The 230,686-nt window shown below is 60.7% G+C and carries 185 protein-coding genes, 5 tRNA genes, 2 pseudogenes and 1 riboswitch (1 of these 193 cut by a window edge); of the genes and pseudogenes, 88 read left to right on the top strand and 104 right to left on the bottom strand.

The window, feature by feature from the left end:
- Both LJ738_RS03475 and LJ738_RS03470 read left to right on the top strand, forming a co-directional pair.
- A protein-coding gene (locus LJ738_RS03475) for an MFS transporter (protein WP_227784924.1) crosses the window boundary here: on the top strand, window positions 1–202 show its final stretch. It extends 1,031 nt beyond the left edge of the window; only the last 202 of its 1,233 coding nucleotides appear in the window; its start codon lies off the left edge, out of view; it ends in the stop codon at window positions 200–202.
- A gap of 76 nt (window positions 203–278) precedes the next feature.
- On the top strand, window positions 279–806 hold the full coding sequence (locus LJ738_RS03470; protein ID WP_227784923.1) for an NADPH-dependent FMN reductase: 528 nt from the start codon (window positions 279–281) through the stop codon (window positions 804–806).
- On the opposite strand, the gene LJ738_RS03465 is transcribed toward LJ738_RS03470, so the two are convergent.
- The gene (locus LJ738_RS03465) at window positions 803–1,357 is read right to left on the bottom strand and encodes a DUF2062 domain-containing protein (RefSeq protein WP_227784922.1); all 555 of its coding nucleotides are present in this window, start codon (window positions 1,355–1,357) and stop codon (window positions 803–805) included. The genes LJ738_RS03470 and LJ738_RS03465 overlap by 4 nt on opposite strands.
- A gap of 103 nt (window positions 1,358–1,460) precedes the next feature.
- Between LJ738_RS03465 and LJ738_RS03460 the strand changes: the two genes are divergently transcribed.
- From LJ738_RS03460 to LJ738_RS03435, 6 genes are all read left to right on the top strand, one after another.
- Window positions 1,461–2,411, top strand: a complete 951-nt coding sequence (locus tag LJ738_RS03460; RefSeq protein WP_227784921.1) for a YihY/virulence factor BrkB family protein — start codon at window positions 1,461–1,463, stop codon at window positions 2,409–2,411.
- A gap of 47 nt (window positions 2,412–2,458) precedes the next feature.
- A complete protein-coding gene (locus LJ738_RS03455) occupies window positions 2,459–3,910 on the top strand; it encodes a DEAD/DEAH box helicase (protein ID WP_227784920.1) in 1,452 nt (483 codons plus the stop codon).
- Entirely contained in the window at window positions 3,910–4,263 is a 354-nt protein-coding gene (locus LJ738_RS03450) for a low molecular weight protein tyrosine phosphatase family protein (RefSeq protein WP_227784919.1), read from the top strand. The genes LJ738_RS03455 and LJ738_RS03450 overlap by 1 nt, the downstream gene beginning before the upstream one ends.
- A gap of 19 nt (window positions 4,264–4,282) precedes the next feature.
- Window positions 4,283–4,423, top strand: a complete 141-nt coding sequence (locus tag LJ738_RS03445; protein WP_227784918.1) for a hypothetical protein — start codon at window positions 4,283–4,285, stop codon at window positions 4,421–4,423.
- A gap of 114 nt (window positions 4,424–4,537) precedes the next feature.
- Window positions 4,538–5,566, top strand: coding sequence for a hypothetical protein (locus LJ738_RS03440; protein ID WP_227784917.1), 1,029 nt, complete (start codon window positions 4,538–4,540; stop codon window positions 5,564–5,566).
- Between the two features lie 36 nt (window positions 5,567–5,602).
- Entirely contained in the window at window positions 5,603–6,550 is a 948-nt protein-coding gene (locus LJ738_RS03435; protein WP_227784916.1) for a M90 family metallopeptidase, read from the top strand.
- A 77-nt stretch (window positions 6,551–6,627) separates the two neighbouring features.
- Here LJ738_RS03435 and LJ738_RS03430 read toward each other — a convergent pair whose 3' ends face one another.
- The gene (locus LJ738_RS03430) at window positions 6,628–6,942 is read right to left on the bottom strand and encodes a hypothetical protein (RefSeq protein ID WP_227784915.1); all 315 of its coding nucleotides are present in this window, start codon (window positions 6,940–6,942) and stop codon (window positions 6,628–6,630) included.
- Between the two features lie 166 nt (window positions 6,943–7,108).
- Here LJ738_RS03430 and LJ738_RS03425 point away from each other — a divergent pair, with 166 nt between their 5' ends.
- Window positions 7,109–8,956 carry a M2 family metallopeptidase gene (locus LJ738_RS03425; protein ID WP_227784914.1) on the top strand — a complete coding sequence of 616 codons (1,848 nt, stop codon included), beginning with the start codon at window positions 7,109–7,111 and terminating at the stop codon, window positions 8,954–8,956.
- Between the two features lie 234 nt (window positions 8,957–9,190).
- Here the strand turns inward: LJ738_RS03425 and LJ738_RS03420 are convergent, their stop codons facing one another.
- Window positions 9,191–10,426, bottom strand: coding sequence for an alpha/beta hydrolase (locus LJ738_RS03420; RefSeq protein WP_227784913.1), 1,236 nt, complete (start codon window positions 10,424–10,426; stop codon window positions 9,191–9,193).
- Between the two features lie 83 nt (window positions 10,427–10,509).
- Window positions 10,510–11,472, bottom strand: coding sequence for a fasciclin domain-containing protein (locus tag LJ738_RS03415; protein WP_227784912.1), 963 nt, complete (start codon window positions 11,470–11,472; stop codon window positions 10,510–10,512).
- A gap of 245 nt (window positions 11,473–11,717) precedes the next feature.
- On the opposite strand from LJ738_RS03415, the gene LJ738_RS03410 reads away from it, so the two are divergent.
- The gene (locus LJ738_RS03410; RefSeq protein ID WP_227784911.1) at window positions 11,718–12,623 is read left to right on the top strand and encodes a hypothetical protein; all 906 of its coding nucleotides are present in this window, start codon (window positions 11,718–11,720) and stop codon (window positions 12,621–12,623) included.
- A gap of 72 nt (window positions 12,624–12,695) precedes the next feature.
- On the opposite strand, the gene LJ738_RS03405 is transcribed toward LJ738_RS03410, so the two are convergent.
- The 5 genes and pseudogenes from LJ738_RS03405 to LJ738_RS03385 all read right to left on the bottom strand — a co-directional run bounded on the left by LJ738_RS03405 (window position 12,696) and on the right by LJ738_RS03385 (window position 18,671).
- On the bottom strand, window positions 12,696–13,418 hold the full coding sequence (locus LJ738_RS03405) for a pirin family protein (protein WP_227784910.1): 723 nt from the start codon (window positions 13,416–13,418) through the stop codon (window positions 12,696–12,698).
- Window positions 13,419–13,544: 126 nt separating this feature from the next.
- Entirely contained in the window at window positions 13,545–14,375 is an 831-nt protein-coding gene (locus tag LJ738_RS03400) for a LexA family transcriptional regulator (protein WP_227784909.1), read from the bottom strand.
- Window positions 14,376–14,621: 246 nt separating this feature from the next.
- The gene (gene recQ, locus LJ738_RS03395; RefSeq protein ID WP_227784951.1) at window positions 14,622–16,874 is read right to left on the bottom strand and encodes a DNA helicase RecQ; all 2,253 of its coding nucleotides are present in this window, start codon (window positions 16,872–16,874) and stop codon (window positions 14,622–14,624) included.
- 93 nt (window positions 16,875–16,967) lie between these two features.
- A pseudogene (locus LJ738_RS21580) lies at window positions 16,968–17,351 on the bottom strand (endonuclease domain-containing protein); the annotation flags it as partial.
- Window positions 17,352–17,510: 159 nt separating this feature from the next.
- On the bottom strand, window positions 17,511–18,671 hold the full coding sequence (locus tag LJ738_RS03385) for a THUMP domain-containing class I SAM-dependent RNA methyltransferase (protein ID WP_227784908.1): 1,161 nt from the start codon (window positions 18,669–18,671) through the stop codon (window positions 17,511–17,513).
- 71 nt (window positions 18,672–18,742) lie between these two features.
- Here LJ738_RS03385 and LJ738_RS03380 point away from each other — a divergent pair, with 71 nt between their 5' ends.
- Window positions 18,743–20,161 carry a sugar MFS transporter gene (locus LJ738_RS03380; protein ID WP_227784907.1) on the top strand — a complete coding sequence of 473 codons (1,419 nt, stop codon included), beginning with the start codon at window positions 18,743–18,745 and terminating at the stop codon, window positions 20,159–20,161.
- Window positions 20,162–20,192: 31 nt separating this feature from the next.
- Here the strand turns inward: LJ738_RS03380 and LJ738_RS03375 are convergent, their stop codons facing one another.
- A complete protein-coding gene (locus LJ738_RS03375) occupies window positions 20,193–20,738 on the bottom strand; it encodes an RNA 2'-phosphotransferase (RefSeq protein ID WP_227784906.1) in 546 nt (181 codons plus the stop codon).
- Between the two features lie 74 nt (window positions 20,739–20,812).
- Here LJ738_RS03375 and murB point away from each other — a divergent pair, with 74 nt between their 5' ends.
- From murB to LJ738_RS03360, 3 genes are all read left to right on the top strand, one after another.
- On the top strand, window positions 20,813–21,850 hold the full coding sequence (gene murB / locus LJ738_RS03370) for a UDP-N-acetylmuramate dehydrogenase (protein ID WP_227784950.1): 1,038 nt from the start codon (window positions 20,813–20,815) through the stop codon (window positions 21,848–21,850).
- A 115-nt stretch (window positions 21,851–21,965) separates the two neighbouring features.
- Window positions 21,966–22,970 (top strand): fibronectin type III domain-containing protein, encoded by a 1,005-nt coding sequence (locus tag LJ738_RS03365; RefSeq protein WP_227784905.1) that lies wholly within the window; start codon window positions 21,966–21,968, stop codon window positions 22,968–22,970.
- A 129-nt stretch (window positions 22,971–23,099) separates the two neighbouring features.
- Window positions 23,100–25,457, top strand: coding sequence for a phospholipase D-like domain-containing protein (locus LJ738_RS03360; protein WP_227784904.1), 2,358 nt, complete (start codon window positions 23,100–23,102; stop codon window positions 25,455–25,457).
- An 85-nt stretch (window positions 25,458–25,542) separates the two neighbouring features.
- On the opposite strand, the gene LJ738_RS03355 is transcribed toward LJ738_RS03360, so the two are convergent.
- The 5 genes from LJ738_RS03355 to LJ738_RS03335 all read right to left on the bottom strand — a co-directional run bounded on the left by LJ738_RS03355 (window position 25,543) and on the right by LJ738_RS03335 (window position 31,900).
- On the bottom strand, window positions 25,543–26,529 hold the full coding sequence (locus LJ738_RS03355; protein ID WP_227784903.1) for a hypothetical protein: 987 nt from the start codon (window positions 26,527–26,529) through the stop codon (window positions 25,543–25,545).
- A 19-nt stretch (window positions 26,530–26,548) separates the two neighbouring features.
- The gene (locus tag LJ738_RS03350; protein ID WP_227784902.1) at window positions 26,549–28,990 is read right to left on the bottom strand and encodes an endonuclease MutS2; all 2,442 of its coding nucleotides are present in this window, start codon (window positions 28,988–28,990) and stop codon (window positions 26,549–26,551) included.
- Between the two features lie 217 nt (window positions 28,991–29,207).
- Window positions 29,208–29,888, bottom strand: a complete 681-nt coding sequence (locus LJ738_RS03345; protein ID WP_227784901.1) for a hypothetical protein — start codon at window positions 29,886–29,888, stop codon at window positions 29,208–29,210.
- 23 nt (window positions 29,889–29,911) lie between these two features.
- On the bottom strand, window positions 29,912–30,664 hold the full coding sequence (locus LJ738_RS03340; RefSeq protein WP_227784900.1) for a TIGR02757 family protein: 753 nt from the start codon (window positions 30,662–30,664) through the stop codon (window positions 29,912–29,914).
- A 240-nt stretch (window positions 30,665–30,904) separates the two neighbouring features.
- Window positions 30,905–31,900 carry a DPBB and LysM peptidoglycan-binding domain-containing protein gene (locus LJ738_RS03335; protein ID WP_227784899.1) on the bottom strand — a complete coding sequence of 332 codons (996 nt, stop codon included), beginning with the start codon at window positions 31,898–31,900 and terminating at the stop codon, window positions 30,905–30,907.
- A 352-nt stretch (window positions 31,901–32,252) separates the two neighbouring features.
- Between LJ738_RS03335 and kdsB the strand changes: the two genes are divergently transcribed.
- Window positions 32,253–33,005 (top strand): 3-deoxy-manno-octulosonate cytidylyltransferase, encoded by a 753-nt coding sequence (gene kdsB, locus LJ738_RS03330; RefSeq protein WP_227784898.1) that lies wholly within the window; start codon window positions 32,253–32,255, stop codon window positions 33,003–33,005.
- Here the strand turns inward: kdsB and LJ738_RS03325 are convergent.
- From LJ738_RS03325 to gap, 4 genes are all read right to left on the bottom strand, one after another.
- Window positions 33,002–33,430 (bottom strand): DUF1622 domain-containing protein, encoded by a 429-nt coding sequence (locus LJ738_RS03325; protein ID WP_227784897.1) that lies wholly within the window; start codon window positions 33,428–33,430, stop codon window positions 33,002–33,004. The two genes, kdsB and LJ738_RS03325, sit on opposite strands and share 4 nt — an antisense overlap.
- Window positions 33,431–33,509: 79 nt before the next feature.
- A complete protein-coding gene (locus LJ738_RS03320) occupies window positions 33,510–33,854 on the bottom strand; it encodes a translation initiation factor (protein ID WP_227784896.1) in 345 nt (114 codons plus the stop codon).
- 37 nt (window positions 33,855–33,891) lie between these two features.
- Window positions 33,892–34,761, bottom strand: coding sequence for a diacylglycerol/lipid kinase family protein (locus tag LJ738_RS03315; protein ID WP_227784895.1), 870 nt, complete (start codon window positions 34,759–34,761; stop codon window positions 33,892–33,894).
- Between the two features lie 137 nt (window positions 34,762–34,898).
- Window positions 34,899–35,906 (bottom strand): type I glyceraldehyde-3-phosphate dehydrogenase, encoded by a 1,008-nt coding sequence (gap, locus tag LJ738_RS03310; RefSeq protein WP_227784894.1) that lies wholly within the window; start codon window positions 35,904–35,906, stop codon window positions 34,899–34,901.
- A 314-nt stretch (window positions 35,907–36,220) separates the two neighbouring features.
- Between gap and LJ738_RS03305 the strand changes: the two genes are divergently transcribed.
- Window positions 36,221–36,292 (top strand) — tRNA-Glu (locus tag LJ738_RS03305).
- 466 nt (window positions 36,293–36,758) lie between these two features.
- Here LJ738_RS03305 and LJ738_RS03300 read toward each other — a convergent pair.
- Window positions 36,759–37,016, bottom strand: coding sequence for a YidH family protein (locus LJ738_RS03300; RefSeq protein WP_227784893.1), 258 nt, complete (start codon window positions 37,014–37,016; stop codon window positions 36,759–36,761).
- A gap of 238 nt (window positions 37,017–37,254) precedes the next feature.
- Between LJ738_RS03300 and LJ738_RS03295 the strand changes: the two genes are divergently transcribed.
- Window positions 37,255–38,286, top strand: coding sequence for a tellurite resistance/C4-dicarboxylate transporter family protein (locus tag LJ738_RS03295; protein ID WP_227784892.1), 1,032 nt, complete (start codon window positions 37,255–37,257; stop codon window positions 38,284–38,286).
- An 18-nt stretch (window positions 38,287–38,304) separates the two neighbouring features.
- Here the strand turns inward: LJ738_RS03295 and LJ738_RS03290 are convergent, their stop codons facing one another.
- Together LJ738_RS03290 and LJ738_RS03285 are read right to left on the bottom strand one after the other, a co-directional pair.
- Window positions 38,305–38,760 (bottom strand): molybdopterin oxidoreductase, encoded by a 456-nt coding sequence (locus LJ738_RS03290; protein WP_227784891.1) that lies wholly within the window; start codon window positions 38,758–38,760, stop codon window positions 38,305–38,307.
- Between the two features lie 31 nt (window positions 38,761–38,791).
- Complete coding sequence (locus tag LJ738_RS03285; RefSeq protein WP_227784890.1) at window positions 38,792–41,110, bottom strand: molybdopterin oxidoreductase family protein; 2,319 nt, start codon at window positions 41,108–41,110, stop codon at window positions 38,792–38,794.
- Between the two features lie 353 nt (window positions 41,111–41,463).
- Here LJ738_RS03285 and LJ738_RS03280 point away from each other — a divergent pair, with 353 nt between their 5' ends.
- Window positions 41,464–42,741, top strand: coding sequence for a zinc dependent phospholipase C family protein (locus LJ738_RS03280; RefSeq protein WP_227784889.1), 1,278 nt, complete (start codon window positions 41,464–41,466; stop codon window positions 42,739–42,741).
- 155 nt (window positions 42,742–42,896) lie between these two features.
- On the top strand, window positions 42,897–43,913 hold the full coding sequence (locus tag LJ738_RS03275) for a YihY/virulence factor BrkB family protein (protein WP_227784888.1): 1,017 nt from the start codon (window positions 42,897–42,899) through the stop codon (window positions 43,911–43,913).
- A 110-nt stretch (window positions 43,914–44,023) separates the two neighbouring features.
- On the opposite strand, the gene LJ738_RS03270 is transcribed toward LJ738_RS03275, so the two are convergent.
- Complete coding sequence (locus LJ738_RS03270) at window positions 44,024–44,743, bottom strand: phosphatase PAP2 family protein (RefSeq protein ID WP_227784887.1); 720 nt, start codon at window positions 44,741–44,743, stop codon at window positions 44,024–44,026.
- 138 nt (window positions 44,744–44,881) lie between these two features.
- Window positions 44,882–44,956: riboswitch (Fluoride riboswitch) on the top strand.
- A 53-nt stretch (window positions 44,957–45,009) separates the two neighbouring features.
- On the opposite strand from LJ738_RS03270, the gene LJ738_RS03265 reads away from it, so the two are divergent.
- The 3 genes from LJ738_RS03265 to LJ738_RS03255 all read left to right on the top strand — a co-directional run bounded on the left by LJ738_RS03265 (window position 45,010) and on the right by LJ738_RS03255 (window position 49,532).
- Window positions 45,010–46,323 carry a chloride channel protein gene (locus tag LJ738_RS03265; RefSeq protein ID WP_227784886.1) on the top strand — a complete coding sequence of 438 codons (1,314 nt, stop codon included), beginning with the start codon at window positions 45,010–45,012 and terminating at the stop codon, window positions 46,321–46,323.
- A 300-nt stretch (window positions 46,324–46,623) separates the two neighbouring features.
- A complete protein-coding gene (locus LJ738_RS03260; protein ID WP_227784885.1) occupies window positions 46,624–49,185 on the top strand; it encodes a PAS domain-containing sensor histidine kinase in 2,562 nt (853 codons plus the stop codon).
- Window positions 49,186–49,274: 89 nt separating this feature from the next.
- Window positions 49,275–49,532, top strand: coding sequence for a hypothetical protein (locus LJ738_RS03255; protein WP_227784884.1), 258 nt, complete (start codon window positions 49,275–49,277; stop codon window positions 49,530–49,532).
- 203 nt (window positions 49,533–49,735) lie between these two features.
- Here the strand turns inward: LJ738_RS03255 and LJ738_RS03250 are convergent, their stop codons facing one another.
- The 6 genes from LJ738_RS03250 to galK form a co-directional block, all read right to left on the bottom strand.
- Window positions 49,736–51,946 (bottom strand): bifunctional alpha,alpha-trehalose-phosphate synthase (UDP-forming)/trehalose-phosphatase, encoded by a 2,211-nt coding sequence (locus LJ738_RS03250; RefSeq protein WP_227784883.1) that lies wholly within the window; start codon window positions 51,944–51,946, stop codon window positions 49,736–49,738.
- 443 nt (window positions 51,947–52,389) lie between these two features.
- Entirely contained in the window at window positions 52,390–53,247 is an 858-nt protein-coding gene (locus tag LJ738_RS03245) for a hypothetical protein (RefSeq protein ID WP_227784882.1), read from the bottom strand.
- Window positions 53,248–53,417: 170 nt separating this feature from the next.
- Entirely contained in the window at window positions 53,418–55,325 is a 1,908-nt protein-coding gene (locus LJ738_RS03240; RefSeq protein WP_227784881.1) for a DUF294 nucleotidyltransferase-like domain-containing protein, read from the bottom strand.
- Between the two features lie 244 nt (window positions 55,326–55,569).
- Window positions 55,570–56,292, bottom strand: a complete 723-nt coding sequence (locus LJ738_RS03235; protein WP_227784880.1) for a 3'-5' exonuclease — start codon at window positions 56,290–56,292, stop codon at window positions 55,570–55,572.
- A 78-nt stretch (window positions 56,293–56,370) separates the two neighbouring features.
- Window positions 56,371–57,438: a UDP-glucose--hexose-1-phosphate uridylyltransferase gene (locus LJ738_RS03230; protein WP_227784879.1), complete on the bottom strand. Its 1,068-nt coding sequence runs from the start codon at window positions 57,436–57,438 to the stop codon at window positions 56,371–56,373.
- A 228-nt stretch (window positions 57,439–57,666) separates the two neighbouring features.
- Window positions 57,667–58,842 (bottom strand): galactokinase, encoded by a 1,176-nt coding sequence (galK, locus tag LJ738_RS03225; protein WP_227784878.1) that lies wholly within the window; start codon window positions 58,840–58,842, stop codon window positions 57,667–57,669.
- 346 nt (window positions 58,843–59,188) lie between these two features.
- On the opposite strand from galK, the gene LJ738_RS03220 reads away from it, so the two are divergent.
- The 3 genes from LJ738_RS03220 to LJ738_RS03210 all read left to right on the top strand — a co-directional run bounded on the left by LJ738_RS03220 (window position 59,189) and on the right by LJ738_RS03210 (window position 66,867).
- Window positions 59,189–61,780, top strand: a complete 2,592-nt coding sequence (locus LJ738_RS03220; protein ID WP_227784877.1) for a cellulase family glycosylhydrolase — start codon at window positions 59,189–59,191, stop codon at window positions 61,778–61,780.
- A 109-nt stretch (window positions 61,781–61,889) separates the two neighbouring features.
- Window positions 61,890–64,307: a glycoside hydrolase family 2 protein gene (locus LJ738_RS03215; RefSeq protein ID WP_227784876.1), complete on the top strand. Its 2,418-nt coding sequence runs from the start codon at window positions 61,890–61,892 to the stop codon at window positions 64,305–64,307.
- Window positions 64,308–64,344: 37 nt separating this feature from the next.
- On the top strand, window positions 64,345–66,867 hold the full coding sequence (locus LJ738_RS03210; protein WP_227784875.1) for a glycosyl hydrolase 53 family protein: 2,523 nt from the start codon (window positions 64,345–64,347) through the stop codon (window positions 66,865–66,867).
- A 93-nt stretch (window positions 66,868–66,960) separates the two neighbouring features.
- On the opposite strand, the gene LJ738_RS03205 is transcribed toward LJ738_RS03210, so the two are convergent.
- The 4 genes and pseudogenes from LJ738_RS03205 to LJ738_RS21575 form a co-directional block, all read right to left on the bottom strand.
- A complete protein-coding gene (locus LJ738_RS03205) occupies window positions 66,961–67,173 on the bottom strand; it encodes a heavy-metal-associated domain-containing protein (RefSeq protein ID WP_227784874.1) in 213 nt (70 codons plus the stop codon).
- 180 nt (window positions 67,174–67,353) lie between these two features.
- Window positions 67,354–67,590: a heavy metal-binding domain-containing protein gene (locus tag LJ738_RS03200; protein WP_227784873.1), complete on the bottom strand. Its 237-nt coding sequence runs from the start codon at window positions 67,588–67,590 to the stop codon at window positions 67,354–67,356.
- Window positions 67,591–67,693: 103 nt separating this feature from the next.
- On the bottom strand, window positions 67,694–69,298 hold the full coding sequence (locus LJ738_RS03195; RefSeq protein WP_410779906.1) for an outer membrane beta-barrel family protein: 1,605 nt from the start codon (window positions 69,296–69,298) through the stop codon (window positions 67,694–67,696).
- A 186-nt stretch (window positions 69,299–69,484) separates the two neighbouring features.
- Window positions 69,485–70,069, bottom strand: a pseudogene (locus tag LJ738_RS21575) (carboxypeptidase regulatory-like domain-containing protein); the annotation flags it as partial.
- Between the two features lie 403 nt (window positions 70,070–70,472).
- On the opposite strand from LJ738_RS21575, the gene LJ738_RS03190 reads away from it, so the two are divergent.
- The gene (locus LJ738_RS03190; protein ID WP_227784871.1) at window positions 70,473–70,901 is read left to right on the top strand and encodes a hypothetical protein; all 429 of its coding nucleotides are present in this window, start codon (window positions 70,473–70,475) and stop codon (window positions 70,899–70,901) included.
- Window positions 70,902–70,912: 11 nt separating this feature from the next.
- On the opposite strand, the gene LJ738_RS03185 is transcribed toward LJ738_RS03190, so the two are convergent.
- The 4 genes from LJ738_RS03185 to LJ738_RS03170 all read right to left on the bottom strand — a co-directional run bounded on the left by LJ738_RS03185 (window position 70,913) and on the right by LJ738_RS03170 (window position 79,191).
- Window positions 70,913–72,010, bottom strand: a complete 1,098-nt coding sequence (locus LJ738_RS03185) for a cytochrome-c peroxidase (RefSeq protein ID WP_227784870.1) — start codon at window positions 72,008–72,010, stop codon at window positions 70,913–70,915.
- Between the two features lie 18 nt (window positions 72,011–72,028).
- Window positions 72,029–72,805 carry an MbnP family protein gene (locus tag LJ738_RS03180; protein ID WP_227784869.1) on the bottom strand — a complete coding sequence of 259 codons (777 nt, stop codon included), beginning with the start codon at window positions 72,803–72,805 and terminating at the stop codon, window positions 72,029–72,031.
- A 195-nt stretch (window positions 72,806–73,000) separates the two neighbouring features.
- Window positions 73,001–75,757: a PAS domain-containing sensor histidine kinase gene (locus LJ738_RS03175; protein WP_227784868.1), complete on the bottom strand. Its 2,757-nt coding sequence runs from the start codon at window positions 75,755–75,757 to the stop codon at window positions 73,001–73,003.
- A 395-nt stretch (window positions 75,758–76,152) separates the two neighbouring features.
- Window positions 76,153–79,191 carry a CheR family methyltransferase gene (locus LJ738_RS03170; protein ID WP_227784867.1) on the bottom strand — a complete coding sequence of 1,013 codons (3,039 nt, stop codon included), beginning with the start codon at window positions 79,189–79,191 and terminating at the stop codon, window positions 76,153–76,155.
- 288 nt (window positions 79,192–79,479) lie between these two features.
- On the opposite strand from LJ738_RS03170, the gene LJ738_RS03165 reads away from it, so the two are divergent.
- Window positions 79,480–80,511 carry a chemotaxis protein CheB gene (locus LJ738_RS03165; protein WP_227784866.1) on the top strand — a complete coding sequence of 344 codons (1,032 nt, stop codon included), beginning with the start codon at window positions 79,480–79,482 and terminating at the stop codon, window positions 80,509–80,511.
- 214 nt (window positions 80,512–80,725) lie between these two features.
- On the opposite strand, the gene LJ738_RS03160 is transcribed toward LJ738_RS03165, so the two are convergent.
- Together LJ738_RS03160 and LJ738_RS03155 are read right to left on the bottom strand one after the other, a co-directional pair.
- Window positions 80,726–80,992 (bottom strand): antitoxin VbhA family protein, encoded by a 267-nt coding sequence (locus LJ738_RS03160; RefSeq protein ID WP_227784865.1) that lies wholly within the window; start codon window positions 80,990–80,992, stop codon window positions 80,726–80,728.
- 59 nt (window positions 80,993–81,051) lie between these two features.
- A complete protein-coding gene (locus LJ738_RS03155) occupies window positions 81,052–81,405 on the bottom strand; it encodes a hypothetical protein (RefSeq protein WP_227784864.1) in 354 nt (117 codons plus the stop codon).
- Between the two features lie 395 nt (window positions 81,406–81,800).
- Between LJ738_RS03155 and LJ738_RS03150 the strand changes: the two genes are divergently transcribed.
- From LJ738_RS03150 to LJ738_RS03140, 3 genes are all read left to right on the top strand, one after another.
- Entirely contained in the window at window positions 81,801–81,974 is a 174-nt protein-coding gene (locus LJ738_RS03150; RefSeq protein ID WP_099092909.1) for a KGG domain-containing protein, read from the top strand.
- A gap of 245 nt (window positions 81,975–82,219) precedes the next feature.
- Complete coding sequence (locus LJ738_RS03145; RefSeq protein ID WP_227784863.1) at window positions 82,220–82,588, top strand: DoxX family protein; 369 nt, start codon at window positions 82,220–82,222, stop codon at window positions 82,586–82,588.
- Window positions 82,589–82,718: 130 nt separating this feature from the next.
- On the top strand, window positions 82,719–84,500 hold the full coding sequence (locus LJ738_RS03140) for an ABC transporter ATP-binding protein (RefSeq protein WP_227784862.1): 1,782 nt from the start codon (window positions 82,719–82,721) through the stop codon (window positions 84,498–84,500).
- 250 nt (window positions 84,501–84,750) lie between these two features.
- Here LJ738_RS03140 and LJ738_RS03135 read toward each other — a convergent pair whose 3' ends face one another.
- A complete protein-coding gene (locus tag LJ738_RS03135) occupies window positions 84,751–85,581 on the bottom strand; it encodes a polyphosphate kinase 2 family protein (protein WP_227784861.1) in 831 nt (276 codons plus the stop codon).
- Between the two features lie 56 nt (window positions 85,582–85,637).
- Window positions 85,638–86,360 carry a VIT1/CCC1 transporter family protein gene (locus LJ738_RS03130; protein ID WP_227784860.1) on the bottom strand — a complete coding sequence of 241 codons (723 nt, stop codon included), beginning with the start codon at window positions 86,358–86,360 and terminating at the stop codon, window positions 85,638–85,640.
- 115 nt (window positions 86,361–86,475) lie between these two features.
- Here LJ738_RS03130 and LJ738_RS03125 point away from each other — a divergent pair, with 115 nt between their 5' ends.
- Window positions 86,476–87,192 carry a Dps family protein gene (locus tag LJ738_RS03125; RefSeq protein ID WP_227784859.1) on the top strand — a complete coding sequence of 239 codons (717 nt, stop codon included), beginning with the start codon at window positions 86,476–86,478 and terminating at the stop codon, window positions 87,190–87,192.
- Between the two features lie 104 nt (window positions 87,193–87,296).
- Here the strand turns inward: LJ738_RS03125 and LJ738_RS03120 are convergent, their stop codons facing one another.
- Window positions 87,297–87,716, bottom strand: coding sequence for a low affinity iron permease family protein (locus tag LJ738_RS03120; protein ID WP_262907552.1), 420 nt, complete (start codon window positions 87,714–87,716; stop codon window positions 87,297–87,299).
- Between the two features lie 243 nt (window positions 87,717–87,959).
- Here LJ738_RS03120 and LJ738_RS03115 point away from each other — a divergent pair.
- A tRNA-Leu gene (locus LJ738_RS03115) sits at window positions 87,960–88,041 on the top strand.
- Window positions 88,042–88,306: 265 nt separating this feature from the next.
- Here the strand turns inward: LJ738_RS03115 and LJ738_RS03110 are convergent.
- Window positions 88,307–89,869 (bottom strand): NFACT RNA binding domain-containing protein, encoded by a 1,563-nt coding sequence (locus LJ738_RS03110; protein WP_227784857.1) that lies wholly within the window; start codon window positions 89,867–89,869, stop codon window positions 88,307–88,309.
- Window positions 89,870–90,040: 171 nt separating this feature from the next.
- Here LJ738_RS03110 and LJ738_RS03105 point away from each other — a divergent pair, with 171 nt between their 5' ends.
- On the top strand, window positions 90,041–90,493 hold the full coding sequence (locus tag LJ738_RS03105) for a hypothetical protein (RefSeq protein ID WP_227784856.1): 453 nt from the start codon (window positions 90,041–90,043) through the stop codon (window positions 90,491–90,493).
- 32 nt (window positions 90,494–90,525) lie between these two features.
- Here LJ738_RS03105 and LJ738_RS03100 read toward each other — a convergent pair whose 3' ends face one another.
- The 4 genes from LJ738_RS03100 to LJ738_RS03085 form a co-directional block, all read right to left on the bottom strand.
- The gene (locus tag LJ738_RS03100; RefSeq protein WP_227784855.1) at window positions 90,526–91,044 is read right to left on the bottom strand and encodes a hypothetical protein; all 519 of its coding nucleotides are present in this window, start codon (window positions 91,042–91,044) and stop codon (window positions 90,526–90,528) included.
- A gap of 10 nt (window positions 91,045–91,054) precedes the next feature.
- Window positions 91,055–91,822, bottom strand: a complete 768-nt coding sequence (locus tag LJ738_RS03095; protein WP_227784854.1) for an MBL fold metallo-hydrolase — start codon at window positions 91,820–91,822, stop codon at window positions 91,055–91,057.
- Window positions 91,823–91,944: 122 nt separating this feature from the next.
- A complete protein-coding gene (locus LJ738_RS03090; protein ID WP_227784853.1) occupies window positions 91,945–92,331 on the bottom strand; it encodes a response regulator in 387 nt (128 codons plus the stop codon).
- A gap of 58 nt (window positions 92,332–92,389) precedes the next feature.
- On the bottom strand, window positions 92,390–96,094 hold the full coding sequence (locus LJ738_RS03085) for a PAS domain S-box protein (protein ID WP_227784852.1): 3,705 nt from the start codon (window positions 96,092–96,094) through the stop codon (window positions 92,390–92,392).
- A 133-nt stretch (window positions 96,095–96,227) separates the two neighbouring features.
- Between LJ738_RS03085 and LJ738_RS03080 the strand changes: the two genes are divergently transcribed.
- The 3 genes from LJ738_RS03080 to miaA all read left to right on the top strand — a co-directional run bounded on the left by LJ738_RS03080 (window position 96,228) and on the right by miaA (window position 100,263).
- A complete protein-coding gene (locus tag LJ738_RS03080; protein WP_227784851.1) occupies window positions 96,228–97,376 on the top strand; it encodes a glycosyltransferase in 1,149 nt (382 codons plus the stop codon).
- 31 nt (window positions 97,377–97,407) lie between these two features.
- Window positions 97,408–99,084 carry an amidase gene (locus LJ738_RS03075; RefSeq protein WP_227784850.1) on the top strand — a complete coding sequence of 559 codons (1,677 nt, stop codon included), beginning with the start codon at window positions 97,408–97,410 and terminating at the stop codon, window positions 99,082–99,084.
- Window positions 99,085–99,348: 264 nt separating this feature from the next.
- Window positions 99,349–100,263 carry a tRNA (adenosine(37)-N6)-dimethylallyltransferase MiaA gene (gene miaA / locus LJ738_RS03070; protein WP_227784849.1) on the top strand — a complete coding sequence of 305 codons (915 nt, stop codon included), beginning with the start codon at window positions 99,349–99,351 and terminating at the stop codon, window positions 100,261–100,263.
- 205 nt (window positions 100,264–100,468) lie between these two features.
- On the opposite strand, the gene pfkA is transcribed toward miaA, so the two are convergent.
- Window positions 100,469–101,440 (bottom strand): 6-phosphofructokinase, encoded by a 972-nt coding sequence (gene pfkA / locus LJ738_RS03065; RefSeq protein ID WP_227784848.1) that lies wholly within the window; start codon window positions 101,438–101,440, stop codon window positions 100,469–100,471.
- Between the two features lie 234 nt (window positions 101,441–101,674).
- Between pfkA and LJ738_RS03060 the strand changes: the two genes are divergently transcribed.
- Complete coding sequence (locus LJ738_RS03060) at window positions 101,675–102,133, top strand: tellurite resistance TerB family protein (RefSeq protein ID WP_227784847.1); 459 nt, start codon at window positions 101,675–101,677, stop codon at window positions 102,131–102,133.
- 94 nt (window positions 102,134–102,227) lie between these two features.
- Here LJ738_RS03060 and LJ738_RS03055 read toward each other — a convergent pair whose 3' ends face one another.
- From LJ738_RS03055 to LJ738_RS03035, 5 genes are all read right to left on the bottom strand, one after another.
- On the bottom strand, window positions 102,228–103,421 hold the full coding sequence (locus LJ738_RS03055) for an aspartate aminotransferase family protein (protein ID WP_227784949.1): 1,194 nt from the start codon (window positions 103,419–103,421) through the stop codon (window positions 102,228–102,230).
- A 318-nt stretch (window positions 103,422–103,739) separates the two neighbouring features.
- Window positions 103,740–104,222 (bottom strand): hypothetical protein, encoded by a 483-nt coding sequence (locus LJ738_RS03050; RefSeq protein ID WP_227784846.1) that lies wholly within the window; start codon window positions 104,220–104,222, stop codon window positions 103,740–103,742.
- Window positions 104,223–104,236: 14 nt separating this feature from the next.
- The gene (locus LJ738_RS03045) at window positions 104,237–104,704 is read right to left on the bottom strand and encodes a hypothetical protein (RefSeq protein ID WP_227784845.1); all 468 of its coding nucleotides are present in this window, start codon (window positions 104,702–104,704) and stop codon (window positions 104,237–104,239) included.
- Window positions 104,705–104,767: 63 nt separating this feature from the next.
- On the bottom strand, window positions 104,768–105,316 hold the full coding sequence (locus LJ738_RS03040) for an RNA polymerase sigma factor (RefSeq protein WP_227784844.1): 549 nt from the start codon (window positions 105,314–105,316) through the stop codon (window positions 104,768–104,770).
- 197 nt (window positions 105,317–105,513) lie between these two features.
- Window positions 105,514–105,894 carry a hypothetical protein gene (locus tag LJ738_RS03035; RefSeq protein ID WP_227784843.1) on the bottom strand — a complete coding sequence of 127 codons (381 nt, stop codon included), beginning with the start codon at window positions 105,892–105,894 and terminating at the stop codon, window positions 105,514–105,516.
- A 491-nt stretch (window positions 105,895–106,385) separates the two neighbouring features.
- Between LJ738_RS03035 and LJ738_RS03030 the strand changes: the two genes are divergently transcribed.
- Entirely contained in the window at window positions 106,386–108,098 is a 1,713-nt protein-coding gene (locus tag LJ738_RS03030; RefSeq protein ID WP_227784842.1) for a tetratricopeptide repeat protein, read from the top strand.
- 64 nt (window positions 108,099–108,162) lie between these two features.
- On the opposite strand, the gene LJ738_RS03025 is transcribed toward LJ738_RS03030, so the two are convergent.
- From LJ738_RS03025 to LJ738_RS02990, 8 genes are all read right to left on the bottom strand, one after another.
- Entirely contained in the window at window positions 108,163–108,600 is a 438-nt protein-coding gene (locus tag LJ738_RS03025; protein ID WP_227784841.1) for an ASCH domain-containing protein, read from the bottom strand.
- A gap of 143 nt (window positions 108,601–108,743) precedes the next feature.
- The gene (locus LJ738_RS03020) at window positions 108,744–109,700 is read right to left on the bottom strand and encodes a transketolase family protein (protein WP_227784840.1); all 957 of its coding nucleotides are present in this window, start codon (window positions 109,698–109,700) and stop codon (window positions 108,744–108,746) included.
- Between the two features lie 113 nt (window positions 109,701–109,813).
- Window positions 109,814–110,179, bottom strand: coding sequence for an endonuclease domain-containing protein (locus LJ738_RS03015; protein ID WP_227784839.1), 366 nt, complete (start codon window positions 110,177–110,179; stop codon window positions 109,814–109,816).
- Between the two features lie 102 nt (window positions 110,180–110,281).
- Entirely contained in the window at window positions 110,282–111,643 is a 1,362-nt protein-coding gene (locus LJ738_RS03010) for a vWA domain-containing protein (protein ID WP_227784838.1), read from the bottom strand.
- Window positions 111,644–111,794: 151 nt separating this feature from the next.
- Window positions 111,795–112,658 carry a transketolase gene (locus LJ738_RS03005; protein ID WP_068197378.1) on the bottom strand — a complete coding sequence of 288 codons (864 nt, stop codon included), beginning with the start codon at window positions 112,656–112,658 and terminating at the stop codon, window positions 111,795–111,797.
- Between the two features lie 242 nt (window positions 112,659–112,900).
- Window positions 112,901–113,347, bottom strand: coding sequence for a thioredoxin-dependent thiol peroxidase (bcp, locus tag LJ738_RS03000; RefSeq protein WP_227784837.1), 447 nt, complete (start codon window positions 113,345–113,347; stop codon window positions 112,901–112,903).
- A gap of 245 nt (window positions 113,348–113,592) precedes the next feature.
- A complete protein-coding gene (locus LJ738_RS02995) occupies window positions 113,593–115,641 on the bottom strand; it encodes a M23 family metallopeptidase (protein WP_227784836.1) in 2,049 nt (682 codons plus the stop codon).
- A gap of 27 nt (window positions 115,642–115,668) precedes the next feature.
- On the bottom strand, window positions 115,669–116,283 hold the full coding sequence (locus LJ738_RS02990) for a fumarylacetoacetate hydrolase family protein (RefSeq protein WP_227784835.1): 615 nt from the start codon (window positions 116,281–116,283) through the stop codon (window positions 115,669–115,671).
- A gap of 216 nt (window positions 116,284–116,499) precedes the next feature.
- Between LJ738_RS02990 and LJ738_RS02985 the strand changes: the two genes are divergently transcribed.
- Window positions 116,500–117,294: a M48 family metallopeptidase gene (locus LJ738_RS02985; RefSeq protein WP_227784834.1), complete on the top strand. Its 795-nt coding sequence runs from the start codon at window positions 116,500–116,502 to the stop codon at window positions 117,292–117,294.
- 44 nt (window positions 117,295–117,338) lie between these two features.
- The gene (locus LJ738_RS02980; protein WP_227784833.1) at window positions 117,339–117,896 is read left to right on the top strand and encodes a hypothetical protein; all 558 of its coding nucleotides are present in this window, start codon (window positions 117,339–117,341) and stop codon (window positions 117,894–117,896) included.
- A 191-nt stretch (window positions 117,897–118,087) separates the two neighbouring features.
- On the opposite strand, the gene LJ738_RS02975 is transcribed toward LJ738_RS02980, so the two are convergent.
- Window positions 118,088–119,479 (bottom strand): UDP-N-acetylmuramate--L-alanine ligase, encoded by a 1,392-nt coding sequence (locus LJ738_RS02975; protein WP_227784832.1) that lies wholly within the window; start codon window positions 119,477–119,479, stop codon window positions 118,088–118,090.
- 276 nt (window positions 119,480–119,755) lie between these two features.
- On the opposite strand from LJ738_RS02975, the gene dnaB reads away from it, so the two are divergent.
- Both dnaB and LJ738_RS02965 read left to right on the top strand, forming a co-directional pair.
- Complete coding sequence (gene dnaB / locus LJ738_RS02970; RefSeq protein ID WP_227784831.1) at window positions 119,756–121,366, top strand: replicative DNA helicase; 1,611 nt, start codon at window positions 119,756–119,758, stop codon at window positions 121,364–121,366.
- A gap of 94 nt (window positions 121,367–121,460) precedes the next feature.
- A complete protein-coding gene (locus LJ738_RS02965) occupies window positions 121,461–122,231 on the top strand; it encodes a sulfite exporter TauE/SafE family protein (protein ID WP_227784830.1) in 771 nt (256 codons plus the stop codon).
- Between the two features lie 21 nt (window positions 122,232–122,252).
- On the opposite strand, the gene LJ738_RS02960 is transcribed toward LJ738_RS02965, so the two are convergent.
- The 3 genes from LJ738_RS02960 to LJ738_RS02950 all read right to left on the bottom strand — a co-directional run bounded on the left by LJ738_RS02960 (window position 122,253) and on the right by LJ738_RS02950 (window position 127,211).
- Window positions 122,253–123,452 (bottom strand): PepSY-associated TM helix domain-containing protein, encoded by a 1,200-nt coding sequence (locus tag LJ738_RS02960; RefSeq protein WP_227784829.1) that lies wholly within the window; start codon window positions 123,450–123,452, stop codon window positions 122,253–122,255.
- Window positions 123,453–123,496: 44 nt separating this feature from the next.
- A complete protein-coding gene (locus LJ738_RS02955) occupies window positions 123,497–125,977 on the bottom strand; it encodes a TonB-dependent receptor (RefSeq protein ID WP_227784828.1) in 2,481 nt (826 codons plus the stop codon).
- 178 nt (window positions 125,978–126,155) lie between these two features.
- Window positions 126,156–127,211, bottom strand: coding sequence for an LLM class flavin-dependent oxidoreductase (locus LJ738_RS02950; protein WP_227784827.1), 1,056 nt, complete (start codon window positions 127,209–127,211; stop codon window positions 126,156–126,158).
- 143 nt (window positions 127,212–127,354) lie between these two features.
- On the opposite strand from LJ738_RS02950, the gene LJ738_RS02945 reads away from it, so the two are divergent.
- Window positions 127,355–128,068 carry a dienelactone hydrolase family protein gene (locus LJ738_RS02945; RefSeq protein WP_227784826.1) on the top strand — a complete coding sequence of 238 codons (714 nt, stop codon included), beginning with the start codon at window positions 127,355–127,357 and terminating at the stop codon, window positions 128,066–128,068.
- A gap of 191 nt (window positions 128,069–128,259) precedes the next feature.
- Here LJ738_RS02945 and LJ738_RS02940 read toward each other — a convergent pair whose 3' ends face one another.
- On the bottom strand, window positions 128,260–129,303 hold the full coding sequence (locus LJ738_RS02940) for a bile acid:sodium symporter family protein (protein WP_227784825.1): 1,044 nt from the start codon (window positions 129,301–129,303) through the stop codon (window positions 128,260–128,262).
- Window positions 129,304–129,452: 149 nt separating this feature from the next.
- Window positions 129,453–129,962, bottom strand: coding sequence for a hypothetical protein (locus LJ738_RS02935; protein WP_227784824.1), 510 nt, complete (start codon window positions 129,960–129,962; stop codon window positions 129,453–129,455).
- A gap of 188 nt (window positions 129,963–130,150) precedes the next feature.
- Between LJ738_RS02935 and LJ738_RS02930 the strand changes: the two genes are divergently transcribed.
- Window positions 130,151–131,194, top strand: coding sequence for an SDR family NAD(P)-dependent oxidoreductase (locus tag LJ738_RS02930; RefSeq protein WP_227784823.1), 1,044 nt, complete (start codon window positions 130,151–130,153; stop codon window positions 131,192–131,194).
- An 87-nt stretch (window positions 131,195–131,281) separates the two neighbouring features.
- Here LJ738_RS02930 and LJ738_RS02925 read toward each other — a convergent pair whose 3' ends face one another.
- From LJ738_RS02925 to LJ738_RS02910, 4 genes are all read right to left on the bottom strand, one after another.
- On the bottom strand, window positions 131,282–131,590 hold the full coding sequence (locus tag LJ738_RS02925) for a hypothetical protein (protein WP_227784822.1): 309 nt from the start codon (window positions 131,588–131,590) through the stop codon (window positions 131,282–131,284).
- 217 nt (window positions 131,591–131,807) lie between these two features.
- The gene (locus tag LJ738_RS21420) at window positions 131,808–132,641 is read right to left on the bottom strand and encodes an Fpg/Nei family DNA glycosylase (protein ID WP_227784821.1); all 834 of its coding nucleotides are present in this window, start codon (window positions 132,639–132,641) and stop codon (window positions 131,808–131,810) included.
- Between the two features lie 267 nt (window positions 132,642–132,908).
- Window positions 132,909–133,823: a PhzF family phenazine biosynthesis protein gene (locus tag LJ738_RS02915; RefSeq protein ID WP_227784820.1), complete on the bottom strand. Its 915-nt coding sequence runs from the start codon at window positions 133,821–133,823 to the stop codon at window positions 132,909–132,911.
- A gap of 119 nt (window positions 133,824–133,942) precedes the next feature.
- Window positions 133,943–134,902, bottom strand: a complete 960-nt coding sequence (locus LJ738_RS02910; RefSeq protein ID WP_227784819.1) for a M48 family metalloprotease — start codon at window positions 134,900–134,902, stop codon at window positions 133,943–133,945.
- 370 nt (window positions 134,903–135,272) lie between these two features.
- Between LJ738_RS02910 and LJ738_RS02905 the strand changes: the two genes are divergently transcribed.
- From LJ738_RS02905 to LJ738_RS02895, 3 genes are all read left to right on the top strand, one after another.
- Complete coding sequence (locus LJ738_RS02905) at window positions 135,273–135,737, top strand: hypothetical protein (protein WP_227784818.1); 465 nt, start codon at window positions 135,273–135,275, stop codon at window positions 135,735–135,737.
- A gap of 28 nt (window positions 135,738–135,765) precedes the next feature.
- Entirely contained in the window at window positions 135,766–136,281 is a 516-nt protein-coding gene (locus LJ738_RS02900; RefSeq protein WP_227784817.1) for an MOSC domain-containing protein, read from the top strand.
- Between the two features lie 186 nt (window positions 136,282–136,467).
- Entirely contained in the window at window positions 136,468–141,237 is a 4,770-nt protein-coding gene (locus LJ738_RS02895) for a choice-of-anchor Z repeating domain-containing protein (RefSeq protein WP_227784816.1), read from the top strand.
- Between the two features lie 290 nt (window positions 141,238–141,527).
- On the opposite strand, the gene LJ738_RS02890 is transcribed toward LJ738_RS02895, so the two are convergent.
- Entirely contained in the window at window positions 141,528–142,928 is a 1,401-nt protein-coding gene (locus tag LJ738_RS02890) for an RtcB family protein (protein WP_302716877.1), read from the bottom strand.
- Between the two features lie 645 nt (window positions 142,929–143,573).
- On the opposite strand from LJ738_RS02890, the gene LJ738_RS02885 reads away from it, so the two are divergent.
- Together LJ738_RS02885 and LJ738_RS02880 are read left to right on the top strand one after the other, a co-directional pair.
- Window positions 143,574–144,476, top strand: a complete 903-nt coding sequence (locus tag LJ738_RS02885) for a histone deacetylase family protein (RefSeq protein ID WP_227784947.1) — start codon at window positions 143,574–143,576, stop codon at window positions 144,474–144,476.
- 103 nt (window positions 144,477–144,579) lie between these two features.
- Window positions 144,580–145,593: a J domain-containing protein gene (locus LJ738_RS02880; protein ID WP_227784815.1), complete on the top strand. Its 1,014-nt coding sequence runs from the start codon at window positions 144,580–144,582 to the stop codon at window positions 145,591–145,593.
- A gap of 182 nt (window positions 145,594–145,775) precedes the next feature.
- Here the strand turns inward: LJ738_RS02880 and LJ738_RS02875 are convergent, their stop codons facing one another.
- The 4 genes from LJ738_RS02875 to LJ738_RS02860 form a co-directional block, all read right to left on the bottom strand.
- Window positions 145,776–146,072: a putative quinol monooxygenase gene (locus LJ738_RS02875; protein WP_227784814.1), complete on the bottom strand. Its 297-nt coding sequence runs from the start codon at window positions 146,070–146,072 to the stop codon at window positions 145,776–145,778.
- A gap of 73 nt (window positions 146,073–146,145) precedes the next feature.
- A complete protein-coding gene (locus tag LJ738_RS02870) occupies window positions 146,146–147,072 on the bottom strand; it encodes an alpha/beta fold hydrolase (protein ID WP_227784813.1) in 927 nt (308 codons plus the stop codon).
- A gap of 52 nt (window positions 147,073–147,124) precedes the next feature.
- Entirely contained in the window at window positions 147,125–147,718 is a 594-nt protein-coding gene (locus LJ738_RS02865; RefSeq protein ID WP_227784812.1) for a TetR/AcrR family transcriptional regulator, read from the bottom strand.
- A gap of 110 nt (window positions 147,719–147,828) precedes the next feature.
- Entirely contained in the window at window positions 147,829–148,560 is a 732-nt protein-coding gene (locus LJ738_RS02860; protein WP_227784811.1) for a PD-(D/E)XK nuclease-like domain-containing protein, read from the bottom strand.
- Window positions 148,561–148,699: 139 nt separating this feature from the next.
- Here LJ738_RS02860 and LJ738_RS02855 point away from each other — a divergent pair, with 139 nt between their 5' ends.
- Window positions 148,700–149,122, top strand: a complete 423-nt coding sequence (locus LJ738_RS02855; protein ID WP_227784810.1) for an EamA family transporter — start codon at window positions 148,700–148,702, stop codon at window positions 149,120–149,122.
- A 73-nt stretch (window positions 149,123–149,195) separates the two neighbouring features.
- Window positions 149,196–149,996 (top strand): phosphatase PAP2 family protein, encoded by an 801-nt coding sequence (locus tag LJ738_RS02850; protein WP_227784809.1) that lies wholly within the window; start codon window positions 149,196–149,198, stop codon window positions 149,994–149,996.
- Window positions 149,997–150,017: 21 nt separating this feature from the next.
- Here the strand turns inward: LJ738_RS02850 and LJ738_RS02845 are convergent, their stop codons facing one another.
- The 4 genes from LJ738_RS02845 to argB all read right to left on the bottom strand — a co-directional run bounded on the left by LJ738_RS02845 (window position 150,018) and on the right by argB (window position 155,603).
- On the bottom strand, window positions 150,018–152,258 hold the full coding sequence (locus LJ738_RS02845; protein ID WP_227784808.1) for a TonB-dependent receptor plug domain-containing protein: 2,241 nt from the start codon (window positions 152,256–152,258) through the stop codon (window positions 150,018–150,020).
- Window positions 152,259–152,300: 42 nt separating this feature from the next.
- Window positions 152,301–153,623 carry an argininosuccinate lyase gene (gene argH, locus LJ738_RS02840; RefSeq protein ID WP_227784807.1) on the bottom strand — a complete coding sequence of 441 codons (1,323 nt, stop codon included), beginning with the start codon at window positions 153,621–153,623 and terminating at the stop codon, window positions 152,301–152,303.
- Window positions 153,624–153,765: 142 nt separating this feature from the next.
- Window positions 153,766–154,833, bottom strand: a complete 1,068-nt coding sequence (locus LJ738_RS02835; protein WP_227784806.1) for a M20 family metallo-hydrolase — start codon at window positions 154,831–154,833, stop codon at window positions 153,766–153,768.
- Window positions 154,821–155,603: an acetylglutamate kinase gene (argB, locus tag LJ738_RS02830; RefSeq protein ID WP_227784805.1), complete on the bottom strand. Its 783-nt coding sequence runs from the start codon at window positions 155,601–155,603 to the stop codon at window positions 154,821–154,823. The genes LJ738_RS02835 and argB overlap by 13 nt, the downstream gene beginning before the upstream one ends.
- Window positions 155,604–156,027: 424 nt before the next feature.
- Here argB and LJ738_RS02825 point away from each other — a divergent pair, with 424 nt between their 5' ends.
- The 8 genes from LJ738_RS02825 (at window position 156,028) to LJ738_RS02790 (ending at window position 165,940) form a co-directional block, all read left to right on the top strand.
- Window positions 156,028–156,642, top strand: coding sequence for a GNAT family N-acetyltransferase (locus tag LJ738_RS02825; RefSeq protein ID WP_227784804.1), 615 nt, complete (start codon window positions 156,028–156,030; stop codon window positions 156,640–156,642).
- Window positions 156,639–157,829 (top strand): argininosuccinate synthase, encoded by a 1,191-nt coding sequence (argG, locus tag LJ738_RS02820; RefSeq protein ID WP_227784803.1) that lies wholly within the window; start codon window positions 156,639–156,641, stop codon window positions 157,827–157,829. The genes LJ738_RS02825 and argG overlap by 4 nt, the downstream gene beginning before the upstream one ends.
- The gene (gene argC, locus LJ738_RS02815) at window positions 157,819–158,799 is read left to right on the top strand and encodes an N-acetyl-gamma-glutamyl-phosphate reductase (protein ID WP_227784802.1); all 981 of its coding nucleotides are present in this window, start codon (window positions 157,819–157,821) and stop codon (window positions 158,797–158,799) included. Before argG ends, argC begins: the two co-directional genes overlap by 11 nt.
- Window positions 158,799–159,947, top strand: a complete 1,149-nt coding sequence (locus LJ738_RS02810) for an aspartate aminotransferase family protein (RefSeq protein WP_227784801.1) — start codon at window positions 158,799–158,801, stop codon at window positions 159,945–159,947. The genes argC and LJ738_RS02810 overlap by 1 nt, the downstream gene beginning before the upstream one ends.
- A 117-nt stretch (window positions 159,948–160,064) precedes the next feature.
- Window positions 160,065–161,147, top strand: a complete 1,083-nt coding sequence (carA, locus tag LJ738_RS02805) for a glutamine-hydrolyzing carbamoyl-phosphate synthase small subunit (RefSeq protein ID WP_227784800.1) — start codon at window positions 160,065–160,067, stop codon at window positions 161,145–161,147.
- A gap of 127 nt (window positions 161,148–161,274) precedes the next feature.
- Window positions 161,275–164,505 (top strand): carbamoyl-phosphate synthase (glutamine-hydrolyzing) large subunit, encoded by a 3,231-nt coding sequence (gene carB, locus LJ738_RS02800; protein WP_227784799.1) that lies wholly within the window; start codon window positions 161,275–161,277, stop codon window positions 164,503–164,505.
- A 53-nt stretch (window positions 164,506–164,558) separates the two neighbouring features.
- A complete protein-coding gene (locus LJ738_RS02795; protein WP_227784798.1) occupies window positions 164,559–164,921 on the top strand; it encodes a hypothetical protein in 363 nt (120 codons plus the stop codon).
- A 74-nt stretch (window positions 164,922–164,995) separates the two neighbouring features.
- Window positions 164,996–165,940: a Rossmann-fold NAD(P)-binding domain-containing protein gene (locus tag LJ738_RS02790; protein WP_227784797.1), complete on the top strand. Its 945-nt coding sequence runs from the start codon at window positions 164,996–164,998 to the stop codon at window positions 165,938–165,940.
- 273 nt (window positions 165,941–166,213) lie between these two features.
- On the opposite strand, the gene LJ738_RS02785 is transcribed toward LJ738_RS02790, so the two are convergent.
- Window positions 166,214–166,286 (bottom strand) — tRNA-Lys (locus LJ738_RS02785).
- A 150-nt stretch (window positions 166,287–166,436) separates the two neighbouring features.
- Here LJ738_RS02785 and LJ738_RS02780 point away from each other — a divergent pair.
- The 3 genes from LJ738_RS02780 to LJ738_RS02770 all read left to right on the top strand — a co-directional run bounded on the left by LJ738_RS02780 (window position 166,437) and on the right by LJ738_RS02770 (window position 168,834).
- Entirely contained in the window at window positions 166,437–167,129 is a 693-nt protein-coding gene (locus tag LJ738_RS02780; RefSeq protein ID WP_227784796.1) for a tetratricopeptide repeat protein, read from the top strand.
- 80 nt (window positions 167,130–167,209) lie between these two features.
- Entirely contained in the window at window positions 167,210–168,034 is an 825-nt protein-coding gene (locus tag LJ738_RS02775) for an MOSC domain-containing protein (RefSeq protein ID WP_227784795.1), read from the top strand.
- 116 nt (window positions 168,035–168,150) lie between these two features.
- A complete protein-coding gene (locus LJ738_RS02770) occupies window positions 168,151–168,834 on the top strand; it encodes a DUF2461 domain-containing protein (RefSeq protein ID WP_227784794.1) in 684 nt (227 codons plus the stop codon).
- Window positions 168,835–168,937: 103 nt separating this feature from the next.
- Here the strand turns inward: LJ738_RS02770 and LJ738_RS02765 are convergent, their stop codons facing one another.
- Window positions 168,938–169,561, bottom strand: coding sequence for a deoxynucleoside kinase (locus tag LJ738_RS02765; RefSeq protein ID WP_068197508.1), 624 nt, complete (start codon window positions 169,559–169,561; stop codon window positions 168,938–168,940).
- Window positions 169,562–169,686: 125 nt separating this feature from the next.
- Here LJ738_RS02765 and LJ738_RS02760 point away from each other — a divergent pair, with 125 nt between their 5' ends.
- Entirely contained in the window at window positions 169,687–170,154 is a 468-nt protein-coding gene (locus LJ738_RS02760; protein ID WP_227784793.1) for a hypothetical protein, read from the top strand.
- A 7-nt stretch (window positions 170,155–170,161) separates the two neighbouring features.
- On the opposite strand, the gene LJ738_RS02755 is transcribed toward LJ738_RS02760, so the two are convergent.
- Window positions 170,162–170,635, bottom strand: a complete 474-nt coding sequence (locus tag LJ738_RS02755; RefSeq protein ID WP_227784792.1) for a hypothetical protein — start codon at window positions 170,633–170,635, stop codon at window positions 170,162–170,164.
- 117 nt (window positions 170,636–170,752) lie between these two features.
- On the opposite strand from LJ738_RS02755, the gene LJ738_RS02750 reads away from it, so the two are divergent.
- Together LJ738_RS02750 and LJ738_RS02745 are read left to right on the top strand one after the other, a co-directional pair.
- A complete protein-coding gene (locus LJ738_RS02750; protein WP_227784791.1) occupies window positions 170,753–171,280 on the top strand; it encodes a GNAT family N-acetyltransferase in 528 nt (175 codons plus the stop codon).
- A 111-nt stretch (window positions 171,281–171,391) separates the two neighbouring features.
- Window positions 171,392–171,616, top strand: a complete 225-nt coding sequence (locus LJ738_RS02745; protein WP_068197520.1) for a CDGSH iron-sulfur domain-containing protein — start codon at window positions 171,392–171,394, stop codon at window positions 171,614–171,616.
- 179 nt (window positions 171,617–171,795) lie between these two features.
- Here LJ738_RS02745 and LJ738_RS02740 read toward each other — a convergent pair whose 3' ends face one another.
- Together LJ738_RS02740 and LJ738_RS02735 are read right to left on the bottom strand one after the other, a co-directional pair.
- Window positions 171,796–172,914, bottom strand: a complete 1,119-nt coding sequence (locus tag LJ738_RS02740) for a hypothetical protein (protein WP_227784790.1) — start codon at window positions 172,912–172,914, stop codon at window positions 171,796–171,798.
- 167 nt (window positions 172,915–173,081) lie between these two features.
- On the bottom strand, window positions 173,082–173,336 hold the full coding sequence (locus LJ738_RS02735) for an acyl-CoA-binding protein (RefSeq protein ID WP_227784789.1): 255 nt from the start codon (window positions 173,334–173,336) through the stop codon (window positions 173,082–173,084).
- Window positions 173,337–173,406: 70 nt separating this feature from the next.
- On the opposite strand from LJ738_RS02735, the gene LJ738_RS02730 reads away from it, so the two are divergent.
- A complete protein-coding gene (locus tag LJ738_RS02730; RefSeq protein WP_227784788.1) occupies window positions 173,407–174,705 on the top strand; it encodes a metal-dependent hydrolase family protein in 1,299 nt (432 codons plus the stop codon).
- 346 nt (window positions 174,706–175,051) lie between these two features.
- Window positions 175,052–175,606 (top strand): CinA family protein, encoded by a 555-nt coding sequence (locus tag LJ738_RS02725; RefSeq protein ID WP_227784787.1) that lies wholly within the window; start codon window positions 175,052–175,054, stop codon window positions 175,604–175,606.
- Here LJ738_RS02725 and LJ738_RS02720 read toward each other — a convergent pair.
- Window positions 175,603–176,172 carry a hypothetical protein gene (locus LJ738_RS02720; RefSeq protein ID WP_227784786.1) on the bottom strand — a complete coding sequence of 190 codons (570 nt, stop codon included), beginning with the start codon at window positions 176,170–176,172 and terminating at the stop codon, window positions 175,603–175,605. The genes LJ738_RS02725 and LJ738_RS02720 overlap by 4 nt on opposite strands.
- A gap of 154 nt (window positions 176,173–176,326) precedes the next feature.
- Here LJ738_RS02720 and LJ738_RS02715 point away from each other — a divergent pair, with 154 nt between their 5' ends.
- Together LJ738_RS02715 and LJ738_RS02710 are read left to right on the top strand one after the other, a co-directional pair.
- Window positions 176,327–177,511, top strand: a complete 1,185-nt coding sequence (locus tag LJ738_RS02715; RefSeq protein ID WP_227784785.1) for a zinc dependent phospholipase C family protein — start codon at window positions 176,327–176,329, stop codon at window positions 177,509–177,511.
- Window positions 177,512–177,641: 130 nt separating this feature from the next.
- Window positions 177,642–178,385 (top strand): peptidylprolyl isomerase, encoded by a 744-nt coding sequence (locus LJ738_RS02710; RefSeq protein ID WP_227784784.1) that lies wholly within the window; start codon window positions 177,642–177,644, stop codon window positions 178,383–178,385.
- A 76-nt stretch (window positions 178,386–178,461) separates the two neighbouring features.
- Here the strand turns inward: LJ738_RS02710 and LJ738_RS02705 are convergent, their stop codons facing one another.
- From LJ738_RS02705 to LJ738_RS02680, 6 genes are all read right to left on the bottom strand, one after another.
- Window positions 178,462–178,884 (bottom strand): hypothetical protein, encoded by a 423-nt coding sequence (locus LJ738_RS02705; RefSeq protein WP_227784783.1) that lies wholly within the window; start codon window positions 178,882–178,884, stop codon window positions 178,462–178,464.
- 154 nt (window positions 178,885–179,038) lie between these two features.
- Window positions 179,039–179,695 carry an outer membrane beta-barrel protein gene (locus LJ738_RS02700; protein ID WP_227784782.1) on the bottom strand — a complete coding sequence of 219 codons (657 nt, stop codon included), beginning with the start codon at window positions 179,693–179,695 and terminating at the stop codon, window positions 179,039–179,041.
- Window positions 179,696–179,985: 290 nt separating this feature from the next.
- Entirely contained in the window at window positions 179,986–180,381 is a 396-nt protein-coding gene (locus tag LJ738_RS02695) for a BLUF domain-containing protein (RefSeq protein WP_227784781.1), read from the bottom strand.
- A 177-nt stretch (window positions 180,382–180,558) separates the two neighbouring features.
- Entirely contained in the window at window positions 180,559–182,649 is a 2,091-nt protein-coding gene (locus LJ738_RS02690; protein ID WP_227784780.1) for a M13 family metallopeptidase, read from the bottom strand.
- 172 nt (window positions 182,650–182,821) lie between these two features.
- Entirely contained in the window at window positions 182,822–184,918 is a 2,097-nt protein-coding gene (locus LJ738_RS02685; RefSeq protein WP_227784779.1) for a M13 family metallopeptidase, read from the bottom strand.
- A 164-nt stretch (window positions 184,919–185,082) separates the two neighbouring features.
- Window positions 185,083–187,158: a M13 family metallopeptidase gene (locus tag LJ738_RS02680; RefSeq protein WP_227784778.1), complete on the bottom strand. Its 2,076-nt coding sequence runs from the start codon at window positions 187,156–187,158 to the stop codon at window positions 185,083–185,085.
- Between the two features lie 387 nt (window positions 187,159–187,545).
- On the opposite strand from LJ738_RS02680, the gene xseA reads away from it, so the two are divergent.
- The 4 genes from xseA to LJ738_RS02660 all read left to right on the top strand — a co-directional run bounded on the left by xseA (window position 187,546) and on the right by LJ738_RS02660 (window position 191,090).
- Window positions 187,546–188,928 (top strand): exodeoxyribonuclease VII large subunit, encoded by a 1,383-nt coding sequence (gene xseA / locus LJ738_RS02675; RefSeq protein ID WP_227784777.1) that lies wholly within the window; start codon window positions 187,546–187,548, stop codon window positions 188,926–188,928.
- Between the two features lie 35 nt (window positions 188,929–188,963).
- Window positions 188,964–189,269 (top strand): exodeoxyribonuclease VII small subunit, encoded by a 306-nt coding sequence (xseB, locus tag LJ738_RS02670; RefSeq protein WP_227784776.1) that lies wholly within the window; start codon window positions 188,964–188,966, stop codon window positions 189,267–189,269.
- Window positions 189,270–189,855: 586 nt separating this feature from the next.
- Window positions 189,856–190,677 carry a sensor histidine kinase gene (locus LJ738_RS02665; protein ID WP_227784775.1) on the top strand — a complete coding sequence of 274 codons (822 nt, stop codon included), beginning with the start codon at window positions 189,856–189,858 and terminating at the stop codon, window positions 190,675–190,677.
- Complete coding sequence (locus LJ738_RS02660; RefSeq protein WP_068197576.1) at window positions 190,674–191,090, top strand: response regulator; 417 nt, start codon at window positions 190,674–190,676, stop codon at window positions 191,088–191,090. The genes LJ738_RS02665 and LJ738_RS02660 overlap by 4 nt, the downstream gene beginning before the upstream one ends.
- A gap of 149 nt (window positions 191,091–191,239) precedes the next feature.
- Here the strand turns inward: LJ738_RS02660 and LJ738_RS02655 are convergent, their stop codons facing one another.
- Window positions 191,240–193,912, bottom strand: a complete 2,673-nt coding sequence (locus LJ738_RS02655; protein ID WP_227784774.1) for a TonB-dependent receptor — start codon at window positions 193,910–193,912, stop codon at window positions 191,240–191,242.
- A 104-nt stretch (window positions 193,913–194,016) separates the two neighbouring features.
- Between LJ738_RS02655 and LJ738_RS02650 the strand changes: the two genes are divergently transcribed.
- Together LJ738_RS02650 and LJ738_RS02645 are read left to right on the top strand one after the other, a co-directional pair.
- Window positions 194,017–195,414, top strand: coding sequence for a hypothetical protein (locus tag LJ738_RS02650; RefSeq protein WP_227784773.1), 1,398 nt, complete (start codon window positions 194,017–194,019; stop codon window positions 195,412–195,414).
- Between the two features lie 143 nt (window positions 195,415–195,557).
- A complete protein-coding gene (locus tag LJ738_RS02645) occupies window positions 195,558–197,066 on the top strand; it encodes a hypothetical protein (RefSeq protein WP_227784772.1) in 1,509 nt (502 codons plus the stop codon).
- Here LJ738_RS02645 and LJ738_RS02640 read toward each other — a convergent pair whose 3' ends face one another.
- Complete coding sequence (locus tag LJ738_RS02640; RefSeq protein ID WP_227784771.1) at window positions 197,067–197,423, bottom strand: MGMT family protein; 357 nt, start codon at window positions 197,421–197,423, stop codon at window positions 197,067–197,069.
- A gap of 181 nt (window positions 197,424–197,604) precedes the next feature.
- Here LJ738_RS02640 and LJ738_RS02635 point away from each other — a divergent pair, with 181 nt between their 5' ends.
- From LJ738_RS02635 to LJ738_RS02620, 4 genes are all read left to right on the top strand, one after another.
- Window positions 197,605–198,837, top strand: coding sequence for an efflux RND transporter periplasmic adaptor subunit (locus LJ738_RS02635; RefSeq protein ID WP_227784770.1), 1,233 nt, complete (start codon window positions 197,605–197,607; stop codon window positions 198,835–198,837).
- A 46-nt stretch (window positions 198,838–198,883) separates the two neighbouring features.
- The gene (locus LJ738_RS02630) at window positions 198,884–199,243 is read left to right on the top strand and encodes a four helix bundle protein (RefSeq protein WP_227784769.1); all 360 of its coding nucleotides are present in this window, start codon (window positions 198,884–198,886) and stop codon (window positions 199,241–199,243) included.
- 38 nt (window positions 199,244–199,281) lie between these two features.
- Complete coding sequence (locus LJ738_RS02625) at window positions 199,282–202,374, top strand: efflux RND transporter permease subunit (RefSeq protein ID WP_227784768.1); 3,093 nt, start codon at window positions 199,282–199,284, stop codon at window positions 202,372–202,374.
- A 192-nt stretch (window positions 202,375–202,566) separates the two neighbouring features.
- Window positions 202,567–203,949 (top strand): TolC family protein, encoded by a 1,383-nt coding sequence (locus LJ738_RS02620; RefSeq protein ID WP_227784767.1) that lies wholly within the window; start codon window positions 202,567–202,569, stop codon window positions 203,947–203,949.
- A 193-nt stretch (window positions 203,950–204,142) separates the two neighbouring features.
- Here LJ738_RS02620 and LJ738_RS02615 read toward each other — a convergent pair whose 3' ends face one another.
- From LJ738_RS02615 to LJ738_RS02605, 3 genes are all read right to left on the bottom strand, one after another.
- The gene (locus LJ738_RS02615; RefSeq protein WP_227784766.1) at window positions 204,143–205,036 is read right to left on the bottom strand and encodes a T9SS type A sorting domain-containing protein; all 894 of its coding nucleotides are present in this window, start codon (window positions 205,034–205,036) and stop codon (window positions 204,143–204,145) included.
- Between the two features lie 396 nt (window positions 205,037–205,432).
- Window positions 205,433–206,695 (bottom strand): zinc dependent phospholipase C family protein, encoded by a 1,263-nt coding sequence (locus tag LJ738_RS02610; RefSeq protein ID WP_227784765.1) that lies wholly within the window; start codon window positions 206,693–206,695, stop codon window positions 205,433–205,435.
- Between the two features lie 107 nt (window positions 206,696–206,802).
- On the bottom strand, window positions 206,803–207,873 hold the full coding sequence (locus tag LJ738_RS02605; protein ID WP_227784764.1) for a glycoside hydrolase family 43 protein: 1,071 nt from the start codon (window positions 207,871–207,873) through the stop codon (window positions 206,803–206,805).
- Between the two features lie 226 nt (window positions 207,874–208,099).
- Here LJ738_RS02605 and LJ738_RS02600 point away from each other — a divergent pair, with 226 nt between their 5' ends.
- The 6 genes from LJ738_RS02600 (at window position 208,100) to LJ738_RS02575 (ending at window position 218,689) form a co-directional block, all read left to right on the top strand.
- Window positions 208,100–209,197, top strand: coding sequence for a glycoside hydrolase 5 family protein (locus LJ738_RS02600; RefSeq protein ID WP_227784763.1), 1,098 nt, complete (start codon window positions 208,100–208,102; stop codon window positions 209,195–209,197).
- 244 nt (window positions 209,198–209,441) lie between these two features.
- Window positions 209,442–210,506, top strand: coding sequence for a glycoside hydrolase family 43 protein (locus LJ738_RS02595; RefSeq protein WP_227784762.1), 1,065 nt, complete (start codon window positions 209,442–209,444; stop codon window positions 210,504–210,506).
- A 545-nt stretch (window positions 210,507–211,051) separates the two neighbouring features.
- Window positions 211,052–214,183 (top strand): SusC/RagA family TonB-linked outer membrane protein, encoded by a 3,132-nt coding sequence (locus LJ738_RS02590; RefSeq protein WP_227784761.1) that lies wholly within the window; start codon window positions 211,052–211,054, stop codon window positions 214,181–214,183.
- Between the two features lie 39 nt (window positions 214,184–214,222).
- Window positions 214,223–215,779 (top strand): RagB/SusD family nutrient uptake outer membrane protein, encoded by a 1,557-nt coding sequence (locus tag LJ738_RS02585; RefSeq protein WP_227784760.1) that lies wholly within the window; start codon window positions 214,223–214,225, stop codon window positions 215,777–215,779.
- Between the two features lie 114 nt (window positions 215,780–215,893).
- Window positions 215,894–216,973: a glycoside hydrolase family 43 protein gene (locus LJ738_RS02580; protein WP_227784759.1), complete on the top strand. Its 1,080-nt coding sequence runs from the start codon at window positions 215,894–215,896 to the stop codon at window positions 216,971–216,973.
- A gap of 78 nt (window positions 216,974–217,051) precedes the next feature.
- On the top strand, window positions 217,052–218,689 hold the full coding sequence (locus LJ738_RS02575) for a family 43 glycosylhydrolase (protein WP_227784758.1): 1,638 nt from the start codon (window positions 217,052–217,054) through the stop codon (window positions 218,687–218,689).
- Window positions 218,690–218,784: 95 nt separating this feature from the next.
- On the opposite strand, the gene LJ738_RS02570 is transcribed toward LJ738_RS02575, so the two are convergent.
- Both LJ738_RS02570 and LJ738_RS02565 read right to left on the bottom strand, forming a co-directional pair.
- The gene (locus tag LJ738_RS02570) at window positions 218,785–220,473 is read right to left on the bottom strand and encodes a T9SS type A sorting domain-containing protein (protein WP_227784757.1); all 1,689 of its coding nucleotides are present in this window, start codon (window positions 220,471–220,473) and stop codon (window positions 218,785–218,787) included.
- A 774-nt stretch (window positions 220,474–221,247) separates the two neighbouring features.
- Window positions 221,248–223,617 (bottom strand): T9SS type A sorting domain-containing protein, encoded by a 2,370-nt coding sequence (locus LJ738_RS02565; protein WP_227784756.1) that lies wholly within the window; start codon window positions 223,615–223,617, stop codon window positions 221,248–221,250.
- Between the two features lie 924 nt (window positions 223,618–224,541).
- Between LJ738_RS02565 and LJ738_RS02560 the strand changes: the two genes are divergently transcribed.
- Window positions 224,542–225,981, top strand: a complete 1,440-nt coding sequence (locus LJ738_RS02560) for an APC family permease (protein WP_227784755.1) — start codon at window positions 224,542–224,544, stop codon at window positions 225,979–225,981.
- A 181-nt stretch (window positions 225,982–226,162) separates the two neighbouring features.
- Here LJ738_RS02560 and LJ738_RS02555 read toward each other — a convergent pair.
- The 5 genes from LJ738_RS02555 to mltG all read right to left on the bottom strand — a co-directional run bounded on the left by LJ738_RS02555 (window position 226,163) and on the right by mltG (window position 229,349).
- Window positions 226,163–226,247 (bottom strand) — tRNA-Ser (locus tag LJ738_RS02555).
- Between the two features lie 73 nt (window positions 226,248–226,320).
- Window positions 226,321–226,407: transfer RNA gene (locus tag LJ738_RS02550), tRNA-Ser, on the bottom strand.
- 107 nt (window positions 226,408–226,514) lie between these two features.
- The gene (locus LJ738_RS02545) at window positions 226,515–227,489 is read right to left on the bottom strand and encodes a YihY/virulence factor BrkB family protein (RefSeq protein WP_068197611.1); all 975 of its coding nucleotides are present in this window, start codon (window positions 227,487–227,489) and stop codon (window positions 226,515–226,517) included.
- 59 nt (window positions 227,490–227,548) lie between these two features.
- Window positions 227,549–228,052, bottom strand: a complete 504-nt coding sequence (locus tag LJ738_RS02540) for an acyl-CoA thioesterase (RefSeq protein WP_317206781.1) — start codon at window positions 228,050–228,052, stop codon at window positions 227,549–227,551.
- A 214-nt stretch (window positions 228,053–228,266) separates the two neighbouring features.
- Entirely contained in the window at window positions 228,267–229,349 is a 1,083-nt protein-coding gene (gene mltG, locus LJ738_RS02535; protein ID WP_071885985.1) for an endolytic transglycosylase MltG, read from the bottom strand.
- A 207-nt stretch (window positions 229,350–229,556) separates the two neighbouring features.
- Here mltG and LJ738_RS02530 point away from each other — a divergent pair, with 207 nt between their 5' ends.
- Window positions 229,557–230,189 carry an L-threonylcarbamoyladenylate synthase gene (locus tag LJ738_RS02530; RefSeq protein WP_068197617.1) on the top strand — a complete coding sequence of 211 codons (633 nt, stop codon included), beginning with the start codon at window positions 229,557–229,559 and terminating at the stop codon, window positions 230,187–230,189.
- A 169-nt stretch (window positions 230,190–230,358) separates the two neighbouring features.
- Window positions 230,359–230,686, top strand: a 328-nt coding sequence (locus LJ738_RS02525; RefSeq protein WP_227784754.1) for an IS5 family transposase, incomplete at its 3' end; no start/stop codon positions are given.

The raw sequence follows: 230,686 nt of genomic DNA, 5'->3' as shown, positions 1-230,686 counted from the left end.
CACTACGGAGGCCGACCGGGGCGAAATCTTTGGCTTGAACCAGGCGTTTCAGGCGCTGGCCAGCTTCTCGACTGCCGTGGTTTTCGGTGGGCTGTCGGTGTTGGATTTACGCCTGCCCTGGGCGTGGTTTGCGCTGTGTTTGGCGGCAGTGGCATGGCTGGCGGCCCGCCGGGAGCAGCCCGCCGCGGCCCCCACAGGTTGAGCCGGCTTTGCCCTGCCGAAACCCTGACTTGGGTTTTCTGTTGTCCTCTAGCTTATTCTTACTGCGCCCTTCCGTTTTGATAACCCTCCTCGCTGGCACGAACCGGCCCAACTCCCGCGCCCGCCGCATTGCCAACTACTACAGTGCTATGCTCACCGAGCTGGGGGCCGCCAATCAAATCCTGGACCTGGCCGAGCTGCCCGTCGATTTCATCGCCACGGCCCTATATGCCCAGGTGGGCACCAACCCGGAGTTCAACCACCTGGCCCGCATGCTCGATGCCGGCAATAAAATCGTCATCATCACCCCCGAATACAACGGCTCGTTTCCCGGCGTGCTGAAGGCTTTTATTGACGGATTGCCATATCCGGGCGGCATCTGGGGGAAAAAGGCCGCGCTCGTGGGCCTCAGCAATGGGGGCCAAGGCGGCCTGCTGGCCATGACGCACCTCACCGACATCCTCATGTACCTTGGCACGGCCGTGCTGCCCCAGCGCGTGCGCCTACCGTTTATCGGGCAAGATTTAAACAAGGAAGACGAGCTCAACCACGACCTTTCGCGCCAGCTGCTGCGGGAGCAGGCGGTGGCGCTGCTGGCTTTTTAAGCCACGGTTTGCTCGCTGACGGCTGCGGCCTGCCGCCGGGCGACGCGCCGAAACACGGAGCGCAGCACAAAATAGACAACCGCAACGAGCGGCACCGACGCTGCGGCCCACAACAGAAGCGCGCCCACTTCGGCCCGCCACAGCAGGCGGCCCACTGCGCCCCACCCCTCGTGCGCTATCAGCTGGCGCAGGCGGTCAATGGTGAGGTGCGCCACCTGCTTGCCCTGGCCCATGATGATGGCCCCGGCGCGCAGAAACGGAATGAGCATCGCCAGCTGAAAGGCAGTCATCAGGTGCGTGGCCAGCTGCATGGCGGCCACGTTCAGGCGCAGGCGCAAGGCAATGGCCGCACTGAGCACCGTGGTGATGCCCAACGCGGGCACCAGGCCCACGGCCGCCCCCAAGCCCACGGTGAGCGCCAACTTTTCAGGCGACAGGCCGGACCTGAGCAGGTCGAAGAGCGGGTCGAGCACGCGGCGGCGCAGCCAGGAGCGTGGCAGCGCGGGCGGCGGGAGGGCCAGGGGCAAGGATTGGGGTTCGGAAGGCGACATGAATAAAAGTAACGGGGCCACGCATCAGGCTATACGGCAGCCCGTACCTTCGCTTGGGAGCCTGAGCTAACGGCCCGGCCCAACATGTTGCCCTGCGGGTATTATGACAAAGTTAGTTTCTCCGCCCGAGCTGCCCGGACCTTGGTGGCGCGAGCTGCCCATTTTGCTGCACCGCGCCGGCCGCGAGCTGGGCGCCAACGACCCACTTCGGCTGGGCGCCGCCACGGCGTTTTTCACGTCGTTTGCGCTGCCGCCCATTCTCATCATCCTCATCGAGATACTCAGCTCGCTCTACCCCGCCTCCCTGGTGCGCGTGATGCTGCTCACCAAAATCAGCGACCTGCTGGGGGCTTCGGCCGCGGGTCTGGTCACGCAGATAGTGCAAAACGTGGCCGACCCGGAGCGCAGCCGCCTGGTAACGTGGGTAGGCTTTGCGTTCCTGCTGTTTGTGGCCACCACGCTGTTCACCATCATCCAGCATTCGCTCAACCAGCTGTGGCAAATCCGCCCCCGGCGCAGCTCGGGCCAGTTTTCCAACGCCCTGCGCGAGCGGCTGCGGTCAGGGGGCATTTTGGTGGCCACGGCCCTGCTGTCGCTGCTGGCGTTCGCGGCCGATGCGGCACTGGGCTTGTTTGCTACGGCCATCCACGACTTCGATGCCACCTTCGTCTACTTCCTGGTGCGGGGCCTCAACGCCTTCGTGGGCTGGCTGATTTTGGCGACCTGGTTCGGCGCCACCTTCCGCACGCTCAGTCTGGCCAAGGTGCCTTGGCGGGCTGTCACGCGCGGGGCGGCGCTCACGGCCCTTCTCATCAGTCTGGGCGAGGTGATATTGGGCCGGCTGCTGGTGGCCCGCGACCTGGGCCCGGTGTACGGCCCGGCGTCCAGCCTGGTGCTGGTGCTGCTGTTCGTGTTTTACTCGGCCATGATTTTCTACTTCGGGGCGGCCTTCACCAAGGCGTATGCGCACCGCATTGGGCTGGATATCCGGCCCAAGAAAACGGCGGTACGCTACCGGCTGGTAAACGTGGCCGAGGGCGAAGCCGGCTACTGACGCCCCACTGCCGGGTTTGCCCTGCGCACAACCGTTACCTTTGTACCGTGCAAACTCCTGATACCTCCGCGGCTGGTGCCGCCCCCAAGGCCCCCCATACGGCCAAAGCCGACCTTCAATTCGCCGATTTCGGCCTCTCTCCTGCCCTGCTGGCCGGTGTAGCCGAATTAAACTTTACCCTGCCCACCGCTGTGCAGCAGCTGGTGCTGGCGCCCGCCCTCGACGGCCAGGACGTGGCCGGCCAGGCCCCTACGGGCTCGGGTAAAACCGCTGCGTACGGCTTGGCCGTGCTGCAGCAGGTAGACCCCACGTCCGCCACGGTGCAGGCCCTGGTGCTGGTACCCGCCCGCGAGCTGGTGCTGCAGGTGCGCGACGCCCTCAAGAGCCTCGGCAAGCACATGCCCAACCTGCGAGTGGCCGGCTACTACGGCGGCCACGCCATGCGCGAAGAAGTAAAAGGCATGCAGCAGATGCCCCACGTGGTGGTGGCCACTCCCGGCCGCATGCTCGACCACCTGGAGCGCCGCACCATCATCCCCAACCGCCTGAAAGTGTTGGTGCTGGACGAAGCCGACAAGCTCCTGGAGCTGGGTTTTCAGGAGGAAATGGCTACCATCATCAGCCGCCTGCCGGTGCGCCGGCAAACGCTGCTGTTCTCGGCCACTATGCCGGATAAGGTGCTGACCCTGGTGCGCGAGTACCTCACCAAGCCCCGCGTGATGAACGTGGGCGGTTCCAACGCCACCACCCTGCCCGCGAGCCTGGTGCTGCGCGGCCACGTGGTAAACGCCGCCGACCAGAAGCCCGCGGCCCTGTTTCACATCATCACCCAGCCCAACGCGGGCCGCTCCTTGGTATTCGCCAACACCCGCGACCGGGTGGAAGAATTGACCCGTTTTCTGAAAGGCCGCGGCCTGGCCGCCGAGGCACTGCATGGCAAAATGCTGCAGCCCGAGCGCGACAAGTCCATGATGAAGCTGCGCAACGGCTCGGCCACCGTGCTGGTAGCCACCGACGTAGCCGCCCGCGGCCTCGACGTGAACGAGCTCGACACCGTGGTGCAGTTTGACCCGCCCCACGAAGCCGAAACCTTCCAGCACCGGGCCGGCCGCACGGCCCGCGCCGGCGCCGTGGGCACCGCCCATCTCATCGTGACGCCCTACGAGCAGCAGAAGCTGCAAAACTGGCCCTCGGCCAGTTCCGTGCAGTGGGCGGGCCTGCGCCCACCCTCCCTACCCAACGCCCTGCCCAAAGCCCCCCGCCCTACCACCGTCACGCTGCACGTCTCGGCGGGCAAGCGGGAGAAAATCAGCGCAGGCGACCTGGTAGGCGCCTTCGTGAGCGTGGGCGGCCTGGAGCGCGAGTCCGTGGGCCGCATCGAGGTATTCGACCACCACAGCTTCGTGGCCGTGCCCGAAGTAGTGGCGGAAGAGGTGCTCGAAAAGATGCAGGGCGCCAAGGTAAAAGGCAAGAAAGTGAAAGTGGCGCTGATTCGCTAGTGCCCGAAGGCACGCCTGAACCTCAGAAGCTGCTGTTTGTCTGCAGCCAGAACAAATGGCGCAGCCTCACGGCCGAGCGGCTTTTCGACCACCATCCGCACTACAAAGCACGCTCTGCCGGCACGGAGCCGGGCGCTCGGGTGCGCGTTACAGCCGGCCACCTAGGCTGGGCCGATGTCATTTTTGTGATGGAGCCGCGGCACGCTGATAAACTGCGCGAGAAATTTGCGGAGGCAGTTGATGGCAAGCGCGTGGTCCTACTGCGCATCCCGGATAAGTATCCGTTTGGCGACAGCGCGTTGATTGCCCTACTGCAACAGAAGCTAAAGGAGTATTTGCTACTACTTTCGTAGTTGTCCTAATTGTCCTTCTATGCTTCTACGCATACTTATTGTTGTAATCGTATTTTCTTGTTACTCGTTTCATGCCTTGGCCCAGGCCTACGAGCCAGGCCTGCTGGTGCGCAGCAATGGCGACACCTTGCGTGGTGAAATCGAAAACAGCTTTTGGTAAGAGCCGCCTACTTTTATCCGGTTTCGGTCCGGTCCCGGCAGCGAGTCTCTCTTGTTTAAGCCGCGGCAATTGCGGGTGTTCACGGCCGGAGGTCGGCATTTCAGCTACGAAGCGTTGCCTCTCGACCATGCGGCCGAAACCAGGCCCGACCGGCTTTCGCGGGGCTACAGTGCCAATGTGCACGTAGACTCCGTATTGGCCGAAGTACTGGTGGAAGGGCCGGCCTCGATGCTGCGGGTGGTTCGCATCAGCGCCACCCACTACCTGGTCCGCCGGGTGGGCCAGCCCGTGTTGGACCTCAGCGAGCGCAAGTACCTGCACATCGGCCGCTACGGTGCGCTGGAAGTAATCAATGGCAACAATTACCAAGCCCAGTTGGAGCTCTATTTTGGTGACTGCCCGGCCGCCATCCGCGAGTTACCCCGTGCGGAGTTCACGTCGGCGGGGCTGGCTGCTGTGGTGCAGGCGTTCAACGCAACCTGTGCGCCGACCGGCGGGCCAGCGCGCAGCTGGCTCACCCAAACTGAGCCCCGCCGCAACAGAGCCGCTCACTTGGGGGTGATGGCAAGCGGGCGCTACCTGCTTTACTCTCCGGACGACGGCAGCCGATGGCTGGGGCCCACCGGGGGCATCTATGGGGAAGTGCTATTGCCTAACCGGACCGTCTCGCTTTATGGCGACCTGAACCTGGGCCGGGTGGGAGGCCGCGGAGGCAGCGTGCAAACCGGGTCCACTCCGGGCACTACCGTAGTGGGCGGCGTGGTCTACAATTATTCCATTCCGGTGTACAGCGACTTCACCTACCAGGCCTGGCTGGTTGCGGCCCGCGTGGGCGTGCGCCGCTATTTTCCGCTGCTCCACGAGCAGCAGTTCTTCCTCAGCGGCGGGTTTGCCAGCGATGTCATTGCCGGCCGCAGGTTCACCTTGCCGGCGGGGGCGATGGCCACCCCGAGCAGCCGCAATTTCGACAACATTGGTCTTCCATTGCCTTACGTCGGCGTGGGGTGGCGCAGTCGCCGCGTGGCGGTTGGCTTGGACGGCTTGGTCCTCGACAGGCTCTACGACCTACGGCTGGGGGTGTCTTACCGCCTAGGTAGCAACCCCGATGCCGCCCCGCGGAAGCAGGCTGCGGGGCCGCGCTAAGTCAACTTATGGCGCGCCCGGCCGTTTAAGCCGGCCATGATGCCCTATTTGATTTTCCTGGCCGTGGTGGCGGCCATCATCTATGCATTTTACCGCTACGCCACCGCCGATTCGCGCCGTCGCTCGGCTGTGCTGGCCCAGGAGTTTCCAGCTGCCTGGCGGCAGATTCTGGCCGAGCGGGTAGCGTTTTACCTGTCGCTCACGAAAAACGAAAAGACTCGCTTCGAGAAGCAAGTGCAAGTGTTTTTGGCCAGCACCCGCATCACGGGCGTGCAGACAGAAGTAGACGATACCACGCGCCTGCTTGTGGCCGCGTCTGCCCTAATTCCGGTGTTTGGATTTCCCGGCTGGGAGTATCGCAATCTGGGCGAAGTACTTATCGTACCCGATGCCTGGAAGCTTGAAGGCGACCCCAATAAGGAGGTAAAACCACTCGAGGGCACCTTGCTGGGGTCAGTGCAAGGCTTCCAAAACCAGCACTACATGCGCCTGTCGAAGGCCTCGCTCGAGCAGGGCTTCCGCGACAGCCACGACCGCCAGAACGTGGGCATCCATGAGTTTGCGCACCTGCTGGATGAGGCCGACGGCACCATCGACGGCGTGCCCAAGGCCGCCCTTCCCGCCAAACTGCTGCAACCGTGGGCGGCGCTGATGCAGCGCGAAATTGAAGCCATTGCGGCCGGCAAGTCAGACATCAACCCCTACGCGGCCACCAGCGAAGCCGAGTTTTTCGCTGTGGTGACTGAATACTTTTTCGAGAAGCCCGAAAAGCTCCAGGAAAACCACCCGGAGCTGTTTGAGCTGCTCGGCCGCGTCTTCCGCCAAAACCCCAAGAAGCGTTTTCTGCGCTGGGCCACCGACCCGCGAGAGTGGCTCAAGACGCTGCGCAGCCGCCGCAAGTTTGGCCGCAACGACCCCTGCCCTTGCGGCAGCGGCAAGAAGTACAAAGATTGCCATTTGAGCCGGGCGCAGGTAGCGGCCTGAGCTAAACGTAAGAATCCCTCATTGCCCGTTCCGGGTAGTAGGGCTAGCCGCCAGTGGCGCGGGGCTTCCCCTCACGCTTACTCGAGAGTGGTGTGATGCTTCGAGCGAGGGGGCGGAGCTGGCTGTGTCTGCGGGTGCTTGCTGTGGTGCACCAGCCGGTCTTCTTTGCGAATGGAGTTGGGCCTTTTGGTCATGCTGCCGTCGTCCTTGACCGTGCGGATGCGCTCGGCCCGTTCGTCTTCGTGTAGCATTTTGGCGCTCACTTTTCCTTCTTTTCGGAGGGTTTCCAGACCGTGTTCGACGGGTTTGCCGCCCTGTTGGGCATGCGCGGCAAAGCTAATGCTGGCCAACGCTACCAGGCTGGTCATCTTAAAACAAGGGAGACGGCCCATACATCAAGTAAATAAAGTGGAAGATGAGGATTGTACGCAAGTTGGAGCGGGCTGGTCCAGCCATGTCGGCTGAAGCGGCATGGTGCCCTTACCCGCGCCGCGCGGGCAGCTGGCGCTAAGGAGTAACCGCCCCGGGAAAGCCCGCGCCAATGCATTTCTTTGCCCCATGAAAACGCCCTTGCTTTCCATTCTGGCGGCGGCCTCGCTGTCCGCCTGCGCTCCCACTGCAAAAGCCCCCGTGGCCACCGCCCCGACTGCTACGGCCCTTCCCGCCGCCCCAGCCACGCCCGACTATCGCGCCCAGGCGGAGGAATTCCTGGCCGGCTACAATGCCGAGTACGTGCGCCTCTACACGGCCTCTAGCGAGGCGGAGTGGCGGTCGAACACGCACATCGTGCCCGGCGACACCGCCAACGCCGGCGCCACCACCCGCGCCAACCAGCGCATGGCCGCCTTCACGGGCAGCGCCGAAAATATCCGGCAGCTCCGCGAATTGCTGGCCCACAAAGCCGACCTGACCGGCCTACAAACCAAGCAGCTGGAAACGGCCCTCTACAACGCCGCCAACAACCCCCAGACCGTGGCCGAGGTGGTGAAGCGCCGCATTCAGGCTGAAGCCGCCCAGACCGAAAAGCTGTACGGCTTCGATTACAAGTACGCGGGCAAGTCCGTCACGACCAACGACATCGACGACCTGCTGCGCAAGGAAACCAATCCGCAGAAACGCCAGCAAATCTGGGAAGCCAGCAAGGCCATCGGCCCCACCCTCAAAGAAGGCCTGCTCAACCTGCGCGACCTGCGCAACGAAACCGTGCAGGCCCTGGGCTACCCCGATTACTTCACGTACCAAGCCAGCGACTACGGCCTGACCCGGGACGAAATGATGGCCCTGGTGCGCAAAATCAACACCGAGCTGCGCCCGCTCTACCGCGAGCTGCACACCTACGCCCGCTACGAGCTGGCCAAGAAATACAAGGTAAAGCAGGTGCCCGACTACCTGCCCGCCCACTGGCTGCCCAACCGCTGGGGCCAAGACTGGGGCTCAATGGTGGACGTGAAAGGCCTGAACCTCGACGGCGTGCTGGCCAAAAAAGGCGCCGAGTGGCAGGTGAAGCAGGGCGAGCGGTTTTACCAGAGCCTGGGCTTCCCGGCCCTGCCGGCCTCGTTCTGGGAGAAGAGTAGCCTCTACCCCCTGCCCAAAGACGCGGGCTACAAAAAGAACAACCACGCCTCGGCCTGGCACATCGACCTGAACCAGGACGTGCGCAGCCTGATGAGCGTGGAGGCCAACACCGAATGGTATGAAACCGCCCACCACGAGCTGGGCCACATTTTCTATTACCTAAGCTACTCCAACCCCGACGTGCCGCCCCTGCTCCGCCAGGGTGCCAACCGCGGCTACCACGAAGCCATTGGCTCGATGATGGGCCTGGCCGCCAAGCAAAAGCCCTTCCTGGCCGGCCTGGGCCTGATTGAACCGAACACCAAAACCGACCAGACCCAGCAGCTGCTGAAAGAGGCCCTGAGCTACGTGGTGTTCATCCCCTTCGCCTCCGGCGTGATGAGCGAGTGGGAAAACAGCTTCTACGCCGACAAGCTACCCGCCGACCAGCTCAACGCCAAGTGGTGGGCCCTGTGCAAGCAGTACCAGGGCATGGTGCCGCCCACCACGCGCGGCGAAAACTACCTGGACCCCGCCACCAAAACGCACATCAACGACGACCCCGCGCAGTACTACGACTACGCCCTGAGCTACGTCATCCTGTTTCAGCTCCACGACCACATCGCCAAGAACATTCTGCACCAGGACCCACACGCCACCAACTACTACGGCAACAAGGAAGTGGGCAATTTCCTGCGCGATATCATGCGCCCCGGCTCCAGCCGCGACTGGCGCGTGGTGCTGAAGGAGAAAACCGGCGAAGACCTCTCGGCCCGTGCCATGGTCGACTACTTCCAGCCGCTGATGGCCTACCTAAAGCAGCAGAACAAAGGGCGGAAATACACGATGTAATTCCTAAAGGCTAAAAAGCCGTGTCAGAGATTCATGCCTAACGAAGCCAAGTCTCTCGCGTAGCTTAGAAGCAAGTCGTCTGTCATGCAGAGCACAGCGAAGCATCTTATCAAGTTAGAACAAATAGTTCTAGTGTGATAAGATGCTTCGCTGTGCTCTGCATGACAGGCGATTTTTTCAGACGGTATACCGAAATACTGGGCTCAACATAGAGCTCTTTGCCTAAGCGCTTTGCTACCTAATCACTTCAAAAATCCAGTCGCGCAGCGAGTCCAGCAGTTGGGCTGAGATGATGGCGTCCACGGTGCCGTCGGCGTTGGGCAGGAGTTCGGAGGCGGGGGTCTGGAACCAGTGGTTCACGCCCAGCAGGCGGGTGGTCACTTTCTTGTTGGCTTTCAGACCTTTTTCCAGAGCCACGAGGTTGGTGGGGCTGGCATCGTGGTCGTTGCTGCCATGGACCAGCAATACAGGGCACTGCACATCGGCCAGCGCAGGCTGGGGGTTGAATTTCAGGTAATAGCGGTACCAGGGCGTGGTGAGCTCCGTGGCGCGCCGACGGGTAATGGCAGCGTCCTGGTCGGGGTAGCGCTGGCGTAGCATGTTCACCACAATGGCCTGGGCCTGGTCGTCGTTGGCGGTTTGCCGCACGATGTCCAGCATGATGCGACGAAACTTAAGTGTGGTTTCGGCTTGCTTGCGCTCTTCGCTGCGGGCCTTGAGGCGCTGCTGGGCAATGTAGGTTTCCACCTGCGCCGCGTTGGAACCGCTGGCGCGCAGCTTGTCGGCTTTGCTGAGGACGTCAGCCCACGCCTGGCGCCGCGCGGTCCCGGCCCGGGCGGTATCGGCGGGGTTGGTGATAGGTTCGGCTTGGTGGGCCAGCAGGTCCAGCCCTTCTACTCCCGACGCGGCCAGCGTCACGACGAAGGCGGGCGGCGCGGGTTGGGCGGCGGCCAGCAAGGCCACATTGCCGCCCTCGCCGTGCCCGATGAGGCCGGTTTGGGCGGGGTCGATGCTGGGGCGCAGGCGCAGGTAGTTGAGGCAGGCCTGGGCATCGCGCACGAAGTCGGCGGTGGTGGCCTGGCTGGCGCTGCCGCCGGATTGGCCCACACCCCGGTCATCGTACCGAAACACGGCAATGCCCTGGCGGGCCAAAGAAGCAGCTATCCCCGCAAACAAGCGGTAGTCGCCCTGGCGGGCGTCGCGGTCCTGGCTGCCCATGTCGGATAGCAGCACCGCGGCCGGAAACGGCCCGGCCCCATCGGGAATGCTGAGCGTGCCCGCCAGTCGCACGTTGCCGGGCTGGCTCAGAATGGACACCTGCTCGGTGTGATAGGTATTGGCCGTGGGCCGGGTAATTGGGCTAACCCGCCCGGCCGTAGTCGGCGAGGCTTTTTGGCCCAATACCGCCGCTGGCAGCAACCAAGCCAGCACCGCCCACGGGCCCACCCAACGGAAAATAATTGTCAACATATCAAACTACGCAATGGCACGGCCGCCCCGATTGGGTGAGTCCAGGCTTCTCTAATTCTTTAATAAAACAGTTCCGGCGGGCGCTACGGCAGCAACACCCGGTCGATGACGTGCACCACGCCGTTGGTGCACTGCACGTCGGGAATCACCATGTTGGCCACGCTGGTGCCGTTGCCGCCACCTTTCACCGTCAGCACGCCGTTGGTGAAAGCGCCCAGCACCACCGGTGCGCCGCCCGCCGAAAGCACGGTGGTGCTTTCCGGCAGCTCCGGCGTGAACCTGCCGCCTTGCGCACCGCCCACCACGTGGTTGAGCAACACACTGGTTACCACGGCTACTGGCAGTTTCCGGATGTCCTTGGGCTGGTTGAGGGGCACGTTCAGCAGCACGCCCAGGTCTTTAAAGGCTTGGTCGGTGGGAGCAAAAACGGTGATTGGAGCGCTGCCGGGCGTGGCGGTAAGCGCGCTGGCCAGGTTGCAGTAGAGCACCGCTTCCACCAGAAAGGTCAGCTCAGGCTTCACGAACACGTCGCCGTTGTTGAGGGCCAGGGCCGAATTGAGCACATCGGCCCCCGTGGCCAACAGCACTTTATCAATGGGGTGAATCAGGCCGTTTGAAGCCCGCACATCGGTGCCCAGAATCTTGGAGCCGTTCACGTACAGGCTATTATCGGCCCGCCGGATGATGCGCCGCTGTAGCCCCGCCAACGCCGATGTTGAGCTGCTTCCGGGCGTGAGCGCGCTGCCCGGCAGCGTGCCACTGAACACGTGGTAAAACAGGGTATTGCGCAAAAACGGCTGCTGCAGCACCGTCAGGTCCTGGGCCGAGGTCAGCCCCAGGCGGGCGAAGGCCGCATTGGTGGGCGCAAACACGGTGTAGTTGCCGCCATCGTTGGGGTTTTTGTTGCCGAGCAGCAGGGCCACATTGCCCCGAATGGCGGCGTCTTCCAAGGTCTGGAAGTCGGGATTTGCGACCGCAATGTTGGTGATGGACGGGGCCACTTCCTCATTTTTTGCGCAGCCGCCCAGCAGGAATAAGCTCAACACTAGAGTTGGCAGTAAATGGTATTTTTTTTTCATCGTGCAAAAACTTTACTTCGTCGGGCTAAACTGTAGTTTCATCATAATACCCTGAATACAAACGTATTTAAAAGCCCCACGGATTGCACGAAGGTAAATCCAGGCACCTAAACCCACCCGTAAATTGCAGCGTGGCCAGCTCCGGAAGGGCTGGTTTTTCCTTGCTATCGGGAGCGTAATTCTGTTCCCTAATTTTTCTTCATCCTCTTTTTATGCGAAATTTTTCCGCATTGATTTTAAGTACCTTTTTATGTGGGGCGGCGGCCTCTACCGCGCAGGCCCAAAGCGTGGTGAGCGGCTTTATGGCAGGCAAAGGCCACGGCTCGGTGGTGGTGTCGGGCACCACGGAACGCTACGAAACGGTGTACCTCGCGCCGAAGCAAATCGACGGGGTGCCCATTTTCCAGGAGGTGCGGGTCAATTCGCTCAATCTTTACGCCACCTACGGCCTCAGCGACAAGATTGACGCCATTGTGAGCCTACCCTATATCCAGTCGAAGGGCAAAGCCGCGGGTGCCGTTATCAACGACCTGGATGCCCTCTACTCCACGGCCGGCTACACCAACGTGCGCCAGGGCCTGCAGGACCTCACCGGTATCCTTAAGTTCAAGGCCTACAGCCGGGAAATCGGCAGCAGCATCCTCGACCTGCTGGGCGTGGTCAGCCTGAGCACCCCCATCAGCGATTATCAAACCAAAACGGGCTACGGCTACATCATCGCCATCGGCAACCACGCCACGAAGTACACGGCCGCCGGCGTGGCCCACCTCAAAACCAGCTCCGGGGTATTTGCCACGGGCCAGGTAGGCTACAGCCTGCGCACTGGCCTGGTGCCCAACGCCTTGGTGGGCGAGGCCAAGTTGGGCTACGCCGGCCCCAAAACCTACCTGGAAGGCTTTGCCTCCTTCCAGGAATCAAACGGCGGCACCGACATTTCGGAAGAAGGCTTCAACGGATTTTTCCCGGCCACGCGCGTAAACTTTGTGCGAGTAGGCGCTAGCATCTACCGGCCTTTGGCCCAAGGCTTTGGCGTGGTGCTGGGCGCCAGCACCTACGTGGCCGGCCGCAACCTGGGCAAATCGACCGGCTACTCGGCCGGCGTGTCGTACAACTTCTAAATTGAGCTGATTACAGCGCATAAAAAAAGCCGGGAATTCCCGGCTTTTTTTATGCGCTGTAATCAGGGTTTGCTAATAATTAGCCTCGGTACCCGGCAGGTCAATTAAGATAAATTGAGCGTCCTTTTCGGCGCGGATTTGCACCACGTCGTCGTCTGTCATGCGGGCCTGGTCGTTGGGCCCTAGTTCGGTTCCGTTGACGAAAATAGTGCCTTCCTTGACGTAGATGAAGGTAAGCCGAATGGGGAACGTCTTGAATTCGATTTCTTTGCCTTCGCTCAGGTTGGACCAGTACACGGTGCTGTTCGAATTCATGTACACCACGTCTTCAAGCACTTTCTGGCCCGTCACGAGCGGCACCAATTCGTTTTTATTGCCGGTGGTGAAATCCAGGTCTTTTTGCTCGTAGCTCGGGGCCAGGCCTTTTTGGCCGGGAATAAACCAGAGCTGATATAGGTGCAGGGGCTTGTCCTGGCGGTTGAACTCGGAGTGGGCCAGGCCGGTGCCGGCGGTCATGCGCTGCACTTCGCCGGCTTTGATGGTGGTTTTGTTGCCCATCGTGTCCTGGTGCGTGATTTCACCGTCCAGCACCAGCGTTACAATTTCCATTTCCGAGTGCGGGTGCTGCGGGAAGCCGGACTGCGGCGCCACGCTGTCGTCGTTGAATACCCGCAGCGGGCCGAAATGCATGTTGTCGCGGTCGAAATAATCGGCGAACGAAAACAGGAAATAGCTGCTGAGCCAGGCAGCAGGGGCAGCATGGTGGCGGTCGGCGGCAGAAATGTACTTGAGCATAGGGCAAAAACAAAGGTTGGCGTGAAGCGCATACGCGCCGGCGCGCTGCATAGTTAGCACCCGCCAAAAGCAAAGCCCTTCCGCGGCTACGGAAGGGCTTGCAAAATAGCAATACGAATGTTCTGTTTACGCCTTTTTGAGCAAGGCCACTTGCTGCTGCAAGTCGAGCACGAGGCTGGCCACGCGCTCAAGCGAGAGCTCGGCAATGGGGAACGTGCTGCTGATGTAGCTTTTGGCTTCCCAAATTTCGAGCACGTCGTCCACGTTGATGTCGTAGGGCGAGAAGTTCGGGTTGTCGGAGTGCAGCACAAACATGGCGTTCGAGCGCAGCTTATTAAACAGGCGCTTGAACACGATGCCGTCTTTGCTGCTCACCACCACGCACGGCGTGCCGTCCTTGATGGTAGCCCAATCCTCCACGTAGCGGCCCACAATCACGGTGCCGCTGGAAATGGGAAGCATGGAGTCGCCGGCAATTTCGAAGGCTCGGTACGTGCCCGTCTGCGAAAGCATAGGCAGCCGGAACTTGGGCAGTACCTCCAAGTACTCGGGGTCGGCGTAGCCGTTGAGATAGCCAGCGGCGGCCTTCTGGGGTACCAGCTCAATGTTTTCGTTCTGGTCCTTGTCCACGGTCAGGGCCAAGATGCGGAGCTTGCCCCCGGCCGGTGACGTGGGCGGGTCAGTGTCGTCTTCGCCGTTAATAGCCATGGCGGGCTCCTGGGCGCGCATGGCCCCAATGGCTTTGGCGTTCTTGCGTTTGCTAAAGTCGGTGGTCACCAACTGGTCGAGCGTGATGCCAAACAGACGCGCCATGTTGACGAGCGTGGCTAGCCGGGGCTCGGCGCGTCCTTCTTCGTAGGCGCCCACCAGGGAACGTTTGATGCCGAGCTTGTCGGCCATCTGGGCCTGCGTGAGGGCCAATTCACGCCGGCAAAACTTGAGGTTGGTATTAATCATCGGGAAGGGCAGCAGCCGGGAATGGCGTTGGTCTTAACGCAGATTCGGCTGGTGAAGTTAGCAACGCAGCCGCGAATTTACTAATTCACTTAGCTAATAATTTTCTGCCCACCACTTTAGCGTTGAGCTACTTGCTTACTATTTTTGGCACAGGGGCATTTCTGACCAAATACGGAGGTCCTAGCTGGCTCTGGCAGGCGCACTTGCTAAACAAGCAGCAAGCGGCCAGCCCAGGCTTTATGGTGGTTATTGGCCGCGCAAACGCTTGTGGTACAGTGCCGCCATGCGCAGCTGGAAGTAGTCGTACTTCTCGCGCAAGTGGTCAAACAAGTCGCGCAACGTGGGCTCGCCACCTAGCTGGGCCCGGGCCGTAAAAATCTGAGCCAATTCGGTATCGCTCACAAAATCGTGAATGCGCAGCTCGCGGCCTTTCGCATACGCGTTGTAGAGGTGCGTTTTCACGGTGCTCAGTGCCAGGCCGCGGCGTTCGGAAATATCCTCGGGCGTGAGGCCCATCTGGTGAAACTGGATGGTGGCGTCCTCGGAGTCGCTCACGGGCTTGTCGGCAGCTGCCACGGCGGCGCGGGCGCCCGCCGCCACCCGGGGGCGAGGCGGCTCGCTGAACATGTTGTCCGAATCGGAGGGCACGTACTGCCCGCCGGCGTGCTCCAAAATCAGCTTGATAAAGGACTCGCCGTAGGTCTCGAACTTCTTCATGCCCACGCCCGAAATCCCGAGCATTCCCACCCGGCTCACGGGACGCTCGGCTGCCATTTCCTGCAGCGTGGCGTCGGAAAACACGACGTAGGGCGGCACGCCTTGCTCGTCGGCAATCTGCTTGCGCAGCTTGCGGAGCTTGTCGAACAGCTGCGCCTCAGGCGTACCAATAGTGGCCGTAACGGCCGCCTTCTTGCCGGCACGGGTGGGCTTTTCAGCTTTCTCCGAAGGCTGGAATTTGCGGAGCGGCAAGGTGAGCTGGCCTTTGAGCACCTGGTGGCCGCGCTCGGTGATTTTCAGGGCGTAGCCTTCCTCATAGGCAATGTAGAATAGGCCGTCGTTCAGCATCTGGTGGATGTAGCTGTACCAATCGAGGTACGGCAGGTCGCGGCCCGCGCCGTAGGTTTTGATTTGGTCGTAGCCACCCTGCAGCACGGCCTGGTTGCGCATGCCGCGCAGGATGTCGATGAGCAGGTTGATGGCCACCCGCTCGCGGCTGCGGAACACCGCCGACAGTGCCTTTTGGGCAATAAGCGTCCCGTCGAACGTGGTGGGCGGGTTGCGGCAGATGTCGCAGTTGCCGCAGTCTTCGCCCAGCGTTTCGGAGAAGTAGTTGAGCAGGATTTTGCGGCGGCAGGAGGCGGCTTCCGCAAACTGCTGCATGCGCTCGAGCTTGGCCGTGTTGAGCTGGGCCTGGCGCGCGGGCACGTCCTTGGTCACCATCTCGCGCATCTGCATCACGTCGGCGAAGCTGTAGAACAGGATGGCCGTGCTGGGGGCACCGTCGCGGCCGGCACGGCCGATTTCCTGGTAATAGCCTTCGATGTTCTTGGGCAGGTTGTAGTGCATCACCCAGCGCACGTTGCTCTTGTCGATGCCCATGCCAAAGGCGATGGTGGCCACAATCACCTGAATATCATCCTGCAAGAAAGCTTCCTGCGCCTTGCCCCGCTGCAGCGGCGTGAGGCCGGCGTGGTAGTGGGCGGCTTTCACGCCTTTGGCAATCAGCTTCTGCGAGATGGTTTCGCAGGTCTTGCGCGAGAGGCAGTAGATGATGCCGGGGTCCTGCGGGTGGCGGGTAATGTAGTCGAGCACCGAGCCCACCCGGTCCTGCCCTGGGCGCACCAGCAGGTTGATGTTGGGCCGGTCGAAGCTGGACAAGAACACCTTGGGCTCGTGCAGGTTGAGCTGGGTGATGATGTCGCGCTTCGTGAGGCGGTCGGCCGTAGCCGTGAGGGCGATGATGGGCGTGCTGGGGAAATGATTCCGCAGCTGACCCAGCTGGGTGTACTCGGGCCGAAAATCGTGGCCCCAGCTCGAGATACAGTGCGCCTCATCGATGGCAAACAGGCTGATGTTAACCCGGTTTAGAAACTGCAAAAAGCCATCCGAAAGCAGCTTTTCGGGAGAAACATACAGCAACTTGAGGTAGCCCCCGACGGCGGCCCGTGCAATGTCGTTGGCCTCGGCCTGGCCCACGCTGCTGTTGATGTAAGCCGCGGCAATGCCGTTGGCTTTCAGCGCTTCTACTTGGTCCTTCATCAGGGCGATGAGGGGCGAGACGACGATGCACGTACCCTCCGACACCACCGCCGGTATCTGGAAGCAGACCGATTTGCCGCCGCCGGTGGGCATAAGCACCACGGTGTCCTTGCCGGCCAGAATGTGCTGGATGATTTCGCCCTGCATGGGGCGGAAGTTGTCGTAGCCGTAATACCGTTTCAGGGCCTGGCGGGCAGCGGGCAGCAGGTCGGGCGTGGCGGTAGTAAGGGTGTCGGGCATGGTATTCTTGGGAACCTCACCCCCCGGCCCCCTCTCCAAAAAAGAGGGGGAGCCAGACGGGTATTCTAGTGTGTTGACTTTCAGATTTTCGGCAATGGTGGCAAGCACTTCATCCAATTGATTTAGCACTTGCTGGTTGGTGAAACGCAGTTCGCGGTAGCCTAATTCCTTTAGCGTGAAGGTACGGCCGACATCGTATTCGGCTTGGTCTGGCGTAGCGTGTATTTCACCATCTAACTCAATGATTAGCTTGGCTTCAAGACAGATGAAATCAACGATAAAAAAGTTAATGGCATGCTGGCGTCGGAACTTAGCGCCTAGCTTGGAACCTCGCAGGTATTGCCAAAGCTTTTGCTCAGCAGGCGTTGGTTGCTTCCGGTTTTCGCGAGCGTAAGCTTTGGCTTTGTCCCAGGTGCGAACGGTAGTGGTAAAGATGTGCTCTTGTGGGCCGCCGAACTTGCGAGTAGGCTCTTCCATATGGGGATGTTAGGCGGCGCTGGGGAACCTCACCCCCTGACCCCCTCTCCAAAAAAGAGGGGGCACCGGTTCTGCTTTTTTGTTATCATCAACCAAGCCGTTCGGCTCCCCTCTTTTTTGGAGAGGGGCCGGGGGTGAGGTTCCCACGTATGAGATTCGTTACACCGCTTTCGGCTCCCGCCGCGACCCGCGGTATAGCTCGTACTTCAGCAAGCGGCAGTCTATCGGCCCGTTATAGAGCGGCGTGCGGCGCGCCGTTTTCAGCCCAATGCTCTTGGCAGCTTCCAGATTTCCGGTGAACACGAAGGCATCGTAGCCCTGGAAGTTGGCCTTCAGCGCATCGCCGATGGTTTTGTAGAGGGCGGCCATGTCGGCCTCCTCCCCGATGCGCTCGCCGTAGGGCGGGTTGGTGATGACGATGCCGGGCTCCTGGTTTTTGGGGAGCGTGGCATCTTTCACGTCGCGCACCGAGAGGCGGATGCAGTCTTCCAGGCCGGCGGCGGTGATGTTGGCGGCGGCCATGTCGATGACCTTGGGGTCGAGGTCGGAGCCGGCGATGTAGGCCTGGGGCTCTTCGAGGCGCTGGGCTTTGGCTTCTTCGCGCACCTGGTTCCAGAGCTCGGGGTCGAAGTCGTACCAGTTTTCAAACCCAAACTTACCTTGGTGAAACAGGCCGGGCGCGATGCGCTGGGCCAGCAGGCCGGCCTCGGTGAGGATGGTGGCCGAGCCGCACATGGGGTCGATGAGGGGCTTTTTAGCGTCCCAGCCCGAGAGCAACACGAGGCCGGCGGCCAGCACTTCGTTCAGCGGGGCCTCGTTGGTGTGCTGGCGGTAGCCGCGGCGGTGCAGCGAGTCGCCGGCCGCGTCGAGGCTGAGGATGACTTCGTTTTCCGACATGCGCAGGTGCAGGCGGATGTCGGGGTTGCGGGTGTCCACGTCGGGGCGGCTGCCGGTGCGCTCCCGAAACTGGTCCACAATGGCGTCTTTGGTGAGCTGGGCCACGAACAGCGAGTGCTCGAAGGTAGAGCGGTTGACCACGGCTGTGATGGCGAAGGTTTGGCCGGGGCCGATGAAATCAGCCCAATCGATGCGGCTCACTTCACGGTACAGGCCTTTTTCGTCGGCCGCGTGGAAGGCGGCGAAGGGGCGCAGCAGGCGCATGGACAGCCGGCTCCACAAGGCCACTTCGTAGAGCAGGCGGTGGTCGCCGATAAACTCGACGGCGCGCGAGCCGATGTGCGTGATGTCGGCCCCGAGGTGGTACAGCTCGTCGGCGAGCAATTCTTCCAGGCCGAACTGGGTGGTGGCGGTAAGGTGCATGGGTGCAAAGGTCGGGCTCCGGCAACAGAGTGCCACTTATTTCTACCTTTAGCCACCCAAAAACTCCCAGCATGGCAACCGCACCCCTTATTACTTCTGCTAACACCGCTGCGCCCACCCGCTCCTACGCCGGGCCCATGGTGCTGATGACGACGCTGTTCTTCCTGTTCGGCGCCGTCACCAACTTCAACGACGTGCTCATGCCCTACCTCAAGGACGTGTGCCAGCTCACCGACTTGCAGTCGTCGTTGGTACAGTCGGCCTTTTTTGGGGCATATTTCCTGATGTCGCTGCCCGCCGGCTGGGTGCTCAAAAAATTGGGCTACCAGCGCGGCATTGTGGTGGGCCTGCTCGTGATGGCGGGCGGCGCCCTGCTGTTTGTGCCAGCCGCCGACTCGCGGGCCTTCGGGCTGTTCCTCACGGCCCTGGCCACTTTGGGCGCGGGCATAACGCTGCTGCAAGTGGCGGCCAACCCCTACGTCAGCGTTTTGGGACCCGCGCGCAATGCCGCGGCCCGGGTAAGCATCGTGGGCGTGGCCAACAACTTTGGCGGCAGCCTTTCGCCCCTGGTGGGCGGTCTGGTGCTGTTCGGCGGCTCGGTGGCGCTGAAGGCGCGGCTGGCGGCCCTGCCGGTAGCCCAACGCCTGGGTGAAGAGGCGCAGCTCGTAAAAGGCCCCTACGTTGGGCTGGCTGTTTTTCTGGTGGTCTTGGCCGCCGTCTTTTTCTTCCTGGTAAAGCTGCCCGAGATTGAGGGCATGGAGCCCGAAAACGAAGCCAGTGGCGCCGAGTTGGCTGAGTATGGCACGCTACAGGTGGTGCACCGCGAAAGTGCCCTCGGCTTCCCACACCTCGTGCTGGGCGTGGTGGCCATTTTTGTGTACGTTGGCGTCGAAGTTGGGCTGGGTTCTTTTCTGATTCGCTACGGCGAGTCGCAAGGCATTCAGCAGCTTTCGGCCTTCACCCAGAGCCTAGTGCGCGGGCTAAACGTGGCCACCAACTACACGCTGGTGCTGTTTGGGCAGGAGCCCTCTCCTATTGATACCTCGGCTGGCTTCACCAAAGCGGTGGGCGCGGTGCTGGTTTCCTCGTACTGGTTTGGCTCGCTGGTGGGCCGCTTGGTGGGCATTCCGCTGCTGCTGAAATTCCACAACCGCGCGCTGCTCATTGCCGTGTGCGCGGCCGGCGCGGCCCTGGTAGGCGCCTCCTTGTTGAGCCACGGCGAAACCGCCTTGTGGCTCATCGTGCTCTGCGGCCTGATGAACTCCATCATGTGGCCGGTCATCTTCCCGCTGGCCATCACGGGCCTCGGCCGGTTCACCAAGCAAGGCTCGTCTTACCTGATTATGGCCATTGTGGGCGGCGCTATCATCCCCCCGCTGATGGGCTGGCTCGCGACCAACGGCGGTGGACTGCACGTGGCGTTTGTGGTGCCCATGCTGTGCTACCTGTACTTGCTGTTCTACGCCCTGAGTGGCTACCGCGTGCGGTAGTAATGCTTACTACCCTGTCATCTTGAGCCACTTACCGCTCCTTCAGGTACTCTGGCGGCACGTGGTCTATTAGCCACACGCCGTTGCCGGACTGGTAAAACACACCCCCGGCTTCGTGGAGCGCCTTGGCGTCAATGGCCAAGAGCACGGGGCGGCCCCGGCGGGCGCCTACGCGGCGGGATGTTTCAACGTCGGGCGAGAGGTGCACATGGTGGCGATTCATCTTATGCAGCCCTTCGCGCTGGATAGCTGGCAGCGCGGCCGGAGCCGTACCGTGGTAAAGCACGGCGGGAGGCTTAACCGGCGCAAGCTGCAAATCGACGGTCACGCTGTGGCCCTGCTGCGCCCGGATTCGTTTGCCGCTGGCATCGAAGGCAAAGCGCTGTTTGTCGCTGCCCGTTACCAGTTGAGCTAACTGCTCCCGGCTGAGGCGGACGCCATGCGCGGCGCAGGCCGCCAGCAGCTCATCCACTCCTACCCAGCCGCCTTCCTGCAAGGTGAGGCCGATGGCTGCGGGCGCGTGGCGCAGGTGGCGGCTCAGAAACTTGCTGAGGCGAATGGTTTGCTTGGGTTCCATAATGGCACGGTTGGGTACGGATACGGGGGCCTTACGCCCGAGGCTTGAAAGCTCGCCCCTACCTTTACGGCATGATGCCCGCCCTCGAACAACACGTTTCCCTCCGCCCCTACAACACCTTCGGCCTCGACGTACAGGCCCGCTATTTTGCCCGCTTCACCTCGGCCGACGAACTGCGCCAACTCCTGCAGCTGCCCGAAGTGCAGGCGTCGGAAAAGCTCATCCTCGGCGGCGGCTCCAACCTGCTGTTTACCCAGGATTTCGACGGCGTGGTGCTGAAAAATGAAATCCGCGGGCTGGAAATCATCTCCGAAGACGGCGACACGAATACCGCGCTGGTACGGGCCGGCGCCGGCGAGAGCTGGCACGGCCTGGTTGAATACTCCCTCGACCAGGACCTGAGCGGCATCGAAAACCTCTCGCTCATTCCCGGCACGGTGGGCGCCGCCCCGCTCCAGAACATTGGAGCCTACGGCGCCGAGCTGCGCGACACCTTCGACCACCTCGAAGCCGTTGAGCTGGCTACCGGCGAGCTGCGCATTTTCACGGCCGGCGAGTGCGGCTTTGGCTACCGCGAAAGCGTGTTTAAGAACACCCTCAAAAACCAGTACGTGGTGACGGCCGTGGTGCTGCGCCTGCACCGCCAGGCCAAGCCCAATGTGCGCTACGGCGCCATCACCGAAACGCTGGCCGAGTTGGGCATCGAAGGCGAGCCCACCCCGCAGGACGTGAGCCGGGCCGTGGTGCACATCCGCCGCTCCAAGCTGCCCGACCCGGCGCAGGTCGGCAATGCGGGCTCGTTTTTCAAAAACCCTGAGATTTCCCAGGCCAAGTTCGACCACCTCAAAAGCGAGTACCCCGAGCTGCCCGGCTACCCCGTACCCGGCGGCGTGAAGGTGCCCGCCGCCTGGCTTATTGAGCGGGCCGGCTGGAAAGGGCTGCGCCGCGGCCCCGGCGAAGGCACCCACGGCGTGCACGACCGCCAGGCCCTGGTGCTGGTGCACCACGGCGGCGCCACCGGCAACGAGCTGCGCCAACTTGCCGAGGAAATTATCGCCTCCGTACGCCAGCAGTTCGGCGTGGAGCTACATCCGGAAGTTAACATTTTGTGATTTAGTAGCACTGAGGTTAAGCCCAATATTAATAGCGATAAATGGCTAATAATGTTGAATTTGTTCTGAACTTTGCAATAGCTCCCCTTTGGTCGGTCTACCTATTTTGCAATTTATGACTCTGAACAACTTGCTCCTCTTAGCCGCCTTGGTTTCTGGCTCTTCCGTTGCGGCCAGTGCCACGCCACCCGCCGCGCCGGTCCTCACCCTGAAAGCCGCCCGGGCCCTGGGCGCAGGCAGCACCGTCACGGTGCGCGCCGTGGTTTTGAACGGGGCCGAGATGGGCAATATTCGCTACGTGCAGGACGGCGAGGCCGGCCTGGCCCTCTACGCCCAGCCCACCAAGCTGCCCGGCTACGGCGAGCTCCGGGCCGGCGACAGCATTCAGGTAACCGGCCAGCTCAAGGTGTACAACGGCTTGCTGGAAATGGACCCCGTGGCCTCGTTCCACAAAATTGCGGGCGGCTTGCGGCTGCACGCCATACCGGTGCCCATGGCGCAGGTGAGCACGGCATTCATCGAGGCCAACGAAAGCCGCCTGCTCGACATTAAAGGCGTTTCCCGCCTGGCCACGCCCACCGGCCCCCCCGCTACTGCCTTCAGTGGCAATGCCAACTACCTGCTCGATGGTCAGGCTGGGGCCCTCATGCGGGTAGGTGCCGCCAGCACCGGCCCCGACGGCCTGGTAAACGCCACGCCGCCCACCGCCGGCAGCTTTGACATCCGGGGTATCTTGAGCCAGTTTGCGCCGGGCGGCACCGGGGGCTACCAGCTGCTGCCCCGCCTGGCGTCCGATTTGGTACTTGGCGGGGGACTGCCGCGCCTCACCGAGGAGCCCGTGCCCGTCGACGTTAACCCCACCGGCTTCACCATTGTGTATTCCACGCTGAACCCCGGCGACACCCGGGTGCGCTACGGCCTCACGGCCAAAGAGCTGAAAGAAAGCCGGGTAGATGCCGCCCTCACCACCCGCCACAGCCTCACGCTCACCGACCTGCTGCCGGGTACCACTTACTACGTGGAAGTAAGCTCGCGCAATGCCGCCGGCACCGAAACCGCGGCCCCCGTGCCGTTTATCACGGGCAGCGGCAAGCGGGCCCGCGTGGGCGCTAAAAATTAGCCTAACCCGCGGCCCCGGCTATGCCGGCCAAGCTCGGCTGTGTTGCTGTAATTCAGCATCTTTGTAGTTCGGCTCAATCCTTTAGTTCGGCTCAATCCTTCGCTTTTTCCACTCCCACTTTTTGCCTTCATGAAGAAATTTACTCTGCTGGCCTTGCTGGCGTGCGCTACTTCGTGGCACGCCGTCAAAGCCCAAACCCCCATTACCATTGCGGCGGCGCGGGCCCAGGCCCCTGCCACCAATACCACCGCCGGGCCCACCGTAACCGTGACCGGCATCGTGACCAACGGCAACGAGCTGGGCTCCACCGTGAGCACCATCCGCTACATTCAGGACGGCACCGCGGGCATTGGCGTGTACACCTCCACCAGCGGCACCACCGGCGCCCTGATTGGCAGCCTCGTGCCCGGCGACAGCATCCTGGTAACGGGGGGCTTGAAAATGTTCCGCGGCTTGCTGGAAATTGACCCGATTAGCTCCGTGACGGTGCTGGCGGGCAACCGCAAAGTGCCGGCACCGGTGGTGTTCACCGCCGCCAACTTTTCGGCGGCCTACGCCGAGAAGTACGAAGGCCAGCTGGTGCGCCTGAACGGGTTGACGTCGGTAAATACCACCGGAGGCGCCCTGGTTACGGCCTTCACCGCCAACACCACCTACCGCCTGAACAACAACTCCACGCTGGTAACCTACGTCAACGCCAACTCTACCGGCCCCAACGGCCTGGTGGGCAAGCCCAGCCCCACGGGCACGTTCGACGCGGTAGGCGTGCTGAGTCAGTACGCTTCTACTTCTGCCGGCACTACCGACGGCTACCAGCTGCTCAACCGCACCTACGCCGACTTTATCCAGGGCAACACGCCCAACCTGACCAGCAACCCCGTGCCGTCCAACATCACCACCACGGGCTTCACTGTTAGCTTCAACACCCAGAACAGCGGCGACACCCAGGTGCTGTATTCCACTTCGCCCACGCTCTCGCCGGCTACTACCGTCACAGCCGCCGGCCAGCAGGGCACTCAGCATTCGGTGGCCATCAGCGGCCTGCTGCCCGCCACGGTGTACTACGTGCAAGCCGTTTCGGTGAATGCCACCGGCCGCTCCGAGTCGCGCGTGACGCCCATGATTACGGCGTCGCTCTCGTCGGGCCGCATGAAAACCTACTTCACCAACACGGTGGACAACACCTTGGCGCTGCCCAACAACAACGCCGTGTACCTGCCCAGCGGCCACGTGGCCGACACCCTGGCCGCCTACATCGACCGGGCCCAGCAGACGCTCGACATCACCATCTACAACTGGAACAGCCCCGTGATTCTGACGGCCGTAAACGCCGCCTACGCCCGCGGCGTGCAGGTGCGGGTCATCTACGAAGACGACAACTCCAACTTCAGCATCGCCCAGCTCACGCCCGCCATTCCGCGCATTTTCCGCCCGGCCCAGGCCGGCAGCACCGGCAGCGCCATCATGCACAACAAGTTTGTGGTGATAGACGCCAACAGCACCAACGTCAACCGCCCCATGGTCTGGACGGGCTCTACCAACTGGACCCCGGCCCAGCTCAGCACCGACCGCAACAACGTGGTAACCATTCAGGACCAGAGCCTGGCCCGGGTGTACACCATGGAGTTTGAGGAAATGTGGGGCAGCAGCACCACTACGCCCGGCACGGCCCTGTTTGGCTCGCGCAAAACCGACAACACGCCCCACTACCTCGTCATTGGCGGCAAGAAGGTAGAGTCGTGGTTCTCGCCGACCGACAACGTGAATGCCCGCCTCATCGAGACTATTCGCACCGCCGACTACGACCTGCACGTGCTGTCGATGCTCGTTACCCGCACCGACATTGGCCGTGCCATCGCCGACCAGGTAACGCTGCGCAACATTGCCCAGTGCTCCGACGGTCTCACCAATGACACCAGCGGCGTGGCCGGCTTCGTGTTCCGCACCATCCGGGGCGGCGGCCTGGGCAACCGGTACCTCTATGACCACCTCACCGGCATCATGCACCACAAAACCCTGATTGTGGACGCCGGCGCTTCGCAGTCGGACCCCACGGTGTTCGTGGGGTCGCACAACTGGACGGCCTCGGCCGACACGGAGAACGACGAAAACACGCTCGTCATCCACGACGCCCGCATCACCAACCAGTACTACCAGGAGTACGCCGCCCGCATTGCCAACCAGAACCAGGGCATCACGGCGTGCCGCCTTGTGCTGGCCACCCGCGCCGGCACCGTGCAGGCCAGCACCATGCAGGCCTACCCCAACCCCACGCGCGGCAGCTTTAATCTGCACCTGGCCAGCACCACAGCCCGCACCGCCAGCATTGTGCTGCGCGATGTGACCGGCCGCGTGGTGCTCGAGCGCACCCAGTCCTACACCGGCGCCGACCTGACCATCGACGCCACGTCGCTGAAGTCGGGCTTATACATGGTGCAGGTGATGACGCCTGAGTCGGTGCAAACCAGCCGCGTGGTAGTGGAGTAATTTCCCGCAATTGTTGCTTTCGAAAAAGGCGGCTCCTGAATCAGGAGCCGCCTTTTTTGCTTTATAGTGCACTAAGAATCTCAAGCTAGACTGTTTCAAATAAGTTAATATCAGTCTTCATTTTCGCACTGTGGTTCATTACATTTTTCGAGAAAATATGTTTGAATTTCTCTATTGTTTTAGCTGGTATCTTTTTAAACAATGACGGTGACATAGCCCAGAATTCTAGTCTTAATACCACAAAATCGCTTAGTTCTTTTTTCAGCTTTTTATTCTTCAAATACGAGAGCTTGTTTGTTACTCGTTTTGTCCAACCGCAAGGAAAATCTGTATGATAACCCGATATAAAGTATGAATCCTTCTTGTATGGGAAAAGATTGATAAATGATGTAGTAAAAGGAAAAGACAAACTGTCTTTCCATGCTTCATAAGGTAGATTGTGAGGATTTGAGTCCTCAAGTTCATTTACGTTTAAAGGGACAGAAATGCAAAGCTCAATTTTAGGCAGTTTAACAGTGGTGAAGTTAAAACTGCTTAAATCGCCAGAATCAATGGCTTTCTCCATCTCCTTTTTAAAGAAGTTTAGATTCTTTACCCCACTCTTGTAACCATCAATTAGGGATGCAAATTGAAGCTGCGAAACTGGGTCTAATTTCAAACTTACTTCACTAATCCATTCGATTGATACTTCCTTTCGCCTTATCTCTTGACATAAGCCGCGATATGAGAATAGACACTGATGTAAAGGTTTATAAAAGTCTAAAAGGTTATCATTTTCAATTTGTGCAAAGATTAAACTATCATGTTTATTACAAAACCCATTAAATGTGTAAGACTCATTTACACCTACACTTCTAAAGGAAAACATTCCTTTTTCTTCTAACTCAATAATGCTTGTCGCTCGCATTTCAACAAGGTGATTGTCCTCTGACATTTGTCTTAGAATTCCGTTTTTTTGCAGAACGTGCGATTTAATTGCTCTATCATGACAGCCTGAATACATACATGTCCTTTTCTTGCTAATTGCTGCCATTCTTATGGACTGCAAATCACTTTTTGTCTTAGTATCCATGATGAGAAAAGGTACTTAGTTACTTCAGCACCGCTATGGTCACGCCATCCCCGCCCCTATCGGCGTGCTCGTCGCCCACGCTGGCCACGGCGCGCTGTGAGCGCAGATAGTCGCGCACCACTTGCCGGAGCACACCGTTGCCGCGGCCGTGCAGGAACTTGATTTCGGGCATGCCCAGCATCACGGCGTCGTCCACGAAGCTCATGGTTTTGGTGAGGGCGTCTTCGGCGCGCTCGCCGCGCAGGTCCAGCGTGGGGCTGAATCCGGCCATGCGGTCAGTAATGTTCACGCCGTTGCCGCCGGAGCTGCCGCCGCTGAGCTTCGATTTCTTGGCTTTGGCCGCCTGCTCCCGCTCGCGGATTTCGGCGCGGCCCAACTTCTCAAGCTGGCTGATTTTCACCAGCGTTTTCAGCCCACCGAAGAGGACTTCGGCGGTTTTGCCTTTCACGCTGACCAGCTCGCCGTGCCCTTCCTGGCCGAACAGGGCCACTTTGTCGCCGGGCTGGAGGTCGCCGGCTTCGGCGCGCTCGCGGGTGGCTTTGGGCTTGGGTGGCTCAATTTGCAGTTCGGTGCGCACGAAGGTATCCAGCTTCTCGCGGGCCTTTTTGTTGATTTCCTTATCGGCCTGCCCGCGCCGGATTTCGCCAATGGTGGCCTCAATCTGCTGGTTGGTATTCTGCAGCAGGGCTTTGGCCTGTTGCTTGGCGTTGCGCAGGGTTTCGAGGCGCGTGTCTTCGAGGTGCTGCTTGAGGTCGGTGTATTCCTGGGCGGCGCGTTTGAGGCGCTTTTCTGCCTTGGTGGCTTCGGCGGTGCGGGCTTCGAGTTCGGTTTTCTCCTTTTCGAGGCCTTCGAGCAGGCGGTCGTAGCGGATTTTGTCTTTGCCCACCAGCTGCGATGCGCGCTCCACCACGCTCTTGGGCAGCCCAATTTTCCGGGCAATTTCGATGGCAAACGAGGAGCCCGGCTTGCCCACCTCCAGGCGGTAGAGCGGCTGCAGCTTCTCGGGGTCGTAGCGCATGGCGCCGTTCACGAGGTGCGGGGTGCGCTCGGCGAAGTTCTTCAGGTTGGTGTAGTGCGTGGTGATGACGCCGTAAACGCGGGCCTGGTTGAGCTGGTCGAGCACGGCTTCGGCAATGGCGCCGCCCAGGCTGGGCTCGGTGCCGGTACCAAATTCGTCAATCAGCACCAGGCTTTTCTTGCCGGCCAGCAGCAGAAACTGCTTCATGGCCAGCAAGTGCGACGAGTAGGTACTCAGGTCGTTTTCCAGGCTCTGCTCATCGCCAATGTCCAGGAAAATATCCTCAAACACGCCGGCTTCGGAGTTGTCGGCGCACGGGATGAGCAGGCCCATCTGCAGCATGAACTGCACCAGCCCCACCGTTTTCAACGCCACAGATTTACCACCGGCGTTCGGGCCCGAGATAATCAGGATGCGCTGCTCGTGGTTCAGCTCCAGGTCGAGCGGCACCACTTCGCGGGGGTCGCCATTTTCGCGCTTGTGCTGGGCAAAGGCCAGCTGCAGCAGCGGGTGGCGTACGCCGTGCCACTTCAGCAGCGGCTTGTTGTGCATCACCGGCAGGCGGCAGTCAAGGGCGACGGCCAGCCGGGCTTTGGCCCGAATGAAGTCGAGCAAGCCCAGGTACGAATAGGCGCGGCGCAAATCGGGCAGGTGTGGGCGCAGCTGGTCGGTGAGCGCCGTGAGAATGCGAATCAGCTCGCGGTGGTAGGCGTTGTCGAGGTCCTTGATGTCGTTGTTGAGCTCAAAAACGGCTTCCGGCTCAATAAACACCGTCTGGCCCGAGGCGGACTCGTCGTGAATCAGGCCCTTCACCCGGCGCTTGTGTTCGGCTATCACGGGCAGCACCAAGCGGCCGCCGCGGATTGTAGGCTCGGCATCGCCCGGAATCCAGCCCTCGGCCTTGGCGTGGCGCAGGATGCCGGCAATCTGCCGGCGCAGCTGGCCCTGGCGCGCAATCAGCTCCTGCCGAATCTGGCGCAGCAGCGGCGAGGCGTCGTCGCGCACCTGGCCTTCGTCGTCCACCACTTTGTCCATGGCGGCCAGCAAGTTGCGGTCTACCTGCACGCCTATGCCCAGCAGGCGCAGCGTGGGGTACAAGCCGGCATCGGCCTGGGTGAAAAACGTGAGCGCCTGGCGGATGGTCCGCAAACTCATTTTCACCTCAAAGAAGGCCGCTACGTCGAGGTAGGCGCCGGGCAGAGCCGCGCGCTTGAGGTGGGCCTGGGGGTCGTAGTAGTGCGAGGCGGGGAAATCGGCGCCGGAGCGCAGCAGGTAGGCAAACTCATCAGCCTGTTGCAGCAGTTTCAGCAGGGGCTCGTGCTTGGTTTGGAACTCCATGCGGGCCACGTACTGCCGGCCCAAGGCGGAAAGGCAATTGGCTTCGAGCTGCTCGCGCAGCGTGGTGAAGCCTATTTTTTGTTCGAAGTTTTGGGGTAGCAGCAAGAAAGTAGTCTTTCGATATTCAGGATAGGATGCGAAGGTAAACACCCGGCGGGGTGGGAAAGATTCGCCGTTTCGGAGAAGTTCGCGTGTTGGAAGAAGAATGTCGCGCTTTGCATAACAATCCAAGGGGTGCGCTTCGGAGGGGATATGCGTCAGGAGATGGGTTGCCGCTGAAGTACAGCAAATAAGCCACTCCCACAAAGCCAAGACAAATCCGTTACAGCCGTTGCAATTCCCTGCGGCGGTTCCACCACACCAGCGCATATAGGGTAAATAGCAGGCCACCTACTATCAAACCACCCCACTGGCCTTCAGAGACAAAGGGCTGTCTCACCAACCACCAGCACCGCCAAGCCAGCAGGAAAGCGGCGCCTAGCAGCAAAGCTATAGCGCGACGCTGGTCAAGTAAGCCGAGGTTACGAATTGGTGGCTGGTTCGGGTGTTCCCGCTGAAATTGGGCCACGGCCAACTCAAGATGATGCTGCAACTGCCCCATGGGGCCAAATCCCTTCGGGTGAAGTTTGTAGTTGAAATGCAGGTGCAACGGACGTCCTGCCCGGGGCCGGAGCGTCACTCCCGAGCTGCTGTCGATGCTATACGAAGCAAGGTCCACAAAATTGAAGCGCTGCTCACAACCCACAACACCGGGCCGCACTGTCAGTCCGGCATCGTCGACAATGACCACAGCTGATTCTCGGCTGAACCGATTGGCAAGCCATTCGGGCAAAATGAAAAGCCCGATTAGAAAAAGGACCCCGCCCCCGGCCCCCAACACGAGATTTCGATTGACCAATAGGGCCACGCCAATCATCGAGATAAAAATCACAACCACCATGCCCAAAGCGAGCAATGTCGCCTTCCAACGGTTGGTCAGAGTGAGGGTAATTTGCCGTTCCATCGCGCTTGGCGTTTTATACTCGGCTACTTATCCACCCCCGCCCCAAACAGCGCAAAATCGTACTTCACCGGGTCCGTGGGGTCCAGTAATCGCAGATTAGCTGTGAGCTCCTCAGCGGCTTGCCAGTCCACCAGCTTGCGGGTGAGCAAACCCAGCGGGCGGGCTTGGCGCTCCACGTGCAGGTCGATGGGCATGATGAGGTCGGCCATGGAGAGCCGGGTCCAGAGGCCGAAGTCGACGCCGTGGCTGTCGCGGCGCACCAGCCAGCGCAGGTACATGTTCACGCGCTTGCAGGCCGAGCCGCGGGCCGGTGTGGCCACGTGCTTGCGGGTGCGGCCGGGCGCATCGGGCAGACTAAAAAACAGCGTGTGAAAGCCTTCCAGCCGCTCCCGCTGCGTGGCGCCTTGCAGGAACGCCGTTTCCAGCGTGTCGTTGGCCCCGTACCACCAGCGCAGCCAGTGCACGAAGTACAGCAGGTCGGTATCGCAGAAGGTGCGGTGGCAGAAGCCCAGCAGGCGCTTCAGGTCCTCGTCCTGGTGCTGGGTGATGAACTGATACGGTGCGTCGTCCATGCGGCGCAGCAGCTCGTTGCACTTGTTGATGATGGTGGGCCGCTGCCCCCAGGCCAACAGCGCGGCAAACAGCGCACTGATTTCCACGTCCTGCCGCTGCGTAAAGCGGTGCGGAATCTGGATGGGGTCGTTGGCGATAAACTCCGGGCGGTTGTACCGCTCGTATTGCGCATCGAGCTGCTCGCGAAGTTGGGCTATTTTCAAGGCTGGTGGCAGATGCTTGTAAAGTAAAGGCTGGTTAAAAAACAGTCATGCTGAGCGAAGACGAAGCATCTCGTATGCCATTTGTCATGCAGAGCGGAGCGAAGCATCCTCTCACCGCCGAACGAATCGTTATAGCGTGATAAGATTCTTCCTTCGTCAGCATGACAAGCGGCGCGGTAGAGATGCTTCGCCTTCGCTCAGCATGACGTGCTTGGGCCCTTGTTAATTCCGCTGGTCAGCTTACTGCGGGATGTAGTTGGTTTCTACTCGGAAGCGCGAGTCGGCCGTGCCCAGCTTTTGCATGGCCCGGGGCGAGAGGCGCACCAGAATGTTGTTGTTCTCGCCGGTGTCGGGCAGCTTGCCAATCACGCGCACGTACACCGAGAGGCCGTTCATGCTGTTTTTCACTTGCATAATGGTGCCCACCGGAGCCGTCTTGTGCAGAGCCAGATACTTGTCTGTCACGCTTTTGTCGATGGGCGCGCCCAGGCCATTTTCTACCACGCGGGCCAGTACTTCGCTGGCGCGATTGGGGGTGCGCTCTTCTTTCTGGGTTTCCTCTTTCTCCTTTTCGGCCGGGGCCGCAGGCGTCACGGTCGCAACCTGGGCTGGCTTGTCCGGCGCCGGAGCAGGGGTTTTCGTAACCGGCGTCGCGGGAATAGCCTCCAGCTCGGCGGGGCGCACCGGAGCCGGCTTGGGAGCCGAGGCTGGGGCGGCGGTGGCTGCCGTGCTAGCCTCCGGGGCCGTGAGCACCAATTGCTGGCCTACGCGCACCTTGCCACTGGCGGGCAGTTTGTTCAGCTTAATCAGGTCGTCGGGCGAGAGCTGGAAGCGCCGGGCAATGCCGAACAGCGTTTCGCCCTTGGCCACGGTGTAGCGGTCCGGTACCGGGCCACCGGCCGGAGCGGCCGACGCCGGTGCTGCAGCCGGGGCTTTGCCGGTGGCCGGCGCAGCGGCTTTGCCAGCCGCCGGGCGGGGCACGTATACTATCTGGCCGATGCCCAGGCCATTTTTAATCTGCGGGTTGGCGGCGGTGAGCTGGTCGAGCGACACGTGGTAGCGGCGCGAGAGGGCCGACAGCGTTTCCCCGGCCGTGATGCGGTGCTTCACAAAGCGCTGGCCCCCGCGAAACTCCACGCCAATGGAGTCGGTAGGCGCGCTTTTCGAGTGGCCGGCTTTTGCAGGACCCGGCCCGCCCAGCGCCAATAACGTTAACAGTGAAAGTACTATAGTCATAAAATCAACCTTGCGAAATCCATACCACCCCTGCCCATAGAACCTATTGACCGGCCAGTAAAGACAAAATAACGCAAAAACTACCGGTCAATTGGCGCCAGCTTATTTTAAATTGAAGCTCAAGCCTAGGTTGGGCTCAAACCGCCGCCACGAAACTGGCGTTGCGGAAGCTCATCCAGACATCCAGCTCAACTTTGCCTGCCTCCTTAAAAAAGCTGAAACGGCAGGCTGCTGGAAATTGAGCTGAAAGCCCCGGCACTTGTCCCGCAGCACCAAGCGCCACAAAGCTCTCCAGGTCCGTTCTTTGAGCCAGCTTTTTGCGCGCCTCTCCCTTACCCCTCCTTCCTTTCGCATGGTTCTTGGCCTCATTCCCGCCCGTTTTGCTTCTACTCGCCTGCCCGGCAAGCCCCTCGTTGACCTGGGCGGCCTCAGCATGATTCAGCGGGTGGTGGCACAGGCCAAGCAAGCCAATCTGGCCCGCGTGGTAGTAGCCACCGACGATGCGCGCATCCTCGAGCACGTGCGCAGCTTTGGGGGCGAGGCCGTGCTCACGCACCCCGACCATCCCAGCGGCACCGACCGGCTGTGGGAGGCCTTCCAGCAATTGGGCAGCCCGCCCGAGGTGCACTGCATTGTCAACATCCAAGGCGATGAGCCATTTGTTCACCCTGCCCAAATCAACGCCTTGGCCGACTTATTCGCCGACGAGGCCACCGCGCCAGACATTGCCACGCTGGTTAAGCCCGTGGTTTCGGAAGAGGAGCTGTTCAGCCCGCACCTGCCCAAAGTGGTGCTCAACCAGCGCGGGCACGCCCTGTATTTCAGCCGCCACCCCCTGCCCTACCAGCGCCAGCGCGGCACAGCCGAGTGGCTGGCCCACCACCGCTACCTGCGCCACCTGGGCCTGTATGCCTACAAGCCAAGTGTGCTGGAGCAGCTCACCCAGCTGCCCGTATCGCCCCTCGAAGCTGCCGAAAGCCTCGAGCAGCTGCGCTGGCTGGAGGCCGGCTTCCAAATTGCCTGCGCAAAAACAGAGCTCGATGCGTTCGGAATAGATACACCCGAGGACGTGGAAAAAGCCCGCGCCCGCTTGGCCGCACTTTAGCCCTCGACGCGGCTCACCACTTCTTTTTCGGGAGTAGCCTCGTGGCGTTCCTCGCGCATTTCCCGCGACAGGAAGTAGTTGAGCGCCGTCCGGATTACGGCGATGGCGCCGAGCTTCCCAATCTGCTCCCAGCTTGGCGCAATGGCCGTGGAGAGAATATCGGCGCCCAGCTGAAACTCCAGCGCCAGGGCCAGGTACCGCGCCAGCGCTAATCGAATGGCCGTAAAATCTGCCGTTTGGCGCTTGGCCAGGGCCTTCACCAGCAGCCAGCCCGCGCTTAGAATGCCCAGCGCAATGATGGTGGCGCCTACGGTTTCCACGCCCAGCTTCAGCCACAGCACGGCACTGATAACGGCGCTTTCGGCCTGGCCGTGCAGCGACGTTATATCATGCGGGGCTTCGGGGAGGTTGGGAAATTGGAGCATAGCAGCGGGCTAGGGAAAAGCAGTGGAGCTGAAAAGAGGGGGGCAAGTACGAGGCGGGCCAAAGTTGAGCCAACGGCCCTTAGCCGCCGGCCTTTTTGGCCTTGTACCCCTCTTTCAGCAGCACCTCCAGCACCTTGTCGCGGAAGTCGCCCTGCACCAGGATTTCGCCGTCCTTGGCATTGCCGCCCACGCCGCACTTGGTTTTGAGCAGCTTGCCTAGGGCTTGCAAATCGGCATCGGTGCCCACAAAGCCCGTGACCAGCGTCACCTGCTTGCCGCCGCGCTGCTTTTTATCGAGCTGCACGCGCAGCTGTTGCTGCTGGGGCGGCAGCGTAGTGGCAGCGGCTGCCTCATCGGTTTGATAAGTAAAATCGGGGTTGGTGGAGTACACCACGCCCTGCCTTTGGTTTTTATCAGCTTTCATAACAGCAAAACTTTAGCACATCTGGTATCTGGCTTCCTTACACGGCCACGGCCAATGCCATGGGCAGCAGTTCAATTACAAACTCGGTATCGTGCCCCAGGTAGTCGCCATCGACGTGGAAGCCAATGGGCGACTGGGCCGTGACCCGGCCGCGCGCCACTCGAAAGTAGTCGGCGGCGTTGGATTGGGGCAGGTTGCCGAGGGCCATGCCCAGGCTCACCTTCATGGCCCGAATCACGGGCAGGGCATCAATCAGGCACACGTCGAGCAGGCCGTCGCGCAGGTCGGCCAGGGGCGCGATGTAGGCGTTGTTGCCGTACTGCGAGGCATTGGCGAAGGCCAGCACGTAGCAATTGGTTTCCTCCACCTGCCCGTCCAGCTCAACCCGCACCGGCACCGGCAGGTAGCGGCGGTACTCGCGCAGCGTTACGCGCAGGTAGGTGCTCAGGCCGCGCGAGCCGGCCAGGGCAAAGTGCTGGCTCACGTGCGCATCAAACCCCAGCCCGGCCGTGCAAAAAAACGGGTGGCCGTTCATCAGCCCCACATCCATGCGGCTGAAATCGGGCGTGGCCAGCCGCCGCAAGGCCGCCGGCAAGCCCAGCGGCACCTTCAGGTGGCGGGCCAGGCCATTGCCGGAGCCCTGCGGCACAATGCCCAGGGCCGCATCTGTGCCCAGCAGCCCCCGCCCTACTTCGTTGATGGTGCCATCGCCGCCCACGGCGGCTACTACCTCGAAGCCTTCGGCCGCGGCGTCACGGGCTAGCTCCACGGCGTGGCCGGCCGCTTGGGTAAGGCGAATTTCATAGCTGCCTTCCAGCGCGCCAAAATGCTGCGCTATCAGCGCCGGCATGTCGTAGCGGCGGCTGGGCCCGGCAATGGGGTTCAGAATAAAACAGGTCTTGGGCATGGGCAACGCCCAGCGCGTGCTTGGCGAATGATGAAAAAAGATGTAGGCCAGGCTGGATACGACCTGGCGGCATGAAAAAACGCCGCCCGCCCCGCCACGAATGGCAAAGCGAGCGGCGTTTTTTACGAGTGCAGCAATTAACCGTTCATCTGCTCGCCGAGCTTCTGAATCAAATCAGCCGTGCGGGTCGAGTAGCCGAATTCGTTGTCGTACCAGCCGATAACCTTGGCCAGCGTGCCGTTGGCCGAAGTCAGCTCCGAATCGAAGATGCAGCTGTGGGGGTTGCCCACGATGTCGATGCTTACCAGCGGGTCGGTAGCGTACTCAATGATGCCTTTCATGGGGCCTTCAGCAGCCGCTTTCAGGGCCGCGTTGATTTCCTCTTTCGTCACTTCCTTTTTCAGGATAACGGTCAGGTCGGTCATCGAGCCATCCGGAACGGGCACGCGCATGGCGAGGCCGTCGAGCTTGCCTTTCAGCTTGGGCAACACCAGGCCCACGGCTTTGGCGGCGCCGGTGCTGGTGGGGATGATGCTGTAAGCAGCAGCGCGGGCGCGGCGCAGGTCCTTGTGAGGTGCGTCCTGCAGGTTTTGGTCCGAAGTGTAGGCGTGCACCGTGGTGATGTAGCCTTTCTCAATGCCGAAGGCGTCGTCCAGCACCTTGGCCATTGGGGCCAGGCAGTTGGTGGTGCAGCTGGCGTTGCTCAGGATGGTTTCGTTGCCGGTGAGGATGTCCTCGTTCACGCCCAATACTACCGTGGGGATGTTGCCGGTAGCAGGGGCCGAAATCACGACCTTCTTGGCACCAGCCGTGATGTGCTGGCCCGCGCCGGCTTCGTCTACGAAGCGGCCCGTAGACTCCAGTACCACGTCAACGCCCATTTTGCCCCAGGGAAGCAGCTTGGGGTCGCGCTCGGCCAGGGCCGCAATGCGCTGGCCGTTTACGGTCAGGCTTTCCTCGTCGTAGCTCACGGTGCCATCGAAGCGGCCGTGTACAGAGTCGTATTTCAGCAGGTGAGCCAGCGTCTTGTTGTCGGTCAAGTCGTTGATGGCGACAATTTCTACGTTGTCGCGGCCAAGCAGCGACTTGAAGGTGAGACGGCCGATGCGGCCGAAGCCGTTGATGGCGACTTTGATTTTTGCCATTGGAAAACTGGAAAAATAGGTGTCTGGCTGCCACGCTGGCAGCCGGTTAAAACGCGGGGCGAAGATAGCAGGACCAACGCGGGTTCGCTAACATCGGGAAATAGCAGTGCCATGTTTGCTCCGCTCCCACCCCATCCCCGCTCCACAACGGCTACATTTTGCCAACGCCAGCCCAATCGCGGCAGCTCAGAAAACGGATTGAAATATTTTTGAGCCTGAAAAACAACGCACTTTACTCGGCTCAGCACTTTTTTTTACCTCCTGACTTGCACGGAAAGGAGCGCGCCGTATCTTTGCACCACCAAAACAAACACGGTCCGTTCGTCTAGGGGTTAGGACAGTAGATTTTCATTCTACCAACAGGGGTTCGATTCCCCTACGGACTACAAGAAAGCCACCTCCAAAGGGTGGCTTTCTCTTTGTGTATCAACCAGTTACATTGGCATCACCTATTGTTGTGTTACAGGAATAGAACGCTTGTATCACAATGATTTTTTCGGGTCTCACTGATAAATACAAAAGCAGTTGCGCCATATTGGTATTTGAAAATGGCTTTGAAAGGCGTAACGGGGTTCGTATTTCTTGAATCAGCCCATTACCTAATGGAGTTTAGATGTCAGAATATTTGCTACTGACCCCGGGCCCTACAACCTTGGCTTAGCACTTTCAGCCAGTCACTCATGAACCAATCAGGCGGACTTGTGTCAGACTGCCCTCCCACGCGGCTGGAGGCAAAAGGAACGCTATTATAGCAGCCCAGCCATACTCATTGTCGAGTCATAGAAGCCGACTGTAGCTTGAGGGCAGCGCTTGGGCTGAGCACTTCCAGCATAGTGGAAAAGGCACCACGTCCTATGTTAGCCGTGCTTGCTCCTCAATTTCGCGTCGCCGCTGCTGGAAGCGGAGCAGCCCAATGAGCATGACCACGATGGCAGCAGCCACAGCCCCGTAGCCCAGCAGGCCAGAGCGCACAGGGTGCAGTTGAATAAGGACCAACCCGAAGCCGAGCATGGCCAGGCTGGTGCGCACGTACGTGAGAAAGGTGCGCTCGTTGGCCAGGCGCGTGCGCTGCAAGGCTAGGCGGTCGGTAAGGGAGAGCAGGTCGGGCATGAGTTAAAATTGGAAGAACCCTTCTGCATACGACAGGCAGAGGTCGATGAGCACCAAAAACTGCTGGCAGCGAGTATCAGCCAACTTTGGTTCGGCTTCCGGCACGCTGCGTAGGCAGTTACGACTTTGAGGTAGCTGGCGGTATAGAGCGTGGTGGCCAAGGCCCGTGCACTCCGGGGTACGGCCCGAATTTGCTTCGGGCCGTACAATACCTCCCCGCAACAATCGCAGCATAGCTATGTGGAAGTCTGTAGTCCAGCAGTTCCAGCCCGCTTATTTCGCCATGGTCATGGCCACGGGCATCATCTCACTGGCGGCGCACGGGCTCCACATGCATTGGTTGGCGGAAGGGTTCTTCTACCTGAATCTGGTGCTGTACCCGCTGTTTCTGTTGCTGCTGCTGGGGCGGGTGCTGCTTTCCTTTCCGGAATTTAAAATTGAGCTGGCCTCCCACGAGAAAGGGGCCAACTTCCTGGCCCTGGTGGCCGCTACCTGCCTGGTGGGCAACCAGTTTGTACTGCTGCGCAGCAACCAGGCGGTTGGACTGGCGCTGTGGGTTTTCGGGGCCGTATGCTGGGTGGTGCTGCTGTATGCGTTCCTGCTGAGCGTCACGTTGCGGCCCGACAAGCCCTCGCTCGAGACCGGGCTGAACGGGAGCTGGCTGCTGCTGGTGGTTTCCACGGAGTCATTGGCCGTGTTGGGCGCGGGCCTGGTGCCGGGCCTGCCCTTACCGGTTGAGGTGGGCGTGTTCATTGTCCTTAGCTTGTTTCTGCTGGGCAGCCTGTTTTACCTAGTGCTGGGCACGATGCTGTTTTACCGCCTCACCTTCGTGCGGGTAGAGCCCGACGAAGTAGACGCGCCCTACTGGATAAGCGTGGGCGGCAGTGCCATCACGGTGCTGGCCGGCGCCACGCTGCTCACCACCATGCAGCAAACGCACGTGCTGGCCGATGCCGCCGGGTTCATCAAAGGGTGGAGCGTGCTGTTTTGGGTGGTGAGCACGTGGTGGATGCCCTTTGTGATGGTGCTGCGCGCCTGGCATCACCTGCGGGCGCGGCCCGCCTTCGCCTACCGCCCGGCGTACTGGAGCATGGTCTTTCCGCTGGGCATGTACACGGCGGCCACGTCGCGCCTGGCCGGTCTGCTGCCCCTGCCCGCGCTAAGCAGCATCCCGGCCGGCTTCATTTACGTGGCGCTGCTGGCTTGGCTGCTCACCTGTGGGGGCATGCTCTACCACCTGGCCACGGCGGCGAAAAAGCAGCCGGTTTAGCGCCTCAGAGGCCGTCCCCTACCCCACTATCAGGGTTTGGGGGGCGGCTTGCTTGATGCGGCCCAGGAGCCAGTCGGTCTGGCGCTTGGTGCGGGCGTTGCAGTATTCGTAGGCGGCTTTCAGTTCCTCGTCGCGCAGGGCCAGGGCGGCCTGCTTTATCACTATCCAGCAGAGCTGCACTTCCTGGGTTAGCAGCCACAGGTCGTGCAGGTCGCGCACCAGGGCCAGGCTGCCGCTGCGCTTTTCCGCAAACAAGTCGCGCTTCAGGGTCTTGGGCTCGCTGTCTTTTTCCTCCGAATACTTCTTGACGAAGCCCATGACCCGGCCCCGGTGCTCGCGCGACCACGCCGAGAGCTTCTGGCACATCTGCTCGATGTCGGGCTCGTCTTTGTGTTTCCTGGAAACCTTTTCGAACGCGTCGGTGAGCTGCTTTTCGCTGCTTTCGAGCAGGCCGAGGTAATTGCTGAGGTGCATGGCGGAAGGGAATGAAGCGCGGAGGTCCGGGCTAGGCGTGGACTTTGCGAATGCGAACAGCGGCGTACTTGAAATGCGGCTGCTTGCTGATGGGGTCCCACTCGTTGAGGGTGAGCTCGTTGGCCGCACGCGGGCGGCCATCTTTGGGCTCGTCCCAGTAGCCGTAGTGGAAGGGCATGAACACCAGGCCCGGCTCGATGCCGCCCACGCGGGCCGGCTCGGTGGCGTGGCCGCGCCGCGAGCTTACTTCCACGAGGTCGCCGGTGGCGATGCCGTAGCGGGCCGCGTCTTCTTCCGACAGCTGCACGAAGCCCTCGGGGGCTGCATGGTTGAGGGCGTGGGCACGGCCGGTTTTGGTGCGGGTGTGGAAGTGGTACACCAGCCGCCCCGTGGTAAACCACAGCGGGTAGGCCTCGTCGGGCGCTTCGTGGGGCGGCTCGTAGTCGGCGGCCAGCAGCACGGCGCGGCCGGCGGGGTCGTTGGCCTGGTACTCTTCGGGCTGCTTTTCGGCGCCGGTTTCCAGGTCGTAGCCGTAGGTTTCGCAGTAGTCGAAATGGGTGTTGAAGACGTGGTCGGTGTAGAGGTGGGCGGCGCCGTCGGGGTGCTGCTCGTTGCAGGGCCACTGGATGCCCGAGCCGCCGGTGAGCTTGGCGTAGCTCATGCCCGAGTAGTCGCAGGGGCGGCCCTTGCTGCACACCTTCCAGGCCTCAAACGCCTCTTCCGGCGTGCGCCACTTGATGAGCGGCTGCCCGTCTTTGTCGCGGAAGTCCATGCGGTCGGCGTAGTCCAGCAGGATATCGAAATCGGAACGGGCCTGCCCGGGCGGCTCAATGGCTTTATAGGACAGGTGCACCGTGCGGTCGGTATTGGTGAAGGTGCCGGTTTTTTCGCCCCAGATGGCGGCGGGCAGCACCACGTCGGCCAGCTGGGCGGTTTCGGTCAGAAAGGCGTCTTCTACTATCACCAGCAGGTCTTTCTTCTGCAGAATCTTGCGGATGCGGCCCAAGTCCGGCAGGCTCACGGCCGGGTTGGTGGCCTGAATCCAGAGCAGCTTGATGGAGCCGGTTTCGCAGTAGCGCCAGATTTGCATGGCGTGGGTGGGCGGCGCCCAGTGCGGAATTTTGTCCACGTCGACGTTCCAGATGCGGACCAGGTCGGCGATGTGGGCAGGGTTATCCCAGTTGCGGAAGCCGGGCAGGTCGCCGTCGGCGCCGCACTCGCGGGTGTTTTGCGAAGTGGGCTGCCCGTTCATCTGCAAAATGGCGTTGCCGGGCGAGCCAATCAGGCCCCGAATCAGGTTGATGTTGTTTACCTGCATGGCCGCCGCCGTGGCCTGCATCGACTGGTACACGCCCTGCAGCGCCGTAGACACCAGCGTTTGGCAGGTGCCCAGGATGTGGGCGGCGGCGCGCAGCTTGGCGGCCGGCACGCCGCTCAGGGCTTCCACGCGCTCGGGCGTCCACTTGCCCACGGTGCGCACCAGCTCCTCAAACCCCACGGTGTGGTCGTTCACAAAGTCCTGGTTAACCTGGCCGTTCTCGATGATAAGGTGGAGCAGTCCGTTGAGCACGGCCACGTTGGTGCCCACGCGCGGGGCCAGGTGCACGGTGGCGTGCTGGGCGGTGTAGGTCAGGCGCGGGTCAATCACGACGAGTTTGGGCGGGTTCACGCTGGCCAGCCGGTCGAGGATGCGGGCCCAGAGCACGGTTTGCTGCGAGGCCATGTTGTGGCCCACCAGCAGCACGGCCTCGGTGGAGTCGAGGTCGGCGTAGGAGCCGGCCTGGCCGTCGGTACCGAAGGAGAGCTTGAGCGCGGCGCCGGCCGTGGCCGTGCACAGGCGGGTGTTGCCGTCCATGTGGGGCGTGCCCAGGCCGGCTTTGCCCAGCACGCCCAGCGTGTAGTATTCCTCAATAAAGAGCTGCCCCGAAGTATAGAAGCCGATGGCGCTGCTGTGGCCTTCGGCCAGCAGCTCCTTGGACTTGCTTACAATCAGGCTCATGGCCTCGTCCCAGGTGGCGGGCTCGAGCTTGCCGTTGCGCCGGATGAGCGGCGTGGTGAGGCGGTCGGGGCTGTGGTTGGCTTCCCAGGCGTGGAGGCCCTTGGGCCCCAGGCGGCCGTGGTTGACGCGGTCGACGGCCCGGCCCCGCACACCCACAATGCGGCCGTCGCGCACGCCGATGTCCAGGCCGCAGCAGTTGGAGCAGAGCACGCACGCCGACTGCACCCAGTGGTGGGGCTCCTCGGTGGTGCGCTCGTCCACGCGTTGGGGCCAGTAGCCTTCGTGGGGCGTGCGGGGTCCCCAAATGTCCTGGATGCTGTCGCGCGTTTCGTTCATGGTAGCAGGGGGCAAAAGTGAAAGGCGGCCGCGGGTGGCCCGGTACAAGCAAAGCCCGTCCGGGCCGAGAAACAGGTGTTTCCAGCCCGGCGAAACTGCTGGTACTACGGAAGCACGCAGAAAAAAGTAGATAGATTTTAATCTAATTTTAATGTCGGCATTTTAGCTCAATCCCGAACGCTGGCCTATGGTTGAGCTTACGCGTCACACTACTGAGCCTATCTAATGCGCGTCTGTGCGGACCGGGTTGGGCCGAATAAAGTTGAGCTGAAATCAGCCCAGGAAACAGTGGCCGGGCTCCTACTAAGCTACAGGCACACAAGGCCTAATGGCCGCAGTATTTTTATCTTGCGGTATATCCCGCCCCCATGCTGCTTCGCGTTCTGCTGCTTCTCTTACTGGCTGCGCCGGTGGCACCGGCAGCGGCGTATTCGGTGCTCACCCACCAAGCTGTTATCGACTCGACGTGGGAGCCCTGCCTGGTGCCGCTGCTGCGCCAGCGCTACCCCGGAGCCACGGCTGAGGAGTGGACCCGTGCCAAGAGCTATGCCTACGGCGGGGCCATCGTGCAGGACTTGGGCTACTACCCTTTGGGGACCAAGTTCTTCACCAACCTCACGCACTACGTGCGGGCCGGCGACTTTGTGCGCAGCCTGCTGGGCCAGGCCCACAACCGCGACGAGTACGCGTTTGCGCTGGGCGCGCTCGCCCACTACGCCGCCGACAACACCGGCCACCCCCTGGGTACCAACCTGATAATGGCCTCCGTGTACCCCAAGCTGCAGGCTACCTACGGCCCGGTGATAACCTACGAAGACGCCCCCAAGCGCCACACCGAGTTGGAGTTTTCATTCGACGTGGTGCAGATAGCCGCTGGGCGCTTCCGGAGCCAGGAGTACCACAAGTTCATCGGGTTTCGGGTGAGCAAGCCGGTGCTGGAGCGCGCGTTTCTCGAAACGTATGGGCTGGAGCTCGGGCAGGTGCTGTTTGACCCCGACCTGGACGTGGCCACCTTTCGCTTTGCCGTCAACCAGCTGCTGCCGGCCGCCGCCCGTGCGGCCTGGCAAAGCCAGCGCAAGGAAATCCGCCGCCTCAGCCCGCGCGCCCGGCGCCGCGAATACCTGTACCGCGCCAACCGCCGCGAGTTCCGCAAGGAGTTCGGCACCAGCTACGAACGGCCCGGCCTCGGCGCGCGGCTGGTGGCGTTGGTGCTGAAAGTGCTTCCTAAAATTGGGCCGCTCAAGACCTACGCCTTCACCCTACCCGATGCTGCCGGCGAGGCTCAGTTTCGCCGCAGCTACCGCGCCGCGCTGGCCGCCTACTGCGCCCTGGCCCAGCTGCAGCCGACGGATACGAGTAAGGCCCTGCCCCTCCTGCCCGATTCCAACCTCGACACCGGCGAGCCAACCCAGCCGGCCACCTACGCCCTGGCCGATGCCACGTACGCGAAGTGGCTGCGGGCCCTATACCAGCACAACCTGGCGCGCACGCCCCTGGCCGTGCGCCACGACCTAGCGCGGTATTTTGCCCAGGGCCTGCCGCTCACGCAGCCCAAACACGGAAAGAAGCCCTCCCGGCGCAAAGCCCGGAAAGAGCGGCGCGAAAGCGAAGCTGCTCTGGCAGAGTTGCGCGCCTTGCCGCAGTAAAAGTGAGCCCCGCACTGCTGGCCATAATCCGGCATTACTCAGGCACCGAAGGCCAGAAATAGACTCATCAGCAACAAGTTGAGCCGTAGAAGCAGAAAGTTTTTTTGGTAGCATCCGAGCACTTTGTCACGTACATCCGGTGTTGAGAACTCACCATGAGCCAGCTCACCGCAACCAGCCTCTGGGGCGTATTCCGGCAGACCGGCGCCAGCTTTTCGCACGATAAAGTGCCCAAGCTCAGTGCGGCCCTGGCGTATTACGCCATCTTTTCGCTCGGGCCCATGCTCATGGTCATCATCTTTTCGGCGGAGCTGCTGTGGCAGCAGGAGGCGGTGGAAGGCAAGCTGTACGGGCAGATTCAGGGCCTGGTAGGCTCCCAGGTGGCTTTCCAGGTGCAGGAAATCATCAAAAATGCGGCCGTGCATGGCAACAATGCACTCAATGCGCTGATTGGCTTTGCCACACTCATCCTGGCGGCCACGGGGCTTTTCAGCGAAATGCAGGACTCCATCAATACCATTTGGCAGCTCCGGGTGCGGCCCGATGCGGGCTGGGGCCGGCTGCTCAAGGCCCGGCTTACGTCTTTCCTGCTCGTCGTGGGGCTGGGCTTTCTGCTGATTGTCTCGCTGATTATCAGCGGGCTGGTGGAGGGACTGATGGGCAAGCTCAAGGCCATATTCCCGGACACGACCGTTATCCTGGTTTATGTAGCCAACCTGTTTGTTACCCTGCTAATTACCTCAGTCTTATTTGCCATTATCTACAAAGTGCTGCCCGATGCCATTATCCGCTGGAAGGATGTGGCGGTGGGGGCCATTTTCACCGCCATCCTGTTCATGATTGGCAAATTCGGCATCACGCTCTACGTGACGAGCAGCAAAGTGAGCACCGCCTACGGCGCGGCCGGCTCCCTGGTAGTGCTGCTGCTGTGGATTTACTACTCCTCCATTATCCTGTATTTCGGGGCCGAGTTCACCAAGTGCTACGTGCTCAAGTACGGCACTGAAATTCAGCCCAACAAAAACGCAGTACTGGTGCAAACGGTGCACCTGGAAAGCAAACACGGCAGCTTGCAGGAAAACGAAGCAACCCGGGCCGACACTGAACGCGCCTTGCGAAGCGCGCAGAATGACCCTGACCGAAACCGAAACAGCCCCTGGAGTACCGCCTAGCCACGCCCGCAAATTGAGCTACCAGCACGATGTAGAGACGCAACACTTTGCGTCTCCGGGGCCATGCCGCGTGAGGGTTGTTCAACGACGAGACGCAAAACATTGCGTTTCTACGCATCCAGCGGGCGGCGCAGGGCGCGGTTTTCCCACTCGTGCCACACCACTCCCAGCTCGCGGAAGTAGCGGGAAAAGAGCAGGTGCAAGCCACCCACCCAGCCCACCGAGCCCACCCAGCCGGCCAGCACGTCGGAGGGGTAGTGCACGCCCAGGTACATCCTGCTCCAGCCCATCCCCACGGCCCAGAGCAGCCCCACGGCCACCGCCGGCCAGCGCCAGCGGGTGCGCCACAGCAGAAACCCCACCGCGGCCGCCAGCGCGGCGGCCGCCATGGTGTGCCCGCTGGGAAAGCTGTAGGACGTTTCCGGAGCCAAAGACACCCACAGCGAGGGCCGCGTGCGCAGCAGCAGGTACTTAGCCGACAGATTGAGCAGCTGCGCGCCGCCTACTGCCAGGCCGAAGAACGCCAGGGCCCGGCGCGGCCCGGCCAGCAGCAGACCCAGCCAGATGGCCCCCGCGAGCAGCGAGGCCCCCAGCGGCCCGCCGGCCCGGCTCAGCCCCACGGCCAGGGCATCGAGCGCGGGGGTGGCGTGGGCGTGCAGAAACTCCAGAATGCTGTGGTCGCCGGGCAGGCCTTCGTCTTCCCATACTTCGCGGGCCAGCCGCACAAACACAAACCACGGCAGCACGAAGCCCACCAGCAACCAGGCCAGCGGCTTGCGGTGGTGCTGCCACACGTGGCGCACAAAGTACAGGAGCGGAGAAACAGACATGCCGGAGGCGGGTACGGCACCGGAAGCCGGACCGCAAAAACACCTCTTACGCAAGAGCCGGCCTGGGGGCAATGCACCCCCGGGCGCGGGCAACCGAGGGCCGTTTCAATTGGGGAGCACAGCGCCTATATTTGAGCTTCTAAATCCGGTGATGGGGTGCCACCGTGAACCGCCAGCGCTTTGGGGCGCTGCGCTGATGACTCCTACGCCTACCACGGCCTCGTGCCCGCGGAGCGTGGTTTTATGTCAGCTTTACCCCCTTGCCTGTGGCCCTTCGCCCCTCCCGCTTTCAGTTGTTTCGGCCCGCGCTGGCCATCGAGCAAACGCCCCACCTGCTTTTCCTGGTCCGCTGGCTGCTGATTTGCGCCGGTGTGGGGCTGCTGGTGGGCTCGGCCTCGGCCTTTTTCCTGCTGGCGCTCGACTGGGTCACGGCCTGGCGAGAGGCGCACCGCTGGGTAATCTGGCTGCTGCCGGTGGGTGGCTTCATCATCGGGGCCAGCTACCACTACTTGGGCCAGAGCGTGGTGAAAGGCAACAACCTGCTCATCGACGAGATTCACAACCCACGCCAAATTATACCGCTGCGCATGGCGCCGCTGGTGCTGTTTGGCACGCTGGCCACGCACCTGTTTGGCGGCTCGGCAGGCCGCGAGGGCACGGCTGTGCAAATGGGCGGCACCCTGGCCGACCAGCTCACGCGCCTGCTGGGCCTGCGCCCGCGCGACCGCAAGATTCTGCTCATCGCGGGCATCAGCGCGGGGTTTGCGTCGGTGTTCGGCACGCCACTGGCCGGGGCCGTATTCGGGCTCGAAGTCTTCCTGATTGGCTCCATTCGCTACGACGCCATCGTGCCGAGCTTTCTGGCGGCTGTGTGCGCCGACCTGGTTACCAAGGCCTGGGGCGTGGGCCACACGGCTTACCCGCAGCTGGCGGTGCCGCCCATCACGGCGGGCACGCTGCTGCTCACGGTGGGCTGCGGCATCTTGTTTGGGCTCACGGCCCGTGGCTTTGCCACGCTCACGCACCGGCTTACTCGCGTGTTTGGGCGCATTGCCTACCCGCCGCTGCGGCCCGTGGTGGGTGGCGTGCTGGTGGCCCTGGCGGTGGCTGCGCTGGGCACTACCAAGTACATTGGGCTGGGCATTCCTACCATCGTGGCGGCGTTTCAGGCCCCACTGCCGCCGCAGGATTTCCTGCTCAAGCTGGCGCTCACGGCCCTCACGTTGGGCTGCGGCTTCAAGGGCGGCGAGGTCACGCCGCTGTTCTTTATTGGGGCGGCGTTGGGGTCGGCGCTGGCGGTGGTGCTGCCGCTGCCGGTGGCGCTGCTGGCGGCCATGGGCTTCGTGGCGGTGTTTGCGGGCGCGGCCAACACGCCGCTGGCCTGCACCTTCATGGGGCTTGAGCTGTTTGGCGCGTCTGCCGGCGTGTACCTGGCCCTGGCCTGCGCGGCGGCGTACCTGTTTTCGGGGCACACCGGTATTTATTCGGCCCAGGTCATTGGGCACGCCAAGCACTTGCGCTTTGGCCGGGAGCAGGGCCGGCAGTTGGGCGAAATTTCGGCGCACCGCAAAAAAAGCTAGTCTTTTTCCGGCCGGGCCCCGCAGCCTGACTCTGCCGGTGGGGGCCCGCCAGGCCGGCGGCGGTACGGTGGCTATTGCGTTGGGCTACTGGCAGTGAGGACAGCCCTGGTGGCATCTGTCGCAGGCATAGAATTAGTTGATTGCCCGGATATTGGCTAATGGCTGAGTTTTGATTTGGCTCAACATTTGTGTTCCTTTAACTTCATTATTGAGGTGCATCAGGTGCTATTGGCAAAGCATGGCCGACGTCTTTTGGGCGGTACACCTTCTTCTCGCCCTGCCCGGCGCAACCCCTGCTGGATGATAACCGACCACCTCCCCCACCCTTCTTCCATTTCGTCAGCGGGCGCCCCCGCGCCCGCGCTGGCCCACCGGGTGCTGGAGCTGTTGCCGTGGGCCGTGCTGGTGCTGGACCGCCAGGGGGAGCTGAAATTGGTGAACCCCCAGGCCGCGCGCCTGCTGGGGCGCGCCGCCGACGAGCTGGTCGGCCGGCCATTGGCCCAGCTCATTCCGGCCAGCTTCCCGGCCGAGCTCCGGCAGGCCCTGCTCGACGCTCCCGGCGCGGCCGGCTCCGTCACGGGCGAGTTCTTCCTGCCCGACTGCCAGGAGTGGATAGCCATGAGCACCCAGCCCACCGATGCCGAGGTACTGGTGTACTGGCAAGACATTACGCAGCAGCGGGAGCAGCACCACCAGTACCTGGCCCTGGCCGACAACATTCCCGACGTCATCACCCGCTGGGATGCCGACTTGCGCCTGCGCTACGCCAACCCGGCGCTGCAAGCCCGAGCGGGACTTTCGGCGGCGTCCCTTATCGGTAAAACACTGGTTGAGATGGAGGTCCCAGGCGCTAACTTGGAGCGCTTCACCAAAAAGCTGCAGTGCGTATTCGACACTGGCGAGCCGCAAACCCATTACAATCAATACACAACACCAGCGGGCGAGCAGTACTTTTATTCGCGCCTGGTGCCGGAGTTTGTGGACGGCCAGGTGCACCGCGTGCTGGTCATTGCCCGCGACATTACGGAGCTGAAACAGGCCGAAGACGAGCTGCGCGTGAGCAAGGACCTGCTCGAAGCCGTGTTCAACAGCTCGGCGCTGGCCTTGTATGCGCTGCGCAGTGTGCGCGATGACGCCGGACGCATCATCGACTTTGACATTGTGCTGGCCAACGCCGCTGCCAATGAGATGGCGGGCTGCCAGGCCAGCAGCCTGCGCATGCTGGCGCTGTGGCCGCACGCCAAAGTCCAGGACATGTTTGATAAGCTGGTGGAAACCGCCGAAACGGGCCAGCGCCTCGACACGGAGCAGTACTACGAAGGCGACGGCACCCCCGCCTGGTTCCGGTGGACGGCCGTGCAAATGAGCGGCGGCGTAGTGGCCACCGTCAAAAACATTACCTCCCGCAAAAACACCGAGCTGCAGCTGAGCCACGCCAACGAGCGGCTGAACGCCATTTTTGAAGCGGTGCCGGTGCAGCTGGGGTACTACCGCGCCGTGCGCAACGAGGAGGGCCAGCTGGTGGATTTGCGGGCCGACACCCTCAACCAGACCATGGTGAAACGGATGGGCATCGCCAGGGGGGCCAGCGGCCAGCTGATGTCGGACCAGCTGCCGGGCCTGCAGCAGCTCCCCGTGTGGCAGCGCATTACGGAGGTAGTAGAAACGGGCCGGCCGCAGCGGCTGGAGCTCTACCATGACTTCGGTTTTGCCAAAGTGTGGTTTGACGCTTCGTATACGCGGCTCGACGATGGCATCATTTCCGCCTCGCTCGACATCACCGACCGCAAGGCATCGGAGCAGGCGCTGCGCGATAGCAAGGACCTGCTCCACGCCATTTTCAACGCCACCCTCGACAGTCTCGAAGTGCTGAAAAGCGTGCGCGACGCAGCCGGAGCCCTCGTCGATTTCGAATGGGTGCTCACCAACGAAGCCGCCCACCGCCTGTTGCAGCGCACCAACCTGGTAGGCCAGCGCCTGCTGGTGCAGCAGGCCGACTTGCAGCTCAGCGGCGTGTTTGCCCGCTTTCGCCACGTGGTGGAGCAGCAGCAGGCCTCTGATTTTGAGCACCATTACGTTACCGATGGGGCCGAGGCGTGGTTTCACGTGTCGGCCGCCCCGCTCGGCGACGGGCTGGTGGTGACCTGGCACGACATCACGGCCCGCAAGCGGGCCACCGCCGAGCTGCTGCGCCTGCAGCTGGCCCAACAGCAACAGCTGGCCAACGCCGTGCTCGACGCCCAGGAAGTAGAGCGCCGCCGCATTGCCGAGAGCCTGCACAACGGCCTGGGCCAGCTGCTTTACGCCGCCCAGCTGCACCTCGACCAGCTCTCGGCCACCGCCGATGCCAGCGCCTTTGAGGAAGGCAAGCGCAAGGCCGTGAAAATGCTGACCACCGCCATTGCCCAGACCCGCACACTCTCGCACCAGCTCCTGCCCACCATTCTGCAGGACTTTGGGCTAGCCGTGGCGGTACGGGCCATCTGCCACGATTTCAATAGCACGCAGCTGCGCCTGCACTGTTTGGTGGGGGCCTTGCCGCCGCTCAGCCCGTCGTTGGCGCTGGCTGTGTACCGCATGGCGCAGGAGCTGGTCAACAACATTGCGAAGCACGCCGACGCCACCGAAGCCCACCTGCAGCTCACCGCGCGCGAAGGCTGGCTCGAGCTGCAAGTCAGCGACAACGGCCACGGCTTCGACGCCGCCCAGCCCCGCAAAGACGGCATGGGCCTCAATGCCCTGCACGACCGGGTGAAGCTGCTCAACGGCCAGCTGTTCATGGTATCGTCGCCGGAGCGGGGCACCCAAATTCGTATTCGTGTGCCCAGCACCCAGCTGCCGCCAGCGTCCCTGCCGGCTTAGCAGCAAATTGAGCTGAAAAAACCGGCGAAACCGCCAACCACGGGGGGAAGAGTAGTCGTAAAAAACCACTCACCATTCTACCCCGCCCCATGCCCCTGCACCGCGAGCTCCACAAGAAACTGAGCAAGACGTTTGAGCCCTCCACCAGCATCGACGACGTGTTTAAGGGCTACGACATCACCTTCGTCACCAACGAGCACGGCGAGCCCGTGACCTTGTTTTTCGGCAAGCGCCGGCCCGATGGCCTGATTGCCGGCCAGCGCTACACCCGCACCATCAAGCGCCAGCCCAACAGCTTGGAAGTGAAATCCAGCCACTGGGATTTGCACGGCAAAATCATGCGGTGAGTGGGGGTTGAGCTGAATTGCTGCCGGTCATGCAGAGCGCAGCGAAGCATCTTTACCTCACAACTAACCAAATCTTCTGTCATGCTGACGAAGGAAGCATCTTATCAAGTTAGAACGAGTCGTTCCGCGGGGATAAGATGCTTCGCTGCGCTCTGCATGACAGACGATTACAGACAGTTGTGAGCGAGATACAGCGAGCGGCCTCACCTCTCCTCCCCAATCCCAATCTGAATCGTCTCCCTCTGCAGGCTGCGCAGCAGCTTGCGCACGTCGGCGGTGCTGGCGATGGAGTAGCGGGCCAGCGAGCGGGGAACGCCGCCCACCTTCACGGTGTAGGCTTCGGGCGGCAGGGCGCCGAAGGTGTCCTCGTCGGTGCGGTCGTCGCCGATGGCCAGGGTAAATTCGGGCGGGTCGGAGCTGAGCCAGCGGGAGGCGGCGGTACCTTTGTTGATGCCGGCGGTCTTGATTTCGATGACCTTGTTGCCTTCCAGCACCTGCAGGTCGGTGCTGGAGGTAATAAAGGTGAGGTGGCTCATGAGCTCGCGGGCACGCACGGCCCCTAGCTCGGCATCGACGCGGCGGTAGTGCCACACCAGGGAGTAGTCTTTCTCCTCGATGAACGAGCCGGCGGTGCGGCGCACGTACTGCTCCAGCACGGGGCGCAGCTCGGGCTTCCAGTCGGCCCGCAGCTCCTGGAAGAGGTTCCAGTCTTCACCCACCCGGCGCAGCCACACGCCGTGCTCGGCAATGAAGCCGACCGGCAGGTGGCCCAACCACTTTTCCAGCGTGGTGCGGTCGCGCCCGCTGATGATGACCACTCGGTTGTGCGGGTCGTGGGCGAGCGTGCCCAGCAGCTGCAGCAGCTCCGGGTCGGGGGAGGCCCGTTGCGGGTTGGGATGGAAGCCCACCAGGGTGCCGTCGTAGTCGAGCAGCAGCAGGCGGTGGTTGGCGGCCTGGTAGTCGCGCAGCAGTTGGGCAGCAGCCTCGGCATCGAGGAAGTCGGTCGACATGGTTTCCTGTTTTAGCTTGCTATACGCCAGGCGCTCCATAAACAGCTTGGTCCAGGCAAACACGTCGTACTGCCGCACCAGGGCCTGCATGCTGGCCATACGGGCAATTTGCTCGTCCTCGGGCATGTGCAGGGCCTCGTGCATGGCCTCTACCAGCTGGTTCAGGTCGGTGGGGTTGATGAGCAGGGCATCGGAGAGCTCGCGCGCGGCCCCGGCCCGCTCGCTGAGGATGAGCACGCCACGCTGGTCGGTTTTGCAGGCCACAAACTCCTTGGCCACCAGGTTCATGCCGTCGCGCATGGGCGTCACCAGCGCCACGTCGGCCAGGCGGTACAGGCCCACCAGTTCCTCAAAGGGGAAAGAGCGGTAGAAGTACTGAATGGGATTCCAGGTAATGGTGCTGTGCTGGGCGTTGATGCGGCCCACCAGCTCGTCGATTTCGACCTTGAGCTCCTGGTACTGCGCCACTTGGTCGCGCGAGGGCACCACCACCATCAGCAGGCTCACTTGGCCGCTCCATTCGGGGTAGCGCACCAGCAGCTGCTCGAAAGCCCGTAGCCGTTGGGCAATGCCCTTGGTGTAGTCGAGCCGGTCGATGGACAGCACCACCCGCACCTCGCGCATGGCGGCGCGGTAGGTGTGCATGTGGGCTTCGGCTTCTTCCGACAGCGCGGCTTCGGCATAGCGCTGGTAGTCGATGCCCATGGGGAAGGCATCGACCAGCACGCTGCGGGTGGGGGTTTCCACCACCCCGTTCTGGTTGCTGTATCCCAGCATGTGCGACACCGCACTCAGGAAGTGCCGCATGTAGCCAAAGGTGTGGAAGCCAATAAGGTCGGCCCCGAGCATGCCATTGAGCAGCGCGGCGCCCCAGGGCAGCACCCGAATCAGCTCGTAGGACGGAAACGGGATGTGCAGGAAGAAGCCAATGGTGGCCTCGGGCCGGGCCCGGCGCAGCATTTCGGGCAGCAGGAGCAGCTGGTAGTCGTGCACCCAAATGGTGTCGTCGGGGCCGGCCAGGGCCAGCACGGCCTGGCAGAATTTCTCGTTCGCGGCCACGTAGGCCTGCCAGTGAGTGTCTTCGTAAGTGGCAAACTGCGTGAAATAGTGGAAGGTGGGCCAGAGCGTAGAGTTGCTGAAGCCTTCGTAATAATCCCGGATTTCGGCTTCGGTGAGAAACACCGGGGCCATGCTGTCGGCCCGCAGCCGCTCGGCCACCTGTGCCTGCTCGTTGGGGTCTTCCACGAAGAGGCCGGGCCAGCCCACCCACACGTTGCCATCGGCCTTGTAAATAGAACCCAGGCCCGTGGCCAAACCACCCTCGCTGGGCTGGAAAGTCAGGCCCTCGGCCGAGCGCAGTACTTTGGTGGGAAGGCGATTGGAAACAATTATCGTTCTGGACATCAAGTAAAATATAAGCCTAAGGCCTTGCTAAAGCCAATTTTGGGACGCGTGCATCCCCTGCTACCTATACGGCAACCGTCCATTCAAGTCCCTTATTTGCCCAATAGTTAACGGCAAGCGCAGCCGTGGGCCCGCCTAGAATAACTGAGAATCAGCGGGCAGCCTATCCAGCACAGACGTTCCCACGGCTGGGTACGAGCGGGAGCGCCTGTGTTGGTAGTTTGGGGCGGCAATAGCAGTGTGCAATCTCACTGACCGGTATTCCCCAGCTCATCGCTACGCCGGATATGCCGTAACAAGTAGCTCACTTAAATTTACGGCGCAAAAACAGGCCTGGGGGTGCCAGAAATACGGAATCCGGCTTTCGGTTAACCCGTAATTCCCCTGCGTATTCAGCCTCCGCCTTGCTCAGAAAGCCGTGACGGAACTGGCCCCCGCAGCACTTACCGCGGCGTGGCCCGGTAGAGGCGGCCCTGCTCGTTGCTCACCACAAAGGTGGAGTCGTCGAGGAACACCAGGCCCTCGGCCTGGCCGCTGGTGGGCAGCGCCCGGAAGCGCTTGGGCCCATCGAAGAGGTGCGGGCCGGGCGGGCCCCCAAACAGAAAGACGCCGCCGTAGCCCAGCAGTGCCACCGTGCGCCCATCGGGGCTGATGTCGGCGGCCGTGATGGGGCGGTTGAGCTGAATGCTGTCGAGTAGCGTGGCCACGTAGTGCCCGGGCCGTGCCGGCAGCACGTAGTGCTTCGTCCACTGCCGCCGGCTGCGGTCTTTGCTGAACAGATGCAGGGTGTCGCGGTACCAGAAAAAGGCTTCGCAGTCGAAGTTGCGCCGGCCGCGGGGCGGCGGAAACGCGCGCTGGTCGGGGTAGCGAAAGGCAATGGTATCAACCACGGCGTGGGCCTGGTGCGGGTTTACGCGGTAAATGGCCAGGTCTTGGCGCTCGTTGTCGTTGTTGCCAAAATCGCCGATGTAGAGGCGGCCGGCCGGGTCCTGGGTTAGGTCTTCCCAGTCGCGGTTGGGCAGCGGGGTCAGGTCGAGCGTGCCCAGGATGGTGCCGGGCAGCGCCACCAGCGTGAGCACGGGCGGGGTGCCGCCGTCGCCCTGGGTCCACAGGCCGCGCAGGGAATCGGCCCGCGCCAGTCCCGAGCTTTCGCGCAGCGAGTGGGGCAGCCGCCCGGCCCGGCGCACGCGGTAGGCGGCGTGCCGGAAAGGCCCGCGTCCGTGGTTGGCCGGTGCCCCAATCAGTACCGCGTGCAGGAATACCACTACGGGAAACAGGATGTCGCGCAGTAGGTACAGCATAGAACGGTTTCAGGGTGTGGGTTCGGCTGGGCAGTAGCGCGGACTTTTAGTCCGCGAGGCAGTAGGCGGCACGGACTCGCGGACTAAAAGTCCGCGCTACTGCCCAACGATTCCGAAAATGCTCTAAGCACTCCGGAAAAAGCCGGGGCCGAAGGGCGGCCCCTCCTACCCTACAACGACTTCGTAAACCCCACCTTAATCTTGAGCTGGAAATCGGCAATGACTTTGAAGATTTCCTTCAGCGTCACCTGCTCCACTTTGGTCAGGGTTTTGGGGTCGAGGTAGTTGTCGGGCGCTACTTTGTCCTTCATAATCTGCACTGCCTGCTTCTTGAGCCGCACGCCCATGAGATAGTAGTAAGACTGCAGCAGCTCCTGCACCTCGGGCTCGGTGAACACGCCTTGGGCGCGCAGGGCCTCCAGCCGCTCGCCGGTGTTGGTGGCGAAGATGCGGTGCTTGAGGGCGTACATGCGCACCAAATCCACGATGGGCGACATGGTTTTCTTGAGGTTGAAAACCTGCTGCGAGCCCACGGCAAACGTGCGGATATTGCGGAAAAACGTGAGCGGCGGCTCGTACTGCAAGGCATTGACGGCCATGTAGTGGAAGAACCGGTCGATGGGCTTTTGCAGCTCCACGTCCAGAAACTCGTGCAGCTCCTGCATGATGGTGGCGTCACCGTAGAGGTAGCGGCAGTCGAAGGAAGCTGCGAACTGCATGCCCGTTTCGGGGTTCGAGTCGGTCATCCAGGCCACGTAGTTGCGCTTCCAGTGCGAGAGCGAATGGGTCCACTTGGGGTTTTTGGCCATAAAGCCGCCCTCGCAGAAGCTGAAACCGATGTCGTTGAGCCGGTCCGACACGATTTCGGCAAACTTGAGGAAGTACGCCCGCACGGTTTCGCGCTGCTCGTTGGCCTTGTCTTCGTAGATAATGGCGTTGTCCTGGTCGGTGAGCAAGGTTTGCTCCTTGCGGCCCTCGCTGCCCAGCACCATGTACACGAACTTGGCCGGCGGCGGCCCCAGTTCGGCTATGGTGTCCTCAATCACCTTCAGGGCAATGGTATCGGACACAGTGGTGATGACCTGGTTCACAATTTCGGGCTTCACGCCGCGGTTCAGGAGCTGGTACACCATCTCGGGCACCTGCTCCCAGCGGCGCTTGAGCTCGGGCACCGCCTGGGCCTGCTTCACCGACTGAATGAAGATGAACGGCGACTGGGCCTGGTCGTCGGTCAGGAGCTTGTTACGGCTCAAAGAGCCCACGTATTCGCCGTCCCGTTCCACCAGCAGATAGCGCGTTTTGGTGCGAAACATCAGCAGAATGGCCTCGTGCACAAAGGCCTTGGTGCTGATGCTCACCACCGGCGCATCCATGATGGCGCCCACCGGCTGCCGGGCATCGGCCAGGCCGGCCACCACCTTGTCGCGCAGCGTAATGTCGGTAACATACCCGTTGATGTGCCCACCGTCGTCATCGTGGATGAAGTAGCAGCTGGTGCGGGCGGCGGCCATGCGCCGGGCCACTTCGTGAATGGGCGTGCTGGCCGGGCAGGCGGCCACGGGGCGCAGTTCCAGCGTTTCGATTCGGCGCGAAAAGAGCTGGTCGGAGGCCAGGTAGTTTTCACCGGCGCTGCTGGCGGGGCGCACAAAGTTGGCGTACTCCTCGTTGAGCATGCGCTGGCCGTAGCGCGCCGTGAAGAAGTGAAAGAACTCCTCGTAGGCCTGGCACAAGGACCGGAACTCGCGGCGGTGCAGGAAATACACGCGGGTGTCTTTCTTGGCCAGCACCGTGCGCAGCGACCGTTTCTTGTTGAGCAGCACCGAGATGCCGCCGTAGCAGTTGCCCGGGCGGCTGTACTCTATCACGCGCCGGTTTTGCTGGCTGTCGTAGAAAAACGTTTCGTACTCGCCTTCCACGATGATGTCGAGCCCGCGCATCTTCGACACGTCCTGGTAGTAGATGATGGCCTCGCGCGGGTGGCGCACTTCTTCCAGGGCCTCGGCCACCTCGGCCAGCACCTCCTCAGGCAGCAGGTCGAAGGGCTTTACAGTTCTAAGAAAGTCGAGTCTTGCGCTCATGCCGGAAAGGGTATTAGGCGGGTAAAATTAGAATGCCGAGCGGAGCAGTTTGGGTGGCTCAGTTCATTAGCCCAATCGGCTGTCATGCTGAGCCTGCGAAGCATCTTATCAAGCCACAACGGTTCGTTCGACGGGGATAAGATGCTTCGTGCCTCAGCATGACAGGCGATTGAATTGGTAATGCAGTAGAGATGCTTCGACAAGCTCAGCATGACATTTAGTGGTATTCATAAACTCGCTTTTCTCACGCAATCAGTAAAAAAGCCAGCACCACCAATGCTAGCCCGCTTATCAGCAGCCACGCCGCCACGCCCACTTTGAAGCGGCCCTTGGGTTTGCCGGCATTTAATGGATTAGCCAGGCCCACGGGGCCTTGTTGGGCAATGGTTTCGGGGGTGATGGCGCCTTGCCGCTCCAGCTCAAAAAAGCAGCGGGCCGTGGCGTAGGCGTCGGCCAGGGCGTCGTGCTGCTGGGGCATGGGCTCGTGAAACAGGCGCTGGTAGAGCTCGCCGAGGCGCAGAAAACGGCGGTTGGTGTAGCGCACCAGCTCGCCGGTAGCGCGCATGGTGCAGAAGGTGGGCAGGTGCTCGAGCGGATTTTGCAGGCCCGCGCGGTAAAACCCCACGCTCACCATGTGGTAATCGAGCTGCATGAAGTGGGCCACCACCAGCGGGTGGTAGCGCAGCAGGTCGCGGTGCAGGCGGTGCATCACGGTGTGCCGGGGCTTGCCGTTGTCGCGCAAAAAGTCCAGCGTCAGGCCGTGGATGCTGCCCGACGCCGGGCTCATGTCGTAGTCGTTGGGCTGGATGTAGTGGTTTTCGGCCTTCACTTCCTGGCCATCGCGGGTGTACACCACCCAGGCCAGCTGCACGATGTGCGGCCAGTTGTCGCGGCTGGAATACGGCTTGCTCCAGTCGCGCGGAATGCCCGAGGTTTCGGTATCGACGAACAGGAGGTATTCTCTCACAAGGCTGACGCTTCACTTAATGAAGAATTAAGAATGAGGAATGAAGAGTTAGCTCAACGACCAATTGGTCATTGGTCACTAGTCATTAGTCACTCTCAACTTCTCACTCTTATAATGCACTTCCGACTGCTCGCGCAGCCGCCCGGCGCTGAATTCGGGGGTAACGTCGCGCTGCGGGTCGCCGAGCATTTCGTATCCAACCATAAACTTACGCACGGTGGCCGAGCGCAGCAGTGGCGGGTAGAAATGCATGTGCAGGTGCCACTCGGGGTGCTCCTGCCCGTCGGTGGGGCGCTGGTGCAGGCCGGCTGAGTACGGGAAGGAGATGTTGAACAGGTTGTCGTAGCGGATGGTGAGGCGGCGCAGGGCGTCGGCCAGCGCGTCGCGCTCGGGGGCGGTGAGCTGGGTGATGTCCTGCACGGGCCGGCGGGCCACCAGCAGGGTTTCGAAGGGCCACACGGCCCAGAACGGCACCAACACCACAAAATGCTCGTTTTCGAGCACGATGCGCTCCTTCTGCTCCAGCTCGATGGCCAGGTAGTCGCTCAGCAGGGTGCGGCCGTGCTCCTGGAAGTAGGCCAGCTGCTGCACGCTTTCCTTGGCGGGCTCGCCGGGCACGGTGCGCTGGGCCCAAATCTGGCCGTGCGGGTGCGGGTTGGAGCAGCCCATCATGGCGCCTTTGTTCTCAAAAATCTGGACGTAGTTGATGTCGGGGCGGGCGCCGAGGGTCTGAAATTCCTCCACCCACAAATCCACCACCTGCCGGATAGCGGGCACCGTCATCTCGGGCAGCGTCAGGTCGTGGCGCGGCGAGAAGCAGATAACCCGGCACACGCCCGACTCGGCCTCGGCCAGCAGCAGGCCGCCCTGGTTGATGCTGCCGGTGGGCACCTCGGCCTGCAGCGCGCCAAAATCGTTGTTAAACACGAACGTGCTGGCGTAGGGCGGGTTTATTTCGCCGCCCACGCGGCTGTTGCCGGGGCAGAGGTAGCAGGTGGGGTCGTAGGTGGGGCGCTGCTCGGTTTCGGCCTCCTCCTGCTGGCCCTGCCAGGGGCGCCTGGAGCGGTGCGGCGACACCAGCACCCATTCGCCAGATAAGGCATTGAAGCGACGGTGCGGGTGTTCGGTGCTATCGAAAGATGCCATGGATTGAGGGTTTTTAGTCTTAATAGCAACGGTCATGCTGAGCTGGCCGAAGCAACTTGCGTGCAGCAGTAAGCCAACCGTCTGTCATGCTGACGCAGGAAGCATCTTATCACGTCAGAACTGCTCGTTTAGCCGTGAGAAGGTGCTTCGCAAGCTCAGCATGACAGCCGATTATAGTTAGTATTGAGGTAGAGATGCTTCGGCTGCGCTCAGCATGACGTTCTTGGGTTATTGGGCCGCCGCGGCCAAGGGACTTACCCCGGCCACGATGGTGGTCTGGTAGGTTTCGGGAACGCGGCCGAACTGCTGCTGATACGCCGCGCTCACGTGCGCAATGAATGCGTCGACGTGCTCGGGCGCCACCAGGTTAATGGTGCAGCCGCCGAAGCCGCCGCCCATCATGCGGGAGCCATATACGCCGGGCACGCCGCGGGCCGCTTCCACCAGCGCATCCAGCTCCACGCAGCTCACTTCATAGTCGTCGCGCAGGCCGGCGTGCGAAGCGTACATGTCCTGCCCAAAGGCGGTGAGGTCGCCGGCTTCGAGGTGGCGGCAGCCGGTTTCTACGCGGCCGTTTTCCTTAACCACGTAGGCGCAGCGGCGGTACACGGTATCGCCCAACTCGTCGCGGTGGGCGTCGAGTTGGGCCACGGTGGCGTCGCGCAGGCTTTGCACGGCGGGGTAGTATTGCTGGAGCACGGCCACGCCGCGCTCGCACTCCTCGCGGCGGGTGTTATACGCCGAAGTGGCCAGGCTATGCTTCACGCCCGAGTTGCAGAGCACAATGCGGCTGGCCGTAGTATCGAAAGGAAAGTACGCGTACTCGAGCGAGCGGCAATCGAGCCGCACCACCTGCCCCGCGCGCCCAAACAGGCTGGCAAACTGGTCCATGAGGCCGCACTGCACTCCGGCGTAGGTGTGCTCGGCTTTCTGGGCCACGTGGGCCAGCTCCATTAGCCCAATGTTGGCGTGCAGCAGGTGGTTGAGGGCAAAGGCCAGCCCGCATTCCAGCGCCGCTGACGACGACATGCCCGCCCCCACCGGAATGTTGGCCCCAAACACGCAATCGAACCCCGGCACCACCACGCCACGCTGCTGGAGCTGGGCCACCACGCCCAGCAGGTAATTGGCCCAATGGGTTTGGCTGGGGCTCACTTCGGCCACATTGGCCAGGGTAAAGGTCTCGCCCAAATCGTGGGAGATGAGCCGGATTTCGGTGCCCCCGTTCAGGCCCACCGCAAAAATCGCCTCCTTATCGATGGCCGCCGGCAGCACATAGCCGCCGTTGTAGTCGGTGTGCTCGCCGATGAGATTGACGCGGCCGGGCGCCCGCACCAGCATGGGCTCGTAGCCAAAATGCTGTTTGAATTCGGCGAGAACGGCTTGGGCAAGAGGTGCTGACATGAGCGAAAGCGGGAATGAAGGCGAAAGGAGGAAATTGAGCTAGAAGGGTAAAAACTGTACGCAACTTGGGACTTTAGCAGCTGCCAATAGCGTGTGACACCCGAAAAGTAGTGCGCAATTCCAGTATATACACCAACCTTTGTGTTGGCAACGGGAACCGCTGGCTCCGGCCCGGCCCCTGGGCGCTGGTTCGCTCACGTACTCCAAGGTGGCCCGGTGCGGCAGGCCCCACCGGAGCCCCAATACTGCTTTCCGGGCCTAACCAGCTCATTATTCACCTTCTGCCGCTCGCGTCGGCCACCCTCGCATGACGATACCCGCCCCACCCCTTCGCCCGCTTCGTTGCATGCTTACTGGCAGCCGTTTTCTGTTTTTTATTGCGCTGCTTTATCAAACGATTGTGCCAGCCGTAGCCCAGGCCCAGGAAGCCGGGCGCGAGCCCAGTGGCGATGTGTTCGTGGATAAAAAAGGGGTGCTGCGCTGGCAGAAAGGCAAGCAGGAAGTGGCCTTGTTTGGCGTGAACTACACTACACCGTTTGCCTATTCTTATCGGGCCCACCAGAAGCTGGGCGTACCCCACGAGCAAGTCATTGCCCGGGACGTGTACCACCTGGCGCGGCTGGGCGTCGATGCGTTTCGGGTGCACGTGTGGGACGTCGAAATCACGGACACCACCGGCAACTTGTTGGAGAATGAGCACCTGCGCCTGCTCGACTTCCTGGTGAATCAGCTCAAGCAGCGCGGCATCAAAATCATCCTCACGCCCATTGCTTACTGGAACAACGGCTACCCCGAAAAGGACACTGGCACGGGCTTTTCCAGCATCTATTCCAAAAGCCAGGCCTACACCAACCCGCGCGCCATTGCGGCCCAGGAGCGCTACCTCACGCAGTTTCTCAACCACCGAAACCCCTACACCCAGCAGCTCAACCGCGCAGACCCGAACATCATCGCCTTCGAGGTGTGCAACGAGCCCAAGTACCACAAGCCCGAGGCCGAAATCACCAGCTTTGCCGACCGCATGGCCCAGGCCATTCGGGCCACGGGCTGCCGCAAGCCGGTGTTCTACAACGTGTCGGAAAACCCCGATGTGTACGAGGCCGTGCTCAACGCCCGGGTCGACGGCCTCACGTTTCAGTGGTACCCGCAGGGGCTGGTGAGCAACCACACGCTGCGCGGCAACTTCCTGCCGTTTGTGGACCAGTACCCCATCCCTTACCGCCAGGACGCGCGCTTTGCTACCAAGGCCAAGATGGTGTACGAGTTCGAATCGGCCGATATTATTCAGCCGGTGATGTACCCGTTTATGGCCCGCAGCTTCCGTGAGGCAGGCTTTCAGTGGGCCACGCAGTTTGCCTACGACCCCTTGGCCATTGCCTATGCCAACACCGAGTACCAGACCCACTACCTCAACCTGGCCTACACCCCGGCCAAGGCCCTTAGTTTGCTGATTGCGGGCAAGGTGTTCCGGAATGTGAAGCGCGGGCAGACCTTTGGGCGCTACCCGCAGGATTCCGTTTTTAACGGCTTCCACGTGAGCTACCGGCGGGGCCTGAGCGAGATGAACACGCCGGAGGAATTCTACTACACGGCCAACACCACCACGGCCCCCGCGCAAGCGGCCAAGCTGCAGCACGTGGCCGGCGTGGGCTCGTCGGCGGTGGTGCACTACGGCGGCACGGGTGCCTATTTTCTCGACAAGCTGGCTTCCGGCGTGTGGCGCCTCGAGGTGATGCCCGACGCCGTGGCCATCCGCGACCCGTTTGAGAGAGCCTCGCTCAGCAAGCCCGTCACGCAGATACTGTGGAACGCCCAGCCGCTGCAAATCGAGCTAAGTGACCTGGGCCAAAACTTCTCCTTAAAAGGCCTGAACGAAGGCAACACCGCCCAGGCCCAGGCCGCCGCGGGCCGCACCACCGTGCGGCCCGGCGTGTACCTGCTGGCCGCCGCCGGCAAGTCCACCACCGCCTTCACCGCGCAAACCGCCTTCCACTACATCAAGCTGGGCGAATTTGTGGCGCCCGCCCCCAGCGCGCTGGGCCCGCAGGTGCGGCACAGCCCGCCCGCCCAGGCCATGACCGGCCAGCCGTTGCGCATCGCCGCTACTCTCACCGGTTTGGCTCCCACCGACAGCGTGTTTCTGGTAGCTCAACATTACTACGGCCGCACCCGCACCCTGCCCATGACCAGCACCGCCTACGCCACCGTGGAAGCCACTGTGCCCGCCGACCTGCTCTACGCCGGCCAGCTCCGCTACTGGATAGTGTTGCGAAAAGGCGCCCAGGCCCTCACTTTCCCCGGCGGCTTCAGCGGCCAGCCCCGCGACTGGGACTACACCCACCCCGAGCACTACGAGGTGCCCATTGTGGGGCCCGGCACGCCGCTGCCGCTCTTCCAGGCCAACCAGGACCAGGACCGAATCGAAGCCCAAGGCATTGCCTCTAATACCTGGACCGACTACGTGACCATGCCCGACGGCGCCCTGGCCCTGCGCCTGCTGCAAGGCCCGCCCCGCTCCGGGCAGCCCGCCCCTACCGGCCCCGCCGCCAGCCTGCGCGTGTACTTCGGCGACCGTACGGCCACCCGCCAGCCCGACCTGGCCAACCTCAAGGAACTGGTAGTGCGGGCCCGCAGCAGCCAGCCCAACGCCCGCGTCACCGTGACTCTGGCCACCAAAGACGCCCAAGCCTACTCCGCCTCACTGCCGCTGAGCGCCGAAATGCAGGAAGTACGCATTCCGCTGAGTGCCTTTCAACCCTCCCCGCTGCTGCTGGTGCCGCGCCCCTACCCTGGCTTCCTGCCCCTCACGTTCCAGGCCGCCAGCCAGCCCCCCTTCAAGCTTGCCAATGCGGAAGTGCTGCAAGTGGTGTGGGACGCGGCAACTCCCACGGGCACCCCGGTTAACGTCGACATCGAGTGGGTTTTTCTACGCCGCTAAGCTTATTCGCCCAGCTCAATAATCTAGCAGTAGAGACGCGGCCCTGTGCGTCTCTACTGCACTTTTAGTAACAACCGCTCAGCTGTTTTTCTGAGCATCACCATTAAGTATGCCTGTTTCCTCCCAGCTATCTACTGCTGTGCTACGCTCATGTGGCGGTATTTTTCTACTGGCGTCTCTGAGCCAATGCGCCGGCCAACCCGGCACGTCGGGGCACAGAACCAAGGTTCCGGCGGTTATTACCAATTTCAACCAGGACTGGCAGTTTGTTAAGGATGTCGACACGACCGTTACGGCTGCGCTCTTTGCCAAAACCGGCGGGCCGGGTCAGTGGGCCACGGTTTCGCTGCCGCACACGCTGCGGATTGAGCCGGTAGTAACCGACCAGCAGCAGTGGCAGGGCGTGAGCTTCTACCGCAAGTTTTTCCGCGTGCCCTCGGATGGGCCGTACCCGCGGGTAACCGTGGAGTTTGGCGCGGCCATGCACACGGCCGATGTGTACCTGAACGGCCAGCGCCTGCAGCGGCACGTGGGCGGCTACCTGCCCTTCACCGTCGACATTTCCAAACAGGCGAAATACGGCGAGGAAAATTGCCTGGTGGTGCGCCTCGACAACCGCGACAACCCGGTGGTACCACCCGGCAAGCCCCTGAAGGGCCTCGACTTCAATTTCTACGGCGGCCTGTACCGGACCGTCAAATTGAGTCTGTGCAACCCGCTGTACATTTCCGATGCTGTGCAGGCGGGCCACGCGGCGGGCGGCGGCCTGCTGTTGCACTACGAAAACATCAGTTCCGAGAGCGCCACGCTGCATGTGCAAACCGAGGTGCAAAACAACACGTCTGAGGCTCAGAACGCCCAGGTGCGCACGGTGCTGTTCAACGAAAAGGGTAAGGAAGTGGCCCGGGGCCTGAGCGAGGCCATCAGCCTGGCCCCTGCCGCTTTCGGGCAGGTAAAGCAGCAGCTCACCATTGCCCAGCCGCAGCTGTGGTCGCCGGAGCAGCCCTACCTCTACCGCGTGGTGGTGGAAGTGCTACGCGACGGCAAAGTCATCGACCGCCAGCAAACCACCACCGGCGTGCGCAGCATCAAGTTCGTGGCCAAGGCTTTCACCCTCAACGGCCAACCGCTGCGCCTGCGCGGCACCAACCGCCACCAGGAGTACCCTTACCTCGGCTACGCCATTTCGGATAACGCGCAGTACCGCGACGCCTGGAAAATCAAGGACGCCGGTTTCAACTTCGTGCGCTGCTCGCACTACCCGCCCTCGCCGGCGTTCCTGCAGGCCTGCGACGAGCTGGGTATTCTAGTGATGGACTCAACGCCGGGCTGGCAGTTTTTCGGCAACGAGGAGTTTGCCAAAAACAGCATGCAGAACATCCGCGACATGGTGCGGCGCGACCGCAACCACCCCAGCATTGTGCTGTGGGAGGCGGCCCTGAACGAAACCGACATGCCCAAGCCTTTCATGGACGCCGCTCACCGCGCCGTGCACGAGGAGCTGCCCTTCTCTGAAAACGTGTACACCTGCGGCTGGCTCGACTACGCCTACGACGTCTTCATTCCGGCCCGCCAGCACCTCAAGGCGCCCGATTATTTCAACAAGTACGCCAAGGACAAGCCCCTGTTTCTGTGCGAGTATGGCGACTGGGAATACTACGCCCACAACGCCGGCTTCAACCAAACCGCCTTCTCGGGCCTGAAGGAATCGGAGCGCACCTCGCGGCAGCTGCGCGGGCAGGGCGAGCGGGCGCTGGCCCAGCAGGCGCTCAACTTCCAGGAAGCGCACAACGACAACTTCCGCGGCCCGGCCGTGGGCGACGCCAACTGGCTGATGTTTGACTACAAGCGCGGCTACGCGCCGGATATTGAGTCGTCGGGCGTGGGCGACATTTTCCGGCTGCCCAAGTTCGCCTACTACTTCTACCAGAGCCAGTACGGACCCGTGGCCGACCGAAACGGCTTCGGCAAGCCCATGGCCTACATCGCCAGCTACTGGCAGCCCACCTCGGCCACCCAGGTAGTGGTGTACAGCAACTGCGACGAAGTAGAGCTGCAGCTCAACGGCAAAACTGTGGCCCGCCAGCGGCCCGACGCCACTGCCTTCGCGGACCGGCTGGCCCACGCGCCGTTCACCTTCAAGGTGCCGGCGTTTGCGCCGGGCACACTGCGGGCCGTGGCCTACCGCAACGGCAAGCCCGCCGCCACCGCCGAGAGGCGCACGCCCGGCGCGGCCCACCACCTGCAGCTCAGCTACGACCGCAGCGGCCGCGACGCCGGCCCGCAGGACGTGGTATTCGTGTACGCCGCCGTGGTTGATGCCAACGGCACGGTGCTGCCCGAGGCCACCGCCGCCATCCGCTTCGCCGCGCAAGGCAATGCCGAGCTGGTGGGCGACAACCCCGTGCGGGCCGAAGCCGGCATAGCCACCGTGCTGCTGAAAACCGGCCTGGGCAGCGGCCCGGTGCAGCTCACCGCCACCGCCGACGGCTTGCCCAGCGCCTCGCTCAAGCTTACCGTTAAGTAGCTCCATTCTGACTCAAACATTCTAAGCTTTTGACTTTATGAAAAGAATTTTACCATTGCTCCTGACCATCGGTGTGCTGCTGGGGCTCGCCAACCGCGCCGCGGCCCAGACGGCCGCCCCTTTCGCCAAAGGGGCCGACGTGAGCTGGGTGACCGAAATGGAGCAGGCCAACTACCGGTTCTACAACGAAGCGGGGGTGCCGCAAGACCTGTTTCAGCTGCTGCACGACCATGACATGAACACCATTCGGCTGCGGGTGTGGGTGAACCCGGCCGGCGGCTGGAATGGCAAAAACGACGTCGTTGCCAAAGCCATTCGGGCCCACAATCTGGGCTTCCGGATTATGATAGACTTCCACTACAGCGACTCCTGGGCCGACCCAGGCAAGCAAACCAAACCCGCCGCCTGGAGTGCCTACACCTTCCCGCAGCTGCTGACCGCCGTGTACGACCACACGTATGACGTGCTCAACACGCTAAAGCAAAACAACATCGTGCCGGAGTGGGTGCAGGTAGGCAACGAGACCAACGACGGCATGCTCTGGCCCGAGGGGCGGGCCTCTACCAACATGGCCAACTTCGCCCAGCTCGTGGACCGGGGCTATGCCGCCGTGAAGGCTGTAAATCCCACCTCCAAAGTAATTGTGCACGTCTCCAACGGCTTCAACAACGGCCTGTTCCGGTACCTGTTTGATGGATTGGTGGCCAACGGCGCCCGGTTTGACGTCATCGGGATGTCGCTCTACCCCACGGCTGCCAACTGGCCTACCCTCACGGCGCAGTGCCAGACCAACATGAACGACATGGTGACGCGCTACCCCGGCAAAGAGGTGATGGTGGTTGAAACCGGCATGCCGGCCGATGCACCCATTCCCACCCAGCAAATGCTGCTCGACCTGATGGCCAAAGTACGGGCCGTGCCCGGCGGCAAAGGCCTGGGTGTACTGTACTGGGAACCACAGGCCTACAACTGGATGGGATACGGCCTGGGCACCTGGAACACCAACGGGCAGCCCACCGCCGCCCTCGCGGCCTTCCTGAACACGCCGCCCGCCCGCGTCCTGGTCTACAACCCCGGCTTCGAATACACGGGCCCCGTGCAGGCTCCCTTGGGCTGGACAACGGCCTCGACTACGGGCGACGCCGATGCCGACGTCACGCAGGCCCCCGGCTACACCGGCGCCTACCAGCTCACCCACCAGAAAGCGACGGCCTATCAGGTTCGCACCTATCAGCTGCTCACTTCGGTGCCCAATGGTACCTACACCCTGCGCGCCTGGGCCAAGAGCAGCGGCGGCCAAACCACCTGCCAGCTCTACGCCAATGGTTTCGGCGGGGCCGAGGTAGCCACTACCATTCCGGCGGCGGCCAACTGGACGTTGGTGCAGGTAAGCGGCATCACGGTCAGCAACGGGCAGTGCGAAATTGGGCTGCGCTCCGACGCCCACGCCGGGGAGTCGGTGAGCCTCGACGACGTGGAGTTTGTGGATTCGTCGGTGCCGGCTCCGGCAGCTCAATTTACTGTGGATGGGCAGGTTTCTGCTACCGAAATCGGTACTGGCCCAGGCAAGTACCAGCTGGCCGCCACCTACGCCGGCAACCACCTCGAAGCCGACCGGGGCCTGAAGGCCTTGTACGTGGGCTACACCGCCACCACCCTGAACCTGATGCTGGTGGGCTCGGCCGAATCGGCCGCGGGCGCCTACCGCGCCCTCGTGCTGTACCTCAACACGCCGGGCCGCACCGGTGCCCCGGCCCGGGTGCAGCTCAGCGGAGGCAGCGACGGCCCCTCGCCCCTCAAACACAAGCCGACGCTCGACATGCAGGCCGATTACGGTTTTCGCGCGTCCATCGGCTCTACTACTGCCACAGCCAATGACGTGTATTTCAGCCGGGTGTCGTACGTGACGGGCACTGCCGTCGCGCCAGGCAACGACACCTACCTCGGAGCCGGTACCAAAGCCGGCGGCCTCGTCACGGTCCCCGCCACGCTGGACCTGGCCGGCAGTAAGTTGGCTTACTTCAACACGCCCAACCTCACGGCCAACACCGCCAATTCGGGGCTGGAAATCGAAATTCCTTTGTCCACCCTGGGCACCACGGCCTCGCCCGTAACGGTGGGCAGCCAGGTTGAGATATTTGCCGCTTTCACCGATTCGGACGGCACGTTTTATACCGACGTACTGCCCCAGATTCCGGGCCGCACCGCTGCGCTGGGCGCCAACCCCGACTTCACTGCCATTCCGGGCAACCAGTTCATCACCTACGAGCTGGGTGGGGCTGTGCTAGCCAGCCGCACCGCCAGTGCCACCGGCCTCGACTTCCAGGTGTATCCCAACCCAGCCCAAGCCACCGCTTCTATTGCCTACACGGTGCCATCTGGCCCGCAACTGGTATCGCTGGCCGTATACAATGCCCTGGGCCAGCGCGTACGCTCCTTGGTTAGTGCGCTGCAGACGGGCAAGCAGCAGTTTACCCTCGGCACCCTTCCCACAGGCTCCTACCTAGTGAGACTGCAAATCGGGACGAAAATCACCAGCAAAAAGCTGGTGGTTGAGTAAAGACCGCAGAACTACCAAATTCCGTTTGCCGCCAACAAAAAGAGGCCATTCCGTGCGGAATGGCCTCTTTTTGTTGGCGGCAAAGGCCGGCTGCTAATTCAGGGGCTGAATCTCAAATCCCGCTTCCTGCACGGCGGTTATCACCTGGCTGGCCGAGACCTGCGCAGCGCTGATGGTGAGAATTTTATCTGGGCTGGCCGTATCAACCTGCCAGTTATTTGCGCCTACCTCCTGGTTCAGGGCAGGAGTCACCGCACGAATGCAGTTGTTGCAGTTGATGGTGGTTTTAAATCGAAGAGTTGACATAATAAGGAGGCTTGTAATGGAATTGCGCCCGAGGAAATTCGAGGCCGAATTAGCCCAATTCTAAACGCGTTTCGGGTAATGGCAGTGCAAAAATACCCGCGATAGGGCGATTCAATTGCACAGAATCTCACCGCAAATCAGCATAATTCTGCCGCTGCCAATCAAGCCGCGGGCAGGTGATTAAGACTTTTTAACCAGTTCCATTTCGCAGGTGGGGCACTTGCCGGGCTTGGTGCTTTGGCTGCCGGCGCAGCCCATGGGGCACTCGTAGCGGGCCTCCACGGCAGGTGTGGCAGCGGACTTGGCAGGAGCCGCGGGTGCGGCGGTAGCGGCGGGCTTCTGCTGCTCACAGCTGCTGGCCATGAGGGCGCTCATCAATAAGGCGTGGAAAAGAACGGAGCGAAAAGTAAGCGACATGGTTGGGGAAATTGGGCTGGCTTGCAGCCTCCAAAGCGGGGCTGCGGGGCGAAGCGTCGAACAGCAAATTTAAGGCACAACGTTCCGGCCGCTGGGGCCCCGGCTACTCGAAGCCGCGGGTGTCTTCCGGCTGTTCGTCCTTGCGCTTGGGGCGCGAGTTGTCGGCCTTGGCGTTGCCGAAGCGGTAGGTGAAGCCCAGGTACAGGATGCGCGACTCGCGCTTGTTGCGGGTCAGGGACTCGAAGCCCGGGCCGTAGGCATTGAAATTGAACTGCTGGGTATTGAGCAGGTCCGACACGCGCAGGGTAATGCTGCCCTTTTCTTTGAGCACGTTTTGCTTGGCGGCGAAGTCCATGCTGAACTGCGTGAGGCGGCTGCCCTGGGCCGTGACCACCGGCGAGCGGTAGTTGGCCGAGAGCTGCAAGTCGAGCAGCTTGGTGGGCGACACCGTGGAATTGAGCCGGCCCGTGTACACAAAGTTGCTGTTGTTGATGTCGGTATTGGTCGGGGCCGAGCCCTGGATGATACGGCGGAAAGCGGAGGTGTTGACGCTGATTTTCCAGATGCTGGTGAGGGCCGTGGAGCCCACCGCTTCCAGGCCGTAGCTGATTTCGTGGCCGATGTTGAGCCGCGTGTTGTTGGTAACACGGGTGTTACTCACCGGGTCCAGAAAAAACGGGTCGCGGATGTTGGTAATGGTGTTTTGCTCGTAGCGGTAGAAGGCCGTGCCGCTAATGGAGCTACCCGCCCCGAAGAACTTCTGGTCGCCGAGCTCCAGCGAGTGCACATATTCGGGCATCAGCGTGGCGTTGCCGGTGCGCAGGTTCAGGGGGTCCGAGCGGTCGGTGAAGGGGTTGAGCTCGTCGGCATTGGGGCGTTGCACGCGGCGGGAATAGCTCAACTGCACGCGCTGGTCCTGGCTGAGGTCGTAGGCCAGCACGGCACTCGGAAACAAGTTCAGGTAGCTGCGCGTGAAGTGGGCATTGGGCACGTCCGTCGACTGGTCGCCCTTGGTGTTGGTTTGCTCCAGGCGCAGGCCCAGCTGATAGCTGAAGGCGCCGGCCACGTTGGCGTAGGTACCGTACGCGGCCTGGATATACTCGTGGTAGACGTAGCGGTTCGACGGGTCGAATACCTGCGCGGGCTGGCTGGTAAAGAGATAGTCGCTGTCGTAGCGGCGCGAAATGCTTTTGGCGCCCAGCTCGTAGCGGCCCTTCTCGCCCAGCGGCATCACGTAGTCCAGCTGTGCCGAGGCCAGGTCCGCCTGGTCATCAAACGTTTGGCTTTGGTGCCCGGTAGTCCAGGCCACGTCGTTGCGGTAGTCCACTGCCGAGTTTACCACAATGTGGCTCAGCACGGGCGTATAGACGACGTTGGCGGTCAGCTCGCGGCGCTTCTGCGCAGGCCAGAGGCGGCGGTAGTCCAGGCTGAAATCAGCCTGCCGGGCGGTGCCGGCATTGGTGTTGTAACGGTTGGTATTGCCCAAGGCAATGGGCATGTTGGTGGTGATGTTCTCCTGGCTCGAAATAATGTCTTCGCGGTTGCGCTGCGTATTGAAGCGCGGCTGCACCGTGAGCGTCAGGGTTTGCTCCGGGGTGATGGCGTAGTCCAGGCCCAGGCGGACGTTGTGCGAAAGGCCGGTGTTCAGGCCCGACCGGTCCTGGCTGAGCACGGTGGTTTGGCCGTTGGCGGTGGCACGCTGCCGCACCGAGCCGTAGCCCGTGCGCCGGTCCTGCCGAAAATCGTAGGCCCCAAACACGTTGAGCTTGCCCTGGTGGTAGTTCAGGTTCAGCGAAGTGTTGTACTTGCCACGGGTGCCGGCCGTGGCGGTTGCCTGGCCGTTCCAGCCGTCCTCGCGCTCCTTTTTCAGTACAATGTTAATGATGCCAGCCGTGCCTTCCGCATCGTAGCGCGACGAGGGGTTGGTCACCACCTCAATGTTCTGAATGCTGCTGGCGGGCAGCTGGTCCAGCGCCACGCTGGTGGGCTTGCCATCCACAAAGATTTTCACGTTGCTCGAGCCGCGCAGGCTCACGGCGCCGTTCTGGTCCACGGTCACGCTCGGCACGTTTTGCAGCACATCGGAGGCCGTGCCGCCAGTGGCGGTCAGGTCCTTGGTCACGTCGATTACCTTCTTGTCGAGGTTGTCGCTCACAATCTGGCGCTGGCCCTGCACCACCACTTCGCCCAGCTTGGTGGCGGCCACGCGCAGCCGCAGCGCTCCCAGCTCCAGCATGGGCACCGCGGCCGACAGCGCCACCGGCCGGCGCCCGGTGCGGTAGCCCACCACCGTGGCCTGCAGCACGTAGCTGCCAAACGGCACCTTATCCACCGAGAAAGCCCCACTTTCCAGCGTTTGGGCCCCGGCCACAAAGCTTGAATCTGCCGCCCGCAGCAGCACCACACTGGCAAAAGGCAGCGGCTGGTTGTCGGCCGCATCCAGCAGCTTGCCAGCCACGCTGCCCGTGCTTTGGGCCATAGCTCCCAGCGGCAAGCTTAGCAGCCCCACGGCCAGCACCCACGCCAGCGCAGGGATACGGGCATTAAAAAACCGCACCAAGGCGGCAGCTTCAGCCCTAAGGCCTTTTCTTTCTCCAACAAGCTTCATCTATACTAACAGACTTTAACCCTGGCAACCGCCAGTAGTTGGCAGCCTGATTCCGGGCGGTATGGTGCCCGGCACCAAATTTACGCCTCAATCCTGAGGAAAGTCTGAGCATCTATGTCACTTCCATTTCATAATATACCCAAATGCATACATTAGCTGCATAATCCACGAAATGCCCAAGCGAGTCGCCATTCAATGGTCCAATGCCTGAAGCGAGAATAGGCTTCAGCAGATTAGGACTAAGGCCCATCTCGCAATTAGTCTTCGCCCTGCTATGCGCTTCTTCCTCTTGATCTCTTTGCTGCTGAGTCTTCTGCTAATCCATTCAGGCCATGCCCAAGCCGTGGGCGATTCCACCAAGCAGGGCGCTCAGCAGGCCCGCTCTTCCGTAGCGCTCGACAGCGTGCAGACCGTGCACGACCTGTTCCAGGCCAAGCGCTCAGCTGGTAGCACTTTTGTAGGCATAGGGCTGGGCGCGCTTATCCTCTCCCCCATAATTGGGGCACTTAGCGGAGGCCTGCCTTCAGGCGCCCGCTCATCGGCCAGCGGCACCTTTGCTGTCACAATTGGGGTATTGGGTGCGGGCTCGTTTTTCATTGGCCTCATCCAAAAACTAAATTATAGCCGCTACAACGAGCGAGCACTGCTCGCTGCATATGCGAAGGGCAAGCCTCTGCCAGCACTAATCCGCACCAAATTGTAGCCAAGCACCCCTTACGGCTGGGGCCGGGAAAAGCGCGGGTCCTTGATAAAGGTGGAGTCCGTGAGGGTGCGCATGAAGGCCACGATTTTAGCTTTTTCGTCGGCCGTGAGGTCCAGCGTAAAGCTTTGCTGGCGCGGGTCGTTGGTGGTATTGAGCAGCAGCGGGTCAATGTTTGGGCTGTTCAGGGCCACGTGCTCGTTGTAGTGGTCCACCACCTGCTCCAGGGTCGTGAAGCGGCCGTCGTGCATGTAGGGCGCCGTCAGGGCAATGTTGCGCAGCGAGGGCACCCGGAACTTGCCATTGTCGGTGGGCAGGCCGGTGAGGGCGCCGAGGCCCAGGTCGGTGGGGCTCACGTCGAGGCCGTTGTTGCTGAAGGTGTGGTTGGTTTGCAGGTCGCCGCTGTGGCAGTCGCCGCAGTTGCCGCCGCGCAGCGTGCCGTTGGGGTGGGTGCTGAACAGCACTAAGCCCTGCTGCTCGTAGGCGCTCAGGGCGGTGCGGTCGCCACGTCGGAACTGGTCGAAGCGCGAGTTGCTAGAAATCAGGGTGCGCTCAAATTGAGCCAGCGCCTTGAGCGTGTTGGCTTCGGTGATGGTGCTGCTGCCGAATGCCTTGCGGAACAGGTCCTGGTACAGCGGCAACTGCTGCAGGCGCGCCACGCCCACCGTGAGCGACTGGTGCATCTCCACCGGCTTCTCGATGGGGATGCGAGCCTGAGCTTCCAGGGTGTTGGCGGCGCCGTCCCAGGTCAGCTTGGGCTCCCAGAGCAGGTTGGCAAGCGCCATGGAGCTGCGCGCCGACACGGCCTGGTTCACGCCCACGGCGTGGGCCCGCCCATCCGTGAAGGCCAGCTCCTGGCGGTGGCACGAGCCGCACGACACCGTGCTGCTCACCGACAGCGCCGTTTCATAAAACAGCTGCCGGCCCAGCGCCACGCCTTCCACCGTGAGAGCGTTGTCGGCGGGTTGGGCTGGGGCAGGCGGGAAATTGCTGGGAATAATGAGGTTGTAGGCTGTTGGCGGCACCACCGCCGGGGCGTCGGGCTCCACGGGGTTTTGCTGGCAGCTTGCCAGCCCCAGCAGCAGCCCCAGTCCGACAAACGTTGCTTTCATACCTGGCCCGCCGGGCGCTTAGTTGTTGTGAATGTGCTCCACGGTGAACATGCCCGCGGCGTAATTGTCGGCCACGATGGGCGCCCAGGTGCTGCCGCTTTCCACCGAGTAGGTGGTGCCAAAGTTGACATTCTTGGCCGGCGTGGTGCTCTCAAACATGGCCTGTACGTTGGCGTACATATGCACCTCGGGCACGTGGCCGTCTTTCACGGGCAGGGTGCTGCCGTGGAAAGCGGGCGTGATGGTGCGGGCGCAGTTGGCCCCGCCAATGTCAAAGGTGAGCGAGCGGCCGGTAGATGCCTGCGGCGAGGTGCCGGCCATTTTCAGAAACACGTATTCCTGGCTCCACTCCCAGTACAGGTCGTTGCTGTGGTTGAGGGGGCCGCTCTGAAAGGCCGCGTTGTTGTGAGCGGCATCCACGCCCAGCACGAAGCTCATGCCGGTGTAGTCGCCCACGGGCACCTTGTCCACCACGAAGTGTGACGACCCCGCGGTGGCCGCGTCGATAAGGTAATAGCTGTCGGGCACGGCGTAGCTGCTGCCGTCGGCCTTGGTCAGCTTCAGGTTCGACACCAGAAACTTGAACTTGGAAACCGTGAAGGTCTGGCCGTCGGCTTTGGTGTACGACTGGGCGTTGAGCGTGAGCGGAGTAGTGCCCACCACGGGCTCCATCTCAATGGCGATGCTGCCGGTGGTGGCCGCGGCGGGGTCGCCGGTCTTGCTGCCGCAACCAGTAAAAACCGCCGTGGCCAGCGGCAGGGCAACAAGCAGCACAGCCGCAGGCAAGGACTTCATCTGGAAGAATAAAAAGGCAAAAGCCAGTGGGGTTGAGCTAAACCAAGCGGCTGCGCCCGGGCGCTAAAACCCGGACGCCGCCCCTTTCGAAAAAGTGCCCCAGCTCTGCACAACCATGAAAAGCGAGGAATAGCACTTCTGCGAAGTTACTCATTCCGTAGCCTTTCGGCCCTACAAATCGGCCGACCCCGCGCTTTAATCGTCCAGTTCGAAGCTGATGATGGTGCCCCGGCCGAGCTGGGACTTGATGGATAGCTCGCCCCCGAGCAGGGCCACGCGGTTTCGCACCCCCGACAGGCCCATGCCGGCCAGCGGCAGGGTGGTTAGCGCATCGGGCTCGAAGCCGCGGCCGTTGTCTTCCACGCTCACCGCCACGTGCCCTTTTTCATGGGCCACGTGCACCTCCACTTCGGTGGCCTGCGAGTGCTTCATGATGTTGTTGAGCAGCTCCTGCACAATGCGGTACACCGCAATCTCCACCGTGGGGCGCAGGCGCTGCTCCAGGTTGGTGAGGTGCAGGTGCACGGGCAGGCCGGTGGGCGTAATGCGCTTGCTGAGCTCCTCCAGGGCGGTGCGCAGGCCAAAATCTTCCAGAATGCCCGGCGTGAGCTCAAAGGAAATGGTGCGCGTGGTCCGGATGGCTTCGTGCAGCAGCTTCAGCGAGGCGCGCGGCGACGAGGGCGTGCCGGCCCGCCCTTCCAGGCTGAGCTTGGCGGCGTACAGGAGCTGGCCCAGGCCGTTGTGCAGGGCTTCGGCAATGCGCTTGCGCTCGGTTTCCTGGGTGGTGAGGATGGCCGACAGCACTTCCTGCTGCTGGCGCAGGCGCAGCTGGGTGGCTTCTTCGGCCAGCCGGTTGCGCTCGGTCACGTCGCGGAATATGGCCAGGATGCCCGTGATTTCGTCGTCCTGGCGCAGGGGCACGTGGTACACATCGTAGTGCCCGGCGCGGTGCTCAAAGGCCTGGCCCGGCAGCAGCACCTGCTCGCCGGCCAGCACCCGCTCCACGATTCGCCGGCTCTCGTCGGAGTCGAGGCGGGGCAACACCTCAAAGATGGGCTGGCCCAGCACGTCGGCCGCTTCCTGGCAGAAGTAGGTGGCCGCTTTCACGTTCCAGGCCGTGATGGTGCCTTCGCGGTCGAAGGCCACAATGCCGTCCACGCTATTTTCCAGGAGGCTTTCGGTGAATTCCTTTTCGGCTTGCAGTTGCTTTTTCTTATCCTCTACCTCCGTCTCGTCAAACCCGAGCACAATGGCCTGCTGTTGCTGCTCGTCGAAGAAGGCATAGTTGCGGATGGTAAGCTGCCGGTCTTTGCCCTTGGCCCAGGTCATAAATTCGAGCCGCTGGCCGCCCAGCACCGTTTCTATCTCATGCAGCAGGTGCGGAAACACGTTGCGCACGTTCTGGCCCACCATTTCTATCGCATCCAGGCCCAAAATAGCCAGCCCCGAGCCAGTGCGCTCCAGGATGGTGCCGTCGGCCCCTACGCGGGTCAGCACCACGGGCAGGTGGTCGAGCACGCTGGCCATCACCAGGCTCTTGTAGTGCAGCTCTTCCTCGGCGGCGTAGATGGAGGTCACGTCGCGCACTACGCCGGCAAAGCCGCGCGTTTTGCCCTGCTCATCGGTCACGGCCCGGCCCGCCGCCGATATGTGGTGCAGCGAGCCATCGGGCCACACCACCCGGAAATCGAGCGCCATCGGCGACTGCGCCGCAATGGCGGCCTCAATGGCTTCCCACACCCGGGCCGAGTCGTCGGCATGAAACCGCTTGCCCAGCATCTCAATCGGCACCAGGCGGGGGTTGTACTCGTAGCCGAAGATGGTCTGGGCCCGCTTGTCCCACTCCAGCCGGTTGCTGGCAATGTCCCAGGTGAAAACACCGGTTTCCGACGCTTCCAGGGCCAGGTTCAGCCGCGATTCACTTTCGCGTACCTGCGCGGCAGCAGCGCGCTCGGCGGTTACGTCGCGCCAGAGCATGTGTATCACCGGCGGCTTGCCGGCTCCCTCCTCAATGGGCGTGAGCACGGCCTCAATCCAGATTTCTTCGCCCGTCAGCTTGTTCATGCGGGCATCGCAGCGCTTGGAGCCCGTGCGCAGGGCCTCGTCTACCGATTCGCGCAGCATGTCGACGGTGCGGCGCCCGTCGGGCTGGTAGGTGGGGCAATGCGCCCAGGCGTTGTGCCCCACTATCTGGTCCTTGCGCGTGGCCCCGACCAAGGCCAGGGCGGCGTTGTTGCAGTCGACGTACATGTAGCCCTGCAGCAGCACCACGGCATCGCGGCTGTCGTTGAACAGCCGGCGGAAGCGGGCCTCGCTGGTGGCCAGGGCGGCGGTGGCCACGCGGCGGGCCGTGGTATCGAGCACGGCCAGGCGGCACTGCTGCTGAGCCGGGCTGTTTTCCAGCGTGTGCTCCATGCGCAGCCCCTCCAGCTGGGCATAGAAAGGGGTGCCGTCTTCGCGCTGCAGCACCATCTCGCAGCTCAGGGTGCGGGTGGTGTTCAGCACGCGGGTCAGGAACTGCCCAAATTCAAGGCGGCTGCTGGGGGCCACGAAGAAATCGAAGCGCCGCCCCGTCAGGCGCTGGCGCACGCTGCCCAGCTGCTGGCTGGCGCACAAATTGAGCTGCTCAATGAGGCCCGTGGCCGTGAGGGTAAAATAGCCCACCGGGGCAAAATCGTACAAGTCCACGTACTGCTCGCGGGCAGCTTGGGCTTCGGCCTGCGCCCGGAGCAGCTCCTCGTTCTGCATTTCCAGCTCAATCTGGTGGACCTGCAGCTCCTGTATCATCCGCTGGATTTCCTGGGGGGTTTGGTCCTGCACTGCCTGCGTTACCAGGTAGCGCTGCCGTTCGGCGCGGCTACGCAGCGACCCCAGGGCTGCGTCTAAATCAGGCCGTATATCATCGGGCTCAACTTCGTGCAATGGCTCACTATTAATTGGGTCCGTGTTCATAGAGAATAGCATACTTGACTGCTCCAGCAAAGCTGCGCTTATCAACCTTGCGGAACATCAAAAGAGAATCCTACTACGCAATTTAAGGGATAATAAATTAATCCCGACAGCACCAATCGGCTCATTAGCTGAACAGTAACTACCCAAGCTGAACCGCTACCTCGACAAACGCCCTATTCGTTTGGCCTTAAATTATTATCATAATAATAATGAGTATACTTTTAACTATAGTTGAAATATGAGCCTACCGCTTGCCATTTTCGGCCATGGTTGAGCTAGCAAAGCGAGAAGGCTATAAACCCCAAAGTGGTGCCCCCGCTTCCTGACGGAAAACAGGGGCACCACTTTTTGCTGAGCCCCGGTGGGCTCGTTGTTTTAAATGCACAGCGGCCGGCCTATCCCACCGCCGGGGTCACGTCGCGCACGCCGAGCAGGAGCTTGGTGCTGGTGGCTTGCTCGCCGCCAATGCAGCGGCCATACATCAGCAGTTCGCGGGGGCCGGCGGCGGGAAAGGTGGCCTTGAAACGCAAGTCGTCGAAGAAGGTGCCGGGAGTTTTGAGGATGGCCTCGAGGCGCTCCCGCAGCTCAGGCTGCTGCCAGGTGCCGTTGTCGAGCTCGGCCAGGGGGCGGCCCTTGGCCCCGGCGATGTTCAAGCCAAACATCTCGCCAAACGATTGGCTCATGGCCAGCACGCGTAGCTGGTAGTCGAGCACGAGTAGGGGCTCGCGCACGGTTTCCACCACGGTCTCGGCCAGGCGGCTACTTTCCTGGAGCTGGGCTTCCAGGTTTTTGAGGCTGGTGATGTCGGTGAAGGTGATGACAGCCCCGCTGATGTAGTTGTCGAGAGTGCGGTAGGGCAGAATGCGCATGGCGTACCACTCGCCGGTGGTGGTCTGGATGTTGCTTTCCGAGCTCACCAGGCGGTCGAGCACCTGCTTCACGTCCTGGGCCAGGTTTTCGTGGCGCAGCGTGCTGGCAAAGTGCGTGATGGGCCGGCCCACGTCGCTCGGCATCAGCGAGATAATGCGGTTTATGCGGGGCGTAAAGCGCTTTATTATCATGTCGTTGTCGAGGAAGATGGTAGCAATCTCGGTGGCGTCAAGCAGGTTTTTCATGTCGTTCGCCGCCAGGCTCAATTCCTCGGTTTTGCTGAGGTACTGCATGTTGAGGGTCATCAGCTCCTCGTTCAGGCTCTGCATTTCCTCCTTGTTGGTCATGGCCTCCTCATTGGTGCTTTGCAGCTCCTCATTGGCGCTTTGCAGCTCTTCGTTGGTGCTTTTCAGCTCCTCCACACTGCTTTCCATCTCCTCGATGGTGGTTTGGAGGCGGTGCTTGGTGAACTGCAGCTCTTTTTCGAGCGAGGCCACCACGGCGTCGCGGCTCAGCTCGGTGCCGAGCGCCGCCTGGCCCAGCCGCACCTTGCGGGGCGTGGGCTGCTCCTCAAACACCACCAGCAGCAGGCCGGCCAGCTGGTCGGGCTCTTCCAGGCATTTCACCGTCACGCGCAGCAGCTGCACCCCGAGGTCGGTTTTCACCTTCACGTTTTCGGCCACTACGTCTTGCCGTGTAGAGGCTGCCTTTTGCACCGCCGCGCTCATTTCGTAGTTTAGCTCCTCGCGGGCCATCTCAAAGATGTTCATGCCGCTCAGGCCGGGGGCCGGCTCGAGGTAGCGCCCGGTGCGGCCGTTCACGTAGAGGATTTCGCCGGTGGGGTTTACCACCACGGCCGGCGGGGTGTACTGCCGCAGCAACAACCGCTGCACCAGCGTGGCAAAAGTCCCGTCTTTGCGGAGAGAAGTAGAATGCATAGAATCGGTGGCGGGGGCGTGGTTGGCCTGTTGCTGGGTCGTGGAGAAAGGGAAGCCTAAAATGCGGCTGAGCACGGACGGCCCTTCCAAACGCCGCAGAATCTTCCATTTCACGTCGAGCGAGCTAAACAGGTCCTGAAAGCCGTTGAGGTTTTCGCTCGGGCCCAGAAACAGGAGGCCGCCCGGGCTGAGGGCGTAGTGGAAGACGGGCAGGATGCTCTTTTGCAGCTCCGCCGATAAGTAAATCAGCAGGTTGCGGCACACCAGCAGGTCGAGCTTCGTAAACGGCGCGTCCTTGGTGAGGTTGTGCAGGGCAAAAATCACCACGTCGCGCACTTCCTTTTTTATCTGGTAGTGGCCGTCGAGGGAAGTAAAAAACCGGTTGAGGCGCTCCGGGCTCACGTCGGCGGCAATGGACTCGGGGTAGATGCCGGCGCGGGCAAAGTCAATACCCTCCTTGTTGATGTCGGTGGCAAAAATCTGAATTTTCAGGTGCCGGTTTTCCTCCATGGCGTCGAGGCATTCGAACAGGCACATGGCCAGCGAGTAGGCCTCTTCGCCGGTGGAGCAGCCGGGCGCCCACACCCGAATCACGCTATCCACGGGCTTGGCGCGCAGCAGGGGCATCAGCCGGGCTTTGAGATTGTCGAACGCTTCCTGGTCGCGAAAAAACTTGGTCACCCCAATCAGCAGTTCCTTGAACAGGGCATCGACCTCGGCGGGGTTTTCCTGCAAAAACCGCACGTACTGGGTAAACTCCCGAATCTGGTGGGAATTCATGCGGCGCTCGATGCGCCGGAACACGGTGTTGCGCTTGTAGAAGGAGAAGTCGTGCCCGGTCTGGGTCCGGATGAGGCTGAAGATTTTTTGCAGCGCGTGGGCCGGCTTGGAGTTCGACTCGGCCACTTCGCGGCGGGGCCGGGCCAGCAGCGGCTGGGCCACGTATTCGAGCAGCTTGTCGGGGAGCTGGTCGGCGGGCAGCACGTAGTCCACAAACTCGGTGGCGATGGCCGAGCGCGGCATCGAGTCGTACTCGGCCGTATCCGGCGATTGCACCATCACCATGCCGAAGTTTTCCATCACCATTTTCAGCCCAATGGTGCCATCGGAGCCCATGCCCGAGCAGATGATGCACACGGCGCGCTCGCGCGCATCCTTGGCCATGCTCTGGAAAAAGTAGTCGATGGGCATGCGGCGGCTCTCGTGCTGCGTGGGCGCAAACAGCAGCAGCGTGCCGTGCAGGATGCTCATGTCGCGGTTGGGCGGGATAACGTACACGTGGTTGGGCTGCACCTTCAGGCCGTCGGTGGCTTCCTGCACCGGCATGTTGGTGAAGTGCTGCAGCACCGCCGCCATTTCCGATTCCTGGTTCGGCGAGAGGTGGGTTATCACCACGAAGGCCATGCCGCTGTCGGGGCGCATGTGCCGAAAGAACTGCTCGAAGGCCTTCAGCGAGCCGGCCGAGCCGCCGAGGGCCACCATGGGAAAAGTGTCTTCGATGCCGTTTTGGTGCTGGGCTATGCGCACCTGCGCCGGCGTGGCGGGCACCTCCAGCGGCAGGTCCTTCTGGGGAACTTCAGCGATGGTCGGTTCGTCATCGGCGGGAAGGGGCAAGTGAGGAGTCATGGGGAGAAGCTAAAAGCCAGCGGGCTACCGCAACCGAAGGGTTCGGCCCGGCACAAAGTAGATAGTGGGAAGCCACCACACCAGAACACCACCGGCGGCCTTATGAGTTTAAGAAATCTGCACCTTGCCGGGGCCTGTCCCGCCAAAAACTGACCGGACCATGCCCCACGCGAAGGCCTTGAGAACAGCCCGGCAGTACGCCCAAAATTAAACGAAAAGTACCGCTCAAATTCAGCCCAACGCCGCCCCAAATCGTAATTAGAAGGAAACCCGTTTCTTGGTAATTCCGTGCCAGCACCTTCCCACCTCATTGTTATCGGCACTTCGGCCGGCGGCATGCCGGCCCTGGTGCAGCTAGTGGCCCAGCTGCCTGCTTCGCTCCCCGCCGCTGTGCTGGTGGTGCAGCACTTTTCGCCCGATGCCGACGGCCAACAACTGGTAAACCGAATGGCCCGCCACACCGAGCTGCGGTGCCGGCTGGCCAGCAGCGGCCAGGCCATTGAGGCCGGCACCGTGTACCTGGCCCCGCCCGACCGCCACCTGCTGGTGAAAGACCGCCAGGCGCCGTATGTCCTCGTGACCAAAGGCCCGCGCGAAAACAACTACCGCCCCGCCATCGATGCATTATTCCGCTCGGCTGCCGTCACCTACGGGCCTGCCGTGGCGGGCGTGGTGCTCACGGGCATGCTGCACGATGGCACCGCGGGCCTGGAGTTTATCAAGCGCTGCGGCGGCCGGGCCGTGGTGCAGGACCCCCGCGATGCCGAATTTGCCAGCATGCCCGAAACGGCCCTGCGCAACGTGGCCGTGGACTACGCCGTGCCCCTGAGCCAGATGGGCGCGGTGCTCGAAGAAATTATCCAGGGCGAGGCGCCCGACCCCGCCCCCTGCATCCCCGAAGACCTTAAACACGAGGCCGCCATTGCGGAAAGAGTTGTGGGAACCACCGACGAAGTTGCTAAACTTGGGCACCTGGTGCCCCTCACCTGCCCCGACTGCGGCGGCAACCTCTGGGAAATGGAGCACGGCCAAGTGCTGCGCTACCGCTGCCACACCGGCCATGCTTTCACGGGCGATGTGCTGCTGCGCGAGTCGCAACACAGCCTGGAAGAAACGCTGTGGGTGGCTCTGCGCATGATGGAAGAGCGGCGCAACCTGCTCAGCACCATGGCCACCCGCGAGCCCAACCCCTACGCCGGGCAGCAGACCGAGCGCATGGAGGAACTGAAGAAGCACGTAAACCGCCTGCGCGAATTCCTGCTCAACGGCAGCATTTCGAACGCCAACGCGGGCTCGGCCCAGCAAGGCGATTACGACTGAATTTATCCTTGCTCCGAATTGAGCTGAATTTCCGCAGCCAGCACTGCGGCCCACAAGCCAAAAGCCCCCGCCGGGCGGCCCTCGTCAGACAAGGGCGGCCCCGCGGGGGCTTGCGGTAAAGAAGAGTTGGGTACTTCTTGCAGAATTAGAGAATCAGAATATCCGGCCCAGCCAGCGGTGCGCTGCCAGGGGCCAGGCCGCGGGCCCTACCTGCTCAGGTGAGGCTGCTGCGGTTGAGGTACTGCCGGAAAGCGGCGTGCTCCTGGGCCATTTGCTCGCGCACCTGCGCAATGGCCTGGGCCAGGGTTATTTCGCCGGTCACGTAGCGCTGGAAGTGGTGGAGGGTTTCTTCGTTGGGCTCCGTTCCGCCCATGGCTTGAATGGCGAGCGTGTTTTCGGCCGTGCGCTGACGGCGCAACCAGTCTTGGCGCTGGTTGTCGTTCAGAGACTGTGGCATGTGCTTGAAGTGGGAAGTATTCATGATGGTTTGGTATCTAAGCAGTTCCTAACTAACCAGTGATGGGAAGCGCCACAGCGACCTTACGCCACGAGACGCAGGCCGCTGTGCCAGGCTGCGTCGATTAAGGTGGGCGCGAAGCAGAGGTTGGGCCCCATCTGCCAGTTGAGCAGGTTTTGCTTTAGCTCGTCGGAGGCGTGCACCACTACCAGTTGCTTGTGCTCCTCCTGCAGTTTGCGGTGGTAGTTCCACAGGGCCCGGGTCGATTCGGTGGAGAGGGCACTGACCAGCTCGCAATCGACCCACACGGCGGGTCTGCCGCTACGGTACGCGCAGCCCAACGAAAAATCGAGGGCGCTTTCGGGGTCCTTGGGCGGCCCCGGAGTTAAGAGCAGCAAGTAGCTCTCGGGCAGCAATTCGTGATACACTGTCGTCATAATGGTAATAACTATTGCAAACAGCTGAACTCAAGACGCTAGCTATTCCTGGTTCGGATAAGGAGGTATTATCTCCCTGCTAGGTTGGCCTACAAAGTTCGACCTACTAATTGGGCTAACCGAGGGCTGAAGTACTGATTTAGTCTAAGTAAACCCCCTAAAAATACCTCCGTATTAAATCCCTTCTCCGTGCGATTTTTTACTGCTTTTCCCTTTTACTAAGTTAAAGCCCAGCGCTTTTGCTTAGCCTACCAACAAACCCGTAGTTGCCATCCGTACATGGTGGTATTTTCTCTTAAAAACCCTCCTTATTGTCCTGCGCCCGCCTACCTGTTAAATTTTTACCCGTTATTATCCAGTGTTTTATCCTTTCACTTTCTATTTAATTTTCAATCATGGCTAACAAGGAAAGAAAGCACGGCACCAGCACGGAGCAACAGTCCGAAGCCGGTAAGAAAGGCGGCCAGGCCAACCGCGGCGGTAGCAATACCAACAGCGGCAACAACAACGAACAAAACCGCGAAGCCGGCCGCAAAGGCGGGCAATCCAGCCAGGGCAGCCACAAATAGCCCCGGCGCCTCTGCCGCAACAAACGCAGCCCCGGCCACCCTGTGGCCGGGGCTGCGTTTGTTGCGGCATACACGTATGCGCGGCCGGAATGCGCCCGTTTGCAGCGCCTGCGCCAGCCCAACTGGAGCTTCCTTATAAAATATAGTAGTTTTAAAGTATATTCATTGCCAGGGCGTCCGCCTTAGTCGGCCCGCTTGGCGGCAGGCCGCTTTTCTTCCACTTCCCACTATTCCTTCCCCGTCCCATGAGTCCTTCTGTACGCAACATCATCGCCTGGATTCTGCAAGTGCTCATTGCGCTTGCCTTCATCTACGCCGGCTTCCAAAAGCTGACCCACATCCCCCAAACCGTCAAAATGTTTATGGGCCTGGGCCTGCCGGGCTGGACGGCCTACGTCGTGGGCGCGGGCGAGCTGCTGGGGGGCCTGGGCTTGCTGTGGCCGCGCACCGTGCGCCTGGCCGCGGCGGGGCTCATCATTATCATGCTGGGCGCCATCGTGATGCACGCCAGCAAGATTCCCGGCGGCATCGGCGGGGGCGCGTTTGCCATTGCCCTGCTGGTGGGCCTCCTGATAGTGGAGGCGCTGCGCTGGCCCACGCGGCGGCTGGCCTAAGCTCGGCGGCGTATTTTTGGTGCCTTCCAGAGGGAAGCGGGCCCGGCGCACCTTGTGCCGGGCCCGAACCATTGCCGCCCCGGCGGGTTGCTTGCGCGTGTAGCGGGCAGTGCCGGCTTTATTCTGTTCCATGAAAATACTGTATAGTTACCTCCGCAACTACTGGCCCCTACTGGTGCTGGCCCTGGTGCTGGCGGCCGTCAACCAAATCTTCTCGCTGCTTGACCCCTACCTGTTTCGCAAGCTGGTCGACCACTTCGTGCCTAAAAGCGGCGGCGTGAGCGGGCTGCGGCTGGTGCCGTTCGGGCCGTTTTTCCGCGAGGCCATCCCCTACATCGGCATGATGCTGGGCGTGGCCATGGTGTCGCGCATCGCCAAGAACTTCCAGGACTACTACGTCAACGTCATCACCCAGCGGCTGGGCGCCAAAATGTATTCCGACGGCCTGCGCCACTCGCTGGAGCTGCCCTACCAGGTATTTGAAGACCAGCGCTCGGGCGAGACCCTGGGCAAGCTGCAGAAGGTGCGCATCGACGTGGAGAAGCTCATCCAGAGCTTCGTCAACGTGCTGTTTACGGCCTTGGTAGGCATCATCTTCGTGATGTGGTACGCCATTACGGTGTACTGGCCCATTGCGTTGGGCTATTTCCTCACCATCCCGCTGCTGGGCATTCTGAGCTTTGTGCTGAGCAAGCGCATCAAATTGATTCAGAAGACCATCGTGGCCGAAACCACGGCCCTGGCCGGCTCCACCACCGAGAGCCTGCGCAATATTGAGCTGATTAAAAGCCTGGGCCTGGCCCAGCAGGAAACCCAGCGCCTGAACGCGACCACCGAAAAAATCCTGAAGCTGGAACTGCGCAAGGTGCGCTACCTGCGCTCGCTCTCCTTTGTGCAGGGCACATTTGTGAACCTGCTGCGCAACGTCATCATCCTGCTGTTGCTGTACCTGCGGGTGCAAAACCACATCAGCCTGGGCGAGTTTTTCTCGTTCTTTATCTACTCGTTCTCCATCTTCGGCCCGCTGCAGGAGTTGGGCAACATCATCGGCGTGTACCGCGAAACCGAAATTTCACTGGGCAACTTCCAGCAGATTCTCGACACGCCCAAAGACGTGAAGCCGGCCCACCCCAAGTCGGTGGCCCACATCGAAAACCTAGCCTTCGACCACGTCACCTTCAAGCACCTCACGGCCAAAGGGGCGGCGCTCTCGGGCATCACCTTCACCACCAAGCTTGGTGAAACCATTGCCTTCGTGGGCCCCTCGGGCTCGGGCAAAACCACGCTGGTGAAGCTGCTGGTGGGCCTCTACCCGCCCCTCTCCGGCCAGATTCTCTACAACGGCATCCCCGGCAATGAAATCGACCTCGACGAGCTGCGCGAGCAAATCGGCTTCGTAACCCAGGACACGCAGCTCTTCGCCGGCACCATCCGCGAAAACCTGCGCTTTGTGGCGCCCCAGGCCACCGACGAGGAATGCCTGCTGGCCCTGCGCCAGGCTGCGGCCGACAACCTGCTCGCCCGCGCCCCCCTCGGCCTCGACACCGTGATTGGCGAAGGGGGCGTGAAGGTCTCGGGCGGCGAAAAGCAGCGCCTGAGCATCGCCCGCGCCCTGCTCCGCAAGCCCACCCTCATGGTGTTCGACGAAGCCACCTCGGCCCTCGACTCGCTCACGGAAGAGGAAATCGGCAAGACCGTGCGGGAGCTCTCGGGCTCGCGCCAGCACATGACCATCCTCATTGCCCACCGCCTCAGCACCATCCTCCACGCCGACCGCATCTTCGTGCTCGAGCGCGGCCACATCGCCGAGCAGGGCCGCCACGAGGAGCTGCTGCAGCAAAAAGGCCTCTACTACGCCATGTGGCGCCAGCAGATTGGCGAGCGCAAGGAAACGGCTGTAGCAGTAGCCTAGCAGAACAAAAAACTCCCCTCCTTGGATAAGGAGGGGATGTTCGAACCGAAGGTTCGGACGGGGGTGGTTGGATTCGTTGCACGACACCCGAACGGTTGCGCCTGAACGGTTGCGCCTGAACGACTCGCGAAAGAATCGTTCGGCTATCGTTCGCCCATCGTTCAACGAATCCAACCACCCCAGCTGGCGCGTCGCGCCAGCGTCCCCTCCTTAGCAAGGAGGGGAGTTTTTTTGTTCTGTAGCTCAACGGCTATTCAATCACAATCTTCTTCGGGTCGAACTTCACCTTGGGTGGCTTGGGGTTCATTTCCTCGAGCGCGGCCACTACAATCTCAGTGATAGCCAAATCCCGGGCCCACTTCTGGTTGGCGGGTATCACAAACCACGGCGCATCGCCCGACGAGCAGTGGCGGAAGGCGTCTTCGTAGGCTTTCTGGTACTCGGCCCAATGCGCCCGCTCCTTGAGGTCGTTGGGGTCAAACTTCCAGGTTTTGTTGGGGTCGTCGAGGCGGGCCTGTAGGCGCACGGCCTGCTCTTCCTTGGAGATGTGCAGGAAGAACTTGAGCACGGTGGTGCCGTTGTTCGTCAGCATTTCCTCGAAGTTGTTGATGTCGTGGTAGCGTTGCTTGCAGGTTTTCTCGTCGACGAGGCCGTGCACGCGGGTAATCACCACGTCTTCGTAATGTGAGCGGTTGAACACGCCCATGTGGCCCTTTTCGGGCACTTGCGGATGCACGCGCCAAAGAAAATCATGGTTCAGCTCCGTTACCGACGGCGCCTTGAACGACGCCACGCGCACCCCCGCTGGGTTCACGCCCGTGAGCAGGTTGCCGATGGCGCCGTCTTTGCCGCCCGTGTCCATGGCCTGCAGCACGATGAGCAGGCTGCGGGTGTGCTCGGCATAAAGCAACTCCTGCAGCTCGCTGAGCCGCTTGCGCAGCACCAGCAGGCGCGGGCTGGCCTCCTGCTTGTCGTCGGGGCCGTACTTGAAGGGCGTGATGTCATCAGGGTCCACCGCCGCGAGGCGAAAGGACTTGTCCTTGACGTAGACGGCCGGAGTCTTGGGTAGTTTGAAGTTCATGAGGACTTGAGCTAAATGGGCGGCATCTGCTTGTACGCAAAGCCGCCCCGGGGCGCTTAGTTGCTCACGAACCGCGCCACGCCAAAGGCCGCTGCGGCCGCCAGGGCCCCCACCACAGCCATTTTAATGGCCCCAGCCACCGGCGGCTGCCCGGTCATGCGGCTCTTGAAAAACCCGAATACCAGCAGACACACCAGCGTGATGGCCGCCGACCACGCCAGCCCTTCCGTGGGCGTGCTCGTGAAAAAGTATGCCGTTAGCGGAATCAGCCCGCCCACCGCATAGGCCGCGCTGATGGTAAAGGCACTTTTGGGCGCCTGCTTAGGGTCGGGCTCTTCCAGCCCCAGCTCGTACTTCATCATGAACTTCACCCACTGCTCGGGGTCGGAAGTGAGTTCGGCCACGGCCTGACGGCGGGTTGCCTCTGAAAGGCCCATCTCGGCCAGCAGCTCGTCTACTTCGGCCCGCTCCCGTTCGGGCACTACTTTCACCTCGTGGTGCTCGCGGGCCAGCTCGGCGCTGTAGTGCTCTACTTCGGTGCGGCCCGCCAGGTATCCGCCCAGGCCCATGGCAATGCTGCCCGCCACTATCTCGGCCAGGCCCGCCGTAATCACGAGGCTGGAGGACGTGACCGCCCCACTCAGGCCCGCCGCCAGCGCAAAAGGCACCGTGAGGCCATCGGAAAGACCAATTACAACATCCTGCAGCATGGCCGAGCTGGTGGAGTGGGCTTCGGTGTGCGGGTCGTGCACGTGGACGGAGGCAAGGTGGTCGGTCATGAAGGCGAATCGGTGAAAAAATCAACTCGGTGTTGTGCTTTACGTACGAAGGAATAGATTTTTCTCGCCCGAATTGTTTCGGCTACTTTCTTTCACCTCACTCGTTTTCAAAATTATGGCTTCTTCTGCCAAAGCCGCTGCCCCCAAAAGCACGGCCACCAAAAAAGCTGCAGCCCCCGCTGCTAAGAAATCTACCGCCGGCGGCAACGGCAAAAGCACCGCTGGCGCCAACTCCGGCAAAGGCGCTGGCAGCAACGCCGCCGTCGACATCCAGCCCCGGCTGAACCAGCAGCAGAACGCACCCTCGCCCACCCAGCGCTACGGCACCGTGAGCCAGCGCCTGCCCATTGGCCTGAGCGAGCCCACCCGCCGCGACAGCGTGACCATGCTCAACCAGCTCCTGGCCGACACCATCACGCTGCGCGACATGTATAAGAAGCACCATTGGCAGGTAGTGGGCCCCACTTTCTACCAGCTGCATTTGCTATTTGACAAGCACTACGAGGAGCAGGCGGTACTGGTAGATGCCATTGCCGAGCGCATCCAGATTCTGGGCGGCGTGGCCGTGGCCATGGCCCACGACGTGGCCGAGCTGAGCAGCATTCCGCGCGTGCCGCGCGACCGCGAAGAAGCCCCCGTGCAGGTGTCGCGCTTGCTCGACGGCCACCAGCGCATCCTCAAGAACTGCCACGACTACGCCGATAAAGTAGACGAAGCTGGCGACGACGGCACCAACGACCTCATCGTGAGCCAGCTGGTCCGCACCAACGAAATGCAGGTGTGGTTCGTGGCCGAGCACGTAGTCGACTCGCCCCTGACCCAAGCCGAATAAGCGGGTCTGTTTTTTAACCCAAGCAAAAGGGCCGCTGCAGATGCTGCAGCGGCCCTTTTGTTATTTAATACCTGAGGCACAAGCCAGCGTGGTTTCTTTAGGTACTAGCCTAAGTGAGCCGTTACTTTCTGGTTGTGGTTGTCCTCGGCTTCCTCCACGGAGTGGGTTTTGCCCAGGTCGTTGTCTTTTTTGGCGAGTTCGGCCAGTGCGCAATAGAAATCGTGCAGGGTCTTGATTTCTTCTTCCGTGAAATCCTGCGCGTTAATAAGGCGGTTGCTGGCTCCTTTAGTGGCCGCAATCAACTCGTTTAGCTTGAGGTGCAACACCAGCGAATCCTTATTCTGAGCCCGTTGGATAAGAAAAACCATCAGAAAGGTAATAATGGTAGTGCCGGTATTAATGACGAGCTGCCAGGTCTCGGAGTAATGGAAAATCGGCCCCGTCGCAGCCCAGACGATTATCAAGCCCGCGGCTATCATAAACGCCATAGTAGAACCCGAAAACGCGGTAATGCTTCCGGCCAAACGCCCAAAAAAGGAACCGGAAGTGGGATTTGTGTTAGAGTTCATGGCAGGAAGACCGTTAAGGTGAACAATTAGCGATGTAAAGTTTTACGAATATGAAAAGTAAATGGCTGAGCCATGGATGTTTGATGAAAAACCCAACGTGAGTGTTGTACGGCCGAAATACGCCGGCTATCTTTGCACCCGCTTCGCCGCCTCAGCGAAGCCGGTTTCGGCCGAATTGCCCGTTTAGTTGCACAATTTGCGCACGTGGTGAAACTGGTAGACACGCCATCTTGAGGGGGTGGTGCCTTCGGGTGTGGGAGTTCGAATCTCCCCGCGCGCACGCAAATGCAAAGCCCGTTCCAAGCAATTGGAACGGGCTTTTTGCTTTCCGGCAATTTGACCTGACGGCGAGAGAGGAAAACATCCAATGAGAGCAACTCCAATCAGTTGTCTTTAATCGCCTGTCATGCAGAGCGCAGCGAAGCATCTTATCACGCCTGAGCAAGTCGTTGAGTTGTGATAAGATGCTTCGCTGCGCTCTGCATGACAGAAGGCGCGGGCGAGATGCTTCTGCTCCGCGCTGCATGAACACGCTATTGCAAACGCTACAAAGCGTCAGGCCCATCAAACGGGTTGCCGGGTTTCACCAGCACCACCCGCTCGCGCTCTACCACTACCTGCCCCGGCAGCGCTCCTTTGGGCTTGCGCACAAACTTTTTGGGCGTCACCGTCACGGGGCACAGCGTGTCGTGCTGGCGGCGGGAGTACCACCCGGCCAGCTGGGCAGCGTGCTCTACCACGGGCTCGGGCACGGGCTGGCCGGCGCGGTGCCGGATGACAACGTGGGAGCCCGTCACATCCTTGGCATGCAGCCATAGGTCATCTTTATGCGCGTATTTCTGGGTCAGCAGGTCATTGTTCACTGCGTTGCGACCAACCAGAATGGTAAATCCGCGGTCTTCAAACACTTTAAATGGTAGCTCCGTCGCGGCTTTGGCCGCGGCTGGCGTGGGGTCGAGGCCGTGCTGCTTGCGCCAGGCGCGCAGGCCGCGCAACTCAGCCAGGTTGGGCTGGGTCTCCAGTTCTTCGAGGCGCTCCAGGGCCGTGAGGGCTTCGGCTTCGCGCCGGGTAATGCGCTCGGTGAGCTGGCGCTCTTCAATTTGTTGGTTCTTGCCCTTGCGGTAGAGGTTTTCGGCAGTGAGCTGGGGCTTTTCGGTGCGCTTCAGCTTGATGAGCCGGGGCTGATTGGTATAGAAATCCACGACTTCAACCTGTGTGGCACCAGCTGGGATGTCGTGCAGATTCGCCATAATCAAGTCGGCGGTGTGGCGGTAGCCAGCTTCGTGGGCCAGGGCGTGGAGGCGCTGGCGGGCGTGGGCCGCCGCGGTGCTGGCCTCTTCGGCGCGCCGCTCCAGCAGCTGGCGCAGCTGCTTGGTTTCCATCTCCAGGGCCCGGCGGCCCAGGGCCATGGGCACGAAGCGGCGCAGCGCCCGAATGGGGTCATCGCCGGGCAATGGCTCAATAATCTCGCCCAGCGGCAGCAGGCTCAGGCGGGTGCGCCCGTCGAGCTGGATGAGGTAGTAGTGGGCCGGCTTTTCCAATTGGGCCAGCACTTGGTTTACCAGCCGGGTTTTGGTTTCTGGCGGGGCCGGGTCGTAGCCGTGCTCGCGCAGGTAGCGGGCGGGCAGGTCTGCCAGCGGCGGCGGGAGCTTGCCGGGCACGGGCGGCGCGGCGTTGGGCTGGGGTCGCAGGTCCGCGTCGGCCAGCAGGCGCTGCTGGAAAAGTTGGGCTGGCGCCTCGGGCCTCGGGCGAAAAATGGCGTTCGGCCGGGGGCCGTAGAGCTTGAACACCAGCCGGGCGCCGCTCCGAAAATTCACTTGCACCACCCGGTCCTGGGGCCAGGGCACCACGGTTTCGACTTGCTGGCCCAGCAACTCTGGAAAAAGGTCTACGGAGTTGGCGCGGGCCCGCTGAAAGGTTTCGGGCAGCGCCAGGGCGGGGAAATTGGCGCCCAGCTGCGCTTTCAGCCAGAATTCAGCTGCCCCATTTGTGAGGCCAACCACAAGCTCGTCTTTCTCCTGTGAGAAGCAGGCGGCCACGCGGTAGCCCTGCAGCCGTTCGGTGAGCGCGGGGGCCAGCTGGCGCAGGAAATAATAATTGGTATGCATGGGGCGGTACAATTTGCCGATAAGCAGGTCTGAACGCAGACCGAAACTATCGCAGCAGAAAGGTCAGGGGAAAATTCTAACCATTGCATGCAACGAATGGTGGGGCGCGGCGGTCAACCCTACCACAAGGCAGCGCTCCATGCTACTTTCATCCATCCGGTTCAGCTACCCATGCAAAAGCACTTTCTTTTCGCCCTGATAGGCCTGGGCCTGTTTTCATGTAAGAAAGACAATGCCGGAAACCCAACAGCTGTCGCCGCTGGGTTCAATCAGGAATTTTCGCTGTATTTACAGCAGCAGGCCTCGCTTCCGCAACTCACTCAGCCAGAGCTGACGATAGCAGTGACGGACTTACGCTATGCTATCTGCCCGCGAAATGCGAATTGCTTAATAGCCGACTACGCGGTGCCCACGCTTCGCATCAGCGATGCCCAGGGTGGAACCCAGCAATTAACCATTCCAGAAAATTTCTCTGGCAGAAAGAATTCAGACTGGATTGATACTGCCAGTGTTCGGGCCAATGGCCGCCGCTACCTGCTCACTTACGTGGCCTGGCGGGTGCAAGGCGACTACCACGCCGCCACAAAGGGAAATATCCAACTAACGTTTCGCATAGCCAGATAACGCAGATAGTAGTGGGTGTGCATAAGTATGAGCTATAAAGCTGATTCTTCCAGAACAAGCAGCCTATTCAGAATCGGCTGAACCGTATTGAGTTCATTCTTTAGTTGAAAATACTGTGCAACAACCGCGCAAACCGGCAACACCATATATGCTAACCCCAATGGATTGACCGCTCCCATGCGCTTCCAATCCTGAATCATACTTGCAACTGCTAAGCCGGCTGCCATCACGCCTGAGCCCACAATCAGCCTTAACATGGCAGGATTGTAGTACCGAATCCGGATTTCACTACCCCCGCCATCCGGTATCGGGCTCATCCAACCCTTGATTTTGGGTGGTGTAGCTTGGCGCACCTTTGATACGCTGAGGCGTACTATTTCGAATGAGTTATCCGCAATTACCCCCTGAAACGGTTGGCTTGGGTCAATCCGAAAATCATCACGCCAGCTGGCATTAGCAAGTGGCAACGTGCTGCTTTGCACCCTGCGCACTATTTCAGCTGGTGCTAGTGGTGAACTATATATCAAGCTGATGTACGGAAAAATACGCATTGCAGCTGGCCTACACCTCCACCTTCAGCCCGTCATACGCCAGGCGGAGCCACGGCGGCAGCTCGGCTTCCACATCCTGGTGGCGGCCCAACTGGTGGCTGATGTGCGTGAGGTACGCGCGCTTGGGCTTCACCACTTCCAGTATTTCAATGGCCTGGGCCAGCGTGAAGTGGGAGATGTGCTGCTCGCGGCGCAGGGCATTGAGCACAATCACGTCGGCGTCGTGCAGCAGGGCCATGGTCTCGGGGCCGATGTGGTTGGCGTCGGTGAGGTAGCAGAAGCCGCCGATGCGGAAGCCCAGCACCGGCAGCTTGTGGTGCAGGGCCCGCAGGGGCTGCACCGGCAGGCCCAGCACATCAAACGGGGCGTGGTCCTGTTCGATAGGGTGCAGGCTGACGCGGGGCACGCCGGGGTATTTGTGCTCGGCAAAAATGTAGGAGAACTCCTGCTGTAGCTGCTGGAGCACGCGCGGCTCGCCAAACAGGGGCATGTCCTGCTGCTGCCGGAAGTTGAACGCCCGAATGTCGTCGAGGCCGGCGGTGTGGTCTTTGTGCTCGTGGGTGAAGAGCAGCGCGTCGAGGTGCGTGATGCGGGCGCGCAGCATCTGCTGCCGGAAGTCCGGGCCGGAATCGATGACCAGGCTGCGGCCCTCTATGGCCACGTGCACCGACACCCGCAGGCGTTGGTCGCGGTGGTCCAGCGAGCGGCACACTTCACAGGTGCAGCCTATCATGGGCACCCCGGAAGAGGTACCCGTGCCGAGGAAGGTAACTTGCACTGCGTTTAAATGATGAATTATGAGTTTTGAATTATGAGTTACTCAATGGGCCAGTCTTCAGCGAAACGCAAAGCATAACCCGCTTTCCAACTCATAAATCATAATTCAAAACTCATAATTAACTAGCCTACGTACTGCTTCACCACGCGCACCAGGGCGTCGAAATCGAGCGGCTTGGGCAGGTAATCCGTCACGCCGGCTTCGCGGAACTGGTCCATCGAGTAGTTATTGGCGTTGCCGGTGATGGCGATGATGGGCAGCTTGTTGATTTTGGGGTCGGCGTGGGCCCGGATTTCGCGGGTGCACTGCATGCCGTCTTTTACCGGGATATTGATATCCATCAATACGCAGTCGATGGGCGTGCTTTCAATCTGTTTCAGAACCTCGCCCCCGTTCTTTGCCAGCACAATTTTATACTTCTGCAGCTCCAGGATTTTTCGGGTGAGATTAAGGATTACCGAGCTGTCCTCAGCAATTAGGATGGTTTTAGTAGGGGAATCAGCAGACATGGGCGTGGGGGTTGGAGTTGTTTCGTAGGGTAGATGAGAAGCGTGGTGAGCTGGCCGATCAGACGGCCGATGCATTCGTGGCGCGTTCGACGGCGCGCGGGTATTCGGCAACGAACCGTGCAAAGTAATGTTCTAGAAGTTGAAAACCCACGGCTCCCTCGGCAGTGTGCCCTTCCTTGAACTGATGCTCGAGGTACTTGGCCTGGGCTGCCAGGGCCACGCCGCCCAGCGTAGCCGCCGTGCCTTTGAGCTGGTGCAGCATGGGCAGCAGTTCCTGGAAGTTGGCGGCAGCGGCCACCGGGGCCGCTTCGCGCAACAAATCGCCGGCTTCCTGCTCAAATTCCTGGTAGAGCTCGGCCGTGAATTCGGGGCCGCCCAGCTCCACCAGCTGCTGCAGAATGGCTTCGTCCAGGGTGGGCTCTTGAGACTGCTCAGCGGCTACTTCCAGGGCACTTTTAGCAGTATCGGCCAGAGCAGCGGGAGAGGCTACAGCTGTATCGGCGGGAGCAGCCGGAGCGGTACCGAATAAGGCCAGGGCGTCCTCGGCCGCCGTTCGGGTAGAAGTGCGCGGGCGCAGCCAGCGGTGCAGCACTTCGTAGAGGTGGCGGCTTTTCACGGGTTTGCCCACGTAGTCGTCGAGGCCCTGGCGCATGAAGCGGCCGGCGTCTTCCTGCATGGAATAGGCCGTCATGGCGACTACGGGGGGGCAGTCGGGGCCCAGCACCCGGCGGATTTCGGCCGTGGCCGCCACGCCGTCCATGTCCGGCATCTGGATGTCCATGAAGATGATGTTATAGCCAGCGTTGGGAGCCGTGGCCAGGGCAATGCCTTCGGGGCCGCTGCCGGCCACGTCCACGTCGCAGCCCAACTTGGTGAGCAGGCGCATGCCCACCTTCTGGTTGATGGCGTTGTCGTCCACCAGCAGCACCCGCGGAGTGGCCTCGAAGGGCTGGAACACGGCGTCGCGCAGGGGCGCGGCCACCGGCAGGTCCTCTACGCGGGCTTCGCGGGCGCTGATGGTGAACCAGAACACGCTGCCCTCGCCTTCGTCCGATAGCACCCCGATTTCGCCGCCCAGCAGCTCCGACAGCTGCCGGCTGATGCTCAGACCCAGGCCCGTGCCGCCGTAGGCTTTGCTGGGCGTGGTGTCGAGCTGCGTAAAGTTGGTAAAGAGCAGGCTGGCGTTGTCGCTCGAAATGCCGATGCCCGAGTCCTGCACGGCAAAGCGCAGCGTGTGGTGGTCACCGTCGGTGCTCACGCTCGATACGATGATGGCGACCGTGCCCTCGTTGGTGAATTTGATAGCGTTAGCCACCAAGTTGGACAGGATTTGCAGGAGCCGCACTTCGTCCGTCATCACGTACTGGGGCGTGTGCGGCGTGATGTGGTAGGTGAAGCGGATGTGCTTCTGCTCGGCCCGGTAGATAAACAGGGCCCGGATGCGCTCCATCACGGCGCGCAGCTCCAATGCGCTTTCGTGGACCTGCAGCTTGCCGGCCTGGATTTTCGACAAGTCCAGAATGTCATTCAGGATGGTAAGCAGGGCGTCGCTGCTTTTGCGCAGCGTGTCCACGTAGTCCAGCTGCTCGTCAGTTTCCACGGTCTGGTCGAGCAGGTCAATCATGCCGATGATGCCGTTCATGGGCGTGCGCAGCTCGTGGCTCATGTTGGCCAGGAACTGGGTTTTCGCTTCCAGGGCAGCTTCGGCGGCTTCTTTGGCTTGGCGCAGGTCGTCCTGCATCTGTCGGATTTCGGTCACGTCGCGGGCAATGCCCTCGGTGCTGAATTCGTCGCCGTTTACCACGCGGGCGTTCACGAGCACGCTCACGGGGTAGCCGTCCTTGTGCCACATCTGGGTTTCGAAGTTGCGCAGCCCGCCGTTGCGCCCAATTTCTGCTCGGGCCCTGGGCCGGTCGTCGGGCTCCACGTAGTAGCTCGCCACGGGCTGGCCAATTACCTCTTCGGGCTCGTAGCCCAACACCTCCCGGACCGAGGGGCTCACGATGGTGAGCAGGCCTTGTTCGTCGGTGCGGTAGTAAATATCCTGGAACGACTCGAAGATGGAGCGGAACTTCTCTTCCTGCGCCTCCAGGGCCAGCTGGGCGCGTTTCTGCTCGGTGATGTCGTGGGCAATGGCCGAAATTTCCTCAAACGAGCCGTCGCCCAAGTAAATGGGGTTGAGGTAAATATCGGTCCAGACCTCGTGGCCGCGGCCATCACGCAGGCACATCTCGAAGCGCTGCGGCTGCCCTTTGGCGGCGGCTTCGTAGTGCCGCACAAAGGTGTCGCGCTCTTCCTTAGGCATGTGCGCCAGGTCGGCTTCCCAGAGGTCGAGGCCCCGCACCGGGTAGGTGCCGTTGCGCCGCAGAAACAGGGCCGCGTAGTTGCGGTTGTAGTTCATGAGGCGGGCGCGGGTGTCCACGGTCCACATCACGTGCGAGCCACTTTCGAAAATGGCGTTCAGGCGGGCGGTTTGCCTTCCAATCTGCTCTTCGTTGCGCTTGCGCTCAATGGCCAGGGCCACCTGGTTGGAGATAAAGTGCAGCACGTCGAGGTCGGCGGGCGTGTAGGCATCGGCGCGGCTGTAGTCCTGCACGGCCAGCACGCCGATGATGCGGTCGCCGATGCTCAGCGGCGAGGCCAGCATCACTTCGGGCACCAGCCCATAGGCCGTGATGGTGCCGTTGCGGATGAGCTGCTGGTAATCGGTGTGGGTGAGGTAGCGGGGCTGCCCGCCGGCAATGATGTACTCCGACACGCCCGACGCAAACGGCATGGGGCCGTGCGGCCGGTGCTGGGGGTGCTGGTCGACGTGGTAGGCAAACTGCAGCTGCGTGCGGGCGTCGTCGCAGAGGGCAATAAACAGGTTGCTGGTCTCGATAATCTTGCTCAGCTCGCGGTGGATGGCGCCGTAGAGGCTGGGCAAGTCCTTGGCCGAGATGGCCAGGTTGGCGATGCTGTAGTAGACTTTCTGCAGCCGCTCGGCCTTGATGCGGTCGGTGATGTCGTGCAGGATGGCGCGGCTGCTGGCTGGCTGGCCTTCCTCGCGCACCACACTCATGCTCCCGATGAGGTGCACGGGTTTGCCCACACTGGTCAGAAACACGGTTTCGACCTTGTTCACGGGTTCGCCGTCGTAGAGGTTGCGCAGCTGGTAGAGCAGCTTGGCCTTGTAGTAGGGATGCACCACGTCGGCCAGGGTGCGGGTGGCCAGCTCGGCATCGGTGTAGCCCAATTTCTCTTTCCAGGCCTTGTTCACAAACAGGAAGCTGTTGTCGGCCCCGAGGTGCTGCACCAGGTCCTGGGCGTTGTCGAGAAAGTCCTGCAGGTGGGTGCTGTCGCCGGCCAGGGTGGGCGTGGCCAGGCGGCGCTCGTCGGGCTCGGTGCCGGCCATCCACACGCCCGTTATGGCATTGGTGGCGGCATCGCGGGTGAAGCCCAGGCGCCAGAGAATCTGACGGGGGCGGCCGCCTCGCGTGAGCAAGGTGCGCTCGTAGCTGGGGGCCACGGTTTGGGAAGCAATGCTGTCGAGGTATTCGCGGCGTTGGGCTGGCCGCTCGCTGGGGGGCGTAAACATTTCGTAGAAACGCTTCCCCATCACGTGCTCGCGGGTGTAGCCCGCCATCGCCAGAAAGGCTTCGTTGACGTCCATGATGGTGCCCTGCACATCGAGCAGCACATACACCTGCCCCAGCTGGTCGAGCAGCACGCCCAGGGGCGGAGCATCAGGCCGAGGCGGGGAAACAACCGGAAATGAAGTCATGAACCGATACTAATGCCTGCGAATAATTCCTGCTAAGATAGCCACCAGACCGGCAAGCCCGAGTGTAAATTTGGCCAAAATATAACGATTGCCCTAACGCCCGCCCGCTCTGGCGCGTTCCGTTTCCCGCCCCTTGCCCTCCCCACCCGCGCCGCTGCTGCTTTTCGCCGTCACCACCGACCTGTGCTTCGACCAGCGGATGCAGCGCATCTGCGGCAGCTTGGCCGCCGCTGGCTACCGCGTGCAGCTGGTGGGCTGGCAGCGGCCGGCCTCGCCCCCGCTCACGCCGCAGCCCTACGGGCAGCACCGGCTGAAGGGCTGGTTTCAGCGAGGCAAGCTGTTTTACCTGGAGTACAATCTGCGGCTGTTTTTTTACTTATTGAGCCAAAAGGCCGCGGCTTGGTGCGCCGCCGACCTCGACACAGCCCTGCCCGTGTGGCTGCGCGCCCGGCTCGGCGGCCAGCCGTTTGTGTACGATGCCCACGAGCTATTCACCGAGGTGCCCGAGGTGGTGGCCCGGCCGGCCGTGCAGCGCCTCTGGCGGTGGGTGGAGGGTTTTGTGGTGCCGCGCGCCCGGCTGGCCTACACGGTGGGCCCCGCTTTAGCTCAAATATTCGAGCAGCGCTACGGCCGGCCCTTTGCCGTAGTGCGCAACGTGAGCCGCCTGCGCGCCGACGAGCCCCTGCCCCACCCCGCGCCGCCCTCCGGCTACATCCTCTACCAGGGCGCCCTCAACGTGGGCCGCGGCCTGGAAAACCTGTTCGACGCCATGCCCCAGGTGGCAAGCCGGCTGGTAATCTGTGGCGAAGGCGACCTGTCGGCCGCCCTGCGCGCCCGGGCCGATGCGCTTGGCCTGCTGGCTTCCGGCCAGGTGGAGTTTCGCGGGTTTGTGCTGCCCGAGGCCCTGCGCGAGGTCACGCGCCACGCGGCGGTGGGCATCATGCTGCTCGAAAATATTGGGCTGAGCTACTACTATTCGCTGGCCAATAAGTTCTTCGACTACGTGCACGCCGGCATTCCGCAGGTGCTGATTGACTTCCCCGAATACCGCGCCCTCAACGACGAATTTGACGTGGCCGAGCTGGTTCAGGACCTGCGACCCGAAACGCTAGCCCGGGCTCTCAACCGCCTGCTGCGCGACGAGCCCGCCCGCTACCAGCACCTGGCCGAAAACTGCCGCCGCGCTGCGCCGCAGCTCAGCTGGCAGCACGAAGAACAGGTGCTGCTGCGCTTGTATAACGAGTTGGTTCCCCTTGTGAAATCGCGGCCGTTGCCGCAGTAGCTTTGCTTAGTCGCTTTCGTTTCTTCCCCGCATGAAAAAAATACTACCCGCGCTGCTGCTTGGCGGTGCTTGCTTCGCTACAGGGGCCTTCGTGGCCCGGCCCACCGCCCCCGATGAAATCACGGTACCCATGCTGCGCGCCGCCCAGCAGGTATTTGGGCTGAATTTCAACGACGCCCAGCTCGACTCCACGCGCCGCAACCTCACGGGCTACCGCGAGAGCTACGAGGCCCTGCGCAAAATCTCGCTGCCCAACGGTGTGGCCCCGACGATGGTATTCGACGCGCGCCCCCTGCGCATGCGCCAGGCCATGCTGGCCGCCACCAAAGCCGACGCCGGCAAGCTGCCCCAGGCTCCCAAGGTAAAGCTGCCCGCCAACCGAGACGAGCTGGCCTTCTACACCGTGCGCCAGCTCGGCGAGCTGCTGCGCACCAAGCAGGTGTCTTCGGAGGAGCTGACCCAGTTCTTCCTGGCCCGGCTCAAGAAGTACGACCCCAAGCTGCACTGCGTCATCACCCTCACTGAGGACCTGGCGCTGCAACAAGCGCGGCAGGCCGACCAGGAAATCAAAGCCGGCAAGTACCGGGGCCCGCTACACGGCATTCCCTTCGGCGTGAAGGACTTGTTCAGCGCCAAGGGCTACAAAACCACCTGGGGCTCGGTGCCCTACAAAGAGCAAACCCTCGACGAAGACGCCGCCGTGGTGGAGCGGCTGCGCGCGGCCGGCGGCGTGCTGCTGGCCAAGCTGACCCTGGGCGAACTGGCCCAGGGCGACGTGTGGTTTGGCGAGAAAACCCGCACGCCCTGGGACGTAACCAAGGGCTCGAGCGGTTCGTCGGCCGGCTCGGCATCGGCCGTGGCCGCGGGCCTGCTGCCCTTTGCCATCGGCACCGAAACGCTGGGCTCCATCGTGAGCCCCAGCACGGCCTGCGGCGTAACGGGCCTGCGCCCCACCTACGGCCGCGTGAGCCGCGCCGGCGCCATGGCCCTGAGCTGGAGCATGGACAAAGCCGGCCCCATTGCCCGCTCGGCTGAGGACTGCGCCATTGTGCTGGCCGCCCTCACCGCCGCCGGCCCCGATGCCCGTGACCCCGCCACCCTGATGGCCCCCAACGCCTTCCACTATGCCTTCGATGCCAACATCAAAAAGCTGCGCGTGGGCTACGTGAAGGCCGCTTTCGACCAGAACTACCCCACCAAAGCCAATGACCAGGCCTCCCTCGACGTGCTGCGCAAGCTCGGCGTGGAGCTGGTACCCATTGAGCTGCCGACCCTTTCGCCCGGCGCCCTGCGCTTCGTGCTCACGGCCGAAGGCGCCGCCGCGTTCGACGACCTCACCCGCTCGGGCCGCGACGGCCAGATGGTGCTGCAAAACCGCTCGGCCTGGCCTAACACCTTCCGGTCGTCGCGCTTCATTCCGGCCGTCGAATACATTCAGGCCCAGCGCGTGCGCAGCCTGCTCATTGAGCAGATGGACACCCAGCTGAAAGGCCTCGACGCCTACATTGCCCCTTCCTTCAGCGCCAACCTTACACTGACCAACCTCACCGGCCAGCCCGCCATCGCCATCCCCAACGGCTTCACGGCCGCCGGCCTGCCCACTACCATCACCTTCATGGGCCAGCTCTTCGAAGAAAGCAAACTCCTGGCCCTGGCCAAAGCCTATCAGGACGCCACCGAATTCGACGAAAAACACCCTACTTTATAATGAAGAATGCGGAATGGGCGGACAACTCCCCTCCTTACCAAGGAGGGGACGCTCAACTGCCAAGTTGAGCTGGGGTGGTTGCGGGCGTTGAACGATGGGCGCACGATTTGGCCGTGAATCGTTCGGGCGCCATTGTTCGGGTGTCGTGCAACGATTCAACCACCCCCGTTCGAGCCAAAGGCTCGAACATTCCCTCCTTTGCTAAGGAGGGGAGTTGTCCGCCCATTCCGCATTCTTCATTCTCAATTATTAAGCGCAGCGTCCTTGCTCCCTCCTTCCATTTTAGCTCAACTGGCGCCCACGGCCGCCGACCCACGGCCGGTGCTGCTCACCATTGCCGGCCCCACGGCCGTGGGGAAAACGGCCCTGTGCGTGCAGCTGGCTCAGCAGTTCAACACCGAAATCGTGTCGGCCGATTCGCGCCAGTTTTTTCGGGAGCTGAGCATCGGCACGGCCAAGCCCACGTCGGAGGAGATGCAGGGCGTGTCGCACCATTTCATCGATAGCCACAGCATCAGCGAAGACTACAGCGCCGGCCGGTTTGCTACCGATTGCCAGGCCGTGTTAACTGAGCTGTTCCAGAAGCATCCGCTGGTTATCCTCACCGGCGGCTCGGGCCTTTATGTGCAGGCCGTGACCGATGGGCTTGATGAGTTGCCTACTGTGCCGGCTGAAGTCCGGGCTCAGCTCCACGCCGAGCTGGCGGCCCACGGCCTGCCGCACCTGGTAGCCGAGCTGGCCGAAACCGACCCCGTGGCCCACGCCCGCATCGACCAACAAAACCCGCAGCGCGTGGTGCGGGCCCTCGAAATCACCCGGGCCACCGGCCGGCCCTTTTCCAGCTTCCACACCCAGAGCCCGCCGGCCGAAAACCCACTGTTTCGCAACGTAAAAGTGGCCCTCACCCGCGAGCGCGAGGAGCTTTACCAGCGCATCAACCTGCGGGTGGAGCACATGCTGGCCGCCGGCCTGCTCGAGGAAGTGCGCGGCCTGCTCCCCTACCGCCACCACCACGCCCTGCAAACCGTGGGCTACCAGGAAATATTCGGCTACCTAGACGGCGAGTACGATTGGGCTGAAGCCGTGCGCCTGCTCCAGCGCAACACGCGCCGCTACGCCAAGCGCCAGCTCACCTGGCTGCGCCGCGACCCCGCGTATCAGTGGGTTGAGCTGAAATAACGTTGTAAGAAGTCAGCCCACATCCTGTCATTGCAAGCGCAGCGCGGCAAACCTTCCTCTCGGTGCGACCAAGCCCGAGTTGTGACAAGCTCTTTTAAAGCAAAAAGCCCCAGCACTGTGTAGTGATGGGGCTTTTTTCGTCTCAGGGCTAGTCGCAGGTAAAGGACGGATTGCCGCGCTGCGCTCGCAATGACAGGATGTGTTCCTACACGCTCAGAATTTCCACCATCCGCATGAAGCTCTGGTTGATGAGCTTCTTTTTGTTGATGGTATCGGTGAACGGCGTATAAACCAGCTTTTTGTCTACAATGCCGGCCATTACATTCTTCATGCCGTTCATGAGGCCTTCCACTGCGGCGATGCCGATTTGGGAGCCTAGCAGGCGGTCGGCTGCCGTGGGGGAACCGCCGCGTTGAATGTGGCCGATGACCGTGACGCGAGTGTCCAGCTGCGGGATGGCTTCTTTCACGCGGGATGCTACCTGCGTGGCATTGCCTTCTTCGTCGCCTTCCGCCACAATGACGATAAAGGAAGTTTTTGAGCGCTGCCAGCCCGATTGCAGGGTGTCAATCACTACGTCTACGCTCATCTGGGTTTCCGGAATCATCACGATTTCGGCCCCACCGCCGATGGCGCACGGAATGGCGATGTAGCCCGAGTCGCGGCCCATCACCTCCACAAAGAAGCAGCGGTCGTGCGAGTCGGCCGTGTCGCGGATTTTGTCGATGCAGTCCAGCGCCGTGTTCACGGCCGTGTCGTAGCCAATGGTGTAGTCGGTGCCGTAGAGGTCGTTGTCGATGGTGCCGGGCGCGCCCACGGTGGGGATGCCGAATTCTTCCTCAAAAATCATGGCGCCGGTGAAGGTGCCGTTGCCACCGATGGCCACCAAGCCCTCGATGCCGTTGTTCACCAGCTGGTCGAAGGCTTGTTGGCGGCCTTCTTTGGTCATGAATTTCTGGCTGCGGGCCGATTTCAAAATGGTGCCGCCCTTCTGCACCGTGTTCGAAACCGAAGCCGAGTCCAACCGTACAAACTCGCCCTTAATCATGCCGCTATAGCCTCGCATAATGCCATATACCTCAATGCCGTGGTACGTAGCAGTGCGCACTACCGCCCGGATTGCCGCATTCATGCCCGGCGAATCGCCACCGCTGGTAAACACTCCTATTCTCTTCATCTGAACTTTCTATAATGCAACGGGACGCGCAAATGGCGCCCAAACCCCGCAAAGTTGGCGAAACGAATGCAAACCCTCTAATTCCGCACCGTTATTTCCGCAAAGGGGTGGTTATCTTTTTTTTGTATTTGGCGTAGATGGGAGTAGCAAGACACCGTTTTTGCCCTTACCTTACCTCCTCCATTCGGCTCACCGGCTTATAATCACTTCCTTCTCACCTAATTCCCACGTATTATGTTCGGTTTTTTCGAAAATGAGCAGGCCAAAAAAATCAAAGGTCACTTGCTAAACCTTGCGGCCCTAGCGAAAGCCGACGGCCACATCGATGCGCGGGAGATGAACTTTATTTTGGCAGTCGGCAAGAAAAACGGTCTTAATTCCAACGATGTACAGGAACTGGTATCTGGGGCCAAGGGCACGAGCGCGGACCTGCCTACGAACGATTCTGAACGCTTCGACCAGATTTTCGACCTTGTCGACATGATGCTCGCCGACGGCGTGGTGGACGAAACCGAGATGGATTTCTGCATCATGATGGCCGAGAAGCTGGGCTTCCGCAAGGCCATTGTGGGCGTGCTGGTTCGCAAGATTTCGCAAGGCGTAAAAGACGGCCTTCCGCGCGAGCGAATCAAGGATGAAAGCAATTCTTTTTTGAACTATAACGAGTTACCCCGGCCCAACATCGTGGCTTAGCGGCAACTAAAATTCTATATACGGGCCCTTTGGAGCCACCCGCCCGGGTGAATCCAAAGGGCCCGCTTGTTTTCAATCAAATTGAACTGCCCCCTTAGGCGCCGGTAACGTGTTCAATGGCCCGGAGCAGCGCGGCGCAGGCTTCGTCAATCTCTTCATCGGTGATGATGAGCGGCGGGGCCAAGCGAAGGGAGTTGTCGCAAAACAGAAACCAGTCGGTCAGAATGCCTTCGTGCGCCAGTGCATGGTCGATAATGGGCTTGAGCACCGCGAAGGAATCAAACTCTACCGCCATCAACAGCCCACTGCCGCGCACCGCCCGAATGGCCGGGTGCCGCAGCTGCGCCCGAAACCGCGCCGCCTTGGCCGCCACGCCCGCCACCAATTGCTCGTCCTGAATAACCTGCAGGGTGGCCAGCGCCGCCGCACAGCTCACCGGATGGCCCCCAAAGGTGGTGCAATGACCCAGAATGGGGTTGGTCTTGAAGCCGCTCATGATTTCCGTGGAGGAAATAAATGCCCCAATCGGCATGCCGCCACCCATGCCTTTGGCGCACACCAGGATATCTGGTGTGATGCCGAACTGCTCGAAGGCCCACATGCTGCCGGTGCGCCCGTAGCCGCACTGAATTTCATCGAGAATAAGCAAGGCTCCCACCTCGGAGCAGCGCGCCCGCAGGGCCGGCAGGTAGCCGGGCAGTGGCACGCGCACTCCAGCCTCACCCTGCACCGTCTCGATGACTACGGCGGCGGTGCGCTCGGTTATCAGCGCAAGGTCGGCCAGCTCGTTGTGCCGGATGTGGCGCACGTCGGGCAGCAGCGGCCGGAAGCTATTCTTAAAATCTTCGGAGCCGGTGATGGACAGGGCCCCGTGCGTGGAGCCGTGGTAGGCATTAAGACAGGAAATCAGCTCGGTACGGCCGGTGTGGCGCTTGGCCAGCTTCAGCGCGCCTTCGATGGCCTCGGCGCCGGAGTTGGTGAAAAACACCGAGTCCAGATGAGCCGGCAAGGTCCGATGGATGGCCTCGGCCAGCTGGGCAGGCACGGCCTGCACCAGTTCGCCGTACACCATCAGGTGCAGGAATTTATCGAGCTGGGCCTGAATGCCGGCCAGCACGCGCGGGTGCCGGTGCCCCACGTTGCTCACGCCGATGCCCGAAATCAGGTCGAGGTAACGGCGGCCGTCGGGGGCGTACATGTAGACGCCCTCGGCCCGCTCAATTTCCAGCAAAAGCGGGAAATCGGAGGTTTGGGCCTGGTGGCGCAGGAATAGTTGGCGGGGAGTCAGGACCACGGATTTTTCGGATTTAAGCGGGTTTGGAGCGGTTTAGTCAGGTTTGAGTCAGCTCGCGCCTGTCGTGACGAGCTTCGACTGCGATGCTGTCGCCTGTCATGCAGAGCGTAGCGAAGCATCTTATCCCAGCTGAACGACTCAGACGTGATAAGATGCTTCGCTACGCTCTGCATGACAGGCGGCGCGGAGTTCAAAACACTTTCTTTAAACCTCTGCTGTCACGTTTCGATTTTTCTCACAAAAATAACGAGGCCGCTGCGGGGGCAGCGGCCTCGTTGAATTGAGCTGGAAGTTGGATGCTGGGAGCGAGAGTTAGTCGTTGTCCAAACCGGGCTGGCCCGGCGCCCCGGCCACGCGCTTGATGACTTCGCGGGTGAAGTCGCGCTCGGCCATAAACAGCTGCGCCACCTGCCGCAGGGAAATGACTTTCTGGAACTTCTCGAAGTACTCTTTCTCCAGGTTCAGCTCCTGTTGGCGTACGGCAAACGACTGGTTGATATTATCGCGAATTTGTTGGTCGGTCATGCCATCGGTCACGTCGCGGCGCAGCAGGCGGCCATTGCGGTTGAGCTCGCGGCGGCGGTCCGAAAACTCGTTGTAGAGTGGCCAGAACTTCTGGGCCTGGTCCTGGGTAAGGGCCACACGGTTGGTGATAAAGGCAATTTTAGCGTTTTCGAGTTGAGCCAGCCGCTGGCCGCCGCGTCGGCCGCCGCCCTGGGCATGGGCCGCAGGCGCCAGCGTCAGCAATACTGCCACGATGCTCAGGACACGAAACGTGTTTGAAAGGATGGACATGATACGCTAGGAGATTATAAATAAGTAGGGTCCTCGGACGGCTGGGCGTCGAGGGCCTCGGTCAGCTCGGCTTCCGATGCATGCAAAAAGTCATCGGTGAGGTTGGGGTCGGCCGCCGTCAGCACAACCAGGTCGGAGTTATCGACGCGGGCGCCACTCGTGAGCAAGTAGCCCACCAGTTCGGTACGCGGCACGGCATCGAGCGAGGTGGCAGCCACCCCAGCCGGGCCAGCCGCCTGGGGGCCGCTCAGGTAAAAAGAGGCCGCAAAGCCCCCCAATACAGCCACCGAGGCCAGGCCCGTGCGCAACGCCGGCGATAGCCGGGCCAGCCAGCCCCAGCCGGTAGCGGCCTCGCGGGCCTCGGCCTGGGGTAGCCGGGCCATTACCCGCATGGGCAATTGGTCGAAATAGCCCGCGGGCGGCTCGCTCAGCAGCGGGCGGGGCCGCCGAGGGTGCTCGTCAAGCTTAAAGGAAGGTTTCATGGCAGTTGGATGAAGAAGCAGGCCCGGCGTTTAAATCAGCCGGTAAAAATTTGTATTGCGGGGTTAATCAGCCGTGTTGCGGGTTACGTATTCTTCCACTTTTTTCACCGCATGGTGGTAGCTGGCCTTCAGCGCGCCCACGCTGGTGCCCGTTACTTCGGCCATTTGCTCGTACGGCATTTCGTCGTAGTAGCGCAGGTTGAAGACCAGGCGTTGTTTGTCGGGCAGCCGCAGAATGGCTTGTTGCAGTTTCAGCTCAATTTCGTCGCCGGCCAGGGCGGGGTCGGCTTCAATTTTGGCAGCCAGCTCGGCGCCCACGTCCGTGAGCGGCAGCAGAAACTTGCGCCGCTTGCTGCTCAAGAAGTTTAGGCATTCGTTGGTGGCAATGCGGTAAATCCAGGTGAAGAGAGCGGCGTCCTGCCGGAAGTTCTCGAGGTGCTTCCACACCTTAATGAAGACGTCCTGGGTGAGGTCGTCGGCATCGTCGTGGTCGATTACCATCTTGCGCACGTGCCAGTACACCTTGCTCTGGTACTTGCGCACGAGTTGGTTGAACGCCAGATTGCGCGAAGCCGGGTCTTGAAACTTGAGCAGGATGTCGTGGTCTTCCAAACGCGAATAAATACGCCTGGGTGGCGAAGGCAGGGGTTGGACTGCAAGTTAACGGCCGCGTTTAATGCCCACCCCAGAAAAGGCAGTGGCAAGTACCGTCATTTTATGCCAACCCTGAAACCACCTCGCTCAACTATGAAGCAATAAAAAGCCTAACATATTTTCATGTCAGGCTTTTCACACGCTTACTCAAGAAATTATTTTTCCACGCATGAGCAGGTCCATCGATTGTCCGGAATGGTCGGGAATACAAGGAAAAATTTATCGGGCCGGTCTATTTTCTCTGCTTTGCCTTTGTCAAGATAGCCGCCAGCAAATAGCAGGTTGCCGTCTTTATCAACACTGAATTTCCCCTTGCTGGGCTTCTCAAAACCGGAGTAGAAATAGGTGCCATCCGCGTTAATCGTAAACGAGCCGTGGGGAATGAATTCGTAGAAACCACCTTTATACTTGGTGGCAGTGCATCCGTACTTTCCGTATTTAAGATTGCTTTTTGGCGCTGCCTGAGCTGTTGCATCGAGAGCAGATGAACAAAGTATCGCGCAGCCAATTCCAGCAATTAGAAATCTTTTTTTCATTTTTAAATAAAGGCTGTATTTAAAAGCTTCAGGTGCAAACCAAAAATAATTGAAACGAGATAATATTCACAAGCTTTATAAATCTAACTCTGTTGACACGGAATAAAAAGGCCTCTTAGCAGGTTATCTACGAGGCCTTTTTATGCACTATTGGTGCCTATTTCCGCTGCTTAATCACGGCTTCCACAGCGGCCACAATAGCGGCTTCATTGAGCTTGCATTTTCCATCAGCTGGTCGGGCGTGGTGCTTTCGTCGAAGCTGTCGTTCACGGCCACCATTTTCAGGGGCAGCGGCTCTTAGCGGGCTAGTAGCTGGGCGATGCTGTCGCTGAAGTCAGGAATAGCCGGCTCAATATTGGTAAACCCCTTCCATTTGCTACAAAAAAGCTATATTCAGCACAGAAGCCATTGACACAAGCTATTACTACAGAAAATGTGCAGTCAATAAATCACAGTTCAATAGCTTGTGAAGCGTTTAGCGACCATCTGACATGAAACGAACACGGCTGTATTGGTTATTTATTGCGCTATCAGCGCAGCTTGCTTCGTGCGAAAATAAAAGCTCAACTCCATCGCAAGCAGCAATTACGGAGCTAAGTCTCAAGCGGGGTCAGATTATTACTTGCGGCGCTACCGACAGGAAATTGGGCGCAGTTGAATTTAATACCTCGTGCGGCGCCGAAACACAAGAAAGCTTCAATCTGGCGCTGCAGCTGCTGCATTCATTTGAATACGATGAAGCGGAAAAAGCATTCGCAACAATTATTGATAAAGACCCAGCGTGCGCAATGGCTTATTGGGGAGTGGCCATGGCTAATTTTCATCCCCTCTGGACGCCGCCTTCCGATGTTGAATTAAGGAAGGGAGTGAAAGCAATTTCGATAGCCCAATCAATTGCAAAAAAGTCACCGAGAGAGGCCGCTTACATTGCGGCCATTGCGGCCTATTACCAAAACTGGGAACAGGTGGACCATCACAGCCGGTGCATAGCCTTTGAGAAAGCAACGGAATTGGCGCATGTAAAATATCCTACTGATTCTGAGGCGACCATATTTTACGCATTAGCTCTAACCGCTGCGGCAGACCCAGCCGATAAGCAGTTTAAAAACCAACGGAAGGCCGGCCGGCTACTTGAGGCGCTGTACCCCAACGAGCCCAATCATCCGGGTATTATCCATTACATCATTCACACCTATGATTATCCGGAGCTGGCCGCATTAGCCTTGCCGGCGGCCAGAAAATATGCAGCAGTTGCCCCGTCGTCAGCGCATGCCCTGCATATGCCTTCGCATATTTTCACCCGCCTGGGGCTTTGGGAAGAATGCATAAACTCTAACCTAACCTCCGTGGCCTCAGCCCAATGCTATGCGCAGGAAGCCGGCATCAAAGGGCATTGGGACGAAGAGCTGCATGGCATGGATTATCTGGTTTACGCTTACCTGCAGAGGGGCCAAAACGCGCTTGCCAAGCAGCAATTAAATTATTTGAAATCAATTAAAGAGGTTACTCCGCTTAATTTTAAAGTTGCGTATGCTTTCGCCGCAATTCCGGCCCGGCACTCGCTGGAAAACAAGCGTTGGCCGGAAGCGGCCAGCTTGCCAATTGATAGCACTTTAGTCCCGTGGAGAGATTTCCCATGGCAAAAGGCTATCATCCATTTCGCTCGGGTGCTGGGCTCGGTTCATACTGGCCAAATGGCAGCGGCCACAGCCGAACTAGCGCAGCTTGAAGGAATTCATAGCCTGCTAGTCAATCAGAAAGATGCATACAAGGCCAAGCAGGTAGCAATTCAGCTACGTGCGGCCGAAGCATGGATTCACCTCCTGGCCGGCCGAAATGCTGAAGCAGTGGCGCACATGAACCAAGCCGCCGACCTGGAAGACCAAACCGAAAAACATCCGGTTACGCCTTCGGAAGTCATTCCTGCCCGGGAACTGCTTGGCGATATGCTGATGCAGTTGAACCAGCCCAAGCAGGCATTAGCAGCTTATTCGGCAAGCCTGCGAAAACACCCCAATCGGTTTAATGGGCTTTATGGAGCAGGGTTGGCCGCCGAGCGGGCAGGCCTCCAGGATAGCGCGGCGCTCTACTACCAACAATTACTCATGGTAGCTAACGCCGCAAATTCCGACAGAATTGAGCTAAAAACAATTAGGCAATTTTTGACGGCCCATAAGTATAATGTAGTTGTGCGGGGGATATAGGTCTTGCTAGCACACTTAATTCATGCCAGTGTAAAAAGCAAAACCCCAAGCCACGTCTTTAAACTTAAAGCATCTCGTTTTCTTCAAACGCCTTAATATCTGGCCGGGGAATTATATGTACATCATCCGGGATGGTAATATCAAAGAGACTCTGCCATGCTCCAGAAACCCTTTGCGGAGAGAACTCAAAGTCACGACTAAAGTGCCGCCAGTTGCGGAGCAGAAAGGATTTTATTTCCGGGTTGTAGCTGACACCAGAAGCCTTTTCGTCCGACTTTCTCATTGGTCTAACTTTCCATAACTCGACTATGCATAACGCTTTCCCCGCGTTTTCACCAACTGAGTTTGTTTTTCCACAGCAGATAACAATATCACCCCGGTAATTGAACGACCTATACCGGGTTTCTATCGTTTTTTCTCCATTCTTTATCCAATCTGCATAAGGCGCCCCTTTGTAATCATTTAAAATCAACGCCTTGAAAGTCTTGTTAGTAGAAGCCATATAGTAAGTGTTAATAAAATTTAAGTTGAGCTAAATCACCTGAATTTCACCACGGTATTAAACGTCATTCGTTGCTTGAAACGCAGAAGTCCCCGCAGCTACTAAAGTTGCGGGGACTTTTGTTATAAATGCAGCTGCAAAAGCTACTTCCGGCGCTTCATCACGGCTTCCACAGCAGCCACAATAGCGGCTTCGTTGAGCTTGTATTTCTCCATCAGCTGGTCGGGGGTGGCGCTTTCGCCGAAGCTGTCGTTCACGGCCACCATTTCCAGGGGCAGCGGCTCTTCGCGGGCCAGCAGCTGGGCGATGCTGTCGCCGAGGCCGCCGTTCATCTGGTGCTCTTCGGCCGTCACCACGCAGCCTGTTTTGCGAGCCGAGGCCAAGATGGCTTCCTTATCCAGCGGCTTGATGGTGTGAATGTTGATGATTTCGGCGTTGATGCCTTTCTCAGCCAGTAGCTTACCAGCGAGCACGGCCTTCCACACCAAGTGGCCGGTGGCGAAGATGCTCACGTCAGTGCCTTCGTTCAGCATCCAGGCTTTGCCGATTTCGAATTTCTGGTCAGCCGGCGTGAAGTTGGGCACTACCGGGCGGCCGAAGCGCAGGTACACGGGTCCTTCGTGCTCGGCAATGGCGATGGTGGCGGCTTTAGTCTGGTTGTAGTCGCAGGGGTTGATAACGGTCATGCCGGGCAGCATTTTCATCATGCCCAGGTCTTCCAGAATCTGGTGGGTGGCGCCGTCTTCGCCCAGCGTGAGGCCAGCGTGGGAGGCGCAGATTTTCACGTTCTTGTCCGAATACGCAATGCTCTGGCGAATCTGGTCGTAGACGCGGCCGGTGCTGAAGTTGGCGAAGGTGCCCGTGAAGGGGATTTTGCCACCAATGGTCATGCCCGCTGCCACGCCCATCATGTTGGCCTCGGCGATGCCCACCTGGAAAAACCGCTCGGGGAAGTCCTTCTTGAAGGCGTCCATCTTGAGCGAGCCGGTGAGGTCGGCGCAAAGGGCCACTACGTTGGGGTTGGTTTTGCCCAGCTCGTGCAGGCCGGCGCCGAAGCCGCTGCGGGTGTCTTTCGATTCGGTGTAGGGGAAGTCTTTCATGGGGGTATGTAAGGGAGAGTTAGAACGACAAACTCCCCTCCTTACCAAGGAGGGGATGTTCGAGCTTCAGCTCGAACGGGGGTGGTTGTGGGCGTTGAACGAGTGACCAGGCTTTACCTGCGTTCGTGAAACGCCAATTCAATTGTATGCAAAACACTATCTAAATCAGACCAAACCAACTGGTTTTCAAAACGCAGAACACGAATGCCATTTGCATTCAGAAAGTCAGTACGTGCTGTGTCGTGCAAATTACCTGAAGCAGTTAAATGACCAGCGCCATCAAGTTCAACGGCCAATTTTTCTTCTGGGCAATAGAAGTCCAGAATGAACTCGCCAACGCTGTGCTGGCGACGGAATTTACGACGTTGTAATTGGGCTGATTTTAGAACGGACCAGAGTTTGGCTTCGGCAGGCGTGAGGTTATTGCGAAGGGTGCGGCGTTGGTCTTTTTTATGAGGAAGGTTATTGAGGCTGGTCATTAGGGTTGTTTAGGTTAATTGTTCAACGCCTACAACCACCCCCGTTCAGCCTTGCGGCTGAACATCCCCTCCTTGGTAAGGAGGGGAGTTTGACCTTCTACTTCATTTCCCAAAAATGGCTATCGAAGTCGTTTGCCCACTGCGGATAGAAAAATTCCGCACGTCGGTAAACTTACTACCGGTGCTGGTCTTGGTGCGAAAAACCAAGCGGTAGGCGCCGGGCTGCATGGGCAGGTTGAGCTTGCTACTGCCGCCATCGGGCAGGTTGTAAATCCAGGTTTGGGACTCGTCGTTGTTGAGCTTGTAAATGCTGCCGTAGCCTTTCAGGTCGGTGGTGATGTTGAGGGTGCCGGGGGCGGGGTAGGTAACTTCCAGCTCCTGCCCCTGCTTTATGGTGACGCGGCGGGTGATGCGCGGCAGCGTGAGCAGCTCAACTTCGTAGTTACCGGCCAGCAGCTTTTGCTTGGTGCCGAAGGGGAAGCTGGCCACGGTGTTCTTCTGCGGGTCGCGCACCACGGTCTGCACCGTGCCGTAGGGGTTGGGCGTGAGCTGGGGGTTCTGGAGCCAGAGCACTCCCTGAGGCGTTTTGAAAGTGAGAACATTGGCCTTGCCCGGCTTGATGGCGAGGTTGGACTGGCGCACGGGCGGCACCGTGTTTATCACCAAGTCGTAGCTCTGCAGGGCATCAATGGCGAGCACGTCGGCCTTGCCCTGGGCGTCGCGGTAGTGCACGTAGTTGTACTCAGGCTGCTCGGTCACGTTGTTCACAAACGTCATGTTCACGTTGCTTTCCACGGGGCGGCCGTCGGCGTCAGTGAGGTTCACGGCGACGGTGGTTTTGCTCAGGGTCTGGGCAATGACGTCGTTCATCACCGTGCGAAAGGTCTTGATTTCGGCCGCGTTGTAGTACTGGCCCAAGCACTCCAGCTGCTTCCCAAATTCCTTTTCGGCCCCGATGCCGATGACGAAAGGCTTCAAAAAAACGTGCTTGCGCTGCAAGGCCACCGAGGCGGCGCAGGGGTCGGCGTTGCACGACTCCAGGCCGTCGGTAATGAGCAGCAGCACATTGCGCGATGACTTATCAGTGGGAAAGTCGTTGGCCGATTGCAGCAGCGAATACGTGATGGGCGTGTTGCCCTGCGCCTTGAGCGTGGTGAGCTTGTCCTTGATGGCCTTGGCGTTTTTGGGCGCAAAGGGCACTTCCAGGCGCGAGTCCTGGCAGTTTTTATCGGCATTGGGAAACTGGTGGCCGTACACGCGCAGGCCCAGCTCCAGGTTGGGGTAGGCATTAAGCGAATCCACCATTTTACTGAGCATGCGCTTGGCCACGTTCCAGCGGGGCTGCCCCTCCCAGGGCGCCAGCATCGAGCCCGAGGCATCGAGCAGAAACAAAATGCGGGTGACCTTGGGCTTCTCGACCGGGGCATTTTGGGCCTGGGCTGAGAAGCCGCAAAGCAGAAACACAACCGTCCATACGATTTGCCTCACTTCCCACCTTCCCCTCCCGATTGGGAGAGGAAGGGCCTGATGAATAGTTGCCGTCAGGCCCAGGGAAGGAAAAGCAAGGCAAAACCGCATTAGCGAAAGCTGCTTCTTAAGTGGCGAAAGTCAAGGCTTAGTAGTCGGCTACGGTACCCACGGTCAGCTGCTCGAGGGCGGTGGCCAGTTGGGCGTCGTTGGGTGCCACGCCGTGCCACTTGTGGCCTTCCATCATAAAGTCGACGCCGAAGCCCATACGCGTGTCCATGATGAACATAACGGGCTTGCCCTGGCCGGTAGCGGCTTGGGCGGCTTCGAGGGCCGGCAAGAGCGTGGCGTAGTCGTTGCCATCGGCCTGCAGCACGTGCCAGCCGAATGCTTCGAACTTCGAGCGCAAGTCGCCGAGGCCGCCGATGTCGGCGGTGGAGCCGTCAATCTGCTGGCCGTTGTGGTCGATAACTCCGATGAGGTTGTCGATTTTGTGGTGGGCAGCGTACATGATGGCCTCCCAGTTCTGGCCTTCTTCCAGCTCGCCGTCGCCCATGAGCACGAACACGCGGCGGTCGTCGCCGTTCAGCTTTTTGGCTTGGGCGGCGCCGCAGGCCACGCTCAGGCCCTGGCCCAACGAGCCCGAGGCAATGCGGATGCCCGGCAGGCCTTCGTGGGTGGTGGGGTGCCCCTGCAGCCGCGAGTTGAGCTTGCGGAACGTGGCCAGCTCACTTACCGGAAAGTAGCCCGAACGGGCCAGCACCGAGTACAGCGTGGCCGAAATATGACCGTTGGAGAGGAAGAACAGGTCCTCCCCTGCCCCGTCCATGCTGAAGGGCTGGGGATTGTGCTTCATCACCTTGAAGTAGAGCGCCACCAGCAAATCGGTGCAGCCCAACGAGCCGCCGGGGTGGCCCGAGTTCACGGCGTGTACCATGCGCACGATGTCGCGCCGCACTTGGGCAGCAATTTCTTTGAGGTCGGCAGTAGCTATTTCGGCAGTCTGGGGCATATCAGTAGGGGAAATTGTTGGTTGGGTAAAGGTAAGCGCAGTGAATGAAGTACCGTAACCAAACATTACACAATCGATTGTGTAAAGTAACACCGCAAATTCTCATTCGCGACTACCCCTTCCAGAAAAACTTACCGCGGCCGCCCAGCAAAAGCCCGCCGGCCTCCGGAGCTTCTGCAAAGGCAAAAGCGCCGAAAGCCGGCGGGCGGCAGGTGAGCAAATCAACTTGGGGGTCGCGACGGCTACAGTAGCTGGGCGGCGTGTTCTTTGGTATCTACCTTCTTGATAATTTTATCAATATGGCCGTTTTCATCAATCAGAAACGTGGTGCGCACGGTGCCCATGTAGGTTTTGCCGTAGTTCTTTTTCTCCTGCCACACGCCGTAGTCCTGCACAATCTTCTTCTCGGTATCCACCAGCAGCGGAAATGGCAGGTCGTATTTCAGGGCAAATTTCTTGTGGGCGACTTCGTTGTCGGTGCTCACGCCAATTACCTTAATGTTTTTGGCCGTGAGTTCCTCTTGGTGGTCACGCAGGTTGCAGGCTTGAGCCGTACAGCCGGGGGTATCGTCTTTGGGGTAGAAATAAAGCGCCACGCGTTGCCCACGCAGGTCCGAAAGGCGGATGGTGTTGCCATCCTGGTCGGTAGCAGTGAAATCTGGGGCAACCTGTCCGGGTTCAAGTGTCATGGTAGGTGATAAGGGTATGAAGGATGGGTTGCAATAACGACAAAATACGCTCTTTGTCAAGCAGCCATATTCAAAATTGAGCTGGTTAGTAACTAGAAGAAATAATTGACCTTAGGGAGTAAATAAATTCCTATAATCGAATTTTAGCCCAAGTCTATACTTCACAGCTTATTGCCAGTGCGACGACCCCACAAAAAAGCCCTCTCATTTAAAGAAAGGGCTTTTTTGTGGGGTCATGTAATTGGTTACAAATTCAAGCTCACCACCCGCTCATTTCCGGCCTGGTCGGTCAGGTGCAGCTCGGCGGGGCCGCGCAGCCGTGGGCCCAGCGTGTCGCCGGCCACGGTGAAGAGGGTAGAATTTTTATGCTCGAAGCGCAGCAGGCGGAATCTGCCACCCACCAACAAACGGTAGCTGGCCAGCCCCGAAAGGTCGTCGCCCACCCGGAAAAGGAGCTGCCCGCCGGGCCGCCCAATGAGGCTGCCTTTGGGCGCAATGGTATCGGTGAGGATGCGGTAGGACCCAAACTGGCGAATGGCGGCCGTAATCTGGCCATTGGCGTCCCATTTGCCGCCCACAAAAGCCTTCCCACCTTTCAGCGTGGCGGCGTAGATGGCAGTGCGCTGCGGGTCGGTGGGCGGCGTGGCCGGCTTGAGGGTAAGCAAGGCCGTTTTGTAGAGCGGCAGCAGGGGGCTGCCCACCGTCCAGAAGCCGCTGCCCGTGGGCTCGGGCCGGTAAAGCGTGTTCAGGTAAAGGTTGTCGAAGAGCGTTTCGGGCCCGAATATCAGGTTGAGGTTGGCAGTGGAATAGGTAGATTCCTTATGCGCCGGCACCAGCACTTGGCGGTCGAATTTTTTGGTGATGCTGCCAAACTGCAGCGAATCGGGCAGGCCGGCGCGCAGGTCGTACAGGTACACGTTTTCGCTGTTTTGGGTGTAGCTGGGCCGGATTTCCAGCCGCCGGTTGCCGCGCAGCAGCACCAGGTTGGCCGCCACAGAATCGGAGCTGGGGTCGGTGGCCACTGCCTTGAGCAGGTTGCGCGTCACCTCGTAGCGCAGGGCCGGGCGCTTGGCAGCGGCCGAACGGGTTTTGAAATACGCCGGCTGCTCGCCGCGCAGCACCAGGTGTACGGGCGTCTGGTTGTTGTAGGAGTCGGCCAGGGTGATGTCGATGCTGTATACTTTGCCGGCTTCCACGTTCAGGCGGCCTTTAGTGGCGCCGGTGCTGTACATGTTCAGGTCGTTGCCTTCGTCTACCCACAGCTTTTGCAGGGTGCGCCCCTGGGTTTGCTGGTACAGGAAATCGACGAAGTTGCCCACCTGCCGGGTGCCCGTGGGGAACGGCACCGCATCAATCATATGCTGGTAAAACGGCTGGCCGTTCACCTTCACCGTCACGCGCTGAATGCCGTTGCGGTTCCAGGCATTGTCAAACCTGTCGAAGCCCTGCACCAGCAGCCCCACCGTGCCAAAGCAGCTAATGGTATCGGGCCAGGAGGTAGCCACACCCGGCCCCGGCTGCACTTTGGGCGCAAACAATGCTTTGGCAAATACCTTCTTCACCCGCGCCTCTATGCTCAGCGGCTCCAGGGCAAAGGCCTGCAGCGTGGGGGCCACGTGGTCCTGGATTTCGGCAAAGCCGCCCCACTGCAGGGGGTTGTACTGCCGGTCCTGGGCGTCGCGCACTTCCCAGTGCAGGTGCGGGCCCGCCGAGCCGCCAGTATTGCCCGACAGGGCCACCAGCTCGCCGCGCTTCACCGGAAACCGGTTTTTCTCGAAGAAGGCCTCCAGTTCGTAGCTCTGCTTCTCGTACTGGCGGCGCTGCAGCTCGGCCGCCACGGGGCCCCGGAACTCATTGAGGTGGCCGTACACCGTGGTCAGGCCGTTGGGGTGCGTGATGTAGAGCACGTTGCCGTAGCCAAACGACGACTGCTTGAGGCGCGAAATGTAGCCATCGGCCGCGGCGTACACGGGCTGGTTTACCCCGCCGCCGGTCTTGATGTCGAGCCCGCCGTGGAAGTGGTTGGGGCGAAGCTCGCCCATGCTGCCGGCCAGAAAGCCCGGCTTGCCCGGGGCAATGGGAAACTGGAAATACCCCGCCGGCACTACCGGCTTGCTGCCTCCGCCCAGCATTTCGCTTATGCTGTGCTCGTGGTCGCTCGAGTCGGCTTCCTGCCCACCCACCGATTCGGGACTGCAGGCCATCATGGCCACCGCCAGCCCAAACACCCACTTTACTTTGTTTCTAAAAAACGCCACGTCCAACTTTCGCTTTTGCACAGTACTATACTTCAATCCAAATAACCTAGCTACCGGGCGCCCTTACCGCACGCTCAGCTCTAATAATTTTTCGCCTTCCAGAAAGCCCTGCAATTGGTCGCCCACTTTAACCGGACCAACGCCGGCAGGGGTTCCGGTAAATATCAAATCCCCCATTTTCAGCGAAATGTATTTTGATACAAAGCTGATGATTTTGGCAAACGGGTGCAGCATCAGGCCGGAGTTGCCGGTCTGGCGGGTCTCGCCGTTCACTTCCAGGTGGAAATTAATGTTGCCCAACTCAGCGATTTCCGTCACCGGTTTGAAGGTCGCGGAAATGGGCGCCGAGCCGTCGAAAGCCTTGGCCAGCTCCCAGGGCAGCCCCTTCTTCTTGAGCTCGGTTTGCAGGTCGCGGGCCGTGAAATCGATGCCCAGCCCAATGGCATCGAAATAGGTGTGCGCAAAATGCTCGTCGATGTGCCGGCCGTTCTTGCTCACGCGCAGCACCAGCTCCAGCTCGTGGTGAATGTCCTGCGAAAACTCGGGGATGAAAAAGGGCTGTCCGCGCTGCAGCAGGGCCGTTTCGGGCTTAAGGAAAATGACCGGGGCCGCGGGCACTTCGTTGTGCAGCTCGGCAATATGGTCGGCGTAGTTGCGGCCGATGCAGATGATTTTCATAGAGAGATTCGGGGCGGAACAGAATAAGCTCAAAACTACGGCCCAGCATGGGGTCCCGGCAACCCGGCCGTCGGTTTTCTGCCCCAGCGTACGCTGCTGCTAAACATTTACCCAGCCGGTTGCCGTATAGGCGGCAACCGCGGGCCGGGTTTTGGCCCAAAACGTGCTAACAGCACCCGCGGTTACCTCAATTTTTCTTTCTACTTTTTCATCCCCATGTTCAAGAAAATAGCCCTTCTGGCCAGCCTGACCTTTATGGCAGCCTGTACTACGGTGCCCATCACGGGCCGCCGGCAGCTCAGCCTGGTGAGCGATAGCGAAATCAATACCCTGGCCGCCACCCAATACCGCGAGGTTATTGCCAAAGGCCCGCTTTCTACCAACTCCGAGTACGTGAGCATGGTGCGGCGCGTGGGCCAACGCATTCAGGGCGCGGTGGAATCATACTTCCGCCAGCAAAACGCTTCTGACCAGCTGGCGGGCTACCAGTGGGAGTTCAACGTGATTGAGGACAAGCAGCAAAATGCCTGGTGCATGCCCGGCGGCAAAGTGGCCGTGTATACTGGCATCTTGCCCATCACACAGGACGAAAACGGCCTGGCCGTGGTAATGGCCCACGAAATTGCGCACGCCGTGGCCAAGCACGGCTCCGAGCGCATGAGCCAGGGCCTCGTGCAGCAGCTCGGGGGCCAGGCGCTATCGGCCGCACTCTCGACCAATGCGCCGGCTACCCAACAACTGGCGCTGCAGGCGTTTGGTGTGGGCTCGTCCATCGGTTTGCTGAAGTACGGCCGCAACCAGGAATCGGAGGCCGACCACCTGGGCCTGATTTTTATGGCCATGGCCGGTTACAATCCCGACGGCGCCATCACGTTCTGGCAGCGCATGGAAGCCCGCGAAAACCAGGCTTCGCCGCCCGAATTCCTGTCTACTCACCCGTCCAGCGGCACCCGCATTGCCGACATCCAACGCGAATTGCCCGAGGCGCGTAAGTACTATAAGCCGCGTTAGTCGTATATTGTAATTCCTCTTTCCTCTGTTCCTTTTTCTGCGCCATGAGCTTCCTACCGCGTTTGCTTGGCTTGGGCTTGTTAAGCCTGCTGGTGTTTTTAATGATGTCGTGCGAGTCGAGCAAGCCTGCTTCGAGTAGCGAGTTTGGCAGCCCCAACCGCATAAAAGGCGAGGCCATTGCCAAGCCCGACAGCCGTCAGATTGTGCATTTTACCGACAGCACCGCCGAGTACAAAACATCGCGGAGTGACCTGGCCCGAGCCTTCATCAAGCAGTTTGGCGACGGCACCGTAATCGACAAAGTGCAGGTGCGCAAAGCCCCCGCCGACGCCGATACCCCCGCCAGTTATTACCTCATTGGCATGGGGCTGCGCAACGGCATGTTCCGGGCCATGGCCCTGCCCCTCACCGGCGGCGGCGACAATACTTATTACCTGCGCCCCGGAGCCGAGCGCTATACCATTACCAGCGTGGGCTGTGCGGCGTGCTTTTTCAACTTCGAGAATGGCCGCATTGTGGGCACCACCTGTTCCGAAAACTCGGCTGGCAGCCACTGCGACCTCAAGGTAGAAACCAACAATTCTCTCTTCGCAGCCCGATGAGCACCACCGGCAAATGGCTTTTGCGCGCGGCCCTCACGGCCCTGGCGCTGCTCATCCCCACGGATACAAACCGGCCCCGCCGGCCAACCCCACAAACACCAAAAAAGCCCGCTGCATAAGCGGGCTTTTTCTTTTTAGAGACTTGGGGCATTCAATTTTAGCTCAACTTGAGCGGCACTGTCCCGCAAGCTTCAGCCCGTGATTTCAGAGGCCAGGGCTGTAAGGTCCAGGCCATCGAACGTGCCGGATGACATGAGCAGCAGGTTGGCGTTAGCCCAATTTTGCGCGCGCAGGAACGCGGCCAGCTCGGCGCTGTCGGTAATTACCTTGATGTCGGGGCGCTGGAAGGCCTCGGCCACCGTGGCGGCGGCCAGCGGCGGCAGGCGCTTGTGCTCCAGCACGTGGGGGTTGAAGTATACCACCGCCACGTCGGGCGCGTCGAAGCAATGCGCGTACTGCGGCAAAAACGCCGGGTTGAGGCTGCTGAAGGTGTGCAGCTCCAGGCACGCCACCAGCCGCCGCTGCGGAAACTGCTTTTTCAGGGCCGTGGCCGTGGCCTTGAGCTTGCTTGGGGCATGAGCAAAGTCCTTGTAAACTACTGAGGTAGCGCCTTCTTTCACCAGCTCCAGCCGCCGGGCTGCGCCGGGGAACGAGGCCACGGCCTTGAAGAAGTCCTTGCCTTTGATGCCCAGCTGCTTGCACACCTCTTTGGCCGCCGAAATATTGCGCAGGTTGTGCTCGCCAAACACCTGAATGGGCACCTCCTCGTCCTTCTTGGTAACCAGAAACGTGCGGCCGTCCCGAATCACGTTTTCGTGCGGCCCGTAGCCGATGTAGGTCACGTCGGGGTTGGTGGGCACGGCAATGAGCTGGGTTTGCTCGTCGTCCTTGTCATAGATGAGCACGCCGGCTTTGGGCGTCATGTCGGCGAAAATGCGGAACTGCTCGCGGTAGTTTTCCTCGGTCGGAAACACGTTGATGTGGTCCCAGCTGATGCCCGAAATCACGCCAATGTGGTGCTGATAGAGGTGGAACTTGGGCCGGCGGTCAACTGGCGACGAGAGGTATTCGTCGCCTTCGATGATGATGATGGGCGCGTCGTCGGTGAGCTGCACCATCAAATCGAACCCGGCCAGCTGGGCCCCCACGGCGTAGTCGAACTTGCGGCCGTGGTAGCGCAGCACGTGCAGGATGCAGGCCGTGATGCTGGTTTTGCCGTGCGAGCCGCCGATGACGATGCGCTGCTTGTCGCGGCTGGCTTCGTAGATGTACTCGGGGAAAGAGTAGATTTTTAGGCCCAAGGCCTGGGCTTGGAGCAGTTCGGGGTTGTCGGGGCGGGCGTGCATGCCCACAATCACGGCGTCGAGGTCGGGGGTGATGCTGGCGGCGTCCCAGCCTTCCTGGGCGGGCAGCAGGCCGGCCGCGGCGAGGCGACTCTTGGCGGGCTCAAATATTTCGTCGTCGGAACCCGTTACCTGGGCGCCGCGCCGGTGCAGGGCCAGCGCCAGATTGTGCATGATGCTGCCACCCACCGCAATCAAGTGAATCTTTTCGGGGCGCTCGTTTCTCGTTTCTGGTTCCAATGCTTGGGTGGTTGTCAGTTGATGGGTGTCAGTTGTCCGCTTCCCGTTGATTATTGATGCAGCAACCGACAACTGACACCCAACACTTGTACCCTGAGGAAAGGACTGCGAAAGTACAACCTCAACGCTACCGGGGCATTCCATAGCCAAAAGAATCGACTTCACCATTCTATCTTTTCCCCGGCTCAGGGGTTAGCTTTGTGTAGCTAGCGTGCAGCTTCGATTCGGCTGCCCGCTCAATTTCTCTTTGCTGCCCTATCCCCTACTATTTATTCTATGCAAGACCAGATGGACGACCGCCTGAAACAATCCGCTGCCCGAGCCAAAGCGGCCTGGAGCACACGGGGCGGCGCAGTGGTCCCCATAAATACCGGCGCCGCCGGCAAGCTGCCACCCCAGGCGCCAGAGCTGGAAATGGCCGTGCTCGGCGCCCTGATGCTGGAAAAAGACGCCCTCACGTCGGTTATCGACCTGCTCAAGCCCGAGAGCTTTTACAAGGACTCGCACCAGCGCATCTACCGCGCCGTTATTCGGCTATTTGACAAATCCGAGCCCATCGACCAGCTCACCGTAGTGCACGAGCTGCGCGAAATGGGCGAGCTCGAAGCCTGCGGCGGCCCGTTCTACGTGGCCAACCTCACGCTGAAAGTGAACTCGGCGGCCAACGTGGAATACCACGCCCGTATAATCACCGAAACGGCCATCAAGCGCGAGCTGATTCGGATTTCGAGTGAGATTCAGAAGGATGCCTTCGAGGATACCACCGACGTGTTCAAGCTGCTCGACGACACCGAATCGGCGCTGTTTGAGGTATCGGAGTCGAACATCCGCAAGAACTTCGACGACATGCGCAGCCTGATGGGCAAGGCCATCAAAGAGCTCGAAGAAAAGAAGAATCAGAGCGACGGTCTGACGGGCGTGCCCACCGGCTTCACCGCCCTGGACCGCGTCACGAGCGGCTGGCAGCCTTCTGACTTGGTGATTATCGCCGCTCGCCCGGGTATGGGTAAAACGGCCTTCGTGGTCTCGGCCATGCGCAACGCGGCCGTAGACTTCAAAAAAGCCGTGGCCATTTTCTCGCTGGAAATGTCCTCGCTGCAGCTCGTCAATCGTCTGATTTCGGCCGAGGCGGAGTTGGACTCCGAGAAAATCAAGAAAGGCAGCCTCGCCGACCACGAGTGGCAGCAGCTCAACCACAAAATCACGGCCCTTTCGGCTGCCCCGATTTACATCGACGACACGCCGGGCCTGAGCATCCGAGAGCTGCGCACTAAGTGCCGCCGCCTGCGCTCGCAGAAGGATGTGCAGATGATTATCGTCGACTACCTGCAGCTGATGAGCGGTAACACCGACGGCCGCGGCGGCAACCGCGAACAGGAGATTGCCAGCATCTCGCGGGCCCTCAAGGGCATTGCCAAGGAGCTGAACGTGCCCGTGCTGGCGCTGTCGCAGCTCTCGCGCTCGGTAGAAACCCGCGGCGGCGACAAGAAGCCCCAGCTGAGTGACCTTCGCGAATCCGGCTCCATCGAGCAGGACGCCGACATGGTAATCTTCCTGTACCGCCCCGAGTACTACGGCCTCGACCAGGATGCCGAAGGCAACTCGACGCAGGGCGTGGGCGAGGTCATCATTGCCAAGCACCGAAACGGCTCCCTCGAAACCGTACAGCTCAAGTTCATCGGCAAATACACCAAGTTCGCCGACCTCGACGGCGTGGGCGGCTTCGACACCAGCGGCTACCAGCCTATGGGCCTGCCCGCCAGCAATTTCGACAGCGAGCCCAGCAGCTTCGCGCCGAATACCATTCGCCTGGGCTCAAAAATCAACGAGTCGCCGGTGCCCTTCCCGAAAGGGAACATGAACAAGCACGAAGACCCGCCGTTTTAAAATTTCAAATGAGGAATGAAGAATGAGGAATGTAGAATTAGCTCAACGAGCAATTCCTCATTCCTCATTCTTCATTCCTCATTCTTCATTATTAATGACCGTTACCTTACTGCTGCTGTGCCTGTTCGCTTTTCTGGCGGGGTTTATTGATTCCATTGTGGGCGGGGGCGGCCTGATTCAGCTGCCGGCCATGCTGCTGCTGCTGCCGGGCGTGCCGGTGCCTACCGTATTTGGCACGGGCAAGGTATCGAGCCTATCGGGCACAGTGGCCGCGCTGCGCCGCTACCTGAGCGGGCCCGAGAAGCTGGAGATTCGCTGGCGCACGGTGGCCCTCACGGCGCTGGTGGCGGGCGGGTTTGCGCTGCTGGGCTCGCGGGCGGTGAGCCACTTGCACAAGGAAGCCGTGCGGCCGCTGGTGATGGGCCTGCTGGTGGTAATGGCCATTTACACCTTCTGGCGCAAGGATTTTGGCAGCCTGCACGCGCCCCGGCTAAGCGGCTACCGCGAAGTGCTGATTGGCGTGGTGCTGGGCGCCTCGATTGGTTTCTACGACGGCTTTTTTGGGCCGGGCACAGGTAGCTTGCTCCTGTTTGCCTTCGTGGGTCTGTTCGGCTACGACTTTATTGCGGCCTCGGCCTCGGCCAAGCTGGTGAACGTGGCTACTAACGTGGCCAGCCTGTTTTACTTCGCCACTACCGGGCAGGTGCTATACAAGGTAGCCCTGCCCATGGCGGCCTGCAATATGCTGGGTTCCACGCTGGGTGCACGCATGGCCCAGCGGCACGGCACCGGCTTCGTGCGGGTGCTGTTTTTGGGTGTGGTGAGCGCCTTTATTCTCAAGTTGGGCTGGGATACATTCGCGTAGCCCACTGCAGTCAGCTCAACTTTACACGGCCTGTAGCCGAGCGTGTTTTTTGCGGTTTTTGCGCAGCCGGTTGAGCCACATGATGGTGCCCGTGATGGGGAACGTGGCGCCCAGCAGGCCCATGGTCAGCGCCAGCAACTTTGTGGGCCAGCCAAAGATGGCGCCGGTATGCACGGGCTTGAACAGGCCGCGAATGCGCTGACCCACCGGGCGCTGCGCATAGGTTTGCCCGCTGATAACCTGTCCCGAATACTGGTCGAGGAACACTTCGTCGGTCGCGTTCTCGGTCAAGGCGCCGGGGCGCAGCATGGACACCCGAATGCTACCCGTAGGTTCTTTGGGCAGCTGAAGCGCGTACGACTCGGCATCGGGGGCCTGCTGGCGGGCCAGGGCCAAGACGGCATCGGGAGCGAAAGGGGCAACACCGGCGCCCGGCGCGGCCGAGACTGGCGGCTCGGACCGCTTCAGGGGCGAGTGGGTTAGCTGGTTGATGCCCTGGCCCACCCAGTCAAAGGACATACCCACGCCGGTGAGGGCCATCACGAAGAGGAAAAGGGACGCATAAAAGCCCAGCACGATGTGGAAATCGTGGTTGAGCCGCTTCCAGCTGCTGCCCCACTTCACTTGCAGGCGCTGGGACATGGCCTTGCGCATGGCGGGCCACCACAGTACCAGGCCGGTGCCCAGAATGAATAGGAAAATCGACGCACTCACGCCCATCACCAGCTTCCCGACTTTGCCGGCTACCAGGCCGCGGTGCAGCTGCTCTATGGTATGAAAGAACGTGTCGCGCGGGTTCATTTCCCCCGTTACGGCTGCGGTGTAGGGGTTCACGTACAGGCGCGGGCCTCCCCCATCGCCTTTGCCCTTGCCTTTGGCCGGGCCAGTTGAGCCGGCTTCTTGGCCCGCCTTGCCCTTGCCACCTTTTTCGGGCCCACCGGCCAGGCTGATTTCCACGGTGCGCGTGGGGTCGGCATACACTTTCACGCCCGAAATTTTTGCCTTCGGCTTATAAGCACCCACGGCTTCCACCAATCGGGCCAGCGGCAGCGCGGCCGTGGTGGAGGGCGCCACGAAGTAGCGCTCCGGGTGCCAGGCCTGCTCTATCTCTTTTTCGAAAGCGAGGATGCTGCCGGTGAGGCAAACGAACACGATAACCAGCCCCGAAACCAAGCCCAGGTACAAGTGGATATTCCGAATCAGGGACTTGGCGGGACTCATGAGATTTTGCAGATTTTCGGCGGAGATAGAGCGGGTAGCCGGGGCTACAGCTTGTAGCTGAGGGTGGCTGAGAAGTTGCGCGGCGCGATGGGGTTCACGCTGTTGTCGTCGTGTAGGTTGTAGCTCAACTCATCGAGGATATTGGCCATTTTCAGGCGGAGCTGGAAGTTGCGGTACGCGTAGCCCACCGAGGCATCAAACAGCAGGTAGTTGGGCACGGCGATGTACTTGTTCACGTCGCCGTTGGGAAAGGGCTGGCCGGTGGCCGGGTTCAGCAGGCGTGGGTTGCGGCCGGCCAGCCGGTCGCCCACGTAGTAGCTGGTCACTCCCGCGCTCAGGCCTTTCAGAAAACCGCTGGTAGCCGGGTTCTGGCCGAAGTTGTAGAACACGCTTGCGTTAGCGGTATGGGCGGGGTTGTAGCGCAGGCGGCTGCCTTCGGCGTAGAGCGTGCTGCGGGTGTAGGCGGTGTAGTTGTAGCTGTAGCCCGTGATAATCGACCAGCCCCGTACCGGCTTGCTTTGCACGTCTACCTCCACGCCTTTGCTGGTGACCTGGCCGGCCAGCTCCTGGGCATTGTTGGCGGTGGCGGGCAGGATGGCCTGGGCCTGGTTGTTGTTCACGATGCGGTAGGCCGTGACATTGGCCGACAGCGCCCCGCGGAACAAGTCATTCTTAACACCCACCTCGTACTGGTCAATCAGCGACGGCGGCAGGGCCTGGCCGCTCACGTCCACGCCCGTGTTCGGCGTGAAGGAGTTGGAGTAAGAGGCAAACACCGCCGAGGTCTTGATGGGCTGATACACCAGGCCCAGGCGCGGCGAAAACGCGCTGTCGAACCGGCGGCTTTCGGTCACTTTCACATCGGCGGTTTTGGCATCGAGGCCGGGGTAGGTGTACACGTCGCTCGGCGTTTCCTGGTAGCTCCAGCGCACGCCGGCCAGCAGCTTTACCTTATCCACGATGCTGATGAGGTCCTGCACGTAGAAGCCGGCGCGGCGGGTGTTGCCCAGTGTGCGGGTGTTGTAGCGCAGGGCATCGTAGCCGCTCACGGCCTTGGCGGGCCGGCGCAGGGCCTTGGCGCGGTCGAAGATGTTGATGGAATCGAACGGCTGGCTGATGTACATCAGGGCATTGGTGTTGTACTGGTCGGCGTCGGCGCCCAGCAGCAGGGTGTGGCCCACGGCCCCGGTGTTGAAGGTTCCCGTGAGGTCAAGTTGAGCTACGAAGTAATTTTCGGTGGTGGCGGTGCGCTGCAGGCTGCGGCCCAGGTCGCCGTAGCGGGCCGATTGGGATGAGACGGCCGCGAAGGTATTGGGGCGGGTGGCGCTGCGCAGTTGGTTGTCGTAGCGCTGGAAGCCGCCCACGGCCCGCACCTGCCAGATGTCGCTGAGGCGGCTGGTGAGCGTGGCGGTGGCGCTAATTTGCTGGGTGGTGTTGCGGGCGTCGGGGGTGTTCAGGAAGCGGGTGCGCGACTCCTGAATCTGGTAATCAATGGCGCCGATACCGAAGTCGGGCGTGCGGTTGTCGCGCAGGTAGTCGCCTTCCAGCACGAGGTTGGTTTTGGGGCTGAGGCGGAATAACAGCGAGGGATTTACGTACACGCGGTCCGACTGCACTACGTCGCGGAAGCTGTTGGCTTGCTCATAGGTGCCATTCAGCCGAAACGCTACCTTGTTGCTCTGGCCCACCGCGCCGTACACATCAAACATGGGCTTCACAAAGCCAAAGCTTCCCACGCGCAAGCCCACCGAGCCGCCTCGCTCAAACTGCGGCTTTTTGGTAACGATGTTGAGCACGCCGCCCGCGGCCACGTTGCCGTACAGGATGGCCGCGCTGCCTTTCAGCACTTCCATGCGCTCGAGCGAGCTTACCTCGGGCATCACGCCGTTGTTGAAGCGCACGCCGTTTTTGAAGGTATTGGCGCTGGTGTAGGCAAAGCCGCGGCTGGCAATTTCTTCCTGGGTGCCGCCGGTGGCGCCCATCACGTACACGCCGCTCACGTTGGTGAGCACGTCGCTCAGGCGCAGGGCCTGCTGCTGCTCCAGCACCTGCCGGCCCACGGTGGTCACGCTCTGGGGCAGGTCGATGGGCCGCACCGGCAGCTTGCCGATGCTGCTGGGCCGCTCGTTGAAGGAGCGGGTGGCCGTCACGGTCACTTCGTCCAACTCCTTGTTGTCCTGCGTCAGGTTCACGGGGGGCACCACGGCTACTTCGTTGGCTTTCACTTCTACCATCACTTCCTGCGCGGCACAGCCCAAGCAGCTGATGGTGAGGGTTTGCCAGCCCACCGGGGCATCGAGGCGGAAGCTGCCGTCGGCCACCGGGCTGGTGCCGCGGTTCGTGCCCTTCACCCGCACCGCCACGTGGTCGGCGTCCTGGCCATCGGCGAGCTGCACCCGGCCCGTTACGGTTCCGGTAACTACCTGCCGCTGCGCGCTCGGAACTACTTGCGCGCTCACCTGCGGGATGCCAACCGCAGGTAAAAGAGCAGCTGAAATGAACAGGGGCAGGACGAGACCGCGCATGGGCTTATTTAGAATGATTCAAAACTACCGCAAAGGTGCGGCTTATTTAGAAACGTTCCAAATAGTATTTCAACGCCATCCATTTCTCCCGCCTCCCCTTCCCAGAGGCACCAAGCAAAAACGCCCGGCTCAATAGCCGGGCGTTAGATTGAAATCAATTTAGAAGAGGCTAATTGAGCTAAGAAGCCAGCGCCGCTACTTCAGCTGTGCTACCGGCGCCGGTCAGTTCAAATACCTCGGCTAGCAGCTCGTAGGAACGGAGTCGGTCCTGAAAATCGGCGGTGATGGTAACGGCCGTTATTTCATCCACTTCGTAATCGGCGGCTATTTGGCTGAGCTGCGCGTGTACCTGCGCGGGCGTGCCGCTTACTACCCGGCCACGGTTCTGCAACAGGTGGGCTTGGTCTTGGGCCGCAAACTGGTAGCTGAGCACCTCGTCTCTGGTGGGGAAAGTGCGGAACTCGCCTTTGCCGAAGCGCAGCAGCTGGATGTCCATTGCCGCGCGCAGCTCCTGGGCCTTTTCCTCGGTATCGGCGCACAGCACAAACACGGCCACGTTGGCCAGCGGTGCGGCCAGCTCGGCCGAGGGCCGAAACCGCTGGCGGTAGGCGCGCATGGCCTGTGGGCCGCCGTTGGCATTGATAAACTGAGCGAAGGAAAACGCCATGCCCAGGTGCGCCGCAAACAAGCCGCTCTGGCCGCTGGAGCTGAGCAGCCACAGCTCAGGCACGCCGGGCGCCTCCGGTATGGCCATTACCCGCTCGTGGATGGTATCGGGCACTTTATCGTCGCGCAGGTAGGCCTGCAGGTCCATCAGCTGCTCCACAAAGTCCTGCTCGCTGAAGGTATTGCTGGGGTTAAGGGCGTGGGCGGTGAGGCGGTCGCCACCCGGAGCGCGGCCCATGCCCAGATCGATGCGACCGGGAAACAGGGTTTCGAGCATGCGAAAGTTCTCGGCCACTTTCAGGGCGCTGTAGTGGGGCAGCATTACGCCACCCGAGCCCAGGCGGATGCGCTGGGTTTGGCTGCCCAGGTAGGCAATGAGCACCTCCGGTGTGGAGCCGGCCAGCGTGTTGGTGTTGTGGTGCTCCGATACCCAGAAGCGCGAGTAGCCCAGGCGGTCGGCCAGTCGAGCCAGCTCAACGGTTTCGAGAACGGCCTGTCGCGCCGTGGCCCCGGGGCGAATGGGCGACTGGTCGAGTACGTTCAGGCGAATTTTGGGGGTGGTTATCATTAGCAATAGGAAGGGTATAGAGGTGCAGAACCATGAACGGGGCCTTCCGGTTCGAGCCGAAGGTTCCGGCAGCCGAAGCGCGGGGCTATGAACAAATGCCAGCTCAATTGTTACGCACCCAAACTATATAACTCTCTTCCTGAATGAGCGACCAGAATTTTGTTACCCTCACGGTAGCCGATGGCACCAAAATGCGCGCCTACACGGCCTTCCCCAGCACCAAAGGCCCGGTGCCCGGCATTATTCTGCTGCAGGAAGCCTTTGGCGTAAACCACCACATCCGCAACGTGGCCGACCGCCTGGCCAAGGCCGGCTATGCCGTAGTAGCGCCGGAGCTCTTTCACCGCACGGCCAAACCGGGGCTGGAAATTGCTTACTCGGACTTCGCCAAAGGCGCGGCGCCTCATTACAACGCCATTAATAACAAAGACTTGTCTGCGGACCTGCAAGCCTCCTACGAATGGCTGCAAACCCAGGACCAAGTGAACTCCGATAAGATTGGCAGCATTGGTTTTTGCATGGGCGGCCGGGTTTCATTCCTAGCTAATGCGGTGCTGCCACTGGCGGCCGCTGTGTCGTACTACGGCGGGGGCACGCACACCATCAAAAACCGGGCTGCCGACCTGCACGGGCCGCACCTGTTTTTCTGGGGCGGGCTGGATGCGCACATCACCAAAGAGCACATTGCCGAAGTGACCGACGCAGTAGATGCCGCGGGCAAACCCTATATCAACACCGTCATCTCCTACGCCGACCACGGTTTTAACTGCGACGAGCGGCCGAGCTACCACCCCGAAGCCGCCGCCGAAGCCTGGGCGCTTACGCTGGCTTTCTTCGGGGAGAAGCTGGGGGCGTAGGGCGCCTCACCCCCGGCCCCTCTCCATAAGAGAGGGGAGCCGAACGTTAATCCATTAAAAAGTCCCAGCTCAAGATTGAGCTGGGACTTTCTGTTTTCAGGAATTGAGCTAAAGCTTGTGCCGTGGCTCCCCTCTCTTTTGGAGAGGGGCCGTGGGTGAGGTTCACCAAGCGTAAGGTCCACTCGCAAAGCTCACACCGCGGCCACCGACTCCACCACATCCTGCCGGCCCAGCCATTGTGCCATGCTGCTGGCCAGCACAATCTGCAGGGCGTGGTACAGCATCAACGGAAGTAAAATCAGCCCAGTGGCGGCGCTGGCTGGAAATAGCAGGCTGGCCATTACGCTGCCGTGTACCAATGACTTTTTGGAGCCGCAGAACACCGCCACAATCTGGTCGGCGCGCGGGAAATGCAGCGCCCGACTCAGGCTCCAGATGAGGACGAACACCAGCAAGTACAGCCCCACCATGCCCGCACCCAGCTTGAAGACGTCGGCGGGCAGGTAGCGGCTGAAGATGCCCTCAGCAAACGAGTCGCAGAAAGCCGTGAAAACGATTAGCAGGATGGTAACCTGGTCGAAAATGCGCAGGCCCGCCTTGTGCCGCTCTGCGAAGGCGTGGAACCGGGAATTGAGCAGCACCCCCGCTCCTACCGGCAGCACCACTTGCCACAGCAGTTGCAAGGCCAGGCCCCAGAGCTGGCTGCTATCGGCGCTGGTGTGCAGAAACAGGCTGGCCAGCAGCGGCGTGAGCAGGATGCCCAACAGGCTGGAAATGCTGGCGTTGAAAATAGCTGCGGGCAGGTTGCCGCCCGCAATGCTCACCATCACCACCGAGGTGGAAACGGTGCTGGGCAGCGCACACAGAAAGAAGATGCTCTGCCAAAGCATTTCGCCCCTTTCGGGCCCGAAGAAGGGCCGGGCCAGCAACGCCAGCGCGGGAAACAGCACAAACGTAGCCCCCTGCACCAGGGCGTGCAGCCGCCAGTTGCGCATGCCGGCACGCAGCTTCTCAAAGCTCAGCTTCAGCCCATAAAAGAAGAAAACCAGAGCCACCCCCGCCGTGGTAATCAGCTTCCACGGCATGGGGCTGGCCTTGCTGCCCAGGTTGGGCTGAAAATAAGCCAGCGCCACCACGCCGATGAGCGCCAGCAAAAACCAATCGAGCCCGGCGCGGGCCAGCAGTTCGGCAATTCGGTTGGGCCCTGACGTGGGAGCCTGGGGTTGTGGTATCATAAGGCAGGGTGAGCCGAGGCAAGCCGGGCCGGCAGGAGGCTGGTGGAAAATACAAAAGCGCCAGACTCTGGGGAGCCTGGCGCCGCTGCAGAACAAAATTACAACGCTGGGAAGCCAATGACCAGCCCGCGCCTGCGCATTAGCATTTTCTACTGGTCGCTGCCGCCACCCAGGCCGGGAGGCGGAGTGCCCTGCACGCCTTGCACGTTGGGCACGCCCATTTTCTCCTCGCGCTTGCGCTGGTATTTTTCAAATTGAGCCGGGGTCAGCACGTCTTTGATGGCGGAAAGGCGGGAGCTGCCAATGCTTTCGATAACGCCCGCGAGCTTGCGGGGGTCGGTGCGGTAGCGGAGGCGCGCCGTTTCCACGTTGTCGACGCCGCGGCGATTGATAACGCGGATTTTTTCGGTTTGCTGGGGCGAGAGGCCCAGGTTTTTCTGCATGTTGGCCGTGAGGGCGTTGGCTTTGGCGTCAATCACCGCATCGGAAGGCCCGTCTACCACGGCCGCTGGTTCGGCGGCATGCGTGGTTTTGGTTTTGATGCTGGGCTGGCCCGCGGGCTTCACCTTGGTTTTGACGGTGGCCGTGGCCGGGGCTTGTGCCCGCACGGCGGGCGCAACTGCCAGGGCCAGCAACGACGAGAGCAACAACAGTTTCATGGAACGGGGATAAGAAATCAGTAGCACAGAAAAGCAGGGCGAAAGAGTGGGGTAAATATCGGGCGAAAACCCGGTCCGCTACCGGCCCAACGCGGTACCGTCCACGTTTCGTGCCAGAGCCTGCCGAAAAAGCCGCCCGCGCACCTCCTCCGTGCAACCTTTCGCCGCCTTTTGGCATACAACCCCCTATGAAACACGACCACCGCACCAACAAGAACTGGCTGCTGGCCGCCGGCATCGGCGCCGCGGCCCTGGCCGCCACCCTCTGGGGCAACCGCCGTGGCTCCTACGACCTGAGTCGGCGCGTGGTGCTCATCACGGGCGGCTCGCGCGGGCTGGGCCTGGTGCTGGCCCGCCAGGCCGTAGCCGAGGGGGCGCGCGTAGCCATTTGTGCCCGTGACGAAGCCGAACTGGCCCGCGCCCGCCAGGACCTGCTGCTGACCGGGGCCGCCGAAGCCGACGTGCTCACCCTGGCCCGTGACATCACCAACGAAGTGGAGGTGCGCACCATGGTGGCCGAGGTCGAAAGCCAATTGGGCGCCGTGGATGTGCTCATCAACAATGCCGGCATCATCGTGGGCGGCCCGCTCGACAACATGGACTCGCGCGACTACGAAGACTCAATGGCCATTCACTTCTGGGCACCGCTGCACGCTATGCAGGCCGTGCTGCCCGGCATGCGCCAGCGCGGCGAAGGCCGCATTGTCAACATTTCCTCGCTCGGCGGCAAGGTGGCCCTGCCCCACATGGCGCCCTATAGCGCCAGCAAGTTTGCCCTGGTGGGGCTGTCCGAAGGGTTCCGGGCCGAACTGCGGCAGCACGGCATCAGCGTGACCACGGTGTGCCCCGGCCTGCTGCGCACCGGCAGCCCCGGCCACGCCCTGGTGAAGGGCCAGCAGCAGAAAGAGTTTGCCTGGTTCAGTATCGCCGATTCCCTGCCCGGCCTCACAATGAGCGCTGAGCAAGCCGCCCGCCAAATCTGGAACGCTTGCCGCCGCGGTGACGGCGAAATCATTCTTTCGCTGCCCGCCAAGCTGCTGTCGGCCTTCCACGGCCTGCTGCCCGGCACCACCACCGACGTGTTGAGCTGGCTCAACCGCGCCCTGCCGGCCACCGGCGAAAGCCCGGCCGCCAACGTGCGCCGCACCGGCTACAATAGCGAGAGCAAGCTTTCGCAGTCGCCCCTCACCACCCTCAGCCGCAAGGCAGCCGCGAAGAATAACGAAGCCTAAAAACCAGGATAAAACGAAACCGCGCCAACCAGCTGCCCGAAGGCGGCTCGTTGGCGCGGTTGTGCGTTGTGAAGTATCTATAGGTCTCTAGAGGGTACCGCGGTGCTTCTTGGCGAAGTGCGTGTTGGAAGGCCGGGCCATGCCCTTGCTGCGGTGGAAACCGTTAAACAAACCCTTCTCGAACAGGCCATGGTGGCCATACAGCCGATAGTTCGGGCGGTGGTTGCCGGGCAGGATTTTGCGAGCAGGTGCAGCAACTGCTTCTGCGGTGGTGAATAAGCCGAGCAGGCAAGCGAACAGAAAGAAGGAGCGCAACATAAGCGGAAGTGAATAAGGTGACAGGATAATGACTAACAGCGCCATTGGCAGCCTTTTGTCGCTGGCAAATGAACACATACATCAGGTTAAATAATGTGCCACTAACCTGCGCTTTCGACCAATTGGTTCCGAAACACGACGAACCGGTCCTTTTGCACCCACAACTCAAATTGAGTGCCAAGCTGAAAAGGCAATAGCCTGCTTTTAACCCTAAATTCCCCCGAACACCGCCGCCACAAAAGCAACCTCTGCTCCCGAGCAAGTTGAAAACCTGGGCACTACCGGTAGCTCAATTTCACGCAGCCGCTGGCTTGGGCTGGCACTTCGCGCAGGTGTAAGTGGCCCGGCCGCCCACGTAGTATTTATCAATCTTCACCTTGGGGTGGCGCGGGCAGAAGGTGTGCGCATCGTCGCTGCTGGGCGTGGCGCTGGTGTCCCACTCCCGGGCGTGGATGAGAAATGAGGCCGGGAAATGCCGATAATTGGCCTCTTGGTTGATGGCCGTGGTGAGCACTAGTTGCACGGCAGTGTGCAGGGCCTGGCCCTCTTTCTCGGTAAGCGTAGCGCCGATGCGCTCGGGGTGGATTTTGGCCTGAAACAGCACCTCGTCCACAATCCAATTGCCAAGGCCGGCCGTGATGCTTTGGTCGAGCAGCAGAGGCTTGAGCAGTGTTTTGCGGCGGGCAAGTTTCTGGTGCAGCTCGGCCGCGGTGATGTCGAGCGCATCGGGGCCTATTTTCTTGGCTTTTTGATGCGCAGCGGCACTATCGGCCAGGCGGATGCGGCCGAATTTGCGCGGGTCGATAAACGCCAGGCGCAGGCCGGAGTCTTCGAGGTGAAGCGCCACGCGGGTGAAGCGCGGGGCGTCGGGCTCGTCGCGGTAAGCGCCCACGTCGCCGGTCATGCCAAAGTGCAGCACCAGCACTTTGCCGTTGTCCAGCTCCAGAAAGCAGTTTTTGCCCAAGCGGCTGGTACCCGTGATGGTGCGGCCCACAAGGCCGGCCCGGAGCCGGTCCTCGGGCGTGGCCAGCACATGCGCATCATTCACCTGCAGGGCGGCAATGGTTTGGCCCACGGCCAGTTCGTCAATAAAGCGGCGATAGGTTTCGACTTCGGGTAATTCGGGCACTGGCGAACGGGTAGGGTATAAAAAAAAGCAGAACGGTCATGCAGAGTGCGGCATCTCGCTCGCGCCTCTTGTCATGCTGACGCAGGAAGCATCTTCTCACGTTAGCTCAATTCGTTCTGCGGGGATAAGATGCTTCGCTGCGCTCTGCATGACAGCCGATTATAACGAAATGGTAAAGATGTTCCGCGCGGTAAAGACGCTGCGCGCGGCATGACGTTCAACTGCTAACCATAACAACCCGAATTCGTCCCTGGTTGCAGCCCGGCCCTACAAATCACCACGCAGGCTTCCTTCTAGCACCACCACGCCCGTGCCCCCAATCTGCACGGCTTCGATGGCCTCAGGCGGGCCGCTCACGCGCACTTGCACCGAGCCGGCGCGGCCCATGTCATGGCCCTGCTCGGCCAGGAAATTGGGCGAGCTCAGGTAGCCGTGGTGCCACAGATAGGCCGCCATGCCGCCCGTGGCGGAACCCGTGACGGGGTCTTCCGACACATCGGGCGGCGTGCCGAAGTGCCGGGCGAAGGTGTCGCCAGCCGGCGTGGCCCCGCCCAGGCAAAACAGGTGCGGGCTGAAAAAGTCGCTTTCGGCGCGGTAGCGGCCCAGGCCGGCGGCATCGGCCACGTGGGCGCGGCGCAGGGCTGCGTGGTCGCGCAGCAGCACCATGAGCTGGGGCGTGCCGGTGCTCACGGTTTGGATGGGCGCGCCGGGCAGCAGGTCGTCGGGCGTGAGGCCGAAGAGCGGCAGCACTTTTTCAGGCGCATGCACGGCCCCAAAAACGGGCCGCCTCTGGGTCATCCAAATCAGCGGCAGCTCGCCCGCGGCGCCGGGCAGCACATCAACGCGAATGGGCCCGTGCAGCAGGTTCAGCGTCAGGCCTAGCGGAGAGCCGTCGGCCGGCAGAGCCACCCGGCCCGCGTGCAGCAAGGCTGCTACCGTGGCAATGGTGGGGTGTCCCGCCAACGGAATCTCCTCGGCGGGCGTGAAAAAGCGCACCGTAAATTCGGTACTGCCCGGCGCCGACTGGTTGACAAACGCCGTTTCTGATTGGTTGAACTCGCGGGCCAGGCGCTGGCGGGTGGCGGGCGAAAGGGCATCGGCTTCCAGTACCACCGCACAAGGATTGCCGCGCAGCGGCTGGGTGGTGAAGGCATCAATGAGCAGAAACGGCAATAGAGACATGGGAAGCAGAAAAACAACGTGAATACCGCCACGAAGGAACAACGGGCCAGCTCAACACAAAAAAGCCGACCGGTACTTGACCAGTCGGCTTCTGCTTTCTCACGAAGACTTTTCGGCCCTTACGAGGGGTCGTGCAGCTTGGCTACGCGCTGGCCTTCTTTGTCGTACACATCGCCGCGCGCCGTGATGAAGAGGCGGCGCTGCTGGCTGTCCGTGAGCACGTAGGGAAAAGTACTGTTGGTGGTGCGGACGATGCGGCCCACCACTTCGGCATTGTCGTCATCGTCCACGCGCACCACTTTCAGGGCATTGGTGAGGTAGTAGCGCTGGCTGGGGTCGCTGCGGAAAGTGAGCTGCCCCACCAGGCGCACCGCATCGCCGGTTGTCTGGCTCATGGCGACCAGTTCATCGGTGTCATCGCCACGGGTAGCCGGGTACGGGCGCGTGGGCACATTGCTGCGGGCTTCCCGTGCGGCCGGCCGGGGCACACTGGCCACCACGGCCGGCGCCGCCGAGGGCGCGGCAGAACGTGTGCTGGCCACAATCTGCCCATTGGCGCGCTGCCACCCTTCGCTGATTGCGGTCAGGCGCGGGGTGCGCCCGGGGTGCGTAGCCGAGCCCTGGTCATCTGATACCGTAGCCATGGCCGCCTGGGCCTGGGCTAGGCTAGCCCCCAGCTTACGCAGCACGAAGCCCGAAAACTCATCGGCTTCCAGCTCATCGGCCGGCTGCGAACCACCGGGGCGCAGGGTGTGGCCGTTGAGGTGGTGGCCCATTTCGTGCGCCAGAATGCTAATGCCCGCCCAATCGGTGTGGCCGGCGCGGTTTACAGCACTCAGAAAATCGGGGTTGTACAGCAGGTACCGTTTGCCGTCGTACACCACGGCAGCGGCGTTGTCGATGTCGCGGGTGGCGCGCAGCTCAAAGCGCGCCTTGAGGCCCACGGCATCGGTGATTTCGCGGATTACGTCGGTCGGCGCCGGGGCGGTTTGGGCCGTGGCGGGAGTCGCAAAGGTTAAAGGCAGGGCCAGGAGCAGCGGGGCGGCCAGGCGGCTAATAAAACGAGGGAGGGGAGTCATAGCAAGAAGGCAGAAATGAATGACCATTGACCAGACTATGGCAAGCGCAGTGCCAGATATCCCTCGTGAGGCCCGGCCGCCAGCCTCATTCGAGATGAGGAACCCGGCAGTCCTACAAGGAATTGGCCCAACAAACCGATGGCCCAAGCAAGCAACGCCCCCGCCTGGTTTTCATTGCATAATAGCCCGGCGAAGCGGCTTGGCTGGAGACATTCGGAAGTAGGTGAATAACGATTTGTGGTTGATAGCAGTTCATTAACCAAGAGTCGCGGCGAGCCGCCAACGGTTGCGTTGCGCCCCGGCCCAAGCGGCACCGAAGTAGCTTTGCCCGGCCAGCCACTACAGCCCGGCTTATTTCCTGACTTCCCGCATGAGCCAAGCCCATATTCACCTCATTTTTAACCACGTGCCGATAGTGGGCAGCCTGTTCGCATTTGTGCTACTGGCGTCTGGCTTGGGGCAAAAAAATACCAGCCTGACGCGGGCCGGGCTGGTGGCAGTGCTGGCGGCTGGCCTGTTCTGCCTGCCAGTTCAGTTCACCGGCGAGGGCGCCGCCAAAATTGTGCAGGACATGCCCCGCGTCAGCCGGGCCCTCATTCAGGCCCATGCCGCGGCGGCCGAGCAGGGCTTTTGGGTGCTGGAAGGCGCGGCGGCGCTGGCGCTGTTTGCCCTGCTCCTAATGAAAAATACCTCGCCGCGCGCCCGGCTGCTGGCCTTGCTGGTCCTGCTGGCAACCGGGCTCAGCTTCGGGCTGCTGGCCCGGGCTGGCAACCTTGGCGGTCAAATCCGGCACACCGAAATTCGCGAAGGCTTCGGCACCCCCGACGAACTATAATCCTCACCTCTTCTACCCAAACGCTCCTATGGCATTCCCTTTCTTTGGCGATGATAAATCGTTGGTGGCGAAGCTGCTGGCCACCCTGCCCCAAACCGGCCGGCTGGAATGGATAGGCCAGCGGCCCCTGCGGCGCGAGCCCCTCGTGCAGGTGCAGGAAGTTGAGCTGAAAACCGATTCGCACATGCTCGGCGACCACGCCCGGCCCAAGCCCGGCGGCAAGCGCCAAATCACGCTTATCCAGCACGAATCCCTGGCATCGGTAGCTCAATTTCTGGGGCTGGATGCGCCCATTGAACCCGGCCGCCTGCGCCGCAACCTGGCCGTAAGCGGATTGAACCTGCTGGCTTTGAAGAACCGCCGAATCCGAATCGGCGACGAGGTTATCCTCGACATCACCGGCGAGTGCCACCCCTGCTCGCGCATGGAAGAAGAGCTGGGCCCCGGCGGCTACAACGCCATGCGGGGCTACGGCGGCCTCACGGCCCACATCGCCCAGGGCGGCATCATTCGGGTAGGCGATGTGGTGCGAGTCATTGAATAAGCAGTTTGTATCGCGTATGTTAGCTAGCCCGGGCCCCAAGCCGACAACTGATATGATTCCGCTTAACTTTTTCAACGAAAACTCATCCTTAAACCGAAAATCTCACGTAGGTGACGCCGCAGGCGTTCCTCCGAACCGCCACGGCTCGCTTTGATTTATTTTTTACTTAAACCTTTCATTCATTCTATGTTAACACCCCTACTTTTGCTGCTACCTCCGGGCCGGCAGCTCCGTCGTATTTTGACTGTTGCGCTAAGTGCGGTGCTGGTGCTGGGTAGCTTTGCGGCTCAAGCCCAGACCCCAGACAGATTTTACGGCCTCGGTACCGCAACACAGGACATTCAGGCAGGCAGCAATGCTTTATTTTTAGCGGGAGCCAACAAGGGTGACCAAGGTCTTGTTTCCTTCTTTACTGCTATTAATTTTTCGGGTGGTGTAAATCCGGCCTCCCTTGCAGTTCTGGTTACCGGGGTCTCGACCGGACAGGTTCTGGTAGGTATCGACTCGCGCCCCAAAACCGGGCAGTTATACGCACTGGGCTACAATTCAGCCGCTACCACGGATAATGCCCAAGTGTATACCGTGAACTTTGGCACCGGAGCGGTTACGCCAGTGGGCAGTGTTATCACTATAAACCTGGGCAGCGCTACGGCAGGTCAGATTGGCTTCGACTTCAACCCCATCGTCGACCAAATTCGGGTAGTAAGCACCACAGGCGCCAACTATCGGCTGAGCCCCATCGACGGCTCGGTCATTTTCGCCGCTAGCTCCCTGGCGTATGCTCCCGGCGACCCCAACGCCGGCAAAACGCCGGGCGTGGTCACGGCCGCCTATTCCAATTCTTCCGTTACCAGCACTAGCACTTCGCTCTACGACATCGACAAAGTAAACGGCAGCATTCTTTCCATTCAAAGCCCCCCCGATGCTGGTACACTTACTACGCAGGCTACTGTTCAGTATGGTCCTGATAACCTGAGCACCTCTTTGTACCTAAGCCTTGACATTGCAAATAGCTCCACCACCGGCCTATTAGGCCAGATACAAGCGCCGGTAAGCGGCCTTTCAGCCTTTAACATCTTTGATTTAGACCTGAGTACAGGGGTTGCTAGTAATAAGAGGAATGTTTCAGCAGGCGCTTATACATCTGGCTTCAACGTATTCGACATTGCCTTTCCCCTCACCCCCCCCACTTGCAACGCCCCCACCAACCCTACCGCTGGCGGCATTACCAATACCTCGGCCTCGGTGAGCTTCACGGCCAGCGCCTCGGCCACTAACTATACCGTGACCGTGACGCCCGCCGGTGGCACCGCTACTACCCAAACGGCGACTTCTTCGCCGGTAGCCCTGACGGGCCTGACGCCCGGCACTAGTTATACCGTGAGCATCGTGAGCAACTGCTTCAATGGAGTTCTCACCTCCAGCGCCGTTAGCACCACTTTTAGCACCACGGGAACCACGCCTACGCCGTGCGACGCACCTACCAACGCGGCGGCCAGCAACGTGACCAGCAATTCGGCCACCGTGAGCTTCACGGCCAGCGCTACGGCCACAAATTACACTTTTACCCTAACGCCAACGGGCGGTACGGCCAGCACCCAAACCGTTAGTGCCTCGCCCGTGACCCTGACCGGCCTCACGCCCAATACGGCTTACGCCGTGAGCATTGTGAGCAACTGCGCGGGCGGCGCTACCTCGGGGGCCGCTACCACCAGCTTCACCACGGCGGCTGCGCCCAACCCCGCCCCCACCATTACCAGTCTATCGCCCAACTCGGCTACGGCTGGTGACCCTGGATTTACCCTCACGGTCAATGGCACGGGCTTCATCAGCGGATCGTCGGTGAGCTTCAACGGCGTGGCCCGTACCACCACTTTCGTGTCAGCGACCCAGGTAACGGCCGCCATTCCGGCTTCTGATATTGCGACCCCGGGCACTTACGGCGTGACGGTTGCCAATGCCGCTCCGGGCGGAGGCACCTCGGCCCCCGCCACATTTACAGTGAATGCACCGGTGGTGAATAACCCGGCCCCGACCATTACCAGCCTGTCCCCCGCGGCCGTGACGGCCGGCACCGCCGCGCAGACGCTGACGGTGAATGGCACCAACTTCCTGGCCTCTTCGGTGGTCAACTTCAACGGCGCGGCGCGCACCACCACCTTCGTTTCGGCTACCCAGCTCACTATTGCTCTGTCGGCGGCCGACCAGGCGACGCCCGGCGCTTACCCCGTTACCGTTACCAACCCGGCTCCCGGTGGGGGCACGTCGGCCGCGGCTACGTTTACGGTAAATGCCGTGCCGGTGCCAGCGCCTACGCTGGCCGTTACGCAGGGCGGCACCAGCTACCCCAACAATGGCACTGCCTATAACTTTGGCAACCAACTGGTGGGCACGACCAGTGCACCGGTGGCTTTCACGCTGACCAACAGCAGCGCCGACCCGCTCACGATTAGCAGCATCACCACCACCGGCAACTTTGCCGTGAGTGGCACCGCTCCCACTACGGTGCCCGCCGGCGGCACGGCTACGGTGAGTGTGACGTTTACGCCTACTGCATCGGGTACGCGCACCGGGACGTTGGTGATTAATTCCAACGCTTCGAACGCCGCTGTATACACCGTCAACCTCAGTGGTAATGGCCAGGTGGCTACTCCCAACCCCCTAATTGCCGTAAGCCAGGGCGGCAATGCGATTGGCAACGGCGGCAGCTTCAGTGGCTTTGCCAGCACCACGCAGGGCAGCTCCTCGGCCCCGGTGACTTTCACCATTACGAACGGCAGCGCCACCGATAACCTCACCCTCGGCACCTTCGCCCTGACCGGCCCGTTTGCCTTCAGCGGCACCGCGCCCACGAGCGTGGCCCCCAACAGCTCCGCTACGTTCAGCCTCACGTTTACGCCCACTTCGATTGGTACGAACTCGGGCACGCTGAGCATTCCCAACAACAGCCAGACCAACAACCCCTACGTTATCAACCTGAGCGGCCAGGGTACGGCGCCGGCTCTGACCGACCTTGTAGTGGACAACACCCGCAACATTTCGGGCAGCTACAACAACGTAACCATCACGAAGACGGGCGTGGCCACGCTAGTGGGCCAGCTCAACGTAGCGGGTACCCTCATCGTGCAATCGGGAGGTGCGCTGCTGCAAAACTGCCAGCCGATAACCGGCCCCGGCAACTTTGTGCTGGAAGCCAGTGCGGCTCTCGCCATCTGCGACCCGGCTGGTATTGCGACCACCGGTGCGGTGGGTGCGGTGCAGGTAAGCGGCTCCCGCTTCTTTAGCCCGGCTGCCAGCTACGCCTACAACGGCACTGTAGCCCAAGTAACGGGCCCGGGCCTGCCCAGCGAGGTACTCAACCTAGCCGTGGTGAATCTATCTGGCCTTACGTTGAGCCAGCCGGTGGGCGTGAAGCAAGTGGTACGCTTGCAACTCGGCAGCCTGAATACCAACAACCAGGCATTTACCCTGCTTTCTTCCATCGACGGCACGGCACTGGTAGATAATACCGGCGGCCTTGTAATTGGTACCGCCTCGGTGCAGCGCTACATCGACCCCAGCCGCAATAGCAGCGTGGGCTACCGCCACTATAGCTCGCCGGTGGCCAACAGCACGGTGGCCGACTTGGCGGTACCAGGCGTTTTCACACCCGTTGTGAACCCTGCTTACAACACCGTGGGCAATACCGCCACGCCTTTCCCTAACGTGTACGGCTACAACGAAACCCGCGTGACCACGAGTGGCAGTGCCGGCTCCATCGATTTTGATAAAGGCTTTTTCTCGCCGAACTCGACTGCTGACCCTCTGCGGGTGACCCGTGGCTACACGGTGAACATCTCGGCCCAGGCCATAGTAGATTTTGTGGGCACCCTCAACAACGGCTCGCTGAGCACTGCCAGTGACGACCTGAACCCCATTGGCCTGACCCGCGGCCCCCAAGCCCAGAGCGGCTGGCACCTGCGCGGCAACCCCTACCCCGCGCCCCTCGACTGGAACAAGATGATTAGCAACAACCGCCTCGTCAACATGGAGCAGGCGCTGTACGTGTTCAAGAGCAGTGGCCAGTACACCGGTTCTTATGCCAGCTACGTCAACGGCGTGCGTAACAACGGGGGCTCCAACGTGCTGCCCGTGGCGCAGGGCTTCTTCGTTCGCACCAGCCCAGGGCTAGTCGGCAGCATTGCCTTCACCAACGCCGAGCGCCTGACCACGTTCGACAATACGCCCTTCCAGCGCGGCACCGCCGACACCCGGCCCCAGCTGACGCTGGCCTTGGGCAACGCCACGGCCCGCACCCAGGCGACCATGTACTTTGAGCAAGGCGCCACCGCCAGCTTCGACGGCGCGTTTGATGCCGTTGCCCTGCCCGCGCCCAATGGCCTGACTTTGGCCACCGAAACCGCTGCCGCTGAGCCACTCGCCATCAACGGCCTGCCCGCCCTCGGCAACGCCGACGTGCTGCTGCCCCTGCGCGTGGCCGCCCTCACGGCCGGCACCTACACGTTGACGGTTGACAACCTCGCCAACCTGCCCGGCAACTACCACGCCTATCTGCGCGACGCCCTGACCGGCACCTTCACCGACCTGGCCACCGCCAATTCGTTGAGCCTGAATCTGGCGGCGAATGGTGCAGCTGGTGGCCGCTACGCCGTGCTCTTCACCACGCAGGCCCGCGTACTGGCCACGGCTCCGGCCGCCCTGGCTCAACTGGCCAGCGTTTACCCCAACCCGGCTCACGGCGCGGCTACCCTGCTCCTGCCCTTGTCGCTCCGCGGCAATCAGGCCACGGTAGTAACGGTGGTCGACAACGTGGGCCGCGTGATGCTGACGCGCACGCTGGCCGCCGGCGCTGGCAAAACGCTGGAGCTGCCCGTAACGGGCCTGGCCCCCGGCGTGTATTCCGTGCTGGCCCGTACCGCCGCTGGCCTCGTAGCCAAACGCCTGGTAGTGCAGTAAATTAAATGCTGCAGCCAGGAAAGCATTCCTGACTGGTATTGAGAAAGTCCCGCCTGCATCAGGCGGGGCTTTTTTTTGTGTTTGCTGCGTTGGGTGCGGGCAATAAAAAACCCCTCGCCAAGGGCGAGAGGCTTTCTGAGCTATGAAAACAACTGTCCTTTTGGACATAGCCGGACCTACGCGGGCGGCTCAGCTATCGGATTGCCGACGGCGACAATTTGTGCGGCTTCGCCATAGGTACCGACCTCGCTGGCAGCGAACCCGCCGCACAGCAGCAGCCAGCCACGGTATTAAGCGCCATCCATGCGCACGATTTTCGGAGTAAACGAGCCCAGTACGTCCACGAGGTCGCGCTGGTGGGCCATTACCTGGCGGATGTCTTTGTAGGCGGCGGGGGCTTCGTCGAGGCCGCCGCCCATTAGCTCAACTCCGTGGTCGCGCAGCTCGCGGCGCAGCTCGCCTTCGGTAATCTTGGCCTTGGCCTGCGTGCGCGAGAGGCGCCGGCCCGCGCCGTGCGAGGCCGAGCTGAGTGAATCCCGCTCGCCGCGGCCCCGCACGATGTAGCCGGGGGCCGTCATAGAGCCGGGAATGATGCCGAGCACGCCCTGGCCCGCGGGCGTGGCCCCCTTGCGGTGCACTATGGCGGCGCGCCCGTCGGCCAGCACCTCCTTCCAGGCGAAGTTGTGGTGGTTTTCGACCTGGGCCAGGGGTTTTTCGCCCAGGGCTTTGCTGATGCGCTTGTGAATGTCGTGGTGGCAGGCCGAGGCGTAGTCGCCGGCCAGGTTCATGGCCGCCCAATACTCCTGCCCTTCCTGCGAGTCGAGCGAGAGCCAGGCCAGGTGGCGGGCTTCGGGCGGAAGGGGGCATTTGTCCATGGCCACTTTGGTGTAGTGCTGCGCAATGGCCGCCCCCAGCCCCCGCGAGCCGCTGTGCGAGAGCACGCCCACATACTGGCCCACGGGCAGGTGCAGGTCGTTGGTGGGGTCGGTGATGTCCACCATCCCGAACTCCACGAAGTGGTTGCCGGAGCCCGACGAGCCCAGCTGCTTCACCGCCGAGTCCAGCTTCTGGCGGGCCACACCAATCTCCCGAAACTCGGGCCGCTCGAAGATGGGGTCGTCGGTGTTCACCTTGCTGAACACCTCTTTGTTGCCAAACTTGGTGTGGTGCAGCAGCAGCTTGCGCAGCTCCTGGCGGCGCTGCTCGAGGTAGGCGGGCGGTAGCTCAAACACCGACAGCGCCATGCGGCAGCCAATGTCCATGCCCACGCCGTAGGGAATCACGGCGTTGTCGGTGGCCAGCACGCCGCCAATGGGCAGGCCGTAGCCCTGGTGGGCGTCGGGCATGAGGGCACCGTCGAGGGTGATGGGCAGCTGCATGGCCACGTCCATTTGCCGGCGCGCGCCATCCTCGATGAAGTCGTTGCCGTAGCGGCGGTAGTCTTTTACTTCGGGCTTCAAGGCCACGTTGCGCGAGGGCTGCGGCACCAGCAGCTCGGCTACGGGCCGCCAGTTTTCGTCACGCACGTACTTAAACGGGTCGTCCTTGATTTGCTTGAGCAAGGCCAGGGCGCTGCCTTTGTCCATTTTGCGAAAGTCCTTTTGGGCCAGCACGTCGAGGGCGCGGCCAATGGCGGGGCCTTCGGGAAAGCCGATTTTGCGGAGGTCGTTGCCCCGGAGCTGATTGGCCATAGCGGAGATTAGATGGTGAAGGAATGGGTGTACGAGCCGCCCCGTGTGATGTTTTCGCAAGCAAAGGCCACAGAAAAGCCTCTACTGTAGCAGTAGAGGCTTTTTGGTTTCTTAACTAAGAGCATCCAAGAGTAATACCTTACTCACAGTTCAGTTTAATGGGGCTGAGGCATCGGCCGGTTTGGGACGGCACGCCTAGTGGTGCCGCCCCGGCCGACGACTGTCCTGGGTGGGCAGCCGTTCTCCTCAACTTTCGAAGTACACTTCGAGTGTACCTTTTAACGGTTTTTCTATCACTTTTAGTTTATTTACTAATAATAAACCATTAGCAACCACAGCGCTAGCCATTGGCATCGGCCCAAACCGAGCAGCTTGGTTTGTCAGCAAATTCACTCGATTTCAAAACGAAAGAAGCCGTAGTGGTTTGCGGCCATCGACGCCTCGAAAAATATTGAGCCAAACAAGAATAATGGCCCGGCAATCCAAGAAACAAGCTTTTTGTGGAGACACTTGACCAGCTCAATTTCCACGTACGGATGGTTACCGATGCCGCGGACTCGCCCAATTCTGAGCTAAAACACCATCGCGCCTGTTGCTCAGCTGCGCTTGCCAACCTGCGCCCAGACTTCGCAGTACACCCAGCACATGCCCCGCCTCGCTACTTCCGACCATTACACCCTCGATTTACCCGAAGGCCACCGCTTCCCCATTGCCAAATACGCCTTGATACGGGAGCAGTTGCTCTGGCAAGGCATCGCCGCTGCGGCCGATTTCTACGAGCCCGGGCTGTGCGCCGAAGCCGATGTGCTACGCGTGCACACCGCCGAATACTGGCACAAGGTGCGCGACCTAGCCCTCAGCCCTGCGGAAGTGCGGCGCCTGGGCCTGCCCCAAAGCCCGCAGCTGGTGCGGCGGTCGTTGAGCAGCAGCGCCGGCACGCTGCAATCGGCCTTGCATGCCCTGCAGGATGGCGTGGGGCTGAACCTGGCCGGCGGCACCCACCACGCCTTTGCCGACCGCGGCGAAGGCTTCTGCGTGCTCAACGACCAGGCCATAGCGGCGGCGCACTTGCTGGCCCACGGGCTGGCCAAGCAGGTTTTAATCGTGGATTTGGACGTGCACCAGGGCGATGGGACGGCCAGCATTTTCCGGCAGGAGCCGCGCGTATTCACGTTTTCGATGCACGCCGGCGCCAATTACCCGCTGCGCAAAGAACACTCGGACCTCGACGTGGCACTGGAACTGGGCACCGGCGACGAGGATTACCTGCGGCAGCTCCAGGAAACCCTGCCCGCGCTGCTGGCGCAGGTGCAGCCGGATTTCATCTTTTATCAAGCCGGCGTGGACGTGCTGGCCACCGACAAGCTCGGCAAGCTGGCCCTCACGCCCGCCGGCTGCCGGCAGCGCGATGAATTTGTGCTGGGCCTGTGCCGCACCCATCAGCTGCCGGTGGCGGTGAGCATGGGCGGGGGCTATTCTGAGCGGCTGGCCGACATCGTGGATGCTCACTGCAATACGTTTCGGGTAGCGTTTGAACTATGGCCGTAGGAATGCGCCTGGGCGCGTTCAGCCGTCGAAGGGCGCTCATTTACACACCATACGAGAGCACGCCAGCCCAACGCGGCTGGACCAGTCCGTACCTTTGCATTCCATGAAAAAAGCTGATTCGGCGCATCCCGCGCCCATTACCGTTCCTGTTCGACTAGCCGATAAAACCGCTGGCTCGCCAGCCCAACAGGCCTTTCGGCAGGCCATTCTGGACGTGGAGAACCTGCGGGAACGGCTGCGCGACCTCCGCGCCGAGCAGGCCGAAGCCCGGCGGCGCTACTGGCAGCAAGTGGGGCCCGCGGCCACGGCCGTGGTAGCGGTGCGGCGCAGTTTGTTTCCGTCGTTGGAAGAAGCGCTGCTGTTGGGCTACTTCAGCCGCCTGGAAGAGCAGCAGATTACGGACTTGATTCTGGGCAATGCGCGGGCACTGGAAGAACGGTTTGGGGAAGATGAGGGCGCGATAATTCGCAAGTATGCGCCGGCCGGGCGCCGCCCCGCCCCCAAGGCCAACGCAACGGCCGCGGCCAATGCGGGCGCCGCGGAGGATGAGTATATCCCCGACCCTACCCTGCCGCCGCACGAGCAAGCCGCCGCCCGAGCCCGCGCACGCCGCAAAACCAAAACCCAGCGCACCCAGGAAGCCGCCGAGCAAGCCGACCGCCAGCACCTGGAGTCGAACGCCAAGACCATTTACCGCCAGCTGGCCCGCACCCATCACCCCGACCTGGAGCGCGACCCCAACAAGCAAGCCGATAAAACGGCCCAGATGCAGCGCATCACCGAAGCTTACGAGGCCGACGACCTCTACACGCTGCTGCAGCTGCTGGCCGAATCGGGCCCGGCCGATGCCGAAGCCGACGACGTGCTGGCGCGCTACACGCGGGCCCTGCTACAGCAGCAAATCACGCTGAAGCAGGAAATGAACGAGGTAAAATATGGTCCCACCGGCTATCAGGGAGCATCGGCCAAAAAGCAGGAAGCGGAGCTGCGCCAGCTCAAGCGCGACCTGCGGGCCGAGGCGGAATACGTGCAGCACGTGGGCCTGCTCCTGCGCGAGCCCGACGGCTTGCGTGATGTGCTGCGCCAGCTAGCCGCCGAAGGCATGGACAGCATTTAACACGCACCAGCCCGTTCTATAAATCGCCTGTCACACAATCGCCGTCTGTCATGCAGAGCGCAGCGAAGCATCTTATCACCGCTGCACGAGTCGTCCGGGCGTGATAAGATGCTTCGCTGCGCTCTGCATGACAGACGATTGGCAGCATAGGCTGATTGTAACAGCTGGCTCTACTATTACTCTTAAGCGCCTTTCGAAGCCAGGATATCAACCATTTCAATCTGGGGTGGGCTGGCCCACAAATCGGCGTGGGTGCCGAGGGCAGCAGCTACCTGACCGGCGAGGTGGGCTTTGCGGCCGGCCTCGTCGGGAAAAGTATCGAAAATACCGAAGGTGGAGGGGCCCAGCCGCAGGGCGAACCAGGTGATGGTGGCGGGCTCAGCCTGCACAAGGGGCAAGGCGCCCGCCAGAAAATCGGCAACTGTTTGTTCGTGGCCGGGCTTTACTTCGAGGCGGACCAGTAGGGCAACTTTTACCATGAGATTGGGCTGTTAGGAGTGAAACTATATCTACAACGAAAGTTGGGCTGTTTTGGCTACTGCGGGCTAACGGCTACGCGATAAATGCCAACGCAGCCTGCACCACGCCGGCATCGCGCATGATGCGGTTGTGGCCCAAGCCGCGGGTGGCCCGCAACTCGGCCCCGGGCCAGGCAGCGGCTATCTGCCGGCCTTCGGCGAAGGGGATGATTTCGTCGTCTTCATCGTGCAGCACCAGCACTTTTTCGGCGCCGGTGCCCGGGCCCGCTACGGCGGCTCCAAAAGATGAGGCCGGGCGGCCGGTGGCCTGCTGCACGTAGGCGGCAAATCGCTCCACAAAATCATTTGGCAGGTGGAGGAAATCGGCGAAGCGTTCGGCCACCTCCCGCGGGCCCACCGGAGCACTCAGCAGCACCAGGCGGGGCAGCGGCACGCCCGCAGGCAAGCGCACCGGCAGCCCAGCCACCGAAGCGGCACCAAATGAATGGGCCACAATGGCGCGCACCTCGCCCACCGTATTCACCACCGCCTGCACGGCCCCGCTAAAACCCATGAGCGTGGTCTGCTGCCCACCCGAAGCGCCGTGCGCCGGCCCATCCAGCGCCACCACCCGGTAGCCGGCCGCTACCAGCGGCTGCACCCACGCCCGCCAGAAGCTGGCCCGGTGCTCCCAGCCGTGCACCAGCACCACCGCCGGCGCAGCGGCTGGGCCCCACTCGTACACGGCAACCGGGCCGGTTTCGTAGGGTACGGTGCGCCGACGCGCCTCGGCCAGTGCCGGCGCCTCCCAGGCCTTGAGGGGCAGGCGCCGGGGCGTGCAAAACAGCTTCCACGCCTGCCGAAAGGCTAGTTCCGGCGCTACGGCCGAAAGCACCCGGAGCTGCAGGCGCAGCCACCGCAGCCCAGCCGGAGGCGAGGGGTAGCGCAAGCGCGGCGCCACGCGGGCAGCCACTTCATCGGAAAGAAAATAGTCGTGAGCGGGCGAGAACGTGTTGGTCATGACAAGGAAGTAAGGGCGAAGAATGGCCAGGCAAACGGGCTTCGGCAGAGAATCACGCGAGCAACTCCAGCCGCAGCTGCCCCACGATGGAGTGGTAGGGAGTGGCGTCGTGCACGCGGGCTACCTGCAGGGCACCCGCCAGCGTGGTGAGCACCTGCAGGGCCTTGGCCGATGGGCTGCCCACGAAGCGCAGCGAGCCCGTGGCGCGCCCTGCGGCCAGCACCTGGGCCAGCCACGCGGTGAGCTCGCTATTGAAGGTGCGCAGCTCGGCTTGCATAGTGGCTGGCAAAGTGCGGAAATCGGCAGCCAGCGCGCCAAACATGCAGACCCGGCACTCGTGCCGGGCGTGGCTGTCGTACACAGTCAGGAGGGCTTCCAGCTGCTCGGCGGGGGGCAAGTCGGCCACGCGGGGCAGGTCGCGCCACTTGCGCAGGCGCCGCAGCTGGCGCGCCACAATGGCCGTGCCCAGGTCGTCTTTGCTAGGGTAGTAGTAATGTATCGCAGCGGGCTTCATGTCCAGCTCGCGGGCGATGTGCTGGTAGCTAAATGCGTTGAATCCGCGCTCCAGCAAGAAGTCTTCGGCCAGGTCGAGGATACGGGAACGGGTATCACCTGGCAGGATAACGGAAGTAGCTTGGGTAGTCATAATAAGCCAAAGGTACCACTTACTAACTAATAAGTAAGTATACCCTAAGCCCACAAAAAAGCCCTTCTCACAGCGGAGAAGGGCCCGAAAGAAGCAGCAACGCCGGTGGGCTAATCAGCTTCCTCACTGGAAGGCAGGCCCAGTAGGTCCACGGCGGCCTGCACGGCTTCGGCACGGTACGCGGGTGCCGTCGCCGGAGCTTTGAGCAAGCGCAGCAGGCGGTGGTATTTCTGGCGGCCTTCGGCCAGCATTTGCTCGCTCACCTCGATGGTGAACACCCCAAACGGCTCCACTTTCTGCACCCCCACCAGCAGAAACCGCTCGGCCCGCAGGGCATCGGTGTAGAAGGCCGCCTGCCGGTCGTAGTCGTAGGCCGAGCACTGCCACAGGAAATGGTCGGCGTCGCGCGCCATGGTGGTTTTAAAATCGATGATGGTGAACGGCTGGTCGGGATGGTCCACTATCAGGTCGGCGCGCAGCTTGCAGAGGGTATCAGTTTCGGGCTCGGTGAAGAGCACGCTGGTTTCCGAAATCCCCAGAGTAAGCAGCTCGGCTAGGTGCGAATTGAGCTTAACGCCCTCCACCAGCCACCACACCAGCGTATCGTTGAGGCCGGGCTGGCCGGCAACGTAATCATCTGGTTCGAGCAGGGCGGTGTGGAACGCGGTGCCGAAGCTCAGCGCCCCTTCATTAGAACTGCTTTGGGGGCGCGGCGGGCGGCCATCCAATGCGTCGCGCAGCCGCGAAAGGTCGGAATTGGCAATGGCGGGCAGGGCGCGGTAAGTGTCGTAATCGAGGCGCAGCAGGTCGGGGCGGCGGTACGGAATAGCGGATTCTGGCATGGTTGAAAAGGTAACAGGAAAAAGCGCATAATGGCTCCGCTTGGGCACCAGCCCGCGCCGGAGTCAGCAGTTTTGGGGCAGCGTGCGTACTCCGCTTCAGCGGGTTGCGAGCCCGGCCGTTCCACTCCTTTTTTACCTCATGGCTTCCTGGATTCCTTACGCGCTTCTCTCGGCCTTGTTTGCCGCCCTGACCGCCATTTTCGCCAAAATAGGCATCAAGGGCGTCGATTCTGATTTGGCCACGGCCATTCGCACCGTCGTCATTCTGCTGCTGGCCTGGGGCATAGCCCTGGCGCGCGGGGCCACGGCCGGGCTGCCGGCCCTCACGGGGCGCACGTGGCTGTTTCTGGTCTTGTCCGGCGTGGCCACGGGGGCGTCGTGGCTGTGCTACTTCCGCGCCCTCAAGCTGGGGCCCGTGAGCAAAGTGGCGCCCGTAGACAAGCTGAGTGTGGCGCTGGCCCTGGTGCTGGCCGTGGCGTTTTTGGGCGAAACCATTTCGGTGCGGGGCGCGCTGGGCGCCGGGCTCATCCTGGCCGGTACGGTGGTGCTGGTTTGGGCCTGAGGCATGGCCCAACTTTCCTTAAAAAGGACCGTTGAAAGCCCATATGAAGAAGTTCTTGTGCCTCCCTTACCTTTTGGCTGCCATTGTGGGCTCGTTTTCCGCGCAGGCCCAAAAAGCTCCCTCGCCTTATCACACCCGCTTTGCCACCGACGGCCCCATTACCCTGGGGCTCACCGGCGTGAATGTGGCGGGCCTGCTGCTGATTCGTGCTAAAACCGGTATCAGCCCCGAGGCCGCCGTGGCCCTCAAAAAATCTGACGTGCCGTTCTTCGACCGCTTTTCGGCCGGGTATTACGACGAAGGCTACCGCACCGTGAGTGACTACACCCTAATTGGCTCGCTGATTGGCAGCCCGGCTATTATGGCCCTCGACCCCAGCATTCGGGGCCGGGCTGGCCAGATTGCCGGCCTCTACGTGCAAACCATGGTGGCCACCGGGGCTATTTTCACCATGGCCGCCGGCACCGTGTACCGCCAGCGCCCCCTCACCTACTCCTCCACCGCCTCCATTACCGAGCGCACCCGCCAAAACGCCACTAACTCCTTCTTTGCGGGCCACACGGCGTATTCGGCCGCGGCCACCTTTTTCGCCGCCAAGGTTTTTCACGATTTCCACCCCGACTCGCCAGCCCAACCCTACGTGTGGGCGGCTGCGGCCTTGGTGCCGGCCGCCGTGGGCTACTGCCGCATCGAAGCCGGCAAGCACTTTCTATCCGACAACCTGTTGGGCTATGCCGTGGGCGCCACCCTGGGCGTAGCGGTGCCCCAATTGCACCGGACCGCCGCCGGCGCCGGCATGACCGTGCTCCCCATGCAAGGCATCAATACCAACGGCTATGCCTACGGCGGCCTGCTGCTCAGCAAGCAGCTATAAGAATTCGGCCGGGCCTGGGCGCTATGATTTTGGCAGGCGCCAGGCTACCGACACGTTGAAAACGCGGCCTTCCACCGGCGCCCACAGCTCGCTAAAAACGGGATTGCCGAAGGGTGCCTGCACTACTTTTTCGCGGCGCGTTTGGCGGTAGTCCAGCACGTTTTCGCCGTTGAGGGCCACCGTCCACTCACCGGCATGGTAGCGCACCAGGGTAGCAAAAAGCGGGTAGCCGGGCGAGGTGAGGCCATTGGAGAGGTACTGCCGGCCAATGTAAGAAGCCTCCAGCCCGGCGCTGAAATGGTCGGTGAACTCGACCAGCCCCATGGCCGCAAACTTGTGCCGGGCCGCCAGCGGCAGGTGTTGATTCACCAATTCATATTGCCGGCGGGCATCGGTGAAAACGTAGCCCAGGTAAAGCTCCGTTTCGTCGGCGCGCAGGCGCACGTAGGTTTCCAGCCCGCGGGTAGAGAGCGGCGCGGTGGCATTGGCCCAGGTCAAATAGTTCTGGCCGTAAGGACCGGAAAAACCGGCTCCATTCAACACCAGCGGGTTTTGCAGGCGGGTATAAAAGAACGACTGGTTTACGTTCAGCACCAGCGGCTCATCGAAGCCAGCCCAGGTGTGCTGGTAGTTCACGTCGCCGTTCAGACCCAGCGAGGTTTCGGCGCGCACGCCCCGCAAGGGCTGCACCAGCGGGTAATCCCGCTCGTCGAGGCTATTGATGTAGGGCACCGGCGCGCGGTAGCCCAGGCCGCCGTTGAGGCGGGCCGTCACGGCACTGCTGGCTTTGAAAAGCAGCGCCAGCCGGGGCAGCAGGAAGCTACCGAACTGGTTGTGGTGGTCGAGGCGCAGGCCGCCCTGCAGGCGCAGGCGGTCGGCCAGTTGCCAATCGTCCTGGGCAAAAGCGCCCACCGTGGCGTAACGGTACGGGCTGCGCAATGGCGTGGCGCTCCGGTTGAAGGACGCCAGCTGCTCGCCATTCACGTTTAGCCCAATTACCAGCGTGTGGCGCGGCCCGGCCGGGTGCAGGTAGCTGGCTTCGGTATAATACGTGGTTTGGTAGGCTGTAAAGGCATCCGCATTGGTGCCGACGTCGCGCACGAAGTCCGTGGCCGTGGCCTTGAGGGTAAGCCGGCCGCCGCCCAGGCTTTCGTTGGTGTAAAGCAAGTCAGCGGTATTGCGCAGGCTGGTATTATCCACAAAGAATAAATGGCCGGTGGCCACATCCGGCCCCTGCTTCAGCACCTGCAAGTCGCCGGCCCGCCGGGTTTCCAGGGTGCCGGTGTAGCCCAGGGCCAGCTGGCTATGGCCGTTGGGGTAGAAAAACAGGCGCGGGTGCAGGTTCAGGTTGCGCACCCGGGGCACGTCCACGAAGCCATCGCCGTCGATGTCTTTTTCCGTTTGCTTCACGAGCCCCACAAAAGCCGAATAGCCCCAGCGGCGCCCACGCCGGGCCGCAAAACTGCTCAAATCGGTTTCGCGCAGGCTGGTTTGGTTGAGGCTCAGCGCATACTGGGGCGCATCCAGCGTGGGCGTTTTGCTCACCAGGTTCACCAGCCCCGCAATGGCGCCGCCGCCATACAGCGTCGAGTTCGAGCCTTTAATCAGCTCAACCTGCCGCAAATCGAGCGGCGGCACCGTCAGCAGTCCAAACGAGCCAGCGAAGCCCCCGTACAGCGGCACGCCATCCCGCAAAATCTGCGTGTATTGCCCGGGCAGGCCTTGCAGGCGCAAATCCAGGTTGCCGGTGGTGGGAGAAGTGGGCTGAATCTGAGTACCGGCAATGTCGCCAAACAGGCTGGCAATGCTGGCCGGCTTGATGCTGCTTTCCTCCTCCATTTCCTCGGCGCCGAGCACCTCCACCCGCGTGGGCAGGTCCTCGATGTGCGAGTTGGTGCGGGTAGCCGTCACCAGCACCTCCTCCTCAATTTCCTGGGCGCTAGGTGCTAGCAGCAGCGTAAGTGTGGCGCCGGCCGCCGGCGCCGCTACCACCCGGGGCCGAAAGCCCAGGGCCGTGATGCGCAGCCGCGTGCCCGGCGCCGGCGCGGGCGTGAGCACGGCCGCCCCGGAAGCATCGGAGGCAGCCCCCAGCGCCGTGCCCGTCACCGCCACACTAGCCCCAACCAGCGGCTCTTGCCGGAGTGAATCGCGCAGCAGCACCCGCAGGCCTTGGGCGCTGCTCAGTTCCGGCAACAGCACCAATGCCAGCAGGCCAGCCAGACGGACAAAAAAGGCAGAACCAGCCGGCGCAGGAGTGGGCATAAAAGAATACTAAGCTGAAGAATCAGCGAAAGTACTCAGGCCCTATGCACTGGCCCGATTGCCGGTCCGGAAAAGCGGGCTCCCCTCCTTCCAATGCCGCACTTTGGCCGCAATTTCGGCCAGCCCGGGGTTGTGAATGCTGCCCAAGTGCGTGGTATGGAACTCGCGGTGCGGCACGTAGCTGCCGTCTTCCACGGCCCGGCCCACCTGCTGGTAAGCATCCCGAAACGGCACGCCCGCAATAATCAGCTGGTTGATGTTTTCGACCGAAAAAATGGGGTCGTACTTGGCCTGCTCAATTATGCCGGGCTTAATCTTGATTTCGGGCAAGGCAAACAGCAGGATGTCGAGCAGATTGGCAAACTCCATCATCGGCCCAAAGAGCAGTTCTTTGAGCAGCTGGAAGTCGCGGTGGTAGCCGCTGGGCAGGTTGCTGGTGGCCAGAATAATGTCGTTGGGCAGCGCCTGCAGGCGGTTGGCGTGGGCCCGTACCAGCTCAAACACATCGGGGTTCTTCTTGTGCGGCATGATGCTCGAGCCCGTAGTAAACTCCTTGGGCAGAGTCACAAAGCCCAGGTCCTGGCTGTTGTAGAGCACCAGGTCGTAGGCCAGCTTGCCCAAGGTGCCGGCCGCGCCCGCAATGGCGAAAGCCACAGTCTTTTCGGTTTTGCCGCGCAGCATCTGGGCGCCCACAGCACTCACCGCCACGCTGCCAAAACCCATTTCCCGCGTCGTCATTTCGCGGTCAATCGGGAAACTGCTGCCAAAGCCCGCCCCCGAGCCTAGTGGGTTTTGGTCGGCCACCAGGTGTGCGGCCTCAAACAGGCTCAAATCCAGCAACAGGTGCTCGGCATAAGCCGAAAACCACAGCCCAAAGCTACTGGGCATTGCCGCCTGAAAGTGGGTATAGCCCGGCAACAAATCGCCCTGGTGCTTCTCCGCTTTCTGCAGAAGCACGTTGGCTAAGGCCAGCATTTTGGCCGAAATCTGCTCCGTGTAGTCTTTAATGAACAGCTGAATCGCTGTCAGTACCTGGTCGTTGCGCGAGCGGGCTGTGTGAATCTTCTTGCCCGCATCGCCAAACTTCTCCGTCAGGTAATACTCTATTTTGGAGTGCACATCTTCGAACTCTGGCTCAATTTCGAAGATACCCGCTTCTACTTGAGCCAGCAACTCATCCAGGCCTGTAATCAGTTGCTCTCGCTCCGTTTCGGAAATCAGGCCCACTTTGGCCAGCATGTTGGCCTGAGCTTTGGAGGCCTGCATATCGAAATACGCAAGGTGCATGTCCAATTCCCGGTCCTGGCCCACCGTGAATTTCTCAATGGTTTCGTTGACGGAGAATCCTTTTTCCCAAATCTTCATAGCAGACTTTTTACAAAAATTAATCGGCTGTCATGCTGACGAAGGAAGCATCTTATCACGTTCGAACGATTCGTTCCGCGGTGAGAAGATGCTTCGCTGCGCTCTGCATGACAGGCGGTTGGCCTATTTAATTAATACTCAATCAGAAATCAAAGTCAGTCAGCAGGGTGATGTAATCCTGAATACCGGCCCGAATTTCACTCACCAGAATATACTCGTCCGGCGTGTGCGAGCGGGCACTTTCGCCCGGCCCCATTTTCAGCGTTTCAAACGGCATCATCGACTGGTCCGATAGCGTTGGTGAGCCGTAAACCTGCTTGCCCATGGCTAATCCCCTACGCACCAGCGGGTGGTTTTCAGCGATGCTGGAGGAATTCAGATGCGTGGAGCGCGGCACAATTTCCGACTGCACATGCGCTCGGATGATGTCAACGATTTCTTGATTCTGGTACCGCTCATTGGTACGCACATCCACCACAAACTGGCAGCGGTCAGGCACTACGTTGTGCTGCTGACCGGCTGAGATTTGCGTTACTGTTGTTTTAACCGGCCCCAGTAGCGGCGACACCCGCGGAAACTGATACTGGCGCAGCCATTGAATATCATCTAGGGCTTTGTACAGAGCATTTTCGCCTTCGTCGCGGGCGGCGTGCCCGGTTTTGCCATGGGCCGTGGCATCTAGCACAATTAGCCCTTTTTCGGCGATGGCCAGGTTCATGCCGGTGGGCTCACCCACTATTCCCAAATTAATGGTTCCCAATTCTGGCAGTAGATTCATAATTCCGTTTGCGCCCGAGATTTCCTCTTCGGCGGTAATGGCGCAAATCAAATTAAAAGCATTTGCCTTGTTCTGGAAATACAGAAACGTGGCTAATAAGCTCACGGCCGATGCGCCGGCATCATTGCTGCCCAGCCCAATTAATTTACCGCCTTCCAACACTGCTCCAAAGGGCGGATAATTCCAGCCCGCGCCCGGCTTCACGGTGTCGTGGTGTGAATTGAGCAAAATGGTGGGTTTCGCCGCGTCAAAATGCTGCGAAATGGCCCATACGTTATTCTTTTGGCGTTGTGGTGTTACGCCGTGTGCTACCAGAAACTCCTGAATGAGCGTGGCCGTCTGGTCTTCTTCGCGGGAAAAAGAAGGCGTTTGAATTAACCGGATTAATAAGGCGACAGCATCGTCGCTAAGCTGATTAATTAATTCAGACATAGCTCCGTTTTTAGCGTGCCATTGATGTGCAGCGCGTGCTCAACAATTACTTTCTCAACGCCGTAATTCAACGCATCAAAAGCGTTTTCTAATTTCGGCAACATACCGGCCGCAATTATTCCCTGCTCTTTTAATTCCGAGTAATTATCCGGCGTAATTTTAGAAATAACCGATTGATTATCGTTGACATCCGTTAATACGCCGTTTTTTTCAAAGCAGAAATGCAGCTCCACCGCATATTGCTGGCTCAATGCTTTGGCCAGTGAAGCAGCAATGGTGTCGGCGTTGGTATTGAGCAACTGGCCGTGGCCGTCGTGGTTTATGGGGCAGAATACTGGGGTCAGGCCCAGGTCCAGAAACTGGTGAATCAGGCTGGCGTTGATGCTGGTCTCGTCCAGGTCGCCCACATAGCCGTAGTCAATTTCGCGCACCGGGCGCTTCACGGCTTGAATAACATTGCCATCGGCCCCGCTGAGACCCAGGGCGTTGACGCCTAGTTTTTGCAAGCCGGCTACTACTTGCTTGTTGGTTTTTCCGGCGTAAAACATGGTGACAATGTCCAGCGTGGCGGCATCAGTGATGCGGCGGCCGTTCACCATTTGCGGGGCAATGCCCAGATTGGCCATCATCTCGCTGGCGCCTTTGCCACCGCCGTGCACGAGAATTTTAGGCCCGCTGACTTCCGAAAACAGGCGCAGAAATTCCAGCAAATCGGGCTCGTGGTCGATAATACCGCCGCCTATTTTAAATATCTTGAGCTGGGATTTCATTATTACTTAAATATTTACGCAGTTGCTTGGTTTGCAGCCGATATTTCAAAATAACGTTGGGTTTTGTTGCAGGCAAAAGTAGGGGCTTTTACCTTTGCGCCAGAATTGAACCACTTGGAACAGTTGCTCGTTTAAGCGACCGAACCAGTTTTCACCGCCATGTCCCCTTCGGTTTATACGTCTAGCATGCTTGCCCTCGCCGCCTGGCCAGGAGTAGCCGGCGTATGCGAAACCGCTTGCGCACTGGTGCGACGACCCTAGCGGCTTCAACAGCCGCATGTTGGCCCCTTGGCCAGCCCTTTTGAGCCGGGCTAGTATCCGCTCAACTTACAGACAGGTTTGGGCTTTAGCAGGAATCTCCCGTATAAAACAACGGCGGGGTTACCGGACAGCCGCGTATCTATCCCTAAGTATTTTATAATCAATGACAATTCGGGTTGCAACGGAAGCGGACGCTCAGTACGCTGACTTATTATGCCAATGGTACGTTGAGTCGGCCAAAACGCGGGGCACCGGTATCGCCAAGCGCGAGCCGGCTTACGTGGCCCAGAAAATGGCCAGTGGCGATGGTATTATCGCCTTTGTCGATGGCGAATTGGCTGGCTTTTGCTACATCGAAACGTTTGACGATAAGACCTTTGTTGTCAATTCGGGCCTGATAGTGAATGCCGAGATTCGCAAGGGCGGCGTGGGCCGGGCCATCAAGCAAGCGGTGTTCAACCTCTCGCGCACCAAGTACCCGCAGGCCAAGATTTTCGGCATCACGACCAGCTTGGCCGTGATGAAAATCAACACCGATTTGGGGTACGAGCCCGTGACGTTCTCGGAGCTCACTTCCAGTGAAGACTTCTGGAAAGGCTGCAAAAGCTGCAAAAACTACGGCATCCTGATGGAGAACGAGCGCAAAATGTGCCTCTGCACCGGCATGCTCTTCGACGCCACCGATAAGCTCGTGCAGGTACAAGTACCCGATTTCGCCGCCGTAGACGCAGGCGCTCAACTCCTTACTCCCGACTCCGCATCCGATTCTGCATCATGAAGAAAAAAGCCATATTAGCCTACAGCGGCGGCCTCGACACGTCGTTTTGCGCCGTGTATTTGTCGCGCGAGCTGAACCTGGAAGTTCATACCGTCATCGTTAACTCCGGCGGCTTTTCGGCCGAGGAACTGGCCGGCATTGAGAAGCGCGCCTACGAGTTGGGCTCGGTGAAGCACGAAGTCATTGACGTGACCGACCGGTTTTACCACGACTGCCTGCGCTACCTGCTGTTTGGCAACGTGCTCAAGAACGATACCTACCCGCTGTCGGTGAGCGCCGAGCGCATGTTCCAGTCCTTGGCTATCGCTGAATACGCGCGGGCCAACGAGGCCGACTACATCGTGCACGGCAGCACGGGCGCCGGCAACGACCAGGTGCGTTTCGATGTGGCTTTTTCGGTGATTGCGCCCAAAACGGAGATTCTCACGCCCATCCGCGACCTCAAACTCTCGCGCCAGGCCGAGATTGAGTACCTGCAGAAGCAGGGCTTCGAAATGAGCTGGGAAAAGGCCCGCTACTCCATTAACAAAGGCATCTGGGGCACCAGCGTGGGCGGCGTGGAAACGCTGACCTCGCACGAGGCACTGCCGGAAAGCGCCTACCCGTCGCAATTGCAGCGGCAGGATACGGAGCGCGTGGAAATCACCTTCGAAAAAGGCGAACCGGTGGCGCTGAATGGCGAAACCCTCGCTCCCGTTGAGCTGATTCAGAAGCTGAACGAGTTGGGCTCGGCCTTCGCCATCGGCCGCGACACGCACGTGGGCGATACCATTCTGGGCATCAAGGGCCGCGTGGGCTTTGAGGCGCCTGCGCCGCTCATCCTCATCAAGGCCCACCACTTGCTGGAAAAGCACACCAGCACCCGCTGGCAGCTGCTGCACAAGGACTACATCGCCAACTGGTACGGCACGCTGCTGCACGAGGCGCAGTACCTCGACCCGGTGATGCGCGACATGGAAGCTTTCCTGGAGTCGTCGCAGAACCACGTGTCGGGCAAAGTGTTCGTACAGCTCAAGCCGTATCAATTCGACCTGCTCGGCATCGAGTCGAAGTACGACATGATGCAGTCGAAAGTGGCCACTTACGGCGAAGAAAACAACGCCTGGGACGCCCGCGACGCCCGCGGCTTCATCAAGATTTTCGGCAACCAGCTGAAGATTAGCGCCAGCCTCAACGATGAAAATTAAGGCCGGCATTGTGGGCGGCGCCGGTTACACGGCCGGCGAGCTCCTGCGCATTCTGCTCCACCACGAGTTCGTGGAGCTGGGCGGCATTGTCAGCTCTTCCAACGCCGGCAACCCCATTCACCAGGTGCACGACGACCTTCTGGGCGATACCGAGCTGGTGTTTGCCTCGGAGCTGGCCGGCGATGAAGACGTTGTGTTTCTGTGCCTGGGCCACGGCAATTCTAAGGCGTGGCTGGCGAAGAATTCCTTGCCCGAGACCACGCACGTCATCGACCTGAGCAACGACTTCCGCCTGGCTGCCGACCAGGAATTCGACGGCCGCGAGTTTGTGTACGGCTTGCCGGAGCTGAATAAAAGCCGCATCCAGCAGGCCCAGAGCATTGCCAATCCGGGCTGCTTTGCCACCGCCATTCAACTGGCCTTGTTGCCACTGGCGCAGGCCGGCCAGCTGACGGATGACGTGCACGTGTCGGCCATCACGGGCTCCACGGGTGCGGGACAGAGCTTGTCGGAGACGGTGCACTTTTCGTGGCGCACCAACAACGTGTCCATCTACAAGCCTTTCACGCACCAGCACCTGGGCGAAATCGGCGAGAGCCTGGGGCAGCTGCAGCCGCAGCTGGACCTAGACATCAACTTCATCCCCTACCGCGGCAATTTCTCGCGGGGCATTTTCGCCAGCGTGTACACGCCGTCGGAATTGAGCCAGGACGAGGCCCGCGAGCTGTACAAAAATTTCTACGCCGAGGCACCGTTCACCACGGTTTCAGACAAGGAAATTCACCTCAAGCAGGTCGTCAACACCAACAAATGCCTGCTGCACGTGCAGAAACTCGGTAAGCAGCTGCTCATCACCTCGGTTATCGACAACCTGGTGAAGGGCGCTTCGGGGCAGGCCGTCCAGAACATGAACCTGCTTTTTGGCCTGCCCGAAACCACAGGCCTTCACCTCAAATCGGTGCTTTTCTAATGGAGCTTTTCAACGTTTATCCGCTCGTCAACATCACGCCGGTAAAGGCCCTGGGCGCCAAGCTCTGGGACGACAAGGGCCAGGAGTATCTGGATTTCTACGGCGGCCACGCCGTTATTTCCATCGGCCACAGCCACCCGCACTACGTGCAGCGCCTCACCGAGCAGCTGCAGAACATCGGCTTCTATTCCAACTCGGTGCAGATTCCCATTCAGCAGCAGCTGGCGCATAAGCTGGGCCAGGTATCTGGCTACGAGAACTACTCCTTGTTCCTGTGCAACTCCGGCGCCGAGGCCAATGAGAATGCACTGAAGCTTGCCTCCTTCCACACTGGCAAAAAGCGCGTGATTGCCTTCAAAGGCGCTTTCCACGGCCGCACTTCCGGGGCGGTAGCCGCTACCGACAACCCTAAAATCGTAGCTCCCTTCAACGCCGGCCACGCCATTTCCTTCGTGGAATACGACTTGGCCGCGGTGGAGCAGCTCCTGCAAGGCGGCGACGTGTGCGCTGTGATTATTGAGCCGATTCAGGGCGTGGGCGGCATCATCATGCCTTCCGATGAGTTCCTCGTTGGGCTGGCCGCACTGTGCAAACAGTACGGCGCGTTGCTGGTTGCCGACGAAGTGCAGAGCGGCTACGGCCGCAGCGGCAAGTTCTTTGCCCACCAGCACGCCGGCATCCGGCCTGATGTCATTTCGGTGGCCAAGGGCATGGGTAACGGCTTCCCCATCGGCGGCATCCTGATTGCGCCGGAGTTGAAAGCCTCTTACGGCCTGCTGGGCACCACGTTCGGCGGCAACCACCTGGCCTGCGCCGCCGCGCTGGCCGTGCTGGAAGTTATTGAGCAGGAAAACCTGCTGGCCCACGCCACCGAGCTAGGCCAGTACCTACGCACGGAACTGGAAGCCAACGCCGGCGCCGAGGAAATCCGCGGCCGCGGCCTAATGGTAGGCATCAAATACGACTTCCCCATCAAAGACTTACGCGACAAGCTGCTGGCGGAATACCATATTTTTGTGGGCAATGCCTCCGACCCCACGGTACTCCGCTTGCTGCCGCCGCTCAATATTACCAAGGCCGAAGTCGACCGGTTTCTGCAGGCGCTGTACGCGCTGGTGGGCAAAGAGGTAGAAGTAAAAACGGTGTAGAGACGCGACACTTCGCGTCTTGTCGTTGAGCGACCCACGGCGAAAAACGCGAGGCAACCAACGTCAGCAACGATTGAGACGCGAAGTGTCGCGTCTCTACCAACCGCAACCAATAGCATGAAGCAAGTAAAACTGGTGCTGGAAGACGGCACCGAAATCCAAGGAGAATCTTTCGGCGCATTTACTTCTGCCGCGGGCGAAGTCGTGTTCAGCACGGCCATGACCGGCTACCCCGAAAACCTCACCGACCCGTCCTTTGCCGGCCAGATTCTGGTGCTCACCTACCCCATGGTGGGCAACTACGGCGTGCCCGGCGAGGACTTGTACGAGTCGATTTCGAAGATTTTTGAATCCGACCAGATTCACATTGCCGGCCTAGTGGTGAACTACTATTCCGAAGAGCACAGCCACTGGAACGCGGCCAAAAGCCTCGGCGACTGGCTCAAGGAATACAACATCCCCGGCATCTTCGGCGTCGATACCCGCATGCTTACCAAGAAGCTGCGCGAGAAAGGCGCCATGCTGGGCAAGATTGTGGCCGAGCAAGACATCCCGTTTCACGACCCCAACCAGGAAAACCTGGTGGCCCAGGTGAGCCAGCCCGGCGTGCAGCACTACGGCAGCGGCAAGCACAAAATTGTGCTGGTGGACTGCGGCACCAAAACCAACATCATCCGCTGCTTCCTGGAGCGTGATGTGGAGCTGATTCGCGTGCCCTGGGACTACGATTTCAACACTCTGGACTACGACGGTCTGTTCTTGAGCAACGGCCCCGGCGACCCCAAAATGTGCGAGGCCACCATCGCCCACCTCCAAACAGCATTGCAGCAGGACAAGCCCATTTTCGGCATCTGCCTGGGCAACCAGCTCATGAGCCTGGCCGCGGGCGGCGACACCTTCAAGCTGAAATACGGCCACCGCAGCCACAACCAGCCGGTCCTGCTCACGGGCACCAAGCGCAGCTTCATCACGAGCCAAAACCACGGATTCGCGGTAGACACCGCCACGCTGCCCGCCGAATGGACCATGCTGTTTGAGAACCTGAACGACGGCACCTGCGAAGGCATCCGCCACAAGACCAAGCCGTTCTTCTCCACCCAGTTCCACCCCGAAGCCGCCGGCGGCCCGGAGGACACCGAGTACCTGTTTGATGAGTTTCTCACAGCAGTAGAGAAATACAAGGCTTCTCATACAGCTTAACCCCAACCCCTCCCCGGTGGGGAGGGGCTTTTGTTTTAGTTTTTAGCTAGTTGCTCTAACAATAAGCCCACAAATCGTCTGGCTCCCCCTCCCTACTGGGGATGGGGCCGGGGGGTGGGGTCCACTCATGAACAAACCCAATAAAGTTCTCATTCTCGGTTCCGGCGCCCTCAAAATTGGCGAAGCCGGGGAATTCGATTACTCCGGCTCGCAAGCCCTCAAGGCGCTGAAAGAGGAAGGCATCCGCACCATCCTCATCAACCCCAACATTGCCACCGTACAAACGTCGGACAACATCGCCGACGACGTGTACTTCCTGCCCGTGACGCCCTTCTTCGTGGAGGAAGTCATCAAAAAGGAAAGGCCCGACGGCATTCTGGTTGCCTTTGGTGGCCAAACAGCCCTGAACTGCGCTGTGGCCCTGTACCGCGGCGGGGTGTTTGAGAAGTACAACGTGAAGGTGCTGGGCACGCCCGTGCAGTCCATCATCGACACCGAGGACCGGGACATTTTCAAGGAGAAACTCGAGCAGATTGGCGTGCTTTCGGCCCGTAGCGTGGCCGTGACGACGATGGACGACGCGCTGGCGGCGGCCGAGAAAATCGGTTTTCCCATCATCGTGCGGGCGGCATTTGCGCTGGGTGGCCTGGGCAGCGGCTTCGCCAACAACATGGACGAACTGCGGACCCTGGCCCAGAAATCCTTCACGACTTCTGACCAGATTCTGGTGGAAGAGTCGCTGAAAGGCTGGAAGGAAGTGGAGTACGAAGTAGTGCGCGACCAGTACGATAACTGCATCACGGTCTGCAACATGGAGAACTTCGACCCCATCGGCATTCACACCGGCGAGAGCATCGTGGTGGCCCCGTCGCAGACGCTCAGCAACCGCGAGTACCACAAGCTGCGCACCATCGGCATCAAAACCATTCGCCACCTCGGCATCGTGGGCGAATGCAACATTCAATACGCGCTGGACCCCGTTTCGGAAGACTACCGCGTGATTGAGGTGAACGCGCGCCTCTCCCGCTCCTCCGCGCTGGCCTCCAAAGCCACGGGCTACCCGCTGGCGTTTGTGGCCGCTAAGTTGAGCTTGGGCTACTCGCTGTCGGAGCTAAAAAACAGCGTCACGCAGACCACCTCAGCCTTTTTCGAGCCGGCGCTAGACTACGTGGTAGTGAAGCTGCCGCGCTGGGACTTGGGCAAGTTTGAGGGCGTGAACCGGCAGATTGGCAGCGCCATGAAAAGCGTGGGCGAGGTCATGGCCATCGGCAAATCCTTCGAGGAAGCCATCCAGAAAGGCCTGCGCATGCTGGACACCGGCAAGCGCGGTTTCGTGGCCAACAAGCCCGAAAACATCGATGCGGCGACCATCGACAAGCTGCTCAACGAGCCCAATGAGGAGCGCATCTTCGCCATCAACGATGCCTTTGAAGCTGGCTACACGCTGGAGCAAGTACACGCCTTGACCCGCATTGACCACTGGTTTCTGCAGCGTCTGTACACCATTTTTCAGCTCAGCAACAAGCTGGCCGAAGGCCGCGCCAACGGGCTCGCTGGATTGGAAACCGGACTGTTGCGCGACCTGAAAAAAGCTGGTTTCTCCGACCAGCAAATCGCAGTGAAGCTGCTGGGCGAGGGCGACGTTAAAGCCGATGAGTTGCTGGTGCGCGCCCGCCGCAAGGCCTTGGGTGTACTGCCCGTCATCAAGCAGATTGACACGCTGGCGGCCGAATTCCCGGCCAAAACCAACTACCTCTACAGCACCTATCACGGCACCGAAAACGACCTGGAGCCCGAAACCAACAAGTCTGTCGTGGTGCTGGGCTCGGGCGTGTACCGCATCGGCAGCTCCGTGGAGTTCGACTGGTGCGGCGTGCAGGCTGTGCAAACCGCTGCCGAGGAAGGCTACAAAACCATCATCATCAACTACAACCCCGAAACGGTCAGCACCGACTACGACATGAGCGACCGGCTCTACTTCGAGGAGTTGAGCTACGAGCGGGTGATGGACATTCTGGACTTTGAGCAGCCCACCGGCGTGATTCTCTCCACCGGCGGCCAGATTCCCAACAACCTGGCCACGCGCCTGGAAGAAGCCAACGCGCCCATTCTGGGCACCACCGCAGCCAGCATCGACCAAGCCGAGAACCGCCACAAGTTCTCCAGCATCATGGACGAGCTGGGCATTGCCCAACCCCGCTGGAAAGAGCTGACATCGCTCAATGCCATGTTCGACTTCGTGAAGGAAGTAGGCTTTCCGGTGCTCATCCGGCCTTCCTACGTGCTGTCGGGTGCGGCCATGAACGTGGTTTCCAACAACTTTGAGCTGGAGGAATTCCTGAAAGCCGCCAAGGAAGTGAGCGACGAATACCCCGTGGTCGTTTCGGAATTCATCCAGGAAGCCAAGGAAATTGAGCTAGACGCGGTGGCCGACAAGGGCGAAATCGTGAGCTACGCCATTTCCGAGCACGTGGAGTTTGCTGGCGTGCATTCCGGCGATGCCACCATGTACTACCCGCCCCAAAAGGTATACGTGCGCACCATCCGCAAGCTGAAAATCATCGCCGAAAAAGTAGCCAAGCGCTACGAAATCAGCGGCCCGTTCAACATCCAGTTCCTGGAAAAAGACGGCGAAATCCGGGTAATCGAGTGCAACCTGCGCGCCTCGCGCAGCTACCCTTTCGTGTCCAAAGTTTCGGGCAACAACCTTATCAAAAAGGCCACCCAGGTACTGCTGGGCAAGAAAGTAGAGCGCGACGAAAGCGAGCGGGTCTATGACCTGCCCTTCGTGGGCGTGAAGGCCCCGCAATTCTCCTTTACCCGCCTGCCCGGCGCCGACCCGGTGATGCGCGTCGACATGGTGAGCACCGGCGAAGTAGGCTGCCTGGGCGACACCGCCGAGGAAGCACTGCTGAAATCGATGCTAAGCGTGGGCTACAAAATCCCGCAGAAATCGGTGCTGATTTCCGGCGGCCCCATCAAGTCGAAGGTAGCCTTGCTCTCGGCCACCGAGCTGCTCGTCAAAAAGGGCTACACCATCTACGCCACGCAAGGCACGCACCGCTTCTTCGCCGAAAACGGCGTGCCCAGCAGCCTGCTCTACTGGCCCGATGAACTCCAGGAGCCCAACGTGCTCACCTACCTCAAGGAGAAGAAAATCGACCTGGTCATCAACATCCCAAAGAACCTCTCGAAGGGCGAGTTGGATAACGACTATAAAATCCGCCGCACGGCCGTCGACTTCGGGGTCCCGCTGCTGACAAATGCGCGGCTGGCAAAGGCGTTTATCCAAGCTTTCTGCACGCTGGAGATGAAGGACTTGAAGATTAAGAGCTGGAACGAATATAAGGCGATGTAGCGCGAGGTGCCTTTAGGTATCGTTGCTAATGAACCGATTTGACCTTGCATCTAATGGAAAACGAGGATTATCCGGCAATGGGCCTGCTGATAAATTCTGAACTGATTTATCAGCACTTTGGCCAATGGCCCATCTTCGCCCATTTTGAGGTTTCAAAGGCAATTTTTGAAACGCATACTACTGGACGCAGCTCGGTAACATTCACCTTAACCCATGAAAGAGATTGTCAATTGCAGATTCAATTCAGTGGAATTCAAGAAATGATTTTTGAAAATTTCAGGGGTCAAAATGTGCTTCACGAATTGCTGTTTGAAGAACAAGGAAGCTTAATCAAGGCCACTTTTATTTCTGATAGTGGCCTAAAAGCAATGATAGTTGCTGACGAATCTATTGTGCTAAGCTTGTCTGCTAACTGATGCCTGATTGAAGCGGTGGCGAAACCTTGCCACACAGCACGATGCTCTGATTGCTTTCACCCGACACCATCCCCATGAAAAACTTCACCTCTTTCGCCGACGCGGGCGATTACAAAGCCCTATTGCAGCAAGCCCTGAAAATCAAGGCCAATCCTTACGGCTTCCAGCACGTCGGCAAGAACAAAACCGTTGGGCTGATTTTCTTCAACCCCAGCCTGCGCACTCGGCTCAGCTCGGTGAAGGCCGCTTACAACCTAGGCGCGCAGGCCTGGGTGCTCAACGCCGGTGCTGACTCCTGGACCCTGGAAATGGCCGACGGTGCGGTGATGAACGGCGGTACCCAGGAGCACATCAAGGATGCTATTGCGGTGATGAGCCAGTACTGCGACGTGCTGGGCGTACGCACCTTCCCCACCCTCAAAGACCGCGCCGAGGACTACCAGGAAGTCGTTTTCAATAAGATTCTGCAATACGCCACCGTGCCCGTCATCAGCCTGGAAAGCGCGACCCTGCACCCCCTGCAGTCGTTTGCCGACCTCATCACGGTGGCCGAGACCAAGCAGAAGGAGCGCGTGAAAGTGGTGCTCACCTGGGCCCCGCACGTGCGCGCCCTGCCCCAGTGCGTGCCCAACTCGTTCTGCGACTGGTTTTCGGAAATCGACTGGGTGGATTTCGTCATCACCCACCCCGAAGGCTACGAGCTCGACCCCAAGTTCACGAAAGGCGCCCGCATTGAATACGACCAACGCAAAGCCCTGGAAGGCGCCGACTACGTGCAGGCCAAAAACTGGAGCAGCTACCAGCAGTACGGCCAGGTGCTCGAGAACGACCCCGCCTGGATGCTCACGCCCCTGCACATGGCGTACACCAACGACGCCAAATTCCTACACTGCCTGCCTGTGCGCCGCAACGTGGAAGTGTCCGACGCCGTGCTCGACGCGCCTGGCTCGCTCATCATCCAGGAAGCCGGCAACCGCACGATTTCTATGCAAACCGTGCTGCACGAGCTGCTGAAGTAGCTACCTTCATTTCATAGAATATAAAAGCCCCGCCAAATCTGATTTGGCGGGGCTTTTATATTCTAGTGCTTCCGATTGGAAAGATATGCCCATTCCTATTTCGCTTAACTTCCATTTCTCTCCATTGTCATCGCATGCAATGCACTGGTTTAAGTAGCAGAATACTGAAATACTGCTTCGCAAGTGCCGCTGCGCAGCGCAAGTTGCCTGAGCTTGGGCTGGAGCAAACCAAACAAAAAGGCCCTCTCTGTTTCCAGAGAGGGCCTTTTGTTGTGATCCCGCTGGGATTCGAACCCAGGACCCATACATTAAAAGTGTATTGCTCTACCAGCTGAGCTACAGAATCGGTACCTTTCACTTCACAAGGGCGATACCCTGTTTGTGGGCACAAAAGTACGAGCACCTCCGGAACTACACAACCTTGATTCAAAAAAAAGTCTCTCTTCTTTCAGCACGGACCTTTTTGCTGAGCTTAATCTTCCTGCCTCTCTGGGCCTTGGGTGCAAAACCCACCGAAAATAAATTCGCAAAAAAAGATACTCCCGACCCCACCGAGGCGCTGCAGCAGGCCGATTCGCTCTTTGCGGCGGGAAAATATGCTGAATCTGTGCCCGCTTTTAAGCAACAAGTTTGGCAGGAGCGGCGGGCATCGCCGGAATTACTGCTGAAACTGGCGTATGCCCAGCAGCAATTGGGCCACTACCCGGCAGCCCTGCTCTACCTGAGCCTGGCCCAGGCCCGCGAGCCCCGGGTGCATACTTGGCGGCAGTTGGCTAGCCTAGCGGCCCAGCACCGGCTGGTGGGCTACCCAGCCACGTGGCAGCAGGAACTGCGGGTGCAAGCCCAGCGCTACTACTACCCCGGCTTGCAGGCACTGCTGGCCGGGGCCGTGGTAGGCGCCATCTGGCTGCTATGGCGCCGGAGCCCGCGCACGGCCTGGCTGGGCTACGCGGCTTGCGTGGGGCTGGTGGGTATTTACCTGCACTTCCTGCGGCCGAAGCCGGCGGGACTAGTGGCGCGGGCCGGCACAGTGCTCATGGCTGGGCCCAGCGCCGGCGCCGCGTGGATAAGTACTGCTGCCATCGGCGACCGCCTGCTGGTGCTGGGCCGCCAGGATATTTGGTACCGGGTGCGGTGGCAGCAGCGGGAGGCGTATGTGCGGGAAGCCGATTTGCTGTTGGTGGAGTGACGTTGAAAAGAATGAGCAGTTAGTGCACTGCCCGGCCAGGGGTGCGGCGGTTACCCCATGGCCTCGCCTACCTTTGTGCCATGTCTGATGCCCTGACCCTGACCGGCCTCTATTTGTACCCCGTGAAGTCCCTGGGCGGCTACCCTGTGCCCGAAGCCGACGTAACGGCCCGCGGCCTGCGGTACGACCGCCGCTGGCTGCTGGTAGACGAACGCAACCGCTTCATGACCCAGCGGCAGCAGCCGGAGCTGGCGTTGCTCACCGTGGCGCCGGCCTACAACGGCTTCCTCATCAGCCACCGCCAGCGGCCCGATTTGCTGCCCTTGTTTGTGCCCTTTGAGGCCACGCCCGAACGCACGCTGTTCGTCACCATCTGGGACGACATGGCCTGGGCGTGGCGCGCCACGCCCGAAGCCGACGAGTGGATGGCCGAGGCCCTGGGCCGCCCCTGCCGATTGGTGTACATGTCGGACATGGTGCGCCGCGACGTAGAGCCCGAGCTTAACCCCGAAGGCCAGCTGGTGAGCTTCGCCGATGCCTACCCCTTTCTGCTCATAGGCGAGACTGCCCTGGCCGACCTGAACGCCCGCCTAGCGGAGCCGGTGCCCATGAACCGCTTCCGGCCCAACCTCGTGTTTGAGGGCGGCGTGGCGTACGAGGACGACAATTGGGCTGACTTTCAGATTGGCACCGTGCCCTTCCGGGCCGTGCGGGGCTGCGGCCGGTGCGTGCTCACCACCATCGACCAGCAAACGGCCATCAAAAGCCCAGTGGGCGACCCGCTGCGCACCCTGTTTACCTACCGCCAGGTGGATAACAACGCCATGTTTGGCCAAAACGTGACCGGGTATGGTGCCGGCCGGCTGCGGGTAGGCGACGCGCTAACGGTACTCAGCTACAAGTAGTCCCTGCTGTGCTTGTGCCGGCGCATGCGGCTATGCACGCGCCCGGCCAAGGGGAGCCGCAACTCTGGCAGCGGCAGTAGCGTTCTGTTTTTCCGGGTTCCACGCCCGGCTTTTTAATGGAACTGGACTTTCTGCTCGACTTTCTGGCCCAACTCGCGGCCAACAACACCACGGCCTGGATGGCGGACCACCGCCCCGCCTACCAGCGGGCCCGCGCCGCCTGCACCGAACTAGTGCGCCAGGTACTGGCCCAGGCCGCTGCCACCGACCCCGACCTGATGGGCCTGACCACGGCTGATGTTATGTTTCGGCTGCATAAGAACGACCGCGCCCACCGCGACCCCGAGCCTTACAAGCGCCGCATGGGCGCGGGGCTGAAGCTCGGCGGCCGCCACGCGCCGCGGGCGGGGTATTTCCTGGCCATTCAGCCCGATGGGCGGAGCTGGCTGGGGGCCGGCACTTTCCACCCTACCCCAGCCATGCTGGCGGCCATCCGGCAGGAGATTCATTACAACGGCGCCGAATTTCACCGGCTGCGGCAGGCGCCGCCCCTGATGCAGTACTTTCCAGAAGGAGTGGCCACCACGGGCCCGCAGCTCACCCGGCCGCCGCGCGGATACTCCGCCGACGACCCCGACCTGGCCTGGCTGCGGCTCAAGACCTACGGGGTGGGCCGCTTTTACACCGATGCAGAAGTACTGGCGCCTGATTTTGTGGCCAAGGTGGTAGCCGGCATTGCCGCGGCCCGGCCCTTGGTCGACTTTTTCAACGAAGCCCTGCCAATCGCCGAGCGTCAATAGCTCAATTTCTAGAAAAAAGCCCCGCTATCGAAACTCGACGGCGGGGCTTTGTCTTGAAATGGAGCTGGCTCGTAATGGACAGCCGTTGAGCAAGGCCCTTGGGCTAGAACAGGCCGAAGAGCGTGTTATTTATCTTGTCGATGATGGTGCCGAGGTCTTCGGGATTGCGCACGTAGTCCAGCTCGCTCACGTCTACGATGAGGTGGCGGCCGGCGCAGTAGGTGCCAATCCACTTCTCGTAGTGCTCGTTGAGGTTCTTGAGGTACTCGATGCTGATGGTGTTCTCGTAGTCGCGGCCGCGCTTCTCAATCTGGCTGATGAGTTTGGGCAGGTCGGCCCGCAGGTAGAGCACCAAATCGGGCGGCGCAACCAGGTCCACCATCGACTCAAACAACGCATAGTAGTTGTTGTAGTCGCGCGTTTCGAGCAAGCCCGACTCGTGCAGGTTGGCCGCGAAGATGTGAGCATCTTCGTAGATGGTGCGGTCCTGAATGATGCCTTTGCCCGCCTTCTGCAGCTCTTTAATGCGCTGGGTCTGGCGGAAGCGGCCGTTGAGAAAATACACCTGGAGGTGGAACGCCCAGCGGGGCATGTCGTGGTAAAAATCCTTCAAATAAGGATTGTCGTCCACGTCTTCCAAAAATACTTCCCAGCGGAAATGCTGGGCCAACTTATGGGCCAGCGTGGTTTTACCGGCCCCAATGTTGCCGACGATGGCAATGTGCATGCGCTACGAACGAAAAAGACGAGAGAAAAGCAGAACCCCAAAGGTAGCAGCGCGATTGAAAACCAACATATTTATTAAGCATCAGCTATATTAGGGTAACTCCTCTGTATCTACTGCCTGCTGCCATGCGCTCCGCCCCTCCAACTCAGCTGCTTACCCTCAAAGATGGCCACGGGGCTCCCTTGGCAGAATACATGTATTACCCTGCCGATAAATTGCTGTACGTGCGCTGGCACGGGCACCTCACCGGCGCCGAGGTGGTGCGTGGCGTGCAGCAGGGCGGCCAATGGCGCGACCAACTCGACTACTCCTACATACTGAACGACAAAAGCGACACTGGTGGCGACTGGAGCGAGGCCCTGCCCTGGCTGCAGTACGAGTGGCTGCCGCTGGCCGTGAGTGCCGGCGTGAAGGCCATGGCATACGTGTTTTCGCCCGACCGGGAAAACCAGTTCGCCACCCAGACGTTTGTAGCGGCCCTGCGGCCCCACATGGCCATTGAGCTGTTTGATAACATGGACGTTGCCCTGGCGTGGCTACACCAGCAAAAAAGCCTCGCGGACAGCACGGCGGTGCTGCCCGCGGCGCAGTAGCAAGGCGCTATTCGTCGATTTTATCTTTTACCTGCCGCGCGCCGCGCAGGGTATGAAACTCGCCCTGGTAGGTGCGGATGCGCAGGCGCTCCTCGATGGGCAGCTCGGTGCGCACTTTCTCGTAGCGCTGGTTGAGGCGGGCGAGCACAGTGGCGGCATTGTCCCAATCCTGGTAGCTCCACTTGCGGCGCTCGTCGCGGGTAGTGGCAATAAACCGCTCGTAGAGGTCGGGCAGCTCGGAGCCGCTTACCCGGGCCAGGTTCACGTCGGAGTTCAGCAGGTGCTGCTGAATGGGGTCGGAAGAAGTGGTGGTGCGGCTGGCAGCCGGTGCAGTGCGGGGCTTGGCCAGCAAATCGCCGGAAGGCCGGGCGCCGGTGAGCTCGCCACGCTGGCGCATGCTATCGGCCGTGGTACGGGACTGGGCGTGGCCACTGAAGGGTAGACCGGCAAGGAGCAACAAAAAGATAGGTGCAGATTTCATGAGAAAGAAGGAAGAATGTCGAGATTACGGGGGTGTTAACGCAATGAACGGGCCAACCGTATTGAAACCCGCGGTTCGGTTTCAGTTTTTTCGCCGCAATTTCGTGTTTTGCCGCTTATGACTTCTGACGCCCCTACCGCGCCGCCGCGCATTGAGCCCGCCACGCTCAACGACATCCCGACGATTATTCAGCTGGCCGAGGCTACATGGGAGCCCACGTACCGGTTCATCATCTCGCGCGAGCAGATTGATTACATGTACCGCGTCATCTACACGCCGGCCTCGCTCAAGCGGCAGATGGCGGAGCAGCACCATTCGTTTCTACTGGCCTACGTGGCGGGCGAGCCGGCCGGGTTTGCCTCCTTCAGCCCCCAGCCCGCCGAGGAAGACGGGGAAGCCGGCTACAAGCTGCACAAAATATATGTACTGCCCACCCGGCAAGGCCAGGGTCTGGGCGTGCACCTCATCGAGGCCGTAGAAAACGCCGCCCGCGAAGCCGGTGGCAAGTTCCTGGACCTGAACGTGAACCGCTACAACCCCGCCATTGCCTTTTACGAGCGGCGCGGGTTTGCCCGCCACCGCGAGGTCGACGTGCCCATTGGGCCGTACTTCATGAACGACTACATCATGCGCAAGGCGCTTTAGCCCAGCAGGAAGCAGGCACGGCAATGAACAGAGGCTTTCCTACCCCTCTTTTACCGTTCCGCGTATTCATGTTTTGGCTCAATTCTTAACTTTTTCATTTTACCCAATCCCATGCCCACCAAAATCACCGTTCTTTCCAATGGCTCCCTCCGCGTAGAGGGCGAAGACATTGAAATCGTTGACGCCGAAGGCCAGCCGTACGGGCTGGGCGGCCGTCAGCGCGTCAGCATCTGCCGCTGCGGCTTATCCAAGCAGAAGCCGTTCTGCGATGGCTCGCACAAAGGGCACTTCGAGCACGCCGCGGTGGCGTTCGATTTGCCTGCGCCTAAAGTTTAGCCCAACTCCGTTGGCTTTGCGAATGTGCTGCTTTTAAGAAGCGTCAGCCTTTTCTAGCCGATTGATTTCAGAACTCAGCCCAACAAAAAACGCCTGCTGGATAAGCAGGCGTTTTTTGTTGGGCTAGAGACAACCAGCTTTAGGCCATTGTCTTAATGCCGTGCTCCTTTAAATGGCCCTCAAGCAGGTTTGGCGCTGGCCCCGAGCATGAGCCACAGGTTCTGGCGCACCACGTCGCCCATCGAGTCGCATTTATCGAATGCCTCGGTGCGGTGGAAGCGGTTCAGTTCGGCTTTGAGTTGGGCTACTTTTTCGGGTGGGGCCAGGTCGTGGCGGCGCATCACGTCGAGTAGGTCGCGCAGGCGGTGGCGCTCGGCGCGGGCCCGGCGGGCCATCAGGGCGCGCTCTTCGGTTTGGTACTGGCGCAGGGTTTCGGGCTTGAGCAGGCGGGCGCACATTTCCACCACGGCGGCGTTGTCCTTAAAAAACTGCGGCAGGTACATTATCCGGCGGCCCTCATAGCTCTGCTGGTCGAAGTCGATGGCCCGCACGCGGTACTGCTCGTCCTCGAAGTCCGGTGTGACGTCGATGACGTAGTTGTAGGCGCGCATGTCGCCGAGCAGGCGCACGAAGCAGCGCTCGTTGAACTTGACAAACTCCTTGGCAATGCGCACCTGGTTGATGTGGGGCTGGCTGAGCCGCAGCCGAATGAAGTCGTCGCCGGGTATGCCCGCAATGTGCTCTTCGATGAGCGTATCGCCGTGCACCAGGAAGTTCATGGAATTGGGCGACAGCAGGTGCTCCAGCTCGAGGCCGTAGAGGCGCGAGGCATCGGCCTTCTTCACGTAGAAGTAGTCGTAGTTGTCGTTGAACTGGTTGACGATGCGCACCCGAAACGGGTTGGAATTGCCGAACTGGCAGTAGTCGATGCGGTCGGCAATGAGGTGCTCGGTAAACGAGAGGTCGCCGGCCGTTTTCAGCAGCGCATACACTTCGGTAAGGCCCTGGCTAAGCTCGCGCAGCGCCTGGGGCTCAAAAAACACCGTTTGCCAAAGCGTATCGTTCCCCGTGCGGTCGAGCAACGGAAACGAATTGCTGAAGTGCCGCAGGTCCTCGTAGGTAATGGGCAGCGGTGCCTCCCGGTCGTAATCGCGCAGGTACTGGCGCAGTTCCGGCGTAAGGGGATAAGACGGCTTTTTGCGGGAGATGTCCACGGGTGAGTGACTGAGTGGCGGAATGATGAACCGCGTCGGAATGGCGTAGTCGAGAGCAAAGTACCCTTCTACTCCGTCTGTCATGCTGCGGAAGGAAGCATCTTATCACAGCTCAACGAATTGTGCTCACCTGATAAGATGCTTCCTTCGTCAGCATGACAGACGATTGGATTACTTATGCAGTAGACAAACTTCAGCTCAACATGATGCTCTACTAGCAGCTTGTTTTCACATCGGTTCCTTCACACTGGTTACCCCGCCAGCTCGCTCACCAGCTCAACATACTGCTGGCGGGCGGCGTCTTTGCTCGTGCCGCGCAGGCTAGCCCAGGCATCGTACTTGGCCATGGCTTTGAAGTCGAACCCGCCGGGGCGGTCGCCGGATACGTCGCCTTCGGTGGCTTGCTTGTAGAGGCCGTAGAGCTGCAGCAGCACCATGTTGGAGGGTTTGGAGGGCAATTGCTGGGCGCGTTGGCTGGCGGCTTCAAATTCTTCTTGCGTGGTCATGGGAAGGGTGAAAAAGCGTGTTTTAAGTGCTGAGCGCCGTTGTACCTTGGCAGCTCACTAAGACAAACGTATGACGCGCAAATCTATTCATGCAGGCGCTACGGCCGCCTTCCTCTTACTGGCACCGGCTGCTTTCGCTCAAAAAACTTATCTGCACTGTGGCCACCTGCTGGATGTGCGCAGCGGCAAGCTGCTGAGCCAGCAAACGATTGTGGTAGAAAAAGACCGCATCGTGGCCGTGCAGGGCGGCTACACGGCCGGCACGGGCCCGCAAGACAAGGTCATCAACCTCGAAAACCGCACCGTGCTGCCCGGCCTCATCGACTGCCACGTGCACGTGCTCTCGCACCCCGGCAAGGGCAGCAACATGAACCAGTTCACGATGAACCCGGCCGACTACGCCTACCGGGCCATGGGCGACGCCCAGCTCACGCTGCGCGCCGGCTTCACCACCGTGCGCGACATGGGCGGCGACGACGGCGTGAACATCTCCCTGCGCAACGCCATCAACAAGGGCCAGGTGGTGGGGCCGCGCATATTCACAGCGGGCGCGGCGATTTCCGCCACCGGCGGCCATATGGACGACGCCGACGGCCTGAGCCGCGACCTGATGGACAAAATTGGGCAGCCCGCCAACATCGCCAACGGCCCCGACCAGTGCCGCCAGGCCGTGCGCGAGCAGTTCAAGCGCGGGGCCGACGTCATCAAAATTGCCAGCACCGGCGGCGTGCTCGACCTGAGCAAGGACGGCAGCGGCCCGCAGTATTCCGAGGAGGAAATCCGGGCCGTGGTGGAAACTGCGCGCGACCTCGGCATGAAGGTGGCCTGCCACGCCCACGGGGCCGAAGGCATCAAGCGGGCTGTGCGGGCGGGCGTCACCAGCATCGAGCATGGCACCCTCATGGACGACGAAGGCCGCAAGCTAATGAAGCAGAAAGGCACCTGGTACGTGCCCACCATCATTGCCGGCAAATCGGTAGCCGACTCGGCCCGCGTGGCGGGCTACTTTCCGGCCGCCATTCAGCCCAAGGCCCTGGCCATTGGGCCCATGCTGCAGGCCAGCTTTGGGCGTGCCTACAAAGCCGGGGTGAAAATTGCGTTCGGCACCGACGCCGGTGTGTATCGCCACGGCGTGAACGCCCTGGAATTTGGCTACATGACCGGCGCGGGCATGCCGGCCATTGAGGCCATTCGGGCAGCCACGGTGAGCGCTGCCGAGCTCCTGGGCGAAACCACGAACCTGGGCACCCTGGAAGTGGGCAAGTTTGCCGATATCGTGGCCCTCAACGGCGACCCGCTGCAAGACATCTCGGCCATGATGCGGCCCACTTTTGTGATGAAAGCCGGCGTGACGTACCGGCAGGAATAACGCTTCGCTTGAGAATGAGGAATGAGGAATGAGGAATGAGGAATGAGGAATGAGGAATGAGGAATGAGGAAGTTCGGCCACAATGGCTCAATTCCCTATTCTTCATTCTTCATTAAAAAGCACTATAGAACGGTCGTGGCTGTTGCAGAACTCCCTAAACGGGTATTCACCACCTGTTTATTGGGTCATCAATTGCTCGAACAAGCCCCGAATGCCCCGTTCTGTTGCTCGGCGATGCGTGCACTTGGGCAGTTCTGCAACAGCCACGGTCCTTTAAGTAAGCTCAACCGCAACCTGACTGGTGGGCAGTGGCGTATGCAGCGGCTTAGCTCTCCCTATTCCATTTATGAAAAAGCCGGATATAAACGCCCTCGTATTACAATTTTTACAACATAAGTTGACGCTGGCCCTGGCCGAGAGCTGCACTTGTGGGCTGGTGGCAGCCCAATTGGCGCCAGCCACGGGCGTGAGCGAGGTGCTGCTGGGCTCGGTGGTCACGTACCACATCGAAGCCAAGCAGAAGCTGCTGGGCGTGAAGAAAGAAACGCTGGCCACGTATTCGGCCGAAAGCCAGCAAACGACCAACGAAATGGCGCTGGGCCTGCACCGCGCCCTGCCCAACGCCGATGTGTGCGTGGCCGTGACCGGCCTGTGCGGCCCGGGCGCTTCGGAAACGCCCGATAAGCCGGTGGGCACCATGTTCTTCACCATTCTGGTGGAAGGCCATGCCTACGAATACCGCGAGCAATTTGAGGGCAACGCCGACAAGCTGCGCGAGCAGGCCGCCAACTTTATTTACGACAAGCTGGCCGACCTGCTGGCCCGGCGGCAGGCCATGGCCGGCGCCACACAGCCCAGCAAAAAACACCTGGCCGACCAAGCCGCGGTGCGCTCAAATTAGTGCACGGCCGCCTGGCGGTAGAGGGTCGTGACTCGGTACAGCCCCGTTTTGCGGTCGAAGTCGGAGAGGCTTTGGTCGAAACGCAACTGGCCCAGAGCGGCCACAAAGGTGGGGTTGCTAGCCTCGTACATCTCGCGCAGATAATGCACCGTGAGTGGAAAAACCAGCCCCTTGAGGCCGCGGCTGAAGAAGTAGCGGGGCGCGCTAAGTGGCTGCGCGCCTTTTGCCAGCCCAATAGTGTCGGCGTACACGCAGAGCGTATCGGCGTACAGAAGCTGGTATTCTTCGCCTCGGAAGAACCGGAAAGTGCGGCCCTTGCCAGACACATAGCCCCACACGCTGTCGGGCGCCATGCGCACCTTCTGAGTACTGGCGCCCTGCTGCACTTCTACCACCAGCAGGCCGCGTTTGTCGGGGTAAAAGGCGTTGGTGCCGGCCGGCTGGGGCAGGCGCCGGTGGTAGGCCTCGGCGGTGCGGTAGGCTCCCGGTGGTATGGGGTGCAGTTGGGCTAAAGCTGGCCGGGCCAGCAGCAACAGAAGCGAGAAAAAGAAGCGGGCAGCTTTCATGGCGAATCCTTAGCCGGCGGCTACTGTTTGGGAGAATCTACCTGGCCTGCGGGCCTGTAGCCGACCCAACAAAGTGCGCGCCCGGTGAATATGACGGCAATTACCGAACTTTGGGCAGGGCCAGTCCCCCTAGCCCGGTAATCTTTTATTTTCCATGAAAAAAACCCTTTTGCCGCTGCTGCTTGCGGCCCTCATGCTTGCCCACGGCACCGCCGGCGCCTGGGGTTTCTTCGGCCACCGCACCATTACGCAGGTGGCGGTGTACGAGCTGCCCGCGGCCATGCAGGCCTTCTACTACCGGCACATGGCCGAGCTGGTGCGCCAAAGCACCGCGCCCGATGAGCGCCGCAACGACGACCCCACCGAAGCGCCCAAGCACTTCATCGATATGGACCACTACTCCGAGGAAAACCCCTTCGGCAAAGTGCCCAAGCAGTATGACAAAGCGGTGGAGAAATTCTCGGCCGATACGCTCAAGAAGTACGGCACCGTGCCGTGGGTGGTGCTGGAAACCAAGAACAACCTCACCGAAGCCTTCCGGCAGCGCGACACGCTGGCCATCATCAAGTACTCGGCCGAGTTGAGCCACTACGTGGGCGACGCCTTTGTGCCGCTGCATACCACCATCAACTACGACGGCCAGCTCACCGACCAAAAGGGCCTGCACAGCCTCTGGGAAAGCCAGCTGCCCGAGCGGTTCATCGCCGACTACAAGCTGAACGGCGAGCCCGCCAAGTACGTCAAGAACCCGCTCGATGCCATCTGGGGCGTGCTGCAGCAGAGCTACGGCTTCCTGGGCGAAACCTTTGACCGGGCCACCAAGATTGAGAAAACCATGAAGCCCGACGTTCGCTTCACGTTCTCGCACCGCTACGGCAAAACCACGCGGCGCTACTCCGATGCCTTTGCCGATGCCTACGAGAAGGAAGTGGGCGGCATGGTGGATTTTCGCCTCAAAGGCGCCCCGAACATGGTGTCGTCGCTCTGGCTCACCGCGTGGGAAGACGGCGGCAAGCCCAACCTCAACGAGCTGATGCACCCGCCCAAGCTCACCAAGGAAGAAAAGGAAAAGCTCGCCACCGAGCTCACCGCCTGGAAGAAGAACACCCTCGGCCAGGACCAGCTGCTGCTGGCCCAGCAAAAGGCCAAAAAGGTGGAAGTAGTCGACGAAATCAAGCCGGCCAAGGACATGGGCCAAGCGCCCGCCCCTGCCGCAGAAGCAGCCCCCGTGCCCGCTTCGCCCGACACCGTTCCGGTTTCGGCCGACAAAATCAAGGTAAAAGTCAAAGGCAAGGACGGCACCGAAAAAATCAAGCAGAAGGCCGAGGGCCCGCAGTAAGCCCTCCCCTTTCCAGTTCCACAAAAAGCCCCTGCAGCGCTGCGGGGGCTTTTGTGTGCCATAGCGTAACCGTGCCCGGCGAGTGGCGTTATCTTTCTTGCCCGGGCCATCGGGCTTACTCGTGCTTCGTATGCTTCTTCCTCGCTTTTGCTTGCCCGTGGGGCTGGCGCTGCTCATCGGGCTGGCAGCCTGCAACCAGGCGCCGCCTGCCACCGAGCCCACCAAGAAGGCGCCCGTCGTGCCCGGCCCCGACCTGGCCACCCTCACCGACAGCACCGCGCCCGCTGCCCTGCTGGCCTACGGCCGCCAGTACCCCGGCTCCGAAGTGATGATAAAGACGCGCCTGGGCAACATCCGGGTGAAGCTGTACGACGACACGCCCATTCACAAGGCCAATTTCCTGCTGCTGGCCCGCAAGGGCGTGTTCGACGAAACCATGTTCAACCGCGTGGTGAAGGACTTTGCCGTGCAGGGCGGCCAGACCTACGGCGCCCGCACCATCCGGCTGAAGCGCTACCGCCTGCCCCCCGAAATCCGGCCCGAGCACTTCCACAAGAAAGGCGCCCTGGGCATGGCCCGCTACGACGATGAAAAGAACCCCGGCCGCCTGTCGTCGAACACCGACTTCTACTTTGTGGTGGGCGAAAAGCTCGCGCCCAACCAGTCGCAGGCCATGGCCGGCCGCAAGCTCACCCCGGCCCAGGTAAAAGCCTACGCCACCGTGGGTGGCGTGCCCTCGCTCGACGGCCAGTACACCGTATTTGGCGAAGTAATCGAGGGCCAGGACGTAGTGGATAAAATCGCTAACGAACCCGTGGAATCGGATAAGTGGCCCGTTACCGACATTCCCATCAAAGTAGAAGTATTGAAATAAAGCCCCAGCTTAGCCGTCACAAAAAAGGCCTGTTCCGTAGCGGAACAGGCCTTTTTTGTATAGACAATATACTTCGTTAGTTAGCGCTCAGCCAGCGGGTGGCCTCGCCTTCGTCGGCAAACATGCGGGTGATGAAAGCCCGCTCGGGCGCCATCATGTAGTCGACGTATTCTTTCTGCTCCGGGTCGTTGATGAATCGGTCGACAATGTACGTGGAAGTGAGCACGGCCAAATGCAGCCGCTGGGGCAGCAGCCGCGTCGCTGCTTCGGGATAGAATACCGTGCTGGCCCAGGCGCTCATGGCCGGGTCGGCGCCTTCGCGGCGGCGTACGTCGAGCAGCCAGCGGGCGCAGCCAAACTGTTCGGCCATCGCGAGCATGGCCTGGTAATCGGCTTGCAAAACAGCCAGTTCAGCATCGTGATGCCAGCGCACAATCAGAACACCCAAATCTGGCCGGTGGATGATGGAGCGCGAGGCGTATTCAGAAGTTTCAAGCATTACGCCAAAGCAACAAAGAAAATACCAGCTATGGGTTGGATGGTAGTTATTGGCAGTAACCGGCTGCAGCGCAAAGGTGTTTAAAACAGCTCAACTAATTCGGCGTAGTAAAAGTAAGGCCCCGGTTTTCTAAGTCGTTTATCGCGCAGCCTGCTTAGCGGCGGCCGAAGTGGTAACGCAGGCCCAGGGCCGAGGAAGTGGTCAATTGCTGAAAGCTGCGGATGTCGGTGTTCACGGTGCTAGTGTACAGCAGTTCGAAGCGCGGGCTGAGCTGGTAGCGCACGCTGGCGCCGGCGGTGAGCAGGTAGCGGTTGTTGCTCGAGCTTCGGTCGAATTCCACGGAGCCGGTGGGCTGGTCGTAGTCGGGGTAAAACCCGGTGCCCCGGAACGTGTGGCGCTCCAGTGTCATGCCGCCCAACACGTCGAACTGCAGCCGGTGGGCCGGGTTGCGCGTGAGGGTGTAGCGGCCCAGGACCGACACCGACAAGTTCGTGTTGCGGTAATCGTTGGCATAGGCCCGGGAGCTACCGTTGTACAAGATGGTTCCCTCACTATTGCCCGAGGCGGCGCGGTACGCAACTCCTACCTGCACCGCCAGCCGGGGGCGCAATTGGTAGCCCAACGTGGCCTGCAAGGGCAAGCCAAACCCGGTGCCCGAATGGTTGCCTAGCGGCAGGAAATAACTGCTGTAGGCCGCTAAATCCCCATACAGCCGATACGCCGGCTTGGGCTCAAGGTCCGCATTTTGGGCACGGCCCATGAGGGACACGCTTAGCAAAAGCCCACAGAAGGCAAATCGAGAAGTTGGCATTAGCTAGTAGAGTAAATGTGAAGTATAGGCAACTACTAATAGAAGAATCTCTGGCGCAGCAAATCGTTGCATCAGTAGAAAAACTACCCGCCCTCTACTGGCGGCCCATTATCAAGGTGCAGCCCTGTGCTGTTGCAGTTGGCTCAATTAGCTGCAATTGCTGCATCCAGGAGCCACGCTTACCAGAACGCGGCAGCAGCTGAGGTGCCACTTTTCAGCCCAATCCGGAGTACCCTTACGGTTCTGTTTAGCCCAACGGAATGCCCCGCCAAAGCAACTCATTGGGTTAGCTACGAAGCCTCAAGGTCCATAAACACTTCCAGCAGCGGGGCTAAGCTGCTGGCGTGATTTGGAGCTGCTTTCATGCGGTGCACAAAGCGGTTGTAATCGGCCGAGTCCATGGTCCGAAACCGCATCGACCAGTCGGCAAAGGCGCGTTCCGGCACGGGCCCGTCGGCCAGTTTGGTTACTCCCCGGTGTCGAATATCTGTTTCGATGGTGCCAAACAGGGCGTGCACCGTTTCGGCATCCCCTTCCAGCACTTGCATAATGTGGCCCTCGCTGTAGAGCAGCACCCCGGTCACGCCCCAGCGGGCATTATTTACGCGCCACCGAACCAGCAACCGGCCCAATTCTGCTTCGGTAAGCGGAAGACTGGCCGTGCTGGTATAGACGAGGTAATGCATGCCGGGCAATAGAGGTATTCCCGCCAAAGCTAAATATTCCGGTCGAAAAGCACAACCAGAACGGTATTTGGCACCATTTGCCAATAAAAAGGCCCGCTTCCAACGGAAGCGGGCCTTCTTCTATCAGGAGGGAGAACAATTTCTCACTCTTGATTCAATTTACACCACACAAATAGCTTACCAAATTTTGGCGCGGGCGGCACCGGAGCGCACCATCTTGTCGCCGTCCTTGCAGCCGAAGGCCTTTTGGAACTCGGGCATGTTCTGCAACGGGCCGTTGATTCGAAACTGGTCTGGGGCATGCGGGTCGGTCTGCACTTGCTGGCGCGCGGCTTCAGGGCGCTGAACCGAGCGCCATACTTGGGCCCAACCGATGAAGAAGCGCTGCTCGGGCGTGAAGCCGTCGATGGTTTTGCCGGCCTTGGCCTGGGGCGTCTTCATGAAAGCCGCGTAGGCAATGGTGAGGCCGCCGAGGTCAGCCAGGTTCTCGCCCATGGTCAGCTTGCCATTCACGTGCACCGAGTCCACCACGAAAGCATCGAACTGCTTGCCTACTACGTCGGCCTTGGTTACGAATTTATCGCCGTCCTCTTTGGTCCACCAGTCGCGCAGGTTGCCCTGCGAGTCCACCTTGCGGCCCTGGTCGTCGAAGCCGTGGGTCATTTCGTGGCCAATCACGGAACCGATGGCGCCGTAGTTTACCGCGTCGTCGGCTTTGGGGTCGAAGAGCGGCGGCTGCAGAATGCCCGCGGGGAACACAATCTCGTTCATCGGCGGGTTGTAGTAGGCGTTCACCGTGGGCGGGGTCATGCCCCACTCGGTGCGGTCAACCGACTGGCCAAATTTGCTGTAGTTGTCTTTAACAGCCCACTCCGAAGCAGCAAACGCGTTGTTGAGGGCGCTTTCGCGGCTGATGGTCAGCTTGGAGTAGTCCTTCCATTTGTCGGGGTAGCCGATTTTCACGGTAAAGGCATTAAGTTTCTTCAGCGCCTCGGCCTTGGTGGCCGCGCTCATCCACTCCGTGGCCATAATGCGCTCGGCGTAGGCCACGCGCATGTTTTCAATCATTTGCTTGACGCGGGCTTTGGCAGCGGGCGAAAAAGCTTCGTCCACATACAGCTGGCCAAAGGCTTCGCCCAGGGTGCCATCGGTGGCGGCCAGGGCGCGCTTCCAGCGGGGCTGCCGCTGCTTGGCGCCGGTCTGGACCTGGGTGTAGCGGAAGGCTTCGTCGCCGTACGCCTTGGGCAGAGCCGCCGTAGCGGACGAAACGAGCCGCCAGCGCAGGTACTGCTTCTGGTCGGCCAGGGGCTCCTCTTTCAGCATGGCGCTCACCTCCTTCAGAAACTCGGGCTGGCCCACAATGATTTCCTTGGCTCCGTCCAGGCCGGCTTGCTTTAAGCGCAAGGGCAGGTTGAGGTTGGGGAAATCGGCCGCGGCTTGGTCCACGGTCATCTTGTTGTAGTTTTTCTCGGCGTCGCGCAGGGCGAGACGCTCCCGGCTGGCTTTGGCCAAGCGGGCTTCGAGGCGAAAAATGGCCGCCGCGTTTTTCTCGGCCGTGGCCTGGTCGTCGCCGAGCAGCTTGAACACGTTCACCTGGTACTGCTGGTAGGCGGCGCGCAGGGCCTTGGACCGGGCATCGTCCTTGGTATAATTGTCGCGGTCGGGCAAGCCCAGGCCGCCTTGGCGCAGCTGCACGGCATAGACGCTGCTATTCTTGCTGTCCTGACCCACGCCGAAGTTGTACCAACCCTTGGCCGTTACCCGGGGGTCGGCCAGGTACGCTTGGATACCGGCCAGGTCCTGAATGGCATTAATTCTGTCCAGCCGGGGCTGCAGGTACTTAAGGCCGGCTTTTTCAATGGCCATGCTGTCCATGGCGGCGGCGTAGAAGTCGCCCACTTTTTGCAGGTTCGAGCCCGGCTTGGCCGTGCGGTCGGCGGCTGCTTTGTCCACAATGCGGCGCAGGATATCCTGGTTGCCATTGTACAGTATGCTGAGCGTCCCCCAGCTCGATTCAGCGGCCGGGATGGATGTTTTCTTCAACCAAGAGCCCGAGGCGAACTGCACGAAGTTGTCGCAGGGCGACACCGAGCGGTCCATATCGGCCAGCGCAAAGCCCGAGCTAGTGGGGGCCGGCACGGTGGTCTTCTGCTTGCCAGCGCTGCTGGACTTGGTTTTAATCTTGGTTTGGGCCTGAGCCGAGCTGGCCGCCAGCCCCAGCACGGCAGCCGAAAGGGCCGCGTACCGAGCGAGATAGTGATGCTTCATGAAAAGTAAAAACGGGGTGAAGTAAAAACGGAGTGGGAAACAATTTCCAGCAAAGTATGGCATTGCGGCTGGACCGCGGCAGAGGCCAAAACAGACAGGAGGACTGCGGAATAACCAGCTGGCTATTTCGCAGTCCTCCTGTCTGTTTTGGGCTACTCAGGAAGCGGCACGCTTACCAGATTTTGGCGCGGGTTGTGGCAGGACGCACCATTTTGTCGCCGTCCTTGCAGCCGAAGGCCTTGTGGAACTCTGGGAAGTTCTGCAGCGGCCCAATGGTGCGGAACTGACCAGGCGAGTGCGGGTCAGTTTGCACCAGCTGGCGGGTGGTTTCGGGGCGCTGGTTGATGCGCCAGATTTGCGCCCAGCTCAGGAAGAAGCGCTGCTCGGGCGTGAAACCATCGATGGTTTTACCGGCTTTGGCCTGGGGAGTTTTCATGAAGGCCGCGTAAGCAATGGTCAAACCGCCGAGGTCGGCCAGGTTTTCGCCCATGGTCAGCTTGCCGTTGACATGCACCGAGTCCAGGGGCGTGAAGGCGTCGTACTGCTTGCCCACCACATCGGCTTTGGCCATGAACTTCTCGCCGTCTTCCTTGGTCCACCAGTCGCGCAGGTTGCCCTGCGAGTCCACCTTGCGGCCCTGGTCGTCGAAGCCGTGGGTCATTTCGTGGCCAATCACGGCGCCGATGCCGCCGTAGTTCACCGCGTCGTCCGCCTTGGGGTCGTAGAACGGGGGCTGCAAAATGCCGGCCGGGAACACAATCTCGTTCAAGCTAGCATTGTAGTAGGCGTTCACCGTGGGCGGGGTCATGCCCCACACGCTGCGGTCGACGGGCTGGCCGTATTTGCTCAGGTTGTCGTTGGTGTTGAACTCTGCCACTGCAAACAAGTTATTCAGGGCGCTTTCGCGGCTGATGGTCAGCTTGGAGTAGTCCTTCCACTTGTCGGGGTAGCCAATCTTCACCACGAAGGCGTTGAGCTTCTTGAGGGCTTCGGCCTTGGTGGCCGCGCTCATCCACTCCGTGGCCATAATGCGCTCGGCGTAGGCCACGCGCATGTTTTCCACCATTTGCTTCGCACGGGCTTTAGCGGCCGGGCTAAAATCCTGATCCACGTACAACTGGCCGAATGCTTCGCCCAGAGCACCGTCGGTGGCCGCAAAGGCACGCTTCCAGCGAGCCTGTGGCTGCTTGGCACCGGTCAGCACTTGCGTGAAGCGGAAGTCCTCGTCCACAAAGGCCTTTGGCAAGGCCGCCGTCACGCCTTCCACCAGGTGCCAGCGCAGGTACTGCTTCTGGTCGGCCACGGGCTCCTCCTTAATCATGGCATTGGCCTCCTTCAAGTAGTCGGGCTGGCCCACAATGATTTCCTTGGCTCCGCTCAAGCCGCTTTCTTTTAAGCGTTGCGGAATGTCGAGGTTGGGGAATTCGGTGGCCACCTGGGCCACGGTCATTTTGTTGTAGTTCTTGTCGCGGTCGCGGAGTGCCACCCGGTCGCGGCTGGCTTTGGCCATGCGCGTCTCGATACGCGTCACGGCATCCGCGTTTTTCTCGGCCGTGGTCTGGTCATCGCCCAGCAGCTTGAATGTGTTGATTTGGTAGGTACGGTAGGCCGCGCGAATGGCTTTCGAGCGGGCGTCGTCCTTCAGGTAATAGTCGCGGTCGGCCAGCGTCAGGCCGCCCTGCCGCATCTGCACGGCATACACGCTGCTGTTCTTGGGGTCCTGCCCTACGCTGAGGCCATACCAGCCTTTGCCGTAGTTTTTGGGGTCGGCCAAGTATCGCTGAATGCCAGCCACGTCTTGGATGGCGCTAATCTTATCCAGACGGGGCTGCAGGTACTTCAGGCCCGCGCGCTCCACGGCCATGCTGTCCATGGCAGCGGCGTAGAAGTCGCCCACTTTCTGCGAATTCGAGCCGGGCTTGGCGGTGCGGTCGGCGGCTACTTTCTCCAGAATGCCCCGGGCCACGTCGCGGTTGCGGTTACGAAGCTGGTTGAACCCGCCCCAGCCGGTTTCAGACGCGGGAATGGGGTTGTTCTTCATCCAGTTGCCGTTGGCAAACCGGTAGAAGTCGTCGCAGGGCTCTACCGTACGGTCGAGGTTGGCGAGCGTGATGCCCACTCCCGATTGGCCAGTGGTGGAAACCGTTACTTTTTCCTTGCCCGCGCTGGACTTGGTTTTAATCTTGGTTTGGGCCTGGGCCGTGCCGGCTACCAAGCCCAGCACTGCGGCCGAAAGGGCCGCACGCCGCACAAAAGAGAATTGATGCATAATGGGATTAAGAAGGAAAAGGGCAAAACGTTACGAACTGCAAGATACAACGGCGTTTCGACGTTGTAAAAATTCAAAAAAGAAAAAGGAAGAACACTAGATTAGCAATTGAGCTAAAATCCAGTATTCTTCCTTTTTGCTTGGGTATTAGGTGCTGGCGGGGCTTACCATATTTTAGAACGGTCGGCCGCGGCGCGCATCATTTTGTTGCCGTCCTGGCAGCCGAAGGCTTTGTAGAACTCGGGCATGTTCATCAGCGGGCCATTGGTGCGGAATTGAGCTGGCGAGTGCGGGTCGGTCTGCACTTGCTGGCGCACGGCTTCGGGCCGGATGTTGGTCCGCCATACCTGGCCAAATGCCAGGAAGAAGCGCTGCTCGGGCGTGAAGCCGTCAATTTTGGCCTGGGCCTTGGCCTGAGGGGTCTTCTCGAATGCCTGGTAGGCAATGGTGAGGCCACCCAAGTCAGCGAGGTTTTCGCCCATGGTGAGCTTGCCGTTTACGTGCACCGAGTCGAGCGGCATAAAGGCGTCGTACTGCTTGCCCACGGCGTCGGCTTTGGCGTTGAATTTCTCCGCGTCTTCTTTCGTCCACCAGTCCTTCAGGTTGCCCTGGGCGTCATACTGCCGGCCCTGGTCATCGAAGCCGTGGGTCATTTCGTGGCCAATCACGGCACCGATGCCGCCGTAGTTCACCGCATCATCGGCTTTGGGGTCGAAGAAGGGCGGCTGCAAAATACCAGCTGGGAACACAATCTCGTTCTTCGCCGGGCTATAGTAGGCGTTCACCGTGGGCGGGGTCATGCCCCACTCGGTGCGGTCTATTGGCTTGCCAAAGTGGCTGGATTGGTCCTTCGTAGCCCACTCGCGGGCGGCCAGCAGGTTGTTGAGGTACGATTCGCGGCTGATGTTCAGGCCCGAATAATCCTTCCACTTGTCGGGGTAGCCGATTTTCACGGTGAAGGCGTTCAGCTTCTTGAGGGCTTCGGCCTTGGTGCCGGCGCTCATCCAGTCCGTGGCCTTGATGCGCTCGGCATAAGCCACGCGCAGGTTCTCAATCATCTGCTTGGCGCGAGCCTTGGCAGCTGGCGAGAAGGCCTTGTCGACGTAAAGCTGGCCGAAAGCAAAGCCCAGGGTGCGGTCCGTCGAGCTCAGCGCGCGCTTCCAGCGGGGCTGCTGCTGCTTGGCACCACTCACCACTTGCGAGAAGCGGAAGGATTCGTCGCCGAAGGCCTGGGGCAGGGCGGCTGTGAGGCTGGTTACCAGGTGCCAGCGCAGGTACTGCTTCTGGTCAGCAATGGGCTCCTCCTTAAGCATGGTGTTCACCTCTTTCAAGAAATCGGGCTGGCCCACGATTACCTCTTTGGCAGCGCCCAGGTCATTGCCCTTCAGTGAAAGCGGCAGAGCAAGATTCGGATAAGCGGCGTTGGCTTCGGCCACCGTCATCTTGTTGTAGTTGGCGTAGGGGTCGCGCAGTTCCACGCGGCCCTTGCTGGCTTTGGCCAAGCGCGTTTCGATGCGCTGCACGGCGGTGGCATTGGCCTTGGCCGTGGCAGCATCGTCGCCGAGCATCTTGAAGGTGTTCACCAGATACGTATCGTAGGCCGCGCGAATGGCTTTCGAGCGGGCATCGTCCTTCAGGTAGTTGTCACGGTCGGGCAGCGAGAGGCCACCCTGGCGCAGCTGCACGGCGTACTGGCTGCTTATTTTATCATCCTGGCCCACACCGGCGCCAAACCACACGTTGCCGGCCGGCGCCTTGGGGTCGGCCAGAAAACGCTGCATCTCGCCCAAGTCCTTGATGGCCGCAATGCGGTTCAGGTGCGGCTGCAGGTACTTTAGCCCAGCGGCTTCGATAGCGGCTGAGTCCATGGCCGAGGCGTAGAAGTCGCCCACTTTTTGGGCATTCGTCCCCTTGGCCGCTTTGGCGGCATTCTTGGCGGCATCGTTCAGGATAAGGCGCAGCGCGGCTTGGTTGTGGGCGGTCAGCTCATTCAAGGAGCCCCAGCGGGTTTCGGAAGCCGGAATGGGATTGTTTTTCATCCAGTTGCCCGAGGCGTAGTGGAAGAAGTCCTCGCAAGGCTTTACCGAAGGGTCGATGTTGGCGATGTTGATGCCGACACCTTTCTGGGGCGGCGTTGGCGCCGGTTTGGTGGTGGGCGGGCCGGCCGCAACGGTGGCAGCTAAACCGCCCAAGCCGAGTAAGGCAAGGCTAAGCCGCCGTTGAATAGAGGTTGAAATCATGAAGTAAATGTTGGGTTGGGAAATGATGCCGTGAAGTTACAGACACGTCACATTCATCATAGTTGCAGCTCAATATTAAATATTAGCACAGGGTTGAGCCAAAGGTTAAACCCAGTTTATCAGCTACTTGATTGGAATAATAACAACAACTCCCCTCCTTGCTAAGGAGGGGATGTTCGAGCCGCAGGCTCGGACGGGGGTGGTTGCAATCGTTGAACGATACACGAACGAAGTAAGCGCCAGTCGTTCGCCCATCGTGCAACGGCTCAACCACCCCAGCTCAACTGGGCAGTTGAGCGTCCCCTCCTTACTAAGGATGGGAGTATGGGTACTCCATGGCATTGCTACTGTTCGCTTAGGTGCGCATATCCCCCGTAACTTGCGCCAATGCCGCTTTACAACCGTCGCCCCGAGCTCCCACCCATTCTGCCTCCGGCCCCACTGGGCCTGGCCGACTTGCTCGGGCGGGTGCGCCAGGCGCTGCAGCAGCAGCTCGCCGATTCGTACTGGGTAGTGGCCGAAGTAGCCGAGATTACCGTGCCCCGGTTTGCGGGCGCGCATTGCTACCTCACGCTCACCGAGCAAACCACCGACAGCCGCGGCGTGCCCGTGAAGGCCCAAGCCCGCGCCACGCTCTGGAGCCAGCGCTATCAGCAGCTGGCCCCGGCATTTGAGCGGCACACCGGCCAGCCCCTGCGCCCCGGCCTGAAGCTGCTGCTGCGGGTGCAGGTGCGCTTTCACGAGCAATATGGCCTGAGCCTCGACGTGGTGGCCATCGACCCCAGCTATACCGTGGGCGAGCTGGCTTTGCTGCGGATGCGTACCCTGCGGCTGCTGGAAGAAAAAGGCCTGCTGGAGCGCCAGAAGCTGCTCACGCTGCCGCTGGCCCCGCAGCGACTGGCGGTAATTTCATCGCCCACAGCGGCGGGCTTCCAGGATTTTGTGCAGCAGCTGGACGAAGCGCCTTTTGACTTTGCCGTCACCCTATTTCCGGCCATGATGCAGGGCGACGAGGCCCCGGCCAGCATTCGGGCTGCGCTGGATGGCGTGCGCGCCCGCCGCAGCCAGTTCGATGCCGTGGTGCTTATCCGCGGCGGGGGCAGCCGCACCGATTTGCTGGCCTTTGATGAATATGGCCTGGCCGCTGCCGTGGGCGCGTTTCCCCTGCCCGTGCTCACCGGCATTGGGCACGAGCGCGACGAAGCCCTGGTGGACCTCACCGCCCACCGTTCCCTCAAAACCCCCACGGCTGTAGCTGCCTTCCTGGTCGAGCGCCTGGCCCGCCTCGAAGCGGCGCTGCTCGGGTACGGCGAGCAGGTGATTGCGCTGGCCCGGCGGCAGCTCAGCCAGCGCCACGCCCGCCTCGACCAGCTCAGTGGCCGCAGCCGCTTCGCCGCCCACCGGCAGGTAGACGCCGCTCGCGACGCCCTGCACCAGCGCGCCCGCCAGGCTGCCCAGGGCCCGCGCGAGCAGCTGCGGCAGCTGGGCCAGCACCTGGTCCGGTTCCGGCATCAGCTCCCGCGGGCCGCGCGCCGCGCCCTGGCCCGGGAGCAGCGCGGCCTGCGCCAGCGCGGGCGGGCGCTGCTTGGGCGCTTTATCCGCCACCACCGGCGGCGGCGCGAAGACGTATTGCGGCGGCGCTTCCGGCTGCAGCTGGCCCTGGAGCGGCACTTGCACCGCGCCGAGCTGCGCCTGTGTCAGTTAACAGTTATTAGTGAACGGTTAACAGTGAACCAGACGCCCGCCAAACCAACAACTGATAATCGCTAACTACTCACCGCTCACTGATAACTATTGACTGAAACATGACCTACCGCGAAGCCATCGAGGAACTGGAAACCATCCTCCGCGCCCTTGAAACCGATGCAGTGGACGTGGACGACCTCACCGCCCGCGTCGAACGTTCCGCGGAGCTGATTCGGCTCTGCCGCCACAAGCTGCGCCACGCCGAAGCATCGCTCGACCGCGTATTCGATACCCTCGATGAGGAAGATGAAGCCGACGAGCTGCCTGACGAAGAAGACGATGAGGAAGCCGACGACGAAGAACCAGAGGAAGAGGACGAGGACGAGCACGACGACCTGGCGGGCGGCCCGGGCCGGGGCTGGTAAGTATTCCTAAGCTGAAATATTATTTTTTAAAAACGGCAGTACCTTCGTCTTGCACATCCAATACAAACCCTTTTTTCTTACATTTTTTTCAGCAGTTTTTGCAGTAAGCCCAATAGCGTGAACGGTTAAAAAGTACTCGTTTCGCCGCTGAAGGACCCGGCGTGGCTGGTAAGCACGGGCCAGCTGCTCTACTCGGCCGTGACCATCAGCTCCTTTAGCTACGACACTATCACCAACGACAATAGCCAGTCAGTCTGGCGGCACCTGTTTATGGATGTAGGCGGCTTGACGTTTAACTTTTTCCTAACATTGGCTTTTTTACGCGCTAAATCACTGGAAATACGAGCTTCGAAGCCAGAAATTGCGCGCACTGACCTCTTTTTAAGCATTGAGCATGCCGTTCAAACATAGACTCTAACTAGCTGCTCTGTATACAGATGCGACGAAAAAACAGACTCCATTTTCAAATCAATTTGTAACCTGAACCGTCGTACGTGCGCTACACGGCTTCCCCTGGCCCTTTGCCGCTGCGCTAATAGGTTGTTTTAATCTTCTTTTGTGCTACCCACGCGTTGGGAGCCTTTACGTGACGGACTTTTTACCCTTGCTGCTACTCACTCCTACATTGCTCTTGCTGGTGCTTGGGCTGGTGTGGTTTGTGGTGCGCTACCAGCGAGCGCAGATGCGGCAACAGCAAGAGCTGGCCCAGATGCAGGAAGCCGCCCAACAACAGGCGCTGGCAGCGGCACTGGTAGCTCAGGAAGACGAACGCCAACGCATAGCGGGGGAACTCCACGATGGCGTGGGCACCATCCTGGCCCTGGCCAAGCTGCACCTGTTTGCCCCGGGCAGCCCGCCCGCGCCCGAAGCCAGCGCACTGATAGACCAGGCCGTGGCAGAGGTGCGTCGCATCTCGCGCAACCTGCAGCCGGCCACGCTCCAGCAGTTGGGCCTGGCCCAGGCGCTGCGGGCCCTGGTGCAGGCCGTGCCCACCGAAAGCGGCCCCGAAGTGCGCCTGGAGCAGGAAGGCCCCCTGGGGCGGCTCATCCCGCCCCACGAGCTGATGGTGTACCGCATAGCCCAGGAGCTGCTCACCAATGGGCTGGTGCACGCCGATGCCTCGCACATTTTGCTGCGCGTGGCCGCGGTGCCCGGCCTGCTCACCCTCACCTACTCCGACGACGGCCAGGGCTTTGATTTGGCCGCCCTGGAGGAGCTGCCCCCGCCCGGCCCCCACGGCCAGCCCGTGGGCATGGGCCTTATCAACCTGCGCAGCCGCGTGGCCGTGCTCGGCGGCCAGCTTCACTATCATTCTGAGCCCGGCGTGGGTACCCGCGTCGAGGCTGTTTTACCGGTTACGCTACTGCCAGCCGGCACGCCCAGCCCCACTTTTACTTTAAACTCATGACCTTCAACAACGCTCCCGCGGCCGGTGCGGTCCCCGTGCGGCTGGCCATCGTCGACGACCATATCCTGTTTCGCAAGGGCCTCCGGGCGTTGCTGAGCGGCTACGCGGGCATCGAAGTGGTGTGCGAAGCCGGCAATGGCCAGGAGCTGCTCGAGCTCCTGGACCAGGGCAGCAGCCCCAACGTGGTGCTGATGGACATGCAAATGCCCATCCTTGACGGCCTGCAAACCACCCGGCTGCTGCGCACCCAGTTCCCGGCGGTGCGGGTGGTCATCATTTCCATGCACGACGACCCGTCGCTGGTGAGCACCGTGCTGGCCGAGGGTGCCCACAGCTACCTGGTGAAAAACACCTCGCCCGAAGAAATGCGCAGCGCCGTGCTTGCCGCCGCGGCCGCTGGCAAAAGAGACTAGGGAGTGACTGAGTAACTGAGTGGCGAAAAATTGCTGCGGCCTTTCTCTTCTTCCCTCCTACAACCCTTCTCTTAATAATAAGCCCCGCTTTCTGGCTAGCAGAAAGCGGGGCTTATTATTAAGAGAAGGGTTGTTTCGTATTCTTAACCCTACAGGGTGGCCGAAAGTCCCACGGTGAAGGTGCGGCCGCGGTTGAAGAAAGCTTGCAACAGGTCGAGGCTGCCGGTGTTGGAAGCGGCGCGGTTCGACACGTCGGTGAAGTAGAACTCGTTGAGCACGTTGAGCACGGAGGCTTTCACGCCAAAGCGGACTTTTTCGTTAATCAGGGGCTTGAAATCGTAGCCCATGTGAATGTCCAGGTTGCGCGACGTGGGCAGGCGGTAGGAGTCGGTGCTGGTGGCCTGGTCGCGGATAGTTTCCGGGTTGAAGGCGGCGTAGTACTTCGTGAAAATCAGGTAAGAGGGACGGATGTAGGCGCCGCGGAACGGCTCGTAGCGCAGCCCAATCTGGAACTGGTTTTGGGCGGCGTCGCCCACGTGCACGCCGTCGAGGTACACGGGCACGTCGACTTCGCTGGTGGCGGGCGAGCCGTCTTCGAAGGTCTGGTTCAGCAAGCCCTTGCCCGTCCAGCGCCAGTCGCCGAGCGAGATGGCGGAGTTGAGCTGAAGCCGGCGGCTGATTTCCTGGGCCACGCTCAGCTCCACGCCGGTGTGGCGGGCATTCACGTTGCGCACGTTGCTGTAGATGGCGTCGCCGGTGGCCGTAGAAAAGGAGGTCGTCGTCTTATTAGCCCACAGCGTGTAGTACGCGTTAAGGGTCACTTTCAGGGTGGGGTAGCTGATGCCGTAGCCGATTTCGGCGCTCGAAATGCCTTCAGGCTTCACGTTGTCGTACTTGCGGCCGGAGTTGTTGTAGAGCAGGTTGAAGAATGGCACCTTGCTGTTGTAGCCAATATTGGCGAAGATGTTGTCGTGCTCGGTGAGGTTGTAGTTGGCGCCGGCCTTCACGCTGTAGCCGTTGAACCGCGTCCAGTCGGTTTCCACCGGGCTGCCATCGGCCTGTTGCTTCTGGAAGTAGTCGATGCGCTTGTACGACACCCGCGAGAGCGTGCCGCTGACCACGGCCGACAGCAGCGGCGTCTTGTACTCGAGCTGCGAGTAGCCGCCCACCCACTGGGTTTTGCCGTCGTAATTGTAGCCCAATTTGTCGCCGACGTGCAGGCGGGTGCTGGCGTCGGTGTTCAGGTTGCGCCCGCCGCTGGCCGCCACGGTGTAGTCGCCCCCGAGCAGGTCGCGCACTTCGCGGTAGTGCAGGCCGGTGTAGTTGCGGCCGTCAAGGCCCGCCGACAGCGTGAACTTGTCGTTAATCAGGTAGTCGGCGCCTATTACAGAGCCGTACCAGCGGTGGCTGTTCACGGCATTGACGAGAATCTCGGACGACTTGCGCTGGCCGTCGGTGCCCACGGCGCGGTAGTTGTTGTCGTAAATCTTCTGAAAATCGGTCTGCCCGGTGTTGGGGTCCACCACCGTGTTGGTGGTGGAAGTGCCGGTGAGCGTGCTGGAGCCGCCGCCGGTACCATAAGAGGCGTACAGCACCGTGGATATAAACAGCTTTTCGTTCACCTGCCACATGTCGTTGAAATTAATCTGGGGCTTGTGGTAGAAGTTGGTGCGCTCGTTGAGGACCTCCTGGCCGTGGCTGATTTTCTGGCCATTTCCGTCCAGCGTGTAGCGGTCGAGCGTGCCCCAATACGGATTGTACTGAAAGCCGCGGTCGCCGTTTTTGTCCAGCCGGCCTTCGCTAACGCCGATTTCGCGGGCCTTGGCGTAGGAATACGTGCTTACGAAGCTCGGAAAAGAGCGCTGCCCATGCTGCTGCGGCGAGCCCAGGCCCGTGAGCGACAAGCTATGCTTGCCGGCGCGCTTGCTGACGGTGCCGAAATACGTCCAGGCGTCGTCAAACGTCTTGTCGACCCAGCCGTCGGAGGTGCGGCGCGAGCCGTAGAAAGTGAAGGCCCAGTCGCCCTTGAGCTGGCCGGAGCTGAGCAGCAGCGAGGCTTTGCGGTAATTGTTTGAGCCGGTTTCGAGGCGGGCCAGCACCGAGCGCTTGTCGTCGAAGCCTTTGGTGAGCACGTTGATGGTGCCGCCCACCGAGGGCACGGCAATCTTGGAAGCCGACAGCCCCCGCTGCACCTGCAAGGATTTGGTCACGTCGCCAAGGTCCCAGTTGGACCAGAACACGTTGCCGTTTTCCATGTCGTTCACGGGCACGCCGTTGATGAGCACGGCCACGTTGCGCTGGTCGAAACCGCGCACGTTGATGCGGGAGTCGCCGGTGCCGCCCCCGCTCTGGGTGGCGTACACGCCGGGCGTCTCGTTGAGAATCATCGGCAGGTCGCGGTTCGAGAGGGTCTCGCGCAGCTTCACTTCGTTCACGGCCGAAAAGGCCACCGGCGTTTGGCGCTCCTGGGCCTGGGAGGCCACCACCTGCACCTCGCCCAGGCTGGCATTATCAGAAGCCAGGGCAAACGAAACCACCACGCTTTGCGTCGTGATTTTTACCACCTGGGTCGACGGCTTATACCCCACAAAGCTGGCCTGCACGGTGTAGGAGCCAGCAGCCAAGCCGGGAATTTTGTAAGCCCCATCGGTGTCGGCCCCACCGCCGGTGTTCTGGCCATTGCCGGTTACTTGCACGGTGGCGCCGGGCAGGGTTTCGCCGGTCACTTTATCGAGCACCCGCCCCCGGATGGAAAACGTGCTCTGGGCCACGGCCGGCAGCGTAAGCAGAACAGCAAAAAGTACAGTAAAAAAGTGCTTCATACCTAATAAAAGAGTCCCGGCACAGTCCGGGGACAACAAATATACAGCCTTACTACTGACGAGCATGGCGTTGGGATTGGGCGAACAAATGCAATATTTGACTAATGAAAATTAGCCGCCCTCTGCCCCTCTACTATCTAATTCTGGCCACGCTATTGATGGCCTTCCCTACTACCAGCCACGCCCAGGTGTATTATGTCGAATTGGGTAAGGCGCGCCTGAATCTGCTGGCCCGAGCGGTGTATGTGGAGCAGGTATTGGATGCCCGCCCCAACCGCGCCGGCATCGGCACGGTGCTCCGGGGAATGGCCAACATTCCGCAAAAAGCCGACCTGCGCCCCAGCGTGGCCCAGGCCCTCACTACCTGGCTGCAAGGCCAGACACCGGCCCGCCCTACCGACCATCCCATTGCGCTGGTGGTGCGGGAGCTGCAGCTAGGAGAAGAAATAACCGTGTTCTCGGAAAAGGCCCACCTCGATTTGGCCGTTGACGTGTACGCCCATCAGCCCGATGGCTACCACTACGTGCTCAGCGCCGCCGAGCGGGTAGAAAGCAAGGGCACCGAAACCACCGCCGACCACCCCAACAATCTGGCCCTGGCTCTGCAGCGCTGCCTGGCGCAGTGCGAGTCCATCAATTGGGATAAGCTACCAGCCCAACCCGCGCGCACCCAGGCCGAACTCGAACAGTTGGGCCACGCCCCGGCGCCGGTGCTGACGTACGCCATCCTCACCGATTCGGTGCGGCCCAAGGGCTACTACCCCACTTTCCTGGCCTTCCGCAACAACCAGCCCGTGACCGAGCCCGCGCTGAGCGTGGAAGCCACGCCCCGCACCGCCAAGGGCTGGGAAGGCACCCAGGAAGTGGTGCCCGCGCTGGCGGCTGGCGCCCCCAAAGACGCCCTGCGCAAAGTATGGGGCTTTTCGGATGGCCAGCAGCTCTACATCCTGCACAACCGGCACTACCTGCCGCTCACGCGGGCGGGCAATTCGTTTCGCTTTGTGGGCTTCACCGCAGCCGACCCCGGCACGGTGAGTACGGCCGGCTACCTGGGCGGCCCGCTGGGCGGCGCCATCGCGGCCGCGGCCACCGCGGGCAAGCCCGGCGACTTCACCTTGAATATGGTAACGGGCGCGGTGTCGCCGTTTGCCGATGCGGGCACGGTGGCCACGGCCGACACAGCCACCATTTGCCTCTACCGCCGCGCCAGCGCCCTCCCGGGGGCGGTGCGCGTGCTGCTCAACGGGGCCGTAGTCGCGGAGCTAGGCGAGCACCAGTTTGCATTCATTCCTTACACCGACAAGCTACGGGAAGCCAGCTTTTGCTTGCAGGAAGCCACGGGCCGGTGCGTGTCGTTTATCCCAGCCTTTGGCCGCACTTCCTACGTCGAAATTGCCCGCAACTTCACCGACCCCGCCAAGGCCCCTCTCGAAAAGGTAGACGAGAAAAAGGGCGTGTTTGACTTGCGCGTAATTCGGGCGCGCAACAAAACCGCGCAGTAGAGCCGGCTGTGTTAGCTCAACTGCTAGGCCACGCCACTTCTGGGCAAAATCCGGCTTTCTGTGAGCGTCTTCATGCGCCTTTGGTTAGCCCACCTAAGCAGGTCCACATCCTGCATCATTATCAATTCCCTTTTCTTCGTTCTGTGCTCCCTTCTCTACCGTCTCTCCTGCTGCAGCGGGTATCACCTCTGCTGCTCGCACTGCTATTGGCTTACGCTGTCGCCCAGCCCAGTTGGGCTCAAACGGCTTCTCAACAACGCAGCAAGGCCTACTATTTGGATGTAAGCGCGCAGCCGCTAAGCGTGCCGGGGCGCACCGTGTATGTGGAGCAGGTGCTGGATGGCCGGGTGGGCCACCCTGCCATTGGCCTGATATACCGGGGGATTTACGACCAGAGAGCGCCGGTGATTTTCCGGCAAAGCCTGGAAACTGAGCTGACGACCTGGCTGCAGCAGCAACTCCCCCGCCAGCCCAACGACCATGCCGTGGTGCTCTGCATCCGGCAGTTGCAGGTGAGTGAGGTGGTAGAATGGCGCACCGCGCAGGCGGTATCTACCGCCGATGTCGTGGCCGACGTGTATGCCCACCTGCCCGACGGCTACCATTTCGTGCGCACGGTGGCTGACAATATCGACCAAGCCGGAATCAATAAGAATAAGGACCATGCTTTTCACACGGCCCTGGTGCTGCAAAACTGCCTGCGGCAACTCGCTGGCATCGACTGGGCGCTGGTAGCACAGTGGCCCGTGCGCACCCTGGCTCAACTGCCCACGGATAAGCCCCCCGTGGCCAACAAGCCCGCCATCTTCCGGGTGGCGGCGCCCCGAGCCGGTGTTTACCACACCTTCGACCAATTCCTGGCGAATCGGCCCGATACGCTCACGTCGTTGCGCATCGATACACTGGGGACGAGCTCAATATCCTCACTCCTGAACGGCAACATGCCGAAAGGCCCGGAATCGGAATGGAAAAGCACCACACTGCTCAAGGCCAAGGCGCGCACCGCCAGTGGCGACCGGCTGCCGCCAAGCGAGGTTTGGGGATTTTCGGATGGGCGCCAAGTGTACGTGCGTCAGCTTAACTATTACCGCCCGCTCACCCGGCAAAGCGACTTCTACACCTTTGTGGGAGCTGCGCCGCTAGACGTAACCGCCGAAAACGAGCGAATTCGGAATAATGCCATGAGCAACTTGACCGGAGTGCCGGTTAGAACTGGGGCAACTACCAACGGGGCGGTTAGAACCGGGCCAGCGGGCCAAACCGGCCAGCCGCTGGTGTACTCGCTCGACGTTCGCACCGGGCGCATGGCTCCTTTCCCACCCCCTGGCCAGCCTCAGCGGCTGGATACGGCATTTATCTACGTGTATCGGCCACTCGGTGGCCCGGCCGAGCCATCCCGCATCCTGCTCAACGACCGCGAGGTGAGCCAACTCAAACCTGGCGAATCGGTAGAGCTGGCTTGGCCTTATTTTGGCCGGGCCATGCGCCTGAGCGTAGGCACCGCCAGCGGCCCTGCTCTGCTGCTAGCGCCGAGCGTTTCCACGTCTAATTACATCAAGCTGGTTTCCGATTCGGCCCGTAGCCCGTGGCAATTGGTGCCCCCGCGCCAGGGAGAAGCAGAAATGGACGCCCTGGAAAAGCGGGGCCAGTAATTACACCAACTCCGCGGCCGGGTCCCAGAACAGCTTGGCGAAATCCACCACCCGGTCATCTTCCACGCGCACGCCCTCGGCCTCCAGGGCTTCCTGCATGGCGAAGGGGCTGTCGTAATGCAGCCGTCCGGTGAGGTGGCCCAGGCGGTTTACCACGCGGTGCGCGGGCACGTATTGCTCGGCGGTATGGGCGGCCATCATGGCGTAGCCCACGGTGCGGGCGCCGTGCCGGGCCCCCAGGTAGTGGGCGATGGTGCCGTAGGTGCTCACGCGGCCGGCCGGAATGAGGCGCACCACTTCGTGCACATCCTGAAAAAAATTGCGCGGCTCGGGGCCGTTTGAGGCGGTTGGCTTCATCGGGGCGAAGGTACTCTCGGTCTAGGTGGTCCTATCCTACGTCTATTTTACGTTTGGGCGCGCAACCTTTAAGTCGAAATTTGCACTATATCTCTTCGAGCCGAGTGCTGCGATGGTGGTTTTGCACCGGGCAGCGCAAAAGTCACGAACATACACTGCTGCTCGCGCGTTCTTGCAACCTATGCCATTCGAAAACACCACCGTTGCCCCTGCTCCCACCTGGGACACCACCACTACGCCCGGGCCCACTGCCACCCCGCCCACTACACCCGCACCAGAGACGCCGCCTTCCAAAGGCCGCGGCTGGTTGGGCTGGCTGATTGCGGCTTTGGTGATTGCCGGGCTGGTGTTTGTGAAGGTGAAGTACTTCCCCAACAATGCCGGTGGCGATAAAAAAGGCGGCGCGGCCGGCGCTGGCCCAGGTGGAGCCAAAGGCGGCGGAGGGCCGGGCGGAGCCGGCGGAAAAGGCGGTGGGCAGCGGCTGGCCGTGCAGGTATACGTGGTGCAAACCACCAGTCTGGCCGACGAAGTAGCTGCCACGGGCTCGGTTTTAGCCGATGAGTCGGTGGTTATCAAAAGCGAGCTGTCGGGCAAAATCACCAGCCTCAACATCAAGGAAGGCCAGGCCGTGAGCAAGGGCCAGCTGCTGTTCAGCATCAACGCCGACGAAGCGCAGGCCGCCATTCGCAAGCAGGAATACAACATCAAGCTCTTCCGCGACCAGGAGCGCCGCCAGCGCACGCTGCTGGATAAGGAGTACATCAGCGCGCAGGAATACGAGCAGTCTAACAACCAGCTTCTTACAGCCCAGGCCGACTTGCAGTCTCTGCGCGCCACGCTGGCCAAGGCCTATGTGCGGGCGCCTTTCTCCGGCATTCTGGGCCTGACCACGGCCACCGTGGGCACCTACGTGAGCCCGGGCACCGAAATCACTACCCTGTCGCGCGTGCGGCCGGTGAAGATTGACTTTGCCGTGCCCGGCCGCTTTGCCGCCAACGTGCGCGTGGGCGATGTGGTGACCGTAGTAGACGAAACCACCAACAAGAATTTCGACGCCAAGGTCTACGCCATCGACCCGCAGATTGACCCCGTGAGCCGCACTCAGCCCGTGCGCGCCCGCTACGCCAATACCAACAACGAGCTGCGCCCCGGCGCCTTCGTGCGGGTGAACCTGAAACTCGGCGAAACAAACACTGCGCTGCAAATCCCCACCGAATCGGTGGTACCGGAAGCCAGCGGCTACAGCGTGTATACCGTGAAAGGAGGCAAAATGGTGCCCAAGAAGGTTAAAATCGGCATCCGTTCCGACAAGGTGATTCAAATCACCGATGGCCTGGCCGTGGGCGACTCCGTGATTCGCACTGGCATCCTGCAGGTGAAGCCCGGCGACGCAGTTAAAGTAATTAAGAATTAAGAATTCGTAATTAAGAATTGCAGATGCTGCTACTTAGCGCAGGCGCATGAAAGAGGAAAACGTCGTCTTGCAAAAAAGCTATGCATTTGCAGTGCGCATCGTTCGGTTAAGTCAGTTTCTGGTCAAAGACAAGCAGGCGTTTCAACTCGCCGACCAAATCCGGCGCAGTGGCACTTCCATTGGTGCCAATATGGAAGAAGCGGTTGGAGGGCAGTCGCGCAAGGACTTTGTCTCCAAGTGCAGCATTGCTTATAAAGAAACCCGTGAGACGCATTATTGGCTGCGTTTACTTCGGGATACCGATTACATAGACATTCCCCAATCGCATTCTTTATTATTGGATTGCGAGGAGTTATTAAAAATATTAACAGCAATTATCCGCTCTACAAAAAGCGGTGATGCCTGATTTTTAATTAATAATTCTTAATTATTAATTCACAAAAAATGAGTCTTTCTTCCACCAGCATCAACCGCCCGGTACTAGCCATTGTGATGAGCCTGGTCATCATCATTTTTGGCGTTATCGGCTTTCGGTACCTCAGCATTCGCGAGTACCCGAGCGTGGACCCGCCCATTATCACGGTGTCGGCCAGCTACACCGGCGCCTCGGCCGATGTGATGCAGGGCCAGGTCACCGAGCCCCTGGAAGAAGGCATCAACGGCATTGCCGGCATCAAGAACCTGACCTCGAACAGCCGCGACGGCCGCTCCCAGATTACAGTAGAGTTTGACCTCGACGCCGACCTGGAAAGCGCCGCCAACGACGTACGCGACAAGGTATCGGGTGCGCAGGGCCGCTTGCCGCGCGACATCGACCCGCCGGTGGTGAGCAAGGCCAACGCCGACTCCCAGCCCATTGTGATGACCTACCTGAGCAGCAACAAGCGCACGCTGCTGGAGCTGACGGACTACGCCAACAACACCCTAAAAGAGCGGATTCAGACCATTCCCGGCGTGTCGGAAGTGCGCGTGTATGGCGAGCGGAAATACTCTATGCGCCTGTGGCTCGACCCGGTGAAGCTTTCCGCGCTGCGCGTGTCGCCGGTGGAAGTGCAGCAGGCCCTCACCCGCGAAAACGTGGAGCTGCCCAGCGGCTCGGTACAGGGCCAGAGCACCCAGCTCACGCTGCGCACCATGGGTCGTCTCACGTCGGTCGATGATTTCAACAACCTGATTATCCGAAAGGATGCTGTGTCGCTGATTCGCTTGTCGGATGTGGGCTATGCCGAGCTGTACCCCGAAAACGACCAGACCATCTTCAAGGTAAACGGCGTGCCCATGGTGGGCCTGGCCGTGATTCCGCAGCCCGGCTCCAACCAGATTGACATTGCCACGGAGTTCAACAAGCGCATCAAAACCTACGAGAAGGACCTGCCCAAGGACCTGGTGCTGAAGCCCGGCTTCGACAACTCCATTTTCATTCGCCAGTCCATCAGTGAGGTGGAGCATACCATCATCGAGGCCTTCGTGCTGGTGGTAATCATCATCTTCTTGTTTTTGCGCGACTGGCGCTCTACCATCATTCCGGTGGTGGCTATCCCGGTGTCGCTGGTGGGCATTTTCTTCGTAATGTACCTGCTCAACTTCACCATCAACGTGCTGACGCTGCTGGCCATCGTGCTGGCCATTGGCCTGGTGGTGGACGACGCCATTGTGGTGCTGGAAAATATATACTCCCGAATAGAGGAGGGCGAAGACCCGAAAACGGCAGCCATCAAAGGCTCGGAGGAAATTCTCATGGCCGTGGTGAGCACCACGGTGGTGCTGGCGGCGGTGTTTCTGCCGGTGGTATTCCTCACGGGCATCACGGGGCGTTTGTTCCGCGAGTTTGGCATTGTGGTGGCGGGCTCGGTGCTGATTTCGGCCTTCGTGTCGCTCACGCTCACGCCTATGATGTGCTCGAAGCTGCTGAAGCGCCAGGAAAAGCACAACTGGTTTTATCGCAAGACCGAGCCCTTCTTTGAGAAGATGATAGGCGCCTACCAGGGCAGCCTGCAAACCTTCCTGCGCAACCGCTGGATGGCCTGGGCCATGATTGCCGTCACGGGCGGGGGCATTTGGTTTTTCATGAAAACCCTGCCCTCGGAGCTGGCCCCGGTGGAAGACCGCAGCCGCATCAGCATCAGCTCAACCGGTCCGGAAGGCGCGTCCTTTGAGTTTATGGACGCCTACATGAGCCAGGTTACCAAGCTGGCCATGGACTCGGTGGGCGAAAAAGAGCTCAGCAGCGTATTTGCCGTAACCTCGCCGGGCTTCGGCGGCGGCTCCAACTCCGGCATTGCCCGGGTGCTGCTCGTGGACGCCGACCGGCGCGAAAAAACGCAGGACGACATTGCCAAAAAGCTGACCAACGGCGTGAAGCGCCTGTCGGCGGCCCGCACGTCGGTGTCGCAGGACCAGAGCATTGGCTCGGGCGGTGGCGGTGGCCTACCGGTGCAGTTTGTGGTGCAAAGCCAGGATTTTGAAAAGCTGCGCGCCGCGGTGCCCAAGTTTCTGGACCAGGCCCGGCAGGACCCCACTTTCCAGTTTGTGGACGTGAACCTGAAGTTCAACAAGCCCGAGCTGCGCGTGAATATTGACCGCGAAAAGGCCCAGAGCCTGGGCGTGTCGGTGCAAAGCATCTCGCAAACCCTGCAGGCGGGCCTGAGCGGCCAGCGCTACGGCTACTTTATTCGCAACGGCAAGCAGTACCAGATTATCGGGCAGGTGGCCCGCGAAGACCGCAATCAGCCCCTCGACGTGCGCCTGCTATCGGTGAAGAACGACAAGGGCGAGCTGGTGCAGCTCGACAACGTAATCCGGCTGGAGGAAAGCAGCACGCCACCTCAGCTCTACCGCTTCAACCGCTACAATTCGGCTACGTTCTCGGCCTCGCTCTCGCCGGGCAAGACCCTCGGCGACGGCATTGCGGCCATGCGCGCCATTGCCGATAAAAACCTCGACGACACCTTCTCCACGGAGCTGTCCGGCGCCTCGCGCGACTTCGAGGAAAGCTCATCTTCCCTCCTCTTCGCCTTCGGCCTGGCCCTGGTGCTGATTTACCTGGTGCTGGCGGCGCAGTTCGAGAGCTTCCGCGACCCGGTTATCATCATGGTGACGGTGCCGCTGGCCCTTTCGGGCGCCCTTCTCAGTTTGTGGTACTTCAACCAGACGCTGAATCTGTTCTCGCAAATCGGCATCATCATGCTGGTGGGCCTCGTCACGAAGAATGGTATCCTTATCGTGGAGTTTGCCAACCAGCGCGTAGAGAAAGAGAATGTGGACTACATGACCGGCCTGATTGAAGGCGCCACGGCCCGCTTCCGTCCCATTCTGATGACTTCGCTGTGCGCCATTCTCGGCATTCTGCCCATTGCCATTGCCACGGGTGCGGGGGCACTCAGCCGCCGGGCCATGGGCATTGGTGTGGTGGGCGGCCTGTTCTTCGCCACGGGCCTCACGCTGTACGTGGTGCCGGTGATGTACTCCTACTTTGCTACGGCTAAAAAGCACAAGCCGAAAGTGGCCCAAGGCCAGCCCGAAACGGTGCCTGCTTAAGTAAAATGCTCCCCTCCTTACCAAGGAGGGGACGTTGCCGCGCCTGCGGCAACTGGGGTGGTTGAGCCGTTGAACGATACCGGAACGAGTCGTTCGCCCTTCGTTCAACGAAACTAACCACCCCAGTTCAGCCTTGCGGCTGAACATCCCCTCCTCAGCTGAGGAGGGGAGTTTGATGTTCTGAACTCTTACATGAAACGCTTTACGCTCCTCCTTCTTTCCTTACTTCCGCTGGCGGGCCAGGCCCAGGTGAAAACACCCACCGCACGGCCGCGGCAGCTAGCTAAGCCCACCAGCGTGGCGGCGGCCACTCCCCTTTCGCTGCAGGAGGCCATTGCCGAAGCCCTGCAGCACAACTTTGGCATTTTGCTGTCGCGGCAGGACGCCAACATTGCCGGTAACAACGTGACGCGCGGCAACGCCGGCCAGCTGCCCAGCCTTACCGGCAACCTGACCCGGACGTTCAACAATAACAACATCAACCAGAAGTTTGGCGAAAACGACCCGCGCATCGTGAACGGGGCCACGTCCAACGCCTTCAACACGAACGTGACATTGGGCTGGACCATTTTCGATGGCCTGGGCATGTTCATCGCCTACGACCGGCTGAAAACCCTGCGCGAGCAGCAGCAGCAAATCACGCGCGCCACGGTGGAGGAAACGGTGGAAGACGTGACCAACGCCTACTACGACGTGGTGCGGCAGGCCGGCAAAATCACCTCCCTGGAAGCCGCACTCAAAATTGGGCAAGCCCGCATCGACCTCACCAAGGCCCAGGTAGACGTGGGCGTGAGCGCCAAGGTGGAAGTGCTGACGGCCCAAGTGGACTACAACGCCGACCGCAGCCAGTTTTTGCAGCAGCAGCAGGCGCTGGCCGCCGCCAAAATCACCCTCAACAACCTGATGGGCCGCAGCCCCCGGCTCGACTTCTCGCCTTCCGACAGCCTGACCGTGTCGCGCGACCTGCGCGAAGACGCCGTGGTAGAAGGCATCAAAACCCGTAACCCGCGCCTGGCCCAGGCCCGCCTCGGCACCGACGTGGCCACCTACGACCGCAAGCTGGTGCGGGCGTCGCGCTTTCCCCGAATTGGGCTCGTTTCGGGCTACGGCCTCACCCGCAACATCAACAACGCAGCCTTTGCCGGCACTGTCCTCACCAGCAGCACCAACCAGGTGCAGGGCCTGAACTACGGCGTCACCGCCTCGGTGCCCATTTTCAACGGCTTCAACCTGCGCCGCCAGGAACAGAACGCCCGCGTGGTGGAAGAGCAAAGCCAGCTCAGCCTGAGCCAAACCAGCCTGCAGCTCGACGCCGACGCTGCCACCGCCTTTGCGCAGTACCAGAACTACCTGCAGCTGCTTGAGCTCGAAGAAGCCAACATCCAGCTGGCCCGCCAGAACGTGGACATTGCCCTGGAGCGCTACCGCCTGGGCCTGCTCACGCCCCTGGCCCTGCGCGAAGCCCAGCGCAACGAGCTGGACGCAGAAACCCGCCTGCTCGACATTCGCTACGCCGCCAAGCAGGCCGAAACCCAGCTCCGGCGCCTGAGTGGCGACCTAGTGCAGGGGCAGTAGACCTCGGCCCTGTCATTGCGAGGCCGCAGGCCGTGGCAATCCCTCCTGTCTATGCGACCAACCCCGAGTTGTGACAAGCCCTTTTAAAGCAAAAAGCCCCGGTTCTGCGCAGAACCGGGGCTTTTTGCTTTAGAAAGTGTGTGGCTTTTACAGGACGGATTGCTGCGCTGCGCTCGCAATGACAAGGCGGATTTTACTCCTTCACAAACCGCTTTGTCTCGCTACCCGAACGGGTGGTGATTTTGTAGAAATACGTGCCGGCGGGCAGGTCGCGCAAATCCAAGGACTGGGTGTGGGCGCCTTTTTCAACATTGCTCTCCGATACCAGCGTGCGCAGCTTGTTGCCATTGCCGTCGAGTAAATCGACGGTGACCGGGCCGGCTTTCTTTACGTCGTAGTTGAGCTGGCTGGTGGCAGCGGCGGGGTTGGGGTAGAAGCTGGTGCTGCCGGAGCTGCCGTCCGTGGTGCTGGAGGCGGGGGCATTGGGGTCCATCAGCAGGAACATGGCGGGCTTGAAGAACCGATGCATGCCGCCCCGGCCGCGCTCCATGCCACCGTGTTGGGCTATTCTTTGCTGTTGCTCGGGCGTGGCGTTTTTGCTCACGATGCCTTTGATGTCAGCCGCCCACTTTTCTTTCTGGGGCTGCACTTCCTGGGCCAGCTGCCGGATGGGGGCCTCGTATTTCTGAGCCATCTGGGCTACGCTGAGCATGATGGTTCTCGTTTGCGAGTGGAGCTGCTGCACCTGCTGACGCTGGGCATCGGTGAGCATGGGGCGCCCGCCCGCCGGAGGGCCAGCCGGGGCAATGCTCTGGCGCAGGGCCTGGCCCTGCTGCTTTAGCGCGGCCAGTTGGGTGCGGTAGGTGGCTAGTTGGGCGCGGTCGGCGGGGTCGAGCTGCGGCTCAAGCTTCTGGCGCTGCTGCCGCAGTACGGGCAGCACGTTGGCCTGGAAGTAGGCGTTGATTTCGGGACGGGCGGGCCCGGCAGGGCCGCCGCGATGCGAACCTCCCTGGGCCATACCAGCTACAGTAGCGGATAGAACGAGCAGCAGCGCCAGCACCAGGAGTTTGGACGTGTTCGACTTCATGGCAATAGATTGGTAATAAATGCAGTAAAAGGATTTACTACCATAGATACGCGGGCCGCCATGGGGTTTAAATGCATCTCCCAAATTTCTTCGGGGGCTGGCCACCTTCCCTGTATCCATTACCTGGCAACCTCAACCTGGCCTGCTCCTACTCTTTGAGTTCATGGCTGGTTACGGCTAATTGAGCTGGGATTTTCCAAGAGTCGGCCTTAGAAGCTGTTTGATTCAGCACGGTGTAAAGACGCAACATTTTGCGTCTCGTCGTTGAGCTACTTGCGTTGAAACAATGCCTATACGACACCAAATGGCGCGGACGACGCGACGCGAAGTATCGCGTCTCTACCCCGTGCTGGCATCCTGGCAAGTAACCTAAGCCGATAAACCCACCCTGAGGCGCTACTGAATGGCCTTGAGCTGCGCCAGTGCTTCCAGCGTTTCGCGCTGCTTGTTGCGCTCCTTTTCTTCCTCTGAGACAGGAGCTTTGGGGTGGTCGCCGTAGAAAGCCAGGATATTCTGCCGCGTCAGCGGGTTGAGGTTTTCAAACTTCTTATTGGCCAGTTTGCGCAGCAACTCGCCGTAAGTTTCATCGGCCAGCGGGTACTCGCCGGCGCGGGTGACGTGGCCGGTATCGAAGTCGGCATTGATGAGGGCCAGGGGCGCGGCGGCCGTATCGGCGGGCTGGCGCGCCATATCGCGGCAGTAGCTCACCATTACTTTCTGGAAGCTGGCCCGGAAATATTTCTGCGCCTCGGGAGTAGGCAGTTTAAAAGCAAAGGGCTTGAGCGGGCCAATTTTGGGCAGTATCCGGATGAAGTAGGAAATGATGCGGGCCCCAAAGCCCGGCTTCTTGTACTCGGTGCCGTATTCTTTCCGGAACTTCCTGGGGCTGTTGCGCTGCAAGTAGTCGCGCCGCCGCGCGCCGGGGCTAATCTTCAAAATATCCTTGCGCTTGTAGTGCCAGGCCGAGCGGGCCGCCGTGGGTATCAGCTGGCTCACGGCAAAGCGGAAGCTGGCAATGCTCAGGTCTACGTTCACTATCACCTGGCCCAGCTCCAGGCCGTAGGTCTGCAGGAAAGCCCGTTCCAATACCGATTTGCCCACCTGGAAGCCTATCTTCTGGTGGTAGTCCTGGGTGTGGTACTTGCCACTGGCCAGTTGCACCACGTCAAACGCGAATTCCAGCTGGGTGTGCTGCTTGGGGGCCTGGTTGTAGGTGATGACGTCGCCGAATTTCGCTTTCAGGTCCGGGTACACCGAGGCCAGGGCGCGGTTGGTGCCTTCGGGATGACCGTTGAGGTCTGCTTCGTAGTGGGCCAGGGCGCCCAGGGCAAAAGCGTAATCGTTGCGGTCGCGCGATTGGTTGATGAGGTTGCGCACGAAGTCGCCGGAGCGCACGTAGTGGGTCAGGTTCGTGAACAGCACCGAGCCAAAGGGATAGTATCCCATGTCCTGAATAATGGCCCCGCCGTAGGCATACGCCTTGGCATCGGCCAGTTGCTCGTCGGTAGTACCGGGGTACCGGGCCTTGATGGCCGGCACCAGGCAGCGCTCCCACGTCGAATCAATATTGGCCTGATGCGTGAGCACCGAGTAGCCGGCCGCCGAACGGGAGGCAAAGGCCAGCACCACGGCCAGCATGAAAGTAACGAAACGGACCATGGGCGAAATAAGCACAACGTAGGTGCTTGCAACGGCAAAGGTCGCCACACTGTTTCCACTATCGAAGCGCTGCCTCCCGGCCCTACCCCGGCCGGCCCCGCCAACTGCTACGCCGGCACGGGCTGGGGCGTGTAGGTGGGGCCCACGCAACGCGGCCCATCGGCCGTCCAGGCCAGTTTATCGATGCACAGCTGGCGCTCGGTCATGGCCTTGTTCCAGGCGTGGTACACCAGGTATTCGGTCTTGCCGTCGGGGCCCATCACGTGGGAGTGGTGGCCGGGGCCGCGCACGTGGCCAGCCACGGCGTGCAGCACGCGCGGGCCGTTGGCCGCACCTTCGTCCGAATATGGCCCGAGCACGGAATTGGCCACGCAGTAGTCCACGCCGTAGCGGGGCGTGAGAAAGTTGGCGCCGCTGTAGAAGCAGTAGTACTTGCCGCCGTGCCTGCGCACAAAGGGCCCTTCTAGGGTGTGCCACTCGGCGAAGGTTTTGTTGCCGTAGAGCGGCATGATGCGGTTTTTCTCAAACACCGTCCAGTCGTGGCGGGCGCGCATCACGGTGCGGCTTTCGCCGGCCAGGCTGGTCATGCCCAGAAGGCGGTCTACCACCAGGCCGGTGCCGGGGCGGTAGCCGTTATCAGAATCAATGAAGTCGCGGGCGTAGAACAGGTACCACTGCCCGTCGCTGTCCTGGTACGGGTGGGCATCAATGGTAAACTTGCTGGCGGGCACGTCGAGCAGCGCCACTTGCGTGTAGGGGCCCTCGGGCTTTTTGCTGGTGGCCACGTGCAGGCGGTGGCCCACCGTGGCCGCAATGGCCCCGCCGCCCATGGAGTAGTACATGTAGAACGTGCCCTTGTGGTACACCACTTCGGGGGCCCAAAACTCGGCCCCTTCGGCGCCGGCGGGCGGCGTAAGGGCGCCGCCCGCGTTTTTCCAGTTCACCAGATTGTCGGAAGTGAGCAAGGTGAAAATGCGGCCATCGGCGGTGCGGCCCTGGCCAGTGGTGCCAAAGGCGTAGTAGTGCCCATGGTGCCGCAGCACAAACGGGTCGGGAAACTGGCCGGCGTACACGGGGTTGGTATAGGTGCCGGCCGCGCGGGCGGCGGCCTGGCTGGCTACGGCCAAAGCGGCCAGGCCGGTAGTGGCTTGCAGCAGAAAATCACGGCGGGAGGGCATGGCGGGCAATTTGCTGGGTGGGGAGGAAGCGCTTTCGGGGAGTAAGGTATATCAGCAGCTCAGTTCGGAGCTACTTCCTGGTTGTTGGGCTAGCGGCGGGGCGAGGTTAGCAGGCCGCGCTTGGTCGCGCCATCGAGAAGATGCAGGCATAGCTATTCCGCTTATCTTTCCTGCCAGAACCTGCCCAGGCGGGGCTCGCCGGCATCCTCCTCTCCCCTTTTGTTCAATGAAGAAGCTCTTCCTGTATAGCCTGCTGCTGCTAACCTCTTACGGCGCTGTTGCCCAGAAGACCAAGGTTAAAATCAAAGGCCCCGCGAGCGTGGCCACCGTGCAAGACCAGCGGTGGTCCATCGAAAAGGCCAACGCCTGGTACAAGACGCACCCCTGGATGAGCGGAGCCAACTTCACGCCCAGCACGGCCATCAACCAGCTGGAAATGTGGCAGGCCGCTACTTTCGACCCCACCACCATCGACCGGGAATTGGGCTGGGCCGAAGGCATTGGCTTCAACACCATGCGCGTGTTTCTGCACAGCCTGGCCTGGCAGCAGGACCCCAAGGGCTTCAAGCAGCGCGTAAATCAGTATTTGGAAATTGCCAACAAGCACCACATCCAAACCATCCTGGTTTTCTTCGACGACTGCTGGAACAAGCTGCCGCAGCCTGGCCCGCAGCCCGCTCCCAAAACCGGCATCCACAACTCGGGCTGGATGCAGGACCCCGGCGACATTATTTCGCGCGATTCCAGCAAGTTCATCGCCCTGAAGCCCTATGTGCAGGACGTGCTCCGCAGCTTCGCCCACGACGAGCGCATCCTGCTCTGGGACTTGTTCAACGAGCCCGGCAACTCCGACAAGTTCACCACCTCGCTGCCGCTGGTGCGCAACGTCTTTGCCTGGGCCCGCGCCGTGGGCCCCGACCAGCCCCTGAGCATGGGCCTCTGGAACTGGGGCTTTGAAGCCCTGAACAAGTACCAAGCCCTGCATTCCGACATCATTACCTACCACTGCTACGACGAGACGCCGGCCCACGAGCGCATTATTGAGCTGCTGGAAACCCACGGCCGGCCGCTGGTGTGCACCGAATACATGGCCCGGCCCCGCAACAGCCGCTTCTCCACCATCATGCCCCTGCTCAAAAAGCAGAACGTGGGCGCCATCAACTGGGGCCTGGTCGATGGAAAGACCAACACCAAGTACCAGTGGGACGTGCCCATTGCCGACGGCAGCGAGCCCGTGGAATGGTTTCACGAGGTGTTCCGGAAAGACGGCACTCCCTATCACCAGGATGAAACTGAGCTGATTAAGAAAATGAACGGGAAGTAGGAACCTCACCCCTGCCGGGCACAGCCCCAGCCCCTCTCCCGCGGAGAGGGGAGCCACGGCGGCAGGAATGTAGCGCGGACTCTGCAGTCCGCGTCCCCGCGCCGTTTGGGTGTCGTTCGGGTTTCCGCCGTGGACGCGGACTACAGAGTCCGCGCTACAATCGTCCGGCTTCCCTCTCTTTTGGAGAGGGGCCGAGGTGAGATTCATCTAAGTTCAACGCTTCCTTTTAGCTCAATTTCTATTTATGAGGCACTTCTTAGCGCGGCTGCTTTTTATTCTAACGACCCTGCTCCTGGCCGGCCCAGCCTTCGCGCAGCAGCCCGCGGCGCCCGCGGCCAACACCTTCACCAACCCGCTGCTGCCCGCCGGGGCCGACCCGTGGAGCATTTACCACGAGGGGTATTATTACTACACCCACACCACCGGCCGCAACATCACGCTCTGGAAAACCAAGTCGTTGAGCCAGCTCAAGTCTGCGCCCAGCAAAGTCGTGTGGACGCCACCAGCCACCGGGCCCAACTCCCGTGACATCTGGGCCCCCGAGCTGCACTACCTCCGCGGCAAGTGGTACCTGTACTACGCCGCCGACGCCGGCACCAACCAAAGCCACCGCCTGTGGGTGCTGGAAAACGCCTCGCCCGACCCCATGCAGGGCACCTGGACCGACAAAGGCCAGCTCACCGACGCCACCAACAAATGGGCCATCGACGGCTCGGTGTTCGAAAACAACGGCCAGCTGTACCTAGTGTGGTCGGGGTGGGAAGGCGACGTCAACGGCCGGCAAAACATCTACCTGGCCCACCTGAAAAACCCCTGGACCGTGGACGGCCCGCGCCTGAAGGTGTCCACCCCGGTATTTGGCTGGGAACGCAACGGCGACCTGAACGCCGCCGACAACCCGCCGCACGTCGACGTGAACGAGGGCCCGGAAGTGTTGCGGCACGGCGACAAACTGGTGCTCATTTATTCGGCCAGCGGCTGCTGGACCGATTTCTACGCCTTGGGCATGCTCACGGCCCCTGTGGGCAGCGACCTGCTGCAGCCTGGCTCCTGGACCAAGTCGCCGGTGCCGGTATTTCAGCAGGACCCCGCTGCCAAGGTCTTCGCGCCCGGCCACAACTCCTTCTTCAAGTCGCCCGATGGCACGCAGGATTGGATTTTGTACCACGCCAACGACGAGGCCGGCCAGGGCTGCGGGCGGTTCCGCTCGCCCCGCGCCCAGGCGTTCACCTGGAGTGCCGACGGCCTCCCGGTTTTTGGCAAGCCGGTAGCGCCGGGCCAGCCCTTGGCCCGGCCCTCGGGCGAGTAGCGCAGCGGCCAGCCATTGCTTGAGCTAAACTCCGGAAAGCAGTATATATCTGCTCTATTGCGGGTACAATGCTGTGCACAGCAAATCCGGAAGAATCCCCGAAGGCCCCTATTTCCGACACGGTAAGCCGAAAGACAAGACGTGCAAAAATGTTTATCGGTGTAACTGAAAGGGATAAACAAACTTGCCAGACTTGGGGCCGAATAATCGCAACCATTGGCCCAGGCAAGAGTTAAGTGGCGTGATTGATTAAAAACAATTTCAGGATAATACCTATTCAGCTATCTGAATAGAATGTGGTTAGGCTTTAACCCTTCTTTCCAAGAAAGCTTTCCTTACTGACTACTCCTTCTTGCGGGAAACACTTTTTTTAAATTGGTTTATTCCTACCTTTTGGTAGAAAAGTATTGTTGTAATCTGGCAATATGAGCTAAGAGTCTGGTTGCCATTGTTCCTGCCTTTTGCTGTCGGGCTCCGTTCTTGCCCACCTGCTGCAATCGTTTGCAGTACCTCAGTTTCTAAAAGTCCCACCAACCTTTTTTCTAATGAAAAAATCTTACAAAAGTTTGCGCCGACAAACCGTGCCGGCGCTGCTGTTCTGCCTGCCACTGTGCGCCCTTTCTGCGGGGGCCGAAGCCTCGGGGCTTCTATTGGCGCCGTACAGCTATTCCGCGGCCCCGGTCCAGGCCATTACCGGCCGCGTGCTCGATGAGAAAGGCGACGGCCTGCCCGGCGTAACCGTGCTGGTGAAAGGCACTACCAACGGCACCTCCACCGGCGCCGACGGCGGCTTTACCCTCGACGCCCCGGCCGACGCCACCCTGCTGATTTCATCGGTGGGCTACATCTCCAAGGAAGTGCCGGTGAACGGCCAGACCACAATTACCGTGTCTTTGGCCACCGACGTGCAGCAGCTGTCGGAAGCCATTGTGGTGGGCTACCTGGTCCAGAATCGCCAGGACGTAACCGGCGCGGTTTCGACCGTCAATTCCCAGGACGTGCGCCGCGCGCCGGTAGCCAGCGTGGCCGAGGCCATTCAGGGCCGCGTAGCCGGCGTGACGGTGGCCAACTCGGGTATTCCCGGCCAAGCGCCTGTGATTAACATCCGCGGCGTGGGCACGCTGGGCAGCGGCAGCGGCCCGCTGTATGTGATTGATGGACTGTGGGTGCAAGGCGGCGGCCAGCGCGATTTTAACCCCCAGGATGTGGAGTCGGTGCAGGTGCTGAAAGACGCGGCTTCGCTGGCGCCTTACGGGGCTTCGGGCGCCAACGGCGTCATTATTGTCACCACCAAGCACGGCCGTTCTGGGCCGGCGGTGGTCACGGCCAGCGCGTATGCGGGCGTGCAAAACATTGCCAAGCGTTACGACCTGGCCGATGCCACCCGTTGGGCTGAAATCAACAACGCAGCCTATGCCGGGGCCAACCGGGCCGGCGGCGCCGGCAACCCCGACGACCGCAACCCCTTCGCCAAGACTCTGCCCGGCTACAGCACCGACTGGCAGAAAGAGCTGTTCAAGCAAGGCTCGGTGCAAGACTACAACCTGGGCGTGAGCGGCGGTGGCGACAACTCCAACTTTGCGCTGTCGGGCGGGTACTTCCGCCAAACGGGCACCATTCAGGGCCCGCAGTTTGAGCGCTACAGCGCCCGCATCAACACGGGTTTCAACCGCGGCCGCTTCAAGGTGGGCCAAAACCTGCTGCTCACGCGCACCAACCAAACCCGCGTGAACGGCCTGCCCTTCATCGACGTGGTGCGCATGACGCCCGTGACGCCCGTGTACGATGCCCGCAACCCCGGCGGCTTCGGCTTTGGCTCCAACAACACGGCTATCACCTTCGGTACCAACCCCATTGCGCTGCAAAGCCTGCTCACCAACACCGGCACCTCCAACCGCCTGCAGGGCAACGTGTACGGTGAGGTTTCCATCTTCGACTTCCTCCGCTACCGGCTCAACCTGGCCACGGAGTACCACGGCTTCCACGACCGCGAAAAGCGCCAGTACGGCCAGTGGCGCCAAAACGACCCGCTGAACCCCTCCTCGTATGCCGAAAACCAGGGCAACGAGCTGTTTGGCATGGTGGAAAACACCCTGACGTTTGATAAGAGCATTGGCCTGAACAACGTGACGGCCGTGGCCGGCTACAGCCGCCAGCGCTTCGACCAGGAGTTTACCCGCGGCGCCAGCTTCGGCTACGGCACCGGCCCCACCTACTACTGGGCCCTCGACGCCGGCTCGCAAAACCCGCAAGCCACCGGCTCGCAGTTTACCCGCACCAAGGAATCGTACTTCGGGCAGGTTACCTACGACTACGACCAGCGCTACCTGCTCACGGCGGCGTACCGCAACGACGGCTCGTCGGTGTTTGACCCGAGCAACCGCCGCGGCAACTTCGGCGCGGCCTCGGTGGGCTGGCGCGTGTCCAAGGAAAGCTTTTTCCAGGGCGTGACGGCGGTGAGCAACCTCAAGCTGCGCGCCAGCTACGGCGCCCTCGGCAACGACCAGCTGCCCGGTGCCTACGGCGGGTCCTACCTCTATCAGGGCTTCATCAACCCGAACGTGAACTACGTGTTTGGCCAGGGCCAGACCATCGTGAACGGCGCGGCCCAAACCGCGCTGGCTAGTTCCAACATCAAGTGGGAAGAGCGCCGCACCTCCAACTTCGGCTTCGACCTGGGCTTGCTCGAAGACCGGCTGTCGTTTTCGGCCGATTACTACATTTCGGAAACGCGCGACGCGCTGATTAACCCCGACGTGGCTTTGGTGCTCGGCAATGCCGGCGCCGCGCCTTTCCGCAACCTGGGCAAGCTGGAAAACAAGGGCTTTGAATTCCAGTTGGGCTACAATGACAACCGCGCCAAGTTCCGCTACGGCGTCAACGCCAACCTGTCGACCCTGAAAAACCGGGTAACCGACCTGGGCCGCTCGGGCGAGAAAGAAAACTTCTTCGTGGGCGGGCCCAACGGCGCCACCCGCACCGAAGTGGGCTACGAATTGGGCTCGTTCTACCTGTTCCAGTTCGACGGCATCTACCAGAGCGGCGACACCAACATTCCGAAGGGCCTGCAGGCCGGCGACGTGCGCTACAAGGACACCAACGGCGACGGCATCATCTCCGACGCTGACCGCACCCACGTGGGCCGCGTGTTTCCCAAGCTGCAGTACGGCGCCAACCTCAACCTGGGCTACGGCGCCTTCGATATGACGGCCTTCTTCCAGGGCGTGTACGGCAACGACGTGTTCAACATCAGCCGCTACTTCCTCGACCGCCTCGACGAGAACGGGAACTACCGCGCCGACTTGCAGCCCTGGACCGCCAGCAACCCCTCTACCACCACGCCCCGCGCGGTGATTAGCGGCGATGCCGCCGGCAACAACGCCCGCTTCGCTTCCAGCCGCTGGCTGGAAAGCGGCTCGTACCTGCGCCTGAAAAACCTGCAGGTGGGCTTCACCCTGCCCAAGGCCTACCTGACTAGCCTGAAGGGCATCAGCAGCTTCCGCATCTACGCCACCGGCCAGAACGTGTTTACGGCCACCAAGTACTCCGGCTACGACCCCGAAACCGTGGGCAGCGGCTCGCCTGGCAGCCCGGCCAACAACCTGGCCCGAGGCTTCGACGAAGGCAGCTACCCCAACCTGCGCAGTTTCACTTTGGGCGTTCAGGTCGGCATCTAAGCCCGGCATTTGCCCTTCCCACCGATTAAATCTCAACCCATGAAATTCAGTAAGTATATCCGGCTGGTGTTGGCGGGGAGCGTGCTGCTCACCGCGGCCGCTTGCCAAAAAGACCCGCTCGACCAAGTGAACCCGAACGTGCCCACCACGGCCTCGTTCTGGAAAACAAGCGACGACGCCGTGAAAGGCGTGAACGCCGCCTACAGCGGCCTGCAGCAGCTCGGCACCTACCGCCGCTGGCTCAACTTCGCCTTCGACACGCGTTCCGACGACTCCTTCAGCCAAAGCCCCTGGGGCGAGCTGCTCGACTGGAACCGCTTTGTGCAGGTGAACTACGACTTTGAGGTGTCGCAGAACATCTGGCGCGACCACTACCGCGCCATCTTCCGCACCAACCAGGTGCTGGACAACGTGCCCGGCATCGCCGGCATGGACGCCACCCTGCAAAAGCGCGTGCTGGCCGAAGCCCGCTTCCTGCGCGCCCTCTACTATTACAACCTGGTGGCCCTCTACGGCAACGTGCCGCTCGTGCTAAAAGCCGGCGCCACCCTGGAAACCAACGCGGCCCAGGCTACCGAGGCGCAGGTATGGGACCAGATAATTGCCGACCTGAAAGCCGCCCAACCCGACCTGCCCGCCAGCTACACCGGTACCGACCTGGGCCGCGCTACTCGCGGGGCCGCCACCACGCTGCTGGGCAAGGCCTACATGCAAAACCGCCGCTGGGCCGATGCCCAGGCCGAGTTTGCCAAGGTAATCGGGACCACCTACAGCCTCACGCCGAACTACACCGACAACTTCCGCCACACCACGGAAAACAACTCGGAGTCCATCTTCGAAGTGCAGTTCAACGACGACAAGCTGGGCGGTAACGATGGCGACGACGCCACGTCGTCGGAAGGCGGCCAGCGCTCGCAGTTCTGGGGCGCACCCAATGCCGGCGGCTTCGTCGACGCCGAAGTGCGCCCGTGGGTGGTGAACGAGTTTTTGAAGGAAGGCACCGTGAGCGGGCAGCGCGACCCGCGCCTGGCCGCCACCGTGTTCTACAACCGCCGCTTGTTTGCCACCACCCTGCCCCTTGATGCCGACACGCTGGTGTACGGCCGCGGCTTCTTGGCCCGCTACGCTGGCAACGCCCGCGACCGCAGCCGCACCTACTGGCGCAAGTACCAGACCGACTACTACCGGAACTTCGAGAACTTCGATTCCCCCATCAACCAGCGCGTGATGCGCTACGCCGACGTGCTGCTGCTGCAGGCCGAAGCCCTGAATGAAACCGGTAACACGGCCGGCGCGGTGCCGCTCATCAACCAGGTGCGCCAGCGCGCCGGCCTGGCCCCGCTGGTAGCCGCCAACTTTACCCAAGCCACCCTGCGCACCCAGCTCATGCACGAGCGGGTAACCGAGCTGACCGGCGAAGAGCAGCGCTGGTTTGACCTCAAGCGCTGGGGCTTGCTTGAAAGCCAGGCCGGCATCGACCAGCTCAAGGCCCGCGACGACCATTTCAGCACTTTCCAGCTCAACAAGTCGCGCCTGCTGCCGCTGCCCCGCACCGACGTGGACTTGCTGCGCCTGACGCAAAACCCGGGCTACTAATCCCAGCCCGCCGCGACCCGAACCAACGGCCGCTTCGCCTCCCTGCGGGCGAAGCGGCCGTTGTCGGTTTTTGCCCCGTTCCTGTCCCTCCTATCTTCTTCCGTAGTTTAGCTTATGCTCCATCCCCGTTCCTTCCTGGCGTCCTGGCTGCTGATTGGCTTGCTGGCCAGTGGGTGCTCCTCCAAAGCTCCCGCCCCCGCGCCTACCCCGACCCCACCGCCGACAGGCCCGACCACGCCGGCTACCACCTATTCCAACCCGCTGCTTTCCTCCGGCCCCGACCCGTGGGTGTACCAAAAAGACGGCTTCTATTACTACATGGCCACCACCGGCAACAACGTGACCATGCGCAAGACGGCCAAGATGTCGGAGCTGGGCAATGCCCCTGCTACCGTGGTGTGGACGGCCCCCAGCAACGGCGCAAACTCGCACGACGTGTGGGCGCCCGAAATGCACTTCCTCGACGGCAAGTGGTACATATACTTCACGGCCGGCCCCGGCAGCTGCTGCGGCGGCCAGCGCCTGTGGGTGTTGGAAAACACCGCCACCGACCCCACCACGGGCAGCTGGACGGAGAAAGGCCGCATTTTTAGCTCAAGCGAAGATTTTTGGGCCATTGATGGCACCGTGCTCGAGCAGAACGGCCAGCGCTACCTTATCTGGTCGGGCCACGCCAACGCGAGCACCGAAGAGCAGCGCCTCTACATTTCCAAGATGGCCAACCCCTGGACCCTCACCGGCCCGCGGGTGGAACTCTCTCGCCCGCAGTACAGCTGGGAACAGCAGGGCGTGCTTCCGGTAAACGAAGGCCCCGAGATTCTGCAGCACGACGGCAAAACCTTCCTCGTGTATTCGGCCAGCCACTGCACCACCGACGACTACGCCCTCGGCCTGCTGAGCACCACCGCCACGGCCGACCCCCTGGTGCCCACCGCCTGGACCAAGAGCGCAACCCCGGTCTTCGTGAAAAACGCCGCGGCGGGCGCTTACGGCCCCGGCCACAACACCTTCTTCAAATCGAAGGACGGCCAGCAGGACTGGCTGCTGTACCACGCCAACAGCCGCCCCGGCCAAGGCTGCAGCAACGACCGCAACCCGCGCATGCAGCCCTTCACCTACCGCGCCGACGGCACGCCCGACTTCGGTACGCCCGTGTCCATCGGGGTAGCATTGCCGCGCCCGAGCGGCGAATAGCACTGCCTGCCGCGGTGCTCCTACATTACTACCATTGATTAGCCGCTGTGCACAGCGGTCAACCTTTCATTTGAAGCAATGCTGTTTACTGCTCCCAAAACCAAGTCACTGCTGCTAATTGGCGGCTTCCTGGCCATTGCCTGCCAACGAATGCCCACCGGGCCGCAGGCAAAGGACACTGCAACCAAAGAAGTTTCTACTACGGTCCCGGCAGCCGCCGGCGTGGCAAGTACTCCCGTGGCGCTGGCCAACCCCGTACTGGCCGGCGACTTCCCCGACCCCTCCATTACCAAAATTGGCGATACCTACTGGGCCACCGCCACCACGTCCAATTGGGGACCCATATTCCCGCTGCTCACTTCCAAAAACCTCACCGACTGGAAGCTCGTGGGCCACGTGTTTCCGGGCGAGCGGCCGGGTTGGGCTGACTACTATTTCTGGGCCCCCGAAATCAGCCAGGACGGCGGCAAAACCTACATTTTCTACGCTGCCCACAAGCGGGGCGGCAACCTGGCCGTGGGCGTAGCCAGCGCCGACAGCCCCGCCGGCCCCTACAAAGACCACGGCCCCCTGGTAGGCGAGCCAGATGGCTCCATCGACGGCTTTCCCATGCGCGATGAGCAAGGCCAGCTATACCTTATTTGGAAGGAAGACGGCAACAGCATTCAGCGGCCCACCCCCATCTGGGCCCAGCGCCTCAACGACGACCGCACCGCGCTGGTGGGCGAAAAAAAGGAGCTGTTCCGCAACGACGCCAGCACCTGGGAAGGCAACCTCGTGGAAGGCGTTTCGATGGTGCGCCATGATGGCTACTTCTATGCGTTCTACGCCGGCAATGGCTGCTGCGGCCACGGCTGCACCTACGCCACAGGCGTAGCCCGCGCCAAAACCCTGCTGGGCCCCTGGGAGAAATATGCCAAAAACCCCGTGCTCATCAACAACGATACATGGAAGTGTCCCGGCCACGGCACCGCCGTAGAGTACCAGGGCCGCTGGTACATGCTCCACCACGCCTACAATGCGTTGAGCCAGGAATTTGCCGGCCGCCAAGGCGTGCTCAGCGAGTTTGTGTGGACGGCCGCCGGCTGGCCCGAGTTCCGGGGCAAGAGCACGCCCATCGCCGCGCCCTCTACCACCGCCCGCGCCCAGTCTTTCACCGACGAATTCACCGGCAAAACCCTGCAGCCCTCCTGGCAGTGGCCCGTTGAGCTGCGGCCCAATTTTACCCTCAGTGGCGGCCAGCTGCGCCTCACCGCCCGCCCCGACCACAGCGGCGCGGCCCTGGGCCAGCCCACTACCGCCGCCAGCTACACCGCTACCACTACCCTGCTCAACCCCGGAACCCTGGCCACCGGCAGCAGCGCTGGCCTCGCCGCCCACGGCGACCCCGATAACACCCTGATGCTGGTGGCCAGCGCCGGCAAAGTGCAGCTCATTCAACTGGAGAAAGGCCAGTCTAAAACCCTGGCCGAAACGCCCCTGCCCACCACCAAAGCCCTCCAGCTCCGCCTGCAGGCCCAGCAAGGCAGCCAGTTCACCTTCACCTGGAGCGCCGACAACGGCACCACCTGGCAAAAGCTGCCGGCTTCTGGCACCCCAGTTAATGGCAGCTACCTCCCGCCCTGGGACCGCGGCGTGCGCGTGGGTGTGGTAGCCCAAGGGCCTGCCTCGGCATCGGCTGCATTTGAACGGTTTGCGCTGAGCAGCCAGCTGTAGCTTGTTGGCTTGCATATGAAAGAAGCAGCTTCATAGTAACAAAAAGGCCCGTCCAAATGGACGAGCCTTTTTTAGTGGAATAACAACGCAAATCCTCATTTAATAAGGCTGATACGGTTGGACTTAGTGGTGCCGTTGGCAATCACGCGGTAGGTGTAGGTGCCGGACTGCAACGACGCGCCTTTGAGAATCACCGACCGGTTTTCACCGGCCTTGACTTCGCCGTCAAAGATGGTAGCAACCCGAGCACCAAGGGAATTGTAAACCTGCACTATTACGCGCCCACTCTTAGGCACGGAGAAGTTGATGGTCGCATCTCTGCCGGTTGGATTGGGGTAGGCTTCAGTTTGGATGTTGCTCTTTATCGCAATCGGGGCGGGGTCTTTGACCACCATGCCCGAACCACTGGGGCAGACGTTGGTTGTGTAATTGCTGCAATTCGTAGGGTCAGATACGCAACCAACTGTGTTAGTTGATGTAAGCCCAGTAGTAACCGTAATACTGAAGCCGCCTAACCCAGGTACCACATTAAATTTAACAGGGCCGTTTGAACCGGTATAAGTAAAGGTTTTATCCGTTTCACCTGTTTGTTTAAACGTGTACTTTCCCGATACTGGACACAATACAGTGACGGTAGGAGTAGCATTAGTTCCACAGATGGTTGCCTCTTGTAGAGTTACAACGGGCCTGGCTGGATTTGGGGGCTGCGTATTTACAACAACCATTGTAGGAGCAGACTCGCAGGTGCCTGATTTAGCCGTAAGGCCATAAGTGCCAGAGGCAACTGTAGAGAATGTACCAGTGGTGCTGGTCACGGCCGTCGTCGCTGGAGATGGGCCAGTCAGTGTGTAAGTATAGCCGCTAATTGGATTGGTTACGTTCACCGTGCCCGTGGCGGTAACGCAAGTAGGCTGATCTACGGTTGCTTTTGGTTTATCTGGAACTCCATTAAATGAGCTTGCGGCAAAATCCTGAAGTGAAGCAGTAATGGATTGCGAGTTGCGGGTTTCAACTAAGAAAGCTGCGAAACACGGAGGGGAAGTAGTATTGTATATGTCGCACAGATTAACAGCACCTTCATAAAACAAATTGGGGGCATAGCTTTTGCTCCCGTTGCTAGCGGTGTAGGATAGTGGTGTCGGCACAGGTTGGTCAATGTGGTTGACTTCCGCACAAAAGGAGCCAGTTTTCTCGACTAACTTACCATCAGTCCATACATATGCCTTTATAGTAGGCGTTGTCCCTCCACCTGTAAAGTCGCTTAGTATCAGCAGGTCTCCATTTTGGTGTTCGCCGGAAAACGTACCACCTGTAGTGTTTGGGTGAACGTCGCTCACAAAAAACCAGAAGCCAATGGAGGCATCGCCGTTGTTGGAGGTGCGGTCGCCAAAAAAGCGTAGGGTGCAATTATTTGCCCCGGCTAAAGCAGCACCAGCATTGGTGATGTCACCTTTAGCATTAGCATTACCTAGGCTCCAACGCCATGCGGAGATTTTATCGCCGTCTTTGGAGCCCCCCGTAAACTGGTCATCTCCATTGCTGGTTGAATTGGCAAAATCCTTCGCATACCCACGGGTAGGATACACAGTTTGAAAGTTGTTCCAGTCGCTTGTTAAGCCATCACAGAACGTGCTTGGGTCAGGTGCGGTTTGGGCCAAAGCTCTGGTTGAAAGCAAAATGAGCAGCGCTAACAACAGCCGCAAGCCCCGTATAGCAATCAATGAGGCTAACATATTTTTAAATGTTTTGGGCTCTGAAAGAGGAATGTGAAAAATAGGTTTCATGAGTATAAATGTATTTAGCATAAGAAAATGGCACAAAGACAGTTATCGGAGGCACTGCCAAGCAGCAGCACAACCAACTTAGAATTATGAAGCCCGTGGTGTTTGGAAACAGTAAATCGCGGGGCAAAAACGTCCCTTTCTATAGCCACAGGCTATAGAATGCAACCCAAACAGTCGAACTGGGGGTCTCTTACGAGCAGCCTAAGCCGAGCTTAGGATTGGGGGTAAAGACGCGAGCAGTACTATTATAAGATAAGCCGGCCCTTGCCGGTGCCCTATTTGGCAATTCCACTAGCTGACCCGTCCATCGAAGAGGGCGGTACGCGAGGTCACAGGCCGCGGCCGACGAGCCTAGGATATAGGCCACGGGCTTTTTACTTTTTGGTAACCTAAGTTACATCAAAAATGAATTTTTTACAACACTTTATCAATAAATTTTTTAATTATATTTATAAGCTCAGCTGCTTTATTTAGTGTACTCGAGCTGGAATTGTACCATAAAAAGGCCCACCCTATTTAGGGTGGGCCTTTTCCATTTGCTTACGTCACAATTTAGGGGCTCTATTTCGTGAGGCTGATACGACTAGTCGTAGTCGTACCGTTGGCCGTAACCCGGTAGAAGTAGTCGCCAGAAGCCAGATGCTCCCCTTTCAGCACCAGCGTGCGGCGTTTTCCTCCCGTGGCTTCGCCATCGAAGAAGGTAGCTACCTGCCGGTTTACAAAAAAGCCCGTCCAAATGGACGGGCTTTTTCAGTGGAGTCACAGTGCAAATCCTCATTTGATAAGGCTGATGCGGTTGGACTTGGTCGAGCCGTTGGCAATAACGCGGTAAGTGTAGGTGCCGGACTGCAACGAGGTTCCTTTAAGCGTCACCGAGCGGTTTTCTCCGGCTTTGACTTCGCCGTCAAAGAGGGTGGCGACGCGCGCTCCGATGGCGTTATAGACCTCTACTACTACCCTCCCACTTTTGGGCACAGAGAAGTTGATGGTGGCGTCTCGGCCAGTTGGGTTGGGGTAGGCTTCGGTTTGAATGCTGCGCTTGAGCGGCTGAGCCATATCCATAGATTGGTTGGAAGGAGCAGTAAGATTAGCAGTAGTTGGGCAGGCAGCGGTTCCACTGCTGCAATGCGCGTTGTTAGTAGCCGTAACGCTATAGCCACCGCCGGGCACCAGGTTCTCGAAGACGACGAGCGGGGTACCAGTTCCGGTTGCAGACGTCGTAATGCTCTTAGGGTTCGTTGAAGACAGCGCTACGTTGGGCTGGGTTAGCGTGTAAGTAACCGACCCATACTCTGCATTGGTTACTTTCAAGGCCAGGGATGCAGTCGTATTGGTACATAAGTCTGGCTGTAGAATACTAACCGTGGGAGTAGTGGGAAGGGCGTTCACCGTCAGCGAGACGGCATCGCCGGCGCTAACGCAGCCGGTGGTGCTATTCTTGACGTAGATGGTGCCCGTGTACGGGCTGTTCGCGGCCGTGAGCGAACCCGTGCCCGAAATGGTGATGGGGCTCGCGGGCAAGGAGGCAAAATCGCTCATGCTCGTCAAGCCCGTGGTCCAGACGATTTTGTACTGGTTGGCCCCGCCCGATACGCTCGCGTACGTCAGCGAAGCGCTGGTGCTGCCCGCGCAAATGGCCCCGATGGCCGGCGTGCTAATCGTCGGGTTCGGGTTCACCGTCAGCGAGACGGCATCGCCGGCGCTAACGCAGCCGGTGGTGCTATTCTTGACGTAGATGGTGCCCGTGTACGGGCTGTTCGCGGCCGTGAGCGAACCCGTGCCCGAAATGGTGATGGGGCTCGCGGGCAAGGAGGCAAAATCGCTCATGCTCGTCAAGCCCGTGGTCCAGACGATTTTGTACTGGTTGGCCCCGCCCGATACGCTCGCGTACGTCAGCGAAGCGCTGGTGCTGCCCGCGCAAATGGCCCCGATGGCCGGCGTGCTAATCGTCGGGTTCGGGTTCACCGTGACGTCGTCGGTGCAGGTACTGGGGGCGAAGTTTGTGGCGGTCGTGACGACCTTAACCTGGAAGGTGCCCGTCGGGCCGCTTTTGGCCCGCACGTACACCGTGGCCACGTTGCCCGGGGTAATTACGGTAGCATTGGATGCAGAGCTGCTAACGAATTCTCCGTCGCCGGTGATTGACCAGGTACGCGTCGGGTTGATGGCCGCGCTTGAGCCGGTATAGGTCAAGATGTCGCCAACGCAGGCCGCCGTGTAATCGTTGAGCGTGCACGGCGCTACGAATACCGTGATGGAACCCGATTGAATCTGGTTGTCCTGGTTGCCCAAGCTGGCACCGTCCAGCTGGTTGAGCTTGAAGTGGTAGGGGCCGCCGCTGATGTTGGACGCCCCGGCATTGGGGCCCAGCCACAGGCTCGTGTAAGGCGAGGAGTTGTCGCTGTTGGCCAGGTGACCGCCGGCCAAAACCAGCAGGTTGGCAGAGGCGGAGGTCCAGCTGAGCTTGTACAAGCCGTAGGAGTCTCCGAATTGGTCTGGAGCATCGTAGCCCAGGAAAGCGAGCTTGGCGCCCGAAATGGGGTTGTTGGGCTCGGCGTAGAGTTGGACGCCGCGCTTCACCCCGCCAAAGCCCGGGTAGCTGGCGGCGTCGTACCCGTTGATGGCGGTGGCAATTTTGGCGGCGTAGTCTCCCGCTGCCGGCACCGCGGCCACGGCCGTGCTAGTGCTTTGAAAGAGGCGGGTAATCATGACCACCGTGGCCGGGTTGGGGATGCTGGCCCCAGTCACCAACGCAAGCCGGTCAGCCGAGGACGTCGGGTCAAAGCCGCTCTTTATCTGTATCGTCCCGGTGATGTTAGTGTAGTCCTTGATGGCCTGGTCAAAGCCCGTGATAAAGTCATAGGCGTTGACCCCGGCTTTGGTGGCCAGGACCTTCAAGGTCATTTCGTGGTAGGTGCCATCCTTTCCGACGGGCGGCGCCGGATTGGCCGGAATGTTCACCAGCACCAAGCGCTGGAGCGTACTAGTGCCTTCGTAGTACTGTGAATTGTTCGGAATCAGGGCCCCAGCCACCCACTGTTCTTTACCGGGTTCGTTGGCGTACTGCGAAAATGAACTGCCAGACGACGTCGACGTCTTCTGCGCCATAGACCCCGTGCTCAGCAGCAGCAGCCAAGCCAACATGGCGAGGAGCGAAAATCCGGAACCACGGCTGTTTATTCCCGGCAAATGAATTAGATAATCAAGAAATGAAGATTTCCTGTAAGAAAAGGGCGTGTGAAAAAACGGTTTCATAGTGTAATTTTTAAGTTTTGAATCACAAATAGCTTGGTCAGAGAGCACGGCAAGGCCGATGCATACCGGACCACACAGTTGGTGGTCACGGGCATTGTGGAGCAGAACTTGCGGGGCAAAGGCGTCCCGTTCCAGCGCAGAAGGCGCTGAAAAAGCCCATGATGGTAGAAAGGGGGGGCCTGTGGCTGTTCTAAACCGCGCTCAGGAACGAAGCGTGAGAATACCGGGGCAGAAGGAGCGAATCGGCGTTGCCGCTGCCATAACTGGCATATCAACTAAACAACCACCCATCTAATTGGGTGGTACGCGAGGTCAGGGTCGCGGCAATCGAGCCTAGGAGATAGGCCGCGGACTTTTGTTATGACCTAAGTTACCTATATATTTCACCTTATCAAACTTTTCCAATATTTTTTTTAAACATTCTTATAGATAGCAAAAATGAATATTGTTTAGATGATAACAATATAACATAAAATCTTACATAACAAAACATAGTCTTGGGCAGAAAAATAGCCGCGGACTATGGTTAAGCAATAGATAAATAATGTATTAATCAAGCTAGTTCGCTCTATTATCCTCTTGGCTAGTTCTATATCAAGCCTTGCAACTGCATTCTTTAGCCGTTGGGCAGTGCCTCATAGTGAATAGTACCTGTGGATAATAGAAGTACTATATACCACTAGTAATCAAATTCATTTACCCATCCAATAAAGTCATGTTGCTAGGGCGGTAATAGTAGGAACGCAACTACCCTTCTGTACTGCAAGGCATCACAAAGTATTGCCACATAGCCTAATTGCTTACCTTGGCGATATGGACGTCGTGGAAAAGGCAAGAACTACTGGTGAAGCAACCCTGGTCCGGGCATTTGGGGTCTTCACGGGTACCCTGCTGGTTGCGGGCATTGTGATTGGGTCCGGCGTGTTTAAGAAGATTGTGCCCCTGGCGCAGTCTGGGCTAAGCGAGTCCTGGATTCTGGGCGCCTGGGTGCTCGCTGGCTTCATTACCATGTGCGGCGCCTTCAACCTGGCCGGCCTATCCTCGCTCACCGAAGAATCGGGGGGCGTCTACGAGTACCTACGCCTATCGTTTGGGAATTTTGCCTCCTTCTTGTTTGGGTGGACCGACTTTGCCATTATCGGCTCGGCATCGGTGGCGGCGTTGGGCTTTATCTTTTCCCAGACCATCAACGCCCTGATTCCGCTGCCCAACCCGCTGCAGTCGCTGGCGCACCTGTCCATCGGCCATTTCATTTATCCGTTTGCCGACTCGGGGATAAAAATCCTCGCCATTGGCACCATTTTCATCCTTACCTGGGTAAACTACCGCGGCGTCGAGGCCAGTGGGAAACTCAGCAGCGTCTTCACGGCCGCCAAAATCCTGGGCCTGTTACTACTCATCCTCGTTGGGCTGTTTGTGGCCACCCCGGCCCATCAGGCCACGAGCCTGCCGAGCGCCCCGGCTGCCATAGCCGGCAATGCCTCGTTGCTCAGCGCTTTTTTCGGCGCGCTGCTCAGCGTGTTCTGGGCCTACGATGGCTGGGTAGACCTCTCGTTTGTAACCGGCGAAATAAAGAACCCCACGCGCAACCTGCCGCGGGCAATTATCGCGGGCGTATCCATCGCCATCGTCTTATATGTGCTGGTCAACTACGCATACATGCGGGTGCTGACCCTGCCCCAGCTGGCAGCCGTGCATCCAAATGATATCGGGGCGGCTGTGGTGGCCGAATCGGTGCTGGGGAAATGGGGAAAGACGGCCGTGACGCTCCTAATCATGGTGAGCGTCTTCGGCACCCTGAATGCCGTGCTGCTCTCGCACAGCCGCATCTATTTTCGCATGGCGCAGGAACGGTTTTTCTTCCCTAAGGCCGCCGCAGTGCACCCGCGCTACCGGACCCCGCACGTGGCGCTGGTATACACGCTGGTATGGAGCTGCCTGCTGGTAATCTCGGGCACTTTTGACCTACTGACCGACTTGGTCATTTTTGCCACCTTCCTTTTCTATGGGCTGTTAGCCGTGGCGGTCCTGAAGATGAAACGACAGGGGAAAATCACTGCCAACGTGATTGGCTACCCCTTCATTCAGCTCATTCTCCTCCTATTTGCCCTCGCCCTGGTTGTTAACACCCTGGTCACCCAGCCCAGGCAGTCGTTGATAGGCCTCCTGCTGATTCTGACCGGCCTGCCCTTTTATTTTTACTTCAAACGCCAAGCCGCTGCAGCTCCAGCTGGTGCTTCTACGGAAGGCTAGCTTGGGGTTATAGTTGGGCTAAAGCTGAGGCGGCATTTTGCGGCCACTCTCTCATTGAGGCTTTAGCCCCTATAGAGCGGCTTCGCCATTGCAGGTCATGCGTTGGGCCATTGCACTGCCCACGAGCAACTCTCCGAAAAAGAAAAAGCCCCATTTCCAACTTGGAAACGGGGCTTTTCTGTAGAGAGCGAGGGATTCGAACCCCCGGAGGTTTGACCCTCAACGGTTTTCAAGACCGCCGCAATCGACCACTCTGCCAGCTCTCTGGGTCAACTACTATTACGCTGGTGTACGCAATTCAACAAAAAAGGCTTTTCCCAGCGCAGAAAAGCCTTTTTGTAGAGAAGGGGGGATTCGAACCCCCGATACCGTTGCCGGTATAACGGTTTTCGAAACCGTCGCATTCGACCACTCTGCCACCTCTCTAACAGGTTCCCCGAGTGATTGGGGAGTGCAAAAGTAAGAACGAAAGCGCAACGATGTAGCCCAAACGCAGAATTATTTTTCCACAAAGCGTTGTTGCCGCCTCCCTCCTAGTGGGCGTTCGCGGCCAGCTGCTCCTGCAGCATCTTCCGTCGGCGCCCAGTTACGGCGTCCATGCTCACGTTCACTTCGAAGCCGATTATCAGGGTCATGCACACAAATTCCAGCCACACCATGAAGCCCACCAGCGCACCGATGGAGCCATAAAAGTGGTTGTAGGAGTCGAAAATGCGCACGTAGAGCGTGAAAAGAAACGATACCAGAAAAATGAGCAGCGTGGCCACGATGGCCCCCACCGATACCAGCGGCCACTTGTCGTGCACGGGCGGCACGAAGTAATAGATGACGCAGGTAGTGCTCAAAAACAGCCCAATCAGCGAGCCGTAGCGAATGAGCGTCAGCACCAGGTCGGTGAACCGCTCGGGCACAATTTCATAGTACACCAGCCAGTCTATCAGGTAGGTGCCGAAGAAGATGCCGGCGATGGCCAGCACCAGAATCAGCGACAGCACGAATGTGAGGGCCGTGGCAATCATGCGCTTGCGCAGGTAGCTGCGGTGCTTAAACCACGGGTACTTCTTCTCAAATGCGTCAAGCAGCGCCATGATGCCGTTGGAACTCAGCACCAGGGCCGTTCCGAAACCGAAGGATAGCAAGCCGCCGTGCGGAATGTTCACAATATCCTCGATAGTGGAAGCCGTGGCCGCGTACAGTTCGCGCGGCATAAAATCGGCCAAGAACTGCAAGATGTCCACGTTCAGGTTCGGTACGGGAATGTACGGAATGAGCGTAAATAGGAAAATGATGGTCGGGAACAGGGCCACCGTGAGGTTGAAGGCCATGTAGGCGGCGCGCTTTTCCAGGCTATCGAGGCGCAGCTCGTGCAGGATGCGGTCGAGCACGTCGTAAACCGAAGCGTGGCCACCGGGCAGGCGCAGCTTTTTCAGCCCAACAATGAGACGCCGGTAGTGCCGGTGCTGGCGCACATCGGGGAAACGGGCACGACGGATGGCGGGGGCTTTCATATCATTTAGAACGAAGAGCGTCGGGTTGAGCTAAGTCGGAGCCTGACGTTCTCCATACCTTATTCGTTTACTCGCTTGATAAATGCGGCCGGCGCGGGCGCATCGGGCGAGATAGCGCCGGGCGTGGGCAGCACGGGGCTGTCGATGTCCTCCTCGCTAAAGTACGGAGCCAGCCGCTCCTGGATACTGGCGGGCATTTGCACGGGGCGGCCGGTGCTGGTTTTCACAAACACCATCAGGGTGTGTCCCTCGGTGAGCAGGTCGCCGGCTTCGTTATAAATCTCATACTCAAACAACACGCGGGTGCCTTCTGCGGGCTGACGCAGCAAAAGCCGTACCGTCAGCAGGTCATCGTAGCGGGCGGGGCGGCGGAAGCGGGTCCGGATTTCGCCCACCGGCATGCCCAGGCCATCGGCCTCCATTTCCTTGTAGCTGATGCCCAACCTCCGGAAAGCCTCGGTGCGGGCGACTTCAAAATAGGCCGCGTAGTTGCCGTGATAGACGTAGCCCATCTGGTCTGTTTCGGCGTAGCGCACTCGGATTTGAATGTCGGAAGTGTACATATCAGGGGGTTATATGAACGTCATGCCGAGCGCAGCGCAGCATCGCTCGGGGTAGCAACTCAATCGGCTGTCAACAATCGTCTGTCATGCTGAGCCTGCGAAGCATCTTATCAGGTTAGGACGAAATCGTTGAGGCGTGATAAGATGCTTCCTTCGTCAGCATGACAAGAGGCGCGAGCGAGATGCTGCGCTCCGCATGACGGGCTGGGCAATTCTACTTAATCCCCGCCCGGGTCAGCGCCGCCTGGTAGCGGCGGGCATTCATAATGTGCTCACTCTCGTTGGTGGCGAAGGCATGGTAGCCGCTGAAATCCTCTTTGGCGCAGAAATACAGGTAGTTATTGCTTTCCGGCTTGAGCACGGCGTCGATGCTAGCGATGCTGGGCAGGTTGATGGGGCCGGGCGGCAGGCCGCCGTACTTATAGGTATTGTAAGGCGAATCCTTCAGCAGGTGCACGTTGAGTACGCGCTTGATGGTGAAGTCGCGGTTGGCGTACACCACGGTGGGGTCGGCTTGCAGCTTCATGCCGCGCTTGAGGCGGTTGAGGTAGACGCCCGCGATGCGGGGCCGCTCGTCGGCATGCTGCTGCTGCTCGGCTTCCACGATGCTGGCCAGGGTGCTCACCTGGGCGCGGGTGAGGTGCAGCTTCTCGCGCTGGGCGTCGCGCTCCGAGGTCCAGAACTTTTCGTATTCCTTCTTCATCCGCTGCATCAGGTTGTTGGCGGAGGTGTTCCAATACAGCTCGTAGGTATTGGGGATGAACATGCTAAGCACCGTAGTAGTGTCGAAGCCCAGGCTCTTGGTGTAACTGGGGCTGCTCAGCAGGGAGTCGATTTGGCTGGGCCGGGCGTCAATCTGGTTCGAGAGCTTATCGGCCAGTTCGCGGCGCAGGCGCACGTTGGTGAAGGTGAGCTTAAGCGGCGATTGCAGGCCGGCCTTCAGCACGTTGATGAGCTGGCGGTTGGTGTAGCCGTCCTTGAGCTCGTAGCGGCCGGGCTTTACGTGCTCGGGATACTTCATGAGCTTGGCCACAAAGTGCAGCGAGAGCTTGTCGACCACCACGCCGGTGGCGTCGATGGTGTTCAGGGCCTTCTTCCAGTCGTCGCCGCGGTGCACGATGACGTAGGTTGGCTTGCCCTTGGTTTCGATGTTGGCCGTGAAGAAGACCTGGTAGAAATAATAGGAGAAACACACGAGGGTGAGCGTGAATACCACGCTCACCGTGGCCCAGCGCCGGCGGCGTTTCAGGGCTTGGTCGCGGTATTCGATGGCCGACTTTTTGGCAGGCTGGGACATGGGAATGATTAAGAGTATCGAGGAGGCGACATCAAAAGTACGAAAGGGCGCAACCTAGCGCGCAGGTTGGGCTAATGTTGTTTCGTTTCGGCCGGGCGTAGTACCTTGCCCGCACCTTTTGGCCCGGCCAGACAACCCGCTGCTGCCTTAGTTCGTCAATAGCGTGGCGGCGCCCGTCGTCACTTCTCTGTTTCTTACGCACACCCTATGCCCGCAACCCTCCTCCGCATCCACCCCGAAAATCCGCCTCACAGCCGTATCCAGCAAGCCGTTGACGTATTGCGCAAAGGAGGAGTCATCATTTATCCCACCGATACGGTTTATGGCATCGGCTGCGATGTGACCAATGCCAAGGCCGTGGACAAAGTGTGCCGCATCAAGAAGCTTTTTCCCGAAAAGGCCAACCTGAGCTTCATCTGCCACGACCTGTCGCACATCTCCGACTACGCCCACGGCATCACTACCTCGACCTATAAGGTCATCAAGAAAGCCCTGCCCGGACCTTTCACCTTCATCTTCGAAGCCAGCGCCAATGCGCCGCGCTTCGGCGGTACGAAGCGCAAAACGGTGGGTATTCGGGTGCCGGATAATCAGATTATCCTGCAGCTTGTGAAGGAATTGGGCAACCCCATCGTCAGCACATCAGTGCGTGAGGACGAAAACACGCTCGATGAATACGTAACTGACCCCGACCTGATTTTTGAGAAGTACCGCCTCTTGGTGGACCTCGTTATCGACGGCGGCTTCGGCGGCAACGTTCCCAGTACCATCATCGACTGCACCAACGACGACTTCGAACTGATACGCCAGGGCGCCGGAGATATTGAGCAGTATTTGTAGACGCCTGCCCTGTCGTAATACCCCGTTTGTCATTGCGAGGAGGCACGACGAAGCAATCCGTCCTGGTCTCAGCGACCAACCTCCTAATGTGAAAAGCCCCGACTCTACTGCAGAGTCGGGGCTTTTTCACATAATTGGGCTAGGGCGTGTGAACAGTTAATTTAGGGGAATGGAAACGCAGTATGTGTTGAGCGAGGCGCAGTGGTCGGTACTGGCGCCGCTGTTGCCGGGGCGGCGGGGGCCGGCCGGGCAGGACAACCGGCGCTTTGTCGAAGCCGTGCTGTGGCTGGCGCGCAGCGGGGCCCACTGGCGGGCCTTGCCGCCGGCCTGGGGCAACTGGCACACCACGTACACGCGCTTTGCGCGCTGGGCCAAAAGCGGGGCCTGGGGCCGGTTGCTGGCCGCCGTGCAGGCCCGCGACGCGGGCCTGGGCACCCTCTTGCTGGACTCGACCACCGTCCGGGCCCACCAGCACGCGGCCGGGTCACGAAAAAAAA

The organism is Hymenobacter plasmatis (assembly GCF_020711255.1).
Taxonomy (GTDB): domain Bacteria; phylum Bacteroidota; class Bacteroidia; order Cytophagales; family Hymenobacteraceae; genus Hymenobacter.
Note: the sequence above shows the minus strand (reverse complement) of the source record. Positions and strands in the feature narration are given on the sequence as shown.

What these genes read in the sequence shown, in the direction of transcription:
- LJ738_RS03465 (WP_227784922.1), bottom strand. Translation starts at nt 1,357, where the DNA reads ATGTCGCCTTCCGAACCCCAATCCTTGCCCCTGGCCCTCCCGCCGCCC.
- LJ738_RS03460 (WP_227784921.1), top strand. Translation starts at nt 1,461, where the DNA reads ATGACAAAGTTAGTTTCTCCGCCCGAGCTGCCCGGACCTTGGTGGCGC.
- LJ738_RS03445 (WP_227784918.1), top strand. Translation starts at nt 4,283, where the DNA reads ATGCTTCTACGCATACTTATTGTTGTAATCGTATTTTCTTGTTACTCG.
- LJ738_RS03435 (WP_227784916.1), top strand. Translation starts at nt 5,603, where the DNA reads ATGATGCCCTATTTGATTTTCCTGGCCGTGGTGGCGGCCATCATCTAT.
- LJ738_RS03430 (WP_227784915.1), bottom strand. Translation starts at nt 6,942, where the DNA reads ATGGGCCGTCTCCCTTGTTTTAAGATGACCAGCCTGGTAGCGTTGGCC.
- LJ738_RS03425 (WP_227784914.1), top strand. Translation starts at nt 7,109, where the DNA reads ATGAAAACGCCCTTGCTTTCCATTCTGGCGGCGGCCTCGCTGTCCGCC.
- LJ738_RS03420 (WP_227784913.1), bottom strand. Translation starts at nt 10,426, where the DNA reads ATGTTGACAATTATTTTCCGTTGGGTGGGCCCGTGGGCGGTGCTGGCT.
- LJ738_RS03410 (WP_227784911.1), top strand. Translation starts at nt 11,718, where the DNA reads ATGCGAAATTTTTCCGCATTGATTTTAAGTACCTTTTTATGTGGGGCG.
- LJ738_RS03405 (WP_227784910.1), bottom strand. Translation starts at nt 13,418, where the DNA reads ATGCTCAAGTACATTTCTGCCGCCGACCGCCACCATGCTGCCCCTGCT.
- LJ738_RS03400 (WP_227784909.1), bottom strand. Translation starts at nt 14,375, where the DNA reads ATGATTAATACCAACCTCAAGTTTTGCCGGCGTGAATTGGCCCTCACG.
- recQ (WP_227784951.1), bottom strand. Translation starts at nt 16,874, where the DNA reads ATGCCCGACACCCTTACTACCGCCACGCCCGACCTGCTGCCCGCTGCC.
- LJ738_RS03385 (WP_227784908.1), bottom strand. Translation starts at nt 18,671, where the DNA reads ATGCACCTTACCGCCACCACCCAGTTCGGCCTGGAAGAATTGCTCGCC.
- LJ738_RS03380 (WP_227784907.1), top strand. Translation starts at nt 18,743, where the DNA reads ATGGCAACCGCACCCCTTATTACTTCTGCTAACACCGCTGCGCCCACC.
- LJ738_RS03375 (WP_227784906.1), bottom strand. Translation starts at nt 20,738, where the DNA reads ATGGAACCCAAGCAAACCATTCGCCTCAGCAAGTTTCTGAGCCGCCAC.
- murB (WP_227784950.1), top strand. Translation starts at nt 20,813, where the DNA reads ATGCCCGCCCTCGAACAACACGTTTCCCTCCGCCCCTACAACACCTTC.
- LJ738_RS03365 (WP_227784905.1), top strand. Translation starts at nt 21,966, where the DNA reads ATGACTCTGAACAACTTGCTCCTCTTAGCCGCCTTGGTTTCTGGCTCT.
- LJ738_RS03360 (WP_227784904.1), top strand. Translation starts at nt 23,100, where the DNA reads ATGAAGAAATTTACTCTGCTGGCCTTGCTGGCGTGCGCTACTTCGTGG.
- LJ738_RS03355 (WP_227784903.1), bottom strand. Translation starts at nt 26,529, where the DNA reads ATGGATACTAAGACAAAAAGTGATTTGCAGTCCATAAGAATGGCAGCA.
- LJ738_RS03345 (WP_227784901.1), bottom strand. Translation starts at nt 29,888, where the DNA reads ATGGAACGGCAAATTACCCTCACTCTGACCAACCGTTGGAAGGCGACA.
- LJ738_RS03335 (WP_227784899.1), bottom strand. Translation starts at nt 31,900, where the DNA reads ATGACTATAGTACTTTCACTGTTAACGTTATTGGCGCTGGGCGGGCCG.
- kdsB (WP_227784898.1), top strand. Translation starts at nt 32,253, where the DNA reads ATGGTTCTTGGCCTCATTCCCGCCCGTTTTGCTTCTACTCGCCTGCCC.
- LJ738_RS03325 (WP_227784897.1), bottom strand. Translation starts at nt 33,430, where the DNA reads ATGCTCCAATTTCCCAACCTCCCCGAAGCCCCGCATGATATAACGTCG.
- LJ738_RS03320 (WP_227784896.1), bottom strand. Translation starts at nt 33,854, where the DNA reads ATGAAAGCTGATAAAAACCAAAGGCAGGGCGTGGTGTACTCCACCAAC.
- LJ738_RS03315 (WP_227784895.1), bottom strand. Translation starts at nt 34,761, where the DNA reads ATGCCCAAGACCTGTTTTATTCTGAACCCCATTGCCGGGCCCAGCCGC.
- gap (WP_227784894.1), bottom strand. Translation starts at nt 35,906, where the DNA reads ATGGCAAAAATCAAAGTCGCCATCAACGGCTTCGGCCGCATCGGCCGT.
- LJ738_RS03300 (WP_227784893.1), bottom strand. Translation starts at nt 37,016, where the DNA reads ATGCCCGACCTGCTCTCCCTTACCGACCGCCTAGCCTTGCAGCGCACG.
- LJ738_RS03295 (WP_227784892.1), top strand. Translation starts at nt 37,255, where the DNA reads ATGTGGAAGTCTGTAGTCCAGCAGTTCCAGCCCGCTTATTTCGCCATG.
- LJ738_RS03290 (WP_227784891.1), bottom strand. Translation starts at nt 38,760, where the DNA reads ATGCACCTCAGCAATTACCTCGGCCTGCTCGAAAGCAGCGAAAAGCAG.
- LJ738_RS03280 (WP_227784889.1), top strand. Translation starts at nt 41,464, where the DNA reads ATGCTGCTTCGCGTTCTGCTGCTTCTCTTACTGGCTGCGCCGGTGGCA.
- LJ738_RS03275 (WP_227784888.1), top strand. Translation starts at nt 42,897, where the DNA reads ATGAGCCAGCTCACCGCAACCAGCCTCTGGGGCGTATTCCGGCAGACC.
- LJ738_RS03270 (WP_227784887.1), bottom strand. Translation starts at nt 44,743, where the DNA reads ATGTCTGTTTCTCCGCTCCTGTACTTTGTGCGCCACGTGTGGCAGCAC.
- LJ738_RS03260 (WP_227784885.1), top strand. Translation starts at nt 46,624, where the DNA reads ATGATAACCGACCACCTCCCCCACCCTTCTTCCATTTCGTCAGCGGGC.
- LJ738_RS03255 (WP_227784884.1), top strand. Translation starts at nt 49,275, where the DNA reads ATGCCCCTGCACCGCGAGCTCCACAAGAAACTGAGCAAGACGTTTGAG.
- LJ738_RS03250 (WP_227784883.1), bottom strand. Translation starts at nt 51,946, where the DNA reads ATGTCCAGAACGATAATTGTTTCCAATCGCCTTCCCACCAAAGTACTG.
- LJ738_RS03245 (WP_227784882.1), bottom strand. Translation starts at nt 53,247, where the DNA reads ATGCTGTACCTACTGCGCGACATCCTGTTTCCCGTAGTGGTATTCCTG.
- LJ738_RS03240 (WP_227784881.1), bottom strand. Translation starts at nt 55,325, where the DNA reads ATGAGCGCAAGACTCGACTTTCTTAGAACTGTAAAGCCCTTCGACCTG.
- LJ738_RS03230 (WP_227784879.1), bottom strand. Translation starts at nt 57,438, where the DNA reads ATGGCATCTTTCGATAGCACCGAACACCCGCACCGTCGCTTCAATGCC.
- galK (WP_227784878.1), bottom strand. Translation starts at nt 58,842, where the DNA reads ATGTCAGCACCTCTTGCCCAAGCCGTTCTCGCCGAATTCAAACAGCAT.
- LJ738_RS03220 (WP_227784877.1), top strand. Translation starts at nt 59,189, where the DNA reads ATGCTTACTGGCAGCCGTTTTCTGTTTTTTATTGCGCTGCTTTATCAA.
- LJ738_RS03215 (WP_227784876.1), top strand. Translation starts at nt 61,890, where the DNA reads ATGCCTGTTTCCTCCCAGCTATCTACTGCTGTGCTACGCTCATGTGGC.
- LJ738_RS03210 (WP_227784875.1), top strand. Translation starts at nt 64,345, where the DNA reads ATGAAAAGAATTTTACCATTGCTCCTGACCATCGGTGTGCTGCTGGGG.
- LJ738_RS03205 (WP_227784874.1), bottom strand. Translation starts at nt 67,173, where the DNA reads ATGTCAACTCTTCGATTTAAAACCACCATCAACTGCAACAACTGCATT.
- LJ738_RS03200 (WP_227784873.1), bottom strand. Translation starts at nt 67,590, where the DNA reads ATGTCGCTTACTTTTCGCTCCGTTCTTTTCCACGCCTTATTGATGAGC.
- LJ738_RS03190 (WP_227784871.1), top strand. Translation starts at nt 70,473, where the DNA reads ATGCGCTTCTTCCTCTTGATCTCTTTGCTGCTGAGTCTTCTGCTAATC.
- LJ738_RS03185 (WP_227784870.1), bottom strand. Translation starts at nt 72,010, where the DNA reads ATGAAAGCAACGTTTGTCGGACTGGGGCTGCTGCTGGGGCTGGCAAGC.
- LJ738_RS03180 (WP_227784869.1), bottom strand. Translation starts at nt 72,805, where the DNA reads ATGAAGTCCTTGCCTGCGGCTGTGCTGCTTGTTGCCCTGCCGCTGGCC.
- LJ738_RS03175 (WP_227784868.1), bottom strand. Translation starts at nt 75,757, where the DNA reads ATGAACACGGACCCAATTAATAGTGAGCCATTGCACGAAGTTGAGCCC.
- LJ738_RS03170 (WP_227784867.1), bottom strand. Translation starts at nt 79,191, where the DNA reads ATGACTCCTCACTTGCCCCTTCCCGCCGATGACGAACCGACCATCGCT.
- LJ738_RS03160 (WP_227784865.1), bottom strand. Translation starts at nt 80,992, where the DNA reads ATGAATACTTCCCACTTCAAGCACATGCCACAGTCTCTGAACGACAAC.
- LJ738_RS03155 (WP_227784864.1), bottom strand. Translation starts at nt 81,405, where the DNA reads ATGACGACAGTGTATCACGAATTGCTGCCCGAGAGCTACTTGCTGCTC.
- LJ738_RS03150 (WP_099092909.1), top strand. Translation starts at nt 81,801, where the DNA reads ATGGCTAACAAGGAAAGAAAGCACGGCACCAGCACGGAGCAACAGTCC.
- LJ738_RS03145 (WP_227784863.1), top strand. Translation starts at nt 82,220, where the DNA reads ATGAGTCCTTCTGTACGCAACATCATCGCCTGGATTCTGCAAGTGCTC.
- LJ738_RS03140 (WP_227784862.1), top strand. Translation starts at nt 82,719, where the DNA reads ATGAAAATACTGTATAGTTACCTCCGCAACTACTGGCCCCTACTGGTG.
- LJ738_RS03135 (WP_227784861.1), bottom strand. Translation starts at nt 85,581, where the DNA reads ATGAACTTCAAACTACCCAAGACTCCGGCCGTCTACGTCAAGGACAAG.
- LJ738_RS03130 (WP_227784860.1), bottom strand. Translation starts at nt 86,360, where the DNA reads ATGACCGACCACCTTGCCTCCGTCCACGTGCACGACCCGCACACCGAA.
- LJ738_RS03125 (WP_227784859.1), top strand. Translation starts at nt 86,476, where the DNA reads ATGGCTTCTTCTGCCAAAGCCGCTGCCCCCAAAAGCACGGCCACCAAA.
- LJ738_RS03110 (WP_227784857.1), bottom strand. Translation starts at nt 89,869, where the DNA reads ATGCATACCAATTATTATTTCCTGCGCCAGCTGGCCCCCGCGCTCACC.
- LJ738_RS03105 (WP_227784856.1), top strand. Translation starts at nt 90,041, where the DNA reads ATGCAAAAGCACTTTCTTTTCGCCCTGATAGGCCTGGGCCTGTTTTCA.
- LJ738_RS03100 (WP_227784855.1), bottom strand. Translation starts at nt 91,044, where the DNA reads ATGCGTATTTTTCCGTACATCAGCTTGATATATAGTTCACCACTAGCA.
- LJ738_RS03090 (WP_227784853.1), bottom strand. Translation starts at nt 92,331, where the DNA reads ATGTCTGCTGATTCCCCTACTAAAACCATCCTAATTGCTGAGGACAGC.
- LJ738_RS03085 (WP_227784852.1), bottom strand. Translation starts at nt 96,094, where the DNA reads ATGACTTCATTTCCGGTTGTTTCCCCGCCTCGGCCTGATGCTCCGCCC.
- LJ738_RS03075 (WP_227784850.1), top strand. Translation starts at nt 97,408, where the DNA reads ATGAAAAAAATACTACCCGCGCTGCTGCTTGGCGGTGCTTGCTTCGCT.
- pfkA (WP_227784848.1), bottom strand. Translation starts at nt 101,440, where the DNA reads ATGAAGAGAATAGGAGTGTTTACCAGCGGTGGCGATTCGCCGGGCATG.
- LJ738_RS03060 (WP_227784847.1), top strand. Translation starts at nt 101,675, where the DNA reads ATGTTCGGTTTTTTCGAAAATGAGCAGGCCAAAAAAATCAAAGGTCAC.
- LJ738_RS03050 (WP_227784846.1), bottom strand. Translation starts at nt 104,222, where the DNA reads ATGTCCATCCTTTCAAACACGTTTCGTGTCCTGAGCATCGTGGCAGTA.
- LJ738_RS03045 (WP_227784845.1), bottom strand. Translation starts at nt 104,704, where the DNA reads ATGAAACCTTCCTTTAAGCTTGACGAGCACCCTCGGCGGCCCCGCCCG.
- LJ738_RS03035 (WP_227784843.1), bottom strand. Translation starts at nt 105,894, where the DNA reads ATGAAAAAAAGATTTCTAATTGCTGGAATTGGCTGCGCGATACTTTGT.
- LJ738_RS03030 (WP_227784842.1), top strand. Translation starts at nt 106,386, where the DNA reads ATGAAACGAACACGGCTGTATTGGTTATTTATTGCGCTATCAGCGCAG.
- LJ738_RS03025 (WP_227784841.1), bottom strand. Translation starts at nt 108,600, where the DNA reads ATGGCTTCTACTAACAAGACTTTCAAGGCGTTGATTTTAAATGATTAC.
- LJ738_RS03020 (WP_227784840.1), bottom strand. Translation starts at nt 109,700, where the DNA reads ATGAAAGACTTCCCCTACACCGAATCGAAAGACACCCGCAGCGGCTTC.
- LJ738_RS03015 (WP_227784839.1), bottom strand. Translation starts at nt 110,179, where the DNA reads ATGACCAGCCTCAATAACCTTCCTCATAAAAAAGACCAACGCCGCACC.
- LJ738_RS03005 (WP_068197378.1), bottom strand. Translation starts at nt 112,658, where the DNA reads ATGCCCCAGACTGCCGAAATAGCTACTGCCGACCTCAAAGAAATTGCT.
- bcp (WP_227784837.1), bottom strand. Translation starts at nt 113,347, where the DNA reads ATGACACTTGAACCCGGACAGGTTGCCCCAGATTTCACTGCTACCGAC.
- LJ738_RS02990 (WP_227784835.1), bottom strand. Translation starts at nt 116,283, where the DNA reads ATGAAAATCATCTGCATCGGCCGCAACTACGCCGACCATATTGCCGAG.
- LJ738_RS02985 (WP_227784834.1), top strand. Translation starts at nt 116,500, where the DNA reads ATGTTCAAGAAAATAGCCCTTCTGGCCAGCCTGACCTTTATGGCAGCC.
- LJ738_RS02980 (WP_227784833.1), top strand. Translation starts at nt 117,339, where the DNA reads ATGAGCTTCCTACCGCGTTTGCTTGGCTTGGGCTTGTTAAGCCTGCTG.
- dnaB (WP_227784831.1), top strand. Translation starts at nt 119,756, where the DNA reads ATGCAAGACCAGATGGACGACCGCCTGAAACAATCCGCTGCCCGAGCC.
- LJ738_RS02965 (WP_227784830.1), top strand. Translation starts at nt 121,461, where the DNA reads ATGACCGTTACCTTACTGCTGCTGTGCCTGTTCGCTTTTCTGGCGGGG.
- LJ738_RS02960 (WP_227784829.1), bottom strand. Translation starts at nt 123,452, where the DNA reads ATGAGTCCCGCCAAGTCCCTGATTCGGAATATCCACTTGTACCTGGGC.
- LJ738_RS02955 (WP_227784828.1), bottom strand. Translation starts at nt 125,977, where the DNA reads ATGCGCGGTCTCGTCCTGCCCCTGTTCATTTCAGCTGCTCTTTTACCT.
- LJ738_RS02950 (WP_227784827.1), bottom strand. Translation starts at nt 127,211, where the DNA reads ATGATAACCACCCCCAAAATTCGCCTGAACGTACTCGACCAGTCGCCC.
- LJ738_RS02945 (WP_227784826.1), top strand. Translation starts at nt 127,355, where the DNA reads ATGAGCGACCAGAATTTTGTTACCCTCACGGTAGCCGATGGCACCAAA.
- LJ738_RS02940 (WP_227784825.1), bottom strand. Translation starts at nt 129,303, where the DNA reads ATGATACCACAACCCCAGGCTCCCACGTCAGGGCCCAACCGAATTGCC.
- LJ738_RS02935 (WP_227784824.1), bottom strand. Translation starts at nt 129,962, where the DNA reads ATGAAACTGTTGTTGCTCTCGTCGTTGCTGGCCCTGGCAGTTGCGCCC.
- LJ738_RS02930 (WP_227784823.1), top strand. Translation starts at nt 130,151, where the DNA reads ATGAAACACGACCACCGCACCAACAAGAACTGGCTGCTGGCCGCCGGC.
- LJ738_RS02925 (WP_227784822.1), bottom strand. Translation starts at nt 131,590, where the DNA reads ATGTGTTCATTTGCCAGCGACAAAAGGCTGCCAATGGCGCTGTTAGTC.
- LJ738_RS02915 (WP_227784820.1), bottom strand. Translation starts at nt 133,823, where the DNA reads ATGTCTCTATTGCCGTTTCTGCTCATTGATGCCTTCACCACCCAGCCG.
- LJ738_RS02910 (WP_227784819.1), bottom strand. Translation starts at nt 134,902, where the DNA reads ATGACTCCCCTCCCTCGTTTTATTAGCCGCCTGGCCGCCCCGCTGCTC.
- LJ738_RS02905 (WP_227784818.1), top strand. Translation starts at nt 135,273, where the DNA reads ATGAGCCAAGCCCATATTCACCTCATTTTTAACCACGTGCCGATAGTG.
- LJ738_RS02900 (WP_227784817.1), top strand. Translation starts at nt 135,766, where the DNA reads ATGGCATTCCCTTTCTTTGGCGATGATAAATCGTTGGTGGCGAAGCTG.
- LJ738_RS02895 (WP_227784816.1), top strand. Translation starts at nt 136,468, where the DNA reads ATGTTAACACCCCTACTTTTGCTGCTACCTCCGGGCCGGCAGCTCCGT.
- LJ738_RS02890 (WP_302716877.1), bottom strand. Translation starts at nt 142,928, where the DNA reads ATGGCCAATCAGCTCCGGGGCAACGACCTCCGCAAAATCGGCTTTCCC.
- LJ738_RS02885 (WP_227784947.1), top strand. Translation starts at nt 143,574, where the DNA reads ATGCCCCGCCTCGCTACTTCCGACCATTACACCCTCGATTTACCCGAA.
- LJ738_RS02880 (WP_227784815.1), top strand. Translation starts at nt 144,580, where the DNA reads ATGAAAAAAGCTGATTCGGCGCATCCCGCGCCCATTACCGTTCCTGTT.
- LJ738_RS02875 (WP_227784814.1), bottom strand. Translation starts at nt 146,072, where the DNA reads ATGGTAAAAGTTGCCCTACTGGTCCGCCTCGAAGTAAAGCCCGGCCAC.
- LJ738_RS02870 (WP_227784813.1), bottom strand. Translation starts at nt 147,072, where the DNA reads ATGACCAACACGTTCTCGCCCGCTCACGACTATTTTCTTTCCGATGAA.
- LJ738_RS02865 (WP_227784812.1), bottom strand. Translation starts at nt 147,718, where the DNA reads ATGACTACCCAAGCTACTTCCGTTATCCTGCCAGGTGATACCCGTTCC.
- LJ738_RS02860 (WP_227784811.1), bottom strand. Translation starts at nt 148,560, where the DNA reads ATGCCAGAATCCGCTATTCCGTACCGCCGCCCCGACCTGCTGCGCCTC.
- LJ738_RS02855 (WP_227784810.1), top strand. Translation starts at nt 148,700, where the DNA reads ATGGCTTCCTGGATTCCTTACGCGCTTCTCTCGGCCTTGTTTGCCGCC.
- LJ738_RS02845 (WP_227784808.1), bottom strand. Translation starts at nt 152,258, where the DNA reads ATGCCCACTCCTGCGCCGGCTGGTTCTGCCTTTTTTGTCCGTCTGGCT.
- argH (WP_227784807.1), bottom strand. Translation starts at nt 153,623, where the DNA reads ATGAAGATTTGGGAAAAAGGATTCTCCGTCAACGAAACCATTGAGAAA.
- LJ738_RS02835 (WP_227784806.1), bottom strand. Translation starts at nt 154,833, where the DNA reads ATGTCTGAATTAATTAATCAGCTTAGCGACGATGCTGTCGCCTTATTA.
- argB (WP_227784805.1), bottom strand. Translation starts at nt 155,603, where the DNA reads ATGAAATCCCAGCTCAAGATATTTAAAATAGGCGGCGGTATTATCGAC.
- LJ738_RS02825 (WP_227784804.1), top strand. Translation starts at nt 156,028, where the DNA reads ATGACAATTCGGGTTGCAACGGAAGCGGACGCTCAGTACGCTGACTTA.
- argG (WP_227784803.1), top strand. Translation starts at nt 156,639, where the DNA reads ATGAAGAAAAAAGCCATATTAGCCTACAGCGGCGGCCTCGACACGTCG.
- argC (WP_227784802.1), top strand. Translation starts at nt 157,819, where the DNA reads ATGAAAATTAAGGCCGGCATTGTGGGCGGCGCCGGTTACACGGCCGGC.
- LJ738_RS02810 (WP_227784801.1), top strand. Translation starts at nt 158,799, where the DNA reads ATGGAGCTTTTCAACGTTTATCCGCTCGTCAACATCACGCCGGTAAAG.
- carA (WP_227784800.1), top strand. Translation starts at nt 160,065, where the DNA reads ATGAAGCAAGTAAAACTGGTGCTGGAAGACGGCACCGAAATCCAAGGA.
- carB (WP_227784799.1), top strand. Translation starts at nt 161,275, where the DNA reads ATGAACAAACCCAATAAAGTTCTCATTCTCGGTTCCGGCGCCCTCAAA.
- LJ738_RS02795 (WP_227784798.1), top strand. Translation starts at nt 164,559, where the DNA reads ATGGAAAACGAGGATTATCCGGCAATGGGCCTGCTGATAAATTCTGAA.
- LJ738_RS02790 (WP_227784797.1), top strand. Translation starts at nt 164,996, where the DNA reads ATGAAAAACTTCACCTCTTTCGCCGACGCGGGCGATTACAAAGCCCTA.
- LJ738_RS02775 (WP_227784795.1), top strand. Translation starts at nt 167,210, where the DNA reads ATGTCTGATGCCCTGACCCTGACCGGCCTCTATTTGTACCCCGTGAAG.
- LJ738_RS02770 (WP_227784794.1), top strand. Translation starts at nt 168,151, where the DNA reads ATGGAACTGGACTTTCTGCTCGACTTTCTGGCCCAACTCGCGGCCAAC.
- LJ738_RS02765 (WP_068197508.1), bottom strand. Translation starts at nt 169,561, where the DNA reads ATGCACATTGCCATCGTCGGCAACATTGGGGCCGGTAAAACCACGCTG.
- LJ738_RS02760 (WP_227784793.1), top strand. Translation starts at nt 169,687, where the DNA reads ATGCGCTCCGCCCCTCCAACTCAGCTGCTTACCCTCAAAGATGGCCAC.
- LJ738_RS02755 (WP_227784792.1), bottom strand. Translation starts at nt 170,635, where the DNA reads ATGAAATCTGCACCTATCTTTTTGTTGCTCCTTGCCGGTCTACCCTTC.
- LJ738_RS02750 (WP_227784791.1), top strand. Translation starts at nt 170,753, where the DNA reads ATGACTTCTGACGCCCCTACCGCGCCGCCGCGCATTGAGCCCGCCACG.
- LJ738_RS02745 (WP_068197520.1), top strand. Translation starts at nt 171,392, where the DNA reads ATGCCCACCAAAATCACCGTTCTTTCCAATGGCTCCCTCCGCGTAGAG.
- LJ738_RS02740 (WP_227784790.1), bottom strand. Translation starts at nt 172,914, where the DNA reads ATGACAGACGGAGTAGAAGGGTACTTTGCTCTCGACTACGCCATTCCG.
- LJ738_RS02735 (WP_227784789.1), bottom strand. Translation starts at nt 173,336, where the DNA reads ATGACCACGCAAGAAGAATTTGAAGCCGCCAGCCAACGCGCCCAGCAA.
- LJ738_RS02730 (WP_227784788.1), top strand. Translation starts at nt 173,407, where the DNA reads ATGACGCGCAAATCTATTCATGCAGGCGCTACGGCCGCCTTCCTCTTA.
- LJ738_RS02725 (WP_227784787.1), top strand. Translation starts at nt 175,052, where the DNA reads ATGAAAAAGCCGGATATAAACGCCCTCGTATTACAATTTTTACAACAT.
- LJ738_RS02720 (WP_227784786.1), bottom strand. Translation starts at nt 176,172, where the DNA reads ATGAAAGCTGCCCGCTTCTTTTTCTCGCTTCTGTTGCTGCTGGCCCGG.
- LJ738_RS02715 (WP_227784785.1), top strand. Translation starts at nt 176,327, where the DNA reads ATGAAAAAAACCCTTTTGCCGCTGCTGCTTGCGGCCCTCATGCTTGCC.
- LJ738_RS02710 (WP_227784784.1), top strand. Translation starts at nt 177,642, where the DNA reads ATGCTTCTTCCTCGCTTTTGCTTGCCCGTGGGGCTGGCGCTGCTCATC.
- LJ738_RS02705 (WP_227784783.1), bottom strand. Translation starts at nt 178,884, where the DNA reads ATGCTTGAAACTTCTGAATACGCCTCGCGCTCCATCATCCACCGGCCA.
- LJ738_RS02700 (WP_227784782.1), bottom strand. Translation starts at nt 179,695, where the DNA reads ATGCCAACTTCTCGATTTGCCTTCTGTGGGCTTTTGCTAAGCGTGTCC.
- LJ738_RS02695 (WP_227784781.1), bottom strand. Translation starts at nt 180,381, where the DNA reads ATGCATTACCTCGTCTATACCAGCACGGCCAGTCTTCCGCTTACCGAA.
- LJ738_RS02690 (WP_227784780.1), bottom strand. Translation starts at nt 182,649, where the DNA reads ATGAAGCATCACTATCTCGCTCGGTACGCGGCCCTTTCGGCTGCCGTG.
- LJ738_RS02685 (WP_227784779.1), bottom strand. Translation starts at nt 184,918, where the DNA reads ATGCATCAATTCTCTTTTGTGCGGCGTGCGGCCCTTTCGGCCGCAGTG.
- LJ738_RS02680 (WP_227784778.1), bottom strand. Translation starts at nt 187,158, where the DNA reads ATGATTTCAACCTCTATTCAACGGCGGCTTAGCCTTGCCTTACTCGGC.
- xseA (WP_227784777.1), top strand. Translation starts at nt 187,546, where the DNA reads ATGCCGCTTTACAACCGTCGCCCCGAGCTCCCACCCATTCTGCCTCCG.
- xseB (WP_227784776.1), top strand. Translation starts at nt 188,964, where the DNA reads ATGACCTACCGCGAAGCCATCGAGGAACTGGAAACCATCCTCCGCGCC.
- LJ738_RS02660 (WP_068197576.1), top strand. Translation starts at nt 190,674, where the DNA reads ATGACCTTCAACAACGCTCCCGCGGCCGGTGCGGTCCCCGTGCGGCTG.
- LJ738_RS02655 (WP_227784774.1), bottom strand. Translation starts at nt 193,912, where the DNA reads ATGAAGCACTTTTTTACTGTACTTTTTGCTGTTCTGCTTACGCTGCCG.
- LJ738_RS02650 (WP_227784773.1), top strand. Translation starts at nt 194,017, where the DNA reads ATGAAAATTAGCCGCCCTCTGCCCCTCTACTATCTAATTCTGGCCACG.
- LJ738_RS02640 (WP_227784771.1), bottom strand. Translation starts at nt 197,423, where the DNA reads ATGAAGCCAACCGCCTCAAACGGCCCCGAGCCGCGCAATTTTTTTCAG.
- LJ738_RS02635 (WP_227784770.1), top strand. Translation starts at nt 197,605, where the DNA reads ATGCCATTCGAAAACACCACCGTTGCCCCTGCTCCCACCTGGGACACC.
- LJ738_RS02630 (WP_227784769.1), top strand. Translation starts at nt 198,884, where the DNA reads ATGAAAGAGGAAAACGTCGTCTTGCAAAAAAGCTATGCATTTGCAGTG.
- LJ738_RS02625 (WP_227784768.1), top strand. Translation starts at nt 199,282, where the DNA reads ATGAGTCTTTCTTCCACCAGCATCAACCGCCCGGTACTAGCCATTGTG.
- LJ738_RS02620 (WP_227784767.1), top strand. Translation starts at nt 202,567, where the DNA reads ATGAAACGCTTTACGCTCCTCCTTCTTTCCTTACTTCCGCTGGCGGGC.
- LJ738_RS02615 (WP_227784766.1), bottom strand. Translation starts at nt 205,036, where the DNA reads ATGAAGTCGAACACGTCCAAACTCCTGGTGCTGGCGCTGCTGCTCGTT.
- LJ738_RS02610 (WP_227784765.1), bottom strand. Translation starts at nt 206,695, where the DNA reads ATGGTCCGTTTCGTTACTTTCATGCTGGCCGTGGTGCTGGCCTTTGCC.
- LJ738_RS02605 (WP_227784764.1), bottom strand. Translation starts at nt 207,873, where the DNA reads ATGCCCTCCCGCCGTGATTTTCTGCTGCAAGCCACTACCGGCCTGGCC.
- LJ738_RS02600 (WP_227784763.1), top strand. Translation starts at nt 208,100, where the DNA reads ATGAAGAAGCTCTTCCTGTATAGCCTGCTGCTGCTAACCTCTTACGGC.
- LJ738_RS02595 (WP_227784762.1), top strand. Translation starts at nt 209,442, where the DNA reads ATGAGGCACTTCTTAGCGCGGCTGCTTTTTATTCTAACGACCCTGCTC.
- LJ738_RS02590 (WP_227784761.1), top strand. Translation starts at nt 211,052, where the DNA reads ATGAAAAAATCTTACAAAAGTTTGCGCCGACAAACCGTGCCGGCGCTG.
- LJ738_RS02585 (WP_227784760.1), top strand. Translation starts at nt 214,223, where the DNA reads ATGAAATTCAGTAAGTATATCCGGCTGGTGTTGGCGGGGAGCGTGCTG.
- LJ738_RS02580 (WP_227784759.1), top strand. Translation starts at nt 215,894, where the DNA reads ATGCTCCATCCCCGTTCCTTCCTGGCGTCCTGGCTGCTGATTGGCTTG.
- LJ738_RS02575 (WP_227784758.1), top strand. Translation starts at nt 217,052, where the DNA reads ATGCTGTTTACTGCTCCCAAAACCAAGTCACTGCTGCTAATTGGCGGC.
- LJ738_RS02570 (WP_227784757.1), bottom strand. Translation starts at nt 220,473, where the DNA reads ATGAAACCTATTTTTCACATTCCTCTTTCAGAGCCCAAAACATTTAAA.
- LJ738_RS02565 (WP_227784756.1), bottom strand. Translation starts at nt 223,617, where the DNA reads ATGTTGGCTTGGCTGCTGCTGCTGAGCACGGGGTCTATGGCGCAGAAG.
- LJ738_RS02560 (WP_227784755.1), top strand. Translation starts at nt 224,542, where the DNA reads ATGGACGTCGTGGAAAAGGCAAGAACTACTGGTGAAGCAACCCTGGTC.
- LJ738_RS02545 (WP_068197611.1), bottom strand. Translation starts at nt 227,489, where the DNA reads ATGAAAGCCCCCGCCATCCGTCGTGCCCGTTTCCCCGATGTGCGCCAG.
- LJ738_RS02540 (WP_317206781.1), bottom strand. Translation starts at nt 228,052, where the DNA reads ATGTACACTTCCGACATTCAAATCCGAGTGCGCTACGCCGAAACAGAC.
- mltG (WP_071885985.1), bottom strand. Translation starts at nt 229,349, where the DNA reads ATGTCCCAGCCTGCCAAAAAGTCGGCCATCGAATACCGCGACCAAGCC.
- LJ738_RS02530 (WP_068197617.1), top strand. Translation starts at nt 229,557, where the DNA reads ATGCCCGCAACCCTCCTCCGCATCCACCCCGAAAATCCGCCTCACAGC.